This window comes from Ruegeria sp. CF3 (genome assembly GCF_056537365.1).
Genome location: NZ_JBQFRK010000005.1, coordinates 55,937 through 280,782, shown reverse-complemented (window position 1 = coordinate 280,782; position 224,846 = coordinate 55,937). Strand labels below are relative to the sequence as shown.

235 protein-coding genes and 3 tRNA genes (2 of these 238 running past the window's edge) are annotated in these 224,846 nt (G+C 57.8%); 105 read left to right on the top strand and 133 right to left on the bottom strand.

The genetic code is table 11. From position 1 onward, the window contains the following. Positions 1-151, bottom strand: partial view of a D-alanyl-D-alanine carboxypeptidase family protein gene (locus ACR0KC_RS17605; protein WP_480772047.1) — the 5' end (the start) only. It extends 1,220 nt beyond the left edge of the window; 151 of the gene's 1,371 nt are visible here — the first part of the coding sequence; it begins with the start codon at positions 149-151; the stop codon falls past the left edge of the window. 281 nt (positions 152-432) lie between these two features. Beyond that, positions 433-1,134 carry an HAD family hydrolase gene (locus ACR0KC_RS17600; protein ID WP_170423897.1) on the bottom strand — a complete coding sequence of 234 codons (702 nt, stop codon included), beginning with the start codon at positions 1,132-1,134 and terminating at the stop codon, positions 433-435. 94 nt (positions 1,135-1,228) lie between these two features. Between ACR0KC_RS17600 and clpS the strand changes: the two genes are divergently transcribed. Genes clpS through hemF form a run of 4 tightly spaced genes read left to right on the top strand, consistent with a single transcriptional unit; the run spans position 1,229 to position 4,270 of the window. Continuing rightward, a complete protein-coding gene (gene clpS, locus ACR0KC_RS17595) occupies positions 1,229-1,570 on the top strand; it encodes an ATP-dependent Clp protease adapter ClpS (RefSeq protein WP_170396046.1) in 342 nt (113 codons plus the stop codon). Between the two features lie 9 nt (positions 1,571-1,579). Next, the gene (locus tag ACR0KC_RS17590) at positions 1,580-2,542 is read left to right on the top strand and encodes a class I SAM-dependent methyltransferase (RefSeq protein ID WP_223117605.1); all 963 of its coding nucleotides are present in this window, start codon (positions 1,580-1,582) and stop codon (positions 2,540-2,542) included. A gap of 37 nt (positions 2,543-2,579) precedes the next feature. Beyond that, complete coding sequence (locus ACR0KC_RS17585) at positions 2,580-3,380, top strand: SDR family NAD(P)-dependent oxidoreductase (protein WP_170408883.1); 801 nt, start codon at positions 2,580-2,582, stop codon at positions 3,378-3,380. A gap of 5 nt (positions 3,381-3,385) precedes the next feature. Further along, on the top strand, positions 3,386-4,270 hold the full coding sequence (gene hemF / locus ACR0KC_RS17580; RefSeq protein WP_480772046.1) for an oxygen-dependent coproporphyrinogen oxidase: 885 nt from the start codon (positions 3,386-3,388) through the stop codon (positions 4,268-4,270). A gap of 3 nt (positions 4,271-4,273) precedes the next feature. On the opposite strand, the gene ACR0KC_RS17575 is transcribed toward hemF, so the two are convergent. Then, complete coding sequence (locus ACR0KC_RS17575; protein WP_480707214.1) at positions 4,274-4,690, bottom strand: hypothetical protein; 417 nt, start codon at positions 4,688-4,690, stop codon at positions 4,274-4,276. A gap of 188 nt (positions 4,691-4,878) precedes the next feature. On the opposite strand from ACR0KC_RS17575, the gene ACR0KC_RS17570 reads away from it, so the two are divergent. Both ACR0KC_RS17570 and ACR0KC_RS17565 read left to right on the top strand, forming a co-directional pair. Further along, positions 4,879-5,391, top strand: a complete 513-nt coding sequence (locus tag ACR0KC_RS17570; RefSeq protein ID WP_480707212.1) for a toxin-activating lysine-acyltransferase — start codon at positions 4,879-4,881, stop codon at positions 5,389-5,391. Next, positions 5,388-6,311 (top strand): Hint domain-containing protein, encoded by a 924-nt coding sequence (locus tag ACR0KC_RS17565; protein ID WP_480772045.1) that lies wholly within the window; start codon positions 5,388-5,390, stop codon positions 6,309-6,311. The genes ACR0KC_RS17570 and ACR0KC_RS17565 overlap by 4 nt, the downstream gene beginning before the upstream one ends. A 3-nt stretch (positions 6,312-6,314) precedes the next feature. Here the strand turns inward: ACR0KC_RS17565 and modC are convergent, their stop codons facing one another. From modC to modA, 3 genes are read right to left on the bottom strand one after another with little or no spacing between them, the layout of a single operon-like run. Beyond that, on the bottom strand, positions 6,315-7,406 hold the full coding sequence (modC, locus tag ACR0KC_RS17560; RefSeq protein ID WP_170423887.1) for a molybdenum ABC transporter ATP-binding protein: 1,092 nt from the start codon (positions 7,404-7,406) through the stop codon (positions 6,315-6,317). Continuing rightward, positions 7,403-8,095: a molybdate ABC transporter permease subunit gene (gene modB, locus ACR0KC_RS17555; RefSeq protein WP_170423885.1), complete on the bottom strand. Its 693-nt coding sequence runs from the start codon at positions 8,093-8,095 to the stop codon at positions 7,403-7,405. Before modB ends, modC begins: the two co-directional genes overlap by 4 nt. Positions 8,096-8,099: 4 nt before the next feature. Then, entirely contained in the window at positions 8,100-8,864 is a 765-nt protein-coding gene (gene modA, locus ACR0KC_RS17550; RefSeq protein WP_480707208.1) for a molybdate ABC transporter substrate-binding protein, read from the bottom strand. Positions 8,865-9,272: 408 nt separating this feature from the next. Between modA and ACR0KC_RS17545 the strand changes: the two genes are divergently transcribed. After that, a tRNA-Val gene (locus tag ACR0KC_RS17545) sits at positions 9,273-9,348 on the top strand. Between the two features lie 18 nt (positions 9,349-9,366). Here ACR0KC_RS17545 and ACR0KC_RS17540 read toward each other — a convergent pair. The 4 genes from ACR0KC_RS17540 to ACR0KC_RS17525 all read right to left on the bottom strand — a co-directional run bounded on the left by ACR0KC_RS17540 (position 9,367) and on the right by ACR0KC_RS17525 (position 14,674). Next, positions 9,367-11,241 (bottom strand): amidohydrolase family protein, encoded by a 1,875-nt coding sequence (locus ACR0KC_RS17540; protein ID WP_480772044.1) that lies wholly within the window; start codon positions 11,239-11,241, stop codon positions 9,367-9,369. 69 nt (positions 11,242-11,310) lie between these two features. After that, positions 11,311-12,489: a carbohydrate porin gene (locus tag ACR0KC_RS17535; RefSeq protein WP_480772043.1), complete on the bottom strand. Its 1,179-nt coding sequence runs from the start codon at positions 12,487-12,489 to the stop codon at positions 11,311-11,313. Next, positions 12,486-13,250, bottom strand: coding sequence for a DUF3299 domain-containing protein (locus tag ACR0KC_RS17530; protein ID WP_480772042.1), 765 nt, complete (start codon positions 13,248-13,250; stop codon positions 12,486-12,488). The genes ACR0KC_RS17535 and ACR0KC_RS17530 overlap by 4 nt, the downstream gene beginning before the upstream one ends. A gap of 26 nt (positions 13,251-13,276) precedes the next feature. Further along, positions 13,277-14,674: an amidohydrolase family protein gene (locus ACR0KC_RS17525; RefSeq protein WP_480772041.1), complete on the bottom strand. Its 1,398-nt coding sequence runs from the start codon at positions 14,672-14,674 to the stop codon at positions 13,277-13,279. Positions 14,675-14,813: 139 nt separating this feature from the next. Between ACR0KC_RS17525 and ACR0KC_RS17520 the strand changes: the two genes are divergently transcribed. Next, positions 14,814-15,818: an AraC family transcriptional regulator gene (locus ACR0KC_RS17520; RefSeq protein ID WP_480707198.1), complete on the top strand. Its 1,005-nt coding sequence runs from the start codon at positions 14,814-14,816 to the stop codon at positions 15,816-15,818. A 111-nt stretch (positions 15,819-15,929) separates the two neighbouring features. Here the strand turns inward: ACR0KC_RS17520 and ACR0KC_RS17515 are convergent, their stop codons facing one another. Next, on the bottom strand, positions 15,930-16,265 hold the full coding sequence (locus tag ACR0KC_RS17515; RefSeq protein ID WP_170514092.1) for a hypothetical protein: 336 nt from the start codon (positions 16,263-16,265) through the stop codon (positions 15,930-15,932). Positions 16,266-16,705: 440 nt separating this feature from the next. Between ACR0KC_RS17515 and ACR0KC_RS17510 the strand changes: the two genes are divergently transcribed. Next, positions 16,706-16,948, top strand: a complete 243-nt coding sequence (locus tag ACR0KC_RS17510; RefSeq protein WP_170408258.1) for a TFIIB-type zinc ribbon-containing protein — start codon at positions 16,706-16,708, stop codon at positions 16,946-16,948. A 61-nt stretch (positions 16,949-17,009) separates the two neighbouring features. Beyond that, the gene (locus ACR0KC_RS17505; RefSeq protein ID WP_480772039.1) at positions 17,010-17,261 is read left to right on the top strand and encodes a hypothetical protein; all 252 of its coding nucleotides are present in this window, start codon (positions 17,010-17,012) and stop codon (positions 17,259-17,261) included. 122 nt (positions 17,262-17,383) lie between these two features. On the opposite strand, the gene ACR0KC_RS17500 is transcribed toward ACR0KC_RS17505, so the two are convergent. The 3 genes from ACR0KC_RS17500 to ACR0KC_RS17490 form a co-directional block, all read right to left on the bottom strand. After that, a complete protein-coding gene (locus tag ACR0KC_RS17500) occupies positions 17,384-18,301 on the bottom strand; it encodes a DUF2806 domain-containing protein (RefSeq protein WP_480772038.1) in 918 nt (305 codons plus the stop codon). Continuing rightward, positions 18,301-20,487 (bottom strand): excinuclease ABC subunit UvrB, encoded by a 2,187-nt coding sequence (gene uvrB / locus ACR0KC_RS17495; RefSeq protein ID WP_480772037.1) that lies wholly within the window; start codon positions 20,485-20,487, stop codon positions 18,301-18,303. The genes ACR0KC_RS17500 and uvrB overlap by 1 nt, the downstream gene beginning before the upstream one ends. A 77-nt stretch (positions 20,488-20,564) precedes the next feature. Then, a complete protein-coding gene (locus ACR0KC_RS17490) occupies positions 20,565-21,035 on the bottom strand; it encodes an SRPBCC family protein (protein WP_170395967.1) in 471 nt (156 codons plus the stop codon). A gap of 154 nt (positions 21,036-21,189) precedes the next feature. Between ACR0KC_RS17490 and ACR0KC_RS17485 the strand changes: the two genes are divergently transcribed. Together ACR0KC_RS17485 and ACR0KC_RS17480 are read left to right on the top strand one after the other, a co-directional pair. Continuing rightward, entirely contained in the window at positions 21,190-21,501 is a 312-nt protein-coding gene (locus ACR0KC_RS17485; RefSeq protein ID WP_480707192.1) for an ETC complex I subunit, read from the top strand. A 13-nt stretch (positions 21,502-21,514) separates the two neighbouring features. After that, positions 21,515-21,997, top strand: coding sequence for a GNAT family N-acetyltransferase (locus ACR0KC_RS17480; RefSeq protein WP_480707191.1), 483 nt, complete (start codon positions 21,515-21,517; stop codon positions 21,995-21,997). Positions 21,998-22,099: 102 nt separating this feature from the next. Here ACR0KC_RS17480 and ACR0KC_RS17475 read toward each other — a convergent pair. Then, positions 22,100-22,177 (bottom strand) — tRNA-Arg (locus tag ACR0KC_RS17475). Positions 22,178-22,391: 214 nt separating this feature from the next. Here ACR0KC_RS17475 and ACR0KC_RS17470 point away from each other — a divergent pair. After that, on the top strand, positions 22,392-23,099 hold the full coding sequence (locus ACR0KC_RS17470; RefSeq protein WP_170408459.1) for an ORF6N domain-containing protein: 708 nt from the start codon (positions 22,392-22,394) through the stop codon (positions 23,097-23,099). 5 nt (positions 23,100-23,104) lie between these two features. Here ACR0KC_RS17470 and ACR0KC_RS17465 read toward each other — a convergent pair whose 3' ends face one another. The 4 genes from ACR0KC_RS17465 to ACR0KC_RS17450 all read right to left on the bottom strand — a co-directional run bounded on the left by ACR0KC_RS17465 (position 23,105) and on the right by ACR0KC_RS17450 (position 25,171). Then, a complete protein-coding gene (locus ACR0KC_RS17465) occupies positions 23,105-23,458 on the bottom strand; it encodes an MmcQ/YjbR family DNA-binding protein (protein WP_170514068.1) in 354 nt (117 codons plus the stop codon). 397 nt (positions 23,459-23,855) lie between these two features. Further along, positions 23,856-24,299 carry an excalibur calcium-binding domain-containing protein gene (locus ACR0KC_RS17460; protein ID WP_255612008.1) on the bottom strand — a complete coding sequence of 148 codons (444 nt, stop codon included), beginning with the start codon at positions 24,297-24,299 and terminating at the stop codon, positions 23,856-23,858. Between the two features lie 72 nt (positions 24,300-24,371). Beyond that, positions 24,372-24,779: a universal stress protein gene (locus tag ACR0KC_RS17455; protein WP_170395959.1), complete on the bottom strand. Its 408-nt coding sequence runs from the start codon at positions 24,777-24,779 to the stop codon at positions 24,372-24,374. A gap of 65 nt (positions 24,780-24,844) precedes the next feature. After that, positions 24,845-25,171: an antibiotic biosynthesis monooxygenase family protein gene (locus tag ACR0KC_RS17450; protein ID WP_170395957.1), complete on the bottom strand. Its 327-nt coding sequence runs from the start codon at positions 25,169-25,171 to the stop codon at positions 24,845-24,847. A 155-nt stretch (positions 25,172-25,326) separates the two neighbouring features. Between ACR0KC_RS17450 and ACR0KC_RS17445 the strand changes: the two genes are divergently transcribed. Further along, a complete protein-coding gene (locus tag ACR0KC_RS17445; protein ID WP_170408267.1) occupies positions 25,327-25,989 on the top strand; it encodes a hypothetical protein in 663 nt (220 codons plus the stop codon). A 38-nt stretch (positions 25,990-26,027) separates the two neighbouring features. Here the strand turns inward: ACR0KC_RS17445 and ACR0KC_RS17440 are convergent, their stop codons facing one another. The 4 genes from ACR0KC_RS17440 to ACR0KC_RS17425 form a co-directional block, all read right to left on the bottom strand. Then, positions 26,028-28,313 carry a glycosyl hydrolase family 28-related protein gene (locus ACR0KC_RS17440; RefSeq protein ID WP_480772036.1) on the bottom strand — a complete coding sequence of 762 codons (2,286 nt, stop codon included), beginning with the start codon at positions 28,311-28,313 and terminating at the stop codon, positions 26,028-26,030. A 136-nt stretch (positions 28,314-28,449) separates the two neighbouring features. Next, the gene (locus tag ACR0KC_RS17435) at positions 28,450-28,851 is read right to left on the bottom strand and encodes a DUF4864 domain-containing protein (protein WP_480707186.1); all 402 of its coding nucleotides are present in this window, start codon (positions 28,849-28,851) and stop codon (positions 28,450-28,452) included. A gap of 48 nt (positions 28,852-28,899) precedes the next feature. Then, complete coding sequence (locus ACR0KC_RS17430; RefSeq protein ID WP_480772035.1) at positions 28,900-30,474, bottom strand: lysine--tRNA ligase; 1,575 nt, start codon at positions 30,472-30,474, stop codon at positions 28,900-28,902. Between the two features lie 187 nt (positions 30,475-30,661). After that, positions 30,662-31,528, bottom strand: a complete 867-nt coding sequence (locus tag ACR0KC_RS17425) for an alpha/beta fold hydrolase (protein ID WP_480772034.1) — start codon at positions 31,526-31,528, stop codon at positions 30,662-30,664. Positions 31,529-31,809: 281 nt separating this feature from the next. Between ACR0KC_RS17425 and ACR0KC_RS17420 the strand changes: the two genes are divergently transcribed. Next, entirely contained in the window at positions 31,810-32,232 is a 423-nt protein-coding gene (locus ACR0KC_RS17420; RefSeq protein ID WP_170395941.1) for a tellurite resistance TerB family protein, read from the top strand. Here the strand turns inward: ACR0KC_RS17420 and dacB are convergent. From dacB to ACR0KC_RS17405, 3 genes are all read right to left on the bottom strand, one after another. Next, positions 32,229-33,707 (bottom strand): D-alanyl-D-alanine carboxypeptidase/D-alanyl-D-alanine endopeptidase, encoded by a 1,479-nt coding sequence (dacB, locus tag ACR0KC_RS17415; RefSeq protein WP_480772033.1) that lies wholly within the window; start codon positions 33,705-33,707, stop codon positions 32,229-32,231. The genes ACR0KC_RS17420 and dacB overlap by 4 nt on opposite strands. 67 nt (positions 33,708-33,774) lie before the next feature. After that, positions 33,775-34,395, bottom strand: a complete 621-nt coding sequence (locus ACR0KC_RS17410; RefSeq protein WP_170514044.1) for a nicotinate-nucleotide adenylyltransferase — start codon at positions 34,393-34,395, stop codon at positions 33,775-33,777. 32 nt (positions 34,396-34,427) lie between these two features. After that, positions 34,428-34,898, bottom strand: a complete 471-nt coding sequence (locus ACR0KC_RS17405) for an MOSC domain-containing protein (RefSeq protein WP_223117574.1) — start codon at positions 34,896-34,898, stop codon at positions 34,428-34,430. 138 nt (positions 34,899-35,036) lie between these two features. On the opposite strand from ACR0KC_RS17405, the gene ettA reads away from it, so the two are divergent. Further along, positions 35,037-36,704: an energy-dependent translational throttle protein EttA gene (gene ettA / locus ACR0KC_RS17400; RefSeq protein ID WP_480772032.1), complete on the top strand. Its 1,668-nt coding sequence runs from the start codon at positions 35,037-35,039 to the stop codon at positions 36,702-36,704. Between the two features lie 5 nt (positions 36,705-36,709). Beyond that, complete coding sequence (locus tag ACR0KC_RS17395) at positions 36,710-37,486, top strand: hypothetical protein (protein WP_480707174.1); 777 nt, start codon at positions 36,710-36,712, stop codon at positions 37,484-37,486. A 119-nt stretch (positions 37,487-37,605) separates the two neighbouring features. Here the strand turns inward: ACR0KC_RS17395 and ACR0KC_RS17390 are convergent, their stop codons facing one another. Next, positions 37,606-38,154 carry an REP-associated tyrosine transposase gene (locus ACR0KC_RS17390; protein WP_480707172.1) on the bottom strand — a complete coding sequence of 183 codons (549 nt, stop codon included), beginning with the start codon at positions 38,152-38,154 and terminating at the stop codon, positions 37,606-37,608. 327 nt (positions 38,155-38,481) lie between these two features. Between ACR0KC_RS17390 and ACR0KC_RS17385 the strand changes: the two genes are divergently transcribed. Then, positions 38,482-38,688: a cold-shock protein gene (locus tag ACR0KC_RS17385; protein ID WP_010442474.1), complete on the top strand. Its 207-nt coding sequence runs from the start codon at positions 38,482-38,484 to the stop codon at positions 38,686-38,688. Positions 38,689-38,855: 167 nt separating this feature from the next. Beyond that, positions 38,856-39,410 carry a L,D-transpeptidase gene (locus ACR0KC_RS17380; protein WP_170395928.1) on the top strand — a complete coding sequence of 185 codons (555 nt, stop codon included), beginning with the start codon at positions 38,856-38,858 and terminating at the stop codon, positions 39,408-39,410. Here the strand turns inward: ACR0KC_RS17380 and ACR0KC_RS17375 are convergent. Next, positions 39,407-40,021, bottom strand: coding sequence for an SOS response-associated peptidase (locus tag ACR0KC_RS17375; RefSeq protein WP_480791439.1), 615 nt, complete (start codon positions 40,019-40,021; stop codon positions 39,407-39,409). The genes ACR0KC_RS17380 and ACR0KC_RS17375 overlap by 4 nt on opposite strands. Positions 40,022-40,031: 10 nt before the next feature. Continuing rightward, entirely contained in the window at positions 40,032-40,652 is a 621-nt protein-coding gene (locus tag ACR0KC_RS17370; RefSeq protein WP_170647345.1) for an arylesterase, read from the bottom strand. 69 nt (positions 40,653-40,721) lie between these two features. Here ACR0KC_RS17370 and ACR0KC_RS17365 point away from each other — a divergent pair, with 69 nt between their 5' ends. Both ACR0KC_RS17365 and ACR0KC_RS17360 read left to right on the top strand, forming a co-directional pair. After that, entirely contained in the window at positions 40,722-41,417 is a 696-nt protein-coding gene (locus tag ACR0KC_RS17365; RefSeq protein ID WP_170395925.1) for an ATP-binding cassette domain-containing protein, read from the top strand. Next, positions 41,414-43,942, top strand: coding sequence for an ABC transporter permease (locus ACR0KC_RS17360; RefSeq protein WP_480772030.1), 2,529 nt, complete (start codon positions 41,414-41,416; stop codon positions 43,940-43,942). Before ACR0KC_RS17365 ends, ACR0KC_RS17360 begins: the two co-directional genes overlap by 4 nt. A gap of 2 nt (positions 43,943-43,944) precedes the next feature. On the opposite strand, the gene ACR0KC_RS17355 is transcribed toward ACR0KC_RS17360, so the two are convergent. Continuing rightward, positions 43,945-44,391, bottom strand: coding sequence for an RrF2 family transcriptional regulator (locus ACR0KC_RS17355; RefSeq protein ID WP_170395922.1), 447 nt, complete (start codon positions 44,389-44,391; stop codon positions 43,945-43,947). A 94-nt stretch (positions 44,392-44,485) separates the two neighbouring features. Between ACR0KC_RS17355 and ACR0KC_RS17350 the strand changes: the two genes are divergently transcribed. Next, positions 44,486-45,097, top strand: a complete 612-nt coding sequence (locus ACR0KC_RS17350; protein ID WP_170514025.1) for a gamma-glutamylcyclotransferase family protein — start codon at positions 44,486-44,488, stop codon at positions 45,095-45,097. A gap of 16 nt (positions 45,098-45,113) precedes the next feature. Here the strand turns inward: ACR0KC_RS17350 and gltX are convergent, their stop codons facing one another. Both gltX and ACR0KC_RS17340 read right to left on the bottom strand, forming a co-directional pair. After that, positions 45,114-46,439: a glutamate--tRNA ligase gene (gene gltX / locus ACR0KC_RS17345; RefSeq protein WP_170818627.1), complete on the bottom strand. Its 1,326-nt coding sequence runs from the start codon at positions 46,437-46,439 to the stop codon at positions 45,114-45,116. A 60-nt stretch (positions 46,440-46,499) separates the two neighbouring features. Next, positions 46,500-46,934, bottom strand: coding sequence for a DUF1801 domain-containing protein (locus ACR0KC_RS17340; RefSeq protein WP_480707167.1), 435 nt, complete (start codon positions 46,932-46,934; stop codon positions 46,500-46,502). Between the two features lie 116 nt (positions 46,935-47,050). On the opposite strand from ACR0KC_RS17340, the gene ACR0KC_RS17335 reads away from it, so the two are divergent. Then, positions 47,051-47,983: an MBL fold metallo-hydrolase gene (locus tag ACR0KC_RS17335; protein WP_170395914.1), complete on the top strand. Its 933-nt coding sequence runs from the start codon at positions 47,051-47,053 to the stop codon at positions 47,981-47,983. A 3-nt stretch (positions 47,984-47,986) separates the two neighbouring features. Here the strand turns inward: ACR0KC_RS17335 and ACR0KC_RS17330 are convergent, their stop codons facing one another. From ACR0KC_RS17330 to ACR0KC_RS17320, 3 genes are all read right to left on the bottom strand, one after another. Further along, positions 47,987-49,318 (bottom strand): NAD(P)/FAD-dependent oxidoreductase, encoded by a 1,332-nt coding sequence (locus tag ACR0KC_RS17330; protein WP_480772029.1) that lies wholly within the window; start codon positions 49,316-49,318, stop codon positions 47,987-47,989. A 149-nt stretch (positions 49,319-49,467) separates the two neighbouring features. Then, positions 49,468-49,809, bottom strand: coding sequence for a hypothetical protein (locus ACR0KC_RS17325; protein ID WP_170395910.1), 342 nt, complete (start codon positions 49,807-49,809; stop codon positions 49,468-49,470). Positions 49,810-50,027: 218 nt separating this feature from the next. After that, positions 50,028-51,686 carry an NAD+ synthase gene (locus ACR0KC_RS17320; protein WP_480772028.1) on the bottom strand — a complete coding sequence of 553 codons (1,659 nt, stop codon included), beginning with the start codon at positions 51,684-51,686 and terminating at the stop codon, positions 50,028-50,030. Positions 51,687-51,827: 141 nt separating this feature from the next. On the opposite strand from ACR0KC_RS17320, the gene ACR0KC_RS17315 reads away from it, so the two are divergent. Then, entirely contained in the window at positions 51,828-53,333 is a 1,506-nt protein-coding gene (locus tag ACR0KC_RS17315) for an MORN repeat-containing protein (RefSeq protein ID WP_480707161.1), read from the top strand. 7 nt (positions 53,334-53,340) lie between these two features. Here ACR0KC_RS17315 and ACR0KC_RS17310 read toward each other — a convergent pair whose 3' ends face one another. Beyond that, complete coding sequence (locus ACR0KC_RS17310) at positions 53,341-54,006, bottom strand: SDR family NAD(P)-dependent oxidoreductase (RefSeq protein ID WP_480563058.1); 666 nt, start codon at positions 54,004-54,006, stop codon at positions 53,341-53,343. Between the two features lie 276 nt (positions 54,007-54,282). On the opposite strand from ACR0KC_RS17310, the gene ACR0KC_RS17305 reads away from it, so the two are divergent. Then, entirely contained in the window at positions 54,283-55,854 is a 1,572-nt protein-coding gene (locus ACR0KC_RS17305) for a 2-isopropylmalate synthase (protein WP_170395900.1), read from the top strand. 172 nt (positions 55,855-56,026) lie between these two features. On the opposite strand, the gene ACR0KC_RS17300 is transcribed toward ACR0KC_RS17305, so the two are convergent. Continuing rightward, positions 56,027-56,812 (bottom strand): 23S rRNA (adenine(2030)-N(6))-methyltransferase RlmJ, encoded by a 786-nt coding sequence (locus tag ACR0KC_RS17300; protein WP_170612941.1) that lies wholly within the window; start codon positions 56,810-56,812, stop codon positions 56,027-56,029. A gap of 154 nt (positions 56,813-56,966) precedes the next feature. On the opposite strand from ACR0KC_RS17300, the gene ACR0KC_RS17295 reads away from it, so the two are divergent. Genes ACR0KC_RS17295 through ACR0KC_RS17270 form a run of 6 tightly spaced genes read left to right on the top strand, consistent with a single transcriptional unit; the run spans position 56,967 to position 63,526 of the window. Continuing rightward, the gene (locus tag ACR0KC_RS17295; RefSeq protein ID WP_039523195.1) at positions 56,967-58,013 is read left to right on the top strand and encodes a rod shape-determining protein; all 1,047 of its coding nucleotides are present in this window, start codon (positions 56,967-56,969) and stop codon (positions 58,011-58,013) included. Positions 58,014-58,069: 56 nt separating this feature from the next. Then, positions 58,070-58,972: a rod shape-determining protein MreC gene (gene mreC, locus ACR0KC_RS17290; protein WP_170423788.1), complete on the top strand. Its 903-nt coding sequence runs from the start codon at positions 58,070-58,072 to the stop codon at positions 58,970-58,972. Continuing rightward, positions 58,965-59,501 carry a rod shape-determining protein MreD gene (locus ACR0KC_RS17285; protein ID WP_480754171.1) on the top strand — a complete coding sequence of 179 codons (537 nt, stop codon included), beginning with the start codon at positions 58,965-58,967 and terminating at the stop codon, positions 59,499-59,501. The genes mreC and ACR0KC_RS17285 overlap by 8 nt, the downstream gene beginning before the upstream one ends. Beyond that, a complete protein-coding gene (mrdA, locus tag ACR0KC_RS17280) occupies positions 59,498-61,447 on the top strand; it encodes a penicillin-binding protein 2 (protein WP_170647095.1) in 1,950 nt (649 codons plus the stop codon). The genes ACR0KC_RS17285 and mrdA overlap by 4 nt, the downstream gene beginning before the upstream one ends. Continuing rightward, complete coding sequence (gene rodA, locus ACR0KC_RS17275; RefSeq protein WP_170395892.1) at positions 61,444-62,583, top strand: rod shape-determining protein RodA; 1,140 nt, start codon at positions 61,444-61,446, stop codon at positions 62,581-62,583. The genes mrdA and rodA overlap by 4 nt, the downstream gene beginning before the upstream one ends. A gap of 10 nt (positions 62,584-62,593) precedes the next feature. Beyond that, a complete protein-coding gene (locus tag ACR0KC_RS17270; protein WP_170626147.1) occupies positions 62,594-63,526 on the top strand; it encodes a 2-hydroxyacid dehydrogenase in 933 nt (310 codons plus the stop codon). On the opposite strand, the gene ACR0KC_RS17265 is transcribed toward ACR0KC_RS17270, so the two are convergent. The 6 genes from ACR0KC_RS17265 to ACR0KC_RS17240 form a co-directional block, all read right to left on the bottom strand. Next, entirely contained in the window at positions 63,523-65,538 is a 2,016-nt protein-coding gene (locus ACR0KC_RS17265) for a M3 family metallopeptidase (protein ID WP_480707153.1), read from the bottom strand. The genes ACR0KC_RS17270 and ACR0KC_RS17265 overlap by 4 nt on opposite strands. Before the next feature lie 75 nt (positions 65,539-65,613). Continuing rightward, positions 65,614-66,660, bottom strand: a complete 1,047-nt coding sequence (locus ACR0KC_RS17260) for a HesA/MoeB/ThiF family protein (RefSeq protein ID WP_480707151.1) — start codon at positions 66,658-66,660, stop codon at positions 65,614-65,616. Then, positions 66,660-67,115 carry a dUTP diphosphatase gene (gene dut / locus ACR0KC_RS17255; protein ID WP_170408302.1) on the bottom strand — a complete coding sequence of 152 codons (456 nt, stop codon included), beginning with the start codon at positions 67,113-67,115 and terminating at the stop codon, positions 66,660-66,662. The genes ACR0KC_RS17260 and dut overlap by 1 nt, the downstream gene beginning before the upstream one ends. 26 nt (positions 67,116-67,141) lie before the next feature. Further along, positions 67,142-68,338 carry a bifunctional phosphopantothenoylcysteine decarboxylase/phosphopantothenate--cysteine ligase CoaBC gene (gene coaBC / locus ACR0KC_RS17250; RefSeq protein ID WP_170733600.1) on the bottom strand — a complete coding sequence of 399 codons (1,197 nt, stop codon included), beginning with the start codon at positions 68,336-68,338 and terminating at the stop codon, positions 67,142-67,144. A 63-nt stretch (positions 68,339-68,401) separates the two neighbouring features. Then, positions 68,402-69,223 carry a ChaN family lipoprotein gene (locus ACR0KC_RS17245; RefSeq protein ID WP_170566356.1) on the bottom strand — a complete coding sequence of 274 codons (822 nt, stop codon included), beginning with the start codon at positions 69,221-69,223 and terminating at the stop codon, positions 68,402-68,404. Beyond that, positions 69,220-70,098 carry an RNA polymerase factor sigma-32 gene (locus ACR0KC_RS17240; RefSeq protein WP_170566354.1) on the bottom strand — a complete coding sequence of 293 codons (879 nt, stop codon included), beginning with the start codon at positions 70,096-70,098 and terminating at the stop codon, positions 69,220-69,222. Before ACR0KC_RS17240 ends, ACR0KC_RS17245 begins: the two co-directional genes overlap by 4 nt. Positions 70,099-70,201: 103 nt before the next feature. Between ACR0KC_RS17240 and cobU the strand changes: the two genes are divergently transcribed. The 4 genes from cobU to ACR0KC_RS17220 are packed head-to-tail and all read left to right on the top strand — an operon-like array spanning position 70,202 to position 73,803. Next, complete coding sequence (gene cobU / locus ACR0KC_RS17235) at positions 70,202-70,723, top strand: bifunctional adenosylcobinamide kinase/adenosylcobinamide-phosphate guanylyltransferase (RefSeq protein WP_170514161.1); 522 nt, start codon at positions 70,202-70,204, stop codon at positions 70,721-70,723. Beyond that, a complete protein-coding gene (locus ACR0KC_RS17230; RefSeq protein ID WP_480772027.1) occupies positions 70,720-71,298 on the top strand; it encodes a histidine phosphatase family protein in 579 nt (192 codons plus the stop codon). The genes cobU and ACR0KC_RS17230 overlap by 4 nt, the downstream gene beginning before the upstream one ends. Before the next feature lie 58 nt (positions 71,299-71,356). Beyond that, complete coding sequence (locus ACR0KC_RS17225; RefSeq protein ID WP_480772026.1) at positions 71,357-72,241, top strand: glutathione S-transferase N-terminal domain-containing protein; 885 nt, start codon at positions 71,357-71,359, stop codon at positions 72,239-72,241. Positions 72,242-72,288: 47 nt separating this feature from the next. Beyond that, entirely contained in the window at positions 72,289-73,803 is a 1,515-nt protein-coding gene (locus ACR0KC_RS17220; protein WP_170513000.1) for a YifB family Mg chelatase-like AAA ATPase, read from the top strand. Here ACR0KC_RS17220 and gshB read toward each other — a convergent pair. The 3 genes from gshB to rsmI form a co-directional block, all read right to left on the bottom strand. Beyond that, complete coding sequence (gene gshB / locus ACR0KC_RS17215) at positions 73,800-74,732, bottom strand: glutathione synthase (RefSeq protein WP_480707143.1); 933 nt, start codon at positions 74,730-74,732, stop codon at positions 73,800-73,802. The two genes, ACR0KC_RS17220 and gshB, sit on opposite strands and share 4 nt — an antisense overlap. Before the next feature lie 61 nt (positions 74,733-74,793). After that, positions 74,794-75,165, bottom strand: coding sequence for a YraN family protein (locus ACR0KC_RS17210; RefSeq protein ID WP_223117558.1), 372 nt, complete (start codon positions 75,163-75,165; stop codon positions 74,794-74,796). A 1-nt stretch (position 75,166) separates the two neighbouring features. Continuing rightward, a complete protein-coding gene (gene rsmI, locus ACR0KC_RS17205) occupies positions 75,167-76,024 on the bottom strand; it encodes a 16S rRNA (cytidine(1402)-2'-O)-methyltransferase (RefSeq protein ID WP_170395867.1) in 858 nt (285 codons plus the stop codon). Positions 76,025-76,111: 87 nt separating this feature from the next. On the opposite strand from rsmI, the gene ACR0KC_RS17200 reads away from it, so the two are divergent. Genes ACR0KC_RS17200 through murJ form a run of 3 tightly spaced genes read left to right on the top strand, consistent with a single transcriptional unit; the run spans position 76,112 to position 81,601 of the window. After that, complete coding sequence (locus ACR0KC_RS17200) at positions 76,112-77,284, top strand: penicillin-binding protein activator (RefSeq protein ID WP_170612915.1); 1,173 nt, start codon at positions 76,112-76,114, stop codon at positions 77,282-77,284. Then, on the top strand, positions 77,244-80,063 hold the full coding sequence (locus ACR0KC_RS17195; RefSeq protein ID WP_480772025.1) for a [protein-PII] uridylyltransferase: 2,820 nt from the start codon (positions 77,244-77,246) through the stop codon (positions 80,061-80,063). The genes ACR0KC_RS17200 and ACR0KC_RS17195 overlap by 41 nt, the downstream gene beginning before the upstream one ends. Then, a complete protein-coding gene (gene murJ, locus ACR0KC_RS17190; RefSeq protein WP_480707137.1) occupies positions 80,060-81,601 on the top strand; it encodes a murein biosynthesis integral membrane protein MurJ in 1,542 nt (513 codons plus the stop codon). The genes ACR0KC_RS17195 and murJ overlap by 4 nt, the downstream gene beginning before the upstream one ends. Before the next feature lie 6 nt (positions 81,602-81,607). Here murJ and ACR0KC_RS17185 read toward each other — a convergent pair whose 3' ends face one another. Continuing rightward, on the bottom strand, positions 81,608-82,294 hold the full coding sequence (locus tag ACR0KC_RS17185; protein ID WP_170423757.1) for a rhomboid family intramembrane serine protease: 687 nt from the start codon (positions 82,292-82,294) through the stop codon (positions 81,608-81,610). An 86-nt stretch (positions 82,295-82,380) separates the two neighbouring features. Between ACR0KC_RS17185 and trpS the strand changes: the two genes are divergently transcribed. Continuing rightward, positions 82,381-83,409, top strand: a complete 1,029-nt coding sequence (gene trpS / locus ACR0KC_RS17180; RefSeq protein WP_170423755.1) for a tryptophan--tRNA ligase — start codon at positions 82,381-82,383, stop codon at positions 83,407-83,409. Between the two features lie 67 nt (positions 83,410-83,476). Here trpS and ACR0KC_RS17175 read toward each other — a convergent pair whose 3' ends face one another. Further along, positions 83,477-84,526 (bottom strand): Glu/Leu/Phe/Val dehydrogenase, encoded by a 1,050-nt coding sequence (locus tag ACR0KC_RS17175; protein WP_170818609.1) that lies wholly within the window; start codon positions 84,524-84,526, stop codon positions 83,477-83,479. Between the two features lie 129 nt (positions 84,527-84,655). Here ACR0KC_RS17175 and ACR0KC_RS17170 point away from each other — a divergent pair, with 129 nt between their 5' ends. The 13 genes from ACR0KC_RS17170 to ACR0KC_RS17110 all read left to right on the top strand — a co-directional run bounded on the left by ACR0KC_RS17170 (position 84,656) and on the right by ACR0KC_RS17110 (position 95,613). Beyond that, complete coding sequence (locus ACR0KC_RS17170; RefSeq protein WP_480707135.1) at positions 84,656-85,117, top strand: Lrp/AsnC family transcriptional regulator; 462 nt, start codon at positions 84,656-84,658, stop codon at positions 85,115-85,117. Between the two features lie 59 nt (positions 85,118-85,176). After that, positions 85,177-86,040, top strand: coding sequence for a branched-chain amino acid aminotransferase (locus ACR0KC_RS17165; RefSeq protein WP_170597286.1), 864 nt, complete (start codon positions 85,177-85,179; stop codon positions 86,038-86,040). 73 nt (positions 86,041-86,113) lie between these two features. Continuing rightward, positions 86,114-86,569 carry a universal stress protein gene (locus ACR0KC_RS17160; RefSeq protein ID WP_074736907.1) on the top strand — a complete coding sequence of 152 codons (456 nt, stop codon included), beginning with the start codon at positions 86,114-86,116 and terminating at the stop codon, positions 86,567-86,569. 9 nt (positions 86,570-86,578) lie between these two features. After that, positions 86,579-87,172, top strand: a complete 594-nt coding sequence (locus ACR0KC_RS17155; RefSeq protein WP_170597285.1) for a 2-hydroxychromene-2-carboxylate isomerase — start codon at positions 86,579-86,581, stop codon at positions 87,170-87,172. Positions 87,173-87,241: 69 nt separating this feature from the next. Further along, positions 87,242-87,805: a NifU family protein gene (locus ACR0KC_RS17150; protein ID WP_170395847.1), complete on the top strand. Its 564-nt coding sequence runs from the start codon at positions 87,242-87,244 to the stop codon at positions 87,803-87,805. Continuing rightward, positions 87,795-88,385 (top strand): tRNA (adenosine(37)-N6)-threonylcarbamoyltransferase complex dimerization subunit type 1 TsaB, encoded by a 591-nt coding sequence (tsaB, locus tag ACR0KC_RS17145; protein WP_170597283.1) that lies wholly within the window; start codon positions 87,795-87,797, stop codon positions 88,383-88,385. The genes ACR0KC_RS17150 and tsaB overlap by 11 nt, the downstream gene beginning before the upstream one ends. A gap of 11 nt (positions 88,386-88,396) precedes the next feature. Beyond that, positions 88,397-88,813, top strand: a complete 417-nt coding sequence (locus ACR0KC_RS17140) for a GNAT family N-acetyltransferase (protein WP_480707131.1) — start codon at positions 88,397-88,399, stop codon at positions 88,811-88,813. Between the two features lie 135 nt (positions 88,814-88,948). Next, on the top strand, positions 88,949-89,947 hold the full coding sequence (locus tag ACR0KC_RS17135; protein ID WP_170395841.1) for a BMP family lipoprotein: 999 nt from the start codon (positions 88,949-88,951) through the stop codon (positions 89,945-89,947). An 81-nt stretch (positions 89,948-90,028) separates the two neighbouring features. After that, the gene (locus ACR0KC_RS17130; RefSeq protein ID WP_170395839.1) at positions 90,029-91,558 is read left to right on the top strand and encodes an ABC transporter ATP-binding protein; all 1,530 of its coding nucleotides are present in this window, start codon (positions 90,029-90,031) and stop codon (positions 91,556-91,558) included. Positions 91,559-91,561: 3 nt separating this feature from the next. Continuing rightward, positions 91,562-92,656: an ABC transporter permease gene (locus tag ACR0KC_RS17125; protein ID WP_170513031.1), complete on the top strand. Its 1,095-nt coding sequence runs from the start codon at positions 91,562-91,564 to the stop codon at positions 92,654-92,656. Continuing rightward, positions 92,656-93,666: an ABC transporter permease gene (locus ACR0KC_RS17120; RefSeq protein WP_170408321.1), complete on the top strand. Its 1,011-nt coding sequence runs from the start codon at positions 92,656-92,658 to the stop codon at positions 93,664-93,666. The genes ACR0KC_RS17125 and ACR0KC_RS17120 overlap by 1 nt, the downstream gene beginning before the upstream one ends. A gap of 260 nt (positions 93,667-93,926) precedes the next feature. Further along, positions 93,927-94,847 carry a sulfite exporter TauE/SafE family protein gene (locus tag ACR0KC_RS17115; protein ID WP_170395834.1) on the top strand — a complete coding sequence of 307 codons (921 nt, stop codon included), beginning with the start codon at positions 93,927-93,929 and terminating at the stop codon, positions 94,845-94,847. Between the two features lies 1 nt (position 94,848). Further along, positions 94,849-95,613: a TIGR02186 family protein gene (locus ACR0KC_RS17110; protein WP_170395832.1), complete on the top strand. Its 765-nt coding sequence runs from the start codon at positions 94,849-94,851 to the stop codon at positions 95,611-95,613. A gap of 3 nt (positions 95,614-95,616) precedes the next feature. Here ACR0KC_RS17110 and ACR0KC_RS17105 read toward each other — a convergent pair whose 3' ends face one another. From ACR0KC_RS17105 to ACR0KC_RS17075, 7 genes are all read right to left on the bottom strand, one after another. Continuing rightward, complete coding sequence (locus tag ACR0KC_RS17105) at positions 95,617-96,345, bottom strand: SDR family oxidoreductase (RefSeq protein WP_480772023.1); 729 nt, start codon at positions 96,343-96,345, stop codon at positions 95,617-95,619. Then, a complete protein-coding gene (locus tag ACR0KC_RS17100) occupies positions 96,342-97,874 on the bottom strand; it encodes an AAA family ATPase (protein ID WP_170566301.1) in 1,533 nt (510 codons plus the stop codon). Before ACR0KC_RS17100 ends, ACR0KC_RS17105 begins: the two co-directional genes overlap by 4 nt. A 60-nt stretch (positions 97,875-97,934) precedes the next feature. Next, the gene (locus ACR0KC_RS17095; protein ID WP_170647111.1) at positions 97,935-98,573 is read right to left on the bottom strand and encodes an acyl-homoserine-lactone synthase; all 639 of its coding nucleotides are present in this window, start codon (positions 98,571-98,573) and stop codon (positions 97,935-97,937) included. An 83-nt stretch (positions 98,574-98,656) separates the two neighbouring features. After that, positions 98,657-99,376, bottom strand: coding sequence for a helix-turn-helix transcriptional regulator (locus ACR0KC_RS17090; protein WP_170395826.1), 720 nt, complete (start codon positions 99,374-99,376; stop codon positions 98,657-98,659). Beyond that, complete coding sequence (locus ACR0KC_RS17085; protein WP_152610760.1) at positions 99,315-99,533, bottom strand: hypothetical protein; 219 nt, start codon at positions 99,531-99,533, stop codon at positions 99,315-99,317. Before ACR0KC_RS17085 ends, ACR0KC_RS17090 begins: the two co-directional genes overlap by 62 nt. Before the next feature lie 210 nt (positions 99,534-99,743). After that, the gene (gene ccrA / locus ACR0KC_RS17080; protein WP_170395824.1) at positions 99,744-101,030 is read right to left on the bottom strand and encodes a crotonyl-CoA carboxylase/reductase; all 1,287 of its coding nucleotides are present in this window, start codon (positions 101,028-101,030) and stop codon (positions 99,744-99,746) included. A 112-nt stretch (positions 101,031-101,142) separates the two neighbouring features. Then, the gene (locus ACR0KC_RS17075; RefSeq protein ID WP_480707124.1) at positions 101,143-102,525 is read right to left on the bottom strand and encodes a 1-acyl-sn-glycerol-3-phosphate acyltransferase; all 1,383 of its coding nucleotides are present in this window, start codon (positions 102,523-102,525) and stop codon (positions 101,143-101,145) included. Between the two features lie 145 nt (positions 102,526-102,670). Here ACR0KC_RS17075 and ACR0KC_RS17070 point away from each other — a divergent pair, with 145 nt between their 5' ends. From ACR0KC_RS17070 to deoD, 3 genes are all read left to right on the top strand, one after another. Beyond that, positions 102,671-104,638 (top strand): methylmalonyl-CoA mutase family protein, encoded by a 1,968-nt coding sequence (locus ACR0KC_RS17070; protein WP_480707122.1) that lies wholly within the window; start codon positions 102,671-102,673, stop codon positions 104,636-104,638. A 115-nt stretch (positions 104,639-104,753) separates the two neighbouring features. Next, positions 104,754-105,065 carry an H-NS histone family protein gene (locus ACR0KC_RS17065; protein ID WP_223117549.1) on the top strand — a complete coding sequence of 104 codons (312 nt, stop codon included), beginning with the start codon at positions 104,754-104,756 and terminating at the stop codon, positions 105,063-105,065. A gap of 18 nt (positions 105,066-105,083) precedes the next feature. After that, positions 105,084-105,794, top strand: a complete 711-nt coding sequence (gene deoD / locus ACR0KC_RS17060; RefSeq protein ID WP_170395810.1) for a purine-nucleoside phosphorylase — start codon at positions 105,084-105,086, stop codon at positions 105,792-105,794. 12 nt (positions 105,795-105,806) lie between these two features. Here deoD and ACR0KC_RS17055 read toward each other — a convergent pair whose 3' ends face one another. The 11 genes from ACR0KC_RS17055 to ACR0KC_RS17005 all read right to left on the bottom strand — a co-directional run bounded on the left by ACR0KC_RS17055 (position 105,807) and on the right by ACR0KC_RS17005 (position 114,239). After that, positions 105,807-106,670, bottom strand: coding sequence for an urea carboxylase-associated family protein (locus ACR0KC_RS17055; protein WP_480772052.1), 864 nt, complete (start codon positions 106,668-106,670; stop codon positions 105,807-105,809). A 286-nt stretch (positions 106,671-106,956) separates the two neighbouring features. Further along, entirely contained in the window at positions 106,957-107,097 is a 141-nt protein-coding gene (locus ACR0KC_RS17050; protein ID WP_170395806.1) for a hypothetical protein, read from the bottom strand. Between the two features lie 137 nt (positions 107,098-107,234). Continuing rightward, positions 107,235-108,014 (bottom strand): succinate dehydrogenase iron-sulfur subunit, encoded by a 780-nt coding sequence (locus tag ACR0KC_RS17045; protein WP_170408332.1) that lies wholly within the window; start codon positions 108,012-108,014, stop codon positions 107,235-107,237. Positions 108,015-108,026: 12 nt separating this feature from the next. Further along, on the bottom strand, positions 108,027-109,835 hold the full coding sequence (gene sdhA, locus ACR0KC_RS17040; RefSeq protein WP_480791438.1) for a succinate dehydrogenase flavoprotein subunit: 1,809 nt from the start codon (positions 109,833-109,835) through the stop codon (positions 108,027-108,029). Between the two features lie 12 nt (positions 109,836-109,847). Then, complete coding sequence (locus ACR0KC_RS17035) at positions 109,848-110,231, bottom strand: succinate dehydrogenase, hydrophobic membrane anchor protein (RefSeq protein ID WP_170395800.1); 384 nt, start codon at positions 110,229-110,231, stop codon at positions 109,848-109,850. 13 nt (positions 110,232-110,244) lie between these two features. Then, a complete protein-coding gene (gene sdhC / locus ACR0KC_RS17030) occupies positions 110,245-110,628 on the bottom strand; it encodes a succinate dehydrogenase, cytochrome b556 subunit (protein ID WP_170395798.1) in 384 nt (127 codons plus the stop codon). Between the two features lie 207 nt (positions 110,629-110,835). Next, complete coding sequence (locus ACR0KC_RS17025) at positions 110,836-111,507, bottom strand: DUF1194 domain-containing protein (RefSeq protein WP_370644346.1); 672 nt, start codon at positions 111,505-111,507, stop codon at positions 110,836-110,838. A 66-nt stretch (positions 111,508-111,573) separates the two neighbouring features. Further along, positions 111,574-112,602, bottom strand: coding sequence for a MaoC family dehydratase (locus ACR0KC_RS17020; RefSeq protein WP_480707120.1), 1,029 nt, complete (start codon positions 112,600-112,602; stop codon positions 111,574-111,576). After that, complete coding sequence (locus ACR0KC_RS17015; protein WP_480707118.1) at positions 112,602-112,808, bottom strand: DUF1737 domain-containing protein; 207 nt, start codon at positions 112,806-112,808, stop codon at positions 112,602-112,604. The genes ACR0KC_RS17020 and ACR0KC_RS17015 overlap by 1 nt, the downstream gene beginning before the upstream one ends. Before the next feature lie 12 nt (positions 112,809-112,820). Continuing rightward, positions 112,821-113,375 carry an NnrU family protein gene (locus ACR0KC_RS17010; RefSeq protein WP_170395794.1) on the bottom strand — a complete coding sequence of 185 codons (555 nt, stop codon included), beginning with the start codon at positions 113,373-113,375 and terminating at the stop codon, positions 112,821-112,823. Positions 113,376-113,381: 6 nt separating this feature from the next. Continuing rightward, complete coding sequence (locus ACR0KC_RS17005; RefSeq protein WP_170395792.1) at positions 113,382-114,239, bottom strand: HpcH/HpaI aldolase/citrate lyase family protein; 858 nt, start codon at positions 114,237-114,239, stop codon at positions 113,382-113,384. A gap of 175 nt (positions 114,240-114,414) precedes the next feature. Between ACR0KC_RS17005 and ACR0KC_RS17000 the strand changes: the two genes are divergently transcribed. Further along, a complete protein-coding gene (locus ACR0KC_RS17000; protein WP_170408338.1) occupies positions 114,415-114,714 on the top strand; it encodes a hypothetical protein in 300 nt (99 codons plus the stop codon). Here the strand turns inward: ACR0KC_RS17000 and ACR0KC_RS16995 are convergent. Continuing rightward, positions 114,711-115,466, bottom strand: coding sequence for a sulfite exporter TauE/SafE family protein (locus ACR0KC_RS16995; RefSeq protein WP_480772022.1), 756 nt, complete (start codon positions 115,464-115,466; stop codon positions 114,711-114,713). The two genes, ACR0KC_RS17000 and ACR0KC_RS16995, sit on opposite strands and share 4 nt — an antisense overlap. 161 nt (positions 115,467-115,627) lie before the next feature. Here ACR0KC_RS16995 and mdh point away from each other — a divergent pair, with 161 nt between their 5' ends. The 9 genes from mdh (at position 115,628) to ACR0KC_RS16950 (ending at position 126,265) form a co-directional block, all read left to right on the top strand. Beyond that, positions 115,628-116,590, top strand: a complete 963-nt coding sequence (gene mdh, locus ACR0KC_RS16990) for a malate dehydrogenase (RefSeq protein WP_170353522.1) — start codon at positions 115,628-115,630, stop codon at positions 116,588-116,590. A 309-nt stretch (positions 116,591-116,899) separates the two neighbouring features. After that, positions 116,900-118,093: an ADP-forming succinate--CoA ligase subunit beta gene (gene sucC / locus ACR0KC_RS16985; RefSeq protein WP_170395786.1), complete on the top strand. Its 1,194-nt coding sequence runs from the start codon at positions 116,900-116,902 to the stop codon at positions 118,091-118,093. Between the two features lie 83 nt (positions 118,094-118,176). Then, positions 118,177-119,058: a succinate--CoA ligase subunit alpha gene (gene sucD / locus ACR0KC_RS16980; RefSeq protein ID WP_010443702.1), complete on the top strand. Its 882-nt coding sequence runs from the start codon at positions 118,177-118,179 to the stop codon at positions 119,056-119,058. A gap of 34 nt (positions 119,059-119,092) precedes the next feature. After that, positions 119,093-119,632 (top strand): DUF805 domain-containing protein, encoded by a 540-nt coding sequence (locus tag ACR0KC_RS16975; protein WP_170408341.1) that lies wholly within the window; start codon positions 119,093-119,095, stop codon positions 119,630-119,632. Next, positions 119,629-122,586: a 2-oxoglutarate dehydrogenase E1 component gene (locus tag ACR0KC_RS16970; RefSeq protein WP_170513076.1), complete on the top strand. Its 2,958-nt coding sequence runs from the start codon at positions 119,629-119,631 to the stop codon at positions 122,584-122,586. The genes ACR0KC_RS16975 and ACR0KC_RS16970 overlap by 4 nt, the downstream gene beginning before the upstream one ends. Positions 122,587-122,589: 3 nt before the next feature. Continuing rightward, positions 122,590-124,104: a 2-oxoglutarate dehydrogenase complex dihydrolipoyllysine-residue succinyltransferase gene (gene odhB, locus ACR0KC_RS16965; protein ID WP_480791437.1), complete on the top strand. Its 1,515-nt coding sequence runs from the start codon at positions 122,590-122,592 to the stop codon at positions 124,102-124,104. A gap of 1 nt (position 124,105) precedes the next feature. After that, a complete protein-coding gene (locus ACR0KC_RS16960; protein WP_170395780.1) occupies positions 124,106-124,375 on the top strand; it encodes a hypothetical protein in 270 nt (89 codons plus the stop codon). A 71-nt stretch (positions 124,376-124,446) separates the two neighbouring features. Continuing rightward, positions 124,447-125,835 carry a dihydrolipoyl dehydrogenase gene (lpdA, locus tag ACR0KC_RS16955; protein ID WP_170465907.1) on the top strand — a complete coding sequence of 463 codons (1,389 nt, stop codon included), beginning with the start codon at positions 124,447-124,449 and terminating at the stop codon, positions 125,833-125,835. A gap of 121 nt (positions 125,836-125,956) precedes the next feature. Next, the gene (locus ACR0KC_RS16950; protein WP_170513910.1) at positions 125,957-126,265 is read left to right on the top strand and encodes an EthD family reductase; all 309 of its coding nucleotides are present in this window, start codon (positions 125,957-125,959) and stop codon (positions 126,263-126,265) included. A 17-nt stretch (positions 126,266-126,282) separates the two neighbouring features. Here the strand turns inward: ACR0KC_RS16950 and ACR0KC_RS16945 are convergent, their stop codons facing one another. Genes ACR0KC_RS16945 through ACR0KC_RS16930 form a run of 4 tightly spaced genes read right to left on the bottom strand, consistent with a single transcriptional unit; the run spans position 126,283 to position 129,188 of the window. Further along, on the bottom strand, positions 126,283-126,888 hold the full coding sequence (locus ACR0KC_RS16945; RefSeq protein ID WP_170395774.1) for a pyridoxamine 5'-phosphate oxidase family protein: 606 nt from the start codon (positions 126,886-126,888) through the stop codon (positions 126,283-126,285). Continuing rightward, entirely contained in the window at positions 126,875-127,615 is a 741-nt protein-coding gene (locus ACR0KC_RS16940; protein ID WP_480571499.1) for a lysophospholipid acyltransferase family protein, read from the bottom strand. The genes ACR0KC_RS16945 and ACR0KC_RS16940 overlap by 14 nt, the downstream gene beginning before the upstream one ends. Then, positions 127,615-128,514, bottom strand: coding sequence for an FtsX-like permease family protein (locus ACR0KC_RS16935; RefSeq protein WP_170408348.1), 900 nt, complete (start codon positions 128,512-128,514; stop codon positions 127,615-127,617). Before ACR0KC_RS16935 ends, ACR0KC_RS16940 begins: the two co-directional genes overlap by 1 nt. Continuing rightward, positions 128,511-129,188, bottom strand: coding sequence for a cell division ATP-binding protein FtsE (locus tag ACR0KC_RS16930; RefSeq protein WP_170423929.1), 678 nt, complete (start codon positions 129,186-129,188; stop codon positions 128,511-128,513). The genes ACR0KC_RS16935 and ACR0KC_RS16930 overlap by 4 nt, the downstream gene beginning before the upstream one ends. Before the next feature lie 182 nt (positions 129,189-129,370). On the opposite strand from ACR0KC_RS16930, the gene ACR0KC_RS16925 reads away from it, so the two are divergent. After that, positions 129,371-130,138: a zinc-ribbon domain-containing protein gene (locus tag ACR0KC_RS16925; protein WP_170597269.1), complete on the top strand. Its 768-nt coding sequence runs from the start codon at positions 129,371-129,373 to the stop codon at positions 130,136-130,138. Here the strand turns inward: ACR0KC_RS16925 and ACR0KC_RS16920 are convergent. From ACR0KC_RS16920 to argH, 4 genes are all read right to left on the bottom strand, one after another. After that, complete coding sequence (locus tag ACR0KC_RS16920; protein ID WP_480772051.1) at positions 130,135-132,621, bottom strand: TIGR02302 family protein; 2,487 nt, start codon at positions 132,619-132,621, stop codon at positions 130,135-130,137. The two genes, ACR0KC_RS16925 and ACR0KC_RS16920, sit on opposite strands and share 4 nt — an antisense overlap. 96 nt (positions 132,622-132,717) lie before the next feature. After that, entirely contained in the window at positions 132,718-133,983 is a 1,266-nt protein-coding gene (gene lysA / locus ACR0KC_RS16915) for a diaminopimelate decarboxylase (protein ID WP_223117535.1), read from the bottom strand. Positions 133,984-134,276: 293 nt separating this feature from the next. Beyond that, complete coding sequence (locus ACR0KC_RS16910; RefSeq protein ID WP_170395762.1) at positions 134,277-134,459, bottom strand: argininosuccinate lyase; 183 nt, start codon at positions 134,457-134,459, stop codon at positions 134,277-134,279. Beyond that, positions 134,459-135,847, bottom strand: a complete 1,389-nt coding sequence (gene argH, locus ACR0KC_RS16905; RefSeq protein ID WP_170408352.1) for an argininosuccinate lyase — start codon at positions 135,845-135,847, stop codon at positions 134,459-134,461. Before argH ends, ACR0KC_RS16910 begins: the two co-directional genes overlap by 1 nt. Positions 135,848-135,868: 21 nt before the next feature. Between argH and ACR0KC_RS16900 the strand changes: the two genes are divergently transcribed. The 10 genes from ACR0KC_RS16900 (at position 135,869) to yddG (ending at position 143,889) form a co-directional block, all read left to right on the top strand. Beyond that, positions 135,869-136,435: a TlpA disulfide reductase family protein gene (locus tag ACR0KC_RS16900; protein ID WP_170395758.1), complete on the top strand. Its 567-nt coding sequence runs from the start codon at positions 135,869-135,871 to the stop codon at positions 136,433-136,435. Between the two features lie 93 nt (positions 136,436-136,528). Then, the gene (locus ACR0KC_RS16895) at positions 136,529-136,858 is read left to right on the top strand and encodes a hypothetical protein (protein ID WP_170395756.1); all 330 of its coding nucleotides are present in this window, start codon (positions 136,529-136,531) and stop codon (positions 136,856-136,858) included. Between the two features lie 59 nt (positions 136,859-136,917). Next, a complete protein-coding gene (locus tag ACR0KC_RS16890; RefSeq protein WP_170408353.1) occupies positions 136,918-137,304 on the top strand; it encodes a hypothetical protein in 387 nt (128 codons plus the stop codon). Beyond that, positions 137,301-138,272, top strand: a complete 972-nt coding sequence (locus ACR0KC_RS16885) for a sterol desaturase family protein (protein WP_170566270.1) — start codon at positions 137,301-137,303, stop codon at positions 138,270-138,272. The genes ACR0KC_RS16890 and ACR0KC_RS16885 overlap by 4 nt, the downstream gene beginning before the upstream one ends. Before the next feature lie 90 nt (positions 138,273-138,362). Continuing rightward, the gene (locus ACR0KC_RS16880; RefSeq protein WP_170395750.1) at positions 138,363-138,551 is read left to right on the top strand and encodes a hypothetical protein; all 189 of its coding nucleotides are present in this window, start codon (positions 138,363-138,365) and stop codon (positions 138,549-138,551) included. Between the two features lie 110 nt (positions 138,552-138,661). Then, positions 138,662-139,495, top strand: a complete 834-nt coding sequence (locus ACR0KC_RS16875) for an EAL domain-containing protein (protein WP_170395748.1) — start codon at positions 138,662-138,664, stop codon at positions 139,493-139,495. Between the two features lie 194 nt (positions 139,496-139,689). After that, positions 139,690-140,865, top strand: a complete 1,176-nt coding sequence (locus ACR0KC_RS16870) for an acetyl-CoA C-acetyltransferase (protein ID WP_170395746.1) — start codon at positions 139,690-139,692, stop codon at positions 140,863-140,865. Positions 140,866-141,052: 187 nt separating this feature from the next. After that, positions 141,053-141,775: an acetoacetyl-CoA reductase gene (phbB, locus tag ACR0KC_RS16865; RefSeq protein ID WP_170395744.1), complete on the top strand. Its 723-nt coding sequence runs from the start codon at positions 141,053-141,055 to the stop codon at positions 141,773-141,775. Between the two features lie 303 nt (positions 141,776-142,078). Then, entirely contained in the window at positions 142,079-143,026 is a 948-nt protein-coding gene (locus tag ACR0KC_RS16860; protein WP_170513880.1) for a transcriptional regulator GcvA, read from the top strand. Next, the gene (yddG, locus tag ACR0KC_RS16855; RefSeq protein WP_480707106.1) at positions 143,023-143,889 is read left to right on the top strand and encodes an aromatic amino acid exporter YddG; all 867 of its coding nucleotides are present in this window, start codon (positions 143,023-143,025) and stop codon (positions 143,887-143,889) included. The genes ACR0KC_RS16860 and yddG overlap by 4 nt, the downstream gene beginning before the upstream one ends. 4 nt (positions 143,890-143,893) lie before the next feature. Here the strand turns inward: yddG and ACR0KC_RS16850 are convergent, their stop codons facing one another. From ACR0KC_RS16850 to ACR0KC_RS16840, 3 genes are all read right to left on the bottom strand, one after another. Further along, positions 143,894-144,058: a YdcH family protein gene (locus tag ACR0KC_RS16850; RefSeq protein ID WP_170395738.1), complete on the bottom strand. Its 165-nt coding sequence runs from the start codon at positions 144,056-144,058 to the stop codon at positions 143,894-143,896. Between the two features lie 124 nt (positions 144,059-144,182). Next, entirely contained in the window at positions 144,183-144,950 is a 768-nt protein-coding gene (locus ACR0KC_RS16845) for a tRNA1(Val) (adenine(37)-N6)-methyltransferase (RefSeq protein WP_480707104.1), read from the bottom strand. Continuing rightward, a complete protein-coding gene (locus ACR0KC_RS16840; RefSeq protein ID WP_008755664.1) occupies positions 144,947-145,162 on the bottom strand; it encodes a putative signal transducing protein in 216 nt (71 codons plus the stop codon). The genes ACR0KC_RS16845 and ACR0KC_RS16840 overlap by 4 nt, the downstream gene beginning before the upstream one ends. Positions 145,163-145,218: 56 nt before the next feature. On the opposite strand from ACR0KC_RS16840, the gene ACR0KC_RS16835 reads away from it, so the two are divergent. Next, positions 145,219-146,217, top strand: coding sequence for a polyprenyl synthetase family protein (locus tag ACR0KC_RS16835; protein WP_480772019.1), 999 nt, complete (start codon positions 145,219-145,221; stop codon positions 146,215-146,217). On the opposite strand, the gene ACR0KC_RS16830 is transcribed toward ACR0KC_RS16835, so the two are convergent. The 4 genes from ACR0KC_RS16830 to soxR all read right to left on the bottom strand — a co-directional run bounded on the left by ACR0KC_RS16830 (position 146,210) and on the right by soxR (position 151,073). After that, positions 146,210-147,028, bottom strand: coding sequence for a 4-(cytidine 5'-diphospho)-2-C-methyl-D-erythritol kinase (locus ACR0KC_RS16830; protein WP_480772018.1), 819 nt, complete (start codon positions 147,026-147,028; stop codon positions 146,210-146,212). The two genes, ACR0KC_RS16835 and ACR0KC_RS16830, sit on opposite strands and share 8 nt — an antisense overlap. Then, entirely contained in the window at positions 147,018-148,730 is a 1,713-nt protein-coding gene (locus ACR0KC_RS16825) for a tetratricopeptide repeat protein (protein ID WP_480772017.1), read from the bottom strand. Before ACR0KC_RS16825 ends, ACR0KC_RS16830 begins: the two co-directional genes overlap by 11 nt. 104 nt (positions 148,731-148,834) lie before the next feature. Next, positions 148,835-150,481: an electron transfer flavoprotein-ubiquinone oxidoreductase gene (locus ACR0KC_RS16820; protein ID WP_170626187.1), complete on the bottom strand. Its 1,647-nt coding sequence runs from the start codon at positions 150,479-150,481 to the stop codon at positions 148,835-148,837. 136 nt (positions 150,482-150,617) lie between these two features. Beyond that, entirely contained in the window at positions 150,618-151,073 is a 456-nt protein-coding gene (soxR, locus tag ACR0KC_RS16815) for a redox-sensitive transcriptional activator SoxR (protein WP_170395726.1), read from the bottom strand. 89 nt (positions 151,074-151,162) lie between these two features. On the opposite strand from soxR, the gene ACR0KC_RS16810 reads away from it, so the two are divergent. From ACR0KC_RS16810 to ACR0KC_RS16800, 3 genes are all read left to right on the top strand, one after another. Next, on the top strand, positions 151,163-151,543 hold the full coding sequence (locus ACR0KC_RS16810; protein WP_170408363.1) for a VOC family protein: 381 nt from the start codon (positions 151,163-151,165) through the stop codon (positions 151,541-151,543). Positions 151,544-151,777: 234 nt separating this feature from the next. After that, the gene (gene greA, locus ACR0KC_RS16805; RefSeq protein ID WP_170395722.1) at positions 151,778-152,248 is read left to right on the top strand and encodes a transcription elongation factor GreA; all 471 of its coding nucleotides are present in this window, start codon (positions 151,778-151,780) and stop codon (positions 152,246-152,248) included. Between the two features lie 14 nt (positions 152,249-152,262). Further along, a complete protein-coding gene (locus ACR0KC_RS16800; protein WP_170395720.1) occupies positions 152,263-153,255 on the top strand; it encodes a hypothetical protein in 993 nt (330 codons plus the stop codon). On the opposite strand, the gene ACR0KC_RS16795 is transcribed toward ACR0KC_RS16800, so the two are convergent. The 4 genes from ACR0KC_RS16795 to ACR0KC_RS16780 are packed head-to-tail and all read right to left on the bottom strand — an operon-like array spanning position 153,252 to position 156,592. Further along, a complete protein-coding gene (locus ACR0KC_RS16795; protein ID WP_480772016.1) occupies positions 153,252-154,517 on the bottom strand; it encodes a molybdenum cofactor synthesis domain-containing protein in 1,266 nt (421 codons plus the stop codon). The genes ACR0KC_RS16800 and ACR0KC_RS16795 overlap by 4 nt on opposite strands. Further along, positions 154,514-155,005 (bottom strand): molybdopterin-guanine dinucleotide biosynthesis protein B, encoded by a 492-nt coding sequence (mobB, locus tag ACR0KC_RS16790; RefSeq protein WP_480772015.1) that lies wholly within the window; start codon positions 155,003-155,005, stop codon positions 154,514-154,516. Before mobB ends, ACR0KC_RS16795 begins: the two co-directional genes overlap by 4 nt. Beyond that, positions 155,002-155,658, bottom strand: a complete 657-nt coding sequence (gene mobA, locus ACR0KC_RS16785) for a molybdenum cofactor guanylyltransferase MobA (RefSeq protein ID WP_480772014.1) — start codon at positions 155,656-155,658, stop codon at positions 155,002-155,004. Before mobA ends, mobB begins: the two co-directional genes overlap by 4 nt. Further along, positions 155,651-156,592 carry a formate dehydrogenase accessory sulfurtransferase FdhD gene (locus ACR0KC_RS16780; protein WP_480772013.1) on the bottom strand — a complete coding sequence of 314 codons (942 nt, stop codon included), beginning with the start codon at positions 156,590-156,592 and terminating at the stop codon, positions 155,651-155,653. The genes mobA and ACR0KC_RS16780 overlap by 8 nt, the downstream gene beginning before the upstream one ends. Between ACR0KC_RS16780 and ACR0KC_RS16775 the strand changes: the two genes are divergently transcribed. Continuing rightward, entirely contained in the window at positions 156,591-157,301 is a 711-nt protein-coding gene (locus ACR0KC_RS16775; RefSeq protein WP_170423672.1) for an AzlC family ABC transporter permease, read from the top strand. The two genes, ACR0KC_RS16780 and ACR0KC_RS16775, sit on opposite strands and share 2 nt — an antisense overlap. Beyond that, positions 157,298-157,630 (top strand): AzlD domain-containing protein, encoded by a 333-nt coding sequence (locus tag ACR0KC_RS16770; RefSeq protein WP_480707095.1) that lies wholly within the window; start codon positions 157,298-157,300, stop codon positions 157,628-157,630. The genes ACR0KC_RS16775 and ACR0KC_RS16770 overlap by 4 nt, the downstream gene beginning before the upstream one ends. On the opposite strand, the gene ACR0KC_RS16765 is transcribed toward ACR0KC_RS16770, so the two are convergent. The 7 genes from ACR0KC_RS16765 to ACR0KC_RS16735 all read right to left on the bottom strand — a co-directional run bounded on the left by ACR0KC_RS16765 (position 157,619) and on the right by ACR0KC_RS16735 (position 164,123). Next, entirely contained in the window at positions 157,619-158,251 is a 633-nt protein-coding gene (locus ACR0KC_RS16765) for a hypothetical protein (RefSeq protein ID WP_480707093.1), read from the bottom strand. The genes ACR0KC_RS16770 and ACR0KC_RS16765 overlap by 12 nt on opposite strands. Before the next feature lie 21 nt (positions 158,252-158,272). Then, on the bottom strand, positions 158,273-158,407 hold the full coding sequence (locus ACR0KC_RS16760; RefSeq protein WP_480707091.1) for an aa3-type cytochrome c oxidase subunit IV: 135 nt from the start codon (positions 158,405-158,407) through the stop codon (positions 158,273-158,275). Between the two features lie 68 nt (positions 158,408-158,475). Next, positions 158,476-159,030, bottom strand: coding sequence for a hypothetical protein (locus ACR0KC_RS16755; protein ID WP_480707089.1), 555 nt, complete (start codon positions 159,028-159,030; stop codon positions 158,476-158,478). Beyond that, on the bottom strand, positions 159,017-160,855 hold the full coding sequence (locus tag ACR0KC_RS16750; protein WP_480772012.1) for a glycerophosphodiester phosphodiesterase family protein: 1,839 nt from the start codon (positions 160,853-160,855) through the stop codon (positions 159,017-159,019). Before ACR0KC_RS16750 ends, ACR0KC_RS16755 begins: the two co-directional genes overlap by 14 nt. A gap of 64 nt (positions 160,856-160,919) precedes the next feature. Next, the gene (locus tag ACR0KC_RS16745; protein ID WP_170736722.1) at positions 160,920-161,369 is read right to left on the bottom strand and encodes a DUF6173 family protein; all 450 of its coding nucleotides are present in this window, start codon (positions 161,367-161,369) and stop codon (positions 160,920-160,922) included. A gap of 4 nt (positions 161,370-161,373) precedes the next feature. Beyond that, complete coding sequence (locus tag ACR0KC_RS16740; protein WP_170423666.1) at positions 161,374-162,420, bottom strand: MBL fold metallo-hydrolase; 1,047 nt, start codon at positions 162,418-162,420, stop codon at positions 161,374-161,376. Beyond that, positions 162,420-164,123, bottom strand: coding sequence for an acyl-CoA dehydrogenase family protein (locus tag ACR0KC_RS16735; protein WP_480707085.1), 1,704 nt, complete (start codon positions 164,121-164,123; stop codon positions 162,420-162,422). Before ACR0KC_RS16735 ends, ACR0KC_RS16740 begins: the two co-directional genes overlap by 1 nt. Before the next feature lie 132 nt (positions 164,124-164,255). Between ACR0KC_RS16735 and ACR0KC_RS16730 the strand changes: the two genes are divergently transcribed. After that, positions 164,256-165,203, top strand: a complete 948-nt coding sequence (locus ACR0KC_RS16730; RefSeq protein ID WP_480707084.1) for an L-threonylcarbamoyladenylate synthase — start codon at positions 164,256-164,258, stop codon at positions 165,201-165,203. Here the strand turns inward: ACR0KC_RS16730 and ACR0KC_RS16725 are convergent. After that, positions 165,200-165,754: a YqgE/AlgH family protein gene (locus tag ACR0KC_RS16725; protein ID WP_170395693.1), complete on the bottom strand. Its 555-nt coding sequence runs from the start codon at positions 165,752-165,754 to the stop codon at positions 165,200-165,202. The genes ACR0KC_RS16730 and ACR0KC_RS16725 overlap by 4 nt on opposite strands. A gap of 148 nt (positions 165,755-165,902) precedes the next feature. Here ACR0KC_RS16725 and ACR0KC_RS16720 point away from each other — a divergent pair, with 148 nt between their 5' ends. Further along, the gene (locus ACR0KC_RS16720; protein WP_170423658.1) at positions 165,903-166,715 is read left to right on the top strand and encodes a protein-disulfide reductase DsbD domain-containing protein; all 813 of its coding nucleotides are present in this window, start codon (positions 165,903-165,905) and stop codon (positions 166,713-166,715) included. Between the two features lie 4 nt (positions 166,716-166,719). Then, complete coding sequence (locus ACR0KC_RS16715) at positions 166,720-167,169, top strand: NUDIX hydrolase (RefSeq protein ID WP_480772011.1); 450 nt, start codon at positions 166,720-166,722, stop codon at positions 167,167-167,169. Here ACR0KC_RS16715 and ACR0KC_RS16710 read toward each other — a convergent pair. From ACR0KC_RS16710 to ACR0KC_RS16685, 6 genes are all read right to left on the bottom strand, one after another. Continuing rightward, on the bottom strand, positions 167,136-170,537 hold the full coding sequence (locus tag ACR0KC_RS16710) for an efflux RND transporter permease subunit (RefSeq protein ID WP_170566225.1): 3,402 nt from the start codon (positions 170,535-170,537) through the stop codon (positions 167,136-167,138). The two genes, ACR0KC_RS16715 and ACR0KC_RS16710, sit on opposite strands and share 34 nt — an antisense overlap. A gap of 5 nt (positions 170,538-170,542) precedes the next feature. Continuing rightward, a complete protein-coding gene (locus ACR0KC_RS16705; protein WP_480772010.1) occupies positions 170,543-172,000 on the bottom strand; it encodes an efflux RND transporter periplasmic adaptor subunit in 1,458 nt (485 codons plus the stop codon). Positions 172,001-172,105: 105 nt separating this feature from the next. Beyond that, entirely contained in the window at positions 172,106-172,648 is a 543-nt protein-coding gene (moaB, locus tag ACR0KC_RS16700; RefSeq protein WP_170408382.1) for a molybdenum cofactor biosynthesis protein B, read from the bottom strand. A 6-nt stretch (positions 172,649-172,654) separates the two neighbouring features. Further along, positions 172,655-173,275 carry a LysE family translocator gene (locus tag ACR0KC_RS16695; protein ID WP_480772009.1) on the bottom strand — a complete coding sequence of 207 codons (621 nt, stop codon included), beginning with the start codon at positions 173,273-173,275 and terminating at the stop codon, positions 172,655-172,657. Next, positions 173,272-173,871, bottom strand: coding sequence for a metallophosphoesterase (locus ACR0KC_RS16690; protein ID WP_170597246.1), 600 nt, complete (start codon positions 173,869-173,871; stop codon positions 173,272-173,274). The genes ACR0KC_RS16695 and ACR0KC_RS16690 overlap by 4 nt, the downstream gene beginning before the upstream one ends. Continuing rightward, a complete protein-coding gene (locus tag ACR0KC_RS16685; RefSeq protein ID WP_170514155.1) occupies positions 173,868-174,632 on the bottom strand; it encodes a uracil-DNA glycosylase in 765 nt (254 codons plus the stop codon). The genes ACR0KC_RS16690 and ACR0KC_RS16685 overlap by 4 nt, the downstream gene beginning before the upstream one ends. A 758-nt stretch (positions 174,633-175,390) precedes the next feature. Between ACR0KC_RS16685 and ACR0KC_RS16680 the strand changes: the two genes are divergently transcribed. The 8 genes from ACR0KC_RS16680 (at position 175,391) to ACR0KC_RS16645 (ending at position 180,807) form a co-directional block, all read left to right on the top strand. After that, the gene (locus tag ACR0KC_RS16680; protein WP_170566212.1) at positions 175,391-176,326 is read left to right on the top strand and encodes an aspartate carbamoyltransferase catalytic subunit; all 936 of its coding nucleotides are present in this window, start codon (positions 175,391-175,393) and stop codon (positions 176,324-176,326) included. Then, positions 176,323-176,841, top strand: coding sequence for a hypothetical protein (locus tag ACR0KC_RS16675; protein WP_170626197.1), 519 nt, complete (start codon positions 176,323-176,325; stop codon positions 176,839-176,841). Before ACR0KC_RS16680 ends, ACR0KC_RS16675 begins: the two co-directional genes overlap by 4 nt. After that, a complete protein-coding gene (locus ACR0KC_RS16670; RefSeq protein WP_170597242.1) occupies positions 176,826-177,212 on the top strand; it encodes a hypothetical protein in 387 nt (128 codons plus the stop codon). Before ACR0KC_RS16675 ends, ACR0KC_RS16670 begins: the two co-directional genes overlap by 16 nt. Continuing rightward, positions 177,209-178,489 (top strand): dihydroorotase, encoded by a 1,281-nt coding sequence (gene pyrC, locus ACR0KC_RS16665; protein ID WP_170636684.1) that lies wholly within the window; start codon positions 177,209-177,211, stop codon positions 178,487-178,489. Before ACR0KC_RS16670 ends, pyrC begins: the two co-directional genes overlap by 4 nt. After that, the gene (gene plsY / locus ACR0KC_RS16660) at positions 178,489-179,094 is read left to right on the top strand and encodes a glycerol-3-phosphate 1-O-acyltransferase PlsY (RefSeq protein WP_170612814.1); all 606 of its coding nucleotides are present in this window, start codon (positions 178,489-178,491) and stop codon (positions 179,092-179,094) included. Before pyrC ends, plsY begins: the two co-directional genes overlap by 1 nt. Continuing rightward, complete coding sequence (locus ACR0KC_RS16655; protein WP_480772008.1) at positions 179,091-179,366, top strand: hypothetical protein; 276 nt, start codon at positions 179,091-179,093, stop codon at positions 179,364-179,366. The genes plsY and ACR0KC_RS16655 overlap by 4 nt, the downstream gene beginning before the upstream one ends. A 172-nt stretch (positions 179,367-179,538) precedes the next feature. After that, positions 179,539-180,012 (top strand): YHS domain-containing (seleno)protein, encoded by a 474-nt coding sequence (locus ACR0KC_RS16650; RefSeq protein WP_170395661.1) that lies wholly within the window; start codon positions 179,539-179,541, stop codon positions 180,010-180,012. Positions 180,013-180,273: 261 nt separating this feature from the next. Further along, positions 180,274-180,807 carry an outer membrane protein gene (locus ACR0KC_RS16645; protein WP_480772007.1) on the top strand — a complete coding sequence of 178 codons (534 nt, stop codon included), beginning with the start codon at positions 180,274-180,276 and terminating at the stop codon, positions 180,805-180,807. Between the two features lie 41 nt (positions 180,808-180,848). Here the strand turns inward: ACR0KC_RS16645 and ACR0KC_RS16640 are convergent, their stop codons facing one another. Next, entirely contained in the window at positions 180,849-181,832 is a 984-nt protein-coding gene (locus ACR0KC_RS16640) for a quinone oxidoreductase family protein (RefSeq protein WP_170636681.1), read from the bottom strand. Positions 181,833-182,046: 214 nt separating this feature from the next. On the opposite strand from ACR0KC_RS16640, the gene ACR0KC_RS16635 reads away from it, so the two are divergent. Continuing rightward, positions 182,047-182,904 (top strand): DUF2189 domain-containing protein, encoded by an 858-nt coding sequence (locus ACR0KC_RS16635; RefSeq protein WP_170408392.1) that lies wholly within the window; start codon positions 182,047-182,049, stop codon positions 182,902-182,904. 15 nt (positions 182,905-182,919) lie between these two features. Here ACR0KC_RS16635 and ACR0KC_RS16630 read toward each other — a convergent pair whose 3' ends face one another. Together ACR0KC_RS16630 and ACR0KC_RS16625 are read right to left on the bottom strand one after the other, a co-directional pair. Then, the gene (locus ACR0KC_RS16630; protein WP_480772006.1) at positions 182,920-183,906 is read right to left on the bottom strand and encodes an NAD(P)H-quinone oxidoreductase; all 987 of its coding nucleotides are present in this window, start codon (positions 183,904-183,906) and stop codon (positions 182,920-182,922) included. Between the two features lie 72 nt (positions 183,907-183,978). Continuing rightward, positions 183,979-184,671: a COQ9 family protein gene (locus ACR0KC_RS16625; RefSeq protein ID WP_170636679.1), complete on the bottom strand. Its 693-nt coding sequence runs from the start codon at positions 184,669-184,671 to the stop codon at positions 183,979-183,981. 112 nt (positions 184,672-184,783) lie between these two features. Here ACR0KC_RS16625 and rpsU point away from each other — a divergent pair, with 112 nt between their 5' ends. Next, the gene (rpsU, locus tag ACR0KC_RS16620; RefSeq protein WP_005614280.1) at positions 184,784-184,990 is read left to right on the top strand and encodes a 30S ribosomal protein S21; all 207 of its coding nucleotides are present in this window, start codon (positions 184,784-184,786) and stop codon (positions 184,988-184,990) included. Positions 184,991-185,286: 296 nt separating this feature from the next. Then, positions 185,287-186,522 carry a CAP domain-containing protein gene (locus ACR0KC_RS16615; protein ID WP_480707071.1) on the top strand — a complete coding sequence of 412 codons (1,236 nt, stop codon included), beginning with the start codon at positions 185,287-185,289 and terminating at the stop codon, positions 186,520-186,522. A gap of 51 nt (positions 186,523-186,573) precedes the next feature. Here the strand turns inward: ACR0KC_RS16615 and ppk2 are convergent, their stop codons facing one another. Both ppk2 and ACR0KC_RS16605 read right to left on the bottom strand, forming a co-directional pair. Continuing rightward, positions 186,574-187,512: a polyphosphate kinase 2 gene (gene ppk2, locus ACR0KC_RS16610; RefSeq protein WP_480772005.1), complete on the bottom strand. Its 939-nt coding sequence runs from the start codon at positions 187,510-187,512 to the stop codon at positions 186,574-186,576. 150 nt (positions 187,513-187,662) lie between these two features. Further along, positions 187,663-188,121 (bottom strand): Lrp/AsnC family transcriptional regulator, encoded by a 459-nt coding sequence (locus tag ACR0KC_RS16605; RefSeq protein WP_170395646.1) that lies wholly within the window; start codon positions 188,119-188,121, stop codon positions 187,663-187,665. Positions 188,122-188,256: 135 nt separating this feature from the next. On the opposite strand from ACR0KC_RS16605, the gene ald reads away from it, so the two are divergent. Further along, entirely contained in the window at positions 188,257-189,372 is a 1,116-nt protein-coding gene (ald, locus tag ACR0KC_RS16600; protein WP_170647155.1) for an alanine dehydrogenase, read from the top strand. Between the two features lie 187 nt (positions 189,373-189,559). Here ald and ACR0KC_RS16595 read toward each other — a convergent pair whose 3' ends face one another. Continuing rightward, on the bottom strand, positions 189,560-190,366 hold the full coding sequence (locus ACR0KC_RS16595) for a mechanosensitive ion channel family protein (RefSeq protein ID WP_170423629.1): 807 nt from the start codon (positions 190,364-190,366) through the stop codon (positions 189,560-189,562). Between the two features lie 223 nt (positions 190,367-190,589). Here ACR0KC_RS16595 and ACR0KC_RS16590 point away from each other — a divergent pair, with 223 nt between their 5' ends. Next, positions 190,590-191,288, top strand: coding sequence for a glutathione S-transferase family protein (locus ACR0KC_RS16590; RefSeq protein WP_223117509.1), 699 nt, complete (start codon positions 190,590-190,592; stop codon positions 191,286-191,288). 51 nt (positions 191,289-191,339) lie between these two features. Here ACR0KC_RS16590 and ACR0KC_RS16585 read toward each other — a convergent pair whose 3' ends face one another. The 9 genes from ACR0KC_RS16585 to ACR0KC_RS16545 all read right to left on the bottom strand — a co-directional run bounded on the left by ACR0KC_RS16585 (position 191,340) and on the right by ACR0KC_RS16545 (position 200,432). Next, complete coding sequence (locus tag ACR0KC_RS16585; RefSeq protein WP_170423625.1) at positions 191,340-191,786, bottom strand: YtoQ family protein; 447 nt, start codon at positions 191,784-191,786, stop codon at positions 191,340-191,342. Positions 191,787-191,866: 80 nt separating this feature from the next. Next, positions 191,867-194,263 (bottom strand): phenylalanine--tRNA ligase subunit beta, encoded by a 2,397-nt coding sequence (pheT, locus tag ACR0KC_RS16580; RefSeq protein ID WP_480772004.1) that lies wholly within the window; start codon positions 194,261-194,263, stop codon positions 191,867-191,869. A gap of 78 nt (positions 194,264-194,341) precedes the next feature. After that, positions 194,342-195,145, bottom strand: coding sequence for a CE1 family esterase (locus tag ACR0KC_RS16575; RefSeq protein ID WP_480772003.1), 804 nt, complete (start codon positions 195,143-195,145; stop codon positions 194,342-194,344). A 292-nt stretch (positions 195,146-195,437) separates the two neighbouring features. Continuing rightward, positions 195,438-195,755, bottom strand: a complete 318-nt coding sequence (locus ACR0KC_RS16570; protein ID WP_480772002.1) for a hypothetical protein — start codon at positions 195,753-195,755, stop codon at positions 195,438-195,440. Further along, positions 195,756-196,829, bottom strand: coding sequence for a phenylalanine--tRNA ligase subunit alpha (gene pheS / locus ACR0KC_RS16565; protein ID WP_010443591.1), 1,074 nt, complete (start codon positions 196,827-196,829; stop codon positions 195,756-195,758). 70 nt (positions 196,830-196,899) lie between these two features. Continuing rightward, entirely contained in the window at positions 196,900-198,270 is a 1,371-nt protein-coding gene (locus ACR0KC_RS16560) for a glutamate--cysteine ligase (RefSeq protein ID WP_480707065.1), read from the bottom strand. Positions 198,271-198,337: 67 nt separating this feature from the next. Next, positions 198,338-198,865, bottom strand: a complete 528-nt coding sequence (locus tag ACR0KC_RS16555) for a hypothetical protein (RefSeq protein ID WP_170408404.1) — start codon at positions 198,863-198,865, stop codon at positions 198,338-198,340. Continuing rightward, positions 198,862-199,710 carry a GNAT family N-acetyltransferase gene (locus ACR0KC_RS16550; RefSeq protein ID WP_480772001.1) on the bottom strand — a complete coding sequence of 283 codons (849 nt, stop codon included), beginning with the start codon at positions 199,708-199,710 and terminating at the stop codon, positions 198,862-198,864. The genes ACR0KC_RS16555 and ACR0KC_RS16550 overlap by 4 nt, the downstream gene beginning before the upstream one ends. Beyond that, on the bottom strand, positions 199,707-200,432 hold the full coding sequence (locus tag ACR0KC_RS16545) for a 16S rRNA (uracil(1498)-N(3))-methyltransferase (protein ID WP_170408406.1): 726 nt from the start codon (positions 200,430-200,432) through the stop codon (positions 199,707-199,709). Before ACR0KC_RS16545 ends, ACR0KC_RS16550 begins: the two co-directional genes overlap by 4 nt. Before the next feature lie 12 nt (positions 200,433-200,444). On the opposite strand from ACR0KC_RS16545, the gene ubiA reads away from it, so the two are divergent. From ubiA to ACR0KC_RS16530, 3 genes are all read left to right on the top strand, one after another. Beyond that, positions 200,445-201,407, top strand: a complete 963-nt coding sequence (ubiA, locus tag ACR0KC_RS16540) for a 4-hydroxybenzoate octaprenyltransferase (RefSeq protein ID WP_170423611.1) — start codon at positions 200,445-200,447, stop codon at positions 201,405-201,407. A gap of 67 nt (positions 201,408-201,474) precedes the next feature. Next, a complete protein-coding gene (locus tag ACR0KC_RS16535; RefSeq protein ID WP_480707062.1) occupies positions 201,475-203,397 on the top strand; it encodes an OmpA family protein in 1,923 nt (640 codons plus the stop codon). A gap of 1 nt (position 203,398) precedes the next feature. Next, positions 203,399-203,719 carry a hypothetical protein gene (locus ACR0KC_RS16530; RefSeq protein ID WP_170395619.1) on the top strand — a complete coding sequence of 107 codons (321 nt, stop codon included), beginning with the start codon at positions 203,399-203,401 and terminating at the stop codon, positions 203,717-203,719. Positions 203,720-203,724: 5 nt separating this feature from the next. Here the strand turns inward: ACR0KC_RS16530 and ACR0KC_RS16525 are convergent, their stop codons facing one another. The 3 genes from ACR0KC_RS16525 to pgsA are packed head-to-tail and all read right to left on the bottom strand — an operon-like array spanning position 203,725 to position 205,087. Continuing rightward, on the bottom strand, positions 203,725-204,168 hold the full coding sequence (locus ACR0KC_RS16525; RefSeq protein ID WP_170566171.1) for a molybdopterin synthase catalytic subunit: 444 nt from the start codon (positions 204,166-204,168) through the stop codon (positions 203,725-203,727). 1 nt (position 204,169) lies between these two features. Further along, the gene (gene moaD / locus ACR0KC_RS16520) at positions 204,170-204,415 is read right to left on the bottom strand and encodes a molybdopterin converting factor subunit 1 (RefSeq protein ID WP_170395615.1); all 246 of its coding nucleotides are present in this window, start codon (positions 204,413-204,415) and stop codon (positions 204,170-204,172) included. 3 nt (positions 204,416-204,418) lie between these two features. After that, on the bottom strand, positions 204,419-205,087 hold the full coding sequence (gene pgsA / locus ACR0KC_RS16515; protein ID WP_170395613.1) for a CDP-diacylglycerol--glycerol-3-phosphate 3-phosphatidyltransferase: 669 nt from the start codon (positions 205,085-205,087) through the stop codon (positions 204,419-204,421). Between the two features lie 190 nt (positions 205,088-205,277). Here pgsA and ACR0KC_RS16510 point away from each other — a divergent pair, with 190 nt between their 5' ends. Beyond that, positions 205,278-206,162 carry a DMT family transporter gene (locus ACR0KC_RS16510; protein WP_480707059.1) on the top strand — a complete coding sequence of 295 codons (885 nt, stop codon included), beginning with the start codon at positions 205,278-205,280 and terminating at the stop codon, positions 206,160-206,162. Here the strand turns inward: ACR0KC_RS16510 and uvrC are convergent. The 7 genes from uvrC to ACR0KC_RS16475 form a co-directional block, all read right to left on the bottom strand. After that, positions 206,159-208,033: an excinuclease ABC subunit UvrC gene (uvrC, locus tag ACR0KC_RS16505; RefSeq protein ID WP_480707058.1), complete on the bottom strand. Its 1,875-nt coding sequence runs from the start codon at positions 208,031-208,033 to the stop codon at positions 206,159-206,161. The two genes, ACR0KC_RS16510 and uvrC, sit on opposite strands and share 4 nt — an antisense overlap. A gap of 290 nt (positions 208,034-208,323) precedes the next feature. Beyond that, positions 208,324-209,103, bottom strand: coding sequence for an SDR family oxidoreductase (locus ACR0KC_RS16500; RefSeq protein ID WP_480707057.1), 780 nt, complete (start codon positions 209,101-209,103; stop codon positions 208,324-208,326). Positions 209,104-209,124: 21 nt separating this feature from the next. Next, positions 209,125-210,087, bottom strand: a complete 963-nt coding sequence (locus tag ACR0KC_RS16495) for a calcium/sodium antiporter (RefSeq protein WP_170395605.1) — start codon at positions 210,085-210,087, stop codon at positions 209,125-209,127. Between the two features lie 168 nt (positions 210,088-210,255). Continuing rightward, positions 210,256-211,053 carry a S49 family peptidase gene (locus ACR0KC_RS16490; RefSeq protein ID WP_170395603.1) on the bottom strand — a complete coding sequence of 266 codons (798 nt, stop codon included), beginning with the start codon at positions 211,051-211,053 and terminating at the stop codon, positions 210,256-210,258. 104 nt (positions 211,054-211,157) lie between these two features. Beyond that, positions 211,158-211,919 (bottom strand): ABC transporter permease, encoded by a 762-nt coding sequence (locus ACR0KC_RS16485; RefSeq protein WP_170395601.1) that lies wholly within the window; start codon positions 211,917-211,919, stop codon positions 211,158-211,160. Continuing rightward, entirely contained in the window at positions 211,916-212,845 is a 930-nt protein-coding gene (locus ACR0KC_RS16480) for an ABC transporter ATP-binding protein (protein ID WP_480707054.1), read from the bottom strand. Before ACR0KC_RS16480 ends, ACR0KC_RS16485 begins: the two co-directional genes overlap by 4 nt. Positions 212,846-212,936: 91 nt before the next feature. Continuing rightward, a complete protein-coding gene (locus ACR0KC_RS16475; RefSeq protein WP_170395597.1) occupies positions 212,937-213,452 on the bottom strand; it encodes an SRPBCC family protein in 516 nt (171 codons plus the stop codon). 155 nt (positions 213,453-213,607) lie between these two features. Here ACR0KC_RS16475 and ACR0KC_RS16470 point away from each other — a divergent pair, with 155 nt between their 5' ends. Then, on the top strand, positions 213,608-214,702 hold the full coding sequence (locus ACR0KC_RS16470; protein WP_480772000.1) for a CaiB/BaiF CoA transferase family protein: 1,095 nt from the start codon (positions 213,608-213,610) through the stop codon (positions 214,700-214,702). Positions 214,703-214,760: 58 nt separating this feature from the next. Here the strand turns inward: ACR0KC_RS16470 and hemE are convergent, their stop codons facing one another. Continuing rightward, positions 214,761-215,795, bottom strand: a complete 1,035-nt coding sequence (hemE, locus tag ACR0KC_RS16465) for a uroporphyrinogen decarboxylase (protein WP_480771999.1) — start codon at positions 215,793-215,795, stop codon at positions 214,761-214,763. 107 nt (positions 215,796-215,902) lie between these two features. Between hemE and hemC the strand changes: the two genes are divergently transcribed. Then, entirely contained in the window at positions 215,903-216,859 is a 957-nt protein-coding gene (hemC, locus tag ACR0KC_RS16460) for a hydroxymethylbilane synthase (protein ID WP_480707051.1), read from the top strand. 220 nt (positions 216,860-217,079) lie between these two features. On the opposite strand, the gene ACR0KC_RS16455 is transcribed toward hemC, so the two are convergent. Beyond that, a complete protein-coding gene (locus tag ACR0KC_RS16455; RefSeq protein ID WP_480707049.1) occupies positions 217,080-219,200 on the bottom strand; it encodes a CHASE2 domain-containing protein in 2,121 nt (706 codons plus the stop codon). A gap of 162 nt (positions 219,201-219,362) precedes the next feature. Next, positions 219,363-220,319 (bottom strand): FecR family protein, encoded by a 957-nt coding sequence (locus ACR0KC_RS16450; protein WP_480771998.1) that lies wholly within the window; start codon positions 220,317-220,319, stop codon positions 219,363-219,365. Between the two features lie 304 nt (positions 220,320-220,623). On the opposite strand from ACR0KC_RS16450, the gene ACR0KC_RS16445 reads away from it, so the two are divergent. After that, positions 220,624-220,713, top strand: a tRNA-Ser gene (locus tag ACR0KC_RS16445). Positions 220,714-221,044: 331 nt separating this feature from the next. On the opposite strand, the gene rplT is transcribed toward ACR0KC_RS16445, so the two are convergent. The 5 genes from rplT to pyk all read right to left on the bottom strand — a co-directional run. Continuing rightward, positions 221,045-221,410 carry a 50S ribosomal protein L20 gene (rplT, locus tag ACR0KC_RS16440; protein WP_008756009.1) on the bottom strand — a complete coding sequence of 122 codons (366 nt, stop codon included), beginning with the start codon at positions 221,408-221,410 and terminating at the stop codon, positions 221,045-221,047. Between the two features lie 14 nt (positions 221,411-221,424). Continuing rightward, on the bottom strand, positions 221,425-221,625 hold the full coding sequence (gene rpmI / locus ACR0KC_RS16435) for a 50S ribosomal protein L35 (protein ID WP_010443552.1): 201 nt from the start codon (positions 221,623-221,625) through the stop codon (positions 221,425-221,427). 182 nt (positions 221,626-221,807) lie between these two features. After that, entirely contained in the window at positions 221,808-223,358 is a 1,551-nt protein-coding gene (locus ACR0KC_RS16430) for an alanine/glycine:cation symporter family protein (RefSeq protein ID WP_170423587.1), read from the bottom strand. Positions 223,359-223,372: 14 nt separating this feature from the next. Then, on the bottom strand, positions 223,373-223,810 hold the full coding sequence (locus ACR0KC_RS16425) for a universal stress protein (protein ID WP_170395586.1): 438 nt from the start codon (positions 223,808-223,810) through the stop codon (positions 223,373-223,375). A gap of 243 nt (positions 223,811-224,053) precedes the next feature. Then, a protein-coding gene (pyk, locus tag ACR0KC_RS16420) for a pyruvate kinase (RefSeq protein ID WP_170395584.1) crosses the window boundary here: on the bottom strand, positions 224,054-224,846 show its 3' portion. 653 nt of this gene lie beyond the right edge of the window; the window shows 793 of its 1,446 coding nt (coding positions 654-1,446); its start codon lies beyond the right edge, outside the window; it ends in the stop codon at positions 224,054-224,056.

The following is a 224,846-nucleotide window of genomic DNA, read 5'->3' as shown; positions in this document are numbered from 1 at the left end:
GAGATGCCGGATGCAACCGCGTGTCGGCATTGCGGGAATGCAGCACTTCTCCGGTGCGTGCGTCGATCACCATGGCCGCGTAAGGGGCCGCCATGCCCTGAAGTGGTGCAAATGAAAGCAGCCACAGAAATGCTATAAGTAATAAGCCCATTCGGGCCGGAACTGTCCGCCGAATCTGCACGATCTTTGCCTCTGTCTGCCTCGCGCCGCCAGGTTTTCCCGGTCAGCAATTTTTATTTTGATATTCTTCAGGCTAACACAGGGATGGGTTTAAAGAAACTGAAAGCTGCGTTTGAGTGGATCATATACACAGTCAGATTCACGCTACATATGGTGTTTCATGCGCGCCCGAACACCATACAGGCGATTGTGCCGAATTTCAGGCAAGCCGTGTCATCGAATTTTTTGTGACTGATGTCAAACGGCAACAGGTCAGGAAATCTGATCAATCAAAGCTGAAAGATCACCCAAATCCTTCAACTCGCGGAACCGTGGGTTGGAAGTTGGGACCTCGGCCTGCTCGACCTCCCATACCAACCCGTGCGGGACATGCACGCCCCAGCACCCGGCTTCGATTGGGGCCACCACGTCAGAACGCATCGAGTTTCCGATCATCATCGAAGCGTCGGGTCCATCACCGTACTGGTCAAAAATCATCGCATAGGTCGCCGCCGTTTTTTCGCTCACGATCTCGACGCCATCGAACAGCTCACCCAATCCGGATTGCGCCAGCTTACGCTCCTGATCGATCAAGTCGCCCTTGGTGATCAGCAGAACCTTATGCGTCTCGGCCACCGCCTCGATGGCCTCGCGCGCATGGGGGAGCAGTTCGATGGGATGTGCCAGCATCTCCTGCCCCGCTTCAACAAGTTGGCGGATGACGCGCGCCGGTACGCGATCTTCCGTCACCTCAATCGCTGTCTCGATCATCGACAGGGTAAAGCCCTTGATGCCATACCCATAGTGCTGGATGTTGCGCTTTTCGGCGGCAAGTAGACGTTCCATCAAGTGATCGTGATCGGCGTGATCGGCGAGCAATTCGGCAAAATATGCCTGAGTCAGCTGGAAGAAACGCTCGTTATGCCAAAGGGTATCGTCTGCATCGAACCCGATTGTTGTCAGCTTGTCCCGCATCGCATTTCCGTCCGGTTGCTCTTTTCTCTGGCCACCGTGACGTTATATAAGCCGGGAAACAATTCGTAGTGTTAATCGAGATTCTCTTACAGCAATGCGCAAACACCAGTGGATCATGTCTGAAAAGGACGACGAAGACGACGACACGTCGGTCCTGGTGCAAACGCGCCCCAAGACCAAGCGGCCGCCGCTGTATAAGGTGTTGTTGCTGAATGACGATTACACGCCGATGGAGTTCGTGGTGCATGTGCTGGAACGGTTCTTCGGCATGACCCATGCGCAAGCGTTTGAAATCATGCTGACCGTCCACAAGAAAGGTGTCGCCGTGGTTGGCGTGTTCAGTCATGAGATTGCCGAGACCAAGGTCGGGCAAGTCATGGATTTCGCGCGCAGGCATCAGCACCCGCTGCAATGCACCATGGAACGCGAAGAATAACGCGCGGCCATGTCCTCTCGCCTTGATCTAGCCTTGAACAGCGGGCTCAGCCTGTCGCAACCGCTGACTGTTTTGGCGCCTACCCCGGACCACGATTTGTCGGACCTTCCGCGCGAGGCGCAGATGGTGCAGCCGTTCAAACCGTTCCACGATCACTTTGCCACGCAGGGCTTTGTCGCTACGCCCAATAGTGACGCGCCTTGCCAGGATGCGGTCGTGTTTCTACCGCGCGCCAAGGCGCTGGCCCGGGCGCTGATCCATCAGGCCTGCAGCCGCGCCAGCGGGGTCATCGTGGTGGACGGGGCCAAAACCGATGGCGTCGACAGTTTGCTGAAAGATATCCGCAAGCGGGTTGCGATCGAGGGTCCAATCTCGAAGGCACATGGCAAGATTTTCTGGTTTCAGTCTGATGCGGACGCCTTTGCCGACTGGGCTGCGCCTGAAAACCAAATGGTTGACGGCTTCCATACCGCGCCCGGTGTGTTTTCCGCCGATGGTATCGATCCTGCCTCGGCCCTGCTGCTGAAGTCTCTGCCAACCAAGCGCGGCACGCGCATCGCTGATCTGGGTGCAGGTTGGGGCTTTCTGTCCGCCATGCTGATCGACGACACCTTGCGCAGCCTGCATCTGGTGGAGGCCGACCACACCGCCCTTACTTGTGCCCGCGCCAATGTCACCGACACCCGTGCGCAGTTCCACTGGGCCGACGCCACCAAATGGAGCGCGCCCGAGCCGCTGGACATGGTGATCATGAATCCGCCCTTTCACACCTCGCGCAGCGCCGACCCGACATTGGGCCAGGGCTTTATCACCAGTGCTGCACGCAACCTCACCCGCAACGGTCAACTCTGGATGGTTGCAAATCGCCACCTGCCTTACGAGGCCACGCTGGCCGAGGCTTTCGACCGTGTTGATGAAGTGGCAGGAGACAACCGCTTCAAGGTTTTCCATGCCTCTCGCCCTCGGGGCTGAGGCCCGCTAACCTGCGCCAGAACTCAGGAGGATTCGCATGTCCTTTTCCATCGCGGGCAAGACCGCAATCGTCACCGGGGGTGCCAACGGCATCGGACTGGCCATCGGACGGCACTTTGCCGATGCAGGCGCCAATGTCATGTTCGCCGATATGGATGAAAAGCGCCTGTCCGATGAGCTGGGCGAACAGGCGGATGACAGCAACATCCGTTATTTCGCCGGTGACCTGCGTGAAAAGTTGACCATCGCCAATCTGCTTTCGGCCACGCTGGATGCGTTTGATCAGGTTGATATCCTGATCAATGGTGCGCGGCAGGTGATCCCGTCGGACCCGCTGGACACCGATGACGATTCCGTGCGCACATTGCTGAACCAGAACCTGATGCCCGCGCTGCGACTGAGCCAACTAGTGGCTAAGCGATTTATCAAACAGGCTGATGGAGACGATGAGAACCCTGCCGGGTCAATCATCAACCTGTCCTCGATTGCCGCACGCCGCACCCATCCCGATCTGATGGCCTATTCCGTTTCGACCGCTGCGCTGGATCAGATGACCCGTTCGTTGGCGGTTGCACTTGCGCCCAGCCGCATTCGCGTAAACTCCATCGCACTAGGATCGGTCATGAGCGCTTCATTGCAGTCAACGCTGAAAGAAAACCGAGATTTCCGGGACGACATCGAAAAACATACTCCGCTTTCCCGGATTGCCGCTCCGAACGAACTGGTCGAAACCGCGCAATTTCTCGCGTCGGACGCTGCGGGCTTCATGACAGGCCAAATTCTAACCATTGACGGAGGCCGCACCCTGCTGGACCCTGTCGCAGCCCCGGCCCACTGATCCCAATGTTCGATAAAGAAAAAGCCACCGCCGCTGCCTGGTTCCGCCAGTTGCGAGATGACATCGTAACCGCCTTCGAAGCGTTGGAAGACAGCCACACCTCAGGCCCCTTCTCGGATTCTCAGCCGGGAAGGTTCGAAGTCAAAGAAACTAAACGGCAGTCTGACGATGGCTCCGACGCGGGCGGCGGGCTGATGTCGGTGATGCGCGGGGGCCGCGTGTTCGAGAAGGTGGGCGTTAATGTCTCAACCGTCTTTGGTACGCTGGGTGAGCGCGCGCAAAACGCGATGGCCGCGCGCAAGGGTATTCCGGGGATGAAGGACGACCCCCGGTTCTGGGCTTCGGGCATCAGCCTTGTGGCCCATATGCAGAACCCGCATGTGCCTGCGGTCCATATGAACACCCGGATGTTCTGGACCCCACATGCCTGGTGGTTCGGTGGCGGCTCCGACCTGAATCCCTGCATCGAATATGACGACGACACCGCCCATTTCCACGCCACCCAAAACGCGCATCTCGACCCGCACGGACCCGGCCACTACCCGCGCCTCAAAGATTGGGCTGACGAGTATTTTTATATCCCCCACCGAAAGCGCGCTCGGGGTGTCGGCGGGATCTTCATGGATGACTATTGCACCGGCGACTGGCAGGCGGATTTTGCGCTGACGCAGGACATCGGTCGCGCCTTCCTGCCCGCCTTTCTGCCTCTGGTCGAAAAACGCCGGGTGCAAAGCTTTGACGACGCGGACAAAAACACCCAGCTGGTGCATCGTGGGCTCTATGCCGAATACAATCTGGTCTATGACCGGGGCACCAAGTTTGGTCTGGAAACCGGGCACGACCCCGATGCTGTTCTGATGAGTCTGCCGCCCTTGGCCAAATGGGTCTGACCGCTAAAACCCCATATCGATGGAATTATCAAAGCAGTAGTTTTGCGCCGAAGCGGCGGACAGGTTCTCACCCACCCTGTTGACGGTCAAAGAATATCCCGGATTGGTATCCGCGCCGGGCGGTGGAGTTAGCGAAAACTGCACTGTCCGAACACCTTTCTCGTAAGCTTTGGAAACATAAATCCGCTGCGAGTTTGAAACTCCCAATGTGCGAACTGCATAATCCCCAATTCCACACCAATAGGTGACCGCAGCCGAGGATCCACCGACAGGCTTCACTTCGTAGGTTCCATCCTTTAGCGGCGTGATCTGGGTTCTGAACTGCGGTCTAAGTTTATAGCCAAAACCAACGCCCTGAGACTGCGCAATGGTGGGGGTCAGTATGATGGCTGTCAAAGAGAGGCATGTAAGAAAACGCATATAAAACACCCTATGAAAAACGCGATCACGGCTGAGACGACGTGGGACCAACCAGCCTATACGAATCAATATAGTCAAACCGGGCCTCAGGTCTAACTCAACCCGTAACACATCAGCTTGAGTGAAAATTCTTTCTTTGAATATGTGGTGCGCTATGATCTCTGCATCAGCAGTTTCCAGAGTGGCCCGTGGAAAAGTCATTTCCCAAAGACTGGTTCGATCTTTCCGGTGAAAAATACGCCGACTTCGGTGCGTTATTTTATCTGGCTGCCCTGACCAAAACGCATCGTAACCGCAGTTTGGCACAGGTTCTCTATGCGTTCGAAACGCCGCTGAGATTGGGCCAGTATCACATCTTCCGCCAAAATGGCTTTCCGCGCGGCTTCGTAACATTTGCCGGTCTCAGCCCGGAAGCCGAATATCGCTATGCAGTTAAAGAAGAGCCGCTGAAAGATACCGATTTCGCCAGCGGCACATCCTTCTGGATCATCGACATGGTGGCACCCTTCGGCCAAACCCGTCAGATCGTCGACATGCTGAAACGGGACATCCCGCACCCGCGTGTGCGCACCAATCGCCTTAGCAGCGACCTGTCCACAAAGCGCATCGTCGAATGGACACGCGATGACCAGCAGCAGGTGCATATGCGCCTTTACCGCGATGCCGAATTTGCCAGAACGCTTGAGCAGGAAAACGGATGACTTCGGTTGTAACCATATCGGGCGATACCACGGGCGACGTGACCGGCTTTCCTCCGAATGTCGCTTCGGGTGACCTCGATGTCACCGCAACATCGGATTTCGGAACCTTCACCGGGGCCACCTGGGCAATCTCCGATCAACCGGATTTCGGCACCGCCTCAATAGATGCGAACGGTACGTGGACCTATACCGTCGACCCGGCCTTCTTCGATAGCCTCGATGACGGAGAAATCCAATTGGACTCGTTCGAGGTGACGGTCACCGCCAATTTCGCCAATGGTTTCTTCACCTTCAGTGGAACCCAGACCCAGATCATTGATATCACGATCGAAGGCGTATGCTTTACCGCAGGTACTCTGATTGAAACGGCGGAAGGCCAGCGCGCCATTGAGACCCTGCGCGTGGATGACGACGTGTTGACTGCCGATCACGGAATACAGCCGATCCGCTGGATCGAAAGCAGCACCATGTCGCCCGAGCGGTTGCGCGCAAATCCTGCGATGCGCCCGGTGCGAGTGACCGCAGGTAGTCTGGGACCTGGTGTTCCATCCTGCGACTTACTGGTGTCTCAACAGCATCGCCTCCTGATCCGCGGCCCAAAGGTCGAGATTCTGTTTGGCGCGCCCGAAGTGTTGGTCGCCGCCAAACATCTGTGCTCGTGGCCGGGAATAGATATTGATACCGGTGATGAGCCGGTCGAATACCTGCATATCCTGCTGGACAGGCACGAGATTTTGTTTGCCGAAGGGGCTCAGGCCGAAAGCCTGTTTCTGGGTGAAGAAACCCTCCACACGCTGTCTTCTGACGCGCTGCAGGAACTCGCCGAGATATTCCCCGAGCGCGCCTCGGACGAACATATCGGCTTCGGCCTTGCTGCGCGGCTGATCCTGCGCGAACATGAGGCGCGTGCGCTTGCCTAGGTCCTAGACAACCCGCCCCCCGACATCCTGCGGAGCCAGCGCGACGGTCTTGATCACCGCATAGCATGTACTGCCCTGCTGCAAACCCAGCGCCGCGACCGAGCGTCGGGTCACGCGCGCCAGCACAACACCCGCAGTTGTTTTGACCGACACGATTGCACCGGGCCCCTCACCTGCCCGGATCGCCTCGACCTGCCCCGACAACACATTCAAGGCTGAAAGACCCTCGGGTGGTCTACTGGACAGGATCACCTCTTGCGCCGGAATACGAATACGCAGCTCTTCGCCGATTTGATGGGCAATCCGAGGCAGGTAAAGACGAGCGCCACCGGCATCAAGTTCGGACAGGCCATCGTCGTGATGCGCCGTAACACGGACCCGCAGAACGGCCCCCACCGCGCGCACGCCTGCAGGGGCCACGGATGGGTCCGACAGAACATCGGACGCGGGACCATGCCGCACGACACGCCCGTCCTGCAGCGCGACCACGGACGTTGCAAGCCGGGCAACCTCGGCCGCCGAATGGGTCACATAAAGTATCGGGACCGAGACCTCATCCCGCAACCGTTCGAAATAGGGCAGGATTTCAGCCTTGCGCGCGTCGTCGAGCGCGGCCAGAGGCTCATCCGCAAGGATCAGGCGCGGGCTGGCCAGCAGGGCGCGGCCAATGGCGACGCGCTGTTTCTCACCCCCCGATAGCATCGCTGGGCGGCGGTCCAGCAGATGGCCAACACCCAACATCTCGATCACCCGATCCGGGTTTTCGCGTCGTGCCCCGCGCGGTGCAAACCAGCGACCATAATTCAGGTTCTGGCGTACGGTCAGATGCGGGAACAGACGGCCTTCCTGAAAGATATAGCCCAGACGCCGCCGATGCGGCGGCAGCCATGCCCCACGATCCGTGTCGAATAACACCCAATCGCCGACCGCGACCCGCCCGGCCTCGGGCCTCAGTAGCCCCGCGACTGCATTCACCACCGTCGTCTTTCCCGAACCAGAACGCCCAAACAGAACCGTTACACCGGAAGGTGCGTCGAAATCGAGGTCCAGCTTCATCCCGGGCAGCTGGTGTTGCAGGCGGACGGACAGGCTCATGATCCGGCCACGCGTTTGGCCACACGACGGCCGACATATTCCGACAGCAAAAGCGCGCCCATAGCGACGATGATCGAGATGATCACCAACCGAGTCGCCGCCGCCTCACCCCCCGGAACCTGCAAGAACGCATAGACTGCCGAGGGCAACGTCTGCGTCTGACCGGGTATGTTCGAAACAAAGGTGATCGTGGCCCCGAACTCTCCCATCGCCTTGGCAAACGCCAGGATCGCGCCCGCAATGACCCCAGGCAGGATCATCGGCAGCGTCACCGTTCCAAAGACCAGCAGACGCGAGGCCCCCAAAGTGGCGCCTGCCTGTTCCAGTTTTGGGTCTACCGCCTCGATCGACAACCGGATCGCGCGCACCATCAGCGGAAAAGCCATGATCCCGGCAGCCAGCGCAGCGCCAGTCCATCGGAAAGCAAAAACGATCCCAAGCTCGGCCAAAGGCGCGCCCAACGGCCCCTGAATCCCAAAGGTCAGCAGCAGCAGATAGCCGGTCACCACCGGCGGCAGGATCAGAGGCAGATGAACCAGACCATTCAGCAACTGGCGCCCCGGAAACCGCCAGCGCGCAAGCGCATAGGCAATGAAAATCCCAAAGGGCAACGTGATCAGCGTTGCCCAGAACGATACGCGCAGCGACAGGCGCAATGCCTCCATCTCTGCCGGGCCCAACCATCCCATCGTACTACCCTTCGGGCAGGGAGAACCCCTGCCTCATAAATTCGGCCCGTGCGGAATTGCCTTGCAAATAGGTCAAAAGCGCGTGCGCCGCAGGTTCTGCAGTAGAAGTCAGGGCTGCCGGATACACAATTTTCGGATGGACATCCGCAGGGATGACACCGATGACCCCGACCCGCTCATCAGCCACAGCGTCCGAGCGATAGACGATCCCCAAAGGCGCCGCCCCCGTCGCAACCAGCGCCAGCGCGGCACGAACATTGTCCGTCTGGGCAATCCGGTCCTGAACATCGCCCCAGAGTCCCAGACCCTGTAACGCGGCCTTGCCATAGATGCCCGCAGGCACCGCATCGACCAAAGCCATGGCCAGATACCCACTGCCTAGACGGGTGCTCAGGTCAAACCCCGCCTCAATCTCGGCCGTGTCAGCCCCCGGCGCACCAATCAAAACCAGACCGTTACCCAGCAACTCAATACGTGAAGCGGTATCGATCAGGCCCTCATCCTGCAGCACGTCAATCCAATCCTCGTTGGCCGAAATGAACAGATCGGCGGGCGCCCCCGCTTGTATCTGCCGCGCCAGCACCGAGGAGGCCGCGTACGACACCGTCACCTCTTGCCCGGTCTCAGCCTCATAACTTCTGGCAATCACGTCCAGTGCGGTCTTGAGGCTGGCGGCGGCAAAAACCAGCACGCCCTCGGCCCGAACCGGGGCAGCGAGTATCGCGCAGAAGGCCAAAGCTGCGATCAGACAGCGACAGGCGCCCGTCATTCTTTGCCTCCGGATCAGAGGGTTGCAATCCCTCTGGGCATATCGGAGGCAACACATGGCAGGCAAGGCCCTTTGGCCTTACAACCAAAGCTACGGCCCATATTGAACTCAGAATTCGATGGAAAACGAGAATCGCCCAACCCAAGATCAATATGCTGTCGCGCTTCTCTAAAACCGGAAACTCCCGAGGTAGAGCGCTCAATCGCTAAACAACGTGTCTGATCCGCCTCGCCTGAACAGCGATATCCGCATTTCGCTATTCAACCACGATATGACAAATGAGTTTGCTCGATTGGTAACCGCGCCCAGTTGCCTAAACGCTGATCTGAAACCTTGCGCAATTTTGCAAAAGAAATTGTGCCATACCCTCTTGCACCCACGCACGGGCTTAGCTACATGAGCCCTCACGGGTGATTAGCTCAGTTGGTAGAGCGCTTCGTTTACACCGAAGATGTCGGGAGTTCGAGTCTCTCATCACCCACCATCCTTTCCCCACAATGGATCAAGGTCTTACGCGACCAGCACCTCTAAATCCGCCCGTTTTAGACATCATGGCCTTCGCATAATCACGATTTACCGTTGCACGGTCCTCGAAGCGAGCATGCACGACGCAAAAGAACAGGGCACCGTCATCTAGGCCGTTGCGAGGAGTAAACCAATCAAAGGGGTCGGTGGGCTCTATCGATGCAATCTGATTGGTTGGTGGATCAACAGGTGCGACATTGGCTTCACTATTTGTGATATCATCGAGCAGTGTTGGACGGGCCGTGCCGGTATCCGGCGTGAGAATACCCATGATCTGCTCGCGACCAGCCGGAACGAAACGTCCGCTCTCCTCGACTGGAAACCGGATCGGCTGTCCGGCATAAATATCCCGCTGAACTTCACTGTTGTTAACAACAAGGGTTCCGTTAACGAGCACGTACGGAATGCCTTCCGACGGAAGACCTTGCTGACCGAGAGTATAGTTCGCCTTTTCGGTCACAGATTCCGGGTCGAAAATCGTGATGTCAGCGACCATGCCTTCCTGCATACGCCCACGCACCTGCATTGCTCGCAACCCTGAGTCACCTAAGCGCTTCGCATGGATGTAACTTAACTGAGTGAGTGTGAGCATAAGCGGCACATTCGCTTCGCGAGCCAGTCTCAAGACAAGCGCGTGGCTGCCTGCTGACCGAGGATGCCCGGCATAATCTTCGTAAGGAGCATCCCAATTCATCAAGTTGCCCTCGATGTCTAGCCCGGCCATACCGTCGCCCGAGATGCCATAGCCTGCGATAGTAATCCAATCATTCAGCCATTGCTCCCTTGGCGGGCTAAAAACAATTGCCGTCCGTCCCGGTTCATTCTCAGCGAAGCTCAAAAACTCGTCTTTTGTAACGAAGCGATCGAGTTGGGGATCAAAGATGGTGTCTTCGTATTTGTACCCCATCGAACCTTCCCAATTTTCGGGGGCGATGATCGAAGCGCCGTAGTTTCCCGATCCGGCAGTCCAAGGATAGTAGCTGGACCAGACGTTGTAGCCTTGGTCGCGGGCCATCTGGAGCTTTTCCTGATTTTCCCACCACCCATAATCATTGTCATGATGAATGTGCAGCGGGGCACCAAGCACCATCGCATTGACCAAGATTTCATTTACACCCGTCTGTGTTTCTGTCGGCGTCGAAGCACTGGGATGAAATCGGTGATGGACGGAAGTCAGTCTACCGTAACGCGCCGCAGCCCGCTGTGCTTCGAACATCTCATAGGTGGTAATACCTTCGCGAGCGTAACCGATGGTCGATCCCACACCGAGTGCTCCAAGACGTAGTCCCTCATCCAGCTGGGCAGTGATTTCGTTCATCTGCTCACGGTTGCTTGGTACAGAAGACCACCCCTCGACGCCGTCTTCCACAGATTGTGCCCTCAGTGCGAAGAAGTTCCGGAAGTCTATATCTCCACCTTCAAGCACGAGCCCGTCATGGACCCGCATCCGTGCGAATTCTTGTCCAACCACCGTGCCATAATTTGCCTGCGTTGAGCCCTCTCGTGCTTCATACCATTCATCAATGTTAGCGGCTCCGACCTCAAAATCCATTTGAGTTGTGACGCCATCCCTAAGGTTTACTTTGATACCCCAAGGGTCCAACCCGTGTTGCTCAAGGTCGATAAATCCGGGTGCCACAACGTGCCCTGTCGCATCGATGGACTGGCTGCCGTTAATATCTTCGTCGGTGATCGCAGTGATCCAGCCGTTGCTTATTCCAACGTTAGCAATCTGGTCGAACCCAGTTTCCGGGTCCATGACCCGACCGTTGAGAATGACGATGTCGTAAGTCTGCGCGGCGCCTAGTGTCGAAAAAACAGACAACGTGCCCGCCAGAAACAAGGTACGCATGGATGGATCCTCCCTTTTATCGACAAAACTGAATGTTTTGTTATTTTTGGAGTCTGCTTTCGCCCCACCTCAGAAAACGATCCGAGTTCTTAGACCGAACAGCATAATGCTATCCTGCGTGGGGTTCAGCAGCGGGTCAGAAATGAACTGCAGTGATGGCGTGATCTGCAGCCCGGGTGATATTGAAAAACGATAGAATGCTTCGAGCGTGAACTGATCACCGTCTATGCCCCTTGCCTCGGCCCAGTTCAGTCCCAGCCCGGCCAGATCGGTATTGCGACCGTAATATCCCAGACCTGCAGAAACGGACCGATCATAAAGCGCCGCTGTCCCTTTTGAGGCCCCTGCCCTGAAGAATGGCATCCATTTATTGCCAACAAACCACGCCGCTGAAAACGCGGCCCCGTAGTCTTCTGGACGGCTGCCATCGTCGGCTGCATCCGCGTGCCAAAGGGTCAGGTGGATATTGTCAAAGTAGATGCGATCAAAGCCGGAGGTGTAACCAAGCTCGAGTGACTTGAAGAGATTGCCATCGCTAAACACATCAAAGTTTGGATCAGACGGGTCGGCGTTTGCGTCTGAGATGCTCGCAACAGCGTAGAAGTTTTCGCTCAGCTTTACCCCACCGGCAATGCCAAGGCCTTGATTGGGTGTGTTAATAGTCGGGTTGGTATTGAAAGACAGGTTCTGGAAACCGCTGTATGGGCTGACCAACCCATAAATGTCCACAAAGTCCGTTACATCAATCTGCCCGACTTGCAGTGTCCACGAGCCGTTCTCGGCCCTTTGCGTCCAGAACAGATTGGTCAGCAGCAAACCATTATCGTTGAAGGCTGTCCCAGTGATCGAAAGTGCTCCGCCATCCAGCCCGAGGAATTGCGGGGCAACATCGGTGTAACTGTGCCGGTCTTCGATCTTGAATGTCAGAGAGCCGCGTTCAGTTGCCTGCCAACTGCCGTAAAAACGCGCAATTCCGCTTGCCGCTTCGCCGGTTCCCAGATCAGCATTCGTGGATTGGCCCAATGCCAAGTAATCAATGTTGAACCGAAACCCACCCTCAGCCAGCCGGTCTTTCCACTGAAACCAACCTGGTGCGATATTGCGTGGAAAATCGGAACGGTATTGCGGATCGGTTAGCCCATCGCCGGGCTCTAGATCAGCTTCGACCGAAGATGGCCCTGACAGTCCTTGGGCCGACGCTGCGCCAGCAAAGGCAATACTCAATGCGGCAAACAGAAGTCTTATCATTCAGATGCCCTTGCCCCGCTGGTCTTGCGATCTCCCGCCGCCCGGATGCGATCGGCGGCGCGCTGCTTCCATTCCAGCCTGTCTGCTTCAGTTTCCAGAGTTTCGACGCGTTCCGTCTCCAACTGGAAAGTCGCATTCATAGGCATGAGGCCGTCCACAACCATCATATTCTGAACAGAAGGATCGATAGTCAGCGTGCCCGTCAGCCGAACGGGTTCGTGGAAATAGCTGGGCGTCCAGTCGCCGTTCAGCCGTACACGGATCATTTGGTTGGGCGGAGGTGGAGGCATGTGACTGCACATCCCGCGTTCCGGCACCAGATACGCGACAGGTCGCCCGTCCGGATCACTCGGAGCGGGAATGGCAAAGCCCGCGAGTGTGATTGTTTGACCGTCGAATTGCGGATTTCCGTTTGTACCAGCCTTTCTTCGACGTTCTGTTACGACCTCTCGCTGATCGAGTAGCCAGTCGACATCAATACCATCTGCCACCAAGGCATCCTCAGTCTCGGTCAGAAGCTCTTGCCATTTCTGCCTTTCTTCATCGCTACCAGATTCCCGCTGCAATCTGCCGCGCAGTCGTACGACGTAAAGGACATCGTCGAATTGTTCAGCGCTAAGTTCGCGATAGGGGTCTTCAAAGACCTGCGCGGACGGGTCAGGCAGGTCAGACCAGTCTAACGCGGTTCCTGGCGTCGCAATGACAGGATGAGCACACCAAACCAACCCTGCGAATACTACGGAGCGGAAGCAATGTCGCATAAATACTCTCCGGCTGTTCAGACAGGTCAATCCAGTGTGTTTTTATAGATGACGCCGTCCTTCATGATCAGGCGGATCGTATCTGGGCTTTCAGGCCTCGGGTCGGCACCGAACCACTGATCACCCGTGCCAACAACCGAGAAGTCTTCAAGTGGATTGCCGTCGATTAGCAGGATATCTGCATAAGCCCCTTCCTCGATAACGCCCAGTTTTCCAGCGGTATACGGGTTCATAAAGTCGCCTGACAAAGCGACCACCTCACCACCCGTCGATGTCAGCGTCACCATCGACGTGTAGGGTCCAAAAAACTCATTGTTCAGGTGCTTCTCGTAGGCAATCTGGATATTGCATGCCTCGACCGAACCAACACAGTCGGTCTGGAACCCTCGCTTCACCGGGCATTCCTTCATATTGTCGATGTAGCCTGCAAATGTGGCCGAGGCGGACTTCGCCTTAGCAAGACTCGACGGGACATTTGCCACTGCCGGAATATCTAGCAATCCGGGATCGAAGGCCGTCAGGTTGGTGGTAATGTATGCCCCTTTTTCGTTCATGACTTGGGCAATTTCACAGTCAAACGAGAAGCCGTGTTCGATCGACATCACACCCGCGTCTAGCGCGCTCAGGATTGCTTCCTTCCGATAGGAATGCGCCATGACATAGCTGCCATACTCGTTTGCCACCTGTACCGCAGCTTTGATTTCCTCAGGCGATCCAGCCAACAACTGCCACGGATCGAAGGCCGAAACGACGCCACCAGATTGCATGAACTTCAACTGCGTCGCGCCCATGCGGAAATTGTTGCGTGCGAACTTGTAAACGTCATCAACACCGCTAATTTCCTGCGCCAAGTTCAGCCTGCTCATGTTTGTTTCAGACCCGGGCGGTGCAGTGAAATTCGCGAAGTCAGCGTGACCACCTCGCGTTCCGATAAATGCACCAGATGGAAAGTAACGCGGGCCGTCAATTTGGCCTGCGTCAATTGCGCGACGTAACCCGCCATTGGCGCCACCCGCATCCCTGACTGTGGTGAAGCCCTGCATCAAATACATCTCGGCCATCCGTGCACCGTGTATGGCAAAGTCCTCCCACGTTGTGTTGGCCTCCATCGCAGGTAACGTCGGCCCCATCAGCATGAGGTGCGCGTGCAGTTCAATAAACCCGGGGGTCAGTGTCCGTCCCTCTCCGTCAATGACCGTAGCATTGGGGGCATCGATCGCTTCGGTTGATACGGCCTTAATCAGATTACCCTCGACCAATACGCTGGCATTCTCGATACGCTGTTCATTGACGCCATCGAAGACATGCACGTTGGTAAACAACGTTTGAGGTTCTTCTTGATCCTGAGCATGCGCGGACGTTGAAAAAGAAAGAGCTGCAGCGACAATTACCGTCGAGCAAAGGGACATTCGTAGGCCGGACATAAGTACTCCCTTCATATTCGTGTTTTGCAAACTGTAGTCCGGAAAATCTTGGCTCGGTTGCCATTTTTGAATTAGAATGTTCGAATGTGATCGCAAAAATGGCCACATTGTAAAACTAATCCAAACGAGGGTGACGAGCTTGCCTTTCAACTCCACCTCTCAAGAGCATAGCGAGGGCTTTATTCGCCTCTCCTTAGCTGCTCCGTTCCTGCAATATCTCACCGAACGTAAGATCAATCCGCAACCAGCATTGGATCAGGTCGGCCTGAAAGCCGGACTGTTGTCTGACCCAGCCGTGTTCGTGCACTCAGAGTTGGTCTACGGTTTGGTAAACGCCTTCTCAGAAGTGTCAGGAGATCGATACCTTGGACTGAAAGTAGGGGAGACGTTTGACCTGCAAGAGTGGCCTCCGTTCGCTCAGGCCCTGCAATCGACAAAGACGCTGTTCGAGTTCTTTACCCGTTTCGTGGGGCTTGTACCGCAGGAATCCAATTCTGTGCGACACAGCCTTGTCGTAGAAGCGGACAAAGCGACTTATCGAATCGAAAGACAACAAGAGCCTACTGTACCGCCGATTCAGGTGACCGGTTTTGGTGCCGCAATCTATGTACGCCTATTGCAGACCGTCGTCGGGGATGCCTGGGATTCTTCGCGTGTGCGATGGGAAAGCAGATACATCAACGGTCTGCCTATCGACTACAAAGGGATCGAGGTTGGCCTTGGGACCGATCCCGGAATGCAAATTAGTTTTCCCGTGGAATGGTTGTTTTTGCACCATGTCTCTGAGGGCTCTGCCAAGCCCATCGCCTCACCGCGACAAGATGAAGAAGTAACCGTAGTAGCTGCTTTGCGATCTGTTTTACGCGATAAGCTGGATGAAACCGATTTGGGACCAGAGGTTGTGGCCGGGTTGTTGGGAATACAGCCGGAACGGTTTCTTAAGGCGCTTCAGCAGCAAGGCACAACGCTGCCCCGCGAAATCAAACGGCTGCGTGTCGATGTCGCCAAGGAACACCTCGGAGAAGACAAAATGACAATAGCTGAGATCGGTCTAATGCTCGGCTACTCCGACAAATCCCATTTCACACGCTTTTTCAGGGGCCAGACCGGAATGACACCGACCAAGTTCCGCCTTGGCTCGTAATTATGTTGCAAATGCTTGGATCAGCTGTGCGAACTTGATCTCGGAACAAAAGCAAAGGCGCGACCAGACTGCCGTCCCGACCGCGCCTTAAACCATTCTATTCGAACGCCATTATTGGCCCGTGGTCTCTACGCACGTTCCCTTGCCCCATCCTGACTTGCTGCCCGAGGCAGAGTAGTCGAACGTGCCCTTCTCAGGGTGAACGTTGTAATTCAGCGTGTAATCCTCACCGACATACAGATAGGTCAGGGTGTCGAGACCGGGAAACACATCCACATCCTTGTCGATATCCCCGATCGTGATGTGGCCCTTTTGCTGGCCATCATACTTCACAAGCCGAGCGGCCATTTCCGGGTGTTCCGCATCCGGTGCCTCACATTCAAACACTCGCTCCTCAGCGACTGCGGCTGCGGGCAATAGGGCAAGAAGAAGAGCTGCCTTTTTCATTGATTTCCAATCTGTATTCGATCTGTTGCACTGCGGCGGCTATTGACGATTTTGGGCGGAATTTTGTCCAAACTCGGGTCGTTCTGCGGTCTCGTAGCACGCATCTCGTTAGACCAATTCACGTTTGGGTTTCGCCTGCGTTTTGAGGTGAGCCCTAAGCACATTTCCATCGCGTTTTGGGGAGTATCCAACCCAGCATTGAGGGCTCGAAGGCAGAGACAATGGGTCTATGCACCCATCAGCTGCTGAGAAATTTCTTAGGGTTCGTCATGGCAACCATTTGGAGCCTCAATTTGTGAATTCCAATGCTGAAGGGGGCAGCGCGGGACCGGGTCAACTCTGCCCTACAGCTTTGCCCATAGCGGGACGTGCGGTCGCAGTAGGGTGAAAAACCCTGCGCGCGCTCCCATCTGTTCAGGACAGAAAAAGGAGAGCGTCTGATGCAATGTCCGATTGATGGAACTCAGCTGGTAATCACCGAGCGGAGCGGGGTCGAGATTGATTATTGTCCGCAATGTCGTGGCGTGTGGCTGGACCGTGGAGAACTGGACAAGATCATCGATCGCTCTGCCGACCATACGCCGCCGCCACCGCCGCAGCGGGGTTATGATGACCGATCTGATCACGGATACCGTAAAAAGAAGAAACGCGGCGGCTTTCTGGATGAGCTGTTTGACTTCTAAGACGTTGGCACCGTGATCTGAGAGGGTTTTATCGGTTGTTGTATAGTCACGGGTGAGATGGGTGCGAGCACCCATCCTACGCTTTCTGAACACTTTGAAATCCGAAATCATGGGCATGCCAGGCATGCACAGTTTCACCAATGCGATAAACGAGGATGGCACAGGCTTTGTGATCTCGGTTGTGGAAAGCGAGGAAACCTCGAACGCAAACGCGCCCAAAGTGGCCGAGATTTGGGGTCAGTTTGCGGAGTATCTGGAAGGCCCACCAACGCCGGTTGGGTATGATGTGGTTGCCCATTGGGATAAGGGGTGATTGGCAGGGCGGGGATTTCCTCGCCCGTTTTTTGGCGCGGTTCGTAGGATGGGGTTTTAACCCATCATGCGTTTACGTGACCGAAGTGCGATGGTTTGGAAACCCATCCTATGCTTGATTGCTTATACTAATTCTCCCGGTTTAAACTCTGATGAAATCTCGCAGTCAGCTTCAGAAATATCAGATACTGCTGCGTCGCGCAGTTCCACATCAGGGATAGCGCCGGAAATCTCTGCTAGTTCACGACCGACACTTGTAAGCATGGCACTTCCGGTATTGATGCTCGGTTGAGCACTCTTAACGGTCACGGTCATCTTCGAGCCAAAATAGTGAAGCACAAATGCGACGGGAGGTTTAGCATTTTGATCACCCCAACTAAAACCAGAAAAATGATCAAACCGTACTAATCCGATTGCATCAAGATGGGCTAAATCAGTGAATTTCAATCCGCGCGCGTTAAACAACTCCTGCACTGATTTTGTTAGCAGTGCGTTCAGCGTGGAACCAAACATCCAACAACATGAGCAAAATAGAGTAAAAAGCTCTGCATCTCTGCGGTCCAGTTCTGAAACTGCGGCAACAGTGCGTTTGCCAAATCGACCGGGTCTATCTGCTTCACCGGCAAGCAAAGACGCCCAAAGCGATTGCATATCGGGGTTTGAGGTGTTTTTTGCTTTGTCAAAAAGCTCCACCACAAAATCATCTTCGATTTCATTAGGCTTGGCGCTGTCTTTAATTTTCTCTGCGGCCATCCGTACTATGTTTTCAATGTTGTACTGTTTTCTAATCTCCTCACCGACCATCCGACGCATTGCGCGAACCGCAGTATCAGTTGGTTGTAAATCAGCCGCCAATACAAGTTCGCGACACTTCTGATCGGCTTCTGCGGAAATGATTTTCGCATCGGCTTCTGATTTGGCAACTCTCCGAATCTGTCGAGGTGTGAAGCCCGCTCCAATTGCTTCAGAGACCTTTTGTATCAGAGTATTCGCAGGTTTTGCCCAATCTCCTGCAATGGTAACACTGGTGCCCTCAGGCATTATCTCTTCCTTCTCTTCACATTCCCGCCCCGCTGCCCCGGCCTACCAGCCGTTGACCTCCCCCGCGATTTCACGGCGGCTTCCGAGGCTTTCTCGACCGCCCATTGGCGCGCCATGGGGTCGTCGGCGACGGCCAGATCGACCGCTTCCAGACGTTTGATCTCATCCCGGATGTTGGCGGCTTCTTCGAATTCAAGATTCTCGGCGGCCTTGCGCATTTGCTCGCGCAGCCCGTCCAAGTGCGCTTCCAAATTCGCGCCGTGCATCGGTTTGTCGATGGTGGCGGTGACGCGGTTCATGTCGACATCGCCTTCGTAGAGACCGGCCAGAACGTCCTCGACATTCTTTTTCACCGTCTCCGGGGTGATGCCATGTTCCTGATTATAGGCCAGCTGCTTGGCGCGGCGGCGGTTGGTCTCGCCCAAAGCGCGCTCCATCGAGCCGGTGATCTTGTCGGCATACATGATCACCCGCCCATCGGCGTTGCGCGCGGCGCGGCCGATGGTCTGGATCAGTGAGGTTTCCGAGCGCAGGAAACCCTCTTTATCCGCGTCCAGAATGGCGACCAGCCCGCATTCTGGGATGTCGAGCCCTTCGCGCAGCAGATTGATCCCGACCAGCACGTCGAATGCCCCCAGCCGCAAGTCGCGCAGGATTTCGATGCGTTCCAGCGTGTCGATGTCCGAGTGCATGTAGCGCACTTTGATGCCCTGTTCGTGCAGGTATTCGGTCAGGTCCTCGGCCATGCGTTTGGTCAGCGTTGTCACCAGCGTGCGGAATCCGTTGGCGGCCACCTTGCGCACCTCGTCCAGCAGGTCGTCCACCTGCATCGACACCGGGCGGATTTCAACCTCTGGGTCCAGTAGACCCGTGGGGCGGATCACTTGTTCGGTGAAGACACCGCCGGTCTGTTCGATCTCCCACTTCGCCGGGGTGGCCGAGACAAAGACGGATTGCGGGCGCATGGCGTCCCATTCCTCGAACTTCAGCGGGCGATTGTCCATGCAGGATGGCAGGCGGAACCCGTGTTCCGCCAGCGTGAACTTGCGCCGATAGTCGCCACGGTACATGCCGCCGATCTGCGGGACGCTGACATGGGACTCGTCGGCGAAGACAATCGCGTTGTCCGGAATGAATTCGAACAGGGTTGGCGGCGGTTCGCCCGGCGCACGGCCCGTGAGGTAGCGTGAGTAGTTCTCGATCCCGTTACAAACGCCGGTGGCCTCGAGCATTTCCAGATCGAAGTTCGTACGCTGTTCCAGCCTTTGAGCTTCCAGCAGCTTGCCCTCGCCGACCAGCTGATCCAACCGGATGCGGAGTTCCTTTTTGATCCCAATGATCGCTTGATTCATCGTTGGCTTCGGCGTGACGTAGTGCGAATTCGCATAGACCCGCACCTGCTCCATCGTTGCCGCGCGTTCGCCGGTCAGCGGGTCGAACTCGGTGATGGTTTCCAGTTCCTCGCCGAAGAACGAGAATTTCCAAGCACGGTCCTCAAGGTGGGCCGGCCAGATTTCCAGGGAATCGCCACGCACCCGGAAGGACCCGCGCTGGAAAGCCTGATCGTTGCGGCGGTACTGTTGGGCAACCAGATCAGCCATCACCTGCCTCTGGTCATACTCATGACCCACCTTCAGATCCTGTGTCATCGCTCCATAGGTCTCGACCGAACCGATACCGTAGATGCACGAGACCGAGGCGACGATGATCACGTCATCGCGTTCCAGCAGCGCCCGCGTGGCCGAGTGGCGCATCCGGTCGATCTGTTCGTTGATCTGCGATTCTTTCTCGATGTACGTGTCCGACCGCGGCACATAGGCTTCTGGCTGGTAATAGTCGTAATAGGAAACGAAATACTCGACCGAGTTCTCTGGGAAGAAGCCCTTGAATTCCCCGTACAGCTGCGCTGCCAGCGTCTTATTTGGCGCCAGGATGATCGCAGGCCGCTGCGTTTCTTCAATCACCTTGGCCATGGTGAAGGTCTTGCCCGTCCCGGTCGCACCCAGCAGGACCTGATCTCGCTCACCATCATTCACACCGCCTGCCAGCTCTTTGATCGCCGTCGGCTGGTCGCCAGCCGGGGCGAACTCGGTGTGCATGACGAACTGCTTGCCGCCCTCCAGTTTCAGGCGCGCGCGCACGTCGTCTGCGGTCAGTTGAGTCTTGTCGGAATAGGCATAAGGCATGGGCGGGCTCCGGGTCAGGCCCCTACATTTGTTCTTATTTTGTCCATCTGCAAGGGCTGATCTGGATTCATTTTCAGCTAAGCGGTCCGGGGTTGGGCGTCGGGGTGCGTTTGAACCTTCGCCGCCAAGGCCGACAGGTTCTCGGCCAGTACGCGACCCATCATCATCTTCAACAGGGTTTGTCCCATTAGCCAGCCCAACGGTCCATATTTCATACGAAAATCCATACTCCAGATAACACGGCTGCGCGTGTCGGACAGCGGTGTGATGGCAATCGCCGCCTGTGCTTCGCGCAGAGGCATCGCCATCTGCGACAACCGCACGGCGTAGCCGCGGTCAACCTGCCAATCCATCACCTCTTCGACCAATGATGTGCCGTTCGCGAAGTGACACCGGCGCTGTGACCCAACACCATCCGATCCGGCAGTCAAAGCATCAACCGATATCACCTGCGGGGCAAACTCATCGATATGCATAAAGCGGCGGAGGATGGCCCAAATCTCATTGGGTCGGGCGTTGATGTCGAGGTGGCGTTCTTGGTGAAGCATCCTGCTGTCCTTTTATGTCTGCGCGCTTTCTACCCCGAACTAATGACAATACCTGTCATTAGGCAGTCCATGCGACCCGCGACAATTGTCATCTTGTCCCGGCGCGCGCTCTGACGCATAAACGGCTTCAGCCAAGTGAGTACGGAGAGGCGACATGCGCGCACGGATTTACCAGCCTTCGCGAAACGCGATGACCTCGGGGATGGCCAAAACCCGCAAATGGGTTCTGGAATACGCCCCGGCTTCTGCGCGTGAGGTCGATCCGCTGATGGGCTGGACCTCGTCCAATGACACCCAAACGCAGGTGCGTCTGAAGTTCGATACCAAGGAAGAGGCGCTGGACTATGCCAAAGACAACGGCATCGACGCGCAGGTATGCGAGCCGCACGAGCGCAAGCCGAACCTGCGGGCGCGCGGCTATGGTGAGAATTTCGCCACTGACCGGCGCGCTCCCTGGACCCACTGACAAGGCCCTGTGAATGATCGACATCCGCCAAGCAGACCCCGGCGCCAAGGATCTGCGCCCGATCATTCAAGCGCATCTCGCCCATAGCTGGGACGCGACACCGCAAACCTCAAATCATACGCTGGACATTGATGCCCTGCGCGAGCCGGGCATTCGCTTTTGGGCTATTTATGAGGCGGGTAAGCCCTTGGGTTGTGGTGCGCTTAAGGCGCTGCCGGATGGCACTGCCGAAGTTAAATCGGTGCACGTGGTTGCTGCTGCGCGCGGCCGAGGATTGGCGCGTGTGATCATGAACCATCTTGCCGATCTGGCCCGAGCCGAGGGCGTTTCCGCACTTGTCCTGGAAACTGGCGCAAATCATCTCTCGGAATATGACGCAGCACGCAAGCTATATGAAACATTGGGATATTCCTATTGCGGTCCGATCTACGGCTATGACGCCGATCCAAACAGCGCGTTTATGCGGTTGGACCTTACGTTCAGCCCAAAACACTGAGGGAAAAGCTGAAAGCACCCGCTTGGTGCAGTCTGACCGACCGCTTTGAATTCAGATATAAGGGCCGTACCCTTGCCCCGTTTCGAAAAACATCTGAAAAAATGGCGAGCCGTGGAGGACTCGAACCCCCGACCTGAGAATTAGAAGTTCCCTGCTCTAATCCAGCTGAGCTAACGGCCCGGTCTTGTTCCGTTTGTATCAGTCAATCCATTAGGATTGTCAACTTGATAGGGGGCAAGCTTGTTCTTTCAAAAAGGTTATTTCCATCAGGGTATTGGCCGAATCTGGCAGACCTCTCGGCAAGAGACATTGAACCTACCTGCAGTTCAAACTTGCAGCCCAGCGCGCCCTGCGTCACGTTTGAAATCACAAATTGTGATTCCAAACGGATATGATGACGAACCCGGAAAACCTGCCCAGCCCTCAAGAGGTCCAAAACGCCATTCATCGGGTGCGCGGTGTACGCGTGGTTCTGGCAGAAGATCTGGCGCAGTTTTACGGAAAATCCGTCAGCGCCTTCAATCAGGCCGTCTCGCGCAATAAGGATCTGTTCGAAGGCTACCGCTTTCAGCTTTCCGACGCTGAGGTCGCGGATTTGCAATCACAGAATGTGATCTCAAAACCCGAAGGCCGCGGTGGCCGACGGGTCAATCCGTGGGTCTATACCGACTACGGCGTAGCTATTGCCTCGACTTTGTTTAAAGATCCGCGCGCGATCAGGATCACGCGGATGATCACCGAAGCCTTTGTTGACGGCACCAATGCGCTAGCGGAAACCCCGCGCAACCCGCCTGAGATTCTGCCACCGCAAGATGCCCCTACGCCGTTGCTTCCAAATGGGGATCAACTGCGTGATCTGGCCGAAAACATCCTTGATTCCGGACAGCAAAGCCTTGTGGACTACATCGCCAATCCCACCACCAAACGGCAGCAGGCGGTGGCAGTGATCATGAAGACCCTCGCTGAAACGGCGGGCGAAGAGGTTCGCACACAACATGACCGTCTGCGCCTGAGCATCGCCGAACGGCTGGCCAGCGGAGACTATGCCGACGATGATGACCGGAAAAAACTGCTTGAGCTGCTGCACGCCATGAAAGACTGACCGCCTTAAAGGCCCAGCTCTGCCCGCGCCTTTCTGGTCAGCTTAGCTACGACCAGATCGTATGAGATTACAATATGATCTCGCAGCGACGCGTCGCTCATGCCACGTTCATCGTAAACCTGCAGCCATTTCATACCTCGCGATGCCAGATAAGGCGCTGGGCGGATACCTGGCTCATCTCCGAGGACCTCAAAGGCTAGATCGGTAGCCTTGAAGGTAAACGCATCCTTTCCGTCGTTCCAACCACAGATGGCAAAGACTTTGCCGCTTACTTTCCAGACATCTGCGTTGCCCCACTGCACGACATGGCTGGTGGCTTTGAGGTCCGAGCAAAAGGCATTGAATTCATCACGAGTCATCGCGGCGACTGTGGCGCTCTGGTCAGGACAAGGCAAGACCCGCTTTGCGGGCGCAACTTTCTTTACCCGGCATTAACCTAGCTGCGCCAAATCATAGGTGATGTATAACTGTAATTCTCCCCTCTCGCCTGAGGTTTGGCTCCGTGATCTATTCGCCTCCAAGGCGGTGCAGCAAGGTGGCGTAATCCGTCGCAAGGCGCGCGATATAGAGCGCTTTGCCGGGATGGAGCGTTTTATGGCCGAAATCAATCGTCGCGGTTATCAAGTGGCGGAAAACTCGGGCCAGATCGTAATCTTCTGCAACCGCGCACCCGTGCGTTGGCTCACCTGAGCCACGCAACGCTTTCTTGAAAAGAAAGCGCCCCGAAATCTTTTCAAGATTTCGCCCCCCACCGATTCAAGGCTTCAAAAACTTTGCCGTTCCGACAGTGCGCTGTTTCGGGGTCTGAAGATTCCGGGGATTGGCTTGGATATCTCCCGGCATCGCGACATTGCGTGGTTTCTGCAAGGCAAACGAGCCACAGGCGACACCATCGCCATCGGGGTCATTGCGCTTATGATATCCGGGCCTTCCTTCGCGAAAAGGCCCGAAACCCAGCATCTCCACCGCATCACACCCAGCCAGCGCCACCAGATGGATCACCGCTTCATGACGTTCGTAGTCTGAAACGCGCAGGTAGACACCGATTGCGATCATTCCTGTGGTTAAGGGCAAGGCCAGCACCATCAGTAGAATACGCACCGGGGACAGAGCCTGCCTGCGCAACGCGTCTGCCCGCCGTTGCCGCCGTGTAAGACGAGGGTTCGGATCGGTGTCTTTCGTTTGTTTCCCGGTTGTCATGCCATAGGTCTTACACGCGGTATGTGGCAAAGCCATGGCCGCAATCGGGGTCGGCTTGGAAAAAGCTCGACCTTATCGCACCACATGCACGGCACATTTGGCGTGGCGCACCACATGGGTCGCGGTTGAACCCAACAACAGGTCCTGCATCCCCGGGCGGTGCGAAGCCAGGATGATCAGGTCGGGCTTATTCACTTCGGCCCAGTCCAGAATCGTTCGCCCGGAATGGCCTTCAACCACCAGCCCCTTCGCATTCGGGACGCGCGCCGCCAGAGCATCAAGCTCGGTCTGAATGGCCTTGCGGGCTTCGGACAGATACTCGGCAGGCATGTACGAGATCGCATAATCCGGAATGTGCTCTACCACATGCAGCAGCGTAACCGCAGCCTCGGGCGTCGACAGTAGTTCTGCCAGCTTCAACGCTGCCGAGCTGTCCCGTTCGGCATCAAAGGAAATGGGAACAAGAATGTTATGATACATGGCTCGCGCCTCCGTAGTTGTGCCGCTATACTGCGCGACCGGTGGCGGCCGTGCATTGACTCAGATCAGGTCTCACCGAATGTCTCGGCGACGTCGTACATCACTGGTTCAAAGCTCTTGCACAGCTCGTTAACCCTGCGATTCCGCTCTCGCATCTCCGGTGTGCGCAACATCGCCAGGAAATCCTCGCGGCGCTCCCATTGTGAATAATTGGCAATCCGCGTCTGGGCATCATTCACATGCAATCCGGCTGAAATGAAACCCGGCTGTTTCGAAATGAACTCGGCATAAGCATCGGTCAGCGCCTCAAGAAGGTCCTGGCAGGTTCCGGGGGTCATCTCGAAGGTGGTGATGACAGTCTGATAGCTGTTGGTTTTGGAAATCTGCGGCATAAGGCTCCTCCTTTATAGCTGACCCGAGCCTAGCACAGCTTTTGAAAACGCCACCCTTTTCCTGCACATAGACAATGTTTTTGGATCAAAAAATCTTTCTCAAAGATGAACAAGAAACTAACCATCCGTTAACCATGTCTGCCGATGCTGCCCCCATGGCTCGTCTGGTTCTCGTCATTCCGCTGCTTTTCATGGTGTGCACTCCGGCATGGTCCGGTGCGTGGCTCCGCGAGAAGGGGTCAAGCTTCACCGCGTTATCTGTGACCGCTTTCAAAGAGGAAGACGTCTACAAGTACAAATCCTCGCTTTATACCGAGTGGGGATTGCGGCCGAAACTCACGATCGGACTGGATGCCGAGGAGCATCAGGATTTGTATGGGCACGCGCTGGTCTTTGCACGCGTGCCGGTTGCAGACATGGGGTCAGCAGGGCGTCTGGCGGCCGAGTTCGGCGTTGGCGCGCACCATCGCCAGTACAGTAGTTGGGCAATGTACAAAGCAACACTTTCCTACGGCAAAAGCATTCAAACCGGATTGGGAGGCGGATGGATCAATGTCGACGCAGCGCTCGAAAACCGCACCCATGAGGCAGTGATCCGCAAATTGGATTTCACGGCCGGTCTGTCCTCGGGTCGACGGTTTGACCCGCTCCTGCAGATCGAAACTTCTTATGTTTCGGACCGACCATGGTACTGGAGGGTGCGACCTTCGCTGATGTATCGCCCAAAGACGGGCAGACTCACCTGGATTCTGGGTGCCGAGCGCAATTCGGCTGATGATAACATCGGGATCAAATTTGGATTGTGGCGCAGCTATTAAAGATGGGCCGCCTACATTCAGGCGGCCCACCACATCAATCAGGTATCAATCCGCAGAATGGTCGAAACCGCACCACGCAAGCTTTCGGACCAGCGCAGGCGGATATCGCTCTGGCCCGATCCCTGTCGCAACTCGACATATGGCGCGGTATAGCGCACCGCATTCAACGATGTCCTGAGGCTTCCCAGGGCAACAACCGCATCACACCCGCGCGCCCTGCCCCCGAACGGCAATTGGCCCTGCGAACTGACGGTCCAGGCTGATGACGGTGAGCTTTGCGTGTGCTGCAGCCGCAATGGATTGGCGCAAGGCGTATCGATGCCGTGGAACGTATTGTTCTCGAAACACACCCTCTTGTGCCTTTCCGGATCAAGATCGGCAAAACTGGTATCGACCCGGTCCACTCGGTCGATCCGCACGTTGTTGACGCGGAACTTGTTGCCGGTGACGGTCAGCCCGTTCAAGAAATGCCCCGTGCCATGGGGGCGGATCACCAGATAGCTGAACCAGGGGGCAACATCGCTGGCATAAAAGATGTTATCCGTGATGCTCAGCGCGCTGAACGAGAAGCTGGTGAAATAATCCGGGTTGGCATCGTGCTCGTTGGTCCATTCGATAAAACAGTTATCGACATAGTTCTCGGCGATGGACGAACTGTTATAGCCGCCGATGATCACCAACCCAGCGTTGCGCACCCCGTTCGCGACGTTGTCGCCCTGGAAGAAGTGGTTGCCCAGCACCAGATTGTTGTCCCCACTTAGCACCGCGAAATGATGGAACCGCGTGGCCCGGTTGTGGCGCAGCTTGACGTCGTTGGCATTGGCGTTCAGCGCGATTGAGCTTCGGTCCGGCACGTCCAGACTTTCCTCGGTCGATAGGAACTGACAGCCATCGATCAGCATCCCCTGACATCCGCGCCCGATTGATGTGATACCCCGGTCCTTCGGGCGACTGATGAAACAGTCTTTCAGTACAAAAGTGTTCCCGCCCGGAGACAACCGGATCGCGCTGCACCGACCGTTACACTGGAACTCGATCCCTTCCATGTTGAACTTCTGCAGCGCACTGAAACCGCTGAAATCTAGCAGGTACTTGAACGATGTGAAGGTGAAGGTCTGCGTCCCTGCGGCATCATAAGTCGGCGCACTCAGCGTGATTTCACCGGTGCTTTCGTTTTTCGACCGCACATAAACCTCACGCCCGACCCCGCTGCCGGTGACCAGCGAACCCACCGGTATATTCGCCACATTGGCCACGTTGGTCAGCGTATCAGGATCAGACGGGCTGTAGGTCGCGATCGAGGTGAAGGTCTCGGTATCCCAGGTCGAGCTGCTTTTGACGTCAAACTGCCCGTTGCGCACCACGCGACGGGTGGCATAGCCCGTCCGGTTCGGCACAGCCGCTGCCATATCGATGGGCTCGGTCACCGCGATCTTGCGCCCGCCCAGATCCAGCGATTCATGGTCCGAGCTGTTCAGCAGCGCCTGAAACGCCTTCTTGAACGCCAGCATTTCATCGCCGAAGGCGGTGATATAGGTGGGCAGATCGAAATTCTTGGTCAGCAGCAGCATCTTGTCGATCGGCATCGTGACAGTTCCGTCGAACGAGATCTCGGACGCCATATTGGTGTTCTCTTCCAGCCGGAACTCACCCTGCGGCACGTAAACCTTGCGACCGTTCGCCGCCTGATCCGCTGCCTCAAACGCTGCCGAGTCATCGGTGACACCATCCCCGACCGCCCCAAAATCACGCACATCGACCAAACCGATCATGTCGCGCAGGAAGACCGAGGTCACATCCGCGATCTCGATATCATCCACCCGCACCACCGCGCCGTTGGTGCCTTCGATATCCAGACCAAAGTGACCGTAAAGCGCCGCATTGCCCCACGGCATATCCACACCGGGGCGCAGCCCCGTGCCCACGATGGCCGTTACCTCATGGACGGTGCCATAGCCGGTCAGCTGCACCGCCGAGCCCTGCTCGACCAACCCGTCCACATGCGCATCTCCGGCACCACCGGCCCAGCCCGCGATCCGCACCTCGGGCAATGGCCCACTGATCGCCTTCACCCGCGCCTTGATCTGCAGATAGCAGCCCGGCAACAAGGGCGTCTGCCCCATATACCGCAGCCGCTGCGGTTCTGCCGTCTTGTAAATCTCCAGACAGCCTGCAAAATCCGCATCCGCAGGAACAAACACACCCGTGCCCGACCCCTCATAGGTCGGAGAGCCCGGCGTGCCGTCGCCGCTGGACCAGACCCCAAGACCAGCCGCATAGGCGGGCGGCATGAACACGATGCCGTCGGTGATTGCCTTGTTCATGTAAAATCCCTTTCCCAATCGCGCCAAGCACGCGCGCCAAAACCCGATACCGCCCGGGCCCTGAGCCCAAGCGCATGGGTCTGAGTATCGAAAAGGGATTAATCGCGGCTCTTACCACCGTGACGGTGGTGTTGCCTCAGGCCGCCGGGTCAGAATTACCCAGCAACTGCACGCCATTGATCTTCCAAAGGCCCTCTTGCTGGATCATCTGGTAATCCAGCAAATGCACGCGACCCTCGCCATCGGTGATCATGACCTTCTGCCACAGGTTCCCGGCGACCTCGCGCAGTTCCAGAAACCGCACCTCCGCTGGCCGCCAGACCATCGGATAACCGCGCCGAACCATGACCCCGAAATTATCCGGGTCGCCAAACATGCGCTGGATATTCGGGCTGGCAAAAGTGAACGCGGTGGCAAAGTCATCCGCCTTGAACGCCTGTATCTGGGCCGAGATATTGGCCTCGATCTCGTCACTCTGAGCAAAAGCTCCGGATGCCAGTCCGGCACTCAGGGATAGGGCAAGCAATAGTCGACGCATGGGGCCACCTCCTGAATCAAGAGTAGCCCCACACGGGATCAGGTCAAATCAGACCAGTTCTCCGGCCAGCGCCTTGTCGATCAGAGCTATCGTCTCCGGTACGCCATAAAGCGCGATGAACCCACCGAACCGAGGACCCTGCGACGCCCCCAGCAGCACCTCATAAAGCGCCGTGAACCAGCCGCGCATCGGATCAAACCGCTCGCGCCCGATGGAATAGACCACCGATTGCAGTGCCTCGTCTTCCATCGGGCCATCATAGGCTTCCAACGCCGCCTTCAACGCCTCCAGCGCCTCGTGCTCTTGCTCTGTCGGCGCGCGGTGCTTGCGCGTCGGTTTGACAAAATCGTTGAAATACCGCACCGCAAAGCCCGCCGCTTGATCCAAATCGGGGTGCGTCTCGGCAGTGGCTTCAGGCGCATAGCGGCGGATAAAGCCCCACAGCGCCTCTTTGTCTTCGGCCCCCGAAACAGACGCTAGGTTCAACAGCATCGCAAAAGGAACCATAAGCGTGGATACGGGCACATTCCCACCGTGGATATGCCACACCGGATTGTTCAGCTGCGCCTTCAGGTCCTGTCCCGGATAGGCCCGCAACTGTTGATGATATTCATCATACGCCTTTGGGATCACATCGAAATGCATCCGCTTCGCGGTCTTGGGCTTTTGATACATGAAATAGGCCAGCGACTCGGTGGGCGCATAGGTCAGCCATTCATCGATCGAAACACCATTGCCCGACGACTTCGAAATCTTCTGGCCGTTCTCATCCAGAAACAGTTCATAGCTGAAATGTTCCGGCGCACGACCGCCCAAGGCCCGGCAGATCGCGTCATAGATCTTTTCGTTAGTGGCATGTTCCTTGCCATACATCTCGAAATCAACGCCCAAAGCGGCCCAGCGCGCGCCAAAATCAGGCTTCCACTGCAGCTTCACATTGCCGCCAGTCACGGGCAGCGTCCATTCCTTGCCATCCTCGTCATCGAAGGTGACAGTGTAGGTATCGGCGCAAACCTTCTTCATCGGCACATACAGAACCCGCCCGGTCTCGGGATGGATCGGCAGGAAGATCGAGTAGGTCTGCTGACGTTCTTCGCGCAGGCTTTTCAGCATGATGGCCATCACGTCGTCATACTTCTCAACGGCGCGCTTCAGGATCTCGTCGAACTGGCCCGAGCGGTAAAACTCGCGCGCCGAATAGAACTCATACTCGAACCCGAAAGTATCGAGGAACCGGCGCAGCATCGCATTGTTATGCTCACCAAAGCTGTCATATTCACCAAACGGGTCCGGCACCGAGGTCAGCGGACATTGCAGATAATCCTGCAGCGCCTCGGGGTTCGGCACATTGCTGGGCACTTTCCGCATCCCATCCAGATCGTCCGAGAAACAGATCAGCTTGGTCGGGATATCCGACAGCGCCTCAAACGCGCGCTTGACCATCGTGGTCCTCGCGACCTCACCAAAGGTGCCGATATGCGGCAGACCTGAGGGGCCATAGCCCGTCTCAAACAGCACATATCCCTTCTCCGGAGCGCCATGCTTATACCGTTTGAGCAACCGCCGCGCCTCTTCAAACGGCCACGCCTTGGACGTCATCGCGGTTTCACGCAGGTCAGACATTTGGATACTCCATCGGGAAACGTGCCAGACACCCCATGCGCCCGGACCGGCCCCTGTTATTGTGCAGGTGCAGTATGAGTCAATAAAGGGTGGTGATTTTCATGCCTCTATGAGCATGAATACCATGCCATCAATATCTGCTCTGAATTACGAATATCCGCAACGTGGGATTGCCGCCTTTGACTTGCTAAGACAAACTAGCGACCGCGCCGACAAATTCGGTCCACCGCTCGCGATCCACAAAGCCATAATGTCCCGCACCCGACCACTCATGCGCTGTGCAGTCGCGAAGTTCGGAGCAAAGGTGTCGCGGCATATCCGGCGAGATAATGTCGTCCGCCGTACCATAATACATTTCCACCGGTTGCTGGATGTCACCTGGCGAAAAGCCCCAGTCCCAAAGGGCCATCGTCATTTCGAAAACTCCTTCCTCGTGTTGCAGATAACCAAGACGAAAGTTCTCTTCGAACAAGGCTTGCTGCTCTGGATTGCGGAGCATTGTTCTGGCTTCATTGGGCATTTGGTCAACGACAGACTCCACATATGAAGGGATGTCTTTCAAAGCACTATTAGCGCCAATACGCTCTGCCCATCGGATCAGTAAGCTCAGGTGGCGCAATTTTGCGATGGTTTTCAGATCCTTCAGTACCAGCATCTTGGTGACACCGGGCTCATCGAATGGTGCCACAGGAGAAGCGAGCGCAACTTTACGCACACGTTCAGGCATGTGAAATGCTACAGCCAAAGCGTGGGGGCCGCCTCCGGAATGGCCCGCTACATTGAATGTATCGAGGCCAAGTTGATCCGCCAGATCCTCCATATCAGCGCCCCAATCCACCATTCTCCGATCCTTCTTCGGGCTCGACCCTCCAACACCCGGTTCGTCGGCGGAAATCCAGTGTACGCCGAGCGAAGCGGTCAGACTGTCGTCAGGATGACGAATTACGTGAGAGTCGGAAAACCCATGGCTGAAAATCACTGGCGTTCCATCTGGATCGCCGTAAGTGCTGAATGCAAGCGTTCTGCCATCTCTAAGAGTTATATGATTGGTCAAGTTGTTCTCCGAAAACGAAATAACTTTGTGTGGTGAGTTCATTGGACTGCTGGCATAGATTTAATCCAAGAGTACGAGCCGATCTCACCTCTTTTGCACCATAACTATTGGTCCGCATAATGAAACGCCGATGTCAGATTGAGTTTTCAACGGGCGTTTACATCACAGCCGAAATCACCCACCCTCACCGATCGCATTCATTGCACCCCAAAACTACCAGTTGAACCTCCTTGCACCCGCTCCTATCGTGCGGCAACAAACGTTTCATTCAGGACGACACCATGACCGAGCAAACCCCACATCCGATGTCCCCGCAGGATTGCCTTGTGGCGATCATGGTGGCGATTTCCGCCTCGGACGAGAACATCCGAACTGCAGAGCTGGTCAAGATCGAAGGCGCGGTCAACATGCTGCCGGTGTTCGCGGGTTACGATATCGACCGAACCCGCCGCGTCTCGCAGATCGTGTTTGATTTGTTTGAGCAGGTTGACGGGCTGGATGCCCTCTTCGGACTGATCCGTGACAACCTGCCCGAACGCCTGAACGAAACCGCCTACGCGCTGGCCTGTGATGTCGCCGCCGCTGACGGCACTCTGGCCGAAACCGAACTGCGCCTGCTGGAAGAAATCCGGTACGAGCTCAGCATCGACCGCCTGCACGCTGCCGCTATCGAACGCGGGGCACGGGCGCGGCATACAACCTAGCTGCCGTAGAGCGTACCCCACCGCTCAATCAGATTGCGCTGCAATTTGCGAGACCGCCGGTTCCAAGCCCGCGCGCCGTCCGGGCGCTCGCGCGACGCACGCGGGATCGTGGCGCGGTGCGCGGTGTCGGCTGTGAAGATCGCAAACGCCAGATCCACCCCATCTGCCGTTGTCATGTAACCGCCAAGACCCGAGACGAAGTTCAAAGTACCCGTTTTTGCGTCGACCTTGATCGGATGATCCTTGACCGGCTGCCCGTTTTTGTCGGCCAGCGTAAAGGACCGAAGCAACGGCCGCAGCTCCTCTGACTGCCCCGCCGCCACCAGCGTATTGACCAGACCGGCGGGGGCCATACGTGAGGAACCGCTAAGTCCGGAATGATCGACCATCGCGATCCCATCCGCGCCAAAACGCTCTGCCGCCCATAGGTTCATTTCTGCGGCCGAGTCCTCAAGGCTCTGCGGCGCAACCCCGCGCGCCTTGGTGGCCGCCAAACCCACCATTTCGGCGGTTATATTGGTCGAATATCTCAGCATCCCCTTCAGGATGCTTTCCAACGGATCGCTCTGATGCACCACCAGTTCGGTCCCTTGCGGTGCTTGCCGCGTCACCTGCACCCGGCCCAGCACGATCCCATTCACGCGTGCCAGCGTGCGGAACACATCTCCGGCATAAAGCGCAGGCTTGCGTACCGGCAGCCAGCGTGCCCCGCCATTGCCTAGCGCGCCTTTGGCCACGGTCCAGCGATCCTGTCGCGCGCTTGGCTGATAGGTGTAAATCGGCAGGCTGCGGCTCTCGACTCGCATCGATGCCATATCTACCGAAGGCGTATAATTCGCGCTGCGCGCATCCATGGTTACACCATAGCCGGTGCCCTCGCGTTTCCACTCGAAATGCACACGGTTGAAATTCAGGGAAATCCCGCTGATCGACGGGCTATAGCCCAGATGATCTGGCTGCCCCGGATCAATGCTGAAGACGTAGGGCAGCGCACCATCATAGACCTTGAACGCGCCCTTCACCTCGGTGATCCCGGCCTTGCGCAGATTGGCTGCCATTGTGGCCAGCGCGTCTGTATCCAGCAGCGGATCACCGCCACCCGCAAGGATCAGGTCGCCTTTCAGAATGCCATTTTCGACCGGTCCATCCGCGATCAAGCGCGTTTCGAACCGATACTCCGGACCCAGCACATCCAGCGCATAAAGCGCGGTCAGCGCCTTGGCGACGCTGGCTGGTGGTAGGCTTTGGCCCTCGCCGAACACCTCCAGCGGCGTTCCGGTTTCCACGTCGGCCACGGCGAAAACAACCTCGCCCTTCAGCCCCGCTGCCTGAACCAGTCGCTCGGCCCCGCTGGGCTGCGGGCCACGCAGCACAGGGCGCAGAGACACCGAAGGCGCCTCGGCCAGACCTGCGCCCGGAACCAGAGACGCCCCTAATCCACCCAGAAACAAACGACGCGAAATTCGATCGACCATGGGTCTATTAGAATCCCAGAGCTTAAATGCAGACAATCACTTGATTAAGATTATGCGTCAAGTGGAGTCATTCGGGCAACACCCCATCGCTCCAATTCCCGCGATTGCGCAACTCGGTCGAACTGACATCAACCATCGGCACGTTCACAAAACACCACGCCGGAGCATCCGCCCGCCCCAGCAAATGCCGCGCCTGCCCGTCGATACGGTACTTGGCATAAAGCCGAGCCGCCGGAGACATCCGCGCCGAGATCCGATCCCCCGGCCGCGCCACAACGCCCACAGGCACGCTGTCCATGATCTGCCGCCAGTCCTTCCAGCGGTGAAACTGCGCCAGATTGTCCGCGCCCATCAGCCAGACGAACCGAACCTGAGGATAAAGCCTCCGCAGCGCTGCCAGAGTGTCTGCCGTCGCCCGCGTGCCCGTCAGAGCCTCGATATCCGTGACCTCAACGCGCGGATGCTGCATCACATCCAGCGCCGCCGCCATCCGCCGGGCCAAAGGCGCAGGCCCCCGCTCCTTAAGAGGGTTCCCCGGAGACACCAGCCACCACACCCGATCCAGCCCGAACGCCTTCATCGCTTCGCGCGTCACATGCACATGACCTTGATGCGGAGGATCAAATGACCCTCCGAACAACCCCACGACCTGCCCGGGCCCCGCATATGGAATGGTACTGCGTTCCATCCTCTGCTGATGTTCAGAACTGAGAGGTGTTGTCAATCAATCGGCTGCACCACATCGCCAAGCCTGACTTGCCCCGGTTGCACTACTTCGGCACACCATCCCCCATGCCCCCGCACAGCAGAATAGCCGCCTTTGCCCAACGCCTCCTCCATCCGACTGCACGGAGCGCATATCACGGTAAAGCGCAAAACGGCCTCCCCGACCTGCACCTCCCGCCCCTTTAGCGCCGCCAGATTGATCCCAGAAACCACCAGATTGCGCCGCAGGATCTCAGGCTTAACCGATCCTTGCCCCAGATAAGAGCCAATCGCCGCCAGATGTTCCTGCTGGATCAAAGTCACCGCCCGCTTGCCCGCCCGGCTGCGGTCGCCGTCGAGCCCATCGGCTGATACCCAAACCTCGTTGCGCCCATCCATTTCCGCTCTGCGGCCGGGACGTAAACCAATCCATGTCACCCGGCCCGGTTGCGCCCAACCGGCAATCAGTTCCGCAAGTTCTGCCAAAACCCCACCACTCCTTGTCGTGTTGGTTCTACCGGATCAAACGACCACAGAAAATTCACAAAACCACCAGCTTGCCCCGCCCGCTCGCCTCGGATATCCAGCGTTCCAACTTGATTTCCCCGACCCAGAGGACGCGACATGGCCGCCTATCAATATGTCTACCACATGCAGGGTGTCTCCAAGACCTATCCCGGTGGCAAGAAGTGCTTTGAAAACATCCACCTGAGCTTCCTGCCCGGCGTGAAAATCGGTGTTGTCGGCGTCAACGGCGCGGGTAAATCGACGCTGATGAAGATCATGGCGGGCCTCGACACCGATTTCAACGGTGAGGCTTGGGCCGCCGAAGGCGCCAAGGTCGGCTATCTGCCGCAGGAGCCGCAACTGGATGAATCGCTGACCGTCCGCGAGAACGTCATGCTGGGCGTGGCCGCGAAAAAGGCCAAGGTCGACCGGTTCAACGAAATCGCCATGGAGATCGCCGAGAACTATACGGACGAGCTGATGGAGGAAATGACCACCCTGCAGGACGCGATCGACGCCGAGAACCTGTGGGACCTCGACAGCCAGATCGACGTCTCGATGGAGGCGCTGCGCTGCCCGCCGGACGATGCCAACATTGCCAACCTCTCGGGCGGTGAGAAACGCCGCGTGGCGCTCTGCAAGCTGCTGCTCGAAGCGCCCGACATGCTGCTGCTCGACGAACCGACCAACCACCTGGACGCCGAGACCATCGCCTGGCTGCAGCAGCATCTGATCGACTACAAAGGCACCATCCTGATCGTCACCCACGACCGGTATTTCCTGGACGACATCACCGGCTGGATCCTCGAACTCGACCGCGGTCGCGGCATTCCGTACGAGGGGAACTATTCCGCATGGCTGGAACAAAAAGCCAAACGGCTGGAGCAGGAAGCCCGCGAAGACAAGTCCAAGCAGAAGACCCTGCAACGCGAACTGGAATGGATGCGTCAGGGCCAGAAAGCCCGTCAGGCCAAATCCAAAGCCCGGATTAACGCCTATAATGAGCTGGCCGAACAGTCCGAACGCGAAAAGCTGACCCGTGCCCAGATCGTCATCCCCAACGGCCAGCGCCTTGGCGGCAAGGTGATCGAGGTCGAGGGCCTGTCGAAACACATGGGCGACAAGCAACTGATCGAAGGGCTGGACTTTGCCCTGCCACCCGGCGGCATCGTCGGCGTCATCGGCCCCAACGGTGCCGGTAAATCGACCCTGTTCAAGATGCTCACCGGTCAGGAACAGCCCGACAGCGGCACCATCACGCTGGGCGACACGGTCGAGCTGTCCTATGTCGACCAGTCCCGCGACGACCTGAAAGACAACGACACCGTGTGGGAGGCGATCACCGGCGGCGCCGAGATCATCCAACTGGGCGACGCGCAGGTCAATTCCCGCGCCTATTGCTCGTCGTTTAACTTCAAGGGTGGCGACCAGCAGAAGAAGGTCTCTCTACTGTCGGGTGGTGAGCGCAACCGTGTCCACATGGCCCGCCTGCTGAAAGAGGGCGGCAACGTCCTGCTGCTCGACGAACCAACCAACGACCTGGACGTTGAAACCCTGCGCGCACTGGAAGACGCGCTGGTCGATTTCGCCGGCTGCGCCGTGGTGATCTCCCACGACCGCTTCTTCCTTGACCGGATTTGCACGCATATTCTGGCCTTCGAGGGCGATGCCCATGTGGAGTGGTTCGAGGGCAACTTCGAGGACTACGAAGAGGACAAAAAACGCCGTCTGGGACCGGACGCGCTGGAGCCCAAGCGGTTGAAGCACAAGAAGTTTGCGCGGTGATTTGATTGGAAAAAAACAATCTAAGAAAATACATCCATTTTGGCGCAGTATTGCTTTTCGTTCGAAGCAATGCAGAGGATAGTTTGCCCTACATCGGAGAGGGATATATCCAACAAAATTTGGAACGAGTATTTAGTTACATCGAAGAACTAAATCTCAAAGTTTCAAACAATGCGTCAAAAAAACTCAAAGAAATGAAGGCGGAATTTGACAACAAATATAAAGATGGTTCGAACTTAGAGGCTCCCGACGGCAAGGCACTATTTGAGGAGATCAATGTTCTACAAAGAGTTATACTTGCCGAAGCAGAAGAATTATCCGCGTTCTTCCCTGATGAAAGAAGATACAATACCGACCTTTTGTTCGAAGATATCTCTGGAATATTTGGCAGAGAAACCTTTGGTCGATTGCCGGAAAACGCACAGAAAGACTTCCAAGAAGCCGGCATGTGCATAGTACTTGGACGCGGAACAGCTGCTGCTTATCACTTGATGCGCGGTTCAGAATGTTGCCTAAAGCATTTGTATTTCTCTGTTATCAAACAAAAAAGATTGAGCAAACCAATGTGGGGCCCAATGGTAAAAGCGCTATCAGAGCGCAAAGCACTTGACGATGCCTTGAGCGGAACTCTGGACAATTTCAGAAGCGGTTTTAGAAATCCTGTAGCTCACCCCGACAAGTTTTATACCATTGATGAAGCTCAAGATCTTCTAGGCACAACCACCCAACTTGTTTCTCTGATTGCCAACCACGACAAATACGTAACGCCGAAGCAAGCGTAGGATGGGGTTTCACCCCGTCACGCACTCAACGATCATACCCGAAAACTCGCACGATCTGTTCCCGCGCACCAAACCACTTGCAAACTCCAACCTCTCAAATGATGGGGTAAGACCCCAACCTACGGCTCTCCGAACGTGCCATCGGTGACCACACCGCTCCACTCCGGATCAACCCGACCTGCACGAATATCGCGATGGATTGACGAATACGGCCAATCGGTGGGGCGCTCGACCAACCCGTGCTTCACCGGATTCCCCCGACAATATGCCATATGATTGCGATAATCCGTTTCATCCCGAATTGCATGCTCCCAAAACCGGCGCTGCCAAATCCCGGCATCCCCTTTCGCAATTTTCGAATCTGTGCGTAAGGTGGGGTTCCACTCCACCACTCCCGACGCCTTCACCCCACGCGTAAACCGCGCCTTAATCGCACCCCACCGTGTCGAATAATCCGCATCCCCCGGCGGCAAGGTCCACACCGCGTGCAAATGATCCGGCAACACCACAAGCGCATCGCACCAGAACGGCCGCTCCCTCTGGGTCACTGCAAAGGCGGCCCGCAAATGCGCCACCTCTCGCACCAGCAAATCCGACGACCGGTCGGCCAAAGACACGGTGAAAAAATACTTGGCCCCGGGAATGCGGACGCGTCGATAATCGCTCATGCTGTAACTTGATCATGACGAGGGTTAACGGATTCTGAATGCCACTCCGACGCGCCAGATAAATAACCGGACCTTATCAAAGCTCTGCTAACTAATAACCAGAACCATCGGCGGATTTTTGTACAAGACGGACGATTCCGCCTCAAACCCTTGTACAATCCATACAATCCGCCCTTGCCACACCGTCTGACCGATGCCATATCCAAGAGGCTTACGTTTTTCTATTTCGACCTGCAGTCTCCTTCTACGGCGCTCAGTCTATCGATACAGACAACGACGCCGGGCTGCCGCATCCACGTGGGCAGCACTAAACAGGAGACAACGGATATGCCCGCAGGCACCGTAAAATGGTTCAACACCACCAAAGGCTATGGCTTTATCGCACCCGAAGATGGCGGCAAAGACATCTTCGTACACATCTCGGCTGTCGAGCGTTCGGGCCTCACCGGTCTGGCCGACAACCAGAAGGTCACGTACGAGCTGCGCGCTGGTCGTGACGGCCGCGAAAGCGCCGACAATATCGAACTGGCCTAAGCCATTCAAAGGGCGGGATTTTTCCCGCCCTCTCCGCTATGCCCGCGCCCCGTGTGTGGCATAGGGAATACATCACAATCGGGTTATTCCTCCCCGGTGATTGACCAAATCCGCTATCATTTCAAAACTAGCGTTATGATTTCTTTGGTCATTTGAGGGATGTCACCATGTTCACACGCCGCGTATTTCTGGCCGGTACTGCCGTCAGCCTGCTTCCGGGCGTTGTCAGCGCCAAGAAAGCGGTCGAGTATGATCCCACGCCACAATTCGTGCGGGTCAAAAAGCAATTCCTACCCGGTCAGCTGCTGGTCGTTCCCCGTTCCTTCTACCTTTATTACATAACCGAACCCCGCAAAGCGATCCGCTATGGCTGCGGCGTCGGCAAAGCCGGACTGGAGTTTACAGGAACCGCAACTATCGACGTAAAGAAGGAATGGCCCACCTGGCGACCGACCGATGAGATGATCGAACGCGACCCGGTGGCCTATGGTCGGTTCAAGGACAACGACTATGTCCAACCCGGAGGGAGCGATAATCCACTGGGCGCGCGCGCTTTGTATCTGTTCCAAAACGGAGTCGACACCTATTTCCGCATCCATGGCACCACACAACCGCAAACCATCGGTCGCGCGGCCTCGAACGGCTGCATACGGATGCTGAATGAGCATGTAATCGATCTGTACAACCGGGTGCCGATTGGAACCGTGGTGACCGTGGTCTAAGCCGCCGACCAATCCACATCGTCGGCTTTTTCAATCCTCAGGCGACCTTCTGGCCATGGGCGCATCAGCTTCTGCGCCGCTTCTTCGGATCCATGTAACCAGCAATCCACATCCTGCGACCCCAGCAACACACCCATACGGTGGTGGATCGGCTTTACATCGGCATTTGGCTCGCAGGTGACTGAGGCGACCTGATCCACACGCTGCCCACCAGGGGCCTCCCAACTATCCGTAATTGCAGCAAATAACAGCGGTATGCCATCCTTCGCTGCGATACGCCATGCAGTTTTGCGCCGTTTCTCTCCGGTCCACTCGTACCAGCCATCAACTGGTATAACTGCGCGCCCAACACCTTCAAATGCGCTTTTGTCAAAAACCGTTTCAGAGTGAGCGTTGATAATGGTCTCCATCACCGGACGTCCGCGCGCATTGACCCTGCCGACCGGGATCATCCCCCATCGCATCATCTTCAAGCCTTCACCGGTCAATACCGTCACCTCCTGACCCGGTTGAATATTTCTGCGCGGGGGCTGAGGCCCTACGTTATCTTTCACATTCAGGAACTTAACTATCTCGCCAATCGGTCGTGTGAGAAAAAACCGGCCTGGCATAGGACCCCTCCTAATCGGTAGCGCGCTCCGCTAAAGCCAGTACAAAAGGTCCTAGCGCGTCAACGATCAGCGCAACGCCTTGGGCATTTGGATGGATGCCATCAGATTGCATGAACTGGCGCGCGACTGCAGGATCGCCCTCGGTCGTGAGCCCGTCAAAGAAGCTTTCCGCATAGATCGCGCCATACTGCTGCGCCAGTTCCGGATACATGGCATCGAAACTTTGCTTGTAATCCGTCCCATAGTTCCCGGGGGCTTGCATGCCGATCAGCAGAACTTCGACATTCGCAGCTTCAGCGGTGTTCAGGATTGCCTCAAGATTGGCGCGCGACACATCCGGATCGATACCGCGTAACAGATCATTGCCGCCGAGGGCTACAATCATGCCATCGACCTCTGGCGTCAGAGTCCAATCAACGCGGGAGGCTCCTCCTGCGGTCGTATCCCCGGAAACACCGGCGTTGATAAGCTGAATATCCGCCCCTTCCTCCTGCAACCAGCGTTGCAGTTGGGGCACAAACCCGTCTTGTTGCGGAAGTCCATATCCTTGTGTCAGGGAATCTCCGAGCGCCGCAATCACCACCGGCTCAGCCGTCGCGGCAAATCCGCAACAGATGAACACGCCTGACATCAAACCCTTGCGCAGCTTCTGTATCGCGCCATATCCCAATGGACTGTACCCCTCTTGATGGCCTGATCGATGACGACACCCGTTCTCACCCTCCAAGATGCCGCATTATCGCTGGATGGCAATGCCGGAAGAGTGGATATCCTGCACGACATCACTTTGACTGTGAGCAAGGGTGAAACTCTGGGGCTTATCGGTCCCTCTGGTTCCGGAAAGTCTTCGCTACTGATGCTGATGGGCGGCTTAGAACAGGCAACTGGTGGACGCGTTACCGCATTGGGCCAAGATTTGACGAAAATGAGCGAGGATGCGCTGGCACGGTTCAGAAGAGATGCCATGGGCGTAGTGTTTCAGAATTTCCACTTGATTCCGACGATGACCGCGCTTGAGAACGTGGCGACCCCGTTAGAACTCGCGGGACACAAAGATGCTTTCCAGCGCGCCGCGGCCGAGTTGGAGGCCGTGGGCCTTTCACATCGTATCGATCACTACCCGGCGCAGTTGTCAGGCGGCGAGCAACAGCGTGTGGCGCTGGCCCGCGCTTCGGCCCCGCGCCCGCATATATTACTGGCGGATGAACCAACGGGAAATCTGGATGAAACCAACGGTTCAGCAATCATTGATCTGTTATTCGGACTGCGGGACCGTCACGGGGCAACTCTGGTTCTGGTCACGCACAGCCATACACTGGCTCAAAAATGCGACCGCGTTGTGCGCTTGCGCGATGGGCGTATCGCCGAGGAATCCCAGCGTGAGGCCGCCGAATGAGCCTGCGTCTGGCCGGTCGCCTGGCCCGGCGCGAACTGCGCGGTGGGTTGCGCGGGTTTCGAGTGTTTCTGGCCTGCCTGGCTTTGGGTGTTGCAGCAATTGCTGCGGTTGGCATGGTGCGCCAAGCCATTCAGACCGGATTGCAACAAGAGGGCGCGTCGCTCTTAGGCGGCGATGCCCAGCTGGAGTTCACCTATCGCTTTGCAAACGATGAGGAACGTGACTGGATGGCGGACACCGCGCAAGCAGTGTCAGAGGTCGTCGATTTCAGGTCCATGGCCGTCACGGGTGATGGCGCAGGCGCGCAACGGGCGTTAACTCAGGTGAAGGCCGTGGACGGGGCCTATCCGCTGCTGGGATCGGTGGCTCTGGAACCCGCAGTTTCTTTGCCCGAGGCCTTGGCGGGCGCCGATGGGCTGCCCGGCGCCGTGATGGCTCCGTCCCTGATTGACCGCCTGAACCTTGCGATTGGGGACCAATTTGATCTCGGCACGCAGAGGTTCGTTTTGATGGCCTCGCTGGAACACGAACCGGATGGTGCGGCAGATGGGTTCTCGCTGGGACCGCGCACGTTGGTTCGAACCGAGGATTTGCAATCATCGGGCCTGCTGGCTCCGGGTACTTTGTTTTCCACCAAATACAGGATGAACTTGCCGCAAACCGCCGAGTTGGAGGCGCTGTCGCAGCAGGCCAGGCAGGCCTTCGAGGGAACCGGCATGCGCTGGACTGATGCCCGCAATGGTGCGCCCGGGATATCCGAGTTTGTAGGGCGCCTCAGCGCGTTTCTGGTGCTGGTTGGTCTGTCCGGATTGGCGGTTGGGGGGATCGGCGTATCGGCTGCCGTGCGCGCCTATCTGTCCCAGAAAACGGAAACCATTGCGACATTGCGGACTTTGGGCGCTGATCGGGCCACAATCTTTCAGACATACATGATCCAGATCGCCGTTCTTTCAGGCGTTGGTATCGTCATGGGTTTGACCCTGGGCGCGGCGCTTCCAATGCTGCTGGCACCGGTTATCGAAACCCAACTGCCGATCCCTGCTGTATTCTCGCTATATCCGCAGCCCCTGTTCGAGGCCGCACTTTATGGTGTGCTAACCGCGTTCCTGTTTACGCTTTGGCCTCTGGCCAGAACCGAGGAGGTGCGTGCGGCAACATTGTTCCGGGATGCGCTGACTTCGGCAAGCAGCTTCCCGCGCTTGATCTATGTAATTGCGACTGCAATTGGCCTGGCCGTACTGATCGGAGCCGCCGCTTGGTTCAGCGGTTCAACCCGGTTGACCCTCTGGACAAGCGCAGGTCTGGCGGGGGCGCTCACTTTGCTGACCCTTTCTGCCATTGCCATTCGCAAATTGGCCCGCGCGGGCGCTCCTTGGGCCAGAGGGCGTCCAGCCCTGCGGTGGGCGTTGTCCGCCATCTCTGACCCACGCGAAGGCGCAGCATCGGTGGTCCTGTCCCTTGGGCTCGGCCTTTCGGTCCTTGCGGCGGTGGGGCAGATCGACGGCACGCTACGCAATGCGATTTCGGGCAACTTGCCCGAGGTCGCACCCTCGTATTTCTTCGTCGATATCCAGAAGGATCAGATGCCCGGGTTCAGCGAACGTCTCGACACCGACCCTGCCGTCAGTCGGGTAGAAAGCGCTCCGATGCTGCGTGGGATCATTACCAAAATCAATGGCCGACCCGCGCGCGAGATTGCAGGCGATCACTGGGTTCTGGACGGCGACCGAGGCGTAACCTACTCTGCCCGCCCCCCACGGAATGCCCGCGTGACTGACGGGGTTTGGTGGCCAGAGGACTACAGCGGCCCAGCGCAAGTCAGCTTTGCCGCAGAAGAGGCCGACGAGATGGGCCTGAAACTGGGCGATGAGTTGACCGTTAATATCCTGGGCCGCGATATCACAGCTGAACTCACATCGCTGCGCGAAGTTGATTTCTCCACTGCAGGAATGGGTTTTGTCATGTCGATGAACCCCTCTGCCTTGGCTGGTGCCCCGCATAGCTTCATCGCTACCGTCTATGCCGAAGAACAGGCCGAGGCCGCCATTCTGCGTGATTTGGCCGGTCAATTCCCCAACATCACGGCAGTCCGGGTCAGAGACGCCATCGACCGGGTATCAGGCCTGCTGGCAGGGCTTGCGGCAGCCACCTCATATGGCGCAGGGGTTTCTCTGTTGACCGGGTTTTTAGTGTTGATCGGTGCGGCGGCAGCGGGCGAACCGGCGCGTAGGTACGAGGCAGCGATCCTCAAGACTCTGGGTGCCAACCATGGGCGCATATTGCGCAGCTTTGCCCTGCGGGCAATCCTTTTGGGAGCAGCCGCAGGTTGCGTTGCTTTGCTGACCGGAATTCTGGGCGGTTGGGCCGTGGCTACTTATATATTCGACACAGAGTTCGCGGTCATCTGGCCATCCGCGCTTGGGATCGTCATCGCCGGTGTTGGCGTTACCTTAGGCGCGGGGATGGTCTTTGCCCTGCGCCCGCTTTCAGTACGCCCTGCGCGTATACTGCGCGCCAGCGACTGAGTTCAGCGCATACAAGCGACAGGCTGCAATATTTTCAGCAATTGGTCATTGTCGCAAACCAACGCATCGAGCGTGATTTCGTCCAGCGACGCATAAAACACCTCAGCCGCATCTTGCAGCGCCAACCGGAGGCGGCAGGCATCGGTCAGTGGGCAGGTGTTGTCAGCATCCGCAAAACACTCGGCAATCGGCAACCCGCCTTCGACATGGCGAAACACGGACCCGACCCGGATCTGATCCGCCGGGCGTGCCAGCGTCATGCCGCCATTGCGGCCGCGTTGTGTGCTGAGATAGTCTAGCTGGCTCAGTTGGTTGATCACCTGTGCCAGATGGTTTTCTGAAATATTACAGACATCGGCGATCTCGGCCTTCGTGACCAGCCGTTCCTGATGTGCGGCGCAATACATCAAAACACGCACCGCGATATTCGTCCGTTTGGTAATCCGCATTAGGGCCTCCCGAATCTAAAGGTGAAGCTTTATTGCATGTCTCGTAAAAAGACTGTTTGACATACATCAATCGTCAAAGAAGGACGCGACCCGCATGGCAGACCCTTATTTCTTCGGCTATGGCAGCCTCGTGAACCTGTCGACGCATGATTTCCCCGACCCGCGCCCAGCGCGACTGAAAGGTTGGCGACGCGCATGGCGGCACACGGATCTGCGCCCGGTGGCGTTTTTGACCGCTGTGCCGGATGCTGATTCCGAGATCGATGGTATGATCGCCCATGTTCCTAAAAACGACTGGGCCGCGTTGGATGAAAGAGAATGGGCCTATGACCGCGTTCCAGCCACACGGTCGGTCACGCACACTCTGACGCAAGAGGTGGAAATCGCTGTCTACGCAGTCCCGCATGATCGACACACCGCGCCCAGCAATCACCATCCCCTATTGCTCAGCTATATTGATGTTGTCGTGCAAGGGTATCTGCGGGCTTTTGGACCAGAGGGCGCCGATCGCTTCTTTGCAACAACCGATGGTTGGGATGCTCCGATTTTGAACGACCGCGCCGAGCCCCGTTATCCCCGTCACCAACAATTGAAGCAGGCCGAGACCGAATTCGTGGATGACCGCCTGCAACGCGTTTCGGCGCAAGTTTTGCGACCCGGAGAACAAAGAAAGGCAGGTGATTTACCTGCCTCCTTCGTGTTCTAAAGCTCTGACCCTGAAGTCAGCCGCGAGCGCGGATCACCTGCAACAGCGGCAGCAAGGTCGCCATTTCGGGCCCGCGCTCCATCCCCGTTAGCGCTTTGCGCAGCGGCATGAACAGGCCTTTGCCCTTGCGGCCTGTGGCCTCTTTCACGGCCTTGGTCCATGTGCCCCAAGTTTCCCCATCGAATGGGCCTTCGGGCAGCAATGAGACAGCCTGAGCGATGAACTCACGGTCCTCGTCAGCGATCAGGGGTTCGGCCCCATCACGACACAATTCCCACCATCCCTCGAGATCGCTCAGCGTCGTGATGTTTTCGCGCGCCATGGTCCAGAAAGGCTCGGCCAGTTCAGCAGGTACACCTGCTTTAGCAACGGCATCGGCCACATCGGCCAGCGGTAGCGATTGCAGGTGCTTCGCGGTCAGCGGGAACAGGTCCTGCACGTCGAACTTGGTTGGGGCCGCACCGAAGCGTGTAACATCAAAGCCGTCGATCAACTCTGACATATCCGAGCGCAACTCAACCGGATCTGACGACCCCAGACGCGCCATCAGGCTCAGTAAGGCCATTGGCTGCACGCCCTGCTCTCGCAGATCGCGCAAGGCCAGAGTGCCCAAGCGTTTCGACAACGCCTCTCCCTGCGGGCCAGTCAGCAACGAGTGGTGCGCAAAACGCGGACAGGTGCCGCCCAACGCCTCGATGATCTGAATCTGCGTTGCGGTGTTGGTGACATGGTCCGAGCCGCGCACGACATCGGTTACGCCCATCTCGGTGTCATCGACCACAGAGGCAATCGTATAGAGAACCTGACCATCGCCCCGGATCAGCACCGGGTCGGATACTGAAGCTGCATCGATCGAGATGTCGCCCAAAATGCCATCGTTCCATTCGATACGCTCGTGGTTCAGTTTGAACCGCCAGACGCCATTGCCACGCTCAGCGCGCAGGGCTTCTTTCTCGGCATCGCTGAGGTTCAGCGCTGCACGGTCATAGACCGGCGGCTTGCCCATGTTCAGTTGCTTCTTGCGCTTGAGGTCCAGCTCGGTGGGCGTCTCGAACGCCTCATAGAACCGGCCCATCTCGCGCAGCTTATCGGCGGCCTCGGCGTAGCGGTCCAGACGCTCCGACTGTCGCTCAACCCGGTCCCAATGCAGGCCCAACCACTCCAGATCCTGCTTGATCGCGTCGACATATTCTTCCTTAGACCGCTCGGGATCGGTGTCATCAATGCGCAGAATGAACGTACCGCCAGCCTTGCGGGCGATCAGATAGTTCATCAGGGCGGTGCGCAGGTTGCCCACATGGATGTAACCGGTGGGCGACGGGGCAAAACGGGTCGTGGTCATGGAAGTCTCCTGTTGGCGCGGCTCATCTCACATGGGCGCGATTTTGTCCAGCAGGGGCTTTCAGGTCGGTTCAACCGGCCAAATGCCATCTAAGCGTTCGAGCCCGGCTTTGATGAGTTCACGAAGCACGTCGAGATCAATATCCGGTAGCTTATTCACATATAGGCAGGATTTACCCAGCTTGTGCTTGCCCAGTCTCGATAAGATATCTCCGAAGTCGGCATACCCTGGCATGATGTAGATGGAATGCGCCGCCTTGCGCGGAGAGAACCCAGTTGCGAGAAAGTCGCCCTCGCGCCCTGACGCATAGCGATAATGATATCGACCATAGCCAATGATCGACGGGCCCCACATTACTGGCGCATAACCTGTGGTTTCACGAAACAGCCTGTCCAGCACGTGCGCCTCCTCCGCCTTGCGGGTCGGCTGAATACTCGCCAGAAAATCAGCAACGTTTTGCTCGGTGGGTACGGTTTTATTCGCAGATCGCGGCATGAACAAAAATTAACACGTAATGTTCAACCACGCAGCCCATATAACAGTGCCATAGTATGGCCACAGGCCCAGACTGACCTAATTCAGTCAAACATGCTCTGACAGGGAGAACGACCATGACCATCAGATTGACTCGCCGGGCGGCGCTTGGAACGGTTGCGGCTCTGCCGCTTGCGGCAGCTACTTCGCCTGTTCTGGCCGCAGGTACCGAGACCAAAGCCAACTCTACAATAGCAAAATCGTTTCAACTGGGCGATTTCACCGTCACCACCTTGTTGGATGGCAGCCTGCCTCGTGATGGTGCGCAAGACATTTTCGGCGGCGGCGCCTCGGATGAAGATTTCGCCCGTGTATCGGCTGACAACTTCATCTCGCCAGATGTTGCGCAGTTCTTCTTCACACCAACGCTGGTTAATACGGGGTCCGAGATGATCTTGTTTGATACTGGGCTTGGCCAAGGTGGAATTCAGGCCGCGTTGGCCGACGCCGGCGTAACGCCTGATCAGATCGATGTGGTGGTCATTACCCACATGCATCCCGATCATATCGGTGGTATGACAACCAATGATGCCGCGACTTTTGCCAATGCGCGTTATGTAACAGCAGCACCCGAATACGACTTTTGGTCAGCGCAAGACGCGGGCAACCGAGTGGGTGATATGGTTGCAGCCAAAGTCACCCCGATGGCAGAGAAGATGACCTTTATCGGGGATGGTGGTGAAGTCGCATCCGGCGTCACCGGTATGGCAGCGTTTGGGCATACTCCGGGCCATATGGTCTATCACCTAGAAAGCAACGGTCAGCGTCTGGTCCTGACGGCGGATCTTGCAAATCACTATGTCTGGTCATTTGCACATCCTGAATGGGAAGTGCGATTCGACATGGACAAAGCCGCTGCAACGGAATCGCGCCGGAATGTGCTGGGCATGCTGGCTGCGGACAAAGTGCCTATGATCGGCTATCACATGCCTTTCCCAGCCGCTGGTTATGTCGAATCCCGTGGCGACGGGTTCCGGTTCGTGCCGGTCAGCTATCAAATGATGGGCTAGGAGCTAAAAACCAGCATCCGGCCGCACTTTTGACCCATCCGTGAAACGGGACAGGCGAAAGGCGGTCGGATCAACGCAAGGCGTGCTTTCCGTAACAAGGTCCGCCACTAATCGACCTGCGGCAGGACCGATGCCAAAACCGTGGCCGGAGAAACCGGTCGCAATATGAAGGCCCAGCACCGCGTCCACTTTCGAGATGACCGGGATCGCATCCGGGGTCACATCGATCAGGCCGGCCCAGCTTTGCACGATCTCCGCACTATCAAGCGCAGGCAACGCCTTGCGGGCGTTGGCCCACGCCCTTCGCAACACTTTCTGGGAAGGTTCCGGGTCGAGTACTCGGCAGTGTTCAAACGGTGTCACATCGGTCGGCAGCCAGCTTCGGTCTTCATTCGCCTCGACCATCCAGCGTCTCGAAAGGCGAAACCTTAAGGACCGCCACTCTTGCCGGAATGCGGGCAGAAACTGCAACCCGAGTCGGAAACTGTCGGGAACGATATCCACCGTATTCTCGTGACCCGAAGCTATGGTGTATCCCCCGTCCGAGCGCTTTCGAATGGCAAAATCATCACTCCAAAGCGACACCTCTGGCCCTTCTGCAACCGGAGAGGTCCGCATGACCGTATTGAGCACTTTGAGCTGTGGCAGAGCGATTCCAGCGTTCCCCGCAAACAGCCGAGACCAGGCTCCGCCTGCAAGTACGACTTGACTACACCTTACGCGGCCGCGTTCGGTGAAAACACCTGCGATCCGGCCCGCAGCAACATCGACACTTCGCACCGCGCATTGCGTCATGATCGCGGCCCCACGGTCGCGCGCCGCCTCGGCGAATGCGGGGGCCGCCCATTGCGGCTCGGCTCGCCCGTCCTGCGGCATGTAAAGCGCTGAGCGCAGTTTCATACTGTTATCCGACAGCAACCCGTCCAGTTCAGGGCCGGATACCATGCGAGCACCTGTTTGCAGCCCTTCAACATGGTCCAGCCATCGCGTCAGGTTTTCATCGTCTCGTGCGCCAGATGCGCCAAACACGATTCCTGATTGAACATAGCCTGTGGCGCGTCCCAATCGCGCATCCAGCCCTTGCCAGATTCTAAGCGCCTCTTGCATCAGGGGGATCTCGCGCGGATCACGTGTCCCAAGGCGCACCCAGCCCCAATTGCGCGAGCTTTGCTCGCCCGCAATCCGGCCCTTCTCGCACAACAAAACGGAAGCACCTCGCTCAGCAAGCTCGAAGGCTGCCGAAGCCCCGATGATTCCACCACCTATGACGACAACATCTACGTGTTTGGGAAGTGTGAGATCAGATTCGACGGGTGTCGGTGTGGGGCCTGGCATTAACCGCTCGGTGCTCGTTCATCGGAGCGACATCCAGCCTGAAGGCGATTTCACTGGCAATGTAGAAAACGGTTGGTCCCGGGCAATTGCCGGAACCTGTGGCCAATTGGCCAATGCGCGGCGAATAACGCCGCGCAGATGCGTTCAGATTACGCCGCCCCGGAAAGTTGCGCCCATTTCTGGCGCAGTACCGTGCTGAGCTTGGGATCGGACTTTGATGCAAGCGATTCCTGTGGCTGCAACACCGGAAATTCCGATCGCAACGGAACCGGGCCTGCCACCGCGCCGGGCGTCGGCTCTTCCTGGCTCATAATGTCTGCAATCGCAGCATCCAGCGCCTGTTCATCCAACTTGCGCGGCGCTGATTCCATAGGCTTCAACTGCAACGGAGAATGAAGCGGCTTATCGTATCCATTCGTCATTTGACCACCAATACCTTTACTGACATCCCAAACACGGATGCCTTTTCCCAGTTCCACAATCCCGGTCATCGGCTCTGAAAATGGCAGGCCAACCTACCGGATTGCGTCACATCCGCCCCATATGAGGCAGACCCCTGTCGTAAATGTGGCAAAAAAAGGACGCACGTACAAGCGAAACATAGTCTTTTCATCGCACAACTGGCTGAAATGGATAAACAAACTGCCGCAGAAATCCACATTACCATGCACTTTCGAAACAATGGTAAATTCTTCAATCAGAGCGGTGCTTACGTTCTATCCCGCCAGCGATTTACAATCGGATAGCGGCGATCCAGCCAGAAGGCCCGCGGTGTCAACCGTGTGCCAGGCGCGGACTGGAAGCGCTTGTATTCACTAATGTAAATCAGATGTTCGACCCGCCGGGCCTCGGCCTCGTCAAATCCGGCTGCAACGCAGTCGGCGATTGAGCCATCCTGATCCACCAAAATATCAAGAATCGCATCGAGAACGGGGTAGTCCGGCAGGCTGTCGCTGTCTTTCTGGTCTTCACGCAATTCAGCACTTGGCGGCTTGTCGATCACCGAAGGGCGTATGACCTCACCCTCGGGACCCATCATCCAATCGCGATGATTGGCGTTGCGCCAGCGGCAGGTCTCGAACACGCGGGTTTTGTACAGATCCTTGATCGGGTTATAGCCACCGTTCATGTCACCATAGATAGTGGCGTAGCCGACTGCGACCTCGGACTTGTTGCCGGTGGTCAGCAGCATCTCGCCAAACTTGTTCGAGATCGCCATTAGCAGAAGACCGCGCAGGCGAGACTGGACATTTTCTTCGGTCAGGTCCTCATTCCGCCCTGCAAAAAGCGGAGCCAAAGTGTTGGTTACCGCTGCGCGTCCCTCAGAGATCGGCACAAAGTCGTAGTGCACGCCCAGCGCCTTGGCGACGGCTTCGGCATCATCCAAAGAACTTTGGCTTGTATATTCCGAAGGCAGCATTACGCAGCGTACATTTTCCGCACCGATCGCATCCACGGCTATTGCGGCCACCAGCGCCGAGTCGACGCCGCCCGACAACCCCAGCACAGCTTTGCCAAACCCCGTCTTGCCCATGTAATCGCGCAGAGATTGCACCATCGCGCGATAATCCTGCTCCCATTCGTCGGGTTGCGGCACGACTTCACCAGCCACAATACGCCATCCGCCATCTTGGCGCGACAGATCGATATGGCTGACGGCCTCATCGAAGACGGGCATGCGGAACGCAAGCTCTCCACCCGGGTTCAATCCAAACGTAGCACCGTCGAAAACCTGATCATCCTGCCCGCCGACCATGTTCAGGTAGATTACCGGCAGACCCGTTTCGACCGTGCGAGCCACCATGTGGTTCAACCGGATATCGTATTTGTTTCGAAAATAGGGCGAGCCGTTGGGGATCAGCAGAAACTCGGCCCCGGTTTCTTCCAGTGTCTCGGAGACATCCTCGTGCCACCCATCCTCGCAAATCGGGCTACCGATACGAACATTTCCAACCGCATAAGGGCCGCCCATAGGACCCGCATCATAAAGGCGTACTTCATCAAAGACGGTTTCATTGGGCAAATGATGTTTAAGAACTTTGCTGACAATCCGCCCACCTTTAAGGATCAGGTAGGCGTTATAAAGCTTCCCATCTTCAACCCAAGGACCGCCGATGGCCAACGCCGGGCCGTCGGCACAGTCTTCAGCCAACGCCTGCACCGCATTCATCGCGGCCCGATGAAACGCGGGCTTCATCACCAGATCCTGGGTATTGTAGCCGGTTATGAACATCTCGGGCAGCGCCACAAGATCGGCCTGCGCCGCGCGCCCTTGCTGCCAGGCTGCAGCAGCCTTGGCGGCATTACCGTCGATATCCCCAACCATTGGGTTCAATTGCGCCAGAGTGATGCGGAAACGATCGGCCATTTTTGCCCTCTTGCCCTCATGTCTTTCAGGGATTTAGCAGATCACACCGCGAGTGAAAGGCAAATGCGCCAAAAGCCGTTGCTCTGCCCTCGGCGGTATCTTAGTTTTGCGCCAACACAAACACCGCAGGCAGGTACAAAAATGAAAGCGATCCGCACATCCCTTACCGCTGCAACGCTTACAATGCTGGCATCTTTTGTGATCGCCCAACAGGACGGTCAGATTGTCATCGCTGATGATGATGTCGGAGGTGTCTACGAGGGCACGTTCGAAAACGGGCTGCGCCATGGCACCGGCACTTACCGCCTGCCGAACGGTTTTGAATATTCCGGTCAATGGGTCGAGGGCGAGATTCAAGGGCAAGGCACCGCGCGCTACGCCAATGGCTCTGTCTATGAAGGGACATTCACCAAGGGCCAACCAGAAGGGCGCGGCAAAATCGTCTATTCTGATGGCCAGTCCTATGAGGGCGAGTGGGCCAACGGCACGATAAACGGAACCGGTATTGCGACATATTCCAACGGCTCGCGATACGAGGGCGGCTTCAAGGACGCCAGATATCACGGTCACGGCGTGCTGACCGGCCCGGATGGCTCGGTTTATGAGGGCGACTGGGTAAACGGCCAGAAAACCGGCAGCGCCAAGATCACCTACGCCGATGGAAGTACCTATGAGGGCGACTTGAATGGCGGGCAACGGCATGGTCAGGGCAGTCAAGTCTGGGTCGACGGCATGACCTATGCCGGGTCATGGGCCAACGATCAGATGGCCGGAACAGGCCGTTTGGTTCAACCCAACGGAGATGTCTACGAAGGCGAAATGGTCGAAAATCGCCGACAGGGCAAAGGCAAGTCCATATACGCCAACGGTGCGACCTATGAAGGCGACTATTCTGACGACCAGCGCCATGGTCAGGGCACCTACAAGGGCAGCGACGGGTTTGCGTACACAGGTGCCTGGCAAAAGGGCCAGATTGAGGGCCTGGGTGAGATGCTCTATCCCGATGGTTCGGTTTATATCGGCGACTTTCTGGATGACCTGCCTCATGGCAAGGGGCAAACGACATACCCCGACGGATCAATTTACGACGGCAACTGGATCGCCGGGATTTTTGAGGGCACCGGCACGGCAACCTATCCCAACGGAACGGCTTATACGGGCCAGTTCAAAAACGCCCGCTTCGACGGCAAAGGTATTCTGACCTTTGCAAATGGCTATCGCTATGATGGCGATTGGGTAGACGGTGTCCGACAGGGGAAGGGCAAGGCTACGTTTCCGGACGGGATCATTTACGAAGGCGATTTTCTGAATGGCAAGCGTCACGGCAAGGGAACACTGACCCGACCGGGCGGATATAGCTACACAGGCGACTGGGCCAACGGCAAGATCACTGGATTTGGAACCGCCACCTATGAGACCGGTGATGTCTATGAGGGCAATTTTCTGGAAAATAAACGCCACGGTGACGGCACGATGCGTTTCGCGGGCGGCGAGGTTGAGATCGGCGTCTGGGAAAATGACACGCTGGCGACCGAAACAGAGACTGCCCCCGAAACCCCCGCTGCGGGTGCTGAAACCACTGAGCCAGACTCTACCCCCGACGCGCCCGCCCCTGACGCGACAGACCCGGATATAAACGACGGCTAAATCAGCCCTACCAAGGCACGCGCTTGCCAGCCCAATCGTAAAAACTGCCCGAGTCAGCGGGGGTGAGTCCATTGATGACGGACAGCAGATTGGCCGCGGCCTCAACGGGTTCAACAGCCGGGTGGCGGGCAAGGTACTTTTCGGTAAAGGCCGTTTTGACTGTTCCGGGGTGCAAAGCGACACATATGGCCTGTTTGTGCGTGCGCGCCAATTCGATGGCAGCCGTATGTACTATCTGATTCACAGCCGCCTTGGCCGCACGATAACTGACCCACCCACCCAGCCGGTTGTCCCCGATTGAACCAACCCGGGCCGACAGCACGGCGATCACCGATCTGCGGTCGCGTGGCAGCAGGCGGTGCACGTGCTTCAACACCAAGGCCGGGCCAACTGCGTTCAGTGCAAACTGGTCCATCATCGCCTTCGCCGACAAGGTGCGCATAGATTTTTCCGGACCCATACCGTTAATCTCAAGCGCCCCTGAGGCCACAAGGATCAGATCAAACGGATCAGAAAGGGACGCCAGCATACGCTCTGCGCCATCCGGGTCGGTCAGGTCAAACCCATCCGTTGATCTGGCCAGTCGGGTGACTTTGACACCATCCGTTGTCAGGTGGTCATTCAAAGCGCGCCCGATACCGCCAGAAGCTCCGATGATTAATGCAGTTTTCATGCACGAGAAGTTAGCCGAAAGCTTCATCGCTTCAACTCCACCGTCAATTTTGTTCCCCCGTAAATTTCCCGCTTTTCATTCGCCGCGCGCCCTGTATAAGCTGATCTCCATGATCAACCGCGCAGATATCGCTTTTGCAAACGCCGCACCCAGCGGTGCGTTGTTGCGTGGTCTACTGATCCTAATCCGCCTCTGAGCGTGCCATCCGGCGCGCCCGCTCAGAGGAGGACGCCCGCGCGCCAAGAGGCTTTAGGACAGAAGAAGAAAGAGAACCCCATGACAAACGTGACCGATCAAGACCGCGTCGTGATCTTCGACACCACCTTGCGCGACGGCGAGCAGAGCCCCGGCGCGACCATGACCCACAACGAAAAGCTCGAAATTGCCGAGCTTCTGGATGAGATGGGCGTCGACATCATCGAAGCCGGATTCCCCATTGCATCGGAAGGCGACTTCAAAGCGGTGTCCGAGATTGCCGAGCGCTCGAAGAACAGCCGCATCTGTGGTCTGGCCCGCGCCAATTTCGCCGATATCGATCGGTGTTGGGAGGCGGTGAAACACGCCGAGAAGAACCGGATCCACACCTTTATCGGAACCTCTCCGCTGCACCGGGCGATACCAAATCTGACGCAAGACGAGATGGCCGACAAGATCCACGAAACGGTCAGCCACGCGCGCAACCTTTGCGAAAACGTGCAGTGGTCGCCGATGGATGCGACCCGGACCGAATGGGATTATCTGTGCCGCGTGATCGAGATTGCAATCAAGGCTGGCGCCACCACGATCAATATCCCCGATACTGTCGGTTATACTGCCCCGGTCGAGTCTGCAGATCTGATCAAGCGCCTGATTGAGACGGTTCCAGGCGCGGATGAGGTAATCTTTGCCACCCACTGCCACAACGACCTTGGCATGGCGACAGCGAACTCTCTGGCAGCTGTCGCAGGTGGTGCGCGTCAGATCGAATGCACCATAAACGGGTTGGGTGAACGCGCAGGCAACACCGCGCTGGAAGAAGTTGTGATGGCGTTGCGCACACGCAACGACATCATGCCGTGGCATACTGGCATCGACACCACCAAGATCATGCATATTTCGCGCCGGGTCGCGACCGTGGCCGGATTTCCGGTGCAGTTCAACAAGGCCATTGTCGGCAAGAACGCTTTTGCCCATGAAAGCGGCATCCATCAGGATGGCATGCTGAAGAACCGCGAAAACTTCGAGATCATGCGCCCTGAAGACATTGGGCTCTCTGGCACCTCTTTGCCGCTGGGCAAGCATTCGGGCCGCGCTGCACTGCGCGATAAGCTTGAAACGCTGGGGTATGAGGTTGGTGACAACCAGCTCAAAGACATTTTCGTGCGCTTCAAGGATCTGGCCGACCGCAAGAAAGAAGTCTTTGACGATGACCTCATCGCGTTGATGAGCGTCGACGACGAAGCGGACGATCACCTGCAACTGGTGTCGATGAAAGTGACCTGCGGTACCGGAGGTCAGGCCGAAGCGACGGTCGAGCTGGAAGTAGAGGGTGCAGACAGGATCGCCACGGAAAACGGTGACGGCCCAGTCGACGCAACCTTCCGGGCGATCCGGGCGATCTATCCCAACACTGCGCGGCTGCAACTGTATCAGGTGCATGCGGTAACCGAAGGCACGGACGCGCAAGCCACGGTTTCGGTCCGTCTGGAAGAGGATGGTATGATCGCCACCGGTCAGTCTGCAAATACAGATACGGTGGTTGCGTCGGCCAAAGCCTATATCCACGCGCTGAACCGCCTGATCATGCGTCGTGAAAAGGCCGGTCCGGGGGCAGATACACGCGAGATCAGCTACAAAGACCTGACCTGATTGAAGGGTAAGGCGAATGGCTCCCGCACCCGCGGCGGCCCGGCTTCGCCGACCCTTCTTGGGTTTTGGGCCCGGCAGCGCGCCTCTGGCGCGCTGCCGGGCCCAACGCGTTTGACGGCATCTTTGATGCGGGCAAACAGGACGGGAGCTTTCCCTGCGTAATTCTTGCTTATCAAAGCTGAGCGAACAGCTCCGACAAGCGGCGCGTTTCGTCTTCGATCCCGAAGGGTGCATTCAACATGAACATACCTGATCCGACCATGCGATGACCTTCCCGCGCCGGAGGGAACGTGACCTCATGGCAAATCGTTTTGGGATATCCAGCGGATTTCAGAGACGAAATCATAGCCTTGTGACGTGCATCCGTCAGGATTGGATACCAAAGTGCGATCACACCCACATTCCATTTGCGGTGCAGCTTCGCGATCACCCCAGGCAAACGGTCATACTCGGCTTTCACTTCATAACTGGGATCGATCAGCATCATGCCCCGCCTCGGGGTCGGAGGCAGCAACGATTGGGCCAACTCAAACCCATCCTGCCGATAGACCTTCGCCCCGAAAGGAGACAGCGCCAGTGAAAGTGCCGTATGTTCCTGCGGATGCAGCTCGGCGAAATGCAAGCTATCCTGTTTTCGCAGCAGGTTGGCCGCAATCAGAGGTGAACCGGGATACGCTTGCACGCCGTGACTGGCCTGTATGGTATCCAGCACCCGCGCCATTGGATGATCGGAATCAAACCAACCTTCGCGCCTGACGCGCCCGATCCCGGCGACAGCTTCACCCGTTCGAACCGCCTCAGCCGCGTCAAGGTGATATAGTCCACGCCCGGAGTGCGTTTCGATATAGCTGAGGGGTTTGTCCTTTTGGGTCAAATAACGCAGCGTCCACGCCAATAAAGCGTGCTTTTGTACATCAGCCAGATTTCCTGCGTGGTAAATGTGTTGATATGAGAGCATCTTGCCTTCTAAAGTCCCCATCAATAAGGCGGAAAGGTGCTGACTGTCGCGGAATCAGCCCTTTAACCGGGCGAGTTGGCACCCTATAAGGCATCCGTCCCGGAACCGTCGAGTCGCGGGCAGTGGAAATTCTGACAAACGGGATCAGGGAAATATGGGCATCTTTGGCAATCTGGGCGGCCTGTTCACAGCGGACATGGCTATCGACCTTGGAACAGCGAACACGCTGGTTTATGTCAAAGGGCGTGGAGTGATCCTATCTGAGCCCTCGGTCGTTGCCTACCACGTCAAGGATGGGGTCAAGAAAGTCCTTGCTGTTGGCGAGGACGCCAAGCTGATGTTGGGCCGGACCCCGGGCTCCATTGAAGCCATCCGTCCGATGCGCGAGGGTGTCATCGCGGACTTCGACACCGCCGAAGAGATGATCAAGCATTTTATCCGCAAGGTGCATAAACGCTCGACATTCTCGAAACCCAAGATCATCGTTTGCGTCCCTCATGGCGCAACCCCGGTTGAAAAACGCGCAATCCGCCAATCGGTTCTGTCTGCAGGCGCGCGCCGCGCCGGCCTGATTGCCGAACCGATTGCTGCTGCGATTGGTGCAGGAATGCCGATTACCGATCCAACTGGCAACATGGTTGTGGATATCGGCGGCGGGACCACCGAGGTTGCAGTTCTGTCGCTGGGCGACATCGTCTATGCCCGCTCGGTCCGCGTGGGTGGAGACCGGATGGACGAAGCGATCATCTCGTACCTGCGGCGTCAACAGAACCTGCTGGTGGGTGAATCAACTGCGGAACGGATCAAGACCACCATCGGTACCGCACGGATGCCAGACGACGGGCGTGGCCAGTCGATGCATATCCGGGGTCGCGACCTGCTGAACGGTGTGCCCAAGGAAATCGAGATCAGCCAGGCTCAGGTGGCCGAAGCGCTGTCTGAACCCGTGCAGCAGATTTGCGAGGCGGTGATGACCGCGCTGGAAACCACGCCGCCCGATCTGGCGGCGGACATCGTGGACCGGGGCGTGATGCTGACCGGTGGCGGTGCGCTGCTGGGTGATCTGGATCTGGCGCTGCGCGAGCAAACCGGTTTGGCAGTTTCTATTGCTGATGAAAGCCTGAATTGTGTGGCTTTGGGCACGGGCAAAGCACTCGAATACGAAAAACAACTGCGCCACGCGATTGACTACGAAAGCTAAGGCGCGCACCCTGATGGGGTGAGAACTCGGGCACGAGCAGCACGGGAAGGTAACCTGTGGCAAAGGACCGATCACAGCGCGATGAATACACGACCCCTTTGCGCCGCCTGCTGCTGGGGATCGTGGTCCTGTGCCTGCTGGGTATCTTCCTGATCTGGCGCATCGACAGCCCGCGCGTCGAACGGTTCCGCGCGCAGGTGGTGGATACGGTTGTCCCCTCGATGGAGTGGGCAATGGTTCCGGTCACTGCGCTGGTGAACTTGTCTCGTGATTTCCAAAGCTATCAGCGGCTCAGCGAGCAGAACCAGGAATTGCGCAGCGAGCTGCGCCTGATGCGCGCCTGGAAAGAGGCCGCGCTGCAGCTGGAACAGGAAAACGCCCGCCTGCTGGATCTCAACAACGTACGGCTCGATCCGCGCCTGACCTATGTCACCGGGGTGGTGATGGCGGATAGCGGCTCACCCTTCAGGCAATCTGTGCTGTTGAACGTAGGCGAGCGTGACGGGATCGTGGATGGTTGGGCAACGATGGACGGGATCGGAGTGGTCGGGCGCATCTCGGGCGTGGGCCCGGATACCGCGCGCGTGATCCTGATGACCGATGCCTCAAGCGCGATCCCGGCGACGATCCAGCCTTCGGGGCAGACGGCGCTGATCGCAGGTGACAATACTTCGGCCCCTGCAGTGGAGTTTCTGGAAAACCGGGAACTCGTGCGACCGGGCGACCGGGTCGTTACATCAGGCGATGGTGGCGTGTTCCCCGGTGGCTTGCTGATCGGTCAAATCACGGTTGATCCCGGTGGCAGGTTGCGCGTGCGGCTGTCGGCAGATTTCGAGCGGCTCGAGTTTCTGCGCGTACTACGCTATCAGTCGGCCCCACCGATCACGGAATCCGGTGATATCGTCGGCCCCCGTCAACCCGAAGCATCCTTGACCCCATCCGAGGTCAATGATGGATAGGTCGGTCTCAGATCTGTGGGCCAAGCGCGGTCTCTATGTCGCGCTGGCGGTATTTGTGGTGTTTCTGCACCTGTTGCCGCTGGATACAAAACCTGATCGCCTGCCCTTTCCTGACCTACTGATCGCTCTTACCTACGCATGGGTGCTGCGGCGGCCGGAATATATTCCGATCCTGATCATTGCCATGGTCATGTTCATGGCCGATTTGCTGTTGCAACGCCCACCGGGGTTGCTTGCTGCGTTAGTGGTTCTGGGTGCAGCCTATCTTCATTCCACTGCAGCTGGCATGAAAGACAGCGGGTTTGTGGGCGAATGGGCAACCGTCGGGGCCGTGATCACGGTTGTGTTTGTGCTCAATCGACTCATTCTTGCTATCCTCTCGGTGCAACAGGCAACTCTGGGACCGGTAGTGGTGCAAGTTATTCTGACAATCGCAATCTATCCTGTGATGGTTTTGATGAGCCAAACTGTGTTTGGCGTTAGGCGCAAATCTGTTGCCGACAGCACGATGCCACGGGTGCGGTCATGAAGCAGCGCAAACCAAAGCCCAAGGGCCTTGCTTACAAACGTTTGCCGCGTCGCGCCTTGATCCTCGGTGGGCTACAAGCGGCCTTTATCGGGGGGCTGGCAGCCCGGATGCGGTTCATGCAGGTGGATCAAGCGGATGAATACCGTCTGCTGGCCGAAGAAAACCGGATCAACATCCGTCTGATCCCACCAACCCGGGGCCGGATATATGACCGGAACGGGCAGATCATAGGATTAAACTCTCAGTCCTATCGCATCGTCATCGTGCGCGAGGATGCAGGCGATATCGACAAGGTTATCGCCAAGCTTTCGGAACTGATCCCATTGACCGAGGATGAGATCGAACGTGCCAAAACCGAGATGCGTCGATCGGCCCCGTTTCTGCCGGTCACGCTGGCCGATCAAGTAACGTGGGAGGATATCTCGAAAGTCGCGGTCAATGCCCCCGCACTGCCTGGTGTCACGCCCGAGGTCGGCATGACACGCCAGTATCCGCGCTATGAAGATTTCGCCCATGTGGTCGGCTATGTCGGCCCGGTCAGCGACTATGATCTGAGCCAGATTGAAGACCCCGAGCCGGTACTGCGCATCCCACGGTTCCAGATCGGCAAGGTCGGGCTGGAAGCCAAGCAAGAGATCACCTTGCGCGGCAAGGCCGGGGCCAAGCGGGTTGAGGTCAACGCCACAGGCCGGGTGATGCGCGAGCTGGACCGCCAGGTCGGCGAAGCCGGGGCAGATTTGCAATTGTCAGTCGACGCCAATCTGCAGCAATACGCGCAGGCGCGATTGGCTGGGGAAAGCGCCGCTGCGGTCGTGATCGATTGCGAAACCGGCGACATCCGCGCCATCAGCTCGGCCCCCAGCTTCGATCCGAACCTGTTCGTGCGTGGGATCTCGGTGGCGGACTACCAGATGCTGACGCAGGACAAGTATCGCCCGCTTGCCAATAAGACAGTACAGGGCACCTACCCTCCTGGATCGACTTTCAAAATGATCACAGCCATGGCTGCGCTCGAAGCCGGGGTGATCAGCCCTTCCAGCACGGTGTACTGTCCGGGTCACATGAAAGTGGGCAGCCGCCGCTTTCACTGCTGGAAACGCGGCGGGCACGGGACGGTCGACCTTGAAACTTCGCTGAAGCGCAGTTGCGACGTCTACTATTACGACGTGGCAATACGTGTCGGGATCGACAGGATTTCCGAGATGGCACGCACCTTCGGACTGGGTATCAAACATGACATTCCGATGTCTGCCGTTGCTGCCGGGCTTGCCCCCAATCAGGAATGGAAGCAGCGGGTTCACGGACAGGACTGGCTGGTGGGTGACACTGCAAACGCTTCGATCGGTCAGGGGTTCATGCTTGCCTCACCGCTTCAATTGGCCGTGATGACGGCGCGTTTGGCGACAGGTCGCGCCGTGCAACCACGCCTTGTTCGAACAATCAATGGGGTTGAACAGCCCTCGGGCGCGGGTGAACCGCTGCAGGTGAACCGCAACAACCTTGAGCAAGTGCGCAAAGCCATGTTCACAGTCTCGAATAACAGGCGTGGCACCGCGTATCGCAGTCGCATCATCGCCGATGAGTTCCGCATGGCAGGCAAAACCGGCACCAGTCAGGTGCGCAATATTACCAAGGCAGAACGCGCCGCAGGTGTGATCCGAAACGAAGACCTGCCATGGGAGCGTCGAGACCATGCCCTGTTCGTCAGCTTCGCCCCCTATGACAATCCGAAATACGCTGTGGCTGTGGTGGTGGAACACGGCGGCGGCGGCTCCAAAGCCGCGGCGCCAGTGGCGCGCGATATCATGCTGCAGGCACTCTACGATGGCACGCCACCGCTCGAGGCGTATCCGGCCGGAGACCGAGAGCGCATCAAAGAACAACAGAAACGGCTGGAGGGTGACCGTCGCCCCAAAGCGCGTCCTGACGAGAAGGACCGCGCATGAGCTATCTTGAATATGCCGTCAAATCCACGCCGTCGGGGTTTCGCAAGTTCCTTTATATGAACTGGCCGCTCACCCTATTGCTGATCAGCGTGGCAAGCGCGGGGTTCCTGATGCTCTACTCGGTCGCGGGTGGATCCTGGATGCCGTGGGCGGAACCGCAAATGGAACGGTTCGGTCTGGGCTTGGCAGCCATGTTTATCATCGCGCTTGTGCCTATCTGGTTCTGGCGGAACATGTCGGTTGTGGCCTATCTGGGCGCGATCGGTCTACTGATCGTGGTCGAACTGTTTGGAACGATCGGCATGGGGGCGCAGCGCTGGATTGATCTGGGCTTCATGCGGCTGCAACCCTCAGAAGTAATGAAAGTGGCGTTGGTGATGGTGCTGGCCGCTTATTACGACTGGCTGCCGGCGCACAAAACGTCGCGCCCGCTCTGGGTGATTATCCCGGTCATTTTGATTCTGATCCCGACATTCATGGTGCTGCGCCAGCCCGACCTAGGCACATCGATCCTGTTATTGGCTGCTGGTGGTGGTCTGATGTTCCTTGCCGGGGTGCATTGGGCCTATTTCGCTGCCGTGATTGCAGCGGGGGTTGGCCTGATAGCTGCGGTGTTCAACAGCCGAGGGACAGAATGGCAGTTGCTCAAAGATTACCAGTTCCGACGCATCGATACGTTTCTGGATCCTTCAACCGATCCGTTGGGAGCGGGATATCACATCACGCAATCCAAGATCGCTCTGGGTTCGGGGGGCTGGAATGGGCGCGGTTTCATGCAGGGAACGCAATCACGTCTTAACTTCCTGCCCGAAAAACACACCGATTTCATCTTCACCACCTTGGCCGAAGAGTTCGGCTTTGTCGGCGGCATCACACTGTTGATCCTTTACGGTCTGATCCTGATCTTCTGCATGGTCACGGCGCTGTCGACCAAGGATCGTTTCTCGTCTCTGGTGACACTTGGGATCGCGCTGAATTTCTTCCTGTTCTTTGCCGTCAATATGTCGATGGTGATGGGGCTGGCCCCTGTGGTCGGAGTACCGCTGCCGATGGTCAGTTATGGCGGCTCGGCCATGCTGGTCCTGATGGCCGCCTTTGGCATCGTTCAAAGCGCCCATATACATCGTCCCCGCTGAAAGGTTTTCCATGCCCGTGAATGTCCTGTTTTCCGCGCGCCCTGAGTTGTGGCCTGAGTATGAAGCTCTGATGCATCAATACTTGTCGGACGCAGGGCTAGATTTTCATCTGGCCACGGACATCCCTGCAGATCAGGTCGACTACATCGTTTACGCCCCGAACGGAGGGGTGCAGGATTTCACCCCCTTCACACGGCTCAAGGCAGTGCTGAGCCTCTGGGCGGGGGTTGAGAAAATCTCGGGCAATGAAACCTTGACCGTTCCGCTGGCGCGTATGGTTGACGGGGGGTTAACGCAAGGCATGACGGAATGGGTGGTGGGCCATGTGCTGCGCTATCACCTTGGGATGGACCAACACATTACGCTACAGGATGGGGTCTGGACACCTGATGCGCCACCACTGGCCCAGCAACGCACCGTCTGCATCTTGGGTTTGGGCGCATTGGGTGAAGCATCGGCCCACGCGTTGGCAGCGTTGAATTTCCATGTCATCGGTTGGAGCCGTACCGCCAAGACTATTCCCGGCGTGACCTGTCTGCATGGTAAGAACGGGCTGCGCGATGCACTGTCCCAGGCCGAGATAGTGGTTTTGCTGCTGCCAGATACTCCGGCGACCGAAAACACGCTCAACGCCGAAACACTGGCGCTGTTGCCGGAAGGGGCCAAGATCATCAACCCGGGTCGCGGGCCGCTTATCGATGATGAGGCCCTGCTGGCCACGCTGAATTCAGGGCAGGTCGGGCACGCCACGCTGGATGTCTTCCGCACCGAACCCCTGCCGACCGAGCATCCCTATTGGGCACATCCCAGTGTGACGGTGACGCCACATATAGCCTCGGAAACCAGACCTGTTACCGCGGCTCAGGTGATCTGCGAGAACATTCGCCGAGGTGAAGCGGGTGAACCCTTTCTCCACCTCGTCGACCGAAAGCTTGGGTACTAGGCCGCGATCAGCCCGCGGCCTTTGAGCAAGGCTTCGACGCCAGGCAGACGTCCACGGAAGGCCAGATACAGCTCTTCCGCCTCGCGGGATCCGCCAGTTGACAGGATGTGTTCCTCCAGTGCCTTGGCGCGTTCGGGATCAAACGCACCGCCCGCTTCTTCAAAGGCGGCAAAGGCGTCGGCATCCATGACTTCGGACCACATATAACTGTAATAGCCCGAGCTATAACCGTCGCCCGCAAAGACATGGGCGAAATGCGGGGTGGCGTGGCGCATTCCAATGGCCCGAGGCATGCCGATTTCGGCCAGCACCTCGGCCTGTTTCTCCATCGGATCAGCGGGGGCAGCCCCCTCATGAAACGCCAGATCGACCAGGGCCGAGGCAACATATTCCACCGTCTGGAACCCCTGATCGAAATTGGCGGCCTGTAGCACCTTCTGCAACATCTCTTGCGGCATCGATGCGCCCGTTTCGGCATGAGTGGCGAACTCAGCCAATATCTCGGGCACTTCCAGCCAATGTTCGTAAAGCTGGCTGGGCAGTTCAACGAAATCACGCGCCACCGAGGTGCCCGAGATACTCTCATAGGTCACATTGGACAGCATCTGGTGCAGGGCATGGCCGAACTCGTGAAACAACGTTCGGGCGTCATCATAGGACAAAAGCGCTGGTTCACCTTTGGCAAAGTTACAGACGTTGATCACGACCGGAGCCTGTTCTTTCGGGTATTTCGCCTGCCCGCGCATTGCGCTGCACCATGCACCCGACCGTTTCGATCCGCGTGCAAAGTAGTCACCGATGAACACCGCAATATGCTGCCCGTCACGGGTCACCTCCCATGCACGGCAATCGGGATGATAGAGCGGCACATCAAGCGGCGCGAACTCCAGCCCGAACAGCCGTGTGGCGCAGGCGAAAGACGCCTCGATCATCCGGTCCAGTTGCAGGTACGGCTTCAGCGCCGCTTCATCGAGATCATGTTCGGCCTTGCGGCGTTTCTCGGCATAGTAGCGCCAATCCCACGCCTCCAGCGGGCCATTTACGCCATCCTCTTGCATCATTGCCGTCAGCACCTCGGCATCTGCGTCGGCGCGGGATTTGGCGGGCTCCCACACATCCAGCAGCAGCTCTCGCACGCGATCTGGTGTGCGGGCCATCTCGGTCTCAAGCTTGTAGGCGGCGAAGCTGGCATACCCCAGCAGCTTGGCGCGTTCTTCGCGCAGGCGCAGGATGTCCGCCGCAATCTCGCGGTTGTCGGTCTCACCTCCATTTGCCCCCCGTGCAGTCCACGCGCGATAAGCCTTTGCACGCAAATCCCGGCGGGGCGAGAATTGCAGAAAGGGCACGATAATCGACCGAGAGAGGGTCACCACCGGGCCATCCGCCCCCTTTTCCTGACCCGCTGCGCGCGCTGCATCGATAACAAAGTCCGGCAAGCCTTGCAGGTCTTCTTCGGTCAAATCCATGAACCAGTCGCGTTCATCCGCCAGCAAGTTCTGCGTGAAGGACGTGCCCAGAGACGCCAAACGGGCCTTGATCTCTTGCATTCTCGCATCGTCGTCGCCGGTCAACGCCGCCCCCGCCCGCACGAACCCGCGATGAGACAGCATCAAAACGCGCGCCTGTTCATCGGTCAGGTCCAGATTATCGCGCCGGTCCCATAAATCCGCCACGCGCTTAAACAGTGCTTTGTTTGATGAGATGCGCGAGTAGTGTGCCGCCAGCTTGGGCGAAAATTCGCGTTGCAGTTCTTCACGCTTGGGGTTGCTGTCCGCACCTGCAACGGTGAAAAAGACCGACAGAACCTTATCCATCTGCTCGCCTGCAGCCTCCAGCGCTTCGATCGTATTGGCGAATGTGGGCGTGTCCGGACTCGCTGCTATCGCCTCAATCTCGGCATCATGTGCGTGCATCGCCTGTTTCAGCGCGGGGGAAAAATCATCATCCGAGATTGTGTCAAACGGTGCGATTTCGAAAGGCGTGTTCCAGTCAGAAAGGATCGGATTGGTCATTGAGGTCTCCTTTGGCCTCATAGCTAAGACCGTCCGTCGAAATGATCCAGAGCTACCCGAAAATTTGAGCCCACCTTAATGAGATGCCCCGCAGATCGGGCAATCGGTGCGACGCGCCAGGGTGATCTTGCGGCTTTCGCCGTATAGCGCATCGTAGATCAACATCTCACCTCGCAATGCCTGCCCGGCGCCGGTGATCACCTTGATCGCCTCAACCGCCATCATCGAGCCGACCACACCCGGCAGTGGGCCGATTACTCCAGCTTCGGCGCAAGAAGGTGCAAGGCCGGCGGCAGGCGCTTCGGGGAAAATGCACTGATAGCACGGGCCGGTTGTGGCGGGATCGAACACACTCAGCTGCCCTTCCCATTGCGAAAGCGCCCCCGAGATCAGCGGTTTGCCCAACGCAACGGCCGTTCGGTTGGCCAGGTAGCGGGTATCGAAATTGTCAGTGCCATCAAGGATCAAATCGAAATCAGCGAACAGATCTGTTGCAATCTCTTCGGTCAGACGGCGATGATAAGGCAAGACAATCACATTGGGATTCTGCGCCAACATAGACTGCTGGGCTGAAAACACCTTGGGCATACCGATATCAGCATCGCGGTGAATAACCTGCCGCTGCAGGTTCGCGTTCTCGACCTCGTCATCGTCGATTACGCCGATTGTTCCCACTCCGGCGGCGGCCAGATATTGCAGGGCGGGTGCGCCAAGGCCCCCGGCCCCGATCACAAGCACCCGCGCCTGTTTCATTCGCTTTTGGCCGGGACCGCCCAGTTCACGCAGAACGATGTGGCGGGCATAGCGTTCAAGCTCGGTCTCGCTGAACTGATCGGATGGCTTGGCGGGCTCCGACGTCTGGCCGGACGCGGCGCGATTTCGCAACGCCTTCAAACCCCGCCCATAAAGCAGCACCAGCACAGCCGCTCCAGCGAGGATCAGCCACATCGCTGCCGACCCGCCGGTTGCCTGACGCAACGGGTTACCCTCGGGCAGCAGAAGTTGAGCAATAATCACGCCTGTCAGGAGCGCGCCAACAGAAACCAGCCGCGCGCTGCGCGACACCCCGGCAATATAGCCAACACCCCATAGCCCGGCAGCAAGGATCAGAACCAGCAGCATCAGCCCCGCCCGGTTGAACCGAACCCGCCCGCGCCGCGATCAGTCTCGGTCAGTGCCTCAACGTCCTGGAACATGGCCTGCACCACCGGTGCGACGATCAGTTGCGCGATACGTTCGCCATGCGTAATCTCGAACGGTTCCTGACCCGCGTTCATCACGATCACGCCCAATGGCCCGCGATAGTCGCTATCGATTGTACCCGGAGTGTTGGGCAAGGTGATCCCGTGTTTCAAGGCAAGGCCCGATCGTGGACGCACCTGAACCTCGAACCCCTGCGGAATTTCGATCCTAAGGCCTGTCGGTATCAGCGCACGACGGCCCGGTTCAAGAATAACAGACTCACCATCCGGCAGATTGGCGCGCACATCCGCCCCGGCAGCACCCGCGGTTTCGTAGGAAGGCAATGGCACCAACGGGTCAGCCCCCTCCTCTCGGATCACGCGAATTGCCACCATACCTGCACCTCTTGTCTTTATGGCTGTTATCTGGTCAGCGCGCCAGCGATCTTGGCTGCCAACCGCTTTGCCACATCATCTTTGCCCATACGCGGCCATTCTTCGGCACCTTGCTCTGAGATCAGGATCACCGCATTCTCAGAACCGCCCATGATACCTGTCGCGGGGCTGACATCATTCGCAACGATCCAGTCACATCCCTTGCGGGCACGTTTGGCCGTAGCATGTTCGATCACGTTGTCTGTTTCGGCGGCAAAACCCACTACCAAAACGGGCCTGCCACTTCCCATTCGCGCGATGCGCTTCAAAATGTCGGGATTCTCGGCAAACTCTAGCGCGGGCACCCCGTCGCGGCTTTTCTTCAGCTTCCGGTCCGAGGCACTGGATACCCGCCAATCGGCCACTGCAGCTGCAAATACCCCCGCATCCACCGGAAGCGCTGCGTCGACCGCATCCGACATTTGCAGCGCGGTCTCTACACGCACGACCTTCACGCCGTCTGGAGGAGGCACGTCAGCCGGACCCGTGATAAATGTAACATCGGCCCCCAGCGCAGATAGCGCGCGTGCAACAGCTGTTCCCTGAGCGCCCGACGATCGGTTGGCGATGTATCGTACCGGATCAATTGGTTCATGTGTCGGACCCGATGTCACCAGAATACGTTTGCCAGCCAAAGGCCCATCCCCGAACTGCGCCTCGATCGCCGCGACAATTTCAAGTGGCTCCGACATGCGGCCCGGACCGTATTCACCGCAAGCCATATCGCCTTCGTTCGGGCCGACAAAACGCACGCCGTCTGCTTCCAGTTGCGCATGGTTGCGCCGGGTTGCGGGATGCTCCCACATGCGGACATTCATCGCAGGCGCACACAGAACCGGCGTATCGGTCGCCATCAAAAGGGTCGAGGCCAGATCATTAGCCAACCCGCCTGCCATCTTACCCATCAGATCGGCCGTTGCCGGAGCAACCACGATCAGATCAGCCGAACGGGAAAGCTGAATATGACCCATCTCAGCTTCATCGGTCAGATCAAAGAGATCTCGATAGACCTTTTCACCGGCCAGGGCAGACACGGATAACGGAGTTACGAATTCTTCGGCAGCACGCGTCAAAACCGGCGTGACCGCTGCACCACGTTCCCGCAACCGCCGGATCAGGTCCAGCGACTTGTAGGCCGCGATTCCACCACCGATGATCAGCAGAATACGTTTCGATGACAGCATGGCTCGCCCTTCCCCTCCCGGTCGGCCCTGACATTAGGCAACGCTGGCGGGCAGTTCCAGCAGTTAATTCTGCATCTCAAAGGCTTTGCAGGGGTCTTCTCGCTCGACTGTGGGGCTATCGATAACAGCATCAAAATCCCCGCTCACGACCCCATCTTCGGATTGTCCCAGTACAAAGACCTTCAAACCGGGGCGCAGTCGCGACAGAAAAGTCGGAATTCCGCGATCCTTACGGGCATGGCCATTGCCAGTGATAACCGCGACAGGCCCACCAGTTTCGTCGGTGGCGCGCAGAATGGCTCGGGTCAACACAGCGTCCCTCAGACGTTGAATGGCTACCATCTGCGGTAGAACTTCAGCGGGCAATGCGTCGCAATGTGCCGCCAGTTGATCAGCCTCGCGTGCGGCTTGATCTTCATCCGACAGAGGTACAGTCAATCCATATCTGGCCGCATCAGCCCCCAACGCTGTGGCCGCCCCGCGTTCCATCGCAGCGCGGGCCGCTTCACGCGGAACCATCGCGCCATACACCGGCACATCCGCGGCCTGAAAAATGGGGTAGTACATTCTGAGAGGCGGCCAGCCGGATTCTGCCCAGCGCAGAATTCGGGACAGCTCCTCGGGATTGGTTGCCGCTTTTTGAGCCAACCGCTGAGCACCTTCTTCGGTCACCATCTCCCAGACAACCGCCGTGGGCGTGATTGCCTCAACTGCTTCGGCTTGGACCAGATGATGCTGAGGGTTGTCATGTATCTCGCCCAGAATGACGACATCCGCGGCCCGCATGTCGGCCAACACGTCCTGAGGGATAAATTCAGCAGCTCGAACCGTTTGAGGCAAAGTGGCGAGCAACACAAAAGCTGTAAGAATCGCAAGAGGTTTCATGCGAAGAAGTGTTGCACCTCGCGCGATTGCGCTTCAAGGTTCTTGCGCATCTTTGTGAATGCTGCCGCCTCGAGTTGGCGCACACGCTCTTTCGACAGGCCAAGCTCTTTCCCAAGACTTTCCAGCGTCCGGGCAGGCTCACGCAGTTTTCTTTCGCGAACGATAAACCGCTCGCGATCGTTCAAAGCTTGCATCGCCGCCACCAGCCATTCGCGCAGTTGCTGGTTGTCGTGGCTGTTCTCTACTACCTCGGCGGCTTGTTCGCTGTCATCTTCCAGCGCATCAATCCACTCGCGCCCGTCCTCATCTGCAGACTGCACCGCATTCAGCGAGAAATCGGACCCTGCCAGACGGCCTTCCATCATCTCGACATCTCGCAGCGGGACTCCGATTTCGGCTGCAATCTTCTGATGCAACTGATGGCGATCCAGCTCCAGCCCCTCAGTTGCGGCTTCGCGCTCCAGACGCGCCTGTACCCGACGCATATTGAAAAAAAGCGATTTCTGGGAGGAGGTCGAACCAGTGCGCACCATCGACCAATTGCGCATCACATAATCCTGAATGCTGGCCTTGATCCACCACACTGCATACGTTGAAAACCGCACACCCCGATCCGGATCGAACTTGTCGGCGGCTTTCATCAAGCCCAGTCCCGCCTCCTGAATCAGATCATTCATCGGCGCGCCGTAGCGTTTGAATTTCGCCGCCATTGATATCGCCAGCCGCATATAAGCCGTAATGAGGCGATGCAGCGCCTGCTCATCGCGTTCATCGCGCCAGGCATAGGCCAGTTTCAGTTCTGTCTCGGCATCCAGCAACTCGGCCTTCATTGCCTTACGGGACATCGAAAAATCATGTGCGTTGTCGAGTGCCATGCAATTCTCCCCTTTTATCACAGGCGATGGGCCGGGCTTGCCTTGCCGACTTGTGGTCGATACGCAGGACAAAACCGGGTGGATCACCAGAAAGGTAATAAAAGTGCATGCCGATTTAACCTTTATCTTAGGCGGCGCTGCATCCGGAAAATCTGCTTTTGCGGAGCAACTTGCTGTTTCAACTGGGAAAAGTCGCGTTTACCTTGCGACATCACAAGTGTTTGATGACGAGATGCGCCTAAAAATCAGGCAACATATTGCACAACGCGGCAGCGGGTGGACGACGATCGAAGCGCCATTTGATCTATTGCCGGAACTCGCCAAGCTGACAAATGATCAGATTTGCCTGATCGATTGTGCAACCATGTGGCTGACAAATCACCTGCTGGCAGAGAATAACCTAGAGGAAGCACAGGCCGGACTGCTTGAGGCGATGAAGACCTGTGCCGCCCAGATCGTCGTGGTATCAAACGAAGTCGGCCACGGGATCGTCCCCGACAACGCCTTGTCCCGTCGATTCCGCGAGGCGCAGGGACGGCTGAACATCGCTCTGGCTGCGCAGGCAGATCGGGTGGTGCAGGTTACGGCCGGGCTGCCGCTGGTTCTCAAAGGGCAACCCCTATGACGCGCCTGCATTTGGTACGGCACGGCCCCACCCATGCTAAAACTATGGTAGGCTGGTCCGACCTTCCTGCCGACTTGAGTGATGAGGCCGCGATTGCACGGCTTGATGCGCATCTGCCTTCCAATGCCGTCGTAATCTCATCAGACTTGTCACGCGCCAGCGATACGGCCAGCGCCATTCAAGGCACGCGCCTCCGCCTTCCGCACAACCGCGATCTGCGCGAAATCAATTTCGGCAACTGGGAGATGCGCCCCTTCGCCGAGATCGAGGCGGAAGACCCCGAGCTTTGCTTTGCCTACTGGGATAATCCGGGCGAGGTCAGGCCTCCAAACGGGGAAAGCTGGAATGAGGTCCGCGCGCGTGTCGATAGGGTCGTCGACACCCTGATCGCGGCCCATACCGGATGTGACCTAGTCCTGGTCGCCCATTTCGGAGTGATCCTGACTCAGGTCCAACGCGCTCTGGACGTGGACGCCCAACACGCGTTTGGTCACCGCATCGACAACCTGTCCGTCACCGAGATCACGCGCCATAGCGATGGTTGGACTGTAGGTCGGATTAATCACCGACCGTGATAAGTGTGCGCACAAATCTCTGATTTACCGATGGGCCTCTGTCCGACATCGTTGCCGCATGACATATGATCTCTTTATCGGTGACCGGTTGTTCTCCAGCTGGTCCATGCGCGGATGGCTGATGCTTGAGAAATTCGGCCTGCCATACCGCACCCACATGATTGGCCTATATTCCGGCACCATGGCGGCGGATATGGAACCACTGGCCCCGGCGCGCCTTGTTCCTGCGCTGCGTCTACCAGATGGAACCGTGGTCGGCGAAAGCCTCGCGATGGCAGAGACATTGGCCGAACGCCACCCCGAAGCAGGGCTTTGGCCGTCAGACCCTGCCGCCCGCGCCACAGCCCGGTGGCTTTGCGCTGAAATGGTTGCCGGTTTCACAGCGCTGCGGGGGCAATGCCCCATGCAGTTGAAACGTTGCTGGGAAGGTTTCAAACCTTCACCTGAAACGATGACTGATTTGCAGCGGATCGAAACCCTCTGGGCCCATGCACGGAAGGTCTCTGGCGCCGCGTCGGGCCCGCTGTTTGGTGCCTATTCTCTGGCTGATGTTTTCTACACGCCGGTCGCTGCGCGAATTGTCGGCTATGGCCTGCCCGTGTCCGAGGTCAATCGTGCATACTGCATGCACCTGCTCTCTGATATCGCAGTTCGGCAATGGCGCGCCATGGGCATGACGGTCGCGTATGAGCCCTTCCCGTATACGCAAGTCCTTCCCGCACACAGCTGGCCAATTGGCGGGGATTCAGGGGCATTGGCGGTCAGCAACGGCCCCTCGGTCAACACAGCCTGCCCCTATTCCGGCAAGCCTGTACAAGACTATCTGGAACTCGATGGCAAGATTTGGGGCTTTTGTAATCCGTTTTGCCGAGACAAGACCATTGCCGACCCTGAGGCGTGGCCAAAATTTACGGCGATGGTTGCTGACGTTAACGATTCTTAAACTGCAGCCATGGCAGCAACGTCCTGTTAACCAAGAACAGGATTGCCATGGTCGCCCGCGCCCACACCGTTGCCTTTCAAGGGGTCGATGCCCGCCCGGTCGAGGTGCAATGCGCCGTCTCACCGGGCCTTCCGGCCTTTTCCATCGTGGGATTGCCGGACAAGGCAGTCTCCGAAGCACGGGACCGTGTTCGTAGTGCGCTAAGTTCGATGGCGATCGCGCTGCCGTCGAAACGGATCACGATTAACCTGTCGCCTGCCGATCTGCCCAAAGAGGGCAGCCATTTCGACCTGCCTATCGCCGTCGCTTTGTTGACTGCGTTGGAAATCATTCCAGCGGATGCTGCTGAGGGCGCTGTCGCGTTGGGCGAGTTGTCTTTGGATGGTTCTCTGGTACCCGTCGTCGGCGCGCTGCCCGCTGCCATGACAGCAGCCGCCGATGATCGCAGCTTGCTTTGTCCCAGCGCCTCTAGCGCCGAAGCCGCGTGGGTTGACGCCACTCAGGTGATCGGAGCGGGCTCGCTTGGGGATGTGGTGCGGCACTTTACCGGTCAGTCTGCGCTGCCCGCTGCGACACCGGGCGAAGTGAAACTATCACCCAATGCACGGGACCTGCGGGACGTAAAGGGGCAAGAGCGCGCCAAACGCGCCTTGGAAATCGCCGCCGCCGGGCGGCATCATTTGATCATGATCGGGACACCGGGTTCCGGCAAATCCATGCTGGCGGCGCGTCTGCCGAGTATTTTGCCGCCTCTGAGCCCGGTCGAAGCTTTAGAGACATCGATGATCCAGTCGCTTTGCGGCTTACTGGACGAAGGTGGCATCAGCCGCGCCAGACCGTTTCGCGAGCCGCACCATACCGCTTCGATGGCCGCGATCGTGGGCGGTGGCAAAGGCGCGAAACCCGGAGAGATATCACTGGCGCATAACGGCGTCCTGTTCATGGACGAATTCCCCGAATTTCCGCGTACCGTTTTGGAAACCCTGCGCCAGCCGATTGAAACCGGCGAGGTAATGGTCGCCCGCGCCAACGCCCATGTGAAATACCCATGCCGCTTTATGCTGGTAGCCGCCGCGAACCCGTGTAAATGCGGATACCTTACGGACCCGTCCCGCGCCTGTTCACGCGCGCCGGTCTGTGGTGAGGATTACTTGGGGCGCATCTCAGGGCCGTTGATGGACCGGTTCGATTTGCGCATCGAAGTCCCTCCGGTCGGATTTACCGATCTCGACCTGCCGCCTACCGGCGACAGCTCTGCGACCGTCGCAGAGCGGGTTGAAGCGGCGCGCGCCATACAAGCAGATCGCTTTCGCGACACGCCAAATACCCGTCAAAACGCAGATGTCGAAGGCAATGTGCTGGAAGAAATCGCCGCCCCTGATGCCCAGGGCAAAGAACTATTACTGAAAGCCGCGGAACGCTTTGGCCTGTCGGCCCGCGCCTTTCACCGCATCCTACGCGTGGCCCGCACCATTGCCGACCTCGAAGGTGAGCCGGATGTGCGCCGCCCCCATGTCGCCGAGGCGCTGAGCTTTCGCATCAGCGCCAAAGCAGGAGCTTAAAGTTTCGCCTCAATCGCTTGCCAGATTTTCTCGGCGATGTTCACGCTATTGAACCGCTCAAGCTCCTGAATACCAGTGGGTGAGGTCACGTTGATCTCGGTCAGGTAGTCGCCAATTACATCGATCCCCACAAAGATCTGACCACGTTCCTTCAATAACGGTCCGATCGCAGCGCAGATTTCCATATCTCGCTCGGACAGGCCGATTTTCTCGGGGCGCCCGCCCACATGCATGTTCGAGCGGGTCTCGCCCTCAGCCGGAACCCGGTTGATGGCGCCCACTGGCTCCCCATCGACAAGTATGACCCGCTTGTCGCCATTGCGCACATCGGGCAGGAATTTCTGCGCGATCAGAGGCTCACGAGAAAAGCCGGTGAACAGCTCATGTAGCGATGTCAGGTTGCGGTCATTCGCATCAAGACGGAATACGCCAGCACCTCCGTTGCCGTAAAGCGGCTTGAGGATGATATCGCCATGCTTTTCCTTGAACGCCTTGATGGTTCGCAAATCCCGCGCAATCGTGGTGGGCGGAGTCAGTTCAGGGAAATCCAGAACCAGCAGCTTTTCGGGATAGTTTCGCACCCAAAACGGATCGTTAACCACCAGGGCCTGCCCCTTTAGCCGGTCAAGCAAATGGGTCGAGGTGATGTAGTGCATGTCAAACGGGGGGTCTTGGCGCAGCCAGACGACATCAAATTCAGCAAGGTCCACTTCACGCTCAGGGCCCAACACTGCCGGGTTGCCAGCGACTCGTTGCACCGTCATGTCATGGCCGCGCGCCGTGATCTTGCCTTCCTGGTAAGCCAGTTGATCCGGGCCATAAAAAAACAGCTGGTGGCCGCGCACCTGAGCCTCTTCTGCCAGACGGAAAGAGCTGTCGGCGTTGATATCCACGGCCCCGATTGGGTCCATCTGAAAGGCGATCTTCATGGTGTATCCCTCAATTCCACGCTCGATACATGGCGCAGAGGCTTGACGGGTTCAATGGGGGTCAGTCCAAACCAAAGGCGTTTTCGATGATTTGAACAGTTCCAGTGTCATCAACCAGTGCCGCATCAAACCGAGTATTCGTCAGCTGACCAGCAGGCTCCTGTTCAAGAAACTGGGCAGCGGATGCGCAAATTCGATCCATCTGTCGGCGACTAATCCGAGCGGCTGCACGGTCAAAACTACGGCTTTTCTTAACCTCAATGAAGACCAACCCATCTGCGTTGCGCGCGATCAGATCTATTTCACCGCCAGCACCGCACCACCTGCGTCTTGCGATTGAATAACCCCGTCGCACGTATTCGGCGGCCACGCAAAGTTCGGCGGATTGTCCAGCGTGATAAGATACAGAACCCCGAACGGATCTCTGTGCCATATCATCCCTTTCCCAGCTTCAGAGCCATCTGATAGATCGGACGGCGCGGCAGGCTGAACATCTCTGACACCAGATCTGCCGCATCACGCACCGAATGCGTTTGCAATGCTTTTATCAATGCCTCTTCTACGTCAGAGTCCTTAACAGATTGCGAATGGGCGCGATCCACAAGCAGAACCACCTCGCCCTTAACCGATAAGCCCTCGTACTCTGTTGCCAGATCAGCGAGCGTCCCTCGGCGAGTTTCTTCAAACTTTTTGGTGAGTTCACGGCACAGGGCCGCCTGTCGGTCTCCACCCAAAATATCCGCGAGATCAGAGAGGCAGGCAGCCACGCGCTTCGGCGATTCATAGAAGACAAGCGTTCCGGGGACGCTGCGCAGGGATTCGATTCGTGAACGCCGTGCGCCAGAGGCATTGGGCAAGAACCCGGCAAAGAAAAATGCATCCGTGGGAAGCCCCGCCAATGTCAGCGCCGTCAAAACAGCAGACGGTCCCGGAGCACATGTCACGTTGTGCCCAGCCTCAGCCGCCTGACGGCCCAAATCATAGCCGGGATCGGCGATCAGCGGCATTCCCGCCTCGGACGCGTAAGCCACCGATTGCCCTTGTTCCAGCGCCTCAAGTATTTTTCCCCGCGCGCCCGCGCCGCTGTGATCGTGGTAGGCCAATATGCGGCGCCCTTCGAGCGGCACGCCATGGATTTCCATCAAACGTCGCAAGCTGCGTGTATCTTCGGCAGCAATCATGTCTGCCGAGGCCAAAACATCGAGCGCCCTGAGCGTAATATCGCGTGCCGTCCCGATTGGGGTGGCAATAAAGTACAGCCCAGCGGCCAATCTGATCTTTTGGAAATTCAAAGCTGGACCCTCACAGCGTGACGTTTATTATCGCGGTTCAATAGACCAAGGTGCCCTCAGACGCCGGATCAGGGAGTTTTCTTTTAGATGTTTACCGTTTGCAAGCCCGCACGCAAACTGGCGAAATCCGCCATTGTACTGGCCTCGGCCGCTTTTCTGGCCGCCTGTGAAGTCGGCGGCATCAGCGGAGGCCCCTCGATCGACACCTCTGACCCGGTTCCGGTGGCCCTGTTGGTCCCAAGCGGATCACCTCAGTCTGGCGATGCGGCCCTTGCCCGTAGCCTTGAGAACGCAGCGCGGCTGGCTATAGCGGATTTGCCGAACGTCAAGATTGATCTGCGCGTCTACGACACGGCCGGCAATGCCGGAACGGCCTCGGCGGTTGCACAGCAAGCTGTAGCGGACGGGGCCAAGATCATTCTTGGGCCAGTGTACGCACAAGCCGCAAACGCGGCAGGACTTGCGGTGCTAAACAACAATGTGAACGTGCTGTCCTTCTCGAACAACACCAGCATTGCGGGCGGCAATGTCTATGTGCTTGGCCCCACTTTCCAGAACACGGCCAACAGGCTGGTGAACTACGCCGGACAGCAGGGTAAAAACAGTACTGTCATTGTGCACAGCAATGACTCAGCGGGCCAGCTAGGCCAGTCTGCCATCGCTGCCGCGCTCAGCAACAGCCGCGTCAACAATGCGGGCACAGTTGGATATGACCGGTCTCAGCAGGGCGTGATCGATTCTGTTTCGGCGATTAAAGCAACGGTCGATTCGACCGGCGCAGATTCGATTTTCCTGACCGCGACAACCGCAGGCGCGCTGCCGCTTTACAGCCAGTTGTTGCCCGAGGCTGGTGTGTCGCCTGCGACAACTCAGTATATCGGCCTGACACGTTGGGACATTCCAGCCCAAACGCTGGAATTGCCTGGCGTACAAGGTGGCTGGTTCGCACTTCCCGATCCGGCAAAGGCACAGGCGTATCGCCAGCGTTACAACAACACCTACGGTGAGGCACCACACCCGATCAGCGGGCTTGCCTATGACGGAATCGCTGCGATCGGAGCCTTGGTTAGCCAGGGCAAATCGAACGCGTTGACAGGTGCAGCATTAACCCAGAACGCCGGTTTTCAGGGTGTCGGCGGTATTTTCCGCCTGCGGCCGAACGGTACGAACGAACGCGGTCTGGCTGTTGCCACGATCCAGAACAAACAGGTGGTTGTGATTGACCCTGCCCCACAAAGCTTCTCTGGCGCCGGATTCTAATCGACCGGCGCATGGCTCTGCGCCCGATGTCAATCTGATCTGCGCGGCTGACGAGATTTTTAACAACGCCGAGGTCAATGCCAACCTGTCCGCCGCTGTTGAAAACAGTTCGGACAACGCAGCCTTGCGCGCCGAGACGGTGCGCATACTGCGAGAGGCGCAAAAGACAGGCCGCAAGGCGATTGCGGACGCCTTTGCCGAGCGCCCATTTGATGCACCGCCGCTGACGCATTCCTATACCTATCTGACGGACCAGATGGTCGGCACAGCAATGCGCATCGCCAGCGAGCATCTGCATCCGCTGGCAAATCCCACGCAAGGCGAGAAAATCGCTGTGCTGGCAGTGGGAGGTTATGGCCGGGGTGAGATGGCCCCGTCATCCGATGTAGATCTGCTTTTTCTGACGCCGTACAAAATCACCGCCTGGGCCGAGAGCGTGATCGAATCCATGCTCTATATTCTCTGGGATCTGCGGCTGAAGGTCGGTCACTCTTCACGCACGATCAAAGATTGCCTGCGTCTGGGGACCGATGATTTCACCATCCGTACCGCCATGCTGGAACAACGGTATCTCGTCGGGGATCAGCCCCTTGCGCAAGAACTTGAAGCGCGCCTGAAGACCGATCTTTTCAAAGGCACCGAGCGGGAATTTATCGAAGCCAAGCTGAAGGAGCGCGATGAGCGGCACCTGAAGCAGGGTGAACGCTATATGGTCGAACCCAACGTCAAAGAGGGCAAGGGCGGCTTACGCGACCTGCAATCGCTCTACTGGATCGCAAAATACATCTATGGCGTAACGGACGTGGCCGAACTGGTCCCTATGGGCCTCTTTACGCCCGAAGAGTTTGACGAGTTCGCGCAAGCCGAAGAATTCCTCTGGGCCGTCAGGTCTCATTTGCATCTGGTGACGGGCCGCGCGACGGAACAACTGACCTTCGATCTGCAGGTCGAGGTGGCCGATCGTATGGGATATCAAGACCGCGCCGGTCGGCGCGCCGTCGAGGTGTTCATGCAACGCTATTTCCGCGAAGCCACCCGTGTGGGCGAATTGACACGGATTTTCCTGACCAAACTGGAAGCCTCGCACATGAAGGGCGCGGCCTTGCTGGAACGTATTTTCCGCCGTCGCCCCCGCGTCAAGGCCGGTTACCGCGTGGTCCATGGCCGTCTGGATATCGCGGACCCTGACACGTTCCTGTCAGACAAGGTCAACCTGTTACGGTTGTTCGAAGAGGGTTTGCGCACGGGTATGCTGATCCATCCCGACGCAATGCGGTTGGTAACGGCCAACCTGAACCTGATCGACGATGAGATGCGCAACGACAAAGAGGCGCGGCGCATCTTTCTTGATCTGATGCTGAAACACGGCAACCCCGAACGTGCCCTGCGACGCATGAACGAGTTGGGGGTTCTGTCAGCCTTTTTGCCCGAGTTTGAGCACATCGTGGCGATGATGCAGTTCAATATGTATCACAGCTATACGGTGGACGAGCATACGATCCAGTGCATCGTCAATTTGGCGCAGATCGAGCGAGGAGAGTTAATCGAGGAACTGCCCTTGGCGTCATCCATCCTGGAGGGTGGTGTTAGCCGAAAGGTTCTATACGTGGCTCTGTTGCTGCACGACATCGGCAAAGGACGCCCCGAAGATCATTCGATTCTGGGTGCGCAAATCGCGCGCAAAGTGGCACCACGATTAGGGCTGAGCAAGGCGGATTCGGAAACCGTCGAATGGCTTGTACGCTATCACTTGCTGATGTCCGATATGGCGCAAAAACGCGACATCTCAGACCCGCGCACAATCCGCGATTTCGCGAAAGCTGTTGCAACCGTCAAACGGCTGGACTTGCTGACGGTGCTGACAGTCTGTGACATCCGCGGTGTCGGACCAACGACCTGGAACAACTGGAAGGCTACATTGCTGCGCGCTTTGCATGCTGACACCAAACACGCACTGGAATCCGGGATGGAGGCGCTTAACCGAGCCAATCGTGGAGATGGGGCGAAAAAGCGGTTGCGGGCCGAATTGGAAAACTGGTCCAAATCTGATCTGAAAACCGAAACCGGGCGGCATTATGATCCGTATTGGCAGGGACTGAACCTTTCGACACATGTCGAATTCGCGGAAATGTTGAAATCGCTGGAGGACAGCGGCGATCCGGGTGCCGTAGAAATCCGTCTGCATCCGGATGAGGATCGCGACGCCACCCGCGCGTGTTTTGCCATGGGTGATCATCCGGGTATTTTTTCTCGCATAGCGGGGGCACTTGCCCTTGTAGGAGCCAATGTGGTTGATGCCCGCAGCTATACGACGAAAGACGGATATGTAACTGATGCGTTCTGGGTTCAGGACGCCGAGGGCCATCCCTTCGAGGCTACGCGCCTGCCTCGGCTGACCCAGATGATTCACAAGACACTCAGGGGTGAGGTTGTCGCACGGGACGCATTGAAATCCCGCGACAAGATCAAGAAGCGCGAACGCGCCTTCAACGTCCCGACCCATATCACCTTCGACAACGAAGGTTCAGAGATTTACACGATCATCGAAGTCGACACCCGCGACCGGCCCGGACTGCTATATGATTTGACGCGCACGATGGCAGCCGCCAATGTCTATATCGCGAACGCAGTGATCGCCACCTATGGAGAACAGGTGGTCGACACGTTCTATGTCAAGGATATGTTCGGCCTGAAATACCACTCTGAGGCCAAGCAACGCGGGTTGGAAGCCAAGCTGCGCGCGGCCATCACCGAAGGTGCCGAGCGGGCCGCATCATGAAGCCGATCCGCCTGATTTCGGGCTTTTTCACCGTTGGGTTCTGGACCTTGGCAAGCCGCATTCTGGGCTTTTTGCGGGAAATCCTGCTGACCGCTTATATCGGGCCCGGACCCGTGATGGATGCTTTCGTCGCAGCCTTCCGACTGCCTAATATGTTCCGCCGCTTCTTTGCCGAGGGCGCATTCAACGCAGCCTTTGTTCCAATGTTCTCAAAACGCCTTGAAGGCGGCGAAGACGCCGAAGGTTTCGCACAGGATGCGTTTAACCTGTTGGCAGTGGCGGTGCTGGCGCTAGTCGGTCTGGCGATGGTCTTCATGCCCGCGTTGGTTTGGATAACCGCCGAAGGATTCTATGGTGATGAACGCTTCGATCTGGCGGTGGATTATGGGTACGTCGTGTTCCCCTACATCCTGTTTATGTCCCTCGCTGCGCTGTTTTCCGGAGTATTGAACGCAACCGGGCGCTTCGCCGCTGCAGCCGCCGCTCCTGTGCTGCTGAACATATTCGCCTGCTCCGCGTTAATCTTTGGCGCGATATCTGGTGGAGAAATCATACGCTGGCTCATCGCGGTCATCCCAGTCGCAGGCATCGCGCAATTGGCGCTTGTCTGGATTGCGACCGAACGCGCGGGAATTCGCATTCGGCCCGGTTGGCCAAAGCTCAGCCCGGAAATGCGCCGCATGGTGCGGATCGCGGTTCCTGCGGCGTTGGCCATGGGCGTAACGCAAGTCAATCTTGTAGTCGGACAGCTTGTGGCATCAAAAACCGAAAAGGCAGTCAGTTGGTTGTTTGCCGCAGATCGTTTGTATCAACTGCCGCTCGGAGTGGTTGGCATTGCCGTCGGCATCGTGCTGTTACCGGACCTGTCACGCCGCCTGCGCGCAGACGACAAAGATGGAGCACGCAATGCCTTTTCACGGGCCGGAGAGTTTACTCTGCTGCTGACCTTGCCTTCGACAGTTGCCTTTATGATCATCCCCGGCCCGTTGGTCTCGGTCCTGTTCCAACGTGGCCAGTTCAGCGCCGAAGATACAGCGGCGACCGCCTTGGCCGTGGCCATCTATGGTATCGGGCTGCCCGCATTCATGCTGCAGAAGCTACTGCAACCTTTGTTCTTCGCCCGCGAAGATACCAAATCACCGTTTCGATACGCAGTGGTTGCGATGGTGGTGAATGCCGGACTTGCCTTTGGGCTTTACCCCATTGTCGGGTGGATTGCGCCCGCAATCGCAGCGTCGACTGCTGGCTGGGCCATGGTTGCGCTGCTTGCAATCGGCGCGCGCAGAATGGGCGACGAAGCCCGATTTGATGACCGGTTCAGACAGCGGACCTGGCGGGTCGTGGCGGCATCGGCTGGCATGGGGGTGGTGTTGTTTACGGCCATTAACCTCTTCGGCTGGACGTTCGGCGTACCAGGCTGGCGTTACCTTGCGCTGATCGTGCTCATTGTAACTGCGGCGGTGGCCTACTTCCTTTTGGGGCACATCTTGGGGGCCTTCAGGATTTCGGAATTCCGAACAGCGCTGCGCCGTAGCTAAGGCGCATCAATCCCGCCGGGTTTTGCTAAGGATACGCGCCCATCCACCCGGAGCCAGAAAGAAAGACAAACCAAACCCGGTGGCAAAACCGCCCAGATCGGCGACCCAATCCGAGGTCCCACCGAAGATCAGACCGAACAGCAACTGAATGCCCATAAGAACCGCGATCAGGCTGAATGCGCGCGATTGGTTTTCACCCACCAGAGAAAGCTTGCGCCATAGCAACCACGTGAACGCACCGATTAGCCCGTAGACCGGAGGAAACCCACCAACCAGTGGATATGGCGGGTTCAACAGCACCGCATAGGCCAACGCTCCGCCGACACCGGACAAGACGAATATGATCAGCATGGCGACGCTGCCAAAGACCTCGGCCACCATCTTCCCCATCGCCAGAACAAACACGCAGACAAACACAGCTTGTGTGAAATTGGCCTGAACAAAGGGATATGTGACAAAGCGGATCACATGTTCGAACGGCCAGCGCCCGTTCTGGACCATCCAATCGAATATATCGGGCGAAAACGTATATTGCTGCAACGCATCCAAGCGCCAACCAACAGCAGTCGGCCCTCCGACCAAGCCCCTGCTGCCAAGCAAGAAGATCAGTTCAATCCCGATTATGAACAGAACCAGCGCCACCACGACCGGCGGCAGAGGGTTCACGGGCGGTGTATAATGCTCACTGCTCATTGGGCTGGCCTTTCGCGGCTGTTGACGTCCCTTGGCCTCATGGGTAAGCGACGGGGGCTGATTTTTCCAGACAGGAGTTTCCTTCGATGACCGAGACCCAATTCACGCCGCGCGTGTTTTCCGGCATCCAGCCTTCAGGAAACCTGCACTTGGGTAATTACCTGGGTGCACTTAAACGTTTCGTGGATATGCAGGGGCCGGAATACGAGACCGTCTACTGCATGGTCGACCTCCACGCGATTACTGTCTGGCAAGATCCGGATCGTCTGCGTGAAAAGACCCGCGAAGTTTGCGCGGGGTTCATTGCCGCTGGTCTGGATCCCGAGAAATCCATCCTGTTCAATCAAAGCCAGGTGCCCGAGCACACACAGCTGGCCTGGATCTTCAACTGCATCGCCCGTATCGGCTGGATGCAGCGAATGACACAGTTCAAGGACAAGGCCGGTAAGAATGCGCAGAACGCCTCTTTGGGTCTGTTCGCCTATCCTGCCCTGATGGCGGCAGACATTCTGGTCTATCACGCGACCCATGTGCCTGTTGGTGAAGACCAGAAGCAACATCTGGAACTGACGCGCGACATCGCAATCAAGTTCAACCATGACTATGGCGTCGATTTCTTTCCGGTGACCGAACCGGTCATCGGTGGGCCTGCGCCCCGTGTGATGAACCTGCGTGACGGGTCCCGGAAGATGTCGTCGTCAGACCCGTCTGATATGACGCGGATCAACATGACCGATGATGCCGATGCCATCGCCAAGAAGATCCGTAAAGCCAAGACCGATCCGGACGCTTTGCCGTCGGAGGTCGATGGCCTTGAAGACCGTCCCGAGGCGCGCAATCTGGTGAATATCTATGCCGCGCTTAGCGACCAGACGGCCGCACAAGTGCTGGCTGAGGTTGGCGGGAAGCAATTCGGTGAGTTCAAGCCAATGTTGGCAGAACTTGCGGTCTCGAAACTCTCACCCATTTCAACCGAAATGGCGCGCCTGATGGGCGAAGAGGCCGAGATTGATCAGATTCTCGCCCGAGGTGCTGAACGGGCACGTGCAATCGCGGCCCCGATTCTGCAGCAGACCTACGAGATTGTAGGGATGGTCGGCGCGGGCAAGTCCTGACCACGCGATCGCAATCCAAAAAAGAACGCCGCCCTTTCTCGGGCGGCGTTTTTCGTTCCGTCGGCTCTTATGCCGCCTGCAGGCTCAGCATCTCGTGCACGATGGATTCCGCAACTTCGTGCGGGCTGACCGCTTCGGCTTTGGCCCGTGTCAGGATGCGATCCATCGTCTGCTCCAGCGCCTGCAACCTACCGGCGACCCAAGCTTCACGCTCTGCGACACGCAGGATTTCCGTCGCCACATTCACGATACCACCGCCATTGGCGACGAAGTCAGGGGCGTAAAGAATGCCACGCTCGTGGAGCAACTGCGCGTCCCGATCGCTGGACAACTGATTATTTGCCCCTCCGGCCACAGCGCCGACTTTCAGTAATGGAATACTCGTTTCGTTCAGGATGCCGCCGATCGCACAAGGCGCAAAGATATCCGCTTCAACGCCGTAGATCGCATCGGGTGCAACGACCCGTGCCGCAAACCGTTCGGCCACGCGGGCCGCTTGCCGGGTGTCGATGTCAGTTACGATTAACTGCGCACCAGAATCGTGCAACAACTGGCACAAATGCTCGCCTACATGGCCAAGCCCCTGAACCGATACAGTCAGGCCTTTCAGGCCAGAAAATCCAAACCGGTGCTGCGCTGTCACCCGGATAGCATTGAATATCCCGCGCGCCGTTATCGGAGACGGATCACCGCTGGCGAACTCACCTTCCGCCAGCCCAGCCACAAATTCGGTTTCAGACCCGATATGCGCCATATCTGCAGGCGTCATACCCATATCTTCTGCCGTCCAGTACAGACCGTTCAAACCTTGAATCACGCGCCCAAAGGCCCGCAAAAGTTCAGGTGATTTATCCTCATGAGGATCCCCGATAATGACAGCCTTGCCTCCCCCGAGCGGCAGATCTGCCGCGGCGTTCTTGAACGTCATGCCCCTTGCCAGTCGCAAAGCATCGTCCAGGGCCTCGGCTGGGTGGCCATAAGGGCGCATGCGCACACCGCCCGCAGCGGGGCCACGTTGCGTTGAGTGGATCGCGATGTAGCCCAATAGACCAAGTGAGTTATCTTTGAATTCGACCACGCGCTCGTGCTCTGGCGCGTCTACGATGGTGATGTCCATTCTTCTCCTCCGGAGTGCTTCCGAGAGTTTGCCACCTATCGTCGAGTGATTTTCACCCTTTTGTCACTATATCAGGGAAATTTTTGGTGCTAACGTCTAAAATTGAAAACTTTTGTGGAGTTTTTCGCCATGGATGATATCGATTCCAAGATAATCCGCGCCCTTCAAAACGATGGCCGTATGACTGTCATCGATTTGGCGGAGCATGTCGGGCTGTCCCCGACACCCTGCGCACGGCGTTTGGATCGGCTGCAACGGGACGGGATTATCACCGGCTACGCCGCACAGGTCGACCCCGAGCGGCTTGGATTCGGCGTTACAATCTTTGTGTCTGTCGAGTTGGAGAAACAGGATCGCAACGCCATCGATTCCTTCGAAAAGGCGATTCGTCGCTGCGACGAGGTGATGGAATGCTACCTTATGACCGGATCACGCGACATTCTGCTGCGCGTGGTTGCCAAAGACCTCAATGCGTTTGATGCATTTCTGGAAAACCAGCTTATGAAAATTTCGGGCATTCGAAACCTACGATCAAACTTCGCTTTGCGCACCATGGTCAAACGCGAAGCGCTGCCTCAGCACCATGGATAATCTGCTGGACCTTGCGTCAGCCCCAACCTAGGTTTCCCCGGAGCTTGAGGGAGGGCGCAATGGCAGTCGGCAAAAACATCCGCACCTATTTCAACGGCCAATGGCATGACGGGGACGCACCGATCATGCGCGCTGCTGACCATGGCGCATGGCTGGGCTCATCGGTGTTTGACGGAGCCCGGTACTTTGATGGTATGACCCCGGATCTGGATGCCCATTGTGCCCGCGTGAACCGTTCAGCCGAGGCGCTGATGCTGACACCTTCTGTAACAACCGAACAGATGGTCGATCTGGTTCACGAAGGGTTGCAAAGTTACGCACCTGACACCGCCGTTTACATTCGCCCCATGTATTGGGGCATCGACGGGGATCACACCGCCATCGTCCCTCAGGAAAACAGCACTGGCTTTGCCATCTGTCTTGAAGAAATCCCAATGGCACCCAAAACCGCCTCGGCGACGCTGACAACCACTCGTTTCCGCCGCCCTGTTCTGGAATCCGCTGTGGTCAACGCAAAGGCAGGGTGCCTGTATCCGAACAATGCCCGGATGTTGCAGGAGGCACGCAACAAGGGCTTTTCAAACGCCCTTGTGGCCGACGCGATGGGGCATGTGGCCGAGACTGCGACCGCAAATATCTTCATGGCGCGCGATGGTGAGGTTTTTACTCCAATCCCCAATGGGACATTCTTGGCCGGGATTACACGCGCGCGGCATATTAAAAACCTGCGCGCCGACGGGGTAACCGTGCATGAAACCGTGCTGAGTTTCGATGACTTTCACGACGCGGACGAAGTGTTCATGAGCGGTAACATGAGCAAAGTGACGCCAATCACCGCGCTGGATGACACCCAGTATCAGGTGGGCCCAATCGCCCGTCGCACACGCGAGATGTACTGGGATTGGGCTGCAAGCAATTGCTGATCTGCTCCTTTTCTGTTTCAGTTGCCACTGCTTACCCTGTGAGGCATGATCCCGAAAACAAACGAGGACAAACATGCGCAAGTTCCTAGTCGTTCTGGACGACAGCCGTGAATGCCTGAACGCCATGCGCTTTGCCGCTATGCGTGCGGCACATACTGGCGGCGGGGTTACGGTTCTTTCGGTAATTCCACCGGACGAATTCAACCACTGGATCGGTGTTGCCGAGGTGATGCGCGAAGAAGCGCGTGAACGTATTCACGCCCATTTCGAGGTGTTCGCCAAATGGATGCGCGACAAACAGGGTGTCGAGCCCGAATTGGCAATCCGTGAAGGCGATCCGGTGGCCGAAATCATTGAACATGTCCAATCCGATCCCGAGATCGGCGTATTGGTTCTGGGTGCAGGTACTGACAAAAAAGGCCCCGGACCGTTGGTGACACAACTGACCCGGAACTCTGGAAGTTTGCCCATTCCTATTACTATCGTGCCCGGCGATCTGAGCAAAGAGAAGCTGGAAGCCATCACCTGAGGTGAATTTATGTCCGCGAAGCTGCAGTTCTGGTTCGACTTCGCATCGACCTATTCTTATCTCAGCGCGATGCGTATCCAGCAGGCGGCTTCGGAATATGGAGTTGCCGTAGAATGGCACCCATTCCTTCTGGGGCCGATCTTTGCTGAACAGGGATGGAAAAACTCGCCGTTCAACCTCTACCCTGCAAAAGGTCGGTACATGTGGCGGGACATGGAACGGCTTTGCGCCGCGCGCGATTTACCTTTTCGGCGGCCTGAGCCATTTCCGCAAAACAGCCTGAAAGCAGCAAGGCTAGCGCTGGCGATCGAACCAGCTGATCAACGGGCAGCCTTTGTACGCACTGTCTATTCTGCGCAGTTTGGTTCCGGTCGTGATATATCGAATCCGGCGGTTCTGGTTGAGTGCCTTACCAAATCTGGCGTTTCGACTGATCTGATGGATCGGATAAGCGACCCCGCGATCAAGGCTGCCTTGTTCGAGCAAGTTACTCAGGCCAAGGCTAAACACATCTTTGGTGCGCCGAGTTTCGTTATTGGGGACGAGCTGTTCTGGGGTGATGATCGTCTGGATGATGCGATTTCTTACGCCGTCACAATTTAGAACGGTTCCAAATCTTGACTTCCCCCGCACGGACGCGCATATCAGGTGCATCTTAGACGGAGCCGCGCCATGTTCATTCAAACCGAATCCACACCCAACCCGGCCACACTAAAATTCCTACCCGGCCAGACGGTTCTGGAAGCAGGCACCGCTGATTTTCCAAGCGCCGACGCTGCAGAAAAATCACCGCTCGCCAAACGCATATTCGGTGTAAACGGCGTAACAGGCGTGTTCTTCGGCAACGATTTTGTCACGGTAACCAAATCTGATGACGTGCAGTGGGATCACATCAAGCCCGCAATTCTCGGCGCTGTGATGGAGCATTACCAGTCCGGCCAACCGGTTATGGGCGCAGGTGCAGAGACCGCCTCGGGCCACGCTGAACACACCGGCGAAGATGCAGAGATTGTCAACCAGATCAAAGATCTGCTGGATAGCCGCGTGCGTCCTGCTGTGGCTCAGGACGGCGGTGACATCACCTTCCACGGCTTCGACCGCGGCGTTGTTTATCTGCACATGCAGGGAGCCTGCGCGGGCTGTCCGTCCTCGACCCTAACGCTGAAAATGGGGATCGAGAACCTGTTGCGTCACTACATCCCCGAAGTGACCGAGGTTCGCCCTGTTGCCGTCTGAACCGACGATTTTGGCATTCGATACATCGGCCGCGCATTGCGCGGCCGCTTTGCTGCGAGAGGGTAAGATTATCGCATCGCACGCCGAGGCGATGACTCGTGGGCAGGCGGAACGGTTGATGCCCTTGCTTGAAGAAATCCTGACCCGGAACAATTGCACATGGCGGCACCTTGATGCGATCGCCGTCGGAATCGGCCCCGGCAATTTCACCGGCATCCGTATCTCGGTATCCGCCGCGCGCGGGTTGGCGCTTGGGCTTGGTGTGCCGGCGGTTGGGGTGTCGGGGTTTGATGCAGTTGCGGAAATTGCGCCCGGCGGGCATCTCCCGGCGATAGCTGCACCGCGCGATCAGGTTTATGTGCAACCTAAGGGGCGCGCGCCTTACCTGACCTCACGTCATGCCGCTGACGATATTGGTCCCTTGTATTTCTGCGAGGACCCAGAACAGCAGGCCCGTGCGATCGCCCAGGTGGCCGCTGGTCGTTGGACGACAGTTCAAGCGCCACCCGCTCCGCTTTATGTCCGCCCTGCAGATGCGGCCCCTTCAAGCGATGTCCCACCGGTGCTTTTGGACGAATGACACCACAGGACATGGCAGAAACCCACGCCGCAGCCTTCACACAGTCACGCCCGTGGAGCGCGGAAGAATTCAGCAATCTGATTGCCAATCGCTTTACCCATGTTGTTGGCGACAAACGGTCTTTCGCCCTCATTCAAGTGATCGGCGAAGAGGCCGAGCTGCTCACGATCGCGACACGTCCAGACTATCAAAGACGCGGGCTGGCGCGGCGCATCATGGCAGACTGGCACGCCAAGGCACGAGAACTCGGTGCAATCCGTGCATTTCTGGACGTTGCCTCAGATAACCATTCGGCGATCTCTCTGTACCAAACCAGCGGATACACGGCATGCGGCAATCGCGCAGCCTATTATCATCGCAAAAGTGGCCCAAACGCCGATGCGATCGTCATGGAACGCCCCTTGAGCGAAAAATATTCGCTTTTTTAGACCATATGGTCAAAAATGTGTTGACCGAAGCTGTTGCAAACAGCTTCAATTCCCGCCATCACAACAGGTATGCTCGCTCTGAGTGGGTACCGGGGGATTAAGCCCCGGACCGATAACAGCCAACGGGAGTAACAAATGACATTTATGAAATCCTTGATGGGCGCAGCCGCTGCGGTTGCACTAACAGCAGGTGCTGCTATGGCAGAACCGGCCCTTATCTTTGATCTGGGTGGCAAGTTCGACAAATCGTTCAACGAAGCCGCGCATAATGGCGCTCAGCGTTGGGCGGAACAGACCGGCAAAAGCTATCGCGAGATCGAGCTTCAGTCGGAAGCGCAGCGCGAACAAGCGCTTCGCCGCTTTGCCGAAGCGGGCGCAAACCCGATTATCACAATGGGCTTCGCCATGGCCGATCCATTGGCTGCAGTGGCAGGTGACTATCCGGATACCAAATTCGTTGCGGTCGACGTGACCTGGCTGGAAGCCCCGAACATTCGCCAGATCGGATTTGCCGAACATGAAGGATCATACCTGGTCGGCATGATGGCGGCGATGGCGTCCCAATCCGGCACAGTGGGCTTTATCGGTGGCATGGATATCCCTCTGATCCGCCACTTTGGTTGTGGTTATGCACAAGGCGCGAAGTCCGTGAACCCGGACATCAACGTTGTTGCCAATATGACAGGCACCACCCCTGCAGCATGGAACGACCCGGTGAAGGGCTCGGAGTTGACCAAAGCACAGATCAGCCAGGGTGCTGACGTGATTTACGCCGCTGCGGGCGGTACCGGTGTTGGCGTTCTGCAAACCGCAGCCGACGAAGGCATCCTGTCAATCGGTGTCGATAGCAACCAGAACCACCTGCACCCGGGCAAGGTCCTGACCTCGATGCTCAAGCGTGTGGACGTTGCTGTATATGACGCCATGAAAGCTGGCGAAGACGTCCAGACCGGTGTTTACACCATGGGTCTTGCACAAGATGGCGTTGGCGTTGCGATGGATGAAAACAACGCGGAACTGGTGAGCGAAGAAATGAGCTCGGCCATTGAAAGTGCCCGTCGCGACATCATCGATGGCAACGTAAGCGTTGTCAGCTACTACGAGAACGACAGCTGCCCTGCACTGCAGTTCTGATGTAACTGGGGGCGGGGGCCATGGCCTCCGCCCTGCACCACTCTGCCGCATGCGGCCCTTTCGGCAACCCAAGGACAAGATATGACCGTCCCCGCCATTGAACTCAAAGGGATTTCCAAAGCCTTTGGGCCGGTTCAGGCTAATAAAGATATTTCCATCAGCGTCGCCCGCGGAGCGATCCACGGGATCATCGGTGAAAACGGAGCGGGCAAATCCACGCTGATGAGCATCCTCTACGGATTTTACAAAGCCGACAAAGGCGAAATCTGGATCAACGGCACCAAGACCGACATCCCTGACAGCCAGGCGGCGATCGCCTCGGGCATCGGGATGGTGTTTCAGCATTTCAAACTGGTCGAGAATTTCACCGTTCTGGAAAACATCGTTCTGGGTGCGGAAGACGGTGGGCTGTTGGCTCCGTCGCTGGCGAAAGCCCGGAAAGAGCTGAAAGACCTAGAGGAAGAATACGAACTGTTCGTCGACCCTGACAAACGCATCGATGAGATCGGTGTGGGCATGCAGCAGCGGGTTGAGATTCTCAAGGCGCTCTACCGCAAGGCCGAAATTCTGATTCTGGACGAACCCACGGGCGTTCTTACCCCTGCCGAGGCGGACCAGCTGTTTCGCATTCTCGACCGGCTGCGGTCCGAGGGTAAAACAATCATCGTGATCACGCACAAGCTGCGCGAAATCATGGAGAACACCGATACGGTTTCGGTTATGCGCCGCGGTGAGATGACCGCCACCGTCAAAACAGCTGACACCAATCCGCAGGCCCTGGCCGAATTGATGGTTGGCCGCAAGGTCTTGCTACAGGTTGATAAGGTGCCTGCACAGCCGGGCAAACCGGTTCTGGAAATCGAAAACCTCAGTGTCACCGATTCGGCCGGTGTCGAGCGTGTCAAAGGCATCGACCTAACCGTTCGCGCGGGTGAGATCGTTGGCATCGCGGGCGTTGCTGGCAACGGGCAGTCCGAGCTGCTTGAAGTTTTGGGCGGTATGCGACCCGGGGTAGGCTCGATCAAACTGAACGGCGAGCCTCTGGCGTTGCACGGCCCCGGATCGGACGGGCAAGCGCGGCGCGCCCGACATATCGCTCATGTCCCCGAGGATCGGCAGCGCGAAGGCCTGATCATGGATTTTCACGCGTGGGAGAATGTGGCGTTCGGCTACCACCGCGACCCTGCTTACAAACGCGGGCTGTTCATGGACAACGCTGCCCTGCGTGCCGACACCGAAGCCAAGATCGAGAAGTTCGATGTGCGCCCGCCCAATGGCTGGCTGACGGCAAAAAGCTTCTCGGGCGGCAATCAACAGAAAATCGTCGTTGCACGAGAAATCGAGCGCAATCCCGATCTGCTGCTGGTGGGCCAGCCCACACGCGGCGTGGATATCGGTGCCATCGAGTTCATTCACAAACAGATCGTCGCCTTGAGGGATCAGGGCAAAGCAATCTTGCTGGTCTCGGTCGAGCTGGAAGAGATCTTCTCACTCTCGGACCGGATCGCGGTTATGTTTGACGGACATATCATGGGCGAGCGTCTGCCCGCCGAGACGGATGAAAAAGAACTGGGCCTGCTGATGGCCGGTGTTGCAGGAGAGGCCGCCTGAACCATGGAAAAAATGCCCAAATGGGCCGATGTGGTGCTGATCCCGCTAATCAGTCTGCTTCTGGCCACAATCCTTTCGGCAATCGTCATCCTTGCCATCGGGGAAGATCCGCTTGAGGCGGTAAATCTGATGGTCACTGGGGCCCTAGGGTCAACCTACGGCTGGGGCTATACACTTTATTACGCAACGAACTTCATCTTCACCGGGCTCGCGGTTGCAGTTGCCTTTCACGCGCGCTTGTTCAACATCGGCGGCGAGGGTCAGGCCATGCTGGGCGGACTGGGCGTTGCCATCGTCTGTCTATCGGTCCCTTGGCCGCATTGGACAATAGCTTTGCTGGCCGCCTGTGCTGCTTCGATGATCTTCGGTGCAGCCTGGGCCGCGATCCCGGCCTATCTGCAGGCGAAGCGGGGCAGCCATATCGTGATCACCACGATCATGTTCAATTTCATCGCTGCCGCTTTCCTGAATTACATGCTGGTCAACGTCATGCGCCCGCAAGGGTCGCAAGACCCAGCAACGGCTCGTTTCCCCGAGGCAGTGCATCTCCCGACTTTCCAGTCGATGTTCTCGAGCGCCGAAAACATCGTTTTCCGAGGTGCGCCTGCCAACATCTCGTTCTTCGTCGCAATCCTTGCGTGTTTTGTTGTCTGGGCGCTGATCTGGCGAACTCGGTTGGGCTATGAAATCCGCGCCTACGGCCATTCGGAAACCGGTGCCGTCTACGCCGGTATCTCGCCTGTACGCATCACGATTATTGCCATGCTGATCTCGGGCGCTCTGGCGGGCCTGATGGCAGTCAACAACGTGATGGGCGAAGCCGAGCGGTTGGTGCTGAACGCAACCGAAGGCGCGGGTTTCATTGGAATTGCCGTGGCACTGATGGGTCGGTCGCATCCATTCGGGGTATTTCTAGCCGCTATTCTGTTTGGGTTTCTGTATCAGGGCGGGGCCGAACTGGCGCTTTGGACATCGATTCCGCGCGAACTGATCGTGGTCATCCAAGCGCTGGTCATTCTGTTTACCGGAGCACTGGACAACATGGTGCGCATGCCGCTTGAAAAGCTGTTCATGGCGCTTCGGAAGGGGTCGGCCTGATGGATTTCTTCCTGACACTCATCCAGGTTCTGGATTCGACCATCCGACTGGCTACGCCTTTGCTGCTTGCCTGTCTGGCCGGTCTATACTCCGAGCGCGCGGGCATCTTCGACATCGGCCTTGAAGGCAAGATGCTGATGTCAGCATTCTTCTCGGCTGCCGTCGCCGCCGTAACCGGTTCGGTGTGGCTGGGATTGCTGGCCGGGATCGCAGCATCTCTGGTCCTTTCGGCGCTACACGGGTTTGCGTCGATCACGTTCCGGGGCAATCAGCTGATCTCGGGGGTTGCGATCAACTTTCTTGCCTCAGGTATGACCGTTCTTGTCGCCCAAAGCTGGTTCAAGCAGGGTGGTCGTACGCCATCATTGTTCGGTGAAGGGCGGTTTGAATCTGCAGAATTCCCTTATGCGATCGGTCCGGCTGACGCCGAACTGACAGGCCGTCCGGTTTCCGAGCTGATGTCTGAAACCAATCCCCTGCATATGGCCTATTCCGAGCTCCTGTCTGGCCATTCCATTCTGGTGTACGTGGCTTTCCTTATGGTGCCACTGACTTGGTGGATTCTGTTCCGCACCCGGTTCGGGCTGCGTCTGCGCGCGGTCGGAGAGAATCCTGCGGCGGTGGATACTGCTGGAGTTTCGGTTGTAGGTCTCCGCTACGCAGCGGTTGCGATTTGCGGCGTACTTTGCGGCATCGCAGGTGCCTACCTGGCCACCGCGCTGCAAGCAGGCTTTGTGAAAGAGATGACCGCCGGGCGCGGATTTATCGCACTGGCTGCTTTGATCTTTGCAAAATGGCGTCCGTGGCACGCGATGTGGGCATGCCTGTTGTTCGGGCTGTTGCAGGCCATTGCCTTGCGTTTCCAGAACATCGATTTGGGCGGGGTCGTGATCCCGGTGCAGGTCATGGACGCCCTGCCCTATATCCTGACCGTGGTGATTCTTGCCGGGTTCGTCGGCAAGGCCATACCGCCACGCGCAGGCGGCGAACCATATGTAAAGGAACGCTGATAGAGCCAGTTCGGGACTGCCCCTCAGTCCTGTTTGCTGCAAAGCGGCATACAGAGTTGATTTTGTATGCCGCAACCGCTCTAAGGGGGTATGGACGTGTCCCGCATCAGTTCCGCAGCCATGCTATCGACTATTTTCAGGTTGAGCCACGGAAACAACTAGATGGCCCTACCTGGCACGCGCGCTTCGTCTGTTGAGATTTATGTTACCAATGGCTTTGCCACACCGCGTGGTACGGCCTCTCCTGTCTAGAAGAAGCCATGCAGATTTACCTCCCGATTGCCGAAGTATCCGTAAACGCGTTTCTACTGTTTGGACTGGGTGGAATGGTGGGCATTCTGTCTGGAATGTTTGGCGTTGGCGGTGGGTTTTTGATGACTCCACTGCTGTTCTTCATCGGCATTCCGCCTGCAGTGGCGGTTGCAACCGAGGCAAACCAGATTGTTGCTTCATCATTTTCTGGGGTGCTGGCGCATTTCAGGCGCCGAACCGTGGACCTTAAAATGGGTACAGTCCTTTTGGTCGGAGGGCTGACAGGCGCTGCGTTGGGTGTTGTTGTCTTCAACTATCTCAAGAGCCTCGGACAGGTCGATCTGCTGGTCAAACTTTGCTATGTCGTATTTCTGGGCATCATCGGCAGTCTGATGTTTGTCGAAAGCCTGAACGCGATTAGAAAAACGCGGAAAGGCGGCACGCCGCCTCCGAAACGACGCCAGCGCGGTTGGGTGCACGCCATGCCGTTCAAGATGCGGTTTCGGACGTCGGGCCTGTACATCTCGGTCATTCCACCGCTTGTCGTAGGCCTGTTTGTCGGTGTCCTGTCTGCTATCATGGGTGTCGGCGGCGGGTTTATCATGGTGCCCGCGATGATCTACCTATTGGGCATGCCGACCAAGGTTGTTGTCGGAACTTCGCTGTTTCAGATCATCTTTGTAACCGCCTTTACCACTATGCTGCACGCCACCACCAACTATACCGTTGATGTCGTGTTGGCGGTTCTTCTGCTCGTCGGTGGCGTAGTTGGTGCCCAAATCGGAACAGTCATCGGTGCCCGAATGCCGGCTGAACAACTGCGTGTTTTGTTGGCGGCTCTGGTACTTGTTGTCTGCGGCAAGCTGGCGCTTGATCTTCTGCTTCAACCCGCCGAGTTGTATTCGCTTGGCGATGCAGGAGGGCATTAAGATGCTGCGTCTGATTGCTCTTCTTTGTCTGATCTGTCTGCCAGCCTACGCAGCCGAAGAACAGGTTGTTCTGGGCCTAAGTCAGGATCGGGTGTCGATTACCGCCAATTTTGACGGGTCCGAAATACTGGTTTTCGGCGCGGTAAAGCGCGAAGCTCCAATCCCGGACGGTCCACCGCTTGAGGTCATCGTATCGGTGGTCGGCCCATCCGAACCTGTCACCGTACGCCGCAAAGAGAAACGGTTCGGTATCTGGGTGAACACCGACAGCCTTGTTGTTGATCTGGCTCCAAGCTTTTACGCTGTTGCCACCAGCGCCCCGTTTTCCGAGGTTCTGACCCAGACCGAAGACCTACGCTATAAGGTTTCGATCGAGCGTGCCATCCGGTCGGTCGGTGCGGACATGAGCATTCAGGGCGCACAGGATTTTTCCGAGGCGGTCATCCGCATCCGCGAAGATGAAGGGCTGTACTCGATCCGGGAAAACACAGTGGCTGTGGACGAACAGACGTTGTTCCGCACATCAATCGACATGCCGTCGGACCTGACCGAAGGCGACTACAGCGCCCGTATCTTCCTGACACGAGACGGAAAGGTGGTCTCAACCTTTGAAACCTCGATCGGAGTACGCAAAGTCGGGCTTGAGCGTTTCTTGTACGCGATGTCGCGTGAACAACCCATTTGGTACGGGCTTATGTCACTGGCCATCGCGATTGCCGCCGGTTGGGGCGCTTCGACAGCCTTCCGCCTACTGCGCGAGAACTGATCGTCACCCGCGACCGATATAGGGCATGGTCGTGGCCATAACGGTCATGAACTGCACATTCGCCTCAAGCGGCAGTTCGGCCATATGCAGTACCGAGCGGGCGGCATCCCCGACATCCATGGTGGGATCAGGGTCGCGGCCTTCGGCAAGCGCCTCATCGACCAACCCTTGCACCATCGGTGTGCGCGCATTTCCGATGTCGATCTGACCACAGGCAATTCCAAAACTCCGCCCGTCCAGAGACAGGCTGCGCGTCAGACCGGTAATCGCGTGTTTCGTCGCAGAATAATGCACCGAGTTCGGGCGCGGCACATGAGCAGCGATTGAACCGTTGTTTATGATACGCCCCCCTTGCGGCGCCTGAGCCCGCATCGCAGCAAATGCAGCCCGTGCACACAGGAACATGCCGTTCAGGTTCACATTGACCGAGCCGTACCAATCCTCAAGCGCGATCTCGTCGATGGTGCCACCAGGGGCAAAAATCCCGGCATTGTTGAACAGCACGTCCAGTCGCCCGGTCTGTCGGGTGAATGCAGTAAAGGCGTTTGCAACGGCATCCGGGTCAGTCACATCGGCAACCAGCGGGATCGCCGAGCCGTTATGCTGTGCCATAGCAAGAAGTTTGTCAGCGCTGCGGGCCAGAAGCCCGACAGTCCATCCTCCTGACAGAAACAGCTCGGCGGTGGCGCGGCCTATGCCCGAGCTTGCACCGGTCACTATGATCGTCTTCATGTCTCTTCCGCCTCCAATGTCAGGGATGGTGCCGCAACCGCACGCAGGTCATCCACACGCAACGGGTGGGTCGGTTTCGACAAGCGGTTCCGCACTACCCAGATTAGCCTCTCCTGTGCGCGGGTTATGGCGACATATGCTAGGCGCTTCCACAACGGTTGCCCGGCCTCAGTACGGCCCATGCGGGCGGCTGCGTAGATGTCTGGCGCAAAGACCTGAACCGTGTCCCATTGCGACCCTTGCGCCTTATGGATCGTCACAGCGGCACCATGCAGGAACGTTGCCCCCATACGGGCAGCATAGGGAATGAACGGCTCCTCCTCATCGGGCTTTTCAATCTGCACGATCGACGCCGCCGAGACCTGAGGGTCTTCGGCCCCCATCACATGCAACCGCGAAAAACCCGGCTTGCGACCAGGGCCAAGGTAAATGACCTGCGCGCCTTTGATCAGCCCGCGCGCCTCAAGGTCCAGCCGCTTTTTGCGGTGCTTCAACGGCAGCTCAATGCCGTCACAAATCAACGGTTCCCCTTCCAGTAGTTCAGTTTCCGGCGCGCCATGTACGGTGCGGAACGCCTGAATCAGCCGGATTCGGGTCGCATTGCGCCAGACAAGAACCGGGCTGCGCGCCATCAGATCAACTTCTACCCGCTGTCCCCAGACAACGCGGTCATCCTTTCGGGCAGTGTCCTCGATCAGACGTTCGAAATCCTCAAACCCCATGGCCGGATCGGACAGAGCATGGGCGAGGTCTAGGATCGGGTTATCCGCAGTTTGCCGATGCACGCGATGCAGGATTTGCTTGCGCGGCTCTGGCAACCCGTCAAACACCATCGAGCCCGATTGGTTGACCGGCGCCAACTGCGCCGGATCACCAAATAGCAACAATGTTGGGAAGATTTCCTTTAGATCCTCGAATTGTCGGTCGTCTAGCATCGAGGCTTCATCCACAAAACCGATATCCAGCGGCTCTTCCCGACGTTTCCAGCCGGTGATGAAATCCGAACCGCGCAACCCAGCAGCGGCCAGCGCACCGGGGATGGATTTGTTGTTGGCATAGAACGCGGCTGCGCGGTCCAGCGCTTCGTCTGTCAGCCCTTCGATCTCGGGCCGTTCGTCATTGCCCGCTAGCCATTCGGCGATCCGCTCGTATTCAGGGTCGTAAACAGGCGTATAGAGGATACGGTGGATCGTGGTCGCAGGCACCCCACGCAGCCGCAATACGCTGGCGGCCTTGTTCGTCGGCGCGAGGATCGCAAGGCTGCGCTTGTCGCGGGATTTGCGGCTTTCGAAATCACCCGAGATCAGGTTGACCCCCGTCTCGGCCAAAGCTTTGTAAAGCTCTGCCAGCAACAGGGTTTTGCCCGATCCAGCCTTGCCAATAACAGCCATCACACCAGACTTTCCGTTGCCGGGCAGTTTCAGCAGAGCGTCGTCTTCAAGGTCTACTCCGGCACCTCGCAACATCTCGGCAATGTTGTCAAAAGCGGCAGCCTGATCTTCGGAAAATGTGACTTGGGGCAAGGACATGGCGCGACCCTACAGGGACGCGCCGCGCGCTGCCAGATGCCGATTGGTTTTTCCGTATGCTTATGCCGACAAAGCGAACCGGTGCTGTGCGCCATGGCCAAATGCTGTCTTGAACCACAGGCGCGACAACTCTCGCGGGATGCCTGCGCGGGCTGCTACACGGTTGCAATCATCCGCTGAATAAGGCCACAGGCCGACCGAGATCTGATCGCGCCCTTTCCCTTCGGTGCCCAAAACCACCGGAGACGATCCGATCATACGGTAGATCCGGATCATGCGGGCATCAAAAACGCCCGCTATGTGGGTCAGGCCAAACCCTTCCATCACCTCACCGCCGCTCAGCATGATGGCCCCGGCGGTATGAGCGCTGGCGTTGCGCGAGAGGCAAAAGCGAGTGACCTCCCAGATTAGTGGGCTTCGGATCGGACTGCCCCCGGTGAGATGTCCGAATATGTCGTTCACCATGACCGGACCGGTCGTCGGTAGGATCCGCATGGACCCGCCATGGCTGCCATCTGCCTCTTCCCAAATCACATAGAGCGGGTTCAGGTCATCGTACTGATCCCGCTCTTCCCCCTTTTCATTAACCTTAACATCCCAGCCAAGGCGGGTTTTGAACTGATCCGCGCGATCCCTGAACATCCCCCTGGCCAATTCCGGAAATTTATGCAGCTCATCGGCATACAAATAACGCAACATGACGTGCTCCCCTTATCGTCCACAGTTGGAACAAAGGGGGTACGAACACGTAGTTAATTTAAAGTGAGACCACCGTACGGTCGTTAAACGACTATTAATCCTCTACTGAGTGCAGTGGCGATTGCATGAGTCGTATTTTGCGCACCGAGTTTTGAGCGTGCGCTTTCGATATAGGCCCTGAGCGTATGCTCAGAAATGGAAAGCGAGTGCGCCACCTGCGCTCGGCTATACCCCAGCGCCAGCAATGTCATTGCATCGATTTCGCGGGGCGAGAGCCCCCGCATGTTGTCCGGCTGCCGTTCTTTTGCAAATTCCAGCGCTTTTCGATTGAGGAAATGCGCCACCAATATGAGATCGCGGCCATACGTTTCGACAAATGCCTGCCATGCGATGTCATCGCAGCTGTTGTTGACCGTAAACAGCGCGAATTGCCCGCCTGGCCCCCGCAGCGGGATCGAATAGCCCTGATTGCCGACGCCATGTTCCTGCGCGTCCTGCAGGAAGGCCTTTACTGCTTTGCCCGACCAATTCAGCTGTTTCCAGTCCACAGCGTGAAATCGCTGAAAACAACCTAGAATAACCGGATCAATACGATGATAATTCCTGTCTCGATACCGTTCATCCCAGGCATCCGAATAAGTCGTGAACCCGTATTGATCCCCGGCCCCATCAACCCAATGATATGTCATGTGGTCAATTTGCAGCTTGTCCCGCAACTGGACTGCTACGCTGGTCAGCTCGTCAAGCGTGCTGGTGCTTTCCAAATCCCCTAGGATCTGGCTCAAATCGAATTTTCTTCCCATTCGCGGGCGCGCAAGCCTCATCCTTTGAGGACGCAATCTCGGCCGCGGCGATCAGTCTTGTGTCGTCAAGCTGCTCGGCCAGCGCGCTCAACCCATTCGCCACAGCAAAGGCGTTGAGGTCCGACAGAACGTCCAAAATCCACTCATTTTGCGCCATCAGGGTGTCCCCGAAATAGTTAACGAAGGGTTAACACAACCATAACATGTGCAGACTAATTCGGCCTACTCGCTGCTTTCTACTCCCCAGAAATAGCGGGGGGCGATTTCTTAAAGCATTGAAAATGCATAATCATCGATAGAAACGATGAACACCCGCAAGGCGTGTGTGCGCCCTGCGGGTGTTGCAGCTGCTGTTCGCCTGAGACCGTTAGTCGCGGGCAGCCAATACTTCTTCAAGGGTGCGCATGCCTGTATGCGGAGCCTGAACCAGCACCGACATGTTGCCCGGCTTGTGTTCGTTGCGCATCATCTTCATGTGCGCCTCAGGCAGATCCTGCCAAGTGAACACTTCGGACATGCACGGATCCAAGCGGCGCTCGACCATTAGCTGGTTTGCAGCCGAGGCCTGTTTGAGATGCGCAAAATGCGAGCCCTGCAAGCGTTTCTGGTGCATCCACATGTAACGCACGTCGAAGGTCAGGTTGTAGCCAGTGGTCCCGGCGCAGATCACAACCATACCTCCCTTTTTCACGACAAAAGTGGACACCGGGAACGTGCTTTCGCCGGGGTGCTCGAACACCATGTCGACGTTCACACCTTTGCCGGTAATATCCCAGATGGCCTTGCCAAACTTGCGGGCTTCTTTGAACCATTCAGCATATTCCGGAGTATTCACCGTGGGCAGCTGGCCCCAGCAGTTGAAATCCTTGCGGTTGATGACGCCTTTGGCGCCAAGGTCCATCACAAACTCACGCTTGCTTTCATCCGATATCACGCCGATCGCATTGGCACCCGCAGTGTTGATCAACTGTATCGCGTAAGAGCCCAGACCGCCCGATGCACCCCAAACCAGGACGTTCTGGCCCGGCTTCAGATCGTGCGGCTCGTGCCCAAAAAGCATCCGATAGGCTGTTGCCAAGGTCAGCGTGTAGCAGGCGCTTTCTTCCCAGGTCAGGTGCTTGGGACGCGGCATCAGCTGCTGTGCCTGAACATTTGTAAACTGCGCGAACGAGCCATCAGGTGTCTCATATCCCCAGATGCGCTGGCTGGGCGAATACATCGGATCACCACCGTTGCAGTGTTCGTCATCGCCATCGTCCTGGTTGCAGTGAATCACGACTTCATCGCCGACTTTCCAGCGCTTCACTTTGTCACCAACCGCCCAGACGATGCCCGACGCATCTGAACCTGCGATGTGAAAGGGTTGGCCGTGGCCATCAAACGGGCTGATCGGCTTGCCAAGCGATGCCCAGACGCCGTTGTAGTTCACACCCGCCGCCATAACGAGAACCAGCACTTCGTGGCTGTCCAGCTTCGGGACATCAACGACTTCCAACTGCATCGCTGTGTCTGGCTCACCGTGGCGCTCTTTCCGGATGGCCCAGGCATACATTTGCTTGGGAACATACCCCATCGGGGGGATTTCACCCATCTCGTAGAGGTCCTTTTCCGGCGCCTCATACGACGCGATACCGCTGTCGACATCCAAAGCCATGCTGGCCTCCTTTTTTCCAACTGTTGCCGCGCCGCAGAATCGCGGCTTTCCAAAGACGAAATATTAGCCTCTGAGTAATATTGCAACCGTTTTTGGTATCTATTTTGTAATTTTATGACCCAGCAGTTGCAGAAATACTTTCTGCACTTGCATCATTCTCAGCCCGAACAACGGGTTCTGATGCTGCCGCGTAATAAGCAAGCAGCTCTGATCGCTCGCCTGATGGGCGCAACACTCCAGCCTCGCGACGCAGAATCCGTCGCTCGACCAACTGATTGATGGCATCGTCAACAGCCTCTCCATCATCCTGGGCAACCGCGTCGCCGCCCAACGTCAGCAAACGCGCCTTCAAATCCTGCTCTGACATCTCACCTTCTTCCTGAACCAGCCGACACGCAGCAGGCACTGGAACAAAAGGAATTGCGGCGCCGATCCTGCGCATCAACTCGCGGGCCAGATCGGTCGTCAGGTCCCGTTCGTGCGCGACTCGAAATTCTTTCAGAGAAATCGGTGTCGCATACCGCACCGAGGCAATCCCGAATCTCTTGTAGCGCCCGACAAGCTTGCGCCAAATCTGCTTGAGCGACCAGCGGGTGATAACCCCGATCCGCGCGCGGAAGCGGCGTTCACTATCCTTCGCTGCCGCTGTTAATACGGTATCTTCAAGCACCCGATCATAGTTCAAAGCAACCGGAACAAACACCACATCCCGCCCCTGCGGTTCGACTCCGTCAAGGATATACTTCAACAATCCCAGCTTGGGGCGCCCCAGTTTGCCAGTCAGACTCAGCCCGCCCTCAGGGAACATGGCCTGCGTCACGCCCGCTTCGGTCGCGTGCCTTACATAGCTTGCAAGGACCTGTCGATATAGGTCGCTACCCGACTTGCGGCGAATGAAATAGGCCCCCATCGCGCGAATCAATCGACTTAGAGGCCAGACACGGGCCCACTCGCCCACAGCATAAGATAAGGTCGAATGGTCTGCCGCCAGATAGGTGACCAGCACGTAATCCATATTGCTGCGGTGGTTCATGACATAAACGACCGTCGCATCGGGATCGATACTGTCCAGCGCGGCTTTGTCCTCGTAACCCAACTGCACCTTGTAAAAGGCGTTGCTCAGCATGCGGGCAAAACGGATCGCGATGCTGAAATACGCCACTGTCGAGAATGAGGGCGCAATCTCGCGCGCATAACGCCGTGCCAATTCTGAGGCAACAGCGTCAGGCACACCTTCTTCTTTGGCATGCTGCTGCACCGCCCGGCTTACTTGCGGGTCATAGATAAGCCGTTGAATCATGTCATGCCGCCCCGCCAACTTGAACGGTTGGATCGGACGCTGCAGTCGCTTGTTCAACCGTGCGACGGCGCGCTCAAGGCGACGGCGGAAAAACCAGCGCACCGACGGAAACAAAAAATGCGAGGCAAATGTGACCGCGGCAAACAGCACGATCAGCACAAACAGCCAAAGCGGGATTTCCACAGTCTGCATCATTCGGGCACAGTGCCATCAAACGCGACCACCCACAATCTGCAGAAACCGTCGATGCCGCAACGCAGCGAATTGACATGTACTGAAAATTACTATTTACCACCATAGAACGTAATTTTGTTACCCACCGATCCGCGAGGCCCGACCCATGACGCAGTTGCAGAAAGATCGCCCCTGGCTCATCCGTACATATGCCGGTCACTCAACGGCCAAAGCGTCAAATGCGCTTTATCGTGCGAACCTAGCCAAAGGTCAGACCGGCCTGTCCGTGGCCTTCGATCTGCCAACCCAAACAGGGTATGACAGCGATCACACTTTGGCGCGCGGCGAAGTTGGAAAAGTTGGGGTTCCGATCTGCCATCTGGGGGACATGCGGGTTCTGTTCGATCAAATTCCGCTGGAACAGATGAATACCTCGATGACGATCAATGCGACTGCTCCTTGGCTTTTGGCGCTATACATCGCAGTTGCCGAGGAACAGGGCGCGGATGTCTCGAAATTGCAGGGGACCGTCCAGAACGACCTGATCAAGGAATACCTGAGCCGCGGCACTTATGTGTGCCCACCCAAGCCATCGCTGAAGATGATCGCGGACGTGGCCGAATATTGCTACGATAACGTGCCCAAATGGAACCCGATGAATGTGTGTTCGTACCACCTGCAAGAGGCAGGCGCGACGCCCGAGCAAGAGCTGGCCTATGCTCTGGCGACTGCCATTGCAGTGCTGGACGAACTTCGCCCGCGCGTTCCGGCTGAAGACTTCCCGGCACTCTGCGGGCGGATTTCGTTTTTTGTGAATGCGGGCATCCGGTTTGTCACCGAAATGTGCAAAATGCGCGCCTTTGTGGATCTTTGGGACGAAATTCTGCAGCAGCGCTATGGCATTGAAGACCCCAAGTTCCGCCGATTCCGTTATGGCGTTCAGGTAAACTCGCTGGGGCTGACCGAACAGCAGCCGGAAAACAACGTTTATCGCATACTGATTGAAATGCTTGCGGTGACGCTATCCAAACATGCCCGCGCACGTGCGGTGCAGTTGCCTGCATGGAACGAAGCGCTCGGCCTGCCTCGTCCCTGGGATCAGCAATGGTCGATGCGGATGCAACAAATCCTCGCCTATGAAACCGATCTGCTGGAATATGGCGATTTGTTCGACGGCAATCCGGTTGTCGACGCCAAAGTCGAAGAACTTAAAAATGGCGCACGGGCCGAATTGGCTAATCTCGAATCGATGGGCGGCGCGGTAGCCTCGATCGAATACATGAAATCGCGGCTGGTCGAGTCCAATGCCGAGCGCCTGAACCGTATTGAACGCAATGAAACCGTTGTCGTTGGCGTAAACAAATGGACCGAGGGCGAAGCCTCACCTTTGCAGACCGAGGATGGCGGCATCATGGTCGTCGACCCGGCGGTTGAACAGGAACAAATCGGGCGCTTGAACGACTGGCGTGCGGATCGGGATGACGCAGCAGTGGCCGCGGCGCTGCAAGCATTGCGCGAAGCAGCGCGATCCGGTGCCAACGTGATGGCACCTTCAATCGCTGCGGCCAAGGCCGGTATCACAACTGGCGAATGGGCCGAGGAAATGCGCAAGGCCTACGGTACATATCGTGGACCAACCGGCGTCTCGGGATCTGTTTCGAACAAAACCGAAGGTCTGGAAGACTTGCGCGCAGCCGTAGATGCGGTAAGCGACCGTCTGGGGCGCAGGCTGAAGTTTCTTGTTGGCAAACCTGGTCTGGACGGACACTCGAACGGAGCCGAACAGATCGCCTTCCGCGCACGCGACTGTGGCATGGACATCAGTTACGAAGGTATTCGTCTTACGCCCGAAGAAATCGTAACTGCGGCACAAGAAGACAAAGCGCATGTGATTGGTCTATCGATCCTCTCTGGCAGCCACCTGCCTTTGGTGAAGGACGTGATGACGCGGCTGAAAGCAGCAGGGCTAAGCGATATTCCCGTCATTGTAGGTGGGATCATCCCCGATGAGGACGCGGATCAATTGCGTTCCATGGGTGTATCGAAAATCTATACGCCGAAAAATTTCGAATTGAATGCAATCATGGGCGATATCGTCACATTGGTTGACCCAACGGAAATTGCGGCTGAATAGAAAATCATATTACAGAAATCTCCATTTCTATTTCCGGTAAAATGGGAATAGATAGGTTCGGGTTTATTCAATTTCCCCTGCAATAAGTAGGGGAATAGCCGAAATGGAGAAGATTATGGCAATCGATCTTGAAAAAATGTCGCGCAAAGAACTGCTCGAATTGCGCAATCGGGTCGAAAAGGCGCTAAAAACCGCCGAAGTGCGTGAGCGAAAAGAAGCGTTGAAAGCCGCCGAAAAGGCGGCGGCGGAATATGGGTTTTCGTTGTCTGAATTGTCAGGAGACAGCACTAAGTCGGTAAAGTCATCTAAAGCGAAATATCAAAATCCGAACAATCCGTCGCAAACCTGGACCGGGCGGGGCCGCAAACCGCAGTGGGTTCATGACGCCATAAAAGCCGGTACCGATATTACTGATCTGGAAATCTGATCGGGGGCAAGTGGCAAAATGACTATCCATATTGGAGCCCAAAAAGGCGAGATTGCCGAAACCGTTCTTTTGCCCGGCGACCCGTATCGTGCAAAATGGGCGGCCGAAACGTTTCTTGAAGACGTAAAGCTGGTAAACGAAGTGCGTGGCATGCTGGGGTTCACCGGCACCTGGAAAGGAAATCGTGTTACCATTCAGGGTAGTGGCATGGGGATGCCGTCTCTGTCGATCTACGTGAACGAATTGATCCGTGACTACGGCGCCAAAACTTTGATCCGGATCGGGTCCTGTGGCGGGATGCAAGACAGTGTGAATGTGCGTGATGTTATTCTGGCGATGACGTCGACCACACTCAGCACCCCTTCGCGCGGGATCATGAGAGAAATGAACTTCGCCCCTTGCGCGGATTGGGGTCTTTTGCAGTCTGCAGCATTGGCTGCACAAGCCAAAGGTACGCCAACCCATGTTGGCGGCATCTATTCATCCGATGTCTTTTATGACGAACGCCCGGACCTGAACGAACAAATGGTTCGGCACGGTATTTTGGGTGTCGAGATGGAAGCGGCAGAGCTTTACATCCTTGCCGCGCGTCACAAATGCCGCGCATTGGCGGTACTGACAGTCTCGGACCACCTGTTGACCGGCGAAGCCCTGCCCTCCTCGGACCGAGAAAGCAGTTTTGGCGACATGGTCGAAATCGCGCTGCAGGCGGCGTTCCCGGACAGCTGAATTGCGCGATATCTAGCGCCCGTGCGTGCGGTCATATCCGTTGCGCGCGGGGCTGCGCCATCCCTCAAGCGCACCTTCAGCCGGGGCAAAGGTTTCTACCAGCAGGGGATAACAGGCTGCGGTATCCGATGAATGCTCGGACGAGCAATCACCGCCCGGGCACGCGCTTAGATTTCCCAGCAGGTCAATCTCGGCGAAAAACTCAAGATAGTCTCCCGGACGGACAGGTGAGGCTTTCATGAAATACTGCCCGGTATCACGCGTGAAACCGGTGCACATGAACACGTTCAATACATCATGTACCGCAGGCTCGGCTTCGGCCAAAGAGACGCCCAAATGATCCGCCAGCGCGCGTGTCAGATTCGAATGGCAACAGTGATGGTACTGGGATCCAGCTAGCAGATTACCGGTATAGGGATCACATCGGGTCCCGATCACATCGTGCACCGACCCGCCGAAATCATCGATTCCGTACCACCCCAGCGTATCTGCAATGATTGTCGCCATCGGTCGCATATGTGGAAAGCTCGACCACATGCGCTCACCCACGGTGATATGTGTGCCATGCAACGCGCGCGTCTTGCCGGAATAGAACCGCTCGGAAAGGTCGTTGAGGTTCCACAGGTTTAGATCGCCAACTTGCGATCCTTCAACAGAAGTGATCCTAAAGAAATGCCCTGCAGGCACCTCAAAGCATCGCGCCTCTCGCGGTGGCACCAACACCTCACCCGTTTTGTGCGCTGTATCACGCCCAGTTTGATAGAGCCCTAAATCGGGTTTTGGTAGCCCTTCATTCGGGTAGCAAATAACGGGCGCAATCGCGCGGCGCGCATCTGCATCCATAGGTGGGCGGGGAGTATTCCGAGATTCTGACATGGGCCGAGAGTGGCGCAGTTCGGCCCGGTGGGAAACCCCCAACAGCAGCTACTGTCCTTTCAGACACTGCGTGGGCTCAACATCAGATTTTGACACCGCGCCACAGTAAGCACAGCGCCACTGGCCCTCGCTTCGATGTTGCCGCCACCTGCAGTCGCGCGTCAGAGACGACGTGCGGGACCGCCAGAAAAAATAGGCAAATACGCCAGCGGCGAGCAGAAGCAATAGAACGGGCATAGCTCTGCATTGCCTATTGTGTCGTAATATTCAAGCCCGCGCGACACGGTCAGGCCGCGTTCGCATATTCAAACAACTCTGGTGTTTCGTCTTTGGCCGGAACTTTGGGCTCGGGCGTATAATAGGCCCAGGCTTGTTCCAGAAATTCCAACGCTTTGGCCGCGTCGTGTTTTTGGTTTTGCATGTTCATCGGAGTGACCTCTTTTCGAACTCATCACTCCCCCCTGCGCGGACTTTAGATCCGCGCTTGTACAAGCGCATCGCATAGTTTTGCAGAGGCGGCATGCACTTGCCGCAACCCGGCAAGTGCTTTGTTTTGGTGCGTGATCAGACCGCGCGGTCCACCATCATCTTCTTGATTTCTGCAATCGCTTTGGCCGGATTCAGACCCTTGGGGCAGGTCTTGGCGCAGTTCATGATGGTGTGGCAGCGATACAGCTTGAACGGATCTTCCAACTCGTCCAAGCGCTCACCGGTGGCCTCATCCCGACTGTCGATGATCCAGCGGTAAGCATGCAGCAGCGCGGCAGGGCCGAGATAACGGTCGCCGTTCCACCAGTAGCTGGGGCACGAGGTCGAACAACTGGCACACATCACACATTCATAGAGACCATCCAATTTCTTGCGGTCTTCGATGGATTGCTTCCACTCTTTTGCCGGACGATTGGTCTTAGTCTCCAGCCACGGCATGATCGAGGCGTGTTGGGCGTAGAAATGAGTCAGATCAGGGATCAGGTCCTTGACCACTGGCATATGAGGCAGCGGATAGATTTTCACGTCGCCCTTGATCTCATCCATGCCATAGATACAGGCCAGCGTGTTGATCCCGTCGATATTCATCGCGCAGGAACCACAGATGCCCTCGCGGCAGGACCGGCGGAAAGTCAGGGTTGGGTCAATCTCGTTCTTGATCTTGATCAGAGCGTCCAGAACCATCGGGCCGCAAGTATCCATATCGACGAAATAAGTATCGACGCGCGGGTTCTGGCCATCATCCGGGTTCCAGCGATAGATCTGGAATTTGCGCACATTGGTCGCGCCGTCGGGCTTGGGCCAGGTTTTACCGGTGGTGATCCGGGAATTCTTGGGGAGGGTCAGTTGTACCATTAGTTCCTCTCCTTAGAACGTCCGCGCCTTGGGCGCGATTCTTTTCATGCTTATGCCGCCCTCGTCTTCGGTCGTCAGCGGATCAACGATAACCGGACGGTAGCTAAGCTCTACTTTATTGCCATCGACACGGCTGACCGTGTGGACGCGCCAGTTCTCATCGTCGCGCTCGGTGAAATCTTCATGGGCGTGCGCACCGCGGGATTCCTTACGCGCTTCGGCACCAACGATGGTGGCGAGCGCGCTTGGCATCAGGTTGGTAAGCTCGAGCGTCTCCATCAGATCGCTGTTCCAGACCAACGATCTGTCAGAAACCTTCAGATCATCCATCTTGGCGGCGATCGCCGTCATCTTCTCGACGCCCTCAGCCATGGTCTTCGAGGTGCGGAAAACCGCCGCGTCCTCTTGCATGGTGCGCTGCATCTCAAGCCGCAGATCTGCGGTTGGAATTGCACCGCTGGCGTTGCGCGCCGCATCGAACCTGTCAAACGCCTTATCGACAGAGGCCTGGTTCAGAACCGGGTTCGACGCGTCGGCATCCACAACTTTGCCCGCTCGGATCGCCGCAGCGCGGCCAAAGACCACGAGGTCGATCAGCGAGTTTGAACCAAGACGGTTTGCCCCGTGAACCGAGGCACACCCGGCCTCGCCCACAGCCATCAGACCAGGGACCACGGCGGTCGGGTTGTCGGCTGTCGGGTTCAGAACTTCACCCCAATAGTTCGTCGGGATACCGCCCATGTTGTAGTGCACGGTCGGCAGAACCGGGATCGGTTCCTTGGTAACATCAACCCCTGCAAAGACGCGCGCAGATTCTGAAATGCCCGGTAGGCGTTCCGCCAAAGCTTCGGCTGGCAAATGGCTGAGGTTCAGGTGGATGTGGTCGCCGTTGTCACCATGTCCGCGCCCTTCGCGAATTTCCATGGTCATTGAACGGCTAACGTAGTCGCGCGGCGCGAGGTCTTTGTACTTAGGCGCATAGCGCTCCATGAACCGCTCGCCTTCCGAGTTGGTCAGGTATCCGCCTTCACCACGCGCACCTTCGGTGATCAGGCAGCCCGATCCGTAGATGCCGGTTGGGTGGAACTGAACAAATTCCATATCCTGCAGTGCGAGACCCGCGCGGGCCACCATACCGCCACCGTCGCCGGTGCAGGTATGTGCCGAGGTTGCACTGAAATAGGCGCGGCCATAGCCGCCGGTCGCCAGAACAACCATCTTGGCGTTGAAGACGTGCATCGTGCCGTCGTCCAACTTCCAGCACACGACACCCTGACACTGTCCGTCCTCAGACATTATCAGATCAATGGCGAAATACTCGATGTAGAACTCAGCGTTGTTCTTCAGCGACTGACCATACAACGTGTGCAGGATCGCATGACCGGTCCGGTCGGCGGCGGCACAGGTCCGCTGCACAGCGGGGCCTTCGCCAAATTCGGTGGTGTGGCCACCAAATGGGCGCTGATAGATCTTGCCTTCTTCGGTCCGGCTGAATGGCACTCCGTAATGTTCTAGCTCATATACAGCTTTGGGTGCTTCACGCGCGAGGTATTCCATCGCATCGGTGTCACCCAGCCAGTCCGAGCCCTTGACGGTGTCATACATGTGCCACTGCCAATGGTCTGGCCCCATATTCGACAAGGACGCCGCAATGCCGCCTTGGGCGGCCACTGTGTGTGACCGGGTCGGGAATACCTTCGTCACGCAAGCGGTGCGCAAACCCTGCTCGGCCATGCCCAATGTTGCACGCAGACCCGCGCCACCGGCACCGACAACCACCACGTCATATTCGTGGGTTTCGTATTCATATGCTGCTGTCATTGTTCTTGTTCCTTACTGCGCATATCCGAGAGCCAGACGCGCGAGCGCAAAGAGACCCGCAGCAATCAGTGTGTATGCAAAAGCCTGCGCTGCCATCAGCGCCAGCTTTTCCGCGACGCCATGCACGTAGTCCTCAATCGCTTCCTGGGCTTCGCGCAACAAATGCGGGACGACAACAACCAGTGTCAGACCCATGATAATCGCCGGGAACGGGCGGCTGTAATAGGCCAGAGCCTCTTCGTAGGTTCCACCTAGGGCGTGCCCGAAGGTAAATACAAACAGCGGAACAAGGATGACCAATGCCGCCGAGCTGAGCATCATTTGCCAGTGGTGATGTGTACCTGCACGTCCGGCCCCCATGCCCTGCGCGCGTTTACGGTCTGTGAGAAACTGCATCGCGAACCTCCCCTTAAAGCGCTACGGCTGTGATCAGAGCCAGAACAGTTGCCAGCACGAACATGCCAATGCCCATCTTCTCGGACACTTCAACATTCACGCAATATCCCAGATCCCAGATGACGTGCCGCAAACGGCCCAGCATGTGATAGAAAATGGCCCAAGCCGCGCCGAACATGATCAGATCACCCAGGAAACTGGTCATCAATCCATTGATCAGCTCAAAGGCGCTTTCCGATGTGGCCGCAGCAAGTAACCACCAGACGACCAACAAAGCCAAACCAAAAGACGCAAGACCCGTGATGCGCACCATAATCGAAGATATGGACGTCATCTGTGGACGATAGATCGTCAAATGTGGAGAAAGCGGGCGGTTGCCTCGATTTACATCGGCCATGTTGGCTCCTTTTCGGTTGGCTACCGAACGTTTTACTGTTTTTTACGACTCTGTCACGCGCTGCAGGTGCAAAATCCAGTAAATTTAACGCAAAACCGCTGATAAGCCGTGTTTGTGATCACACAAAATATTCTCGTGATCACAAATCACATTCGATACCGCCAATGTTAGCGTTTTCAATGAAAAAGCAATGTGATCACGAATCTATTATTGGAGCGGCGTCAGCCCTGCAGTCTGCTGTGTCACCTCGCGTAAAAGCTTCTTGCGAATACGTTCGGGATAATCCGCGAAGCCTGCTGCAGAGACGACAAAGGCCCCCTCGCCAACGATGACGTTCTCGAAGAAATAGGCTGTCAGATCGGGTTCACTTTCTTCAATCGCGATCGCGTTCACCGTGATGCCGCGATCCCGCAGTTTGGCGTGGATTGTCGATGGCTCGATTCCTTCATTCGAAATTCCGTCGCCCGAAAGATCAATAAGATGCCTTTCGCATTCGGGCACGTCGTCAAAGCTGGCAACCGTCATATCGAGCGCCTCACCTATCGCAGTTGAGAAGTTACGCCAGACACGAGGATCAGCTGCGACCTGATCAGCAAAACTGTCCAAGGTGTTAAAACTATCGATCCGGGTCCAGGGGATCGTGATCCTCTGGCGAGAACTGCCAGTCCATTGCACAAGCATCAGCCGAGCCTGTCCGCGCACCAAGGCCTCGGATACGATCGGGTCCCGCAGACCTGCGGCAAGACCGTCCATTTGGATACGATATTCCTCGGAATCAACCGAGCCTGAAACGTCTACGGCCAAGGCCAGAGCCAAATCACAAGCATAGGCCTGAGATGCCAGATACAGGCTGGCGGCGAGCGCACGAAACATCATCATGCGCCAAGCGTAGCATGGATTTCGCGGACCGTGATCACTTGAATGTCAGCCGCCAGAAGGCATTGGCTACATCGGCATAAGAGCCCAATAATCCAAATCTAGCAGAACGTTAGGAAGATATCTCCCCTCGTCATTGCGCAGAACGAAGGGCTCGCCGTTTTTGGTCGCAACAAGGCGCAAGCGGATGGCACCGATTCCGGGAGTTCCGGTCTCGGCCTTGTCCAAAACCTCGGACCAGGCTTTGATCGTATCGCCCGAGAAACAAGGGTTGGCATGGGCACCGCCGTTCAGGCCAACGATCATCTGCGCATTCGCCAGGCCATTAAACGACAAGGCACGCGCCATTGAGATAACGTGGCCGCCATAGATCAACCGTCCCTCTGGACGGAAGGTGAGGTCGAAATGCACTTTGGCGGTGTTCTGCCACAGGCGGGTGGCCAGCATGTGCTCGGCCTCTTCGACGGTCACGCCATCGACGTGATCGATCGTTTCTTCCGTGTTGTACGCATCCCAGCGGTGGTTTTCGCCGGATTGTACAAAATTATATTTCGAGAAATCGAGCCCCTGCGGTACCGCCAGATCGCTGACATCAAGCGCCTTTTTCAGATTGGGCACCACCGTCTCTGGTGCAGGCGCATCGAGGTTTGATTTGCGCACCATGACCCAGCGAACATACTCGATCACCACTTCGTCGCGCTGGTTCAGCCCGCGAGTGCGGACCCAGACGACACCTGTTTTGCCGTTCGAGTTCTGCTTGAGGCCGATCACCTCAGATTCAGCGCGCAGCGTATCACCGGGGTAGATCGGTTGCAGCCAGCGCCCTTCGGCATAACCCAGATTGGCGACTGCATTCAGCGAGATATCGGGAACCGTTTTACCGAACACCACATGGAAGGCCGCCAGATCGTCAATCGGACTTTGCGGCAGGCCACAATTCCGGGCGAACTCATCCGAGGAATAGAGTGCGTGTCGCGCGGGATAGAGCGCGTGATAAAGCGCGCGCTCGCCATCTGTCACCGTGCGCGGCACGGCGTGATGCAGGATCTGCCCGACTGAATAATCCTCGAAAAAGTTACCCGGATTGGTTTTTGCCATTATTGCTGTCCCAGTTTCATGTCGGGGGCGTAATCAGCGGCAACCTCTTTGGTCACAGCCTGCGCGCAACGCATCACGTTATTTGCGGCGTCAAAGGCATAGGACGGGTCGCCATAAAGCTCCCATCCCTTTGCCAACGCGTCCGAGACCTTGTGGCAGAAGGCTGATGTGTCTTCCTCGGTCAACAAACGATAAAGTTTCGCCATTGATTAGGCCCCTTATCCACCAAACGGAGACGGACCAACCAGCCCGTGAATATAGCCCACAACGCCCAGCAGCACGATGGAGCCCACAAAGAACATGGCATCTTTGCCGTATGTGCCGGGTTCGCCCGGCGCCCAGTCTGGTTCGGATTTGTTGATCACGATCACTTCGACAATTGCCCAGGCCAGCAAGCCACCAAACAGGATGATCGAGGCCAGATCACCGTTCACCAACAGGTGCGCAAAGGCCCAGAGTTTAAAGCCACCCAGCATGGGGTGACGGACTTTGTTCAACAGGCGACCTTTGGTTCCCGCAGGGCTGGCCAGATAGAACGCGATCAACACCAGCAGGTTGTTGACGTGAATCAGAAAGGTTGGCGGCGCCCAGACATATATGAAATCGGTCATGCGATAACCGAAGATCATCAACAATACCGAGGCCACCAAGGCGAGCGCCACGACGCCCTTGCCCGCGTCGCCCATGGCGGCACGTCGTTCCGGCATCGCGCGCTTAAAAAGATGTGCGGCCCACCAAAGTGCCACACCAAGGATCAGAAGAACAAAGCCCATACTGGCTTACCCCGCTTGCAAAGCTACTATCGCCTCTGCTTTTGCCAGAGTTTCGCGGGCAGTTACAACGTGTAGGTTTTCAACAATCTTGCCATCGACAACGGCGACCCCCTGCCCCTGCGACTCGGTTTCCTCGAAAGCGGCAATCTGACGGCGAGCCAGATCAATCTCATCCTCGGAAGGGGCAAAGGCGGAGTTTGCGATGTCGACCTGGGCCGGGTGGATCAGGGTTTTGCCATCAAAGCCCATGTCGCGGCCCTGGGCACACTCGGCGGCCAGACCGTCGGTGTCCTTGAAGGCATTGTAGACGCCATCGACGATGATCAGCCCCTCTGCCTTGGCCGCCAACAGGCACAGGCCAAGCGAGGTCATCATCGGCAAACGGTCGGGGCGGAAGCGCGTCTGCAGCTCTTTCGCAAGATCGTTGGTCCCCATGACAAAGCCTGCCATCAGCGGATGTGCGGCAATTTCGGCTGCGTTCAGCATCCCGCGCGGCGTCTCCATCATCGCCCAGATCGGCAGGTCTCCGGTGATTGAGGTCAGCGCATCCACATCCGCAGCAGAACTCACCTTTGGCAACAGAACGGCATCTGCATCCATCTCGCGCACGGCTTCGGCATCCGCGCGCCCCCATTCGGTATCAAGCCCGTTGATCCGCACGATCTTGACCCGAGCGCCATAGCCTCCGGCGGCCAAAGCCGCCTTGAGGGTCTCGCGCGCGTTCTCTTTCTCATCAGCCGCAACCGCGTCTTCAAGATCAAAGATGATGGCGTCCACCGGCAATGTGCGGGCCTTATCAAGCGCGCGTTCACGCGAGCCGGGGATGTATAGTACCGAGCGATAGGGGCGTTGGCGCGGGTCCACTGGACTCTCCCATTGAAATAATGTTGCGCGGAATGGGGCATTTTTTGACGGAAAGTTCAAGAACAAAATCGCCGCAGCGCAGCATTTCCTGCGCTGCGCAACGTGCGTTGCCTTAACGCGATGTCCTTTTGCCTACGGCACGCTGCTTTGAGGAAGAGCTTGAAAGGGGTGACCAATGAAAACGATTATGCTGAAAATGACGATTGGCTTGGGCATCATGGTACTGGCAGCGCAACAAGTCAGCGCACAGAATTGTGCGCCACGCGAAGACGTGATCAAGCGATTGACAAAGTCATATGGCGAAACCCGACGAGGCATCGGTATTGCGCGTCGGGGAGCGGTGATGGAGGTTTTTGCCTCGGACCAAACCGGCAGTTGGACCATTGTTGTGACCTTGCCGGAAGGTGTGACCTGCCTGATCGCCTCGGGCCAGTCTTATGAAACACTGGCCGAAGCATTGCCGCCCAACGCCTAAACCAGCGCATCCCAAATAAGTTTGCTTCCCGTCAGGGTCAGCAAGACGTAGGCAATGTTGAAAAACAATCGTTCGGAGAGCATGAAATGCGCCCGGACGCCCAGCCAGGCCCCGAGGATCGCAAACGGGGTCAGCAACAGGTCTGCCAAGGCTGTGTGCCAAGTGAAGAGGCCCAGATAGGCGAAGGGCACGAATTTGACGGCGTTGATCACCCAGAAGACCAGCACGGTCGAGGCTTGAAATTCGGTTTTCGTCAGGCGTTGTGACAGCAGGTATACGGCGGCGGGTGGGCCGCCCGCATGGCTGACAAAGCTGGTGAATCCGGCGATAAGCCCGGCAAACAAACCCGCCGATGGAGGCAATTGGTTGGCAAAGCCCCGCACCCAGCCTCTGGTCTGGGCAACGTGCCAGATCACGAAACCGACCGATATTCCGCCAATCAACAGACGTAGCAGATCGTCATCCGTCGCACGATAAAGCCACGCGCCCAGCGCGATACCGGGTACTGCGCCCAACATCAGAAGGCGCGAATCCGGCCAGCTCCAGCGTTTCCAATACGGCTTTAACGTCGCCAGATCGATCACCATCAGTATCGGCAGCATTAGCGCTAGCGCCTGTCCTGGCGTCAGTATCAGAGCCAGAATCGACGAAGATGCAAACGCCACTCCCGAGCCGAACCCACCTTTCGAGATGCCCGCGAAGATCACCGCCGGGATCGCCACTGCAAAAAACATCAGGTTCATCTCGAACATCAGGCACCCCGGAAATATGCATGATTCACAGGCGGTTTAGCGCAATCGGCGGGGTGTGTGCAAACGGTATGCGGTGGCATGCCGCGCCGCAGAAGGCTTGCGTGACGCCGCTTTTGCGACTAGCACAACCGCGATTTCAAAACCGACCGGAGATATTCCAAATGGCCAGACCCAAGATCGCGCTGATCGGCGCAGGTCAGATCGGCGGCACGCTCGCCCACCTCGCTGCAATGAAAGAACTTGGTGACGTCGTGCTGTTCGACATCGCCGAAGGCACCCCGGAAGGAAAGGCGCTGGACATCGCCGAATCCGGTCCCTCGGAAGGCTTCGACGCCAAGCTGAAAGGCACCCAGTCCTATGAGGATATCGCCGGTGCCGACGTCTGCATCGTCACCGCTGGCGTGCCGCGCAAGCCGGGCATGAGCCGCGACGACTTGCTGGGCATCAACCTGAAGGTCATGAAATCGGTCGGTGAAGGCATCGCCGCAAACGCTCCGGATGCGTTCGTCATCTGCATCACCAACCCGCTGGACGCGATGGTTTGGGCGCTGCGTGAATTCTCGGGCCTGCCGCACAACAAAGTCTGCGGCATGGCGGGCGTTCTGGACTCGGGCCGTTTCGCACACTTCTTGTCGGAAGAGTTCAATGTGTCCATGCGCGACGTCACCGCCTTTGTCCTGGGAGGCCATGGCGACACAATGGTGCCTTCGGTGCGCTACTCGACCGTTGCCGGTATCCCGTTGCCCGATCTGGTTGAGATGGGCTGGACCACGCAGGAAAAACTGGACGCCATCGTTCAGCGCACCCGTGACGGCGGCGCAGAAATCGTTGGCCTGCTGAAGACCGGCTCGGCTTTCTATGCACCGGCGACTTCGGCGATCGAAATGGCCGAAGCCTACCTGAAAGACCAGAAACGCGTTCTGCCCTGTGCTGCCTATTGCAACGGCGAACTGGGTGTCGACGGCATGTATGTCGGCGTGCCTACCGTAATCGGTGCAGGTGGTATCGAGCGCGTCGTCGACATCAAGCTGAACGAAGAAGAACAGGCCGGTTTCGACAATTCGGTCAATGCCGTTAAGGGCCTGATCGAAGCATGCAAGGGCATCGACAGCTCGCTGGCCTAAGTCACGAACCCTAGAACCAATGAACCGGCCCTCTTCACGGGCCGGTTTTCTTTTACACGGTGCCAAGCTGGCTAAAAGATGTTCGCGCAAACGTCGCAAAACTCATCTATGAATGTGTTTTGTGGGCATGATCCCGGATCATCGAATCAATTTCCACGCCCCGCAATTTTTGTGATCACACCCCAAAAACCTGTGATCACAAATACTGAAAATCTTCGACAATTTCCCGTGACCCGTCAAAAAACTCTTTAATTTTGGCGCTTAGACACCCCTATAACGGTGTAATCGTAGTCAGACGGGACAATTTCGATGAACATTCACGAATATCAAGCCAAAGCGCTTCTTCGCAGCTATGGCGCTCCGGTCTCCGATGGTCGCGCAGTTCTGCGCGCCGAGGAAGCCAAAACCGCAGCCGGTGAATTGGACGGGCCGCTTTGGGTCGTCAAGGCGCAAATCCACGCGGGTGGTCGCGGCAAGGGTTCCTTTAAAGAGGCCGACGCCGGTGAAAAAGGCGGTGTCCGTCTGACCAAATCGGTGGAAGAAGCCGCCGAAGAAGCCAAAAAGATGCTGGGCCGCACGCTGGTCACCCATCAGACCGGCCCCGCAGGCAAGCAGGTGAACCGCATCTACATCGAAGCCGGTTCGGGCATCGAACGTGAACTTTACCTGGCCCTGCTGGTGGACCGCCAGACCAGCCGTATCTCATTCGTATGCTCGACCGAAGGCGGCATGGACATCGAAGAGGTGGCCGCTGCGACGCCTGAGAAAATCCTGTCCTTCTCGGTTGATCCCGCCACTGGTTATCAGCCCTATCACGGCCGCCGCATCGCGTTCTCGTTGGGACTGGAAGGCGCGCAGGTCAAACAATGCGTCAAGCTGATGAACCAGCTCTACAATGCCTTCGTCGAGAAGGACATGGAGATGCTGGAGATCAACCCGCTGATCGTCTCGGACAAGGGCGACCTGAAAGTACTGGACGCAAAAGTCGGCTTTGATGGTAACGCGGTATACCGCCACCCGGATATTGCCGAGTTGCGCGACACGACCGAGGAAGACCCCAAGGAACTGGAAGCGTCCAAATACGACCTGAACTACATCGCGCTGGACGGTGAGATCGGCTGCATGGTCAACGGTGCCGGTCTTGCGATGGCTACGATGGACATCATCAAGCTTTACGGTGCCGAGCCTGCCAACTTCCTGGATGTGGGCGGTGGCGCGACCAAAGAGAAAGTAACCGAGGCGTTCAAGATCATCACCTCGGACCCCAACGTCAAAGGCATTCTGGTCAACATCTTCGGCGGCATCATGCGCTGTGATGTGATTGCCGAGGGCGTCGTTGCCGCGGTGAAAGAGGTGGGCCTGCAGGTCCCGCTGGTCGTGCGTCTGGAAGGCACGAATGTCGAGAAGGGCAAAGAGATCATCAACACCTCGGGCCTCGATGTGATCGCAGCGGACAATCTGAAAGACGGTGCCGAGAAAATCGTGAAGGCCGTCAAAGGCTGAGTGTCATCCCGTAGGGTGGGCTTCAGCCCGCCTTTCCCAAGATTTTGGCGGGCAGAAGCCTGCCGTATAAAGGAGAACGCCAGATGGCAGTCCTCATCGACGAAAATACCAAAGTGATCTGTCAGGGCTTTACCGGCTCGCAGGGCACATTCCACAGCGAACAGGCCATCGCCTATGGCACCAAGATGGTCGGCGGCGTGACCCCCGGCAAAGGCGGGATGACACATCTTGACCTGCCCGTGTTCAACTCGGTCCACGAGGCCAAGCATGTGACCGAAGCCAATGCCAGCGTGATCTACGTGCCGCCGCCGTTTGCAGCGGATTCGATCCTCGAGGCGATTGATGCCGAGATGGAAGTGATCGTCTGCATCACTGAAGGCATCCCCGTTCTGGACATGATGAAGGTGAAGCGTGCGCTGGAAGGGTCGAACTCGCGCCTGATCGGCCCGAACTGCCCCGGTGTCATCACGCCCGACGCCTGCAAGATCGGCATCATGCCCGGCCACATCCACAAGCGCGGCTCGGTCGGTGTTGTGTCTCGTTCGGGTACCCTGACTTATGAGGCCGTCAAACAGACCACCGATGTGGGTCTGGGCCAGTCCACCTGCGTGGGCATCGGCGGCGACCCGATCAAAGGGACCGAGCATATCGACGTGCTGGAATGGTTCCTGGCGGATGACGAAACCGAGTCGATCATCATGATCGGTGAAATCGGTGGCTCGGCCGAGGAAGAAGCTGCACAGTTCCTGGCGGATGAGGCCAAGAAAGGCCGCAAGAAGCCCACGGCAGGGTTCATCGCGGGCCGCACGGCCCCTCCTGGCCGCCGCATGGGCCACGCGGGCGCCATCGTCGCCGGCGGCAAAGGCGGCGCCGAGGACAAGATCGAAGCCATGCGCTCGGCTGGTATCGTCGTGGCCGAAAGCCCGGCGCAGCTGGGTGAGGCTGTGCTGGAAGCCATCGGTTGACCAGAATTTGACTGCTTTGGGAGGAGCGGTAAACATGACTTTCGGCGAAGCCATTAAAACCTGTTTCTCCAAGTTTTTCACCTTTTCGGGCCGTGCCTCGCGGCCCGAATACTGGTTTTTTTTCCTGTTCATCGTGATCTGGAGCATCATCGCCGGGATCATCGACTGGCAGTTCTTCACTCAGGTCGCAGTGACTGAAACCGAAACATCCAAATCCGTCACGGCCACCTCAACAGGCCCGGTCCAAAGCATCGTCAGCCTGATTGTCTTCTTCCCGCATCTGGCCGTTGCATGGCGGCGGATGCATGATACCGGGCGCAGCGGGCTTTATGCTCTGCTGCCGATCCTGCTGATACTTGGTGCGCTTGCCGTCCTGATCTTTGGCATCGGCCTTGCCAGCCAGTTCCATGGCGGCACGTTGGATATCCTGTTCACCCGCGCAACTCTTCTTATTGTCATTCCGACACTTCTTGTCCTGTTTGTGTCGCCCCTCCTGGTTCTGTGGTGGCTGACCCGCCCCAGCGAACCAGGCACCAACCAATACGGTCCCAACCCATATGAGGTAGCCCAATGACCGAACACTCGCCCAACACCGCCTTTCATGCCTCAAGCTTCATGCAGGGGCATAATGCCGAATATCTGGAGCAGCTTTATGCCCAGTACACCAAGAACCCCGGTGCGGTCGACGCAGCCTGGGTCGAGTTCTTCAAGGCCATGGGCGATGACGCGCCGGATGTGCAGCGCGAGGCCGAGGGCCCTTCGTGGGCGCGCAGCGATTGGCCTCCGATGCCTGCCGATGATCTGACGGGTGCGTTGACTGGCGAGTGGGCCGAGATCGACGCCAAAGCAGCGGGCAACAAAATCAAGGACAAGGCGGCGGCCAAGGGTGTTGAGGTCAGTGATGACCAGATCAAGCGCGCGGTGCTGGACAGCCTGCGGGCGCTGATGCTGATCAGGGCCTATCGTATCCGGGGCCATCTGGCAGCTGATCTGGACCCGCTGGGCATGCGCGCCGCCAGTACGCATCCCGAGCTGGACCCGAAGACTTACGGGTTCACCGATGCTGACATGGATCGACCGATCTTTATTGACAACGTGCTGGGCCTGCAGATGGCCAGCATGCGCCAAATCGTCGAGATCGTGAAGAGGACCTATTGCGGCACCTTCGCGCTGCAATACATGCATATCTCGAACCCGGAAGAGGCCGCGTGGCTGAAGGAACGGATCGAGGGGTTTGGCAAGGAAATCGCCTTTACCAAGGAGGGCCGCAAGGCGATCCTGAACAAGATGGTCGAGGCCGAGGGGTTCGAGAAATTCCTGCATGTGAAATACATGGGCACCAAGCGGTTTGGTCTGGATGGTGGCGAGGCGCTGATCCCTGCGATGGAACAGATCATCAAGCGCGGCGGCGCCTTGGGCCTCAGCGATATCGTGATCGGCATGCCCCACCGGGGCCGGTTGAACATTCTGGCCAACGTGATGGGCAAGCCCTATCGCGCGATCTTCAACGAGTTTCAGGGCGGCAGCTTCAAGCCTGAGGACGTGGATGGATCAGGCGACGTGAAATATCACCTCGGCGCCTCCAGCGACCGCGAGTTTGATGGCAACAGCGTGCACCTGTCGCTGACCGCAAACCCAAGCCACCTTGAGGCGGTGAACCCAGTGGTTCTGGGTAAGGTACGTGCCAAGCAGGACCAGTTGAACGACGAAGACCGCACCAAAGTGATGGGCATTCTGCTGCACGGCGACGCAGCCTTTGCCGGACAGGGTGTTGTCGCCGAAGGCTTCGGCCTGTCGGGTCTGAAAGGGCACAAGACCGGCGGCACCATGCATATCGTGGTGAACAACCAGATCGGTTTCACCACCGCGCCGCATTTCAGCCGTTCCAGCCCTTATCCCACGGATATCGCGCTGATGGTTGAAGCTCCCATCTTCCACGTGAATGGCGACGACCCCGAGGCGGTGGTGCATGCCGCCAAGGTGGCGACCGAGTTCCGCCAGAAGTTCCACAAGGACGTGGTGCTGGATATCTTCTGCTACCGCCGGTTTGGTCATAACGAGGGTGACGAACCCATGTTCACCAACCCGATCATGTACAAGAAGATCAAGACGCATAAGACCACGTTGTCGTTGTATACCGAGCGCCTTGTCAGGGACGGGCTTATCCCCGAAGGCGAGATTGAAGACATGAAGGCGGCCTTTCAGGCACATCTGAATGAAGAGTTCGATGCCGGGAAAGACTACAAGCCAAACAAAGCCGACTGGCTGGATGGGCGCTGGTCGCATCTGGACAAGCACAAAGACGAATACATGCGCGGTGAAACCGCAATTACACCAGAGACGCTGGCCGAGATCGGCACTGCTCTGACCAGCGCCCCCGAAGGTTTTGCGATGCACAAAACCGTGGGCCGGTTGCTGGACCACAAGAAACAGATGTTCGAAAACGGAACCGGCTTTGACTGGGCAACGGGCGAGGCTCTGGCGTTTGGCTCTCTGCTGACTGAAGGCTACCCTGTACGTTTGGCCGGACAGGACGCGACGCGTGGCACATTCAGCCAACGCCATTCCGGATTTGTCCATCAGGAAACCGAGGAACGGTATTACCCGCTGAACAATATCCGCAAGGGCCAATCACATTATGACGTGATTGACTCGATGCTGTCCGAATACGCGGTGCTTGGGTTCGAATATGGCTATTCACTGGCCGAGCCCAACGCGCTTGTTCTCTGGGAGGCACAGTTTGGCGATTTCGCCAATGGGGCACAGATAATGTTCGATCAGTTCATCAGTTCGGGTGAATCGAAGTGGCTGCGGATGTCTGGTCTGGTCACGCTGCTGCCGCATGGGTTCGAAGGGCAAGGCCCAGAGCACTCATCTGCACGGCTTGAGCGGTTTCTGCAAATGTGCGGTCAGGACAACTGGATCGTGGCGAACTGCACAACGCCTGCGAACTATTTCCACATCCTGCGCCGTCAATTGCACCGGACCTTCCGCAAGCCGCTTATCCTGGTGACGCCGAAGTCGCTGCTGCGCCATAAGCTGGCGGTCAGCAAGGCCGAGGAATTCACCACAGGCTCGAGCTTCCATAGGGTGCTGTGGGATGATGCTCAACAGGGCAACTCGGACACTAAACTGGTGGCAGATGACAAGATCAAGCGGGTCGTCATGTGCTCGGGCAAGGTCTATTTTGATCTGCTTGAGGAACGCGACGCGCGTGGCATCGACGACATCTACCTGATGCGGATCGAACAGTATTATCCTTTCCCTGCGCATTCGCTAATCAACGAGCTTGAGCGCTTCAAGGGGGCTGAGATGGTCTGGTGTCAGGAAGAACCCAAGAACCAGGGGGCCTGGACCTTTATTGAGCCCAATATCGAATGGGTTCTGACCCGCATTGGCGCAAAACACACCCGTCCGGTCTATGCCGGTCGCGCAACTTCGGCCTCGCCCGCGACGGGTCTGGCCAGCCAACACAAAGCCCAACAAGAAGCGCTGGTGAACGAAGCGCTGAGCATTGAAGGAAAGTAAACGATGACGATTGAAGTTCGTGTTCCCACGCTGGGCGAGTCTGTCACCGAAGCCACCGTTGCGACTTGGTTCAAAAAACCCGGCGATGCAGTCGCCGTAGATGAGATGCTATGTGAACTTGAGACCGACAAGGTCACGGTCGAGGTGCCCTCACCCGCTGTTGGCGTGATGGGTGAGATCGTTGCAGCCGAAGGTGAGACCGTGGGCGTCGATGCCCTGCTTGCCACGATAGCGGCGGGCGAAGCGGCTGCGCCTGCTCCGGCAGCGGCGGCCCCGGCCCCGGCGGCAGCGGCACCCGCAGCATCAGGCGGCAGTGTAGATGTGATGGTGCCGACATTGGGTGAATCCGTCACCGAGGCTACAGTCTCGACATGGTTCAAACAGGTCGGCAACAGCGTTGCACAGGATGAAATGCTGTGCGAATTGGAAACCGACAAGGTCTCGGTCGAGGTCCCTGCCCCGGCGGCAGGCGTTCTGGCTGAAATCGTTGCGCCTGAAGGCAGCACGGTCGATGCTTCTGCCAAATTGGCGGTGATCTCGGGCGCAGCCGCAGGTGCGGCAGCGGCTCCGGTGGCAGCCGTCGCCGCTCCGACTGCAGCCAGCACAGGTAAAGACGTGTCCAACGCTCCATCGGCTGAGAAAGCGATGGCCGAAGCTGGTCTGTCTGCGGATCAAGTCACTGGCACCGGACGCGATGGTCGTATCATGAAAGAAGACGTGGCAAAGGCAGTTGCAGCAGCTACGGCCCCAGCGCCTGCGGCGGCTGTGCCCGCCCCCGCTGCCCAAGCTCCGCGCGCGCCTGTGGCTGCCGAGGATGCGAGCCGCGAAGAGCGCGTGCGCATGACCCGTCTGCGCCAGACCATCGCCAAGCGCCTGAAGGACGCGCAGAACACCGCCGCGATCCTGACCACCTATAACGAGGTGGACATGACTGAGGTGATGGCCTTGCGCAACCAGTACAAGGACCAGTTCGAGAAGAAGCATGGCGTACGTCTGGGGTTTATGTCCTTTTTCACCAAGGCCTGCTGTCATGCGCTGAAAGAAGTGCCCGAAGTGAATGCCGAGATCGACGGCAATGACATCGTCTACAAGAACTTCGTGCATATGGGTGTGGCCGCAGGTACGCCGCAAGGGCTGGTGGTTCCAGTCATCCGGGATGCGGACTCCATGTCTTTCGCAGCGATCGAGAAAGCCATCGCCGAAAAGGGCAAGCGCGCCCGTGACGGTAAACTCTCAATGGCGGAAATGCAGGGCGGCACTTTCACCATCTCGAACGGAGGCGTCTACGGCTCGCTGATGTCTTCACCGATCCTGAACCCGCCGCAATCGGGCATTCTGGGCATGCACAAGATCCAGGATCGTCCCATGGTCATCAATGGTGAGATCAAAATCCGCCCGATGATGTATCTGGCGCTGTCCTATGATCACCGTATTGTGGACGGCAAGGGTGCTGTGACATTCCTTGTCCGCGTAAAAGAGGCGCTGGAAGACCCGCGTCGCCTGCTGATGGATCTGTAAGATGGCGACTCATGTACTGTGGCAAGCCGATGTGGCCGATTTCGATGCCTGGCTGAAGGTGTTCCGCGAGGATCAACCGATGCGCAAGGCCGCGGGTATCCGCGACCTGCATGTCTGGCGCGATCCAGATCAGCGGGATCATGCGATAGCGATGTTCGAGGTTATGAATCTGGATAAGGCCAAAGCCTTTTTTGGGTCCGAAGAACTGGCGATGCACCATGAACGCGGCGGCATTGCGCATATATCAATCAAGCTGCTGGAACCCGTTTGAAATATAGGTACCCGACCCGCCATACCGGATCGGGACGCTGCCGGATCAGCCGGTCGATTTAGGAGAATGTAATGGCAAATTATGACGTCATCGTAATCGGCGCCGGACCAGGCGGCTATGTCTGCGCCATCCGTTGCGCCCAACTGGGCCTTAAAACCGCAGTTGTCGAGGGGCGCGAGACGCTGGGTGGGACTTGCCTGAACGTGGGCTGCATCCCCTCGAAAGCATTGTTGCATGCCAGCCATCAGTTGCACGAAGCCGAACACAACTTTGCAAAGATGGGTCTGAAGGGGAAGTCACCTTCGGTCGATTGGAAGCAGATGCAGGCCTACAAGGACGAGGTGATCGATGGCAACACCAAGGGCATCGAGTTTCTGTTCAAGAAGAACAAGATCGATTGGCTGAAAGGTTGGGGCTCAATCCCTGCTGCGGGCAAGGTCAAGGTTGGTGATGAGGTCCATGAGACCAAGAACATCATTATCGCGTCGGGCTCTGAGCCATCGGCACTGCCTGGCGTCGAGGTTGACGAAAAGGTCGTGGTGACTTCGACTGGCGCGTTGTCTCTGGGCAAAGTTCCCAAGAAAATGATTGTGATCGGTGCCGGTGTGATCGGGCTTGAATTGGGCTCGGTCTACAGCCGTTTGGGCGCAGAGGTGACGGTGATCGAATTCCTCAAGGAAATCACGCCGGGTATGGACCCCGAGGTTCAGAAGACTTTCCAGCGTATCCTGAAGAAACAGGGTTTGAAGTTCGTCATGGGCGCTGCGGTGCAAAAGACCGAAGCCACCAAGACCAAAGCCAAGGTAACGTACAAGCTGCTCAAGGATGACAGCGAGCATGTCATCGATGCCGATACTGTGCTGGTGGCCACCGGGCGCAAGCCATATTCGGATGGGCTGGGGCTGGACGCTTTGGGCGTCGAGATGACCCCGCGCGGCCAGATCAAGGTCGGCAGTGATTGGCAGACCAACGTGCCGGGCATCTACGCCATCGGCGACGTGACCGAAGGCCCGATGCTGGCCCACAAGGCTGAAGACGAGGGCATGGCCGCAGCCGAGCAGGTTGCAGGCAAGCATGGTCATGTGAACTATGGTGTTATTCCTGGGGTCATCTACACTTGGCCCGAGGTGGCCAATGTGGGTGAGACCGAAGCGACACTCAAAGAACAGGGCCGCGCCTACAAGGTCGGCAAGTTCATGTTCATGGGCAATGGCCGGGCCAAGGCGAATTTCGCAGCCGACGGGTTCGTCAAGATTCTGGCAGACAAAGAAACCGATCGCATTCTGGGCGCGCATATCATCGGCCCCGCGGCCGGAGACCTGATCCACGAGGTTTGCGTCGCCATGGAATTCGGCGCATCAGCCGAAGATCTGGCCCTGACCTGTCACGCTCACCCGACCTATTCCGAAGCAGTGCGCGAGGCGGCGCTCGCCTGTGGTGACGGGCCAATTCATAGCTGACCAAACCTGAGCAGGTCCTCTACCTAGTCTCCTTGAGCGGCACCCCGTGTCGCTCAAAACCATTTGCGGCAGGTGATCAGACGCGGTTTACTGACTCCATTGCTTTTGGAAAGGAAGTCAGATGAGCGTCAGTTTACAGGTGATCTATCCCATAGGTACAGAAACACATTTCGATTTCGACTATTATGTCGACACACATCTTCCGCTTGTCGGCGAGCACATGGGGTCACATATCGAACGTACGGTCGTAACCAAAGGCATTGCGGGAGGCCCTGAAGCGCCAGCAGGTCATTACGCGATCGCAACGATCATGTTTGAAGATCAGGACGCCATGAACGACGCTATGTCAAAGGCAGGCCCTGTCCTGGCCGATCTGCCAAACTTCACCAATGTCAAACCGCAGATGCTGATCGGTGAGGTGATCGGCTGAATCAGAGCCATCCTTGCCTACCACATGGTTCTAGCGGCGCGGGCACCCCATTCCTGATCATATTGCGCGCCGCCTTCCTCTCCTGACGTCATTTCCGACAATATCTCGCCAGCCGTCGGCAGGCCCTCGCTTTCATCGTGGCCACTCCAGGTTCTGGCCCGGATCAGGGCGCGCGCGCATTGTGTGTAAATCTCGGATATCTCGATTACGATTACGGTTGCGGGGCGTTTTCCGTGTTTTTCGAACCGGGCGCGCAGGGCTTCATCAGCAGTCAGTTGAGCGTTCCCATTTACCCGAACCACATTGTTCGAACCGGGCACCATGAACAACAATGAGACGCGTGGATCGAGTACGATATTTCGCAGGGAATCCAAGCGGTTGTTTCCCCGCCAATCCGGCAGTGCCAGGGTGCCTTGGTCCAGCTCCAACACAACTGGCCCTTCATCTCCACGCGGGCTGCCATCGACACCTTCGGAGCCGACGGTGCTGAGGATACACAAGCGTGAGGCCATAATCCATTTGCGGTAGAGCGGTGTTAGCCGCCGCGCCACTTTGCGGATCGAGGCTGCTCCGGGCGTGCCATACAGAGCCTCAAGGGCAGTGATATCCTTAACGAATTCCATCCGGGTCAAACCCCACTTCTCGCATCAGTTCGTTGGACCGTGTCTCAATCACGTTTTCCAGCCGTTCCAGAAAGGCATTCCGCGCAACGCCGGGTTCGATTGGATTAAGGAAATCGACAATCGCCGTGCCGGGCTTGCGCATGACACCGGTTCTGGGCCAGAAGACGCCCGCATTTGTGGCAACGGGTACGCACGGGAACCCGAGCCCTTCATACAGAACCGCCGTTCCAACCTTGTAGGGCTTGTGCACCCCAGGCGCGACGCGCGTACCTTGCGGGTAGATCACCAACTGACCGGGTTCGCTGAACTCGCGGGCGACATCCTTGACCATCTTCGCAACCGCCGCCCCGCGTTTGCCGCGATTGACCGGGATACATCCCAGACGGCGCGCATACATTCCGATGACCGGCGTCCACAGAAGCTCTCGCTTCATGATGAATTTGCCGTGTGGGATGGCGTCGAAGATTATGATGATGTCCAGAAACGACTGGTGCTTGGCGCCGATCACAACCTCGCCATGTGGGACTTCCCCGCGCACTTCGCAGCGAATACCAACCATCCAGCGGGCCAACCACTTGGTTGTGCGCGCATAGGTTTTGCATGCTCGCAATGCGCCACGCTTGGCGAACAGCGCATAGGGGGCAAAGACAAGCCCCAGCACCAGCATCCAGGCATAGATGGTGATCATAAAGATCAGCGACCGGACCCATTGAATAGCCATGAACATCACGAAAGCTCCTTCAACTTGCGCTGCGCGGCTGACCATGTGGCCAGAAACGCAACGGCCGCGCCCAATACCGGGATCAGCACGGGCAGGATCCAACCGATACCCTGAAACCCAAGGCCAGTGAGAAAACCACCCGCATCCGAGGCTTCAGGGAGCAACAATACACCCGTCATACCCAGCAAGGTGCCAACCGCTGCCCCAAACAGCGCCCGGAACGTAAAGCGGCGCACGAACGCTCCGGCGATGAACCGGTCCCGCGCGCCGACCTGACGCAGAACCTCGATTATCTGCGCGTTGGCGGCAAGCGAGGCGTTGGCGGCAAGCGTGATCATAGCGGCAGTGGCGCCACCGATCAGCAGGATCGAAATCCAGCCCAGACGCCGCAGCGAATTGGCCGCATCAACCAATGGCTCGCGCCAGCGAGTGTGATCATCCAGCACTGCGCCCGGCACCTCCGCCCCTAGCCGCAGCCGCAGGCCAGCCGCATCAAGACCCGGCTCACCTTCGATAATCTCTATCAGCTGCGGGATTGGTAAAGTGTCCAGAGGCAAGTCCGGTCCGAACCAGGGTGACAGCAGTGTGGCCTGCTCTTCGCTCGTCAACGCGCGAGCCGAAGCCACACCCGGCGTTTGCTGGAGGACATTCAAAGCAGCCTCGGTTTGCGCCGCACGTTGATCTGCAGGGGCATTGATCCGCAAGGTCGCTGCCCCCGCCAACTCTGAAGCCCAACGATCCGCCACACGGCCCGAGGCTAACGAAAGAGCCAGCGCAAAAACCGCCAGAAAGGCCATTGCACCAGACACGAACAGGGTCAATTGCGCGGTAAAGCCCGTGGGTGGCACCACCCGGTCGGCGCGGCTGTCACGGCGCAGCAAATTGCGGATCGTGCCCTTGCTCATAGATCCGCCCCCGCAAGCTGCACCCGGCGCTGCGCGATACGCAGAACGCGAGCCTGAACTTGGCTTTTGGCGGCGCGGATCAGGCTTAGGTCATGGGTGGCGATCAGCACGGTTTTTCCCATCCTGTTCAATTCGACCAACAGGCGCAGAAGTCGTTGCGACATCTCCCAGTCCACATTGCCGGTGGGTTCATCCGCAAGCACCACATCGGGCGATAGGATGACTGCGCGGGCCAATGCGGCACGCTGGCGTTCGCCCCCCGATAGTTCAGGCGGGTGCGCCTCAAGCCTGCTGCCAAGCCCGACCCAGCCCAGCAGTTCGGTCAGATCGTCCTGCTGCCCATTTTCAGAGCGCCCCGAGACCATCAGCGGCAACGCGACATTCTCGGCCAGCGTCATGTGATCCAAAAATCGGCAATCCTGATGCACCACGCCAATTCGGCGGCGCAGCAGCGCCATCTGATCACGGTCCATGCGGGCGATATCCTCGCCAAAGGCCATCAACCTGCCCGAGGTTGGCAACAACGCGCCATAACAGAGTTTCAGCAATGTGGTCTTGCCCGCACCCGAAGGCCCGGTCAGAAAGTGGAACGATCCGGGCTGTAATTGCAGCGAAACATCGCTTAGCAACTCACCACCGCCGTAGGTATAGCTGATATTCTCCAGCTCGATCACGCCTGCCCCCTTTATTCTGCTCACCTCTTGCCCGAGCGCAGCGGTGGATTCAATGCCTTGGGCGGGGCCAATTGGCGACACTTGGCCCGCGAAACCGAAAACACGCTTTGCTGTTGGGTCTTAACGGAATATCATCCCTGAAAAAACTATTATCAGGCCAGCCTTGAAGGCCAGGAGGCAGAATGCGTTTAACGTGTCCGAATTGCAGCGCCCAGTACGAAGTCCCGGACGAAGTGATCCCCGAGGACGGGCGCGAAGTTCAATGCTCGGCTTGCGAAGAGACCTGGTTTCAGGAAAAGTATCCAGTCGCCAGCAAAGCAGAGCCGGAAGCGAAATCTGCGACTGCAATCCAGGCAGCCTTTGCCGAACCGGAAGATGTTAAGTCAGAGGATGCGCCAGAACCCGATACGGCCAAGGCCGAGCCAGAAAAGGTTAAGGCAGAAGACACACCAGAACCCGATGCGCCCGAGGAATTGAGTGTTGGAAACGTAGACCCGGCGGTATCCAGCATCCTCAAGGAAGAGGCTGCACGCGAGGCAGAGCTGCGCGAGCGTGAAGGCAGCAATCTGGAAAGCCAACCTGATCTGGCATTGGATCCGCCTGAAGAGCCCAAGGTCAAACCGAAACGGCCCTCGGCCACTGAAACCGCCGCTGACGCAGGTCAGAAAGATGAGCTGCCGGATGTTGAGGCGATCAACTCGGGTCTGCGCAGCGACTTGACATCGGACGAAGCTGAAGCCGTTGCTCCGGCCCGCAAATCCGGTGGGTTTCTGCGTGGCTTTGCCTTGATCATTATCATCGGCGTCATTCTGTTTCTGATATATGGCAATGCCAATCAGATCAGCGAGGCGGTTCCTCAGGCTGATCCGATGCTGAAATCATATGTCTCACTGGTCGATCAAGCGCGCCTTTGGCTTGAGACACAGACCGGGGGCGCAGGGCAGAACTAGAACCTTTCGAGCAATCGCTTGAGGTATTCCAACTCGATCTGAGGCCGATCCTGTTCACCGGTCCTACGGCGGATTTCATCCAGCAACTCGCGCGCACGACGATATACATCTTCGCCTTGCAGCAAGTTGTCGTCGGTCGAGATTGATCCCGCGGAACCTGGCGTACGACCCAATGGATCGCGGTTATTGGCCTGCATGTCGCCGGCCTCGGTCCCTTGACCCGGCTGGTTCTGCTGGTTCTGCGCCAGGGCTTCGCCCAGTGAACGCATGCCTTCGCGCAAGGCTTCCATCGCCTCGGATTGACGGTCAATCGCCTCGGCCAGATCATCGCTGCGCAAGGCGTCTTCGGCGTCGTCCATGGCCCGGCCCGCACGGCCCAATGCTTCGCGCGCAGCGTCGCCTTCAGGTGTACCACCGCCGGGCAGACCTTGTTGTTGCCGTCTCAACTCATCCCTCAGCGCCTGCTGCCGATCCGCCAGTGACCCCTGACCTTGCTGGCCTTCACCAGCCTCATCCTGACCCTGGCCCTGGCCGCCCTGGCCTTCATGGCTCTGGCCGCGTCCCAGACCACCGTTGCGACCCTCATTGCCCTGACTTTCGCCCGCTTGCGCACCGGGGTTGAACTGTTCCTGCAGGTCGCGGAATGCCTGATCGCTGAGGCCCTGTTGTTCGCGCAGGGTTTCTGCCAGCCCTTCCATGGCCTGCTGTCCTTCGGACTGGCCACCTTGGCCCTGCCCTTGTGTGACGCGCATGTTTTCCATCATTTGCTGGAACTCTTCTAATGCCTGCTGCGCCTCGGCCATGCGGCCTTGTTCCATGAGCTCCTGAATGCGGTCCATCATTCGCTGCAGGTCATCCTGCGTCATCTGCAGGGTTTCGCCGTTCTGGCCCTGCTGTCCTTGCTGCGTCTCACCGTTTTCCTGCGCCAGACGCTGGAGTTGCCGCATGTAATCCTGTGTCGCTTCGCGCAGCTCCTGCATCAGTTCGGCAATCTCTTCGTCGCTGGCACCGTTCTGCATCGCTTCGGTCAGACGCTCCTGCGCACGGCGCATCCGTTCCAGTGCGTCGGCCAGCGTGCCATCCTCGATCAGAACCGCCAGATCCCACAGCGCTTGCGCAATTTCTTCCTGCTGTTTGACGTTCAGTGCGCCGTATTTGTCGAAGGTCTCCAGCCGCCGCAGGATCACACGCAGACGCAGATACGCTGTATCTGAGCGGAACAGGTCCTCGGGTAGGTGCGAAACCGCGCGCAGCAATTGCGATACACGCAGCGCATTTTCGCGCGACCAGAGCAGATCGCGCCGCTGTTCGATCACCGCAGCAGCCAATGGGTCAAAGAACCTACGGGCCGGCAGTTCTGTCAGATAAGGTTCTGCCACCGTCTCTTGATCCGCCGCATCGATGGCCATGAGGGTTATTTTCACCGGCAAATGTGCCCAAGGGTGCTGCGAGAAATCCTCGATCAAGTCTTCGGTGAAATCGGTCCGATCGCCTGTAATCGGCATTGGCAACTCGACCGTAATGATCTCGCGCGGTTCTGGCTCGGTCGCAAGACCGAATTGACGGTTGACCGCTAGCAGGTCCAATTCGATCCGGGCTGTGCCGGAGACGATTCCATAGTCATCCGCAGCAGCGAAGGGCAGCTTCATCTGTCCGCCAGCCTCTGATTGCGCCACTCCTGCCGTCGCGATCCTGGGCGCAGTGTCCGGAAGGATCTCAAGCGCCCAATCGCGCCCTGCCGGGCCATCAATCCGCATTTGGCCCGAGCGTTCCGCAACAAATTCCTGTTCCGGGTCCGTCGCGGCTTCGGTGCCCAGAGGTGTCGAAGATTCTGTCAGGCTGTGCGCGCCGATCTCGCCGTAGAACCGAAGTGTGATGCGGCTGCCTTTAGGCACCGTCAACGTCGGATCGGTCTGATCGGCAAGGTAGAGCGTTGGCAGCCCGGTGTAGCGCGGCGGTTCAATCCAACCCTCCCAAGTCGGGCCCTGCCCCGCCTGAGCGGTCCCCGGCGTCATGTCAGCGACCGAGCCTATCCGCCAGAACGAGCCGAACAGAGCCGCAACGACGAGTACCAATAAGGCAGCATAGCGAAGCGCATAGGGATCGCGAGACGCCAGCCGCAAGTCGGGTTTCACCGGATCGGCCTTTGATGCACGATCTGCCATGCGCGTCTGGTGCGCATGCCACAGTGCCACCGAATCCGCATCCATCGCACCGATTGCCTGATCGTCCATCAGTGCTTGTATCGGGCGTCCGGGCAGGGTTTCATCCAGCCGAACCAGCGCCTCGGCCCGGGTTGGCAGGTGGAACCGTCTGATTCCCAAAACCGCTGTCGCAATTAAAGCAATCAATCCGATCGCTGCAGAAATCCAAACGGCTTCAATGCGCACAAGATCGTGCAGACCCAGCATCAGGGCGGCCAGCAGCGCCATAAGAATAGAAAAGAACGGCCAGAAGGCGCGCATCACCTGCTCAGCCAGCATACCCCCGTGCGTCAGCCACAGGGACAGTCTTGGAATTGGCAAGGTCTGGTTGTCGCGCAAGGCGGGCCTCCTGATCGGCCCGACGCGCCTATCGCGTCAAAGCCACTCAGGTATGGTATCGCGGTTTATGATTTCGTCAAAGCTTGGGCGTTCACGAATTACGGCAAATTGATCCCCGTTCACCAGAACCTCAGGGATCAGGGGCCGCGTATTGTATTCGCTAGACATGACTGCACCGTAGGCACCTGCACTGCGGAATGCGATAAGATCGCCCGATTTCAAAGCCGGCATGTTGCGTTGTTTTGCAAAGGTATCCCCGGATTCACAGACCGGACCAACGATATCATACGGGCGCTGTTCGACCCCTGCGGCAGGTTCTTCGACCGCCACTATATCATGATACGCCTCATACATCGCGGGGCGGATCAGGTCGTTCATTGCGCCATCGAGGATCAGGAAATCGCGGTCTTCGCCGGATTTAACATAGATGACCTTGGACACCATCAGACCCGCATTGCCAGCGATCAGTCGACCGGGCTCAATCTCGATCTCGCAGCCCAGATGGCCCAGTGTTTTCTTGACCATCGCACCATATTCAACCGGCAGCGGAGGCGCGTCGTTGGAACGGGCATAAGGAATACCCAAACCACCGCCCAGATCGAGGCGGCGGATGTTATGCCCCTCTGCGCGTAGGCGCTCTGTCAGTTCCGCAACCTTCATATAAGCCAGTTCAAACGGCTCAAGCTCGGTTAGTTGCGATCCGATATGGACATCGATCCCAATCACCTCCAGTCCCGGAAGGCTTGCGGCCAGTGCATAAACCTCGGTCGCACGCGAGATTGGGATACCGAACTTGTTCTCGGACTTGCCGGTGGCGATCTTGGCGTGGGTTTTTGCATCCACGTCCGGATTCACCCGAACAGTGATCGGCGCAACCTTGCCCAATTCCAGTGCAACCGCATTGATCACCTGCATTTCGGGCTCGGATTCGACGTTGAACTGACGAATGCCACCGGTCAGAGCGGTACGAATCTCATCCGCTGTCTTGCCGACGCCCGAAAAGACAATCTTGTCTCCGGGCACGCCCGCGGCTTTGGCGCGCAGATATTCCCCGCCCGAAACCACATCCATTCCCGCACCTGCCTGCGCCAGCGTCTTCAGGATGGCCTGATTGCTGGCCGCTTTCATCGCATAGCAGACTAGGTGATCAGTGCCCTCAAGCGCGTCATCGAACAGCTTGAAATGCCGCTGCAGCGTCGCCGTCGAATAGACATAGAACGGGGTTCCGACCGCGGCAGCGATTTCGGAGATTGGCACATCCTCGGCGAAAAGCGCGCCGTCGCGGTAGAGAAAATGATCCATACCGCGCGCTTAGACCAAAAGAGGTATGTGGATCAAATGATTCCGGTAGGGTTGTGGTCACCGTCGCGGTTCAGAATGTCTTTGACGCGCCAACCCTCGCATATCCTGAAACCGAGACCCCGGACCCGCTAGGTGCGGCGGTTGGTTCCGTTCGGGGTGCGCCTGACGGGTCGCAAGCTGCAAGTACGGCGAGGCAGAGGATCAGGCCGGCAGGTCTCATGCATTTTCTCTTTGTCATTCAGGATGTGTCAGATGCAGATGGGTGTGCGATCAGCAAATTGCAATTTTGGAGTTCAGAGCCCCAGATAAACGCCCAGCCCACCGCGTCTGAGACCAACGCCAACACCACCATAGGTGCCGCTGCTGCCTACGCCGACGCTTGCGCTCATGGTGGGCTGTATGGGTTCGCCATCGGCACCACACCCGGCCAAGGCCGCTGCGACCGCAATCAATAGCACCACCCGTCGTATCTGCATTACACCAGCGCCTTCCATCGCTTGATCTGGGCCCGCACCTGATCCGGTGCGGTGCCGCCATAGGATTGGCGAGAGTTTACCGAATTTTCGACGGTAAGAACAGAATAGACGTCGTCGGTGATGTCCGCGTGGACCGATTGCATGTCCTCCAGCGTCAGATCCGGTAGGTCGCAGCCCTTGCTTTCAGCCATGGCCACCAGCGATCCAGTGACATGGTGCGCGTCGCGGAAGGGCAGGCCCAGCACGCGGACCAACCAGTCGGCCAGGTCGGTCGCAGTTGAAAAGCCAGACCCGGCAGCGGCAGCCAGGCTTTCGCGATTGGCGGTCATGTCCTTGACCATGCCTTCCATCGCGGCAAGTGCCAGCATCCAGTTATCTGCCGCATCAAATACCTGTTCTTTGTCTTCCTGCATGTCCTTGGAATAGGTCAGCGGCAGCCCCTTCATCACCATCATCAGGCCAGTATTCGCACCAAATATGCGGCCAACCTTGGCACGGATGAGCTCAGCTGCATCGGGGTTCTTCTTTTGCGGCATGATTGATGAACCAGTCGAGAAGCGATCAGACAGTGATACAAACCGGAATTGGGCCGAGGACCAGATTACCAATTCCTCGGCAAAGCGCGACAAGTGCATGGCGCAAATCGAGGCGGTCGACAGGAACTCCAACGCGAAGTCGCGGTCGCTGACAGCGTCCAATGAGTTGGCTGCGGGGCGGTCGAAGCCCAGCGCCTCAGCTGTCATCTGGCGGTCGATTGGGAAAGAGGTCCCGGCCAACGCGGCTGCGCCCAAGGGGGATTCGTTCATCCGGGCACGGGCGTCGCGCACGCGGGACAGATCGCGGCCAAACATCTCGACATAGGCCATCATGTGGTGACCCCAGGTTACTGGCTGCGCGGTTTGCAGGTGGGTGAAACCGGGCATGACCCAGTCTGCCCCGGCCTCGGCCTGCGCCAAAAGCGCGCGGATCAGGGCCAGAAGACCGGATTCTGCGGCATCTAGCTGGTCGCGAACCCAGAGTTTGAAATCGGTCGCCACCTGGTCGTTTCGCGACCGGCCCGTGTGCAGACGGCCTGCGGGTTCTCCGATCACCTCTTTCAGTCGCGCCTCGACATTCATGTGAATGTCTTCCAGCGCAGTCGAGAACTGAAATTCTCCGTTCTGAATTTCTGACAAAACGGTGAGCAGGCCTTCCCGAATGGCGTGCGCATCACTATCAGTAATAACGCCTGTGGCAGCCAGCATGGCGGCATGGGCGCGCGAGCCTGCGATGTCCTGGGCTGCCATCCGCTGATCGAACCCGATCGAGGCATTTATCGCCTCCATGATCGCGTCTGGACCAGCGGCAAAGCGGCCGCCCCACATCTGGTTCGAAGATTGATCGGTCATGAAAGAAAACCCGGAGTTGATATGCGCCTGTTACGTCTGATCCCCCTTTATATGGCCCTAGCGCTGGGTGCAAACGCCGCTTTGGCAACAGATGCGGCAACGCTTGGCCCATTGCGTGAGGGCAGCCTGAAGCGGCTGATCCTGCATAGTGAGCCCAAGCCGGTCAAAGTGGTCGATTTTGAACTAGAAGATGATGGCGGCACCGGATCGCTGGCCGACTACAAAGGCAAGTATGTGCTGCTGAACTTCTGGGCCACATGGTGTGCGCCGTGCCGCAAAGAAATGCCTCAGATCGCTGAACTGCAACAGGAGTTTGGCGGTGACAAATTCGAGGTTCTGACCCTGGCGACCGGTCGCAACACACCTGCCGGGATCAAGAAGTTCTTTGACGAAAACGGCATCGACAACTTGCCGCGTCATCAGGATCCGAAACAGGCGGTTGCACGCGAAATGGGAGTGATTGGCCTGCCGATCACTGTGATCATCGACCCCGATGGCAATGAGATCGCACGCCTGATCGGTGATGCAGAATGGAACTCGGACAGTGCCAAGGCGATAATTTCAGCGCTTGTCGAAGGCAATAGCTGAGGTCCCGCGCGCTCTTGCAGAAAATCTGTGTTAGAATGAGACCGGCCCCAACGGGCCGGTTTTCGTTTGCGACCGGAAGAAAGGGAGACTCCGATGAAACCGGTAGTTCTGTTGATTGGGCGGTTGCCGAATGTAATCGGCAACGTGGCACAACAACTGGATCACCTGCCGATTCAGTGGCTGGGCGCGCATGATCAGGATGAGGTGCGGCGGCAGCTGGACGCGGAACCGCGCATCGCCTGTGCGATCATGGGCGCGGGTCTTGATGACAAGATACGCGGAGAAATGGTTGGCATCATCGCCGCGCGCAGGCCCGATATCTGCATCCATCTCAAAGATCGGGCCTCTGGCCCTGACGGGTTAATGCCGTTTGTCGCACGCATCGTCCAGCATGAGATTCTGGAAAGCCTGGAAAGCGGCTGACGCCACGCCACCTTTGACAGACAAATCGCCCGCTTGCAGGTTATCTGCAGGAGGATGGAATGCCGCTGGAAATACTATTGATCCTCGTCGTCGGCGGCATTGCCGGGGTCGCCTTGCTGCTGCATCTGACGGGCAAGTCACGCTTGCAAGTGCTGACGCCTGAGACAGCGCACGAACAGTGGCTGCGTCACTTTCCAGATGATTCCATCATTGACGTAACCGTTGCCCATGATGGTCACGCCGCCCTTATCCGAACCGAAACCGGAGCCGGTCTGCTGTGGTCCTTTGGTGCCGATACCGTGGCCCGCCATTTACGGGATTTCGATTGGCTGGATCATCCTGAAGGCTTTGAAGTCCTGTTCCACGATTTCAGCACTCCTCGGGTCATCGTCCACCTTGATGAGACCGAACGCCAGCACTGGCAAAATCTGATGGATCCCGCATGACCGATCACGTGAGCTTTCCCGACGCGGTGCAATGGGCCGTGCCCTTCTTCATCGCGGCCATTCTGGCCGAATTCCTTTGGATCGCGATCAAAGGCCGGGGCGGTAGGTACGAAACCCGCGATGCCTTGACCTCGCTGATCATGGGGGCAGGCAATATCGCCTCGGGCTTTTTGCTGGGCTTCATCGCATATGCGTTTTTCATGTGGCTGTGGCAGATCACACCGCTCAACCTAGGGACCTCGATCCCGGTCATCATCTTGTGCTTTGTACTGGACGATCTGCGGTACTACTGGGTGCACCGCTTTGGGCACCGCATTCGCTGGGTCTGGGCCAGTCATGTGAACCACCACAGCTCACAGCATTACAACCTGACAACGGCGCTACGGCAGACCTGGACCTATACATTCACCTTCATGATGGTGGTACGTGCGCCGCTTATCCTGCTGGGCTTTCACCCGGCGATGGTGCTGTTCGTCGGAGGTCTGAACCTGATCTACCAATTCTGGATCCATACCGAAGCGATCGGCAAAATGCCGCGCTGGTTCGAAGCCGTCATGAATACGCCCAGTCACCACCGCGCCCATCATGGGCGAAATGCGCGATATCTTGATTGCAACTATGCGGGTGTCTTTATCATCTGGGACAAGATGTTCGGCACATTTGTCCCCGAGCAAGAAGATGACAAGGTCGACTATGGGCTTGTCCACAATATCGGCACGTTCAATCCGCTGCGCGTGGCGTTTCATGAATGGGTTGGAATCTGGCGGGACGCCACCCAACCGGGCCTGTCCTTGCGCCAACGTCTGGCTTATTGTTTTGCCCCTCCGGGCTATAGCCACGATGGAAGCCGCGACAATTCCCAACAGATCAAGGCCAAGCACCTTGTCCGCCATCCGCAAGATCATGGCACACCGGGATTCGAGCAGTTCGGCACCAAATCACCTGCTTCCACAGCCAAGCGGGCCTAGATCTCAAAAAGACCTTTTCTTTGCTTGAAATTTGGCACAAGCGCTCCATATCCCCTGAGATGTTTTAAGAGTGCATTTCCGGAGGTCCGCATGTCAAAGCTGATGAGAATTTCTACGATCACAGGTTTGCTGGGCCTCGTCATCACAATGACCGCCGCACTCAACGGAGCAATGCCCGCGCTATTGGGGTTGGGATTTGTCATGGCCGCGCTGGGACTTTTAGGAGCGCTTATCGGTGCGGCTGCTTCGCTGCGTCATGCTTGGCAATCAACACACTGATCTTCCGCCCCGCCACCTGCGATAAAATTTTGAGCGTTAACCCCGGTTTTACCTGTCTTCCCTGAAACTGGCCCCGGCCAAAATCATCGGGATCAGGGGAACGGTACGTCATGGGAAACAGGAAACGCGCAGACCTGCCCGAGGGATCGGACGACCCCTTAAGCGCCGCCGTCACTTCACGGGATCGATCGGTGGTACAGATGGCGACCGAAGCCGTGAAGCATAGACAATGCAGGCTGGCGTTTCAGCCTGTCGTTCAAGCACATCCTCCTCAGGGAATCGCGTTCTACGAAGGGTTCATCCGTGTATTGGATGAAACCGGCCGCGTCATCCCCGCGCGCGAGTTCATGCCACAGGTTGAGAACACGCCAATTGGCCGGGACCTTGATTGCGTCGCGCTTGAAATGGGGCTGCGCACTCTGATCCGCAACCCTGGCATCCGCCTGTCGATCAACATGTCCGCGCGGTCCATCGGTTATTCCAACTGGTCGCGTGTGCTGGATAGGTTTCTGAAAAAAGACGCAAGCTTGGGCGAAAGGTTGATTCTGGAAATCTCAGAATCTTCGGCGATGCAGGTGCCCGAACTGGTGGTAGATTTCATGGATCGCCAACAAGCCCGCGGTATCGCCTTTGCGCTGGATGATTTTGGGGCCAGTAACTTTGGCTTTCGCCACTTTCGTGAATTTCTGTTCGATGCCGCCAAGATCGATGGGCAGTTTATCAGGGGCATCAGCAGCAATCCCGACAATCAATCGCTGGTGCGCGCACTGATTGCAGTTGCGCGGGAATTCGAAATTCTTGTCACTGCCGAATCGGTCGAAAGTGGCGAAGATGCTCATTTCCTGATCGCAAACGGTGTCGATTGTCTGCAGGGCTTTCTATATGGAGCGCCTTCAGTCACTCCGCCCTGGAGCCCGGAAAAAGCTGCAAAAACGGGCAGTTGATAGCAGCTGGTCGCGCGGAACACCGCCAAGGCTCACTCTGAGACAAGCTGTCCGTTGCTGCAGATGCAGCATTGCGCTATTGCAGAAGATGCTTGAGCGGGGGATCACGAGGCGCTCTTGCACCCGGAGAAGACTTCTCCTCAAACCGCGCCGTCAGATTTCCCACAGGACCATGACGGTAAAGGATTGACTTTATGACCAACGTAGTAATCGCATCCGCCGCACGTACGGGCGTCGGTAGCTTTAGCGGTTCGTTTGCGAACACCCCCGCACATGATTTGGGCGCTGCCGTCCTTGAAGCAGTTGTCGAACGTGCCGGGATCGACAAGGGCGAAGTAAGCGAAACCATCATGGGCCAGGTCCTGACTGCCGCCCAAGGTCAGAACCCAGCGCGCCAGGCGCATATAAATGCGGGCCTGCCGCAGGAAAGCGCGGCTTGGGGCATCAACCAGGTCTGCGGTTCGGGTCTGCGTGCTGTTGCTCTGGGTGCACAGCATATCCAATTGGGCGATGCCGACATCGTTGCCGCTGGTGGACAAGAAAACATGACCCTGTCGCCCCATGCCGCCGCCCTGCGCGCCGGTCATAAGATGGGTGACATGAAATACATCGACACGATGATCCGCGATGGTCTGTGGGATGCCTTCAACGGCTATCACATGGGTCAAACGGCTGAGAACGTCGCCGAGAAATGGCAGATCAGCCGCGATATGCAGGATGAATTTGCGGTCGCCTCGCAAAACAAAGCCGAAGCGGCCCAGAACGCTGGCAAGTTCGCCGATGAAATCGTGCCCTTCACCATCAAGACCCGCAAGGGCGACATCGTGATGGACAAGGACGAATACATCCGCCACGGCGCGACAATCGAAGCCATGGGCAAACTGCGCCCCGCCTTCGCCAAGGACGGTTCTGTCACGGCCGCAAACGCTTCGGGCCTGAATGACGGTGCCGCTGCCACCCTGCTGATGTCGGCTGAGAATGCCGAAAAGCGTGGGATTGAGCCCTTGGCCCGAATTGCATCCTACGCGACCGCCGGACTTGACCCGTCGATCATGGGCGTTGGCCCGATCTACGCTTCGCGCAAGGCTCTGGAGAAAGCTGGATGGTCGGTCGATGATCTGGATCTGGTCGAAGCAAACGAAGCCTTCGCAGCGCAAGCCTGCGCTGTAAACAAAGACATGGGTTGGGATCCGTCGATCGTAAACGTCAACGGTGGTGCAATTGCCATCGGACACCCAATCGGCGCGTCCGGCTGCCGGGTTCTGAACACCCTGCTGTTCGAAATGAAGCGCCGGGATGCCAAGAAAGGTCTCGCGACCCTCTGCATCGGCGGCGGCATGGGTGTCGCCCTGTGTGTGGAGCGTGACTAAGTGCGCTGAAAACTAAATACAAAAGGGCGTCCACTGGGCGCCCTTTTTTGTTACAATCGGATCATACCGCTTAGATGCGACAAAATCGCCGGACAGAAAGACAAGATCGATCACGAAACGATATTGCGCATCCTTAACTCTCAGAGTAACAGAATTACCAAGACGACTAAATTTGGAGGAGTCCTAAATGGCACGTACAGCACTCGTAACCGGCGGTTCCCGCGGCATCGGCGCAGCAATTTCCAAGGCGCTGAAGGCCGAAGGATACAATGTTGCCGCCACTTATGCAGGCAATGACGAAGCCGCCGCAAAGTTCACCGACGAAACCGGTATCAAAACCTATAAATGGAATGTTGCGGATTACGACGAATCCAAAGCGGGCATCGAAAAAGTCGAGGCCGAGGTTGGCCCGATCGACATCGTGGTCGCCAACGCCGGTATCACCCGCGACGCACCGTTCCACAAGATGACACCTGAACAGTGGCATCAGGTCATCGACACCAATCTGACTGGTGTTTTCAACACCGTGCACCCGGTATGGCCGGGTATGCGCGAGCGTAAATTTGGTCGTATCATCGTGATCAGCTCGATCAACGGTCAGAAAGGCCAGTTTGCGCAGGTCAACTATGCCGCAACCAAAGCGGGCGATCTGGGCATCGTGAAATCTCTGGCGCAGGAAGGTGCGCGGGCCGGTATCACGGCCAACGCGATCTGCCCCGGTTATATCGCGACCGAAATGGTCATGGCGGTGCCGGAAAAAGTGCGCGAATCGATCATCGGTCAAATCCCGGCTGGTCGTCTGGGTGAACCGGAAGAAATCGCGCGTTGCGTGGCCTTCCTGGCTTCAGACGATTCGCAGTTCATCAACGGCTCGACCATTTCCGCAAACGGTGCACAGTTCTTCGTCTAAACCGACGATCTGAGAATGAAAACGGGCCGGTCCATCAAGGACCGGCCCTTCTTTTATCCCGTAAGATCACGCGCGCTGCGATCAGCGGGAACCGAATAGCCAGGACCAGAATCCTACAACCGCCTTGCCGCGCTCTTCATGCGCGCGGTGAATGGCGTTCTGAATGGCTGGGTTTGTTGTCATCTCGATCATGCTGAACCCTTCTCAATCAAGTTGGTTTTGACTTGCCATCAACATGGCCTTTGATTTTAAATTGCACAAACGAGAGTTTTCGATCCTTCAGTTCAGAAAAACTTAACCGACATGACCGACCGCCTGCCTCCGCTGACTGCTTTGCGCGCCTTCGATGCCGCCGCACGACATATGTCGTTTGCCAAGGCGGCGGAGGAACTGAATGTGACACCTGCGGCTCTGTCCTTTCAAATCAAGTCGTTAGAAGAGCATCTGGGCCACCCCGTGTTTCGCCGGCTCAATCGCGCTGTCGAACTGACCGAAGCCGGGCGCACATTGGCACCCGGAACCGCAGATGGCTTTGCCGCCCTGCAAGCCGCGTGGCAGGCGACGCGGAGGCTGCAGGATGAAACCAGCCTCACGGTTACAGCAGGCCCTGCCCTGACGGCGAAATGGCTGGCACCGCGCCTTTATGAGTTTGCCCGTGCAAATCCGGGGATTGACCTGAAATTCTCGGCCACTCTGCGCAACATGGACCTTGAACGGGATGACGTGGACGTGGCGATCCGCTTTGGCTACGGGCCGGATGAGGGGCTCTATTCGGTTCCCGTCCGCAAGGAGTGGCTGACACCGGTTATGACCCCGGAGCTGGCCGAACAATTCCCCACGCCAGCGTCGTTGCGCGACGCCCCCCTGATCCATGACGATTCGATCAGTTTTCTCAAGCCGCGTTGCGACTGGCCCGCGTGGTTCCGTGCGGTTGGATTGGATTTCACTCCGACCCATGGGGCGCATTTTTCGAACGCCGATCACGCCATCGACGCTGCCGTGGCCGGGGTGGGCGTGGTTCTGGGGCGGCGCGCCATGATCCTGAAAGACCTGACCGAAGGGCGACTGGTCGCGCCGTTCAAAGTGGCACTGGAGACCGCCGGGCGATTTCGTTTCCTCTGCCTGCAAGGGGCAGAGAAGCGACCGCAGATCGCAGCGTTCCGCGACTGGTTCATTTCCGAGATTGAAAAGACCGCGCATATATCGGATGAGTTTGAAATCATCCCTGTTGAGAAGGTAGCTGGTGAATGAGCAGAATGGGCGCGACCGCGATTGGTTTTGTCGCCGTTTTGCTATGGTCTCTGCTGGCGCTGTTCACTGTGGGTTCGGCCCCGACGCCGCCTTTGTTGTTGAACGCGATCTGTTTTACCATCGGCGGTACGCTGGGTCTGATTTGGACATTCGCCAGCGGCGGGCTGGGTCAACTGCGCCGGGTCGCGTGGACGACATACCTGCTTGGATCAATTGGCCTTTTTGGCTACCACGCGCTGTACTTTTCAGCCCTTCGCATGGCCCCTGCAGCCGAGGCTGGGCTTATCGCTTATCTCTGGCCTTTGCTGATCGTTCTTCTGTCAGGCCTGCTGCCCGGAGAGCATCTGAAACCGGGCCACCTTATCGGAGCCTGCCTTGGCTTTGCTGGAGCCGCCGTCATCATCACCGGTGGAGGCAGCGCTGGCTTCCAGATTCAACACTTGCCCGGTTACGGGCTGGCTTTGCTCTGCGCGCTGACATGGTCCAGCTATTCAGTACTGTCGCGTCGGCTGGGCGATGTGCCCACAAGCTCGGTCGCGGTGTTCTGCGTCCTGACGGCCATCGCCTCATGGGGCCTGCATTTCGCGGTGGAAGAAACGATCTGGCCGCAAGGCGCATTCGGCTGGGCCTCGACCCTTGCGCTCGGCCTCGGGCCTGTGGGGCTGGCATTCTATGTCTGGGATATCGGGGTCAAGCGCGGAGACATTCAAATCCTGGGCACCGCCTCATACGCGGCACCTTTGTTATCGACACTTGTACTGGTTCTGGCCGGGATCGCCGCCCCGTCCTGGGGCTTGGCGATCGCGGCCTTGTTTGTCACCGGTGGCGCTGCCATCGCGGCCCGCGCCAGCCTGAAGGCCTAGAACCTTAGGTCGACAGGCGCTCGATCTCTTCTTTTAGCTTCAGCTTCTGTTTTTTAAGCTGTGCGATATGGAGATCGTCAATACCAGGTGAGCGTTGCGCTTCTTCCACTTCAAGACCGAGAATTTCGTGTTTTTTCTTCAACTCCGTCAGATGTGCGCTCACGCTCATGGCGGTCCTCCTTCTCTGGTTTGTAAGTGTCACGTAGGAAGTTGATCACATCATTTCCAGCCTGTCACGCTGCAGACGCACGAAATCTATAATAAATCCGACAAATTCGGCTGGTCATTGCCGATCAGGCAAAGTGCCCGGTCAAATCCGCCCCATCGCGCAACACCGCCGAGACCTTGGGGGTATAGCTTTCACCGTCTTCTAAGTGCCGGTCACCGAGGTGCAGAATCAGCGGTGCATGTAGCCGAAAAGCGGCGCGCCCGCCCTTTCTGGCGCGCAATATCACCAGCTCAGCCGCGCGATCCGCACGGGGAGCCAGAGGCAGCACCTGAACCGAGCCCAAGCGGCCCGCGCACCCCGCAAGCATATCGGGCAGCCGGTCTGCCCTCTGGATCATGTGAAGATAACCGCGCGGCGCCAGACGTCGGGCGGCGACATTGATCCAGTCCTCAAGCGGCGTGTCTTCACCCAGTGCGATCTGCCGTCCCGCATCGGTGGCAGGGCTGTGCGCGCCTGCCCGGTAGTAGGGCGGATTGGCGATCACATGATCGAACTGTTCTTGTCGCAGATCATTCGGTAGTGCGTTCAAATCCGCCTCAACCACGGTGATCGCTGCGTTTTGTTCCGAATTGCGGCGGGCCAGATCTGCATAGCCAGCCTGCAGTTCAACCCCAGTTGCCTTCAGGTGGGGCACTCGTGCCATTAGGCACTGAATAGCAGCCCCTGCCCCGCAGCCCAATTCCAGCACCGACTGGCCAGCTTGTGCCGGGACCGATGCCGCCAGTAAGACCGGATCGACCCCTGCACGATATCCTGAGCGCGGCTGCCACAGACGCACACGCCCGCCCAGAAAATCATTGCAGGTCAGATCACTGTCGGAAAAGCTGCTCATCGCCCCAGCGGGATCTCGTTATCGCGCATGACCCGTTCGGCGCGGGTCAGATCATCTGCCCGCACCATTAGGCGACGGGGAAAGATTCCGATGCCGCCTTCTAGGATGCTCATATTTACGTCCATCTGAAAGCAGTCTATATCCTCGCCCTCAAGGAGAGCCGTTGCAAAGGCTAGGATTGTCGGATCGGTGCTGCGCAATAGTTCTTTCATGGGGATGGATGTAAGGGCAAGGTGACAGGGATGTCGAGCCTTGTATCAGGAGAGTGATGAACGTCAGCACGATCTCGAAACCGCATGAGCGTCTGGCAGAGATGCTTGCGGGCGAAATGGCCGCAGTAAATACGCTGATTCGGACGCGTATGGCGTCGGAACATGCCCCGCGCATTCCCGAAGTGACCGCACACCTGGTCGAGGCGGGCGGTAAGCGTCTGCGCCCGATGCTGACCCTGGCGGCGGCGCAGCTGTTCGGCTATTCAGGCGACCATCACATCAATCTGGCTGCAACGGTCGAGTTCATTCATACCGCAACCCTGCTGCATGACGATGTCGTCGATGAAAGCGGGCAGCGGCGCGGGCGACCCACGGCAAACCTGCTATGGGACAATAAATCCAGTGTTCTGGTTGGAGATTACCTGTTTTCCCGCAGCTTTCAGTTGATGGTCGAAACCGGTTCGTTGCGGGTTCTGGATATCCTTGCAAATGCGTCGGCCACAATTGCCGAAGGCGAGGTGCTGCAGATGACAGCGGCCACCGATCTGGGCACGGATGAAAGTGTCTACCTGCAGGTTGTGCGCGGCAAGACAGCGGCGCTGTTTTCTGCCGCAACCGAAGTGGGTGGTGTGATCGCAGGCGCGACCGAGGCGCAGGTCAAGGCGCTGTATCACTATGGCGATGCGCTCGGAATCGCGTTCCAGATCGCTGATGATCTTCTGGATTATCAAGGCGATAGTGCGGCCACAGGCAAAAACGTCGGCGACGACTTCCGTGAACGAAAATTGACCCTGCCAGTGATCAAAGCCGTGGCTCAGGCAACTGCCGAGGAACACGCGTTTTGGGAACGGACGATCGGTCGCGGGCGGCAGGAAGAGGGCGATCTGGATCACGCTTTGTCGCTGATGGCCAAATACCGCACGCTGGATGCAACCCGCGCGGATGCGTTTGGTTGGGCGGCCAAGGCCAAGGCTGCGCTGGCGCCTCTTCCGGATCACGAAATCCGCACCCTGTTAGGCGATCTGGCCGATTACGTCGTATCGCGCCTTAACTGAGCGTCGTTGCGCGGTACCACCAGCCGGGTTGGGCCGCGCCGATCTCATAGGCGGCAAAATGGGCTGCTTTGAGCGTTGGATAAAGTGCGAAACAGGTTGAGCCTGAACCCGACATACGAACCATCAACGCGTCTCGGGTGCCTTCCAACGCCGCTATGACCTCCGCAATGCCCGGCGCTACAGATATTGCAGGTGCCTCTAAATCATTCCGCTGAACCTGCAACCACGTAGCGCAGTCTTCGGGTGTTTTGAATGCAGGGATCTCAGCAGGCATCGGTGCGTTGTCTCTGCTGTGCAAAGCGGAAAACACCGGGCCGGTGGAAACTTCAATACCCGGATTTACCAAAAGCGCCGGGAGGGGCGGCAACGCCATCGGCTCAATCTGTTCACCAATCCCGCGCATACGCGCTGCAGCAGCATGTATGCATACCGGGACATCCGCGCCAAGCGACAGCGACACGCTATCGGGCCACTCTCCCCCCTTCGTCACGGTGCGCAAAACCGCCGCAGCATCCGAGGAACCGCCCCCGACACCGCCACCGTGCGGCAGTTGTTTGTTCAGATGAATGCGACCGGTCCAGCCTGCGGCCTCGGCGGCCTGCCAGACCAGATTGCGATCATCGGTCGGTACGCCATTCGAAAACTCACCCGTGACCGACAGAGACAGCTCGGGGCCGGAACTGAGGCTCAACTGATCCCCAACATCGGCAAAGGCAACCAACGAATCAAGCAGATGATAGCCATCCGCGCGTTGGCCGGTCACATGCAGGGTCAGGTTGATCTTGGCGGGGGCAAATGCCTCAGCCTTCATTGGCGACCTTCAGGGGTTCGGCGCCTTCCTCGGCCAGAACCGCATCCAATCCGACTTCAATCTTGCGGCGAATGCGTTCAGGATCGGCTTCGCCGTCGGTATCTTCAGGATCAATGAAAGACAGGGCTCGTTTCCACTGGAACTCGGCTTCACGCCCGCGACCTACGGCCCAGTAAACATCGCCCAGATGATCATTTACCACCGGATCGACCGGCATCAGTTCAACGGCGCGCTCCATGTGGTCGACTGCTTCGTCGTACCGGCCCAGGCGGAACAACACCCAGCCCAAGCTGTCAACGATATAGCCGCTGTCAGGGCGCGCTGCGACGGCGCGTTCGATCATATTCAACGCTTCGTCCAATTTCTCGCGCCGCTCGACCAGCGAATACCCGAGATAGTTCAGCACCTGTGGTTGGTCCGGGTTCAACTCAAGCGCGCGGCGGAAATCGGCCTCGGCCTCGTCCCAGTTCTTCAGGCGTTCATGCGATATCCCGCGGGCATAATGCAGGAACCAGTTTCCGCCTGCACCCTCTTCCGTCAGGCCAATCGCCTTGTCGTAAGAAGTGACCGCTGCCGCGTAATCCTCTTGCTGGCGCCGCAGGTCGGCCAGGGCTACATGCACACCGGGCAAATCAGGGCTTTGGGCGGCAAGGTTTTGCAGGACCTCGGCGGCAGCTTCTTTTCTGTCAGAGCGACTTAGGACCTCGGCGCGCCCCAGCTCGGCGGCATGATAATCGCTGCTGTCCGGAGGCACCTGCCGATAGACATCAACCGCCAGATCATATTGTTCCAGCCCATCCAACAACTCAGCGCTTAGCAAAAGCGCATCAATATGGTCAGGCCGCAGAAAGGCCGCGACCCGGGCATATAGCAGAACATAATCCTGCGCGGCCTCCGCACTCAGCGCAGCGCCAACGGTAAAGAAAACCTCGGCCATGCCATCCTGTGCAGAACGGACATGGGTAAAGGGCAGCGTTTCGCCATCAGACAGCCGGGTGACGAAACCTTCGATGGTCGGATCACTGCCGGCGGCAAAGACGTTATCCAGAAATTCCAGCGCATCGTCGTTGCGATCCAGCTGCGACAGCACTTCGGCACGCGCCAGCGCAGCCCGGCGTGAAAAACGGGCAACCAGGCCATCATCTGCGGCAAGGATCGCCTCGGCCCCCTCAAAGTCTCCGACTGACGCCAGCGCCATGGCCTTGTGATAAAGTGCAAATTCTTTCAGACCTTCCTGCGTGGTAACAACGTCAAATTGTTCCATCGCTTTGGTCATGGCGCCTTGCCCCATATGAGCCCAAGCAATCATCAGGCCATCAACCAGCGGTCCAACCCCTTGCGTTTCAGGATCGCGGGCCAGAAATTCATCCAGCTTGCCATCTGCCACCAGATTGGCGGCGATCACCATCCGAGCGGCCTGGCTGGGCAGTTCATTTTCCTCGATAACTTCGGCGACGGTCAGGGCCCGCTCAATCTCACCCAAGGCGAGCCGGGCGACGACCACGTTTTCCAGCAGTTTCGGATTTTGGGGATCAGCGCGAAGCGCCTGCGCATAGTAACGCTCGGCAGCGGGATAATCGCTCTCATAAATCGCCTGACGTCCAGCCAGATACGACCCCGATCCGGTATCCGATACCGCAGGGAGCGCAATTGAAGAGCTGAGGATCACGGCCAGTGCCGCACGTCGAACCAGGGAAACCACTGATAATCTGCCTTGCTGTCGTTGACTGACCGACAAGCTAGGGCTTTGCTGGGCGAGAGGCAATGGCAGAGCCTTCACGACCCTGCCAACGCCCGTGTTCTTGCCTACATATTGGGGTAGTTCGGCCCGTCGCCGCCCTGCGGTGTAGTCCAGGTGATGTTCTGGCTGGGATCCTTGATGTCACAGGTCTTGCAGTGAACACAGTTCTGGAAGTTGATCACGAATCGCGGCCCGTCTTCATCCTCGACCATCTCATAGACGCCTGCGGGGCAGTAACGCTGTGCCGGCTCGTCGAATTTGGGCAGGTTGACCTTAACCGGGATGTCCGGGTCGGCCAGTTTCAGATGACAAGGCTGGCTTTCCTCGTGATTGGTGGCCGCAAACGATACGTTCGTCAGGCGGTCAAAGGACAGTGTGCCATCGGGTTTCGGATAGTCGATGGGTTGATGCTTGCTGGCATCTTCGGTCGATTCCGCGTCGTTCTTGCCGTGGCCCAGCGTGCCCAACAGCGAGAAGCCCAGCGTGTTGGTCCACATGTCCATACCGCCCAGTACCAGGCTGGCGGTCAGGCCGTATTTCGACCACAGCGGTTTGACATTGCGCACCTTCTTCAGATCCGAGCCGATTGCACCATCGCGAACGTCGGCCTCATAAGCGGTCAGCTCATCACCCGAACGCTCGGCCTTGATGGCATCATAGGCGGCTTCGGCCGCGGCCTTGCCTGACAGCATCGCGTTGTGGTTGCCCTTGATGCGCGGCACGTTGACCATGCCCGCCGAGCAACCCAACAGCGCAACACCCGGTGCGACCAGTTTCGGCATCGACTGGTAGCCACCCTCGGTGATCGCGCGGGCACCATAAGCCACACGCTTGCCGCCCTTAAGCAGGTCAGCCACCATCGGGTGGTGCTTGAAGCGCTGGAATTCCATGTAGGGGTACAGGTGCGGGTTTTTGTAGTTCAGGTGAACCACAAAGCCGACATATACCTGATTGTTTTCAAGGTGATAGATGAACGACCCACCTCCCGCGTTGCTGCCCAGCGGCCAGCCCATGGTGTGCGTGACGCTGCCTTCTTTGTGCTTGGCCGGGTCGATCTCCCAGATCTCTTTCATGCCGACGCCGTATTTCTGCGGCTCTTTACCGGCAGACAGGTCGTATTTGGCGATGACTTCCTTGGACAGTGAGCCGCGCACGCCTTCCGACAGGAAGACATATTTGCCATGCAGTTCCATGCCCGGCTCGGTGTTGGGGCCGTAGGATCCGTCTGGCTCCAGACCAAATACACCGGCTACAACGCCTTTGACTTCACCGTTCTCACCGTAGACCAGCTCGGAACAGGCCATGCCGGGGAAGATTTCGACGCCCAGCTCTTCGGCCTGTTCGGCCATCCAGCGGCAGACATTGCCCATCGAGACGATGTAGTTGCCGTGGTTGTTCATCAGCGGCGGCATCGGGAAATTGGGGATGCGAATCTTGCCAGCCTCGCCCAGCATGTAGAAATTGTCTTCATGCACAGGCACGTTCAGCGGGGCACCCTTTTCCTTCCAATCGGGGATCAGAGCATCCAGACCACAAGGGTCCAGCACCGCACCCGACAGGATATGCGCACCCACTTCCGAACCCTTCTCTAGAACCACGACGTTCAGGTCGGCATCCAGCTGTTTCAGACGGATGGCCGCAGACAGGCCCGCAGGGCCAGCACCCACGATCACCACGTCATATTCCATCGCTTCGCGTTCAATCTCGGCCATCGCGGGCTCCTTAGCTAACTTTCCGAATTGGCGCTTTCTTCATGCGGTCGGCGCAATATTGTTTCACGGCTGATTACATGGTCATAAAGACTTTGGTCAATCGAAACACGGCGTAACAACGCCGCTATTCGACACTTCAGGCTTCGGGTGCGTCCCCCATAAGGTATCTGGGACCGCTACCATGGGATTTGGCCCTGTCATCGGGGTTGTAAAGCTTGCATTTCGGCAGGCTGAGGCAGCCGCAACCAATACATCCATCCAGATTGTCGCGCAGTCGCATCAGCGTATCGATTCGCTGATCCAGATGCGTGCGCAGCCGTTCGCTGATACTCTTCCAGTCCTGAGGCGTCGGTGTGCGGTTTCCTGGCAAGCCCGACAATACCTCGCGGATCTCGGGCAAAGTCAGACCGAATTGCTGCGCGATCATCACAAAGCTTAGCCGTCGGATATCGGCGCGCTGATAACGCCGCTGCCCACCCGCGTTACGCCATGGAGATATCAAACCTTGCGCCTCGTAGTATCGGATCGCCGACACTGCCAACCCAGTGCGCCGGGCCAATGCTCCAATCGCCAGACCTTCCGAAACAACCATTACATCCTCCCAAAGAAATCTCTTGACCTAAAGTTAGGTTTAGAAATTACAGTGAGTCGGGACAAGCCTCAAATTGGAAGGAGAATCCCATGATGGCGACGCTGGAACATACTAATTTCACGGTCCGCGACCCAAAGGCATCTGCGGCGTGGATGCAGAAAGTCTTCGACTGGAAAACACGCTGGGAAGGCCCTGCCATTGCCGGTGGCTATACGGTGCATGTGGGCAGCCCACATACCTATCTGGCACTCTACGCCCCCGGCGATCCCAAGCCATCAGGCGAAAACAGCTATGATTTCGTGGGCGGCTTGAACCATGTAGGTGTGCTGGTCGAGGATATCGACGCCACCGAGGAAAAGGTCCGCAAAGCGGGATTTGAACCGCACAACCACGCAGACTATGAGCCAGGCAAGCGGTTCTATTTCGAAGATGACAATGGCATCGAATTCGAAGTGGTTCAGTATGATTGAGATGCTGTGGCTTGGGCACGAAGCCAGCCGTTGGCGAAGTGGAGAATTGTTGGGAAAGCGCCACAGACGCACCCGCCCCCCGGAACGGCGGCGCTAAGTTGCGAGTTTACTGACAACGCACACCTCCCCTCTTGCAATTCACGCCTCATTTGGGTCAGGTAATTGCCAACCCATCCTTCGCCCCGACGCTATTGTGCGGCGGGGCGTAACAATTTCTGCGTGGACGACAAGACAATGGAAAAGATCCCCATGACGCCTTCGGGCAATGCCGCGCTCGAGGCAGAGCTGAAGAATCTGAAATCCGTCGAGCGCCCGGCGATCATCGAGGCGATTGCCTCAGCCCGCGAACTGGGCGACCTGAAAGAAAACGCCGAATACCACTCGGCGCGCGAAAAGCAGGGCTTTATCGAAGGCCGCATCAAAGAGCTTGAAGGCATCCTGTCGCTGGCAGATGTCATTGATCCGGCCAAACTGTCAGGGGCCATCAAGTTCGGCGCGAAGGTCACGTTGGTGGATGAAGATACCGACGAAGAAAAGACCTGGCAGATCGTAGGTGAGTATGAGGCCAATATCGAAGCGGGCCTTCTGAACATCAAATCCCCCATCGCCCGCGCCCTGATTGGCAAAGAAGAAGGCGACAGTGTCGAGGTCCGCACCCCCGGAGGCGTGCGCTCTTATGAAGTTCTGAGTATCGAATACGCCTGACCGGAGCGTTTGTCATGTCAGGGTCTGAACCTGAGCAAGAACCTGAGAAACCCACCTCGCTGGGTATCTACGACCGTCCGGCGCACCGTTCGGTCACCGAGATCGAGATCGCAGCAGTTGTTCTCAGCCTGATCTGGCTGGTGGTGTCGGTCGTGTTTCTGGTACTGCCCGGCGGGCAACAAGGAGGGTTCATCGTCACCTTCCTGGCGGTGTTCATGCCGGTCGCAATGATCTGGGTCGCAGCCCTCGCGATGCGCGCCAGCCGCGTAATGCGCGAAGAAAGCGCCCGCCTGCAGACAGCCATCGATGCGATCCGCAACAGCTATGTCGTACAGCAACAACGCGCGGCCAGCACGTATGAGCCGACGGTCGGCAAGAAACTGGATGAAATCGCCGAAAGCGCAAAAAAGACCGAGAGCGCGCTGGCGACATTCTCGACCAATCGCGGTGAACCCGGGCGCACCCAAAGGCCCGCGCCGGACATGGCCAATCAGACTTCGTTGGAACTTGGCACCTCAGCGGAAGAAATGGCGCCCCCGTTGCCCACCGACATCTTTATCCGCGCCCTGAACTTCCCCGAAACGCAAAGCGATGCCGAGGGATTTAACGCGCTGCGGCTTGCATTGAAAGATCGCAAGACCTCGAAACTTGTGCAGGCCTCACAAGATGTTCTGACCCTTCTCAGCCAGGAAGGCATCTATATGGATGACCTGCGCCCCGATATGGCGCGACCCGAAGTCTGGCGGCAATTTGCCCAAGGCGCGCGCGGGCGGTCGGTGGCTGCCTTGGGTGGCATTCGAGACCGTTCGTCACTGGCGCTGACTGCGGCGCGGATGAAACAGGATCCGATCTTTCGCGATGCCGCACACCATTTCCTGCGCCGCTTTGACCATATGATCGTCGAGTTCGAACCTAATGCCAGCGATGCCGAGCTTACAGCCCTGAGCGAAACCCGCACAGCGCGTGCCTTCATGCTGGTGGGGCGTGTCGCAGGGACGTTCGATTAAAGCCCAAAACTCCCGTAGGGTATGAACCTCACCAGATCGCCGGGCTTGATATCGCGGGCACCGTCCTCGATTTCGACCAAGCCTTCGGCCCAGCTCAGCCCGCTGATCCGGCCAGATCCTTCCGAATGGAATACCTCGGCCTGTCCTTCACGGATGCGCGCCCGCAGGTATTCCCGACGACCCGGTTTCTTGTGCTTTTTGAACGCGGCGGGCACGTCGAAGCCTTGCGGCTCTTGCCAGCCTGCACCGGCCAGCACGTTCAGTGCCGGGCAGGCAAAGATCAACGTGCAAACCAGTGCTGCCACCGGATTGCCCGGCAAGCCAAACACCGGCGTCTGATCCCACATGCCCAGCGCCAAAGGCCGCCCGGGTTTTAGTGCGATGCGCCATTCCTGCATCGCCCCGGCCTCTCGCAACAATGCCGAGACGTGATCTTCATCGCCGGCGGAGGCCCCGCCACTGGTCAGGATTACATCCACTTGCTGAGCCGCGCGATCCAAATGCTGTTTCAGCGCCGCGCGATCATCCTCGGCGCGCCCAAGATCAACCGATTTGAATCCAATCCGCTCGGCCAGTGACAGCAGCATCGGACGATTGGCATCATAAATCTGCCCCAGTCCGGCGCTGTCACCCGGCTCGACCAACTCATCCCCGGTCGATAGCACTCCGACGCGTAAAACCTTGCGGACGGAAACCTCAGCCAGACCAACCGCCGACAAAAGCGCCAGATCCGTTGGTGTTAAACGCCGCCCAACTGGCAAGGTCAGCGCGCCTTCAACCACGTCTTCGCCTGCCTTTCGCGTGTTCGCGCCCTGTTTCAACGGACCTCGGAATGCAATGTGCCCATGATCAAAGGTCACATCCTCTTCCAATATGACCGTATTAACACCCTTTGGCAGTGCAGCTCCGGTAAGAATGCGTATCGCATGGCCCTCTGGGACCTCACCGTCAAAGGGTACACCCGCAGCCGCCCGGCCCTCTACCAAAGGCATGACACAGGGTCCATCCGGCACCGGACCGGCAAATCCGTACCCATCGACAGCGGTGTTGGGCTGAGGCGGGTTTGATCGTTTGGCCGACACGTCCACCGCCAGAACTCGGCCCGCCGCCCGCATCACGGGCACGTTTTCAACCCCAGCTACCACCGACAATCTGTCTCGCAAAAGCGCCAGAGCCTCATCAACGGGTGTCCAGTTCACCCCTGCAGGCAAGGCGAAACAATCATTGCGCAAGGGCGGAGGTGAGATATCCGGCGTGCTCATAATCCGACCTCTTCCATGATGAAATCTGCAATGGCCGCCGTATCATCCAGATAAAACACCGGGCAATCCAATTCCAAAGGCGTATCACTTGCAACCGCGCGAACCGTCTCATCATCCGTGGCGATCAGCGGATTTCCGGGTTCAGCGCGAAACGCTTCGATCTTGGGGTGACGCTCGCGTTTGAAGCCTTCGATTAACACCAGATCGACAGGAGACAACCGCGACAGCAAGATGTCCAGCTTCGGCTCGGGCGCACCACGCAACTCCTGCATCAGTGCGATCCGCTGGCCGGATGCCAACAGCACTTCGGACGCACCCGCCGCGCGATGCCGCTGGCTGTCGGTACCCGGCTGGTCGACGTCGACGGAATGATGCGCATGTTTAACGGTGGAAACGGTATACCCACGTCCGGTGATTTCAGCCACCAGCCGTTCCACTAGGCCGGTTTTGCCCGCGTTTTTCCAACCGGTGACGCCGTAGACCCTCATACCTGCTCCAACAAGGTTTCAGCGCGGGCCAGATCATCGGGAGTGTTGACGTTGAAGAACGGATCAAACGGCTGGGCCGAAAACAGCGCCTCTCGCCCATCATGCTGGTCAGTCCACAGGACAACCTTGCGCAATCCAGCGTTCAACGCCTCCCTCAGATCATCGCGCAATGCCACCGGCCAGAGCCCAAAGGTCGGGTGCCGATTGATCCGCTTGCCGCCGCCGGATTTTAATGCCTCGTCACTCGTGCGCGGGGTGGTTGCCAGAACAAGGGGGTATTTCTGCCCTTTGGATGCGTTCACCAGTTGCGCCACAAGATCATGCGGAAAGAACGGAGTATCCGCCGCAACCGTCACGATAGAGTGCGCGCCCTGTTCAGCGGCCCAATCAAGCCCGGCCAAAACACCGGCCAGCGGCCCTGCAAAGCCCTCGATCGAGTCCGAAACAACCGGTAAGTTCAAGCGAGCAAACCGTTCGGCATCGCCGTTGGCGTTCAAAGCCAGCCCGCCGACCTGAGGGCGCAGCCTGTCTATCACCCGATCCAGCAGGCTCTGCCCGCCGATCTGCAATAGCCCTTTATCGCCGCCTCCCATTCGCGTTGCGAGGCCGCCTGCCAGAATAACCCCCAGCGGTTTTTGCGACTGTTCAGCCATCGGCACTTTTCCTGCGATGTTTTTTGTCCTCAATCGCCACGCTCGACGGATCAACATCGCGCACCAATCGGTCTTCGCCCGACAAACACACGAACCGCTGCCCGCGCATCCGGCCGATCAGAGTCAAACCGACCTCGCGCGCGATCTCGACACCCCAGGCGGTGAATCCCGATCGCGAAGCGAGAACAGGGATGCCCATCATTGCCGTTTTGATCACCATTTCCGAAGTCAAACGACCGGTCGTATAGAGGATCTTGTCAGACGCAGTCGCACCCTCGGAGAGCATCCAGCCTGCGATCTTGTCGACCGCGTTATGGCGGCCCACGTCTTCCATATAAACCAACGGGTGGCTTTCATGACAAAGCACCGTGCCATGGATGGCACCCGCCTCGAGGTACAGAGACGGGGTGCGGTTGATCTTCGACGCCAACTCATACAGCCACGAGGTGCGCAACGAGACCTGTGGCAGGCGCACGTCCTCTAGCCCCTCCATCATGTCTCCGAACACAGTGCCTACTGCGCAACCGCTGGTGCGGGTCTTCTTCTTCAGCTTGTCCTCGTATGAGGTCTCACGCGCGGTACGCACGACCACGGTTTCCAGATCGTCGTCATAGTCGACCCGAGTAATTTCATCATCTGCAAGCAGCATCCCCTGATTACGCAGAAACCCGAGCGCAAGGTATTCGGGATAGTCGCCGATGGTCATTGCCGTCACGATTTCCTGTGAGTTGAGGAAAATGGTCAGCGGGCGTTCCTCGACCACCGAGATCTGACTGATCTCACCATTCTGGTCCACACCCTCGACACCGCGCGTCAGGCGGGCAGCCCCCGGATCGGGCGCAATGAGGTAGTCTGACAGGTCGATCTCCGTGGCCAATTGCAACCCCTTCCCAAGACGGCTACTGCTGCTCGCGTCACCATAGGATTTAGCCATGGCCTCTGCCACATCCAAGTCATACTTCTGGAAAGGTTTTCGCGACGGGACGCCGTTTATCTTCGTCGCCATGCCCTTTGGCCTTCTGTTTGGTGTTTTTGCCACAGAAGCAGGGCTGGATATCATCCAGACGATGGCCTTTTCCGCCACGGTGTTTGCCGGCGCTGCTCAGTTCACCGCATTGCAATTGCTGCAGGACAATACACCAACGGTTATCGTTCTGATCTCGGCCCTGGCTGTGAACCTGCGGGTGGCCATGTATTCGGCTTCACTGACCCCTTATCTGGGGGCGGCTCCGCTGTGGCAACGGGCCCTTGGAGCCTATCTTATTGTTGATCAGTCTTACGCCTGTTCGATTGTCCGATTCGAGAAAGAACCGGATATGTCCGTGCCTCAGCGCATGGCGTACTTTGTCGGCTCGGTCACGCCGATCACGCCGCTTTGGATACTCGCCACTTATCTGGGTGCTGTTCTGGGGGCACAGATTCCGGAAAGCTGGGCTCTGGATTTTGCGCTGCCGATCACGTTCTTGTCCATGATCGGACCAATGATGCGCACCATGGCGCATGTTGTAGCCGCGCTGGTGGCGATTGTTGTCGCCCTGCTGTGCGTGGCAGTGCCGTTCAATCTTGGACTGTTGATCGCAGGGATAGCCGGGATGATGGCAGGTGCGCAGGCTGAATTGATGTTAGAGCGAAAAAAGTCATGACGCAGATCAACCCGACAACCATGTGGATCATCATCGTAGGTCTGGCGATAGGCAGCTACCTTCTGCGCTTTACCTTTATCGGGCTGGTTGGCGACCGCCCGATGCCACCCTGGCTTCTGCGGCACCTGAGATACACAGCAGTGGCGATTCTGCCTGCCCTGATCGCACCTTTGGTAGTCTGGCCCACGGCCACCGAAGGACAACCGGATATGCCGCGCATGGCGGCTGCGGCAGTTGCGTTGACGGTGGGAATTGTGACGAAGAACGTCATAGCGGCCATCTTTTCAGGGGCCGCCACGCTTTACGGTCTGCTGTACCTAGTTGGTTGAGACCGCTTCAAGCTGATTGAGGCGCGCATTGTTTTCCGCCAGCCCCTGCTGCAGATCAGCCGAGTCATTCTCACGATAGTCCATGGTGACAACGCCTGGAATCTGACCAAACTGATCGGATAGCTTCACCGGGTAGAATGTTGTTTTGATTTGCTCGAACCCCGGGACCTGTTGCAGCAATTGCGAGGTCGAATTTGCACAAAAAGCCTGCGAAACCGGGCCCATTTGCTTGGCCAATTGCAGCGCGATCTCGGCCTGCTGTGGCGTCACTTCGATCGTCTGAATACGGGCATAATGCGTCTCGCGCGCATGACTGCTACGATAGGCGCGCTCGACATTTGGCGTGATGCCATAAAGGACATCATTCTTGATCGGCACCACATCCGCCCGGAACGATCCGGCAGGGTCAAATATGACCCGCTCGCTGCCGCTGATCATCAGCGACGTGTGTGCCCCCGACCCGGTGCGTGTGCTGATCATCGTATAAAGCGTCAGCGTCGATGGCCCCGGATCACGATAGGATCGGGCCACGATTTCCGAGGGATCAGCCTGCGGGCGCTGCGATCCGGCGCAACCTGCAACGGTCACCGCCAACAGGCAGGCAATCAGAATTCTAAACAAGAGATGCGCCTCGGATGCTGTTTAGGCCGCAAAGACAGCCAGGAACAGACAAAGGAGTACAATAGCCACCACGCACCACGTGGTGAATTTGACGAACCCGTCGAAGGTTTTGGTTTGAACAGTGATGTCCATCTCGCCGTGCTTGTGATCAGCCATGTTTATTAGAATCCCAATTCGCGTATTTGAAATGTTGGATAATGCAAAACTCAGGGCCTGTCACGACGTCATTCGCGCGCAGTTGGTCCAAAAATCGTGCAGCCTGGATAACCAAACCCCCAGCGCCAGGGCAACCCGCTGCAGGGACCGCCCCCAAAACGCACGGCCAGAAACATCGCCTCGGAGGTGATCGAATGAACCGAGCGGATCTGATCCGGCGTCATGTCATAACGTTCGGCGTATTCATCAGCGTGGCTTTCGCCGTGGGTTTTGACACAGGTGCGCAGCGCGTCATCGGCAGCGAGCCGGGCGTCAAAGCTGTCATCGGCCTGCGATGCGCCGCCTGCATTGTAATAGGCGCGATCGTGGGTAACGCAGCAGTACTCCCATGGCGGGTGTTCTTCATAAAGCAGGCTGAACTTCGGAAAGGTCTCGGCGACCAGACGCCAGCTGGACGATAATCCACCCGAACAGCCATCCGTTTCAAAGGGGGTCAGTTCAGTGCCTTTTATCGTGTCGGACAAAGCCCGGTGAGCGGGCATTTCCACGCTACGCATCAGGTCCTGCGCACCTGCAGGCAGCGCGCAACAGACCAGAAGGGCGGCCAGTCTATGGTTCCGCATCACGCATCTCAGCAGTATCAATGGACAATCCGAATGTCGTCGCCAACCATAGCATCAGACGTTCGCCCGGTCCCATCTCGGCACGAACACGCAGCACTTCGCGGGCCATGGCCGGGCGGTCAGTGATCAGCCCGTCAACCCCCATCGATGCCATCGCCGACATCTGCAACGGGTCATTCACCGTCCATACATAGATGTCCTTGCCCGCCTCATGGACCGAGCGGATCAGACCCGGTGACACCGTTGCTGCGTTTACGGCCACGAAATCGCCCTCAAGCCCTGAAAGATCGCCTATCGCGGTCGCGGCCAGAACGCCTGCCCGCCAATCGGGGCGCAGCGCTTTCATCTTCTGCACGGCCGGATATTTCAATGACATGGTGGCGATGTCATCCTGCATATCCAGCTCCTCGACAATCGTGGCAACTCGGTTTTCCAGGTCGACGTCATGGCCATAGTATTTCAGCTCGATGATGACCTTGGATTTGCCCTTCGCAGCTTCCAGAACATCCCGCAGCGTGGGCGTCCGTTCCGAAGCATATTCGGGGCCGAACCAGCTGCCGATATCGATCTCGGCTATATCCTCAATGGTTGCGTCCCAGACCTTGAGCGGCACACCCGCCAGTTTCATGAAATCACTGTCATGCGCGATAATGACCACACCATCCGCAGTCTCCTGAACGTCGATCTCAACCCAATCGGCGCCATCTTCGATAGCCTTCAACACTGCCGCCATGGTATTTTCCGGCCTTATCGCCGCCGCACCCCTATGACCAATGACATCCGCATGATCGGAGGCCTGAATGCGGACCAGCAACTCCTGCCCGGACCAGAGCCCGATCAGCAGGGCGATTGCCGCGCCACCGACCACAGCGTAAAGCGGCGCGCGCAGGTTGCCGGGTTCGGGATGAGAGACCTCTCGGCCTTGTGTGTCGAAGAACCCATCCAGCAGAACCGCCAATGCTCCCAGAGCGACGGCTGCAAGCACAAGCCCAGCCAGCGACCATAGGCCCGCTACGATCATACTGAGGATCAGCGCAAAGCGCAGGTTCGTGCTTTCCTGCAACGGCACCAGATCGAACAACAGTCCGGCCACAAAGGCAATCAGTGCGGCGATCACGAGACGCATCGCAAGCCAAAGGCCGAGCTCGATCTTGAGGCGACCGCGTTTTCCTTCCATTCGATCCGTGCTGGTGGAAAAGGCTTCGGCGGGTTTGCAGCCCTCAAATAATACAAGATGCAGCGACAGCGCCCAGGCCGAGAGCCTGCGGATCAGAACCCAAGCCAGACACAGCACCACAAATCCGATCAGCACCACTGCGACCCAGAATGAAGGCGGGTGGAAGGTGAGGTAATAGTTGATGTCGTATTCAGTCAGCATCCACCAGGCGATCAGGCCAGCCACGGCGACAAAAGGCAGCGCAAGTACCAGCACACGCAAAATGAACCGTGCGGCAAAGCCGAAAAGCGCAGGTAAACGCGTCAGGATCAACCGGATGGAAGCACTGCCCGCGCGCCAAGGGTCACGCTCACCCATCCGCAATGATCCGGCCATGACCGAGAAGACAAAGACCTCGGCCAGTAAGAACAGGCTGAGAACTACAACCGCAGCGATGAAGCCCGCTGGTGACAGCAGGAACATCGCAATGTCCTGATCCGTCAGCGCCGATTGATCAGACAATGAAACAGCAACATTGACGGCGATTGCAACGCCCGGAGCGATCAGTGCAACCAGCAGCAACCGAACGGCGACATAAACAGGCACAAACACGCGCCGCTGCGACCATGCGCCCCGGTAGGCAGTTGTAACGGCTGAGAAATTGGTCACGCGGTTGCCTCCTGAATGGTCTATCCATTCAAGGCTGCGTAAGTGTGAATTGCAAGAGTGGGCGTCAGCTTTCTTCCAGATCAGCCGCCAGCCGGAAACCAATGCGGTTGGCTGGTTTATCCTCGATCGATTTCGGCAAGGCACGCAGCATCACATTCAACTGGCTGACATGCTGGACGAGCTGCGTTTTGGCGCCGCCTCCGTCCGAGCCATAGAAAGTAATCACATCCGGATCGAAATAGCCCATGCCCTCGATCCGCATTACACCGGCATCACCACCGGTGAATCCCATGGCAACCTCGTGATCGCCATCCAGAGTCTTCTCGAAATTCTGAATATACATGATCAGCCGCTCATAGGCCCATTGAGCAGGGCTTTTGCTTTCGACCGGCTTTTGCAATGGCTTGGGCAAATCCTTGTTCCCCGATGCCGTTTCAGGGTTGGCGTGTACCTCATAGCACCGCGGCAACGCCGCAGATTCCGCTGCCTCGGCTGAGGTTTCGATCTTGTCCATTGCTCTACCCTTTGCGCTGATATTCCCAAGCTCCGTCCGCGCGCCGCGTCCGGGCGACAGCTCCAATGTGGTAGAGATGGTTCATATGTGCAACCGCCTCGACCAGCGCGAGGCCGTATTCCCCGCCCCTGATCTGGCGCTTGAACAGCGGGGCAAAGCACTCGGCGGCAGTTTTGGGTTGATCGAGATCGTTCAGCAGACGCTCCAGCGCGCCGTGGTGGTTATCGATCAACTGCCGCATGCGGATCGGCAACCCGGTGAACGGCAGTTTGTGCCCGCCCAAAACCAAATGATCGGGCCGGGCCAGCGGTTGCAGGCGTTCACACGCCTCCAACCAGTCGGCCACCGGATCGGCCATCGGCTCGGTGGCATAGACGCCCAAGTTGGAACTGATCGAACTGAGGATCTGATCGCCGGTCAGCACCAGATTGTCCTCGCGGCTCCAGAAGGTGCAATGCTCGGGCGCATGGCCGTTGCCCATGTGAACATCCCAGTCGCGGCCACCCATGCGGATCACGTCGCCCTGTTTGACACGGGTAAATCCCAGCGGCATAGGGTACACGGCGTCGGCAAAGTTGAACGGACGCTCGGCCATCCGACCGGCCAGCACGTCCGGATCCATCCCCGCGCTGCGGTAATAATCCAACGTTTCCTTCGGCCAATTCTCTTGCACATCCAGCGTCAGCATACGTGCGAACAACCATGCGGTACGACTGGTGACCAGTTCTGCACCATGCTCGGACTGGAACCAGCCCGCATTGCCGACATGGTCAGGATGGTGATGAGTCACGACAACGCGACGGACGGGTTTGCCAGCCAATGGCCCTTCCATCAGGGCCTGCCAGATTCCCCGTGTTTTCTTTGAAGAAAGCCCTGTGTCGACTATGGTCCAGCCGTCGCCATCATCAAGTGCATAGACATTCACATGATCCAGCGCCATCGGCAAAGGCAGCCTAATCCACAGAACTCCTTCTGCAACTTCGACCCATTCGCCAGGAGCGGGTGGTTCCTCCCACGGATATCGCATCACTTGCGGAGCCTCGCCATCCATCAAACCGCCAGTTCCTCTGGGCTGAGGGCATAGAGGTCATCCGCCCCGTTCTGCGCCTGCGCAAGCAAGCCCGTATGTTCAGGCAGCAGCACATTAATATAATAACGTGCCAACTTGGCGCGCGGTCCATCGGGATCGGCTAGCGCCGCTGACAGATGGTAATGCCCGCCCAGAACCCGCGCGAACGCTTTTAGATACGAAGCCGCGCCAGCAAACCGGTTGTTCATATCCGATTGAGCAACGAGCCACTCCGTCGCTTCCCGCAGCGACTCGGAAGCTTCCCAAACAGGACCAGCAAGTTCAGGCATCGTGGCGCGCGCCTTCTCAGCTTGATCCTCGATCTCATCCAGAAGGTTCGAGGCCGCCTCACCCCCATCCATCATCTTGCGCGCTACGAGGTCCATGGCCTGAATACCATTGGTGCCCTCGTAGATCGCGGTCACACGGACATCGCGATAATATTGTGCAGCACCAGTTTCTTCGATGAAGCCCATGCCACCATGCACTTGAACGCCGGTCTCGGAAACGCGCATGCCGGTCTCGGTGCCAAAAGCCTTGCAGATCGGCGTCAGCAGCGCCGCACGTGCCGCCCAATCGGCCTCACCCGTGGCCTGCGCCATGTCGATTGCAGCTGCATTGGCCAGCATGATCGCCCGCGCCGCAAACACATCCGCGCGCATCGACATCAGCATCCGCCGTACATCCGCGTGGTCGATGATGGTGCCCGAGGGCGTCTTGCCCTGCTTACGCTCCAACGCATAGGCCAGCGCATGCTGGTAGGCTCCTTCGGCGACACCCACACCTTCGCCACCAACGCCCAAACGCGCGTTGTTCATCATGGTGAACATCGCGGCCATGCCGCCATGTTCCTTGCCGACCAGCCAACCCTTGGCCCCGTCATACTGCATCACGCAGGTGGGCGAGCCGTGCAGACCCATCTTGTGTTCCAGCGAGACCACCTTGAGGTCATTGGCCACGCCAGGGTTGCCGTTCTCGTCGGGTATGTATTTCGGCACCAGAAACAGCGAAATCCCTTTGGTTCCCGGAACACCGTCTGGCAGGCGGGCCAGAACAAGATGGCAGACATTCTCGGCAAAGTCGTTGTCGCCCCAAGAGATATAGATCTTCTGCCCGGTCACCGAATAGGTGCCGTCGCCATTGTCTTCGGCCTTCGAGGTCAGCGCGCCCACATCCGATCCGGCCTGCGGTTCGGTTAGGTTCATGGTGCCTGACCATTCACCCGCCATCATCTTGGGCAGATAGAGCGCCTTCAACGCATCGCTTGCGTGATGCTCCAGCGCCTCGATCTGACCTTGGGTCATCAGCGGGGCCAGTTGCAGCGACAGGCAAGCAGCGCTCATCATCTCATTCACGGCAGTGGTCATGGTCATGGGCAGACCCATACCGCCATATTCGGGATCGCCGCTCATCCCGATCCAGCCGCCTTCGGCAATCGCCCTCCAGCCCTCGGCATAGCCCGGAGAGGTCCGCAGCACGCCGTTCTCCAGCCGCGCGGGTTCCAGATCACCAGGGCGTTGAAGCGGGGCCATGATCTCTTCGCACATCTTCCCGGCTTCGGTCAGAATGGCGCTAACCACATCCTCGCTGGCTTCCGAGAACTTTTCGGTCGCGGCGATCTGGTCAAAGCCGATCACGTTGCGGAACAGGAATTCATAGTCTGAGATCGGGGCGCGATAGGGCATGGTTTCCCTCTGGTTCTGGCAAGTTGTCAGCGTGGGGTTGGAATCCCGGCCCCACGCCGGTATTCATCTGGGCTGGCACGATTACCTACCGTTACCTGAACTGCAAGCAACCAAAACGCGGCGTCACGATCCATGACCCTTCTCGGTACTCAAGACTTACCAGCAAACGCCGACGGGCTCGCCAAGGCCGCTGACCTGTTGCGACAGGGGCTGCTGGTCGCTTTCCCGACCGAGACCGTCTATGGACTGGGTGGCGATGCACGGAACGGCGAGGCTGTGGCCGCGATCTATGAGGCCAAGGGGCGACCCAGTTTTAACCCACTGATCGCCCATGTCGCCTCAACCGAGACCGCGAAACGCTTCGTCGAGTGGACCGATCAGGCTGATTTGATGGCTGATGCCTTCTGGCCCGGACCGTTAACTCTGGTTCTTCCTCTGCGCCCCGATCACGGGATTTCGTCGCTGGTCACAGCTGGCTTGGATACTCTGGCCGTTCGCGTGCCTGCGCATCCCACAGCGCACGCTTTACTGACCGCTTTTGACGGTCCTGTGGCAGCGCCATCGGCCAACCCCTCTGGTCAGATCAGCCCAACGACGGCGGCCCATGTCCGAGCGGGGCTGGAGGGACGCATAGCCGCAGTTCTGGACGATGGGCCGTGCGGTGTCGGGCTTGAGTCCACTATTGTGGGTCTGGCCGGCACCCCTGCCCTGTTGCGTCCAGGTGGTGTCGCATTGGAACAAATCGAAGAGGTTCTAAAGGCAGAACTGCATCACCACCAACCCGGCGATCTGCTTACCGCGCCGGGGCAGTTGCAATCCCACTACGCGCCGGACGCGCCGGTGCGGCTGAACGCCCGGTCACGGCAGGGGGACGAGGTGTTGCTGGGTTTTGGCCCCGTTGATTGTGATCTGAACCTCTCCAGCACCGGCAACCTGCCCGAGGCCGCCGCCAACCTGTTTGCCGCCCTTCACAAACTTAACGATACCGGTCGGCCAATCGCCGTATCACCAATTCCCCATCACGGATTAGGTGCGGCCATCAACGACCGTCTACGCCGCGCAGCAGCCCCTCGCGATTAGGCGCGGCCTGCACTGGCTGATAGGGTCAGCGGATCAACACCAAGCGTAGCCAAAGCCGCCTCCCATTTCTCGTCATCAGGGACATCAAAGACCAGTTTCGACGACGCATCAGTCGTTAACCAACCATTCATCGCGATCTCATCTTCCAACTGACCCGGCCCCCAGCCGGAATAACCTAAAGTCAGCATCGAATTCAGCGGCCCCTTGCCCGAGGCCAGATCCTCGAGCACATCCAGCGTTGCGGTCATGCTGAAATCTTCGGAAATCTGCATTGAATGCAGATTCGCCTCGTAATCTGCGCTATGCAGGACAAAGCCACGCGACATCTCGACCGGGCCGCCAAACTGCACCAGCCGTTCGCCAATTACGGGTATCCGACACGGGATGTTGAGCTGTTCCAGCAAGGTCTTGATCCGCAAGTCCGAAGGCTTATTCACGATCAATCCCATCGCGCCGTCATCACCATGGCTGCAGATATAGACGACCGAATGCTCGAATCGCGGGTCGCCCATTCCGGGCATCGCAATCAACAGTTTTCCCGTAAGGTCCATCAGCAGATATCTCTTGCGCCATAGGATATCCCTAGAATGACCCTGTGAACCGGGGAATGGCAAGGGATCAGCCGGGATTTCCGTGCATTTCACAGAAGTGACCGGAACGTGACTTGGCAATCACGACCGGAATGCGCATGTTCTGCATATGAAAGCGCTTTGCAAATCTGCTGCAGCCGTGCTGGCCGTCAGCCTTTGTTTTGGTGCCCCCGCCACTGCGCAGGGGGTTGATAATCTGGTTCAGCTTGAGGTGTTGGACGGCGGCAAAACCGCCGAAGGTACCTATCAGGGGGCCTTGCGTCTAAAGCTCAAGGACGGGTGGAAGACCTATTGGCGCGCACCCGGCGATGCGGGCATTCCGCCACAGTTTGATTGGAAAGGCTCTCGCAATATTGCTGACATAGCCTTCACATGGCCCGCGCCGCATGTGTTTGATCAGAACGGGCTGCGCTCGGTCGGGTATGAGGATCAACTTGTACTGCCCGTCGAAATCACGCCTAAGAACCCTGCCAAACCCGTGCGTTTGCGCGGCGAGATGGACTTGGGCGTGTGTAAGGATGTCTGCGTGCCGGGTCGGTTGGAATTCGATCACACAATGGATGCCGACGCTGCACGCAATCCGGCCATCGCCGCAGCCCTCGCCCAGCGCCCGTTTTCCGAACGCGAAGCAGGCGTGGCGGATGCGACGTGCCAATTGACTCCCACTGCAGACGGAATGCGGATCGAGGCGCGTATCACCATGCCTTCAGCGGGCGGGTCCGAATTCGCCGTCATTGAACCAGGAAACCCGGCACTCTGGGCATCGCAGCCCGATACACGCCGTCAGGGCAACACCCTGATCGCAAGCTCAGAGATTATCGGTGCCTCCGGCCGGCCATTTGCGCTGGATCGGTCCGAAGTGCGCATCACGGTTCTGGGGGCAAACCACGCTGTCGATATCCAAGGATGCAGCGCAGGCTGACCGGATGAGCCAGACCCCAAAGATCGGTGCCCTGGCTGTCGTGCTGCACGATGGCCAGGTACTTTTGGTGCAACGCAGCAAGCAACCCGATCAGGGGCTGTGGGGTTTTCCAGGCGGCCATGTTGAATGGGGTGAAACGGTTCTGGACGCCGCCACCCGCGAGCTGCGGGAAGAGACCGGTGTGATTGCTGAGCCTTTGGTCTATCTCGACAATCTCGACCTTTTGCTGCGCGATGATAGCGGGCAGACCCGGGCGCACTACCTGCTGGTCGGAGTTGCGTGTCGCTATGTAACCGGCACGCCTGTCGCTGCAGACGACGCTCAGGACGCTCAGTGGTTTCCGGTGGACCAGATCACCAGCGGCGACCTGCCAATGAGCGACCGCGTTCCCGATCTTTTGCGGCTAGCTTTAGAGATGGATCAAGCCTCGACCCGATCCGACAAGCGTGCATAAAGCACGCTGGACAGCACGACACCTACCAGCAGGATCACGGTCGCACCCGCTACGAAAACGCCAAAGCCCATTTGCAACACACTTGGACCTTCGGCGGCTGGGTAGAGACCCGAGAGCAGCGCCAACGGCGCACCTGTCACTACGGGCCAGATCATCGAGGCCCCCAGCCAGATCGCCAACGCTGCGCCCGTTGCGCGCACGGCATTGCGCACCACCCTGTCCGGCGCTCGCAAGGCCCGTCTCATCGATGTCATCGGGCGTGAGATGTCGTTCAGGATGGCCAGCAACGCAGGCACTAGCAGCAGGATCAGGGCCATGCCAAAGCCCAGCCCATAGACCAGTGTGATCACGGTCGGTTTCAAAAACTGCGCCTGCTGCGAACTTTCGTACATCAAGGGCGTCAGCCCCAGTACCGTGGTCAGCGTGGTCAGCATCACAGGCCGCAAACGATCTGCCGTACCTTCTACGATTGACGGCACCAACCCGCGCTCTTTCCGGTATCCGTCGATTGTGGTCACCAGAACAATCGAGTCGTTGATGATGATCCCGGTCATGCCCAACAGGCCGACGACGGTGAACATGCTTAACGGCACGCCCCACAGGTAATGCCCCCAGATCGCGCCCACGAGGCCAAAGGGAATGATCGCCATGACCACCAAGGGCCTTGTCCAACTGGCAAAGACCCAAGCCAATACCAGATAAATTCCGGTCAGACACAGGATCAGGCCTGTGCGGGCCTCGGACAGGAATTCATCCTCCTGCTCACTCAGGCCAGCCATGCGCCATTCGACCTGCCGTTCGGCGGCTATGTTTGGCAATATCTCTTCGCGCATGGCGCGGGCGATTTCGGCAGCCTGCGCCGGGTCGTCCTCGGAAATATCACCATTCACCGAGATGACCCGCAGACCATTTTCGCGCCGGACGGTCGAAAAACCCGATTTACGCTCGACCGAGACGATATCGGCGAGCGGGACATAAACGCCATCCGGAGTCCGCATCAATGTGCGTTCGAGAAAATCAGCAGTCAGTTCGCCATCGGGCAGTTCGATCCGAATCTCGGTGCTACGCGGACCATCCGGGAAGGTCGCGGCCTCAATCCCGTTCAGCCGGTTTCGCAACACGCGGCCCAGTGTTTCGATGCGGAAACCCAGCGCCTGACCCTGCGCGGTGAGGTCCAGAATGAACTCTTCCTTGTCATAGGCGAGGTTATCCTCGAGCGCCGAAACTTCCGGGTATTTCGCGAGTTCCGCCTGGAGGTCCTCGGATGCAGATTTCAACGTGTTCACATCCGCACCGTAGAACTGCACGTCAATCGCGTCGCCACCGGGCCCTGAACGCCAACCACGGAAGCTAAGCAGCTCGACCTTCGGGTGGCGCGGCACGAAATCCTGCAGCTCGCCCACAAATTCAAAGCTGGAATAGGGGCGCAAGTCGGCATCAATCAGCTCGATCGAGATGCCGCCCAGTAGATCGTCATCCTTGCCATCCGCCGCGCGCAGCCCCCATCCGGCCGAACCGCCAACCTCGGCTAGAACGTATTCGATCGGGTTGCGGCCATGGCGTTCTTCGTAAACCTGACCCAGTTCTTCCGTGGCTTTCTGGACCATGCGCATCATTTCCAGCGTCTCTGCGCGCGTCGCCCCTTCGACCATGATGAAATTGCCAGTGACCGAACCGCGTTCCGGTGCGTTGAAGAACCGCCAATTCACGTCGCCCCGAATGAACAGAGCAATCTGGCTGGCCAGAATCACTACCATCAGTGCAACAACCACATACCGTGCCCAGACCACCCACGCGACCAACGGGCGGAACAGGTGGTCGCGCACCCAGCGGAAGCCCTTGTTCACAACCCGGTTGGGCCAGTCATACCAATGCTCCTTAGCCGAATGCGCGATGGCATGGGCCATATGGTTCGGCAGGATCAGGAAGCATTCGATCAATGAGGCAATCAGGACAGCGATAACGGTGAACGGGATGTCTCGGATCAGCTCTCCGAAGCGGCCACCGATGGCGGTGAGACCAAAGAAGGCGATGACCGTGGTCACTGTTGCAGCAAACACCGGCATCGCCATTCGGCGGGCAGCGCGTTCTGCGGCGACGATTGGCGCTTCGCCCAAACGGCGGGCACGGAAATCGGCGTGCTCTCCCACGACGATGGCGTCATCAACCACGATGCCCAAGGTAATAATCAAACCGAACAGAGACACCATGTTCAGCGACAACCCGCCCAGATACATCAGCGCAATCGCCGCAGACATTGCCACCGGAATACCGGCAGCCACCCAGAAAGCGATGCGGGCGTTCAGAAACAGGAAGAGTAGACAAACCACCAGCCCAAGCCCAACCAGCCCATTGTCGACCAGAATATCTAGTCGGTCGGTGATCGCTTGTGCGCGGGTGCGGATCAGCTCAATCGTGATACCTTCGGGCAGGCTGGCCTGCATCTCGGCCACGACATCCTCGACATCGCGCTGAATTCCGATGGCATCGCCCAAATTGGACCGGTCGACGCGGATCGACATCGCCGGATTGTCGCCGACGAAATAGCTGCGGTTGCGCGTGACCCCCTCGACCCGGATTTCCGCCACATCGCCCACAACCAGCTTTGAACCATCGGCAAAGTTGCGCAGGGCGATACCCTCGATCTCTTCCGGGGTGCGTTTCTCAACGCCAGTCCGAATACGCGCATTGGCACCTGTGACATCGCCCGCAGGGTTCGCGGTGACTTCTGCCGCGATGGCCTCGGCAATGTCCGAAAGCGAGATATCATTGGCGATCAACTGTGCGGTGGGGACTTCGACCACCACACGCGGCGCGGCCAGTCCCCGGATCGTGGTGCGCGTGACACCAACTGCAAACAGGCGGCTTATCAATTCATCGGTGAATTTGGCCAGTTGTTCAGCTTCGATGGGCCCCGTGATGACCACATCCGTGACACGATCCCGCCAAGCGCCGCGCCTGATGGTTGGTTCCTCGGCGTCTTCGGGCAGGTTGGTGACGCTATCGACGGCGGTCCGGACCTCCTCAACCGCGCGAGACATGTCCCAGTTCGGCTCAAACTCCAGCCGGACCTGCGCCGTTCCCTCGCGTGAGGTCGATTCCGTGCTGGCAACGCCCTCAACCGCCAAAAGCGCAGGTTCCAGCAATTGGATGATGCCATTGTCGACATCCTCGGGGCCTGCGCCGTCCCATTGGACATTCACATCGACGCGTTCGAGAATCACATCAGGAAAGAACTGTGCCCGCATGTTGGGGATCGCGGCGGCCCCCAGCACCAGCATGATCAGCAGCAACAGATTGGCCGCAGTCCGGTGCCGGGTGAAATAGCTGAGGATACCGCCCGCCGCGTTGGGAATGTCGCGGATCATCGCGCTTAGCCCCCGGCCCGATTGTCATCAAGACGGCGTATTAGGGTGGCGGGCACTTTGGCCTCGCTCAACTGGCCCAATACTTGGGCTTTGTCTTCCTGAGACATCGCATCACTGGCCTCGACCTGAGCCACAAGCTGAGCGCGCTTTTCGTCCGAAAGCTCGACCATGCCTGGATCAGTTTCAGCGTTCGCCTCAATCCGTAGGGGCCGCACACGTACACCCGAACCCAGCAGAGGCGTCCGGCCAATCACAACCTCGCGGCCTTCCAGGCCTTCGCCACGCAAAAGCACCTCATCGCCCTGACGACGGATCAATTGCACAGCCAACGGTTCCAGCCGGTCATCGGGGCCGAGAACAAGCACGTTGCCCGTGGCGTCCAAAACCGAGGATGGCAGACGGACCACATTATCGAGCGGCTGTTCTTCAATCGAAACGGTGACAAAATCCCCCGGCTTGAATCCCGGCGCGTCGTCGAGACGCGCATAGATCAGACGCCCGGTTTGCCCTTCACCCGCCGCGCCGCTATCGCGACTGATCCGGCCGGTGGCAGTGAGATCGGTCCCCGTGACCTCAAGCGATACAGTCACCGGGGCTGAGATCAGATCACCCTGCGCGTTCAGCAACCGCACGAATTGCGCGGTGGATACCCGAAACGCGACCTCAAGCGCATTGGGGTCGACGAGTTCGGCCAGCTTTTCGTTGGCCGCGACCAACCTGCCTTCAACCAAAGTAACCTCGGTCAGCGTACCATCAAACCCGGCATGGATCGTCATATCCTCCAGGTCACGCTCGGCCCCTTCCAACGCGATACGAGCCCGCGCAAACAGGGTTGTTGCTTGATCCACCCGGGATTCGGCCTGCGCCAGAGCGATCCTGCGTGCGAGAACTGCCTGATGAGCCGATGTTGCGGCCAGTTCCGCTTCTTCGACGCTTGCAGCAGCCCCGACACCTCGCGTCTGCAGGTCCTGCTGGCGCTGCAGCGCCCGGTCGCGAAGTTCGGCCTGTGCCTCGGCTGATTTCAACTCATCCTGCGCCAACAGCAGCGAGCGTTCGGCGTCCCGCTCTTCAAACTGGGCATCCAGAAGATCGGATTTGGCACGGTCCAGAGCCGATTGCATATCGGCTGGGTCCAGTTCGACCAGCAATTCTCCCGCCGTTACGGTACCGCCATCTTCAAAGTCTTCGGCCAGTGATACAACGCGCCCACCCAAGGCCGCGCGCAGCTCTAACCGGCGGCGGCTTTGAATCTGGCCAAACGCTTCCAGATAAGGAGTGACGGTTTCCGGCTCGGCGGTTCGTACGGTAACGGCGAATATGCGTTCCCGCGCCTCAGGTGCCTGATTGTCCCGCGTCAGCACATCCTGAACCGCGCCCGAGATCATCTGTGCGGCAACGATCAACAGGCCCAGCGTCAGAAACGCCAGGAAGACCCCAACAAGGCTTTGCCGCAGAAATCGCATCGGTCACTCACCTTTGGTCGCACATGCTGCCTTCCGCAAAGGTAGCCGGGTCGCAAAAAATGCCAAGCCACAAAGCGGTTATGATCCATTAAACGCAGAACCAGTCTACTTCCGTCGCAGATGTTCGTCCAATCTGGGCATTATTTCCACGAAATTGCAGGGGCGGTGGCGATAATCGAACTGTTTCTCCAAAATCGCATCCCACGCGTCTTTACACGCGCCTGGGCTGCCCGGCAGCGCAAACAGATAGGTTCCGCCCGCCACACCGCCCGTGGCGCGGGATTGCACGGCGGAAGTACCTATCTTTTCCATAGACACGATGGTGAACACGGTGCCAAACGCCTCGATCTCTTTTTCATAAACATCCCGATGTGCCTCGACTGTAACATCGCGACCCGTCAGACCTGTGCCGCCGGTCGAGATCACAACGTCGATCTCAGGATCCGCAATCCAACTGCGCAATTGCTCGGCAATCTGGGCGCGTTCGTCCTGAATGATCTTGCGGTCCGCCACTGAATGTCCAGCCGTTTCGATCCGGTCGACAAGCGTCTGGCCCGAGCGGTCGTCGTCCAGTGAGCGTGTATCCGACACGGTCAGAACCGCAATGCGGACGGGGATGAACTCAATGCTTTCGTCAATGCGCGACATATGTCGTCAAGCCCTTTCCATAATGGCAAGCCGGATAGCAAGAGCCGCGAATATCCCGCCCGTGACCCATCCAATGACACGTGAAGCGCGTGGGTTTGAGATCAAAATGCGCCCTGCTCCGCCCGCAAAGATACCGACCATCCCGTTCACAAGAATGCTGCCCAAGGTAATGATTGCACCAAAGGTTAGGAATTGCGGCAGTACCGGGCCGTTTGCTGGGTCCACGAACTGAGGGATAAAGGCCAAAACAAACAAAATGACCTTGGGATTGGTCAGGTTCACCAGCAACCCCTCGCAAAACGCGAAATGAGCAGGCTTGACTGCTGCATCGCCCGACACTGTCCCTTTCCGGATTGCGCCCCATGCAAGGACCAACAGATAAGCAACGCCCATCCACCGGATAACGTCAAACAGCCAAGGCACGGCTGATACCAACGCCCCAAGTCCAAGCCCCGCCAGCAAAACTTGCACCATCAGACCCGTCGAAACACCGAGGCTGGCCATCATCGCTGGGCGTGACCCGGACCGTAACCCTTGCCCGAAACAGAACATCATGTCAGCGCCGGGTGTGAAATTCAGCACCAGTGCGGCTGGGACGAAGGCCATCAATGTCACTGTCTCGATCACGTTGTTACCTCGAACCAATGTGGTTTTGGGCCCAGATTGGCGATCTGAGACCGCCCGAGAATGCCGCGGTATCCCCAACTGTCGTGGATATGACCGCAAAAGACAAAATCGGGCTGGATGCGTTCAACCGCGTCCCGAACTGCGGTCGAGCCGACCGACACATCTTGCGATGTCACATCCCCATATCCTTTTGGCGGAGAGTGCGCGATCAGAACATCCGCAGCCTCGCACCGGTCCAGCAGTTCCGATGCTTCAGCTTCAGTAAGATCGCAGGACCAGTCTCCGAAAGGCGTCACCGGCACGCCGTAGCCCAGCCCGAACAGGCGCAGACCATCCAATGTCATGCCCGTCCCGTGCAGAACATGCGCGCCTTCGGGCGCAGCGGCTGTCAGTTCCTCGGCGCTCTCAGCGTTGCCCGGCACCAGGATCAGCGGCGCTGCAATGCCCGACAGCATCTGCATCGCTTCATTCAGGCCCCGCCGCGCATTGCAAAAATCCCCCGCTCCGATGACAAGATCAGCCTCGGCGCTGGCGACCACCAGATCAGCGGCCCGGTTGCGCGCCATATGAAGATCGGAAAACGCCAGAACTCTCATCCCGCGCCCCTCAGCCTTGCTTGCAAATCCAGCAAATCGGCCCAGGCCTGACGTTTCATCTGCGGTTGACGCAGCAGGTAGGCCGGGTGGAACATCGGGATGACCGGCAGGTTCAGCGCCTGATCCCATTTCCCGCGCAGCCGCGTGATACCGCGTTTGCCCAGCAAGGCCTGACAGCTAATATTGCCCATCACCACCAGCACCTCGGGCTTGGCCAACGCCACATGCCGCTCCAGAAACGGCTTCATCATGCCAATCTCTTCCGGCTTGGGATCGCGATTCTGCGGGGGCCGCCACGGCAACACGTTGGTAATGTAGACATTCTCGCGCCGATCCAGATCAATCGCGGCCAGCATCCGGTCCAGCAATTGCCCAGCGCGCCCGACAAAGGGCTTACCTTCGCGATCCTCATCACGGCCGGGCGCTTCGCCGATGATCATTACCCGTGCACCGGGGGTGCCATCGGCAAACACCAACTGCCGCGCGCCGCGTTTGAGGTCGCAAAGATCAAACGCCTCCATCGCCGCACGCAAATCGACGAGCGATCCAGCGGTTTTCGCCGCCTGTTTTGCAACAGCTGCGGCATCGACCGGTTCTGGTTTTTTCGCAGGTTCAACCGCAGCTGGTTTCTTAGCCTTGGCCGCTTTGTCCGGCAACGCATAGCGATCCACCGGCGCGTCGCCGATCGCCTCGGTTGCGCCCAGCTCGATCTGCCATTCCAGCAGCGCCCGCGCGGTATGATGGTCCAAACCCGATTCCATAACCCTCAATCTAACCAGCTTTTGACCGAGGGAAAGCGAATAGACCTTGCCATGGCACAGGGTCGCACCGACCATGGCAGGGTCATGCTGTCATTTCTGCGATTCCTTCTGATTGCTCTATTGCTGGCAACCTTTGGCGGTTCGGCGAGTGCGCAGCTGTTTGATCGGAATACTCAATGCCGCGCCGGACAGTTGCAATGCGGGCGCGGTTGCTGCCCCGCAGGCCAACGCTGCAGCTTTGATGGTCGCTGTATCCCGCCGGGACACACCTATTGTGGAGGTGGGCGCACCTGCGGCCCGTTCGAGCGCTGCGTGGCAGGAGGAACCCGTTGCGCCCCTGCTGGGGCGAATAAGTGCACCTCGCGCCTGGATTGCCCCGGTGGTAGCTTCTGCAACGGACGCGGTGAATGCGAGCGCAGCAGACCGGATTTGGTCCCCGCTCCATCCACAACCTGCGCAGATGGTAGGAGTTGCGGAGCCGGTTCATCCTGTTTGCCGGGCGGCGGATGTTCGCGCCCCGGCTGGTTTCTGTGTGAAGAAACCGGTTCGCAATGCCGACCCGGCTTTAAATGCTCGGCTTATCAGGGCTGTGTCCCGATCAAGGCCATTGATTGTGGCTATGGCAAGTGGTGCAAACCAGGGGAACAATGCCTGCCCGAAGGCGGATGTGAGAAACTAACCGAAGGGTCGGAACCTTAGGTTGCCTTGGCCTGCATGGCTTCCTATAAGCGGTCCGATTGTCAGACAGGAGCCCGCCCATGCGTTTCGCCCATCGTCACCTTCTTGGCATCGAGCATCTGTCGCAATCCGATATCACCGCTATCCTTGATCTGGCCGAAACCTATGTCGATCTGAACCGGCAATCGGCTAAGCATTCCGATGTGCTGTCGGGCCTGACTCAAATCAACATGTTCTTTGAAAACTCGACCCGTACGCAGGCGAGTTTCGAAATTGCGGGCAAGCGATTGGGCGCGGATGTGATGAACATGGCGATGCAGGCCAGTTCGATCAAAAAGGGCGAGACGCTGATTGATACAGCAATGACGCTGAACGCAATGCATCCCGATCTGCTGGTGGTACGGCATCCTCATTCTGGCGCGGTGGACCTGCTGGCGCAGAAGGTAAACTGCGCCGTGCTGAACGCAGGTGACGGGCGGCATGAGCACCCGACGCAAGCCCTGCTGGACGCGCTGACCATCCGCCGTGCCAAAGGCCGCCTACACCGGCTGAACATCGCGATTTGCGGAGACGTGGCGCATTCGCGCGTGGCGCGATCGAACCTGATCCTGCTGGGCAAGATGGAAAACCGCATCCGTCTGATCGGCCCGCCGACGCTGGTGCCGTCGCAATTCGCGGAATTCGGGGCCGAGATCTATGATGATATAAATGAGGGTCTGAAAGACGTCGACGTTGTGATGATGCTGCGCCTTCAGAAGGAACGGATGGACGGCGGCTTTATCCCCTCGGAACGCGAATATTATCACCGCTACGGTCTGAACGCTGAAAAGCTGGCGCTGGCCAAGCCAGACGCCATCGTGATGCACCCCGGTCCAATGAACCGCGGGGTCGAGATCGACGGCACTCTGGCCGATGACATCAACCGATCCGTCATTCAGGAACAGGTCGAGATGGGCGTTGCCGTCCGCATGGCCGCCATGGACCTGCTGGCGCGCAACGTGCGAGAAGCCGCATGAACGATCTGATCATCGCCCCCCATGAGCGCGGTGTGATCCGCCTGTTCTCGCTGGACATGCGCCCGGAAGAAGCGAAATTCCTGCGCGAACCGGGGGCTGTTGATCAGGTGTTGGGTGTCGAGGGGCTGGATCCAGAACAGATCGACATTTTTCCGGTATCCGACCTCGAAGATCTCGGGCTTTATGGCTATCTCAGCGAAGGCTGTGGTGTCTCGGAAGACCAGTTGGATCGCGCGAAGTTCGACGCCATTGAAGGCTGGGTGATGGTCCTGCGCAGTGCGGCGCTGGGTGGTCGATCTGCAACCCTTTCCCTCGATCCCCGCCTGCATCTGATTGGCCTGTTCACCGAAGAGGCTACCAACTGGTCCGGCGGCACGATTGAGACCGAAAGCGCAAAACCGTTCTCGGCCGCGCAAAGCCCGCCAGTGGATAATAAACCAAGCCGCATCGGTTCAGCCGTCATTGCCTTGCTGATTCTGATCGCCGTCGGAGGTGCCTTGTGGCTGATCCTGTAACATTCACGCCAGACAAGGGCGCTTATATCCGCACCAACGCATGGCTCGCCGCGTTTGCAATGGCGGCTGCGATGGTCTTGCTTTGGTTGATAGGCAACCCTTACGTCTGGACCGGCGCGCCCGCAGGGTTGGCCGCCATCACCATCCGCGCTTGGTATTTGGCTTCGGAAGAACTGGTCGCCAAGTGGGAAATGACGGGCACCACTCTCACCGGTCCTGGTCCGCGTAAGGTGGCGCTGAACCAAATTCAGGCGGTCAATACCATTGGCAGCTTTGTCCAGATCGTCACAAAAGGCGGCGACAAGCACCTGATCAAATATCAGGCGGACCCCGCCGCCACCAAAGCTGCAATCGAAAGGGCCATGGCATGAGCAATCTGATTTTCACTAACGCTCGCCTGATCGACCCCGAAGCTGGCACGGATAGCATCGGCTGGCTGCAGATTGCCGATGGTCGGATCGCAGCGCTTGGTGAAGGCACGGCCCCAGACGCTGACACGCAGGTGGTCGATTGCGGTGGGCAATGCCTTGCGCCCGGTATCGTCGACATTGGCGTCAAGGTTTGCGAGCCCGGTGAGCGACACAAGGAGAGTTATAAATCTGCGGGTTTGGCCGCTGCCGCCGGGGGAGTGACGACCATCGTCACCCGTCCAGACACGCTGCCTGCCGTCGATACACCCGAAACGCTGGAGTTTGCCACCCGCCGCGCGCAAGCGGACGCTCCGGTCAACGTTTTGCCAATGGCCGCCCTGACCAAAGAACGCGAAGGGCGTGAGATGACCGAGATCGGGTTCCTGCAAGACGCAGGGGCCGTGGCTTTTACCGATTGCGATCATGTCATCACCAATACCAAGGTCTTCTCACGCGCGCTGACCTACGCCAAATCCTGTGGCGCGCTTGTGATTGCCCACCCGCAAGAGCCGGGCCTGAGCAGCGGTGCCGCGGCCACCAGCGGTAAATTCGCCGCACTGCGAGGTTTGCCTGCCGTATCGCCTATGGCCGAGCGTATGGGGTTGGACCGCGACATCGCCCTGCTTGAAATGACCGGGGCCGCCTATCACGCCGATCAGATCACCACGGCCCGCGCCCTACCCGCACTGGAGCGCGCCAAGCGCAACGGGCTGGACATCACAGCAGGCACCTCGATCCACCATCTGACGTTGAACGAATTGGACGTGTCCGATTATCGCACCTTCTTCAAGATCAAGCCCCCGTTGCGATCCGAAGATGACCGGCAAGCCGTGATCGAAGCAGTGCGAACCGGTCTGATAGACACGATCAGTTCCATGCACACGCCGCAGGATGAGGAAAGCAAGCGTCTGCCGTTTGAAGAGGCGGCCTCGGGCGCGGTGGCGCTGGAAACACTGCTGCCTGCTGCGCTTCGGCTATATCATTCCGAACAGCTGGACTTGCCGACCCTGTTCCGCGCCATGGCCCTGAACCCGGCCAAACGGCTGGGGTTGGAGAGCGGTCGCCTGGCCCTAGGCGCGCCTGCCGATTTGGTGCAGTTCGACCCGGATGTTCCCTTTGTTCTGGACCGCTTTACGCTGAAATCGAAATCGCAGAACACACCGTTTGACGGCCAGCGGATGCAGGGTAAGGTCACCGCAACCTATGTCGCTGGACAAGAAGTGTACCGGAGAGCCTGATGCCCCTGATCGACAGCACAATGATTCAGCTCATACTGTGGGCCGCGTTGGGATACCTGCTAGGCTCCATACCCTTTGGCATGATCGTCGCGCGCGTGATGGGTCTGGGAAATCTGCGGCAAATCGGGTCGGGCAATATCGGCGCAACCAACGTCCTGCGAACCGGCAACAAGGCAGCGGCAGCGCTGACATTGCTGTTTGATGCAGCCAAGGGTGCCGTTGCTGTTCTGCTGGCACGCGCTTTGGCTGGTGAAGATGCCGCGCAGATCGCCGCATTGGCCGCGTTCCTCGGGCATTGCTTTCCGGTCTGGCTGGGCTTCAAAGGCGGTAAAGGCGTTGCGACCTTTCTGGGCCTTTGGCTGGCACTTGACTGGCGCGTGGGTGTCGCCTGCTGTTTGACATGGCTGGTCGCGGCGCTGATCTGGCGTATTTCATCCGTTGGTGCGCTGGCCGCCGCCGCCCTATCCACCACCTGGATCATGGTGCTGACAGATGGCAGTACCTTCGTCCTCGGGATCGCTCTGACCTTGCTGCTCTACTGGCGGCACAGCGCCAACCTGGCGCGGATCAAGGCAGGGACAGAACCGAGAATCGGTAAATCGTGACCGCGCCCCGCGCGTTGCTGAAAGCGTTCCATGATCTGCCTGTCGGCACGTTCACCGGAACGGCTGGCCCACATAGATATGTAGTTTCACATCAAATCATGGCCCGCGGGAAATCTCACAAACTGGTGGCTCATCAATTGGGCGGGCCGGATTACATCAGTCTGAACCTTTATCTCACACAGAAAAGCGGCGCATTGCTTCGCCCCTGCGAAATGCCTGCGGAAAAGGTGATAGATTTTGTCCTGGCGCTGGTGCCTGACGTGCAGGAATGAACAACCGGTCTTTGTGATTGCACAATCACAATTGATTGCTTTGAACGTGATCGGGCCATTCCCCAACTGGGATTTTGTGACGGCCAATTACAGGCGTCGCGACAATCAAATCCGGTTCGCCCGGGCAAAATTACAGTGCTCTTCAGCGAGCCTATTCACGAAAGGTGAAGTCATGAACACGTTCAAATCCATCATCAGCGGAGTCGCGCTGTCTGTTGCGATCGCAAGCTCAGCAATGGCGGCTGGCGTCGAAATCAACGCAAGCTCGACCGGATTGGCAATGCAGGGCTATGACCCGGTTGCCTATTTCACCGTTGGCGAAGCAACCAAGGGTGATTACAAAATCACCACGCTGCACAACGACGCCCTGTACCGTTTTGCATCAGAAGAGAACAAAGCCGCTTTTGAGGCGAACCCAGAGGCCTATCTGCCTGCCTACGGCGGCTACTGCGCATTTGGCACCGCAATGGGCTTCAAGTTCGATGGTGACCCGAACTACTGGAAAATCGTCGACAACAAGCTGTATCTGAACCTGTCACAAGACATTCAGGAGCGTTGGGAAGGCGACATTCCGGGCTTTGTTGAGAAAGCCAGCGCGAACTGGGAAGACATCGCCGACAAAGACCCGGCTGAACTACAGCAATAATTCGCTGACAAGACCTTTGTGCATCGGCGGCAGATCGTATCCGCCGCCGATCTTCGTTTGAAGGCATCATGTTTCACCCTATCTAGCATATGAGAAAAGAGCCCAAGCTGAGTGGGCCCACGCCGGGGCACCGGCCAGAATAAAGTTGTTCGGGACAGTCAAAACATCACTGATCCGGCCTAAGGGCCGGAACGTAGATTCAATCATAACGCTGCCATTAGATTTGATTGGCAGCAGGTTTCGAGCGAAAGGAATGAGACGATGACAGGAAGATTGGCACTGATCACCTCGGTCGCCGTATTGGCTGCGGGATCCGCCATGGCGCAATCCTCAGGCAACTGGACTGGATTCTACGGCGGTGCGCAGTTTGGTTATGCGGACATCGACACAAACGTATCAGGCGTCGACGGCGATGGTGCGATCGGCGGTATCATCCTTGGATATGATTACGATCTGGGCGATTGGGTCGTCGGAGGTGGCTTCGACTATGACTGGAGCGACGTAGACCTTTCCGGCGCCGCCACGGTCGAGAATGTCTGGCGGCTCAAAGCGCGCGCGGGCTACAAGGTGAACCCGCAGGGCCTGCTTTATGGCACCGCCGGTTATGCCGATGCGGATACCGATAATCTGGGCAGTGACGATGGCTGGTTCATCGGCGCAGGCTATGAGCAGATCGTAGCCCCCAATATCAGCGTTGGAGGCGAATTTCTGTATCATGAGTTCGACGACTTCAACTCATCGGGCGTCGATGTTGACGCAACTACAGTTCAACTGCGCGTCGCATATCGGTTTTGATGAGAAGGTAGGGCCCGGCTATTTGCGCCGGGCCCGTGCCGCTAGGGCACCAAGACTGTGCTGCCGGTGGTTTGTCGTGCTTCCAAAGCACGATGCGCATCAGCAACTTGATCCAACGGAAACTCCTGATCGACATGGATCTTGACCTCGCGCCCGTCCACTTTGCCAAATAAGCGTCGCGCCATCGCCTGACAGGTGGCGTGATCCGAGATATGCGTGAACAAGGTTGGCCGCGTCACCTTCAGAGATCCCCGCTGCGCAAGCATTCCCAGATCGACAGGCGGCACTGGCCCCGAAGCGTTTCCGAATGAGATCATCATGCCCAAGGGTTTCAGGCAATCCAGCGATCCCTCAAACGTGTCCGCACCGATGGAGTCCATCACCACATCAACCCCTTTGCCTCCGGTGATCTCGGCCACACGCTCGACAAAATTCTCGGTCCGGTAGTTGATGCAATGTGACGCGCCATTGAATTGCGCCAGGCTGCATTTCTCATCCGTTCCCGCTGTCCCGATCAGTTTGATGCCTTCGGATTTCGCCCATTGGCAGGCGATCAGTCCCACACCTCCGGCAGCCGCGTGGAACAACACGGTATCTCCGCGCCGCAGCGGCGTTGTTCGGTGAAACAAGTATTCGACCGTCATGCCCTTTAGCATCATGGCCGCTGCGGTGCGGAACGAGATACTCTCGGGCAGCGGACAAACCTGCGCTGCAGGCATCACGCGCGCTTCGGAATATGCTCCCGATGGGCCTGCGGCATAGGCCGCGCGTTGGCCGAGGGCAAGATGCGTAACGCCTTCGCCTACCGCCTCAACGACTCCGGCCGCTTCCATTCCCAACGCATGAGGCAACTCCAGCGGATAAAGGCCGGTACGCTGGTACACATCGATGAAATTCAATCCGCAGGCATGATGGCGAATGCGCACCTCACCCGGGCCGGGATCGCCAAGCGGGCGATCCTCAATCCGAAGAACCTCGGGGCCGCCGGATTCGTGTATGACGACTGTGCGTGCTGTCTGCTGCATGAATGCCTCCCTTGCCTGTGGAAACAAAGCTAACACGCCTGTGCGGCAGAGCAATCCTTCCGGCTCTGCAAGGGTGATCGGGCAAAATTTCGCAATATGTGCTATAATGCAACGAGACGTTGTAATTGGGCAGACGTTGCCGGCTGATCCGGTCACGCGAATTGCCACGCCGGATGCATCCCGCGGCGCACCCACGCCAGAAAAGGGGATGAACATGGACAAGACAATCGGTAACCCAATCACCTGGGTCGCCCGAAATCTGCGGGCAACCAGCGATCATGTCACTGAATCCGTGACCGAGATCGGCAGCGCGGATGTTCAGGCTCTGCCGACGGTGCATACGCTGACCCTGCAGGATCTGCGCGAATGCCTGAAAGCTGGATATAACGATTTTCTCGAAACCCGGGCCGATGCGATCTTTGTCGTTCTGATCTATCCAATCGCAGGTCTGCTGATGTTCGGTATTGGGCTCAACAAAGACATGGTGCCCCTGCTGGCCCCGCTTGTCATGGGTTTTGCCCTGATCGGGCCGGTCGCCGCCGTCGGGCTTTATGAGATCAGTCGCAAGAGGGAACAGGGCGGAGACGTTCATTGGCTGGACGCGTTCGGCGTATTCCGTTCGCCTTCCTTCGGAGCCATACTGGCATTGGGCTTCTATCTGGTCATGCTATTGATGATCTGGCTGATGGTCGCGCAAGGCATCTACGCGCAAACCCTAGGGCCAGAACCTCCGGCTTCGGCCATGGCATTCGTGACAGAAGTGTTCACCACCGGAGCAGGCTGGAGCATGATCATCATCGGCACCGCCACCGGTTTCCTGTTTGCACTGGTCGCATTGGCGCTAAGCGTGGTCAGCTTTCCGCTGTTGCTGGATCGCAAAGTGGGCGTTCCCGTGGCCGTCGTAACCTCGGTCCGGGTCTTGCGTCAGAACCCGGGTGTGATCTTGACCTGGGGGGCCATTGTGGCCGCGATGTTGGTACTGGGCGCGATCCCGATGTTGCTGGGGCTGATCGTCGTCATGCCCGTTCTAGGCCACGCCACATGGCACCTGTATCGCCGGGCGGTCGCCTGACTACATGGCAGCAGCTTAACCAGAGACCTTCAGAACGATCTTGCCAATGTGGCCCGATGCTTCCATCCGCGCATGTGCAGCGGCGGCATCAGAAAGATCGAATTCTGAATCCATCACCGGTGCGACCTTCCCGGCCTCAAGCAATGGCCACACGGCTTCACGCAAGTCTTGCGCGATGCGCGACTTGGCCAAATCGCTTTGTGGGCGCAAGGTGCTGCCAGTCAGGGTGAGGCGTTTCACCATCATAAGCGCAAAGTTCAGTTCGACCACCGGACCTTGCAGGAAAGCGATCTGAACCAGCCGCCCGTCTTCCGCCAAAGCCTTGATGTTGCGCGGGATATAATCACCACCGACCATGTCCAGGATCAGGTTCGCCCCGCCCTCGGCGCGCATCGCAGCCACGAAATCTTCGTCGCGATAGTTGATGGCCTTTTCGGCACCTAGCTTGATACAAGCCTCACATTTCTCAGCCGACCCGGCGGTTGCAAAGACGCGGGCGCCAAACGCATTGGCCAGCTGAATGGCCGTCGTGCCGATCCCGCTGGAACCGCCATGGACCATAAACCGCTCCCCTGGTTTCAAGCCGCCACGGGTGAAGACATTGGACCAAACAGTAAAGAAGGTTTCGGGCAGGCAGGCAGCTTCTTTCAAACCCATACCCGCAGGCACAGGCAGGCAATGGGCGGCGGGCGTTGCGACATATTCAGCATAACCGCCGCCGGGCAACAGGGCGCAAACCTGATCGCCAACAACCAGACCTTCGACACCCGAGCCGATGGCGACGACCTCGCCCGAGGCCTCTAGCCCCGGCAAATCGCTTGCACCGGGAGGTGGATCATACGCCCCCGCCCGCTGCAGCGCATCAGGACGGTTCACCCCGGCGTACGCGACTTTCAGAACCACTTGACCCTCTGCCGGTTCCGGCATCGGGCGTTCCGTCAGTTGCAGAACGTCCGGGCCACCAGCTTCGGTGATCTCGACAGCGCGCATTGTCTGGGTCATGGGCATATCTCCTTTGCCCAATGCCTAGCAGGCGAAAACGCAGAGGCCCAGCGGCAAGTGGAAACGCTGCGACTATTTTCCCGATGACAGCGAACCGGGCAGGTTGTCAGGCAACTTCGTCGGAGCCTTCACCTGACCCGCAAGCCAGTTGGGGACGGCCAGAAACGGTTTCAGCAGCGGGTTGCCATTCACCTGCGCCTTGAACTTTTCAAACTGCATTACGCCCTCGATCCGCCGATCCAGGAATTCCCATGTTGCCTGATAATCCGGGCTGTCATCACCCAGCCAATACAACAGTGTCGAAGAATAGACGCCCGACAGAGTGGCACGTTTGGTGTACCAGTTCACGTCGTCCGAAGTATCGCCAAGCGCTATCCAGATCTGGTCACAGGTGCCCCAGACCGCCTTAGCCCCATCCGCGGCATGGATCGGCAACGCGAACAAAGTCATACCTCGGCGCACTGCTTCTTTGTCTTCGACCGCCTGCAGGCGGAAACGGACGGCGGCGGCGATCTTTTCACGGAATTTCAGCCCGCTCAGGTCTTCGGATTTCAACCGCTCCAACATCGCGGCATCCCCGCGCGCATGAAAGGCCAGTGCCAGATCGACGGCACCACGCGGACAGATCGCTCGGGCAAGCGCGGGCTCCAGATCGCAATCGCTGATGGCCGCACGAAAGCTGGTTTCCGACCAGCCGTCGAACGGCACATGGTTCAGAATCGCATCGAGAAGCTGCTCTTTGGTGTCTTCATAGGTTGCTGTCATGTCGGGTCTCCGAGGCTGCGGGTCCAGTACTAGACAAGTTAGGCGTGCTTTGCTATACGGCCACTTCCTGCAATTTCCTTGCAACTCTATCTAGAAAGGTGGTGACAACCACATGCAGGTTAGTGTTCGCGACAATAACGTCGATCAGGCGCTTCGTGCCCTGAAGAAAAAGCTGCAGCGCGAAGGCGTGTTCCGTGAAATGAAGCTGAAGCAACATTTCGAGAAACCGTCCGAGAAAAAAGCGCGCGAGAAAGCTGAAGCGATCCGCCGTGCCCGTAAACTGGCACGCAAGAAAGCACAGCGCGAAGGTTTGCTCTAAGAGCTTCCTGCGACTCGTCCAGCTTTGGATGACACTATTTGACGACCCCCGAGGCCCTGCCCGGGGGTTTGTCGTTTTTAGGGCGGATGATCCCGCCAATTCCCGGCTTTACCCTCGCGGCAACCTGCCGATTTTGATGCAATCGCCGCAGTCGGCATTTTACAGCGCAGCGAATCGCCGTTCGGTTGCATTCTGCCGCCGAAAATCGCCCATCGCCGTACCCGCCCTATTCAGCGTTCTTTGATCGTTTGTAAGTGAGGCCGTCCACTCAGACATAACCAAAAACGGAGGCACTGATGTCGACAGCAAGTACGGTCGAGCGCGAAATGCTCGCGCTGATCAACCAAGAGCGCACATCCCGCGGTCTTGATCCCCTGGAACTTGAACGCAACCTGAACGAATCTTCCGAGGACCACAGCAGCTGGATGCTGGACACCGACCGGTTCAGCCACACCGGTCAGGGTGGTTCATCCGCGACCCAACGGATGCAAGCCGCAGGGTTCGACCTGTCCGGGAGCTGGCGCACCGGAGAAAACATCGCCTGGCAATCCGAGCGTGGCGCACCCGGTATCAGCGATGATGTCGCCCAGTTGCACCAGAACCTGATGAATAGCCCCGGTCACCGCGCCAACATTCTGAACCCCGATTTCAAATATATCGGCATCGGGATCGAAGAAGGCGACATGCAGGGGTACGACGCTGTCATGGTGACGCAGAACTTTGCGGCGACTCAGGGCGATGTCGATCTTGATAACGGCGACACCACCCCGCCGGCGACGCCTCCGGTTGAAGAAGTTGTTGAGCCAGAAGAGGAAGAGGTTACCACCCCGACTGAACCAAAAGTGCCGGAAACCGATGTGACCGAGACTGAGGAACCAGTTGACGAAACACCGGTAGCGGAAGTTCCCGATGCCGGAGAACCGGCAGAGGAGACCCCGGAGGAAGACGTCACCGAAACCGAAGAACCATCGGACGAAACACCCGACACCGATGTGACGGAAACCGAGCAACCGGCAGACGAAACGCCAGAAACTGAGGTTACCGAGACCGAGGACCCGGTTGAGGAGACTCCGGGAACAGACGTGACCGAAACTGAAGAGCCGGAAACGCCTGATACCGATGTGACTGAAGTTGAAGACCCGGAACCCGATGTGCCGGATACTGAAGTCGTCGAGGTCGAGGAACCCGAAACTCCGGAGACCGACGTCACCGAGGTCGAAGAACCCGAGCCAGAAACACCTGAAGTTGTCGTTGACAATGGTGCACCGGGCGCGGACTGCTTTGACGTTCAGGCCTTCCTTGCCGGGATCGAAGCGTTTGTTAATGCGCTGCAAGCCCAATTTGACCAGTTCGAATGGTCTCCGGTGCAGCAGGCTGACACGACCCCGGAGATGGATGATTTCGATCTGGTGTTCGACACCGACTTCGCTGACGACATGATCGAAACCGTTGAAGCCACAGTCGAAGACATGAATGACGACATGTGCGGCGTGTTTGTTTTCGAAACGAACTGCGGATTTGATTGGGGTTAATCAAACCGTTCAGGTGCGGGGATCCTTTTCCCGCACCACTTTCCTGCCAAATCAATATATCTTAGGCACGTGTAGCTCATCCGGCAAAATGCGCCGTTCGTATTCGGGGTTATAGCGCCGATCCGGCAGATTGACCTTTTCCTGCGGCACATCCTCATAGGGGATCTTGGTCAGCAGGTGCTCGATACAATTGAGCCGTTCGCGTTTCTTGTCGTTGCCTTCAACGATATACCAAGGCGCCTCGGATATGTTGGTGCGAAAGAACATATCCTCTTTGGCCTTGGTGTATGCCTCCCACCGGATGCGGGATTCCAGATCCATCGGTGACAGTTTCCACTGCTTCATCGGATCGTGAATACGCATCAGGAATCGCAATTGCTGTTCTTCGTCTGTAATCGAGAACCAGTATTTCAGCAGGATAATCCCCGACCGCACCAGCATCCGTTCGAATTCGGGAACGTCCTGAAAGAACTGTTCGACCTGATCCTCGTTGGCAAATCCCATCACGCGTTCAACACCAGCGCGGTTGTACCAAGACCGATCGAAGAACACGATCTCACCGGCCGCAGGCAAATGGGGCACGTAGCGCTGAAAATACCACTGGCTTTGTTCGCGTCGGCTGGGTGCAGGCAAGGCGACCACACGCGCTACACGAGGGTTCAAGCGCTGCGTGATCCGCTTGATCACGCCCCCTTTCCCGGCGCTGTCGCGCCCTTCAAATAGAATACAGACCTTGGCCCCTGTATGGACCACCCAATCCTGAACTTTGATAAGTTCAGCCTGCAGCCGCAAAAGGTTGCGAAAATAGACCTTGCGATCCAGCATGTCAGGATGCTGGTCCTTGTAAATCTTGCGCACTTCCATCGAAAGCATGGGTTCGCTGAATTCGATCTCGAAATCTTCGTCCAGCGTGTCTTCCAGTTCAGCTTCCAGCCAATTTTTCGGCGTGCTGTTGTTTTCGTAAGCCAAGGTCTGCTCCTTATCGTTCATCGGGTTCGGACCGTACACGGCCAGTGTAACCACCGAGTGTCAGCGCAAAGTGCCGAGGTCGTACATAAGGTCGGAAACATGGATTTTGGCCCGACCGCACGACAGATACAAGCGGCAGAATTGACGCAAGGCTAACCCCAATAGTTGGTTTCAGACAGGCAAGGCCGTGGTTTTGAACACCGTGCGCAAAGCAAATGAGCTTTGCATCTGCGCCACCCCAGGCAAGCGAGACAGGTATTGCCGATGAATGCGAGCAAAATCCTCGGTATTTTCTGCGACGACCTTTAGAATGTAGTCCGCCGTGCCCGCCATCAAATGGCATTCCAGCACATCCGGAATCCGTGCTACGGCTTTTTCAAACGCCTCCAGCACTTCTTCCGCCTGACCCTGCAACGTGATCTCGACAAACACAGTGGTTGGAACGTTCAACTTCCGTGCATCCAACAGGGCGACGTAGTCCTTGATATAACCCTCAGCCTCAAGTCGCTGCACGCGTCGGTGGCAGGCCGAAGGGGATAGATTCGCCTGTTCGGACAATTCCGAATTTGACATCCGCCCTTTGCGCTGCAGGGCAGCCAGAATCTTCCTATCTGTTGCGTCAATCGTCATTTGCGCACATCCATTGCGTCAAGTTGTCTATATGCTGAATATTTTCCCGCAGATTGTGTGTTTAGCAAGTGGGGTTTCACAAAAATTGCACCAATTTATGCCCATAATTTAGGCAGTTTATGAATGGAGTCTCACATGAAAATCGGCTGCCCCAAGGAAATCAAACCTCAGGAATTCCGCGTCGGGATGACCCCGAACGCTGCTGGCGAAGCTGTGGCCCGCGGTCACGAAGTCATTATCGAAACCGGTGCCGGGATGGGCTCGGGCTTTGATAACGACGCTTATGTAGCGGCAGGTGCCCGCATCGTCGACACTGCAGAAGAAGTGTTCGCCACGGCTGATATGATCGTCAAGGTCAAGGAGCCTCAGGCGGTCGAGCGTAAAATGCTGCGCGAAGGTCAGTTGCTGTTCACCTATCTGCACCTGGCACCCGATCCAGACCAGACCCACGATCTGCTGGAATCCGGCTGCACCGCGATTGCCTATGAGACCGTGACTGACTCCAATGGCGGCCTGCCGCTGCTGGCGCCGATGTCTGAGGTTGCCGGTCGCTTGGCTCCGCAAGTCGGGTCCTGGACTCTGCAAAAGGCCAACGGTGGCCGCGGCGTTCTGATGGGTGGTGTACCGGGTGTAGGCCCTGCCAAAGTGATCGTCATCGGCGGAGGCGTCGTAGGCACCCACGCAGCGAAGATTGCCGCAGGCATGGGCGCGGATGTGACCGTACTGGACCGTTCGCTGCCGCGTCTCCGCTATCTGGACGATGTGTTCGGCGGAACCTTCAAGAACCAGTATTCAACCGCTGGTGCGACAGCCGAGCTGATCCAGGATGCCGACCTGGTCATCGGTGCGGTCCTGATCCCGGGCGCAGCTGCTCCCAAACTGATCTCGCGCGAACAGCTGTCGACCATGAAGCCCGGCGCGGCTCTGGTAGACGTTGCGATCGATCAGGGCGGCTGTTTTGAAACCTCGAAAGCCACCACCCACGCCGATCCGGTTTACGAAGTTGACGGCATCATGCACTACTGCGTCGCCAACATGCCCGGTGCGGTTGCCCGGACTTCGACCATCGCACTGGGCAACGCAACCATGCCGTTCATGTTGTCGCTGGCAAGCAAGGGCTGGAAGCAGGCCTGTAAGGACGACGCACACCTGCTGGCAGGTTTGAACGTCCACGCCGGCAAGCTGACTTACGAAGCGGTGGGCACCGCCCTCAACATCGCCTCTGTCGATCCAACAACTCTGTTGAACTAAGAGCGCTCCCGCCTCTGAAAGCGTCCTTTTCCAAAGGACGCTTTACAGACTTGGGCCCAGCGCCGCGCCAATAGCGCGGCGCTGTTTTTTCTGGACCAAGGTTCGCGCAAAAAAGCACCGCGCCTTAGCGCGGTGCCCGGCCCAACCGGAAGAGGGCATTTCAATGCCCGATCGACGGGCGGGAGGCTTACGCCTCTTTGTGAATCTCCACAGAATGCGGATACGGGATGGATACGCCTTTGGCGTCAAACGCTTCTTTGATCGCTTTGGTAAGTTCAAACTTCACATCCCAATAGTCAGCCGCTGCGCACCACAGGCGCGCGGTCAGATCAACCGAACTATCCCCAAGATTTGTCACGCGCACCCAGGGCTCAGGATCAGCCATGATACGATCGTCAGCTTTGGCCACATCCAGGATGATGTTCATAGCCTCATCCGCGCTATCGCCGTAGTCGATGCCAAACACCAGATCGACCCGGCGGGTGTCATGGGCGGAATAGTTGGTGATCACCGAACCCCAAGCCTGACCGTTTGGCACGATGATCTGCACGTTGTCCGGCGTCACCAGCTCGGTCGTGAACAGGTTCAGGTCTTTCACAGTACCCGCTGTGCCACCAATATCGACATATTGGCCCAGCTTATAGGGCCGGAACACCACCAGCATCACGCCCGCGGCCAGATCGCTGAGTGTTCCCTGCAGCGCCAAACCGATGGCCAGGGATGCGGCACCCAGAATGGCCACGATGCTGGTCGCCTCGATTCCGAAAATGCCCAGAACGGCGACAAAGACAATCGCCAGCAGCACCCATTTCACGAGGCTCGCAACGAAATTCCCCAAAGTCGGGTCGATATGTGGCGTGGCGTTGATCCGCCGCCGCACCAGACCGCTAATGGCTCCGGCAACGATCCAACCCAATACCAGAACGATCAACGCTTTGATCGCGCTCATGATCAGCGGACCAAATGCGCCCACCTGTGTTACGACATCTTCCACACGCTTCTCCTTTGCGCCAACAGCAAACCCGCGCCTTTTGGCGCGGGATCGCTGAAAAGTCTGGGCTAATTTTGCGCGCAGGTCTAGGTGCGGGATTTCCGAGTTTTCCCCCCTGCTGTTCCCCAGCAAACATCGACTGACCGATCACGCACAGAATTGGACCTTACAAAAGCGCCACAAATTACCAGATTGACTGAGACAGGCGCGATAAAAGGAGCCCATCATGCTGGACACAATCCAATTCCCGATCATGAATAAATGGTCCCCACAGTTCCCCGAGCGGATTCAGCTTTATTCCTTCCCCACACCCAACGGGGTAAAGGCGTCGATCATGCTGGAAGAAACCGGCCTGCCTTATGAGGCACATCGTGTCACACTGGCCGATGCAGATGTCAAAAGCCCGGAGTTTCTTTCGCTGAACCCGAACAACAAGATCCCGGCGATCATTGATCCCAACGGGCCCGACGATGCTCCGTTGGCTTTGTTCGAAAGCGGTGCAATCCTTCTGTACCTCGCTGAAAAGAGCGGTAAGCTGCTGGGTCAGAACAAAGGCGACAAGCACCGGGTCACCCAATGGGTTATGTTCCAGATGGGCGGTATCGGACCAATGTTTGGCCAGCTTGGGTATTTCCACAAATTCGCAGGGGCTGAAATCGAAGACCCCCGCCCGCGCGAACGCTACGTGTCCGAGGCCAAACGCCTGCTGAACGTTCTCGACCGGCAACTGGACGGCGAAGACTGGATCGCCGGAGAATTCTCGATCGCCGATATCGCAATCGCGCCGTGGCTGCGCGGTTTAGATTATTACGGCGTCAAGGATGTCATAGGCTGGGAAAGCTATGGCAACGTTACGCGCTATCTGGATAGGTTCCTGGATCGACCCGCAGTGCAAAGAGGGCTGAACATCCCCTCACGGGATTGATACACAAGGCCTGTGCGGCGGGATCCAAATCCGCCGCCACGGGCCATCGGGTTACCCAGGCAGCGCGCCTGTTAGAACGTAGCGCAAGATCTCAACAACTTGCGCGGGTTCTTCAGCGACGGCGAGTGCTGCTGCATCTACTTCTTTCAGCGCGTGCTGATGATCAGCCCCGTGCAGAACAATGATCGACTTGCCCAGTGCTGCCGCATAGCCCGCGTCAAATGCCGCGTTCCACTGCTTGTATTTGTCCCCAAAGCGTACAACCACAACATCCGCGTCTGATATGCCCTTGCGGGTCCGGATCGCGTTGACCATGGCACCCTTGTGATCGTGCCAGTACTTGTTCGGCTCGGCCCCCAAGATCGTGACACCGCAATCGTCCGAAGCACCGTGATCGGTGACCGGGCTACTGAACTCAACATCCAACCCATCGGCGCCCGCAATGATCTGCTCGCGCCAATCCGTGTGAATCTCACCGGACAAATAGACCTTCAGCATTTTTCTCTCCTCCCGTGAAAAAGGGGCGCAATGGCCCCTTTATCATTTCAAAAATACTCCCGCCGGAGGCGAAAACCAACTCATCCCCGCAAGACGCCGCCAGTGGCTTTCACCACTTTTTCGACAATCTTGGTGCTGACCGCCTCGATATCCTTTTCCTTCAGGGTCGCGTCCGACGGCTGAAGCCTTACGGTAATGGCCAGAGACTTCTTGCCCTCGCCGACGCTACCGCCAATGAATTCGTCAAAGACGCGCACGTCCTCGATCAGAGCCTTATCAGCACCCGCAGCCGCATTGACCAACGTCAGAGCTTCGATATCCGCATTTACAACAAAGGCGAAATCGCGCTCGACCGCCTGCAGGTCGCGCAATTCCAAGGCAGAACGGGTCGCACCGGATTTACGTGGCATCGGCACCTGATCCGGCCAAATGGTGAACGCCATCGCCGGGCCCTTGATGTCCATCGCCTGCAACACGCGCGGATGCAATTCGCCAAAGACGCCCAGTACCTTTTTCGGACCCAGACAGATTTTTCCATGTCGGCCCGGGTGCCACCAGGCATCGCTGTCGCGCAGAATCTGAACCTTCGCGGGCGCGCCAATTGCGGCAAGCACCGCCTCGGCGTCGGCCTTCGCGTCGAACAAGTCCACCGGGCGGGACGCACCGTGCACATCCTTGGGGCCGTTGCGCCCAACCAACAGGCCGGTGATCTGCGTCTGCTGATCCCCCGGCTCACCATCATGGAACACCGGCCCGACCTCGAACAAGGCCAGATCGGCATAACCCCGTGCCTGATTGCGCGCCGCCGCTTGCAGCAGACCAGGCAGCAGATCAGGGCGCATATGGCTCATCTCGGACGAGATCGGGTTTTCCAACATGGTTGCTGCGTCACCGCCCCCGAACAAGGCTGCCGAGGCCTGATCGATGAAGGTATAAGACACACATTCATTGTACCCCAGCGCTGCACAGGTCCGGCGCGCCATCGACTGGCGACGCTGCGTGGCTGTCATGACCGGTTTGGGGATACCCGCCGTCGTACGCGGCAGCGGAATACCCTGCAACTTGGTCAGAGAAGCGATCCGCGCAACCTCTTCCACCAGATCGGCTTCCCCCATGATATCGGGTCGCCAGCTGGGCACATGCGCCATCTCGCCATCCAGACGAAAGCCCAAACGGGTCAATGTCTGCCGCTGCTCGCTTTCCGGAATCTCCATCCCGACTAGGGACTGCACGCGCGCCGCGTCCAGTTTGTAGGCCCGCGCGTGGTTCGGCGCTTTGCCCGCCTCGACCACATTCGAGGCTTCACCGCCGCAGATATCCAAGATCATCTGCGTCGCATGCTCCAACCCTTCGCGCGTGTATTCCGGGTCGACGCCGCGCTCGAATCGATACCGCGCGTCCGAGTTTATCTTCAGCGCCCGACCTGTGAGGGCAATCTGCACATGATCCCAGAACGCACTTTCAAGGAAAACGTTCACGGTCTCCTCGGTACAACCGGTTTCCTCGCCGCCCATGATACCCGCGATAGATTCCGGGCCTTTGTCGTCCGAAATCACCATCATGCCAGGCTGAAGGGAGTATTCTTTTTCATCAAGCGCGACCAGCTTTTCACCACCCTTGGCGCGATGCACCCGCAAATTGCCCTGCACCTTGTCCGCGTCGAACACGTGCAGCGGACGGTTGTGGTCGAAGGTCATATAATTGGTGATATCCACCAGAGCCGAGATCGGACGCAGACCAATCGCTTTCAGTTGATCCTGCAGCCACTGAGGGCTCGGGCCGTTCTTTACGCCACGGATCAGACGCCCGGTGAAATGCGGCGCGCCGTCCAGCGTATCCTCGTCGATCGACACTTTGATCGGGCTTTCGAAATCACCCGGCACCGGAGTGTAATCGCGCACTTTCAGCGTGCCCAACCCGCGCGCGGCCAAATCACGCGCAATACCCGCAACACCCAGCGCATCCGGGCGGTTCGGCGTGATCGCGATCTCGATCATCGGATCAACCCTTGACGGATCGTTCTCAGCCAACCAATCGACAAACCGATCACCGACCTCACCCGAGGGCAGCTCGATAATCCCGTCGTGTTCATCCGACAGCTCAAGCTCGCGCTCGGATGCCATCATGCCAAAGCTCTCGACGCCACGGATCTTGCCGACGCTGATGGTGATATCCAGGCCGGGAATATACATACCCGGTTTACAAACCACCACGGTGATGCCTTCGCGCGCATTGGGCGCGCCGCAAATGATCTGCAGATCGCCCTCGTCGGTTTCAACCGTGCAAACGCGCAGCTTATCGGCGTCCGGGTGCTTCTCGGCATGTTTCACATGGCCCAGCGTAAAGCCCGCCAAACGGTCCACCGGGTTGACGATCTCTTCGACCTCAAGCCCGAGATCGGTCAGTGCTTCGGCGATCTCATCAACCGACGCATCCGTATCGAGGTGGTCTTTCAGCCAGGACAGAGTGAATTTCATTGCAGCGGGCCTTTTTCGGCAAACATTCAGTCGGCACAGGCAATGGCAAAGATTGCGCCGAGGTGCAAGCGCTGCGGCTCACGGATAGGTGGGGGTGCGACCCAAAAGCTCGTCCAGCTGCCAGCCGATCCAGCCGTGGGGAATAAAGTGCCCGCCGGGATGGGTGTCCAGTGTCACCTGCCCTTGCGCGCAATCGGTCCACTCTACCCGGCTGAGCGTCAGGAACGGCTTCACGCTCCAATCCCCGCGCGGGGTCGCGCCGTTGCAGTTGAACTTGGCCTTCCACAGCGCCACCGGATAGGTCGTATCGCCGTCCGGCCCAAAGGGAAAATCCATCACCGTATCGTCCAGCCCATGCACATGGCGCACCTCGCGCGGGGCTTCCGGGCAGTCCTCGGTCTGGCGGATCGAGCCCGCTACCGCCAGCAGAGCGGCGATGTCGTTTCCCGACTGGCAGACATAGCGCCACGCCATTGCGCCGCCATAAGAATAGCCCGAGACATAGATACGCTCAGGATCAATGGGATAGCGTTTGGCGACGTCCTCAAGCACGCGATCTGCGAACGGCACGTCTGCGGTATCAGCAGTCCAGAAGTTCCAACTTTTGCCCAGCCCATTCGGAGCCACCAACAGCACATCGCGCAGCTTGGTTGCCCCGGCGATGCGCTCATGGTTCACCACCACATCGCCCTGCCGCGCCCAGCCGTGGAAATGCAGCAGCACCGGCAGAGGCGTTTCGCCATCCCAGCCATCGGGTTCCAGCACATGGTACGAACGGTCGCCGACCTCGCAGGCGGTATCGCCGTGACAATCAGATTTCCACGGCCCCATCGCAAAGGCCGGGGTTGCGGTCAGCAGAAGAAAAAGCAGTCGATAGATCATAGGCCGGAGCCTAGCGACGTCTGCCGCGCTGTCACATAACATATTGGTGTAGGGTGGGGTTTAACCGCACCAACCGCCCCACGGTGGGGTGAAACGCCACCCTACAACGGATCAAATCACAAAGCCGCGCTATCGCCCGACCGCGGGGTGGCGATCCACGGGCTGTGGTGGGCACTTTATGCCGGCCAAATCCGCGAAGCTTTCAAACGGAGCACTAACAGAGACAAATCGCCAGTCCGAGCAGGCGGTCTGTCGATGGTGCAGCAGCCTATCGGCCTTTGCTCCGCGCGAGCTATTTCGACTGCCTTTTCGCGAATTCATCAATGAACTTCTTAGACATGGCCTTTTGATCTTCCACCTCTTTCCGTGGATTCAGTTTCTTCAGGAACCCTTTGCGGGTCGCCAAAAGAGCCACCCACATTCCCGGAAACATAGCGATAAGCACAACCAGAAAAACCCAAAGAAAGGACGACCCGAACAAACGTTCTACCAAAAAACGTAGAACGTTTGCAGCAACAACTAATCCGACCAGCCATAGAAAGGGAGCATCGGTCACGCGGCGGCGCCACCAATCGACGTATCGAGCCAGACACACGCCCAGCAGGTACACCTACCTACTCAAACCACCATGCAGGTTCGGCATATCCAGCGCTGCAAAGCCGTAGTGCCGCAGCCAGCGCAGGTCGCTATCAAAGAACGCCCGCAGATCAGGAATGCCATATTTCAGCATCGCCAGACGGTCGATCCCAATCCCGAACGCAAAGCCCTGATAAACCTCGGGGTCGATGCCACCGGCGGCGATCACCTTGGGATGGACCATGCCGGAACCCAGAATCTCCATCCAGTCGTCGCCCTCGCCGATCTTCAGCTGACCATTGTCCCAGGAACAGCGGATATCGACCTCGGCCGATGGTTCGGTGAAGGGGAAGTGCGAGGCGCGGAAGCGCAGCTCGACGTCGTCGACCTCGAAGAACGCTTTCACGAACTCTTCCAGAACCCATTTCAGGTTCGCCATCGAGATATCCTTGTCGATGGCCAGCCCCTCGACCTGATGGAACATCGGCGTGTGAGTCTGGTCATAGTCGGCGCGGTAGACACCGCCCGGGCAGATCACGCGGATCGGCGCGCCCTGCAGTTCCATCGAGCGGATCTGCACTGGCGAGGTATGCGTGCGCAGCACATGCGGCGGGCGATTGTCGCCCTCGGCGCGGTGCATGTAGAATGTGTCCATCTCGGCCCGCGCAGGGTGGTGGCCGGGGATGTTCAGGGCGTCGAAGTTGTGCCAGTCGGTCTCGATCCGCGGCCCTTCGGCCACCGAGAAACCCAGTTCGGCAAAGATCGCGGTCAGTTCCTCGGTCGCTTGGCTGACCGGGTGGATCGAACCCTGACGGCGCGCGCGGGTCGGCAGGGTGACATCCAGCCATTCGGTGCGCAGACGCTCATCTAGCGCGGCATCGGCAAGCGCTGCTTTCTTGGCCGACAGGGCCGAGTTGATCTCATCCTTCAAGGCATTAAGCGCAGGGCCTGCGACCTGACGCTCTTCGGGGGTCATTTTGCCCAGTTCGCGCATCTTCAGCGCGACCTCGCCCTTTTTGCCCACGGCAGCGACGCGGATCGCCTCAAGCGCGTTTTCATCGCCAGCTTCGGCGATTTGGCCCAGATATTTTGCCTTAAGATCGTCCATGACGCCCTCTGAATTTGGTCGCCAACCTGCTATCGGCCCCGCCCCGCGAATGCAAGCGGGACGGTGGGGATCAATAGCTGTATTCGGGATAAATCCGGGTCAGGTCGCCATTCCAGTCGCCATTGTAGTGATCCAGCAACTCATCAGCGGGAACCTTGCCCGTATCGATGCTGTCCTTGAGCGCGTTCAGGAAATGCGTCTCGTCCTGCACCAGACCACCCGCACCGGGGCGCGCGCGGGACGCCAGACCGGCCTCGGCGATCGAGACCACTTGGCGCGCCAAATCATGCATGTTGATGTTGCCGACCTGCGCCTGAAGGCCATCCTTGGCAGCCTCAACCCGCAGCGCTTCGCGCGTCTCGGCATCCCAGCCTTTGACCAGATCCCAAGCGGCATCCAGTGCGGTTTGATCATAGGTCAGACCAACCCAGAAGGCAGGCAGCGCACAGAGCCTGCGCCATGGGCCACCATCGGCGCCGCGCATCTCCATGAATTTCTTGATCCGCGCTTCGGGAAATGCCGTGGTCAGGTGATCGGCCCAATCGGACAGAGTCGGCGTCTCACCGGGCAGTGCAGGCAGTTTGCCCTGCAGGAAGTCGCGGAATGACATGCCCAGCGCGTTGATATACTGGCCGTCACGATAGACGAAATACATCGGTACATCGAGCGCATATTGTACATAGCGTTCGAACCCGAAGCCTTCTTCGAACACAAAGGGCAGCATGCCCGTCCGTGCATCGTCCAGATGCCGCCAGATATAACTGCGCCAGCTTTTCTGGCCGTTCACCTTGCCCTCGAAAAACGGAGAGTTCGCAAACAGCGCCGTCGCGACCGGCTGAAGGGCCAGCGCGACGCGCAGCTTCTGCACCATGTCGGCCTCGGACCCGAAGTCGATATTGACCTGAACCGTGCAGGTGCGCCGCATCATGGCACGGCCCATGGTGCCGACTTTCTCCATATAATCGTTCATCAGCCGGTAACGGCCTTTGGGCATCAACGGCATCTCTTCATGGGTCCAGATCGGGGCTGCGCCCAGACCGATAAAGCCGACACCGATCTCATCGGCGATATCCTTGACCTCGCGCAGGTGGGTGTTCACCTCGTCACAGGTCTCGTGGATGGTTTCCAGCGGGGCACCCGACAGTTCCAGCGCGCCGCCGGGTTCCAGGCTGACATTCGCGCCGTCCTTCTCAAGCCCGATCAGATGCCCAGCTTCGCGCACCTCGGCCCAACCATGACGGTCGCGCAAACCTTCCAGCACAGCCACGATGGACCGTTTGCCTTCAAACGGCAGTGGTTTCAGAGTGTCTTTGCAATAGCCGAACTTCTCATGCTCGGTTCCGATGCGCCAATCTTCCTTGGGCTTGCAGCCCGATTCCAGATATTCGGCCAGTTGCTCATGGCGTTCGATCGGTCCGCCGCCGGACTGGGGGATGGACATGTGACCCGTGCTCCGATCCTGATGTGTCTATCTTGGCGGTCAGTCCTGAGCGCAAACCGCGCCAGTGTCAATGCAGCCTAAGGTGCGCAGGCCGTGACGGCGTGCGTTCCCAGATCACCACCGGATGTGCCGCACGACCGTTGAGTTCCGACAGCATTTGCTCGGTTTTAAGCCCCGGAAGTGCTGAGAACACATCAAACAGCGCTTCGGCCCCTTCGGCGTTCACCGGAATGTGAAGGGTCGGTTGCCCCGGCTGATCCAAAACCCAATGCGCAGGTTGCGAGGTCGGATCCAACGCCAACCGCTCGATTTCGCGGGCTGCAACGATGCCGCCGTCGAGCGGGCCCAGATAGGTGATCTGGCCTTCATCAATAGTCACCACACCCGGTCCTCCCGCACCATTGCGAAAGCGCGCGCGTTGCACTCCGATCACCGCCAGTGCCATCGAGACGACGATCAGCAGCCACCCCAACCACGCCAGCAATCCGCCGGGGCCGCTGATCCAGCTGAGGCCGAGGATCAGAACAAACCCTGCAACCAGCACTTCGCGCCAGCGCCACAGGGCCAGTTTGGCTTCGGGTCGAAAGAAACTCATGCCACGTCCTCCGGGTTTTTGAACAGGATCAGCGAGTATTGACCTGCAGGCTGGAACCCAATGGATATATAGGCACGCGCGGCCGCATCGGAAGCCGCAAAGAGGACAGCTCTGGAAACTCCCGCGTCGCTCGCCTCAACCAGATGCAGGGCAACAGCCAAACGCGCATAGCCCCGCCCTCGTAAATTGGGTGGTGTGTAGACACCGCCGATCTGCACCACTTCAGGCAAGCGAGCGTTGAAGCCGGTCATGCTGACCGGTAGGCCGTTATGTAGCAAAACTCGATGCGAATCCCGCTCGATATAGGTCTTGATGTCCTTCCCAGCCTGCGTCTGTGCGCGCAAAGGATCAAAGTCCATGGCTTCGATGAGGTAGCTTTCTCGCCAGTCTTCAAGGACCGAACGGTCTACATCAGTAAGCGGCATGAGATCTGCCCCACTGAAATCCGGTATTTGAAGTCGATCCAGCGCCAGGGAAAACCCCGGCTCATCGCTGTTCAGGGTCGCGGGTCGCCCTTCCCAACCTGCCAACCGGATTATCCGACGAGCCTGCGTTGCCTCAGCCGCGATGCCGAACAGGGCCCGGCCTCGAATAAGGTCAATCGCTGCGGCAAGTTCGGTATCCGAACAGTCGGGACATTGCAGCAGGATCATGCCTTCATTTGTTATGGCAAAGACCGCACGCAACGGGCTGCCAAGCGTCCATGCATTCAACGACCGGGGATGCGTACCGCACAGGCCAAAATCCCGTAGATTGGCCAAAGGGAACATCGATGTTTGGATATGTTGGGACAAAAACGAGTCGATCCTGGACAGGTCCGTTTCCTGCGCCAATTGCCACGTCACGTCCAATCTCCCAACGATTGCTGCCACATTGTCATCGCCGCAACGGCTGCTGTATCGGCGCGCAGGATGCGTGGGCCGAGGCTGACCACATGGGTAAATGGCAGCTCTGCCAACCGTTTGCGTTCGGGCTCGGAAAACCCGCCCTCGGGGCCGATCAGGATCGCCCACGGCTTACCTTTCTCATTCTCTGCCAAGCGCAGAGCCGAGCCGGCTTCTGCCTCGTCACAGAACATCAATTGGCGATCATCGGGCCACGCGCCCAGGATACGATCCAATCGCTGGAGGTCAGCGACCTCAGGCACAAAAGTGCCGCCACATTGTTCGGCCGCCTCAATTGCGTGGGCCTGCAAGCGATCCTGCCGAATGCGCTCGGAGTTGGTGAATTCGGTCTGCACCGGTATGATCCGCGCGGCCCCCATTTCAGCTGCTTTTTCAACGATGAAATCGGTCCGCGCCTTCTTGATCGGTGCAAAGAGAAGCCACAGATCGGGCGGTAATTGCAGAGGTTTCGATTGCTCCACGCACGACAGAATTCCGCCTCGTTTACTTGCTTCTGCTACCTCTGCCTGCCACTCGCCATCGCTGCCATTGAATAGCGCGACCTGCCCCCCAACCGACAGGCGCATGACACCGAACAGATAATGCGCCTGCTCACGCGTCAAAGGAACCGATTGCCCCGGACCCAAAGGGTGCTCTACATACAGTCTGATCTTCGCATTCATGAGACCCTACATATGCAAGGCAATGCCCCAACACCAGACGGTCAAGTCGCCGATGCCGTAACCGGCAATTGGGTCGACACCCACGCCCCCGCCTTTGCCCGCCCTTACCTGCGGCTCAGCCGCGCAGACCGACCCATCGGCACATGGCTTCTGCTGATTCCCTGCTGGTGGGGTCTGGCCTTGGCCATCCTGAGCGACGGCGCACCACGATGGGAGGATCTTTGGATCGCAGTTGGTTGTGCCATTGGTGCGTTTTTGATGCGCGGCGCGGGCTGTACGTGGAACGACATTACTGATCGTGAGTTTGACGGGAAAGTCGAGCGTACAAGGTCGCGCCCGATTCCCTCAGGCCAAGTGAGTGTCCGTCAGGCTGCATTCTGGATGGTGCTGCAATGTCTGTTGGCCCTGGCCATCCTTCTGACCTTCAACCGGGCCGCGATTGCGATGGGGGTTCTGTCTTTGCTGCCTGTTACCATCTATCCCTATGCAAAACGTTTTACGTGGTGGCCGCAGATTTTTCTGGGGCTGGCCTTCAACTGGGGCGCATTGCTGGCCTGGGCTGCACATACCGGCACCGTGGGCTGGCCTGCGATCATGCTTTATCTGTCAGGAATCGCGTGGACTTTGTTCTACGACACGATCTACGCCCATCAGGATGCTGAGGATGACGAGCTGATCGGCATCAAGTCCACCGCACGGTTGTTTGGCACCGATACCGCCCGTTGGCTCAAGTATTTTCTGATTGGAACCGTCAGTCTAATGGCCTTTGCAATTATCGACGCGGCTTTGCCCGGGACATCGGTTCTTGCTTTGGCGGTCGCCCTTGGCGGGCCTTGGGCGATGGGGTGGCATCTGGCCTGGCAATTGCGGGGGCTGGACACGGAGGACAACGCCAAATTGCTACAGCTTTTCCGGGCCAATCGCGACACCGGCTTGATTCCGCTGATCTTCCTCTGCGTCGCCCTTTTCCTCTGATTGCACCTCTGTGCTGCGCTCTGTATGAGTCCCGGAACCAACCGCCCGAGGAGTCTCGATTTCGCCCATGCGTCTGCCTTACGCCCTAGCTGTTGCGTTGATTTTCGCGGTGTCCGCCGTGCTATCGCTGGTGGTCGCTGGATTTGCGGTCAGCAAGATCGAAGACGCCTCGGAACTGGCCGTGCGAAAGGCCTTGAACTTGCAGGGGCATGATTGGGCCGAAGTCGAATCCGACGGCCTGCGTGTCGTTCTGACCGGCACGGCCCCGACTGAGGCGACCCGATTCAACGCCCTGATCGCTGCGGGCACCGAGGTCGACACCTCGCGCGTCATTGACGAGATGGGGGTTGCTCCCACCGCCGATCTGACACCGCCCCGCTTTTCTACCGAGATCCTGCGCAATGACAGTGGAATTTCGATTATCGGGCTAGTACCTGCGGCTCTGGATCGCGACGATCTGGTAGACAGGCTGCAACGCCTTGATCGGGACGCGTCAGTTTCGGACCTGATGGAAAGTGCCGACTATCCCAAGCCAGACGGTTGGGATCAGGCAATCGACTATGCGATCGAAGCGCTCTCGGATTTGCCACGGGCCAAGATATCTGCCAGCCCAGGGTTGGTGCGTATCACGGCCATTGCCGATAGCCAGCAAGAGAAAGACCAGCTGGAACAAGACCTGAGCCGCGCCGCGCCACCTGGTCTGCGAATCGGCCTTTCGATTTCGGCACCTCGCCCGGTAATCACACCATTCACGCTGCGCTATTTGATTGATGAAGATGGCGGGCAGTTTGATGCGTGCTCGGCCCAGGATGAAGTTGCGCGCGACATCATCGTCGCTGCAGCACAAGAGGCCGGATTAACCGGCCCCTATTCCTGCACCATTGGGCTAGGCGTACCGTCTCCGCGTTGGGCGAATGCAGCGCAGCTCAGCATTCGTGCGCTATCTGAACTTGGTCAGGGTTCAGTTACTCTGTCGGATGCAGATATCACTCTAGTTGCCACACAAGGGACAAACCCTTTGGAGTTCGACCGCATCGTGGGAGAGCTCGAAAATACGCTGCCCGAGGTTTTCGCCTTGCATGCAGTTCTTCCCGAACCCGAACCGGATGACCCGACTGGGCCTATTGAATTCGTCGCAACACGTAGCCCTGAGGGTTTGGTTCAACTGCGTGGCCGTCTGAGTGACGAAACGCTGCGTGAAATGACCGACAGCTTTGCACGTGCCGCCTTTGGATCATTGCAGGTGCACACAGCCACCCGGATTGCACCGGACCTGCCCGCGGATTGGCCCATACGCGTCTTGGCCGGGCTGGAGGCACTGTCGCAACTGCACAATGGCGCCCTGACCGTTACGCCGGACAATGTAGCACTGTCGGGCATCAGCCATGATCCCGACGCCAAGGCCCGGATCGCCGGCATGCTATCGGACAAGCTGGGCGAGGCGCAGGATTACACCCTGTCAATCACCTATCAGGAGCCGCCCGCACCCGCCGACGCGCCGCCCGACCCTGAGGTCTGCGAAGAGCAGCTGGCCGAGGTTCAGGCCGCCAGAAAAATTGCGTTCGAACCGGGATCAGCCACCGTCGCAGCAGACTCGCGCGATGCCCTGAACCAGATCGCGGACATCCTGCGTGAATGTGGCCCCATCCGGTTGGAGATTCAGGGCCATACCGACAGTCAGGGCCGTGAAGAGATGAACCAGCAGCTCAGCCAGTCGCGCGCGCAGTCGATCCTGAACGAATTGCGCGGACGGCGCGTGCCGACCTCAAGCTTTTCTGCGGTCGGGTATGGCGAGACGCAGCCCATCGCCGATAACGAAACCGAAGAAGGCCGCGAAGAGAACCGCCGCATCGAGTTTCGCCTGATCCGTCCTGAACCCGTGGCCAACACCCTGACCGGGCTTGAGGCGATGGAAGCCGAGGCCGAATCTGAGGCCGAAATCGAGACACCTGAAACCGACGCACCGGATGCAGGCTCAGAGGACCAGTAAGTTGAACAGAACAGAATTCATCATCGCCACAGCCATCATCCTGTTCGCAGCTTTCTGCATGGGTTGGTTCGCCAACTGGCTGGCCCATCGGCTGTCCCGTGTTCGCCAAAGCGACGTGGCCGATCTTGACCGCATGAGTCAGGAACTGCACGAGGCCGAAGAAACACGCGATCAGGCAATCACATATCTTCAGCAGCGCGAGGCAGAGCTGACCAACCAGCTGACTCAAACCGAAGCCGAGTTGAATGCCGCAATGGAAGGGCTGCGCGCGGCGCGGCAGGAAGCCGAAGAGATGCGCGGGCGGATCAACAACGCAGACTAGGCACCCTACCAGCGGGTCAGCGCGTCTTCATCCTCGTCCTTGGCAGTCACCCATTCTGCTCCGGACGTGGTGATTTCCTTCTTCCAGAATGGCGCGCGAGACTTAAGGTAATCCATCAGATATTCCGCCGCCTCAAACGCATCTTTGCGGTGCGGTGCGGCGGTGGCGACCATCATGATACGGTCACCCGGGGCAAGCCTTCCGTGGCGGTGGATCACCAGAACGTTGCCCAGTGACCAACGGGCTTGCGCCTCTTCCGCGATCTTGGTTAGGGCGCGTTCGGTCATGCCAGGATAGTGCTCGATCTCCATCACATCCAGATCGCCCGAAGCCAGATCGCGCACAACGCCTGTGAAGGTCACGATGGCCCCGTTGGTATCGTCCCCGGCGGCAAAAGCGTTGGCTTCGGCCCCCAGATCGAACGGAGCCTCCTGCACGACGATCCGCATTCTAGCCACCCGTCATGGGCGGAAAGAACGCAACCTCGCGCACACCGGTCAGCGGGGCGTCAAAATCCGAAAGCTCTTGGTCCAGCGCCACGCGCAGGGCCGACAGATCAGCAAAGGCAGCAGCATAGCGATCCTCACGCGCGCTCAGTTCCGCGACCAAATCGCTGACTGTTGCTGCCTCGGTTTCAATCTTCTCTTTCGGCAGGCCGATGCGTTCGCGCACCCAGGCGAAATACAGCACGTTCATCGGTTAGCTCTCCTTCAGGTGGGGCATGGCTTTACGTAGGTAGTCATAGCCTGTGATCAATGTCAGCGTCGCGGCAATCCAGAGCAGCCATAACCCGATACGACCTGACCAGAACATGGCCTCAAGATGCCAGCGGATGTTGTTCAGGTCCTCGACCTGCCCTGCCAGAACCTGGTCAATGGTTGTCGCATCCATGCCAAACGTGGCCATCACAAAATGGTGCTCGAATATCCCCTGCGAGAACAGGATCGCGATCGCTACCATCTGTGCCGTCGTTTTCCACTTGGCTAGCTTGGTGACCTTCAGGGTTCCGGCCACATCGCCCAGATACTCTCGCAAGCCTGAGACAAAGACTTCGCGAAACAGGATCACTGTCGCGGGCAGGACCAGCCATGGTGTCCAGTGTTCAGTCGAATAGCCCACCAATATCATCAGCGCGATTACCACCATTGCCTTGTCGGCAATGGGATCCAGCATGGCGCCAATCTTCGTTTCCTGTTTCCAGGCGCGCGCCAGATACCCGTCGAACCAATCGGTGATCGCCGCTGACAGGAACAGGATCAAAGCAAACCAATCCGCATAGGGACGGGTGAAATACAGAAACATCACGGCGAGACCGGGGGCCGCCACTAGGCGCAGTACAGTCAGAATATTCGGCAGGTTCCATTTCATGGCTTGGACCCTACATCGCCGGTTCAAGACAGAAAAGACAGGGGCTTAAAAAACTGACCCAACACAAGCGTTTGCTGTCTTAAAAGTCAAAGCGTCGCAGCGGTGGTCACATTACAGGTTTCATCTTGGCACTTGATTGCTTTGGCGTCAGATTGTCGGCTGGCCAACCAGACAACACCCCAGAGCTGACATGACACCGCATATTCAAACCGATCCCCGGTCAAATCTGATCGGCAGCGCCTGGATGGTCGCCGCAATGGCACTGTTCGCGCTGGAGGATGCGCTGCTTAAGGCGGCTTCGGCGTCGATCCCGATCTGGCAAGTGCTTGTTCTTTTCGGTGCTGGTGGTGCAGTGATCTATGCCGCGGTTGCCACAGTACGTAGCACGCGTCTGTTCCAACCCGACGTGCTGTCGCGCCCGATGAAGGTACGTGTGGTCTTCGAGATCCTTGGACGGCTTTTCTATGTATTGGCGATCGCTTTGACGCCACTGTCCTCGGCTACGGTGATCCTTCAGGCCACACCACTGGTTGTCGTCGCAGGGGCCGCGTTGTTCTTTGGAGAATCCGTCGGCTGGCGGCGATGGAGCGCCATTTTTATCGGTCTTGTTGGCGTTGTGATCATCATCCAACCGACCGGAGACAGCTTCTCGGCCCTGTCAATCCTTGCCGTGCTGGGGATGCTCGGCTTTGCGGGGCGCGATCTGGCCAGCCGCGCCGCGCCCGCAACACTGGGCACTGAGGTTCTGGGGTTCTATGGCTTCCTCTGCATCATTGTCGCGGGTTTGGCTTATCGATTCTGGGAAGGAACACCGCTGCAAACTCTGACGCCTAATGTCAGCCTGCACATGGGCGGGGCGATTGTGATGGGGGTCATGGCCTATGCCGCGCTGATGAAGGCGATGCGCACCGGCGAGGTCTCATCTGTGACGCCGTTTCGCTATTCGCGGCTGTTGTTCGGTATCGGCTTGGGCGTGGTGATGTTTGGCGAGCGATTGGATCAGACCATGTGGATTGGCTGCGGCCTCATCGTGGCGTCGGGCCTCTATATCCTTTGGCGGGGGCGAAAGGCCTAGCCCTTGTCATGGAAGAAGTCATAGACCTTCTGCGCCAACCCGGCTGAAATCCCCTCGACGGCTTTAAGATCCGCCAAATTGGCTCGGCTCACCGCTTTGGCGCTGCCGAAATGAGTCAGCAGGGCGCGTTTGCGCGCGGCCCCGACGCCGGGGATTTCGTCCAGTGGCGTTGCACCAACCGCCTTGGCGCGTTTCGCGCGATGGGTGCCGATGGCAAAGCGATGCGCCTCATCCCTCAAGCGCTGGATAAAGTACAATACGGGATCGTTGCGTTTCAGCGCAAAAGGGCGCTGCCCGATGCGGTGGAACTCTTCCTTGCCGTGATCTCGATCAACACCCTTGGCAACACCGACCATCGGGATGTCCTCGACCCCATGCTGGGCCATGATCTCATGTACGGCGCCCACCTGCCCCGCGCCACCGTCGATCAGCAGCAGATCGGGCCAATGCCCTTTGTCCCGATCCGGATCTTCCTTTTGCAGGCGCGTAAAACGGCGGGTCAGGACCTCTTTCATCATGCCGAAGTCATCGCCGGGGGTTAGATCATCGCCGCGGATGTTGAACTTGCGATAGGCGTTTTTCATGAACCCCTCTGGGCCCGCGACGATCATGCCACCCACGGCATTGGTGCCTTGAATGTGAGAGTTGTCATAAACTTCGATCCGGTTCGGTGGCGCGTCCAGATCAAAGGCCTCGGCCACACCGCGTAGCAATTTGGCCTGCGTGGCACTTTCCGACATCCGCCGGGCCAGCGATTCACGTGCGTTGCGCAAGGCACCGGCGATCAGTTCCTGCTTTTCACCGCGCTGGGGCACCAGGATTTCCACCTTGCGTCCAGCTTTTTCCGACAATGCCTCCTGCATCAGATCGGCATTCTCGATTGCATCAGACAGGATCAACTGCCGGGGTGGTTCCTTGTTGTCATAGAACTGGCCCAGGAACGCTTCCATCGCCTCAGCCTGTGACACATCCGGGCCGACGCGCGGATAGAAATCGCGGTTACCCCAGTTCTGGTTGGCCCGGATGAAAAACACCTGAACGCAGGCTTGACCGCTGTCCATATAGAGGCCAATGACGTCAGCCTCGGCCACGCCGCGCGGATTGATGCCCTGAGACGTCTGCACCTGCGTCAGCGCCCGGATACGGTCGCGCAAACCGGCGGCTCGTTCGAACTCCATCGCCTCGGAGGCAGCCATCATCTGCGCGGCGAGATCTTCCTGCACTTTGGTAGATCGGCCTGACAGGAACCTTTCGGCATCCTTAACGCTTTCACGATAATCGGCTTCCGAGATCAGTCCGACGCACGGCCCAGAACATCGCTTGATCTGATAGAGCAGGCACGGCCGGGTCCGGCTATCGAACATGGAATCCGAACAGTTCCGCAGCAGGAACGCCTTTTGCAGCTGGTTCAGCGTCCTGTTCACCGCGCCTGCACTGGCGAAGGGGCCAAAATAAGCCCCCTTTTCTTTCTTCGCCCCTCGGTGCTTTTTGATCTGCGGAAAGGCATGATCCTTGGCGACCAGAATATTCGGGAAGCTTTTGTCATCCCGCAACAATACGTTGTATTTGGGCTTGAGCTGCTTGATCAGGTTCTGTTCCAGCAGCAGCGCCTCGGTCTCGGTCCGAGTGGTCAGAAACATCATCGAGGCAGTTGCGGCGATCATTTTCTCGATCCGACCCGAATGTCCCGGGCGGGTGTAGTTCGATACCCTCGCCTTCAGGTTTCGCGCTTTACCTACGTAAAGAACTCGGCTGTCCCCATCCAACATCCGATACACACCCGGCGAGCTGTCCAGCGTTTTCGCATAACGCTGAATGCAGGCATAGCCGGTGGCTTGGGTCGACGATTCGGGATCGGTGCTGGCGGTCATGAGTCTGAGATATGATTCTCTGACCATGGCTGCAATCTTGTGCGCTTCAGATCAAGAGAAAACAAATCCACGACTTCTGTGGATAACTGTGCAGATAACTTTAGGGGCATCGTGATTTTCCCTTGAATCCTTGCCTATTCGTTGATCTGCACAAAAAATAGGCAGGAAATTATGGTGTTGTTTTTAAAAGATAAATTTGTTGATCTGAGACAAGTGTATGAAAATTAAGACATTTTTGTAACGCTCGAGTAACAGAGATGAGAGCGGTGCAAAACTTGCAGCAGATTTACTTATTCTACACCAAGAACATCGGGTGTTTGCCAACCCAAATGTTGCCCACCATCGACGCAAAGAAGCTGCCCCGTAACGGCATGTGCATCCAGAAAGTATCCCAGCGCAGCAGTAATATCCGACGGGTTCGCGCCGCGCTCCAGAATCGTGTTCTGCCGCTGAGCGCTAAAATGAGCATCACTTTGGCGATGACCCTGCAGCGTTGGACCGGGGCCGATCGCGTTCACACGGATTGCGGGTGTCAGAGCCTGCGCTGCAGTCCGGGTCAAGGCCCACAACCCCATCTTGGCAATCGTGTATGACATGAACTCAGGCGTCAGTTTACGCACCCGCATATCCACCATGTTCACGATCAGCCCAATCGCTAGAGGCTCTCCCTGATCATCAAGCTCCGACTGCAACCCCTGCTCGGCCATGGCTTGGGTCAGTACGAATGGTGCGCGCAGATTGCTGTCGAGATGCCGATCCCAGCTTTGGCGGGTAGCTGTGTGGATATTGTCATACTCAAATATCGATGCATTGTTGACCAGACAGGTGATCGGACCACCCAGCGCCTCAGCTGCACGCGGCAGCAATGAGCTGACTTGCCCCTCATCAAGCAGATCGGCCTGCAGCGCAACTGACCTTCGGCCCAGCGCCTGAACCTCATCAACCGTTTCACGCGCGGCCTGATCCGAACTGGAATAGTGCACAGCGACATTCATTCCGCGCTGCGCCAAATACAGCGCCATGGCACGACCAAGGCGTTTACCGGCACCGGTCACCAATGCTCGGGTCATGGGCTCATTCTCCTCGTCAGGTCAGGCTAACAGGCTTGCAACATAGATCACATAGAGCGCTGTCAAGATCAGGCCCCAGACGCGTGTGATATCTTTCTTGAAGAATACAAAAGGAACCAACAAGAGCGACGCGCCGAGCATCACCCACAGATCGAAACGCAGGAATTCAGGATCGACGGGAATACGCCCAAACAAGGTCGTAATGCCGACAATGGCCAGCAGATTGAACATGTTCGATCCGATGACGTTACCCAGTGCCACATCCGCTTGTCGCCTCAGGGCAGCCATGACGGTTGTCGACAGTTCCGGCAGGGACGTACCCACCGCGATCAGCGTAAGGCCGATCACTGTTTCGCTCACACCATAGTTCCGGGCAATGACGGTCGCATTTTCGACCAGCAGATGCGCACCCATTGGCAGTCCGATCAAGCCGAGGATCAGGTAGATCGCCACCTTCCAATAAGGCATGTCAGGATCTGCTTCCTCAAGACCCTCAAGCTCGTCCTCATCGGCACAAGCTTCACCACAGGCTTTACGGTGCGCATGTGCTTCGCGAAACGCGTTGCCGAGGATCAGAGCCAACGCAGCCAGCAAAATTGCCCCGCTGAGCAGATTAAAGACCCCGCAAAAAGCCAACCCGATAAATAACACCGACGCCAGAAGCATGAAGATGTAGTTCTTGCGGCTGTCGCACTCACTTGTGTGCAAGGTCGCCAGAAGCGCGGGCAATCCCAGAACCAGCAAGATATTCGCTGTATTCGAGCCCACCACGTTACCCAAAGCAATGCCCGGCGCGTTTTCCTTGATGGCGCTGATTGCAATCAGCAGCTCAGGGGCCGAAGTTCCAAAGGCAACTATTGTCAGGCTGACGATCAGGGCGGGAACCCCCAACCGCAGGCTGAGGTTCACGGCCCCTCGCACCAGCGCATCGCCTGCCAACAACAGGATCAGCAGCCCGAGGCCGGAGAACAGCCATGCCGTCATCCACGGCCTCCTTCTTCGCAAGGACACGGGCCTTTGCCGATCCTAAACCGCCCACAACGCGGACATTTCGCAGAACTCAATCGTTTCTGTCCAGGAAAGCGTAGCTTGCCGAACATCGCCAGAACGCCCATGGCGATCAGGAACAAGGTGACTGCTTTGATGATCACTCTACAACCCGAAACGCGCGTAGGCAGCGCGCTCCTCAAACCCGGCTATGGCATCCTGCGCCAGCGTCGCGCCGAAGCGCGACCAGATCGGTTTGCGCAGGCCATAGCGGCGGAACCTGACTTTGTCGCCAAACTTCTCCTGCATCTTGGGCTTCAGATGGGCAATACCATCGATCAGGCCCAGCTGTTGCGCGCGACGGGCCAGCCAGACCTCGCCGTTGAACAGATCAGCGCTGCTGTCCAGCTTGCCGTCCCGGCGAGATTTCACATGGGTTATGAAATTCTCGTGGATATCGCCCAGCAGCACTTTGAGCCGTGCAATGTCTTCTTTCTTTTCCGGAGCAAACGGGTCGAGCATTGATTTCGACTGACCCGCAGTATGTACGCGCCGTTCAAAGCCCTGACGTGCCAGAAAAACATGCGCGCCAAATCCCGACGATATCACGCCGATCGACCCCAGAACCGAACTGTCATCGGCCCAAATCTCATCCGCTGAAACCGCCAACCAATATCCACCCGAAGCCGCCACGTCTTCGACGAAGGCGTAGACAGGGATCTTAAGCTCTTCCGCCAGCCGTTGGATACGCGCACCGATTAATGAGCTTTGAACGGGGGAGCCGCCCGGCGAATTGATCTCCAGCGCGACCGCAGCGGGCTTGCCCTTGCGAAAGGCTTTCTCCAACACCGGTGCCAGAGCGGTCGCGTTCATCGACCCTCGCCCGGCCATTCCAATGGCACCGGACAGGCGAACAACGGCCACAAGTGGCGGCTTTTTCATGAAGGGCAGGCTGAGTTTCATGGAAGCCGATGTAGAGCGCGCCGGAGCCGTAAACAAGAGACCCGAAGCGCCATAAACGCGACGTGAACCAATTTCACACACCTGATGGGCAAAAATGCAACGCCCTAGCTGCGGATGCGCCAACCGGTTTTGAAGATCCAGCCAATGATCGCGAGGCATATTCCGGTGAAGGCTAGTATGGCCAGAAGGCTCCAAAATATCGGGACATCTGCGATACCATAGAATGACCAGCGGAACCCGGAAATCAGATAAACCACAGGGTTGAACAGAGTGATCGTCTGCCAAAGCGGAGGTAGCATCGAGATCGAGTAAAACGTCCCACCCAGAAAAATCAGGGGCGTCACAACAAGCTGGGGGACAAGCGACATTTGCTCAAAATTTCCGGCCCAAATGCCCACGATAAACCCCAGCAGCGAGAAACTGAGGCAAGACAAGATCAGGAAAGCCGCCATGGCAAACGGGTGTTCAATGCGAATGTCCACAAAGAACGTCGCAGTGGCCAGAATGACAAGACCTACAAACAGTGCCTTAGTTGCGGCCGCGCCCACATAACCAATCACAATCTCGATGAAATTGATGGGGGCTGAAAGCAACTCATAAATCGTACCCAAGAATTTGGGAAAGTAGATGCCAAAGGACGCGTTCGAGATTGACAGCATCACTACGGACAACATGATAAGACCCGGCACAATGAAGGCCCCGTAGGACACGCCTTCAATCTCTTGAATGCGACTGCCGATGGCAGTGCCAAACACCACGAAATAAAGCGAGGTCGACAGGACCGGCGACAGAAAACTCTGCGCCAGTGTGCGAAAGAACCGGGCCATTTCAAACCGGTAGATGGCAGTAATAGCGGACCAGTTCATGCGGGTTCTCCGGACACGAGGTTGACGAAAATCTCTTCAAGGCTCGATTGCCGCGTCTGCACATCACGCAGCATTAGACCGGCCTGTGCAACATCATTGAGAAGAGTGGTGATGCCCGTGCGCTCGGCATTGGTGTCGTAAGTATAGATCAGCGCATCGCCTGCACCGTTGAGCGTCAGTTGATGATCGGACAGAACGTCGGGAACCGATAAAATAGGCTCGGTCAACATGACCTCAATCTGCTTTTTGCCCATCTGCGCCATCAATGTGTCTTTGTCCTGCACGAGCAAAAGCTCACCCTTGTCGATGACACCCACACGGTCGGCGATTGCCTCGGCTTCCTCGATGTAGTGAGTGGTCAGGATGATGGTGACACCAGCCTGCTTCAATTCGGCCACGATCTCCCACATGTCCTTACGTAGCTCGACATCTACGCCGGCGGTGGGTTCATCCAGAAACAGCACCCTTGGCTCATGCGCCAAGGCTTTCGCGATCAGCACACGTCGCTTCATGCCTCCGGATAGTTCCTTGATTGCGTTACGGCGTTTGTCCCATAGGGACAGCTTGCGCAGGATTTCCTCGATCCTAGCGTTGTCTCCGCTATGACCGAACAGCCCGCGCGAAAAGCGGACAGTGTTCCAGACCTTCTCGAACGGTTCCAGCGCGATTTCCTGCGGCACCAGCCCAATCATCTTGCGGGCTGCGCGATACTCGGTCTGGATGTCATGGCCACCTACGGTGACCGAGCCCGAAGTCGGCGTGGTAATACCGCACACAGTCGAGATCAGCGTTGTTTTACCCGCCCCATTGGGGCCCAACAGCGCTAGAATCTCACCTTCTTCAATGTCCAGAGACACACCTTTCAGCGCCTCAAACCCATCGGCATAAGACTTCCGCAAATCCCGGATCGACAATATGGTCGTCATGCGTAACCTCGTTCTGACCCCGCAACCTATCGTGACGGACCATCGTCGAACAGTCCAATTCCGCACAGTGCCATGCGCGTGTGCGCAGGGTTCAGTCTCGTCCCGTCAGGCGACCTAGCCAGCCTGACTTGGTCTCTTCTTCGGCAGCGTCTTCTTGCGGTGGCGGACCTTCGAAATATTCTTGAAGATTGGCGAAGAACTGATCGGCCATCTTCTTGGCAAACCCATCAATCAGGCGGCTGCCCAGCTGAGCCAGTTTGCCACCCACCTTAGCCTCGACCTCGTAGGTCAGAAGGGTGCCACCAGCCTCGCTGGGCGCGAAGGTTACATCTGCGCTTCCCTTGGCAAAGCCTGCAGCGCCCCCCTTGCCCTCACCTGCGATGGTCAGGCGTTCGGGCTCAATCATGTCGGACATGGTCACTGTGCCTTTGAAAGTCGCCTTCACAGGGCCAACCTTTTGCACCACGGTCGCATTATACCCCTCGGTTGGATCACCGGTAATCTCCTGCGCGCCGCTGATGCAGGCTTTTAATACTTCAGGGTCCAGCAACGCAGCGTAAACGGCGGCAGGCGGCGCCTGAATTTCACGGGTATCGCTTAACTGCATCTCTCAACCTCTTTTTAATCCTACGGCAGACCACAAAGACCTAGCCCTGAAACATCGATGCAGGCAACCAGTTTGCTCAAACCAAGGCACTGGATCGGGATTCTTCGCTTGCATTCGTTCCGCCCAACAGAAACCCTGCGCCGCAGGAGGAAGACATGCTGCACGGCATACGCATCATCGAAATCGAAGGGCTGGGCCCAGCCCCCTTCGCGGCCATGCTGCTGGCGGATATGGGCGCCGATATCATCACCATCCATCGCAAAGGGTCCGCCGTCACTCCGGGTATGCCTGAACGTTCGCTGCTGGATCGCGGCAAACGATCAATTGCGCTGGACCTCAAAGACCCTCTGGATCTTAGCGTTGCAAAACGGCTGATCGCAACGGCTGATGCGCTGATCGAGGGTTTTCGCCCCGGCGTGATGGAAAAACTGGGGCTGGGGCCGGAAGACTGTCATCACCTGAACCCAAAGCTGGTCTATGGCCGAATGACAGGCTGGGGGCAGCATAGCCCACTTTCTGAGACAGCGGGCCATGATCTCAACTATATCGCCCTTTCAGGGGCTTTATCCTACGCGTCGCCGCCCGGCCAACCGCCTTTGACGCCCGCAACACTAGTCGGGGATATCGGCGGTGGTGCGATGTATCTGGTTGCAGGTCTGCTCGCCGGGCTTCTGAATGCCCGGAGCACAGGCAAAGGCACGGTGGTGGACGCCGCCATCTACGATGGCTCGGCACACATGATGAATTTGCTGATGAGCCTGCGCCAAACCGGCAACCTGTCCGACACCCGGGGTCAAAGCCTGCTTGACGGACCGCATTGGAGCCGAACCTACGCCTGCGCAGATGGCGGCTTCATCTCAGTTCAATGTCTGGAGCCAAAATTCTATGCTCACTTCCTGGACATCCTCGGGCTCAGCGATGACGCGGAATTCGCTCAGCAATATAACCATGCGACGTGGCCCAACCTGACGAAGCGGTTGAGCAAAATCTTTGCCGAGAAGCCGCGCGACGAATGGGCGGCGCTGTTTCAAGGCACGGACGCCTGCGTTGCGCCGGTCCTAAGTCCACAAGAAGCACGGGATCACCCTATGAATTCGGCTCGCCAAACATGGATCGACCACGACGAAACACGTCAAGCCGCAGCCGCTCCTAGATTCTCAACCTACAACTGGCAACCGCGGCCCAGCCCCAAACGCGGAGAGCATACAAATGAGATTTTGAACGAACTTCCTCCCGCTTCATCTGGCTAAAAATACCTCGGGGGTGAATTGGCCGCAGGCCAAGAGGGGGCTGCCCCCCTCGCCAGGCTTACCGCTCGCGCACCGTATCGATCATCAATTGAACGTTCTCAGGGTCCGCATCTGGCGTAATACCATGACCCAAATTGAAGATATGCGGTCCTTTTGAGAAGGCTTCGACAATCCGCCGCGTCTCATCGACAAGCGCTTGCCCGCCTGTCACCATATGCGATGAAGCCAGATTGCCCTGCACACACCCATCGACTTGCACATTCGCAGCAGCCCATTCGGGCGACACAGAATTGTCCAGCGCGACACAATCCACATCGGTGGCCTTGGCGAAACCGATGTAACCCTGATCCGCTTCGCGTGGGAAACCGATGACGGGAATGCCCGGATGGCGGGCCTTTATGGCAGCAGTAATCTCGCGACAGGGTTCTACGGCGTATTTCTGAAACGCTTCGCCCTTCAATGATCCCGCCCAACTATCAAATATTTTGACAACCTCGGCCCCTGCCTCGATTTGGGCAGACAGGTATTCAATTGTCGCGGCCGTGATCCGATCCAACAGCGCCTCGAACAGCGCAGTGTTTTCTTCGCGCAGCGCATGGGCTGGCCCCTGATCCGGGGTGCCCCGTCCGGCGATCATGTAGGTAGCCACTGTCCAGGGCGCGCCTGCAAATCCGATCAGAGCTGTCTCAGAAGGAAGCTCACGCGAAAGAATACGCACGGTTTCATACACCGGAGAGAGCGTCTCATGAATTGCATCAACCGGCTTCAGCGCATCAAACTCCGACTCCCGTGTAATTGTCGAAAGGCGAGGACCTTCGCCGGTGACAAACCACAAATCCGCACCCAGCGCCTGCGGCACAAGCAGGATATCAGCAAACAGGATCGCGGCATCAAAGCCGTAGCGGCGAATGGGCTGAAGGGTGACTTCGGCGGCAAGCTCGGGGTTATAGCAAAGAGACAGGAAATCTCCGGCCTGTGCGCGCGTTGCACGATATTCAGGCAAATACCTCCCGGCCTGTCGCATCATCCAGATCGGCGGCACATCCTGCACTTCCCCCGCCAGCGCCCGTAGCAATTTCTTTGTCTCGGCCATTCGTGCCCCCAGTGTTCCGGTTTGGTGCAACGCGTCGGCCTTCAGTGGCAATTTGTCAAGCTCTGCCCCCATTGTCAGGGCAATGTGACGCGACTAAAGCTGTGCACATGAGTCTGATATTGCCTACCCCCGCATCGCCTCTGAAAATCGGCACCCGTGGATCTCCGCTGGCGCTGGCGCAGGCCTATGAAACCCGTCAGAGACTTGGCGCCGCTTTCGACCTGCCTGAGGACGCGTTTGAGATCGTGGTAATCAAGACCACCGGTGACAACCGCGCCATGATCGACGCGGACCGGCCGCTGAAAGAGATTGGCAACAAGGGTCTGTTCACCAAGGAAATCGAAGAGGCGATGCTGAAAGGTGAGATCGACATCGCCGTACATTCGACCAAGGACATGCCCGTCGAACAGCCTGACGGGCTGGTGCTGGATACATTCCTGCCGCGCGAGGATGTGCGCGATGCGTTTATCTCGCCGACTCTGAGTTCGATTCACGATCTGCCAGAGGGCGCAGTTGTCGGGACTTCATCGTTGCGCCGCCGGGCGCAGTTGCTGAATCGGCGGCCCGATCTGAAAGTGGTCGAGTTTCGCGGCAATGTGCAGACTCGCCTGAAGAAGCTGGCAGATGGCGTGGCCGATTGTACCTTCCTGGCCATGGCCGGATTGCGCCGCTTGGATATGAAAGACGTCCCCGCGACTGCTATATCGCCTGATGACATGCTACCTGCCATTGCGCAGGGCACCATCGGCATTGAACGGCGCAGCGACGATAGCCGCACCGCCGAGATGCTGGCAGCGATTCATCATGTTGAAACAAGCCAACGCCTTGCGGCTGAACGCAGCCTGCTGGCCGGGCTGGATGGCTCATGCGAAACACCGATCGCCGGTCTGGCACAAGTCCAAGATGGCCAACTGCATCTGCGTGGAGAAGTTCTGCGCCCGGACGGTTCCGAGGCGATCAGCGAAGAGGCCACCGGGGCGCTCGAAGACGGCGCAAAACTGGGTCAGACAATGGCCGCCTCTCTGTTGAAACAGGCCGGACCAGGGTTTTTCGACTGGCGTTAAGAAAAAATTTAAACAATTTCAGGGTAATGTGAACTTCTTCACTGTCTACCCTGCCGAATTCGTTAAATATAGGGACAGAAGGTCGATCTCGAATATATCGAAAGTTTTAGCCCGTGTTGTTTTAGATGGTATTCGAGGGGGCGAGATTGATACTTCCGGCGGGGCGCAGTTGATTTTCAACAGCGCCCCGTTCTCTTTTCCAAAGCATATGGCGAAGTACTTACTCTGCACCTTCGCGCAGACCATGATGATGACTAAACACCGGCCGCGCATGAAGCACCTCTGATCGGAAATCCGCCATGCGCCCCGGTAGCGCGCGATAGAATGATGCCAAACCTGGCTCAACCGCCATCGCATGCTTGGCACATTCCTTGCACAATCCAGCGACTACGGTCTGTGACTCCCGTGCGCGTATCGCCTCTAGTAGACCTATGTGTGCGGTCTGCAGCTTTTGAAACGATGCACTGCCTGCAACTTCCCGATCTCCGACCAGTACATAAACAGGCTCTGGCTCGCTTTTACCTTTCAAATCCACGAAGCCCGCCTCTAGCAGCGCAAGATCAGAATTGGTGACACGGCGAATAGAGTCTGAGACTAGAATATCATAATCCACATGTCGGCAGTTTTGTTCGATCCGCGCTGCCACATTCACCACATCTCCGATTACTGTGTAATTGAACCGGCGCCGCGAGCCGATATTGCCGACGCAGGCGGCTCCGGTTGCGCAGCCTGTCGCCAGTGCGATGGGAGGACGCCCGCGCATGATGGGCAAAGTGTTGAACTTATCTAGCGCGCCGCGCATCTTCAGCGCGGCCAAGGCAGCGCGGCACGGGTGGTCATCCACGGGCAGCGGTGCATTCCAAAAAGCCATAACCGCATCGCCGATGAACTTGTCGATCGTTCCACGCTCGACCAGAATCTGATCCCCGATCTCTGAGAACAGCGCATTCAGCAGGGCCACCAGATCGGTGGCTGATACAGACTCGGACAATGGCGTGAAGCCCCGAATGTCCGAAAACATCACCGTGATCTCCTGAGATTCACCTCCCAATTGCAGTTGATGCCCATTGGCCTCCATCTCATCGAGGATTTCCGGTGCGACATAATGCGAGAAAGTCTGGCGGATCACCCGCTTCTCCCGCTCGGTCGAAACAAAGAGGTACCCGGCCAGAAGCCCGAAATTGGCCATACCTCCGGCCAAAGGGAAGGTCGCATCAAACAGAACCGACTGGTTCTGGAACGCCAACCAACTGATGGCAATTACGGCCGATGCGGCAACACCGCCTGCAGCAAAAGAAGCGACCGCCCCATAGTTGGACATGACCACTGTGACAACGACGCCCAGGATCACGAACGCCAGCAGCTCAAGTGCAGAGGTAACATCCGATCTGCTCAGCACATCGCCAAGGATGATCTGTTCGATAATCTGGGCGTGGATCGAAACACCGGGAACAGATTCACCCAGTGCCGTTTCGCGCATATCGAACAGGCCCGCCGCAGAGGTGCCGACCAGGATGATCCGTCCTTCTATCTCTGACTGAAGCGTTGGATCACTACCGCTGCGCATGACATCATCGGCCGACAGATACAGGCCAGGATTGTCCCGTCTGTAACGCACCCAGATCTCGCCATTCTCGGTGGTCGGCAGCACAAAATCACCCAGACCAACCTCAAGCATGATGCCGATCTCGTCCTGCGATCCTTCGGCAAAATAAACGGATTCGCCCATGGCCACCCGCAGGGCTTCAACCCCAAGCGCAGGTAATACACCGTTGGGCCCGGACCAAAGCACAGGGACCCGTCGCACCACACCCAAACTTCCTTGGGGCGAAACATTAACACCCCCGATCCCGGCCGCTTCTTCCCCCAATGGCGGCGCCAGAGAGGTCCAGTGGGCAACGCTGACAAGGCCAGCTGCGGGGTTCTCTCCGATTTCAACTAACCCCGCCTTCGGTACAATGGCCGAACCGCTATCGGTTTGCCGGGCTGCCACACCCAGAACCACTGGCCATCTCGCAATTTCGTCCCCAAATCTGACGTCATTGTCCAGATCGATCGCGGCCTGATCCACCTGCAGTAGTCCGGACAAGGTCGGGTCTTGCAACAATCGCATCGGAGAGTATCGGTCGGGCTCGGCAAACAGCATATCAAAGGCAATCGCAGCGGCACCGTATTCGCCCAATCGTTCGACCATCTGACCCAACAGGGTACGAGGCCAAGGCCATTGGCCCCATTCTGCCAGAGACCTTTCATCAATATCCACCACGCGGACCGGCAGATCCGGGTTGTAGGCCCGTGGTGAAATCCGCTGCAGGATATCGAAGTAAATCAATCTGGACATTTGAACGGGATACGGATCCGCGACCCTAATGAAGCAGCCCATCAAGATCAGCCCCAAGCCTACAAGCCTGAATACTAATCGATGCCCAATTTTGTCTCTTATCTTACCCACCACGTTCACCTTCCAGGCGCAGGGGAACATGAAAATATATGTAACCTGATGCTACCAACCAGCTATCGCTGAAGCGTTACCTGCCGTCGCCGTTGCCCTGACACCCGATCCACCGCTATCTCCACTGGATGCGTTTACGGATGTTCTCGTTTCACCCGAGGCGCTTACACCTGCGCGCGCTGATGTCCCGGAACGCCCTTCGGCGCTGGCAGAGGCCCGGTCTGGCGCTTCGGATCGCCCGCTTTCGCGGGCCGCCGACACCTCAGAACGACCTTGTTCCGTTTGCCGCCGCGCTTCGCGCCGCTCTGGCCTTTCAGATTCAATCTTTGGGGCCTGAGCCTGTCTGCCCGAACACCCTTCTGCACTCACCCGAAACGGTGGCAGCAGTTGCGTTTGCGAGCGTATGAAGGGGAAACCACCTTTTAGCGCTTTGTCATACTGCTCCTTATCTATCGGGCGCCCCACCTGACCGCCCGAACCGGTCGCAAAGAGACTGCACTGTCGGCTTGCCGACCGGCACGACCCGCGTCGGCCGCACATCTGAACGGTGCCCTCGATAACCAGCATCGCGCTTTGGCTGCCGGATGTAATCCACATATCAAATGTCGTTCCCCGCACGGCCATGGTGGCATCGGGCGTTTTGATCGAATAAGCGCGCTTTCTGCTTTTGCCCGAAATGAAACGGAAACTGCCGCCCAGCGCCTGCACGGTGAAGTTTTTTGCCTTCCTATTGCCTCGCAGCATCGAGACATCCAGGATCATTCGAGCGTTCGGACCAACCGCAATCTTGGTTTCATCTACGAACACCAATTGAACCACGCCTGATCTGTCGGTCGAAATAGTATCGCCTGAAACAACATCCATCCCTTCACGCAAGCGTATCTTTTTACCGGCCCGGATAATATCCGCGCCCGGTTTAGCACTGAGCACTTTTCCGATTGATGCGATGGCCGACGCAGGCAGCGTCGCTAGAACCAAGAAAACACAAAACAATTTCAACCAGACCAAACCCAAGTCCCCTTCCCCCAAAAGGTACCTACCAGGGTGCCAAACACCCCACGCCCGATATCTGTCGCCTCAGAAAGCTAAATCTGAATAGTTATTAGAGCCTTAAAACTAGACAAATATGCGCCAGAACAGGTGGAGTTGGCAAGGTTTTGCATGTTTTTCAGCATTTCGGGGGTTTCGCACCCCTGCTTCCGGTAGCCCCAGCGCTCCTTCTTGTGGGTTTGATCATCGGTATTCAGAAAAATTTTCCAGACATAGAAAATCGCCTTGTATCTGGATGACAGGCAAGGATATACCGGCCAGCGGAGACGTGGCCGAGTGGTCGAAGGCGCTCCCCTGCTAAGGGAGTAGGCGGGAAACCGTCTCGAGGGTTCGAATCCCTTCGTCTCCGCCACCCATACCGGGAATCACCTGCGATGCCCGCCATGGTCTGAACGATCTCATAAAATCATCCCACTGAATTCACGACATTTCACGGGCGTTGCACACTACCATTTCTCAAGGCGGATTGGATCGGTCGCATCAACCATTGCACCCTGATGCAGGAGCTTGTTGCGTTGTCTGCAGTACAATTCAGCCCAGGATGTTGGAGGCGGTGAGATATTTATCTTCATCGCCCTAGAGAGCTCAATTTGGCAACCTGGCGCAATCGACACCCGTTACGGATTCAAAAAAAGGCCGTCCCAACTGGGACGGCCTTTCATTCACTGTCTCTCGAAAGAGGTTCAGGCAGCCAGCGCGGCCTGTGCTTTGGCGACGATCGCGCCGAACGCTTCCGGTTCGTGCACTGCCAAGTCGGCCAGAACTTTGCGGTCCACTTCGATACCGGCCAAGTTCAGGCCGTTAATGAAGCGGGAATATGTCAGTGCCTCGTCATGCGAACGGACAGCGGCGTTGATACGCTGGATCCACAGTGCGCGGAAGTTGCGCTTGCGGTTCTTGCGATCGCGGGTTGCGTACTGGTTGGCCTTGTCTACGGCCTGACGGGCAACCTTGAAGGTGCTCTTGCGGCGGCCATAGTAACCTTTGGCAGCCTTGATGACCTTCTTGTGACGGGCGTGAGTTACGGTTCCACCTTTAACGCGGGACATCTCTTAATCTCCTCTTAGCGGTCGTAGGGCATGTAGCCCTTGACGATCTTGGCGTCGGGGGCGGACAGGGTGGTGTTGCCACGGGCGTCGCGGATGAATTTCTTGGTCCGCTTGATCATGCCGTGCCGTTTGCCGGCCTGGCCAGCAAGGACCTTACCGGTCGCAGTCACCTTAAAGCGCTTTTTGGCGCTCGACTTTGTCTTCATCTTAGGCATTTCCGTCTCCTTTCGGGGTTCGGTTTCAGACGCGACTCGGCATGCCATCTCGGCCGGTCACGCGATCAGAAGCGCCGTTTACGCAAGTTCGATCATACTGGCAAGGGGGTTTGGGCCAGAATCTGCGCTTTTTGCAGGCTGGCTAGGCACCGGGGCGACACGCGCCGCCCCGGTGGTTTGGATTAATGTTCGAATTTGCGGATTTCACCACTCTTCAAACGCTCTGCATAAGATGCCAGTTCCTGACGTACCACTTTCATCAGGAAGTAGAGCGCGAAGACGTTCACAACCGCCATGGCAAAGATCGCCGCATCCGAGAAGTCGATAACGGGGCCAAGGTTAGCCGCTGCACCGATGACTACGAAGATGCAGAAGATGACCTTGAACACCAGTTCCTTGGTGTGACCCTCACCAAACAGGTAGGTCCAGGCCTTGAGGCCGTAGTAGGACCAGCTGATCATGGTCGAGAAGGCGAACAGAACTACTGCGATTGCCAAAACGTAAGGGAACCAACTGAACGCGCTGCCAAAGGCGGCTGAAGTCAGGCTGACGCCCGAGTTTCCGTCAACCGTTGCGATGGCATTACCGGCTTCGTTCAGCATATAGTTTCCGGTCTCCGGATCGACGATCAGCTGCTGCGTGATGATGATCACCAACGCGGTCATGGTACAGATCACAACCGTATCAATGAACGGCTCCAGCAGAGACACAAAGCCCTCGGTGATCGGTTCTTTGGTGCGAACCGCCGAGTGGGCAATCGCCGCAGAACCAACGCCCGCTTCGTTCGAGAACGCCGCACGCCGGAAGCCCTGGATCAATGCGCCGACCATACCGCCAGCAACACCAAGACCGGTGAAGGCTCCTGCGAAGATCTGGCCAAAGGCCCAACCGATCTGATCCGCGTTCATCAGGATGATCACCAGCGCCGCGGCCACATACATCACGCCCATGAAAGGAACGACTTTCTCAGTCACGCGCGCGATGGATTTCAGGCCGCCCACGATCACTGCAAAGACGATGCCTGCAAAGACCAGGCCAGTGATCCAGCCCGGGTAATCTCCGACGATGCCTGCGATTTGCTGGTGTGCCTGATTGGCCTGGAACATATTGCCCCCACCCAGCGCACCAAGTATACAGAAGATCGAGAACAGAACGGCCAGGATTTTACCGCCCGGCAGGCCCAATTCGTTGAACCCTTTGGACATGTAATACATCGGACCACCCGAAACGGTCCCGTCGTCATATTCGTTGCGGTATTTCACGCCCAGCGTACATTCGGTGAATTTCGACGCCATACCCAGAAGGCCCGCGACAATCATCCAGAAAGTTGCACCGGGTCCACCGATACCGACGGCCACCGCCACACCGGCGATATTACCGAGGCCGACCGTGCCAGACAGAGCTGTGGCCAGCGCCTGAAAGTGGCTGACCTCACCCGCATCATTGGGGTCAGAATAGTCACCTTTCACAAGGCTGATCGCGTGGCTGAAGAAACGCAGTTGCACGAAGGCAAAGTAAAGCGTGAAGACGGTCGCCGCGACCACCAACCAACCCACGATCCATGGGAAGCCGGTGCCTGGAAACGGAGCAAAGATAAAGCTGACGAAAGGACCTGTGAAATCAGCGAAGGCCTGGTTAATTTTATCGTCCAACCCGACCGCCTCCTGTGCGGCAGCGGGGCTCGCAACCAGAGCGGCAAGTGCTGCCAGACTCAGTTTGTTCTGAATATTCATCATAATCTCTCCCCTCAGTTCACGACCGTAACCGGAACATCGGCGTGCATGACAAGGTTCTGGGTCGAACTGCCAAACAGGCGTTTTTTGAACCCATCTGCCGAGGCCCGTCCCACAACGATCTGGGAGCCACCGTTTTCAACCGTGATTGCATTCAGCGTTTCCGCCACATCTCCGTGACGGACGATGCCGCGCGCCTCGAATCCTGCAGCCTTCAACGCTTCGACCGCTGGCTCGATGATCCGTGACGTGGCTAACGCAACCTCTTCTTCGCGCCGTTTGTGGCGCAGGGCGTTCTCTTCTGGTGTCTGGAATGTGAAAGGAGACCATTCGATGACATAAACCGCCAGAAGCTCGCATGAACCGATACGCCCGGCCAAGTCTTTGGCAAAGGCGATCGCGCGTTCTCCGGTTTCTGTCCCGTCCAGTCCTATGACAATTTTCGTTGTCATGCCGTTCCTCCGTTATTGTTGCTTTGGCCGGGGCCCTCGCCCCCGGCAGGGCAGCCGGAACCTGGAACTTGCTTGAGTAGACCGCCCTAAGGGCAAGTATCCCGAAAAAACACGCAAAAACAGAGAGATTATTGCTGGATACAACCCTCAAACTTCTAAGGCACTGTAAATAAATATTATTATATGCCCAAATATTAGGCATACGCTTGGTATCAAACTGAAATTAGTAGTGGTGATCCGGGCTTAGCCCGGATCAGTGTTGTAGATCAGCCGTTCATCACAAGGGGCGATACGTAAGATGTTGGTGGTGCCAGGAACATTGAAAGGGACGCCGGCGGTGACCACAATCTGATCAGTCTCAGCGGCGAAACCACCCGAACGGGCGGCGCGAGCGGCGCTGACGACCGCACCTTTGAACCGCTCTTGTTCAGGGGTTAAGACGCAATGACAACCCCAGCTCAGGCAAAGCCTGCGGGCGGTGCCAGTGGCGGGGGTCATTGCGATGATAGGCACACCGGGACGCTCACGGGCGGTGAGCAAGGCGGTGGTCCCGCTTTGAGTGAAGCAGCAGATGGCTTTGATGTCAGTCTTTTCGGCAATCTCGCGTGCCGCAGCCACGATACCATCAGCGATGGTCGTACCCTTGGCGGTACGCGACGCGGCAATAATCTGAGTGTAGGTTGGGTCAGCTTCAACTTCGATGGCAACCTTGTTCATCGTCTGAACCGCCTCGATGGGATAAGAACCAGCAGCCGATTCAGCACTCAGCATGATTGCATCGGTACCCTCGTAGATCGCGGTGGCCACGTCCGAAACCTCGGCCCGTGTGGGCATTGGGCTTTCGATCATGCTTTCCAGCATCTGGGTTGCGACAATCACAGGCTTCGCGGCTGTACGGCATTTACGCACCAGACGTTTTTGGATCGGGGGGACTGCCGAAACAGGCAGTTCGACGCCCAGATCACCCCGCGCAACCATGATCCCGTCTGAGGCGTCAAGGATATCGTCAAAAGCTTCGACCGCAGCAGGTTTTTCG

Bases quoted from the DNA above. Each gene is read 5' to 3' on its own strand.
- ACR0KC_RS17600 (WP_170423897.1), bottom strand. From the start codon at position 1,134: ATGCGGGACAAGCTGACAACAATCGGGTTCGATGCAGACGATACCCTT.
- clpS (WP_170396046.1), top strand. From the start codon at position 1,229: ATGCGCAAACACCAGTGGATCATGTCTGAAAAGGACGACGAAGACGAC.
- ACR0KC_RS17590 (WP_223117605.1), top strand. From the start codon at position 1,580: ATGTCCTCTCGCCTTGATCTAGCCTTGAACAGCGGGCTCAGCCTGTCG.
- ACR0KC_RS17585 (WP_170408883.1), top strand. From the start codon at position 2,580: ATGTCCTTTTCCATCGCGGGCAAGACCGCAATCGTCACCGGGGGTGCC.
- hemF (WP_480772046.1), top strand. From the start codon at position 3,386: ATGTTCGATAAAGAAAAAGCCACCGCCGCTGCCTGGTTCCGCCAGTTG.
- ACR0KC_RS17575 (WP_480707214.1), bottom strand. From the start codon at position 4,690: ATGCGTTTTCTTACATGCCTCTCTTTGACAGCCATCATACTGACCCCC.
- ACR0KC_RS17565 (WP_480772045.1), top strand. From the start codon at position 5,388: ATGACTTCGGTTGTAACCATATCGGGCGATACCACGGGCGACGTGACC.
- modC (WP_170423887.1), bottom strand. From the start codon at position 7,406: ATGAGCCTGTCCGTCCGCCTGCAACACCAGCTGCCCGGGATGAAGCTG.
- modB (WP_170423885.1), bottom strand. From the start codon at position 8,095: ATGGGATGGTTGGGCCCGGCAGAGATGGAGGCATTGCGCCTGTCGCTG.
- modA (WP_480707208.1), bottom strand. From the start codon at position 8,864: ATGACGGGCGCCTGTCGCTGTCTGATCGCAGCTTTGGCCTTCTGCGCG.
- ACR0KC_RS17540 (WP_480772044.1), bottom strand. From the start codon at position 11,241: ATGCGTACCTTGTTTCTGGCGGGCACGTTGTCTGTTTTTTCGACACTA.
- ACR0KC_RS17535 (WP_480772043.1), bottom strand. From the start codon at position 12,489: ATGATAAGACTTCTGTTTGCCGCATTGAGTATTGCCTTTGCTGGCGCA.
- ACR0KC_RS17530 (WP_480772042.1), bottom strand. From the start codon at position 13,250: ATGCGACATTGCTTCCGCTCCGTAGTATTCGCAGGGTTGGTTTGGTGT.
- ACR0KC_RS17525 (WP_480772041.1), bottom strand. From the start codon at position 14,674: ATGTCCGGCCTACGAATGTCCCTTTGCTCGACGGTAATTGTCGCTGCA.
- ACR0KC_RS17515 (WP_170514092.1), bottom strand. From the start codon at position 16,265: ATGAAAAAGGCAGCTCTTCTTCTTGCCCTATTGCCCGCAGCCGCAGTC.
- ACR0KC_RS17510 (WP_170408258.1), top strand. From the start codon at position 16,706: ATGCAATGTCCGATTGATGGAACTCAGCTGGTAATCACCGAGCGGAGC.
- ACR0KC_RS17500 (WP_480772038.1), bottom strand. From the start codon at position 18,301: ATGCCTGAGGGCACCAGTGTTACCATTGCAGGAGATTGGGCAAAACCT.
- uvrB (WP_480772037.1), bottom strand. From the start codon at position 20,487: ATGCCTTATGCCTATTCCGACAAGACTCAACTGACCGCAGACGACGTG.
- ACR0KC_RS17490 (WP_170395967.1), bottom strand. From the start codon at position 21,035: ATGCTTCACCAAGAACGCCACCTCGACATCAACGCCCGACCCAATGAG.
- ACR0KC_RS17485 (WP_480707192.1), top strand. From the start codon at position 21,190: ATGCGCGCACGGATTTACCAGCCTTCGCGAAACGCGATGACCTCGGGG.
- ACR0KC_RS17480 (WP_480707191.1), top strand. From the start codon at position 21,515: ATGATCGACATCCGCCAAGCAGACCCCGGCGCCAAGGATCTGCGCCCG.
- ACR0KC_RS17470 (WP_170408459.1), top strand. From the start codon at position 22,392: ATGACGAACCCGGAAAACCTGCCCAGCCCTCAAGAGGTCCAAAACGCC.
- ACR0KC_RS17465 (WP_170514068.1), bottom strand. From the start codon at position 23,458: ATGACTCGTGATGAATTCAATGCCTTTTGCTCGGACCTCAAAGCCACC.
- ACR0KC_RS17460 (WP_255612008.1), bottom strand. From the start codon at position 24,299: ATGACAACCGGGAAACAAACGAAAGACACCGATCCGAACCCTCGTCTT.
- ACR0KC_RS17455 (WP_170395959.1), bottom strand. From the start codon at position 24,779: ATGTATCATAACATTCTTGTTCCCATTTCCTTTGATGCCGAACGGGAC.
- ACR0KC_RS17450 (WP_170395957.1), bottom strand. From the start codon at position 25,171: ATGCCGCAGATTTCCAAAACCAACAGCTATCAGACTGTCATCACCACC.
- ACR0KC_RS17445 (WP_170408267.1), top strand. From the start codon at position 25,327: ATGGCTCGTCTGGTTCTCGTCATTCCGCTGCTTTTCATGGTGTGCACT.
- ACR0KC_RS17440 (WP_480772036.1), bottom strand. From the start codon at position 28,313: ATGAACAAGGCAATCACCGACGGCATCGTGTTCATGCCGCCCGCCTAT.
- ACR0KC_RS17435 (WP_480707186.1), bottom strand. From the start codon at position 28,851: ATGCGTCGACTATTGCTTGCCCTATCCCTGAGTGCCGGACTGGCATCC.
- ACR0KC_RS17430 (WP_480772035.1), bottom strand. From the start codon at position 30,474: ATGTCTGACCTGCGTGAAACCGCGATGACGTCCAAGGCGTGGCCGTTT.
- ACR0KC_RS17420 (WP_170395941.1), top strand. From the start codon at position 31,810: ATGACCGAGCAAACCCCACATCCGATGTCCCCGCAGGATTGCCTTGTG.
- dacB (WP_480772033.1), bottom strand. From the start codon at position 33,707: ATGGTCGATCGAATTTCGCGTCGTTTGTTTCTGGGTGGATTAGGGGCG.
- ACR0KC_RS17410 (WP_170514044.1), bottom strand. From the start codon at position 34,395: ATGGAACGCAGTACCATTCCATATGCGGGGCCCGGGCAGGTCGTGGGG.
- ettA (WP_480772032.1), top strand. From the start codon at position 35,037: ATGGCCGCCTATCAATATGTCTACCACATGCAGGGTGTCTCCAAGACC.
- ACR0KC_RS17390 (WP_480707172.1), bottom strand. From the start codon at position 38,154: ATGAGCGATTATCGACGCGTCCGCATTCCCGGGGCCAAGTATTTTTTC.
- ACR0KC_RS17385 (WP_010442474.1), top strand. From the start codon at position 38,482: ATGCCCGCAGGCACCGTAAAATGGTTCAACACCACCAAAGGCTATGGC.
- ACR0KC_RS17380 (WP_170395928.1), top strand. From the start codon at position 38,856: ATGTTCACACGCCGCGTATTTCTGGCCGGTACTGCCGTCAGCCTGCTT.
- ACR0KC_RS17375 (WP_480791439.1), bottom strand. From the start codon at position 40,021: ATGCCAGGCCGGTTTTTTCTCACACGACCGATTGGCGAGATAGTTAAG.
- ACR0KC_RS17370 (WP_170647345.1), bottom strand. From the start codon at position 40,652: ATGTCAGGCGTGTTCATCTGTTGCGGATTTGCCGCGACGGCTGAGCCG.
- ACR0KC_RS17365 (WP_170395925.1), top strand. From the start codon at position 40,722: ATGACGACACCCGTTCTCACCCTCCAAGATGCCGCATTATCGCTGGAT.
- ACR0KC_RS17360 (WP_480772030.1), top strand. From the start codon at position 41,414: ATGAGCCTGCGTCTGGCCGGTCGCCTGGCCCGGCGCGAACTGCGCGGT.
- ACR0KC_RS17355 (WP_170395922.1), bottom strand. From the start codon at position 44,391: ATGCGGATTACCAAACGGACGAATATCGCGGTGCGTGTTTTGATGTAT.
- ACR0KC_RS17350 (WP_170514025.1), top strand. From the start codon at position 44,486: ATGGCAGACCCTTATTTCTTCGGCTATGGCAGCCTCGTGAACCTGTCG.
- gltX (WP_170818627.1), bottom strand. From the start codon at position 46,439: ATGACCACGACCCGTTTTGCCCCGTCGCCCACCGGTTACATCCATGTG.
- ACR0KC_RS17340 (WP_480707167.1), bottom strand. From the start codon at position 46,934: ATGCCGCGATCTGCGAATAAAACCGTACCCACCGAGCAAAACGTTGCT.
- ACR0KC_RS17335 (WP_170395914.1), top strand. From the start codon at position 47,051: ATGACCATCAGATTGACTCGCCGGGCGGCGCTTGGAACGGTTGCGGCT.
- ACR0KC_RS17330 (WP_480772029.1), bottom strand. From the start codon at position 49,318: ATGCCAGGCCCCACACCGACACCCGTCGAATCTGATCTCACACTTCCC.
- ACR0KC_RS17325 (WP_170395910.1), bottom strand. From the start codon at position 49,809: ATGACCGGGATTGTGGAACTGGGAAAAGGCATCCGTGTTTGGGATGTC.
- ACR0KC_RS17320 (WP_480772028.1), bottom strand. From the start codon at position 51,686: ATGGCCGATCGTTTCCGCATCACTCTGGCGCAATTGAACCCAATGGTT.
- ACR0KC_RS17315 (WP_480707161.1), top strand. From the start codon at position 51,828: ATGAAAGCGATCCGCACATCCCTTACCGCTGCAACGCTTACAATGCTG.
- ACR0KC_RS17310 (WP_480563058.1), bottom strand. From the start codon at position 54,006: ATGAAAACTGCATTAATCATCGGAGCTTCTGGCGGTATCGGGCGCGCT.
- ACR0KC_RS17305 (WP_170395900.1), top strand. From the start codon at position 54,283: ATGACAAACGTGACCGATCAAGACCGCGTCGTGATCTTCGACACCACC.
- ACR0KC_RS17300 (WP_170612941.1), bottom strand. From the start codon at position 56,812: ATGCTCTCATATCAACACATTTACCACGCAGGAAATCTGGCTGATGTA.
- ACR0KC_RS17295 (WP_039523195.1), top strand. From the start codon at position 56,967: ATGGGCATCTTTGGCAATCTGGGCGGCCTGTTCACAGCGGACATGGCT.
- ACR0KC_RS17285 (WP_480754171.1), top strand. From the start codon at position 58,965: ATGGATAGGTCGGTCTCAGATCTGTGGGCCAAGCGCGGTCTCTATGTC.
- mrdA (WP_170647095.1), top strand. From the start codon at position 59,498: ATGAAGCAGCGCAAACCAAAGCCCAAGGGCCTTGCTTACAAACGTTTG.
- rodA (WP_170395892.1), top strand. From the start codon at position 61,444: ATGAGCTATCTTGAATATGCCGTCAAATCCACGCCGTCGGGGTTTCGC.
- ACR0KC_RS17270 (WP_170626147.1), top strand. From the start codon at position 62,594: ATGCCCGTGAATGTCCTGTTTTCCGCGCGCCCTGAGTTGTGGCCTGAG.
- ACR0KC_RS17265 (WP_480707153.1), bottom strand. From the start codon at position 65,538: ATGACCAATCCGATCCTTTCTGACTGGAACACGCCTTTCGAAATCGCA.
- ACR0KC_RS17260 (WP_480707151.1), bottom strand. From the start codon at position 66,660: ATGCTGCTGGTTCTGATCCTTGCTGCCGGGCTATGGGGTGTTGGCTAT.
- dut (WP_170408302.1), bottom strand. From the start codon at position 67,115: ATGGTGGCAATTCGCGTGATCCGAGAGGAGGGGGCTGACCCGTTGGTG.
- coaBC (WP_170733600.1), bottom strand. From the start codon at position 68,338: ATGCTGTCATCGAAACGTATTCTGCTGATCATCGGTGGTGGAATCGCG.
- ACR0KC_RS17245 (WP_170566356.1), bottom strand. From the start codon at position 69,223: ATGAAACCTCTTGCGATTCTTACAGCTTTTGTGTTGCTCGCCACTTTG.
- ACR0KC_RS17240 (WP_170566354.1), bottom strand. From the start codon at position 70,098: ATGGCACTCGACAACGCACATGATTTTTCGATGTCCCGTAAGGCAATG.
- ACR0KC_RS17230 (WP_480772027.1), top strand. From the start codon at position 70,720: ATGACGCGCCTGCATTTGGTACGGCACGGCCCCACCCATGCTAAAACT.
- ACR0KC_RS17225 (WP_480772026.1), top strand. From the start codon at position 71,357: ATGACATATGATCTCTTTATCGGTGACCGGTTGTTCTCCAGCTGGTCC.
- ACR0KC_RS17220 (WP_170513000.1), top strand. From the start codon at position 72,289: ATGGTCGCCCGCGCCCACACCGTTGCCTTTCAAGGGGTCGATGCCCGC.
- gshB (WP_480707143.1), bottom strand. From the start codon at position 74,732: ATGAAGATCGCCTTTCAGATGGACCCAATCGGGGCCGTGGATATCAAC.
- ACR0KC_RS17210 (WP_223117558.1), bottom strand. From the start codon at position 75,165: ATGGCACAGAGATCCGTTCGGGGTTCTGTATCTTATCACGCTGGACAA.
- ACR0KC_RS17200 (WP_170612915.1), top strand. From the start codon at position 76,112: ATGTTTACCGTTTGCAAGCCCGCACGCAAACTGGCGAAATCCGCCATT.
- murJ (WP_480707137.1), top strand. From the start codon at position 80,060: ATGAAGCCGATCCGCCTGATTTCGGGCTTTTTCACCGTTGGGTTCTGG.
- ACR0KC_RS17185 (WP_170423757.1), bottom strand. From the start codon at position 82,294: ATGAGCAGTGAGCATTATACACCGCCCGTGAACCCTCTGCCGCCGGTC.
- trpS (WP_170423755.1), top strand. From the start codon at position 82,381: ATGACCGAGACCCAATTCACGCCGCGCGTGTTTTCCGGCATCCAGCCT.
- ACR0KC_RS17175 (WP_170818609.1), bottom strand. From the start codon at position 84,526: ATGGACATCACCATCGTAGACGCGCCAGAGCACGAGCGCGTGGTCGAA.
- ACR0KC_RS17170 (WP_480707135.1), top strand. From the start codon at position 84,656: ATGGATGATATCGATTCCAAGATAATCCGCGCCCTTCAAAACGATGGC.
- ACR0KC_RS17165 (WP_170597286.1), top strand. From the start codon at position 85,177: ATGGCAGTCGGCAAAAACATCCGCACCTATTTCAACGGCCAATGGCAT.
- ACR0KC_RS17160 (WP_074736907.1), top strand. From the start codon at position 86,114: ATGCGCAAGTTCCTAGTCGTTCTGGACGACAGCCGTGAATGCCTGAAC.
- ACR0KC_RS17155 (WP_170597285.1), top strand. From the start codon at position 86,579: ATGTCCGCGAAGCTGCAGTTCTGGTTCGACTTCGCATCGACCTATTCT.
- ACR0KC_RS17150 (WP_170395847.1), top strand. From the start codon at position 87,242: ATGTTCATTCAAACCGAATCCACACCCAACCCGGCCACACTAAAATTC.
- ACR0KC_RS17140 (WP_480707131.1), top strand. From the start codon at position 88,397: ATGGCAGAAACCCACGCCGCAGCCTTCACACAGTCACGCCCGTGGAGC.
- ACR0KC_RS17135 (WP_170395841.1), top strand. From the start codon at position 88,949: ATGACATTTATGAAATCCTTGATGGGCGCAGCCGCTGCGGTTGCACTA.
- ACR0KC_RS17130 (WP_170395839.1), top strand. From the start codon at position 90,029: ATGACCGTCCCCGCCATTGAACTCAAAGGGATTTCCAAAGCCTTTGGG.
- ACR0KC_RS17125 (WP_170513031.1), top strand. From the start codon at position 91,562: ATGGAAAAAATGCCCAAATGGGCCGATGTGGTGCTGATCCCGCTAATC.
- ACR0KC_RS17120 (WP_170408321.1), top strand. From the start codon at position 92,656: ATGGATTTCTTCCTGACACTCATCCAGGTTCTGGATTCGACCATCCGA.
- ACR0KC_RS17115 (WP_170395834.1), top strand. From the start codon at position 93,927: ATGCAGATTTACCTCCCGATTGCCGAAGTATCCGTAAACGCGTTTCTA.
- ACR0KC_RS17110 (WP_170395832.1), top strand. From the start codon at position 94,849: ATGCTGCGTCTGATTGCTCTTCTTTGTCTGATCTGTCTGCCAGCCTAC.
- ACR0KC_RS17105 (WP_480772023.1), bottom strand. From the start codon at position 96,345: ATGAAGACGATCATAGTGACCGGTGCAAGCTCGGGCATAGGCCGCGCC.
- ACR0KC_RS17100 (WP_170566301.1), bottom strand. From the start codon at position 97,874: ATGTCCTTGCCCCAAGTCACATTTTCCGAAGATCAGGCTGCCGCTTTT.
- ACR0KC_RS17095 (WP_170647111.1), bottom strand. From the start codon at position 98,573: ATGTTGCGTTATTTGTATGCCGATGAGCTGCATAAATTTCCGGAATTG.
- ACR0KC_RS17090 (WP_170395826.1), bottom strand. From the start codon at position 99,376: ATGGGAAGAAAATTCGATTTGAGCCAGATCCTAGGGGATTTGGAAAGC.
- ACR0KC_RS17085 (WP_152610760.1), bottom strand. From the start codon at position 99,533: ATGGCGCAAAATGAGTGGATTTTGGACGTTCTGTCGGACCTCAACGCC.
- ccrA (WP_170395824.1), bottom strand. From the start codon at position 101,030: ATGGCTTTGGATGTCGACAGCGGTATCGCGTCGTATGAGGCGCCGGAA.
- ACR0KC_RS17075 (WP_480707124.1), bottom strand. From the start codon at position 102,525: ATGATGCAGACTGTGGAAATCCCGCTTTGGCTGTTTGTGCTGATCGTG.
- ACR0KC_RS17070 (WP_480707122.1), top strand. From the start codon at position 102,671: ATGACGCAGTTGCAGAAAGATCGCCCCTGGCTCATCCGTACATATGCC.
- ACR0KC_RS17065 (WP_223117549.1), top strand. From the start codon at position 104,754: ATGGCAATCGATCTTGAAAAAATGTCGCGCAAAGAACTGCTCGAATTG.
- deoD (WP_170395810.1), top strand. From the start codon at position 105,084: ATGACTATCCATATTGGAGCCCAAAAAGGCGAGATTGCCGAAACCGTT.
- ACR0KC_RS17055 (WP_480772052.1), bottom strand. From the start codon at position 106,670: ATGTCAGAATCTCGGAATACTCCCCGCCCACCTATGGATGCAGATGCG.
- ACR0KC_RS17050 (WP_170395806.1), bottom strand. From the start codon at position 107,097: ATGAACATGCAAAACCAAAAACACGACGCGGCCAAAGCGTTGGAATTT.
- ACR0KC_RS17045 (WP_170408332.1), bottom strand. From the start codon at position 108,014: ATGGTACAACTGACCCTCCCCAAGAATTCCCGGATCACCACCGGTAAA.
- sdhA (WP_480791438.1), bottom strand. From the start codon at position 109,835: ATGACAGCAGCATATGAATACGAAACCCACGAATATGACGTGGTGGTT.
- ACR0KC_RS17035 (WP_170395800.1), bottom strand. From the start codon at position 110,231: ATGCAGTTTCTCACAGACCGTAAACGCGCGCAGGGCATGGGGGCCGGA.
- sdhC (WP_170395798.1), bottom strand. From the start codon at position 110,628: ATGGCCGATGTAAATCGAGGCAACCGCCCGCTTTCTCCACATTTGACG.
- ACR0KC_RS17025 (WP_370644346.1), bottom strand. From the start codon at position 111,507: ATGATGATGTTTCGTGCGCTCGCCGCCAGCCTGTATCTGGCATCTCAG.
- ACR0KC_RS17020 (WP_480707120.1), bottom strand. From the start codon at position 112,602: ATGGCAAAAACCAATCCGGGTAACTTTTTCGAGGATTATTCAGTCGGG.
- ACR0KC_RS17015 (WP_480707118.1), bottom strand. From the start codon at position 112,808: ATGGCGAAACTTTATCGTTTGTTGACCGAGGAAGACACATCAGCCTTC.
- ACR0KC_RS17010 (WP_170395794.1), bottom strand. From the start codon at position 113,375: ATGGGCTTTGTTCTTCTGATCCTTGGTGTGGCACTTTGGTGGGCCGCA.
- ACR0KC_RS17000 (WP_170408338.1), top strand. From the start codon at position 114,415: ATGAAAACGATTATGCTGAAAATGACGATTGGCTTGGGCATCATGGTA.
- ACR0KC_RS16995 (WP_480772022.1), bottom strand. From the start codon at position 115,466: ATGTTCGAGATGAACCTGATGTTTTTTGCAGTGGCGATCCCGGCGGTG.
- mdh (WP_170353522.1), top strand. From the start codon at position 115,628: ATGGCCAGACCCAAGATCGCGCTGATCGGCGCAGGTCAGATCGGCGGC.
- sucC (WP_170395786.1), top strand. From the start codon at position 116,900: ATGAACATTCACGAATATCAAGCCAAAGCGCTTCTTCGCAGCTATGGC.
- sucD (WP_010443702.1), top strand. From the start codon at position 118,177: ATGGCAGTCCTCATCGACGAAAATACCAAAGTGATCTGTCAGGGCTTT.
- ACR0KC_RS16975 (WP_170408341.1), top strand. From the start codon at position 119,093: ATGACTTTCGGCGAAGCCATTAAAACCTGTTTCTCCAAGTTTTTCACC.
- ACR0KC_RS16970 (WP_170513076.1), top strand. From the start codon at position 119,629: ATGACCGAACACTCGCCCAACACCGCCTTTCATGCCTCAAGCTTCATG.
- odhB (WP_480791437.1), top strand. From the start codon at position 122,590: ATGACGATTGAAGTTCGTGTTCCCACGCTGGGCGAGTCTGTCACCGAA.
- ACR0KC_RS16960 (WP_170395780.1), top strand. From the start codon at position 124,106: ATGGCGACTCATGTACTGTGGCAAGCCGATGTGGCCGATTTCGATGCC.
- lpdA (WP_170465907.1), top strand. From the start codon at position 124,447: ATGGCAAATTATGACGTCATCGTAATCGGCGCCGGACCAGGCGGCTAT.
- ACR0KC_RS16950 (WP_170513910.1), top strand. From the start codon at position 125,957: ATGAGCGTCAGTTTACAGGTGATCTATCCCATAGGTACAGAAACACAT.
- ACR0KC_RS16945 (WP_170395774.1), bottom strand. From the start codon at position 126,888: ATGGAATTCGTTAAGGATATCACTGCCCTTGAGGCTCTGTATGGCACG.
- ACR0KC_RS16940 (WP_480571499.1), bottom strand. From the start codon at position 127,615: ATGTTCATGGCTATTCAATGGGTCCGGTCGCTGATCTTTATGATCACC.
- ACR0KC_RS16935 (WP_170408348.1), bottom strand. From the start codon at position 128,514: ATGAGCAAGGGCACGATCCGCAATTTGCTGCGCCGTGACAGCCGCGCC.
- ACR0KC_RS16925 (WP_170597269.1), top strand. From the start codon at position 129,371: ATGCGTTTAACGTGTCCGAATTGCAGCGCCCAGTACGAAGTCCCGGAC.
- ACR0KC_RS16920 (WP_480772051.1), bottom strand. From the start codon at position 132,621: ATGCTGGCTGAGCAGGTGATGCGCGCCTTCTGGCCGTTCTTTTCTATT.
- lysA (WP_223117535.1), bottom strand. From the start codon at position 133,983: ATGGATCATTTTCTCTACCGCGACGGCGCGCTTTTCGCCGAGGATGTG.
- ACR0KC_RS16910 (WP_170395762.1), bottom strand. From the start codon at position 134,459: ATGCAGATACGACGGGTGGTGCTATTGATTGCGGTCGCAGCGGCCTTG.
- argH (WP_170408352.1), bottom strand. From the start codon at position 135,847: ATGACCGATCAATCTTCGAACCAGATGTGGGGCGGCCGCTTTGCCGCT.
- ACR0KC_RS16900 (WP_170395758.1), top strand. From the start codon at position 135,869: ATGCGCCTGTTACGTCTGATCCCCCTTTATATGGCCCTAGCGCTGGGT.
- ACR0KC_RS16895 (WP_170395756.1), top strand. From the start codon at position 136,529: ATGAAACCGGTAGTTCTGTTGATTGGGCGGTTGCCGAATGTAATCGGC.
- ACR0KC_RS16890 (WP_170408353.1), top strand. From the start codon at position 136,918: ATGCCGCTGGAAATACTATTGATCCTCGTCGTCGGCGGCATTGCCGGG.
- ACR0KC_RS16885 (WP_170566270.1), top strand. From the start codon at position 137,301: ATGACCGATCACGTGAGCTTTCCCGACGCGGTGCAATGGGCCGTGCCC.
- ACR0KC_RS16880 (WP_170395750.1), top strand. From the start codon at position 138,363: ATGTCAAAGCTGATGAGAATTTCTACGATCACAGGTTTGCTGGGCCTC.
- ACR0KC_RS16875 (WP_170395748.1), top strand. From the start codon at position 138,662: ATGGGAAACAGGAAACGCGCAGACCTGCCCGAGGGATCGGACGACCCC.
- ACR0KC_RS16870 (WP_170395746.1), top strand. From the start codon at position 139,690: ATGACCAACGTAGTAATCGCATCCGCCGCACGTACGGGCGTCGGTAGC.
- phbB (WP_170395744.1), top strand. From the start codon at position 141,053: ATGGCACGTACAGCACTCGTAACCGGCGGTTCCCGCGGCATCGGCGCA.
- ACR0KC_RS16860 (WP_170513880.1), top strand. From the start codon at position 142,079: ATGACCGACCGCCTGCCTCCGCTGACTGCTTTGCGCGCCTTCGATGCC.
- yddG (WP_480707106.1), top strand. From the start codon at position 143,023: ATGAGCAGAATGGGCGCGACCGCGATTGGTTTTGTCGCCGTTTTGCTA.
- ACR0KC_RS16850 (WP_170395738.1), bottom strand. From the start codon at position 144,058: ATGAGCGTGAGCGCACATCTGACGGAGTTGAAGAAAAAACACGAAATT.
- ACR0KC_RS16845 (WP_480707104.1), bottom strand. From the start codon at position 144,950: ATGAGCAGCTTTTCCGACAGTGATCTGACCTGCAATGATTTTCTGGGC.
- ACR0KC_RS16840 (WP_008755664.1), bottom strand. From the start codon at position 145,162: ATGAAAGAACTATTGCGCAGCACCGATCCGACAATCCTAGCCTTTGCA.
- ACR0KC_RS16835 (WP_480772019.1), top strand. From the start codon at position 145,219: ATGAACGTCAGCACGATCTCGAAACCGCATGAGCGTCTGGCAGAGATG.
- ACR0KC_RS16830 (WP_480772018.1), bottom strand. From the start codon at position 147,028: ATGAAGGCTGAGGCATTTGCCCCCGCCAAGATCAACCTGACCCTGCAT.
- ACR0KC_RS16820 (WP_170626187.1), bottom strand. From the start codon at position 150,481: ATGGCCGAGATTGAACGCGAAGCGATGGAATATGACGTGGTGATCGTG.
- soxR (WP_170395726.1), bottom strand. From the start codon at position 151,073: ATGGTTGTTTCGGAAGGTCTGGCGATTGGAGCATTGGCCCGGCGCACT.
- ACR0KC_RS16810 (WP_170408363.1), top strand. From the start codon at position 151,163: ATGATGGCGACGCTGGAACATACTAATTTCACGGTCCGCGACCCAAAG.
- greA (WP_170395722.1), top strand. From the start codon at position 151,778: ATGGAAAAGATCCCCATGACGCCTTCGGGCAATGCCGCGCTCGAGGCA.
- ACR0KC_RS16800 (WP_170395720.1), top strand. From the start codon at position 152,263: ATGTCAGGGTCTGAACCTGAGCAAGAACCTGAGAAACCCACCTCGCTG.
- ACR0KC_RS16795 (WP_480772016.1), bottom strand. From the start codon at position 154,517: ATGAGCACGCCGGATATCTCACCTCCGCCCTTGCGCAATGATTGTTTC.
- mobB (WP_480772015.1), bottom strand. From the start codon at position 155,005: ATGAGGGTCTACGGCGTCACCGGTTGGAAAAACGCGGGCAAAACCGGC.
- mobA (WP_480772014.1), bottom strand. From the start codon at position 155,658: ATGGCTGAACAGTCGCAAAAACCGCTGGGGGTTATTCTGGCAGGCGGC.
- ACR0KC_RS16775 (WP_170423672.1), top strand. From the start codon at position 156,591: ATGGCCTCTGCCACATCCAAGTCATACTTCTGGAAAGGTTTTCGCGAC.
- ACR0KC_RS16780 (WP_480772013.1), bottom strand. From the start codon at position 156,592: ATGGCTAAATCCTATGGTGACGCGAGCAGCAGTAGCCGTCTTGGGAAG.
- ACR0KC_RS16770 (WP_480707095.1), top strand. From the start codon at position 157,298: ATGACGCAGATCAACCCGACAACCATGTGGATCATCATCGTAGGTCTG.
- ACR0KC_RS16760 (WP_480707091.1), bottom strand. From the start codon at position 158,407: ATGGCTGATCACAAGCACGGCGAGATGGACATCACTGTTCAAACCAAA.
- ACR0KC_RS16755 (WP_480707089.1), bottom strand. From the start codon at position 159,030: ATGCGGAACCATAGACTGGCCGCCCTTCTGGTCTGTTGCGCGCTGCCT.
- ACR0KC_RS16745 (WP_170736722.1), bottom strand. From the start codon at position 161,369: ATGGACAAGATCGAAACCTCAGCCGAGGCAGCGGAATCTGCGGCGTTG.
- ACR0KC_RS16740 (WP_170423666.1), bottom strand. From the start codon at position 162,420: ATGGATGGCGAGGCTCCGCAAGTGATGCGATATCCGTGGGAGGAACCA.
- ACR0KC_RS16735 (WP_480707085.1), bottom strand. From the start codon at position 164,123: ATGCCCTATCGCGCCCCGATCTCAGACTATGAATTCCTGTTCCGCAAC.
- ACR0KC_RS16730 (WP_480707084.1), top strand. From the start codon at position 164,256: ATGACCCTTCTCGGTACTCAAGACTTACCAGCAAACGCCGACGGGCTC.
- ACR0KC_RS16725 (WP_170395693.1), bottom strand. From the start codon at position 165,754: ATGGACCTTACGGGAAAACTGTTGATTGCGATGCCCGGAATGGGCGAC.
- ACR0KC_RS16720 (WP_170423658.1), top strand. From the start codon at position 165,903: ATGAAAGCGCTTTGCAAATCTGCTGCAGCCGTGCTGGCCGTCAGCCTT.
- ACR0KC_RS16715 (WP_480772011.1), top strand. From the start codon at position 166,720: ATGAGCCAGACCCCAAAGATCGGTGCCCTGGCTGTCGTGCTGCACGAT.
- ACR0KC_RS16710 (WP_170566225.1), bottom strand. From the start codon at position 170,537: ATGATCCGCGACATTCCCAACGCGGCGGGCGGTATCCTCAGCTATTTC.
- ACR0KC_RS16705 (WP_480772010.1), bottom strand. From the start codon at position 172,000: ATGCGATTTCTGCGGCAAAGCCTTGTTGGGGTCTTCCTGGCGTTTCTG.
- moaB (WP_170408382.1), bottom strand. From the start codon at position 172,648: ATGTCGCGCATTGACGAAAGCATTGAGTTCATCCCCGTCCGCATTGCG.
- ACR0KC_RS16690 (WP_170597246.1), bottom strand. From the start codon at position 173,871: ATGAGAGTTCTGGCGTTTTCCGATCTTCATATGGCGCGCAACCGGGCC.
- ACR0KC_RS16685 (WP_170514155.1), bottom strand. From the start codon at position 174,632: ATGGAATCGGGTTTGGACCATCATACCGCGCGGGCGCTGCTGGAATGG.
- ACR0KC_RS16680 (WP_170566212.1), top strand. From the start codon at position 175,391: ATGCGTTTCGCCCATCGTCACCTTCTTGGCATCGAGCATCTGTCGCAA.
- ACR0KC_RS16675 (WP_170626197.1), top strand. From the start codon at position 176,323: ATGAACGATCTGATCATCGCCCCCCATGAGCGCGGTGTGATCCGCCTG.
- pyrC (WP_170636684.1), top strand. From the start codon at position 177,209: ATGAGCAATCTGATTTTCACTAACGCTCGCCTGATCGACCCCGAAGCT.
- plsY (WP_170612814.1), top strand. From the start codon at position 178,489: ATGCCCCTGATCGACAGCACAATGATTCAGCTCATACTGTGGGCCGCG.
- ACR0KC_RS16650 (WP_170395661.1), top strand. From the start codon at position 179,539: ATGAACACGTTCAAATCCATCATCAGCGGAGTCGCGCTGTCTGTTGCG.
- ACR0KC_RS16645 (WP_480772007.1), top strand. From the start codon at position 180,274: ATGACAGGAAGATTGGCACTGATCACCTCGGTCGCCGTATTGGCTGCG.
- ACR0KC_RS16640 (WP_170636681.1), bottom strand. From the start codon at position 181,832: ATGCAGCAGACAGCACGCACAGTCGTCATACACGAATCCGGCGGCCCC.
- ACR0KC_RS16635 (WP_170408392.1), top strand. From the start codon at position 182,047: ATGGACAAGACAATCGGTAACCCAATCACCTGGGTCGCCCGAAATCTG.
- ACR0KC_RS16630 (WP_480772006.1), bottom strand. From the start codon at position 183,906: ATGACCCAGACAATGCGCGCTGTCGAGATCACCGAAGCTGGTGGCCCG.
- ACR0KC_RS16625 (WP_170636679.1), bottom strand. From the start codon at position 184,671: ATGACAGCAACCTATGAAGACACCAAAGAGCAGCTTCTCGATGCGATT.
- rpsU (WP_005614280.1), top strand. From the start codon at position 184,784: ATGCAGGTTAGTGTTCGCGACAATAACGTCGATCAGGCGCTTCGTGCC.
- ACR0KC_RS16615 (WP_480707071.1), top strand. From the start codon at position 185,287: ATGTCGACAGCAAGTACGGTCGAGCGCGAAATGCTCGCGCTGATCAAC.
- ppk2 (WP_480772005.1), bottom strand. From the start codon at position 187,512: ATGAACGATAAGGAGCAGACCTTGGCTTACGAAAACAACAGCACGCCG.
- ACR0KC_RS16605 (WP_170395646.1), bottom strand. From the start codon at position 188,121: ATGACGATTGACGCAACAGATAGGAAGATTCTGGCTGCCCTGCAGCGC.
- ald (WP_170647155.1), top strand. From the start codon at position 188,257: ATGAAAATCGGCTGCCCCAAGGAAATCAAACCTCAGGAATTCCGCGTC.
- ACR0KC_RS16590 (WP_223117509.1), top strand. From the start codon at position 190,590: ATGCTGGACACAATCCAATTCCCGATCATGAATAAATGGTCCCCACAG.
- ACR0KC_RS16585 (WP_170423625.1), bottom strand. From the start codon at position 191,786: ATGCTGAAGGTCTATTTGTCCGGTGAGATTCACACGGATTGGCGCGAG.
- pheT (WP_480772004.1), bottom strand. From the start codon at position 194,263: ATGAAATTCACTCTGTCCTGGCTGAAAGACCACCTCGATACGGATGCG.
- ACR0KC_RS16575 (WP_480772003.1), bottom strand. From the start codon at position 195,145: ATGATCTATCGACTGCTTTTTCTTCTGCTGACCGCAACCCCGGCCTTT.
- pheS (WP_010443591.1), bottom strand. From the start codon at position 196,829: ATGGACGATCTTAAGGCAAAATATCTGGGCCAAATCGCCGAAGCTGGC.
- ACR0KC_RS16560 (WP_480707065.1), bottom strand. From the start codon at position 198,270: ATGTCCATCCCCCAGTCCGGCGGCGGACCGATCGAACGCCATGAGCAA.
- ACR0KC_RS16555 (WP_170408404.1), bottom strand. From the start codon at position 198,865: ATGAGTTTCTTTCGACCCGAAGCCAAACTGGCCCTGTGGCGCTGGCGC.
- ACR0KC_RS16545 (WP_170408406.1), bottom strand. From the start codon at position 200,432: ATGAATGCGAAGATCAGACTGTATGTAGAGCACCCTTTGGGTCCGGGG.
- ubiA (WP_170423611.1), top strand. From the start codon at position 200,445: ATGCAAGGCAATGCCCCAACACCAGACGGTCAAGTCGCCGATGCCGTA.
- ACR0KC_RS16535 (WP_480707062.1), top strand. From the start codon at position 201,475: ATGCGTCTGCCTTACGCCCTAGCTGTTGCGTTGATTTTCGCGGTGTCC.
- ACR0KC_RS16525 (WP_170566171.1), bottom strand. From the start codon at position 204,168: ATGCGGATCGTCGTGCAGGAGGCTCCGTTCGATCTGGGGGCCGAAGCC.
- moaD (WP_170395615.1), bottom strand. From the start codon at position 204,415: ATGAACGTGCTGTATTTCGCCTGGGTGCGCGAACGCATCGGCCTGCCG.
- pgsA (WP_170395613.1), bottom strand. From the start codon at position 205,087: ATGAAATGGAACCTGCCGAATATTCTGACTGTACTGCGCCTAGTGGCG.
- ACR0KC_RS16510 (WP_480707059.1), top strand. From the start codon at position 205,278: ATGACACCGCATATTCAAACCGATCCCCGGTCAAATCTGATCGGCAGC.
- uvrC (WP_480707058.1), bottom strand. From the start codon at position 208,033: ATGACCGCCAGCACCGATCCCGAATCGTCGACCCAAGCCACCGGCTAT.
- ACR0KC_RS16500 (WP_480707057.1), bottom strand. From the start codon at position 209,103: ATGACCCGAGCATTGGTGACCGGTGCCGGTAAACGCCTTGGTCGTGCC.
- ACR0KC_RS16495 (WP_170395605.1), bottom strand. From the start codon at position 210,087: ATGACGGCATGGCTGTTCTCCGGCCTCGGGCTGCTGATCCTGTTGTTG.
- ACR0KC_RS16490 (WP_170395603.1), bottom strand. From the start codon at position 211,053: ATGAAACTCAGCCTGCCCTTCATGAAAAAGCCGCCACTTGTGGCCGTT.
- ACR0KC_RS16485 (WP_170395601.1), bottom strand. From the start codon at position 211,919: ATGAACTGGTCCGCTATTACTGCCATCTACCGGTTTGAAATGGCCCGG.
- ACR0KC_RS16480 (WP_480707054.1), bottom strand. From the start codon at position 212,845: ATGACGACCATATTGTCGATCCGGGATTTGCGGAAGTCTTATGCCGAT.
- ACR0KC_RS16475 (WP_170395597.1), bottom strand. From the start codon at position 213,452: ATGCAGTTAAGCGATACCCGTGAAATTCAGGCGCCGCCTGCCGCCGTT.
- ACR0KC_RS16470 (WP_480772000.1), top strand. From the start codon at position 213,608: ATGCTGCACGGCATACGCATCATCGAAATCGAAGGGCTGGGCCCAGCC.
- hemE (WP_480771999.1), bottom strand. From the start codon at position 215,795: ATGGCCGAGACAAAGAAATTGCTACGGGCGCTGGCGGGGGAAGTGCAG.
- hemC (WP_480707051.1), top strand. From the start codon at position 215,903: ATGAGTCTGATATTGCCTACCCCCGCATCGCCTCTGAAAATCGGCACC.
- ACR0KC_RS16455 (WP_480707049.1), bottom strand. From the start codon at position 219,200: ATGTCCAGATTGATTTACTTCGATATCCTGCAGCGGATTTCACCACGG.
- rplT (WP_008756009.1), bottom strand. From the start codon at position 221,410: ATGTCCCGCGTTAAAGGTGGAACCGTAACTCACGCCCGTCACAAGAAG.
- rpmI (WP_010443552.1), bottom strand. From the start codon at position 221,625: ATGCCTAAGATGAAGACAAAGTCGAGCGCCAAAAAGCGCTTTAAGGTG.
- ACR0KC_RS16430 (WP_170423587.1), bottom strand. From the start codon at position 223,358: ATGAATATTCAGAACAAACTGAGTCTGGCAGCACTTGCCGCTCTGGTT.
- ACR0KC_RS16425 (WP_170395586.1), bottom strand. From the start codon at position 223,810: ATGACAACGAAAATTGTCATAGGACTGGACGGGACAGAAACCGGAGAA.